Source organism: Pseudomonas sp. DWRC2-2, assembly GCF_049897885.1.
In the GTDB taxonomy this organism is placed as follows: domain Bacteria; phylum Pseudomonadota; class Gammaproteobacteria; order Pseudomonadales; family Pseudomonadaceae; genus Aquipseudomonas; species Aquipseudomonas azotoformans_A.
Map to the genome: position 1 here is coordinate 171,422 of NZ_JAFCXD010000004.1, position 228,162 is coordinate 399,583.

Annotated in this window: 200 protein-coding genes, 2 tRNA genes and 5 pseudogenes (2 of these 207 only partly in view); 108 read left to right on the forward strand and 99 right to left on the reverse strand. The window is 60.4% G+C overall.

Annotated features, from left to right (window positions below):
- Positions 1-208 carry the 3' portion of a hypothetical protein gene (locus tag ACP7EW_RS19630; RefSeq protein ID WP_133076520.1) on the forward strand. 8 nt of this gene lie to the left of the window's left edge, so 208 of the gene's 216 nt are visible here — the last part of the coding sequence; its start codon lies beyond the left edge, outside the window; it ends in the stop codon at positions 206-208.
- A gap of 67 nt (positions 209-275) precedes the next feature.
- On the opposite strand, the gene ACP7EW_RS19635 is transcribed toward ACP7EW_RS19630, so the two are convergent.
- Complete coding sequence (locus tag ACP7EW_RS19635) at positions 276-2,363, reverse strand: TonB-dependent receptor (RefSeq protein ID WP_426219103.1); 2,088 nt, start codon at positions 2,361-2,363, stop codon at positions 276-278.
- Positions 2,364-2,774: 411 nt separating this feature from the next.
- On the opposite strand from ACP7EW_RS19635, the gene ACP7EW_RS19640 reads away from it, so the two are divergent.
- From ACP7EW_RS19640 to ACP7EW_RS19650, 3 genes are all read left to right on the forward strand, one after another.
- Positions 2,775-4,091: an OprD family porin gene (locus ACP7EW_RS19640; protein ID WP_033898687.1), complete on the forward strand. Its 1,317-nt coding sequence runs from the start codon at positions 2,775-2,777 to the stop codon at positions 4,089-4,091.
- Between the two features lie 204 nt (positions 4,092-4,295).
- Entirely contained in the window at positions 4,296-4,499 is a 204-nt protein-coding gene (locus ACP7EW_RS19645) for a tautomerase family protein (RefSeq protein WP_016979078.1), read from the forward strand.
- Between the two features lie 20 nt (positions 4,500-4,519).
- Positions 4,520-5,221 carry an SDR family NAD(P)-dependent oxidoreductase gene (locus tag ACP7EW_RS19650; protein ID WP_426219105.1) on the forward strand — a complete coding sequence of 234 codons (702 nt, stop codon included), beginning with the start codon at positions 4,520-4,522 and terminating at the stop codon, positions 5,219-5,221.
- A gap of 15 nt (positions 5,222-5,236) precedes the next feature.
- On the opposite strand, the gene ACP7EW_RS19655 is transcribed toward ACP7EW_RS19650, so the two are convergent.
- Positions 5,237-6,124 carry an AraC family transcriptional regulator gene (locus tag ACP7EW_RS19655; RefSeq protein WP_426219108.1) on the reverse strand — a complete coding sequence of 296 codons (888 nt, stop codon included), beginning with the start codon at positions 6,122-6,124 and terminating at the stop codon, positions 5,237-5,239.
- A gap of 122 nt (positions 6,125-6,246) precedes the next feature.
- Between ACP7EW_RS19655 and ACP7EW_RS19660 the strand changes: the two genes are divergently transcribed.
- Positions 6,247-6,738 carry a hypothetical protein gene (locus ACP7EW_RS19660; RefSeq protein ID WP_426219110.1) on the forward strand — a complete coding sequence of 164 codons (492 nt, stop codon included), beginning with the start codon at positions 6,247-6,249 and terminating at the stop codon, positions 6,736-6,738.
- On the opposite strand, the gene ACP7EW_RS19665 is transcribed toward ACP7EW_RS19660, so the two are convergent.
- The 6 genes and pseudogenes from ACP7EW_RS19665 to ACP7EW_RS19690 all read right to left on the reverse strand — a co-directional run.
- Positions 6,722-7,471, reverse strand: a complete 750-nt coding sequence (locus tag ACP7EW_RS19665) for a hypothetical protein (RefSeq protein ID WP_426219112.1) — start codon at positions 7,469-7,471, stop codon at positions 6,722-6,724. The two genes, ACP7EW_RS19660 and ACP7EW_RS19665, sit on opposite strands and share 17 nt — an antisense overlap.
- 13 nt (positions 7,472-7,484) lie before the next feature.
- Complete coding sequence (locus tag ACP7EW_RS19670) at positions 7,485-8,285, reverse strand: acid phosphatase (RefSeq protein ID WP_426219581.1); 801 nt, start codon at positions 8,283-8,285, stop codon at positions 7,485-7,487.
- A 29-nt stretch (positions 8,286-8,314) separates the two neighbouring features.
- Positions 8,315-9,160 (reverse strand): MipA/OmpV family protein, encoded by an 846-nt coding sequence (locus tag ACP7EW_RS19675; RefSeq protein ID WP_426219114.1) that lies wholly within the window; start codon positions 9,158-9,160, stop codon positions 8,315-8,317.
- 15 nt (positions 9,161-9,175) lie between these two features.
- Positions 9,176-10,210: a DUF1254 domain-containing protein gene (locus ACP7EW_RS19680; RefSeq protein WP_426219116.1), complete on the reverse strand. Its 1,035-nt coding sequence runs from the start codon at positions 10,208-10,210 to the stop codon at positions 9,176-9,178.
- A gap of 147 nt (positions 10,211-10,357) precedes the next feature.
- Positions 10,358-11,341, reverse strand: coding sequence for an AraC family transcriptional regulator (locus ACP7EW_RS19685; RefSeq protein WP_314525029.1), 984 nt, complete (start codon positions 11,339-11,341; stop codon positions 10,358-10,360).
- 66 nt (positions 11,342-11,407) lie between these two features.
- A pseudogene (locus tag ACP7EW_RS19690) lies at positions 11,408-11,509 on the reverse strand (DUF3077 domain-containing protein); the annotation flags it as partial.
- A 269-nt stretch (positions 11,510-11,778) separates the two neighbouring features.
- On the opposite strand from ACP7EW_RS19690, the gene ACP7EW_RS19695 reads away from it, so the two are divergent.
- The 4 genes from ACP7EW_RS19695 (at position 11,779) to ACP7EW_RS19710 (ending at position 14,765) form a co-directional block, all read left to right on the forward strand.
- On the forward strand, positions 11,779-12,327 hold the full coding sequence (locus ACP7EW_RS19695; RefSeq protein ID WP_426219118.1) for a hypothetical protein: 549 nt from the start codon (positions 11,779-11,781) through the stop codon (positions 12,325-12,327).
- A 1,006-nt stretch (positions 12,328-13,333) separates the two neighbouring features.
- Complete coding sequence (locus ACP7EW_RS19700; RefSeq protein ID WP_156425774.1) at positions 13,334-13,477, forward strand: hypothetical protein; 144 nt, start codon at positions 13,334-13,336, stop codon at positions 13,475-13,477.
- A 51-nt stretch (positions 13,478-13,528) separates the two neighbouring features.
- Positions 13,529-13,843 (forward strand): helix-turn-helix transcriptional regulator, encoded by a 315-nt coding sequence (locus ACP7EW_RS19705; RefSeq protein WP_059762282.1) that lies wholly within the window; start codon positions 13,529-13,531, stop codon positions 13,841-13,843.
- Positions 13,812-14,765, forward strand: coding sequence for a reverse transcriptase family protein (locus ACP7EW_RS19710; RefSeq protein ID WP_426219121.1), 954 nt, complete (start codon positions 13,812-13,814; stop codon positions 14,763-14,765). The genes ACP7EW_RS19705 and ACP7EW_RS19710 overlap by 32 nt, the downstream gene beginning before the upstream one ends.
- A 133-nt stretch (positions 14,766-14,898) precedes the next feature.
- Here ACP7EW_RS19710 and ACP7EW_RS19715 read toward each other — a convergent pair whose 3' ends face one another.
- Both ACP7EW_RS19715 and ACP7EW_RS19720 read right to left on the reverse strand, forming a co-directional pair.
- Positions 14,899-15,594 carry a DUF2290 domain-containing protein gene (locus tag ACP7EW_RS19715; protein ID WP_059762283.1) on the reverse strand — a complete coding sequence of 232 codons (696 nt, stop codon included), beginning with the start codon at positions 15,592-15,594 and terminating at the stop codon, positions 14,899-14,901.
- A complete protein-coding gene (locus ACP7EW_RS19720; RefSeq protein ID WP_426219124.1) occupies positions 15,594-17,711 on the reverse strand; it encodes a DEAD/DEAH box helicase in 2,118 nt (705 codons plus the stop codon). Before ACP7EW_RS19720 ends, ACP7EW_RS19715 begins: the two co-directional genes overlap by 1 nt.
- 704 nt (positions 17,712-18,415) lie before the next feature.
- Between ACP7EW_RS19720 and ACP7EW_RS19725 the strand changes: the two genes are divergently transcribed.
- Both ACP7EW_RS19725 and ACP7EW_RS19730 read left to right on the forward strand, forming a co-directional pair.
- Positions 18,416-19,276, forward strand: coding sequence for a DUF2971 domain-containing protein (locus ACP7EW_RS19725; protein WP_082706754.1), 861 nt, complete (start codon positions 18,416-18,418; stop codon positions 19,274-19,276).
- 87 nt (positions 19,277-19,363) lie between these two features.
- Entirely contained in the window at positions 19,364-19,708 is a 345-nt protein-coding gene (locus ACP7EW_RS19730) for a hypothetical protein (RefSeq protein ID WP_426219126.1), read from the forward strand.
- A 284-nt stretch (positions 19,709-19,992) separates the two neighbouring features.
- On the opposite strand, the gene ACP7EW_RS19735 is transcribed toward ACP7EW_RS19730, so the two are convergent.
- The 6 genes and pseudogenes from ACP7EW_RS19735 to ACP7EW_RS19760 all read right to left on the reverse strand — a co-directional run bounded on the left by ACP7EW_RS19735 (position 19,993) and on the right by ACP7EW_RS19760 (position 25,340).
- Complete coding sequence (locus ACP7EW_RS19735; protein WP_106577445.1) at positions 19,993-20,823, reverse strand: SDH family Clp fold serine proteinase; 831 nt, start codon at positions 20,821-20,823, stop codon at positions 19,993-19,995.
- A complete protein-coding gene (locus tag ACP7EW_RS19740; RefSeq protein ID WP_059762288.1) occupies positions 20,798-21,046 on the reverse strand; it encodes a hypothetical protein in 249 nt (82 codons plus the stop codon). The genes ACP7EW_RS19735 and ACP7EW_RS19740 overlap by 26 nt, the downstream gene beginning before the upstream one ends.
- A gap of 568 nt (positions 21,047-21,614) precedes the next feature.
- Entirely contained in the window at positions 21,615-21,890 is a 276-nt protein-coding gene (locus ACP7EW_RS19745; protein WP_082706755.1) for a hypothetical protein, read from the reverse strand.
- Positions 21,887-22,867: pseudogene (locus tag ACP7EW_RS19750) on the reverse strand (integrase domain-containing protein). The gene ACP7EW_RS19745 and the pseudogene ACP7EW_RS19750 overlap by 4 nt, the downstream one beginning before the upstream one ends.
- Before the next feature lie 904 nt (positions 22,868-23,771).
- The gene (locus ACP7EW_RS19755) at positions 23,772-25,100 is read right to left on the reverse strand and encodes a tyrosine-type recombinase/integrase (RefSeq protein WP_426219130.1); all 1,329 of its coding nucleotides are present in this window, start codon (positions 25,098-25,100) and stop codon (positions 23,772-23,774) included.
- A gap of 164 nt (positions 25,101-25,264) precedes the next feature.
- A tRNA-Thr gene (locus ACP7EW_RS19760) sits at positions 25,265-25,340 on the reverse strand.
- Positions 25,341-25,523: 183 nt separating this feature from the next.
- Between ACP7EW_RS19760 and ACP7EW_RS19765 the strand changes: the two genes are divergently transcribed.
- A complete protein-coding gene (locus ACP7EW_RS19765; protein WP_033896881.1) occupies positions 25,524-25,934 on the forward strand; it encodes a lipoprotein in 411 nt (136 codons plus the stop codon).
- Positions 25,935-25,984: 50 nt separating this feature from the next.
- On the opposite strand, the gene ACP7EW_RS19770 is transcribed toward ACP7EW_RS19765, so the two are convergent.
- Positions 25,985-26,398, reverse strand: coding sequence for a hypothetical protein (locus ACP7EW_RS19770; protein ID WP_426219132.1), 414 nt, complete (start codon positions 26,396-26,398; stop codon positions 25,985-25,987).
- A gap of 257 nt (positions 26,399-26,655) precedes the next feature.
- Between ACP7EW_RS19770 and bcsQ (ACP7EW_RS19775) the strand changes: the two genes are divergently transcribed.
- From bcsQ (ACP7EW_RS19775) to bcsQ (ACP7EW_RS19820), 10 genes are all read left to right on the forward strand, one after another.
- Positions 26,656-27,690, forward strand: coding sequence for a cellulose biosynthesis protein BcsQ (bcsQ, locus tag ACP7EW_RS19775; RefSeq protein ID WP_426219134.1), 1,035 nt, complete (start codon positions 26,656-26,658; stop codon positions 27,688-27,690).
- Positions 27,687-29,906: a UDP-forming cellulose synthase catalytic subunit gene (gene bcsA / locus ACP7EW_RS19780; RefSeq protein WP_033896884.1), complete on the forward strand. Its 2,220-nt coding sequence runs from the start codon at positions 27,687-27,689 to the stop codon at positions 29,904-29,906. Before bcsQ (ACP7EW_RS19775) ends, bcsA begins: the two co-directional genes overlap by 4 nt.
- On the forward strand, positions 29,903-32,170 hold the full coding sequence (bcsB, locus tag ACP7EW_RS19785) for a cellulose biosynthesis cyclic di-GMP-binding regulatory protein BcsB (protein WP_426219136.1): 2,268 nt from the start codon (positions 29,903-29,905) through the stop codon (positions 32,168-32,170). The genes bcsA and bcsB overlap by 4 nt, the downstream gene beginning before the upstream one ends.
- Positions 32,167-33,363, forward strand: a complete 1,197-nt coding sequence (gene bcsZ, locus ACP7EW_RS19790) for a cellulose synthase complex periplasmic endoglucanase BcsZ (RefSeq protein ID WP_426219138.1) — start codon at positions 32,167-32,169, stop codon at positions 33,361-33,363. Before bcsB ends, bcsZ begins: the two co-directional genes overlap by 4 nt.
- On the forward strand, positions 33,345-37,184 hold the full coding sequence (locus ACP7EW_RS19795; protein ID WP_426219140.1) for a cellulose synthase subunit BcsC-related outer membrane protein: 3,840 nt from the start codon (positions 33,345-33,347) through the stop codon (positions 37,182-37,184). Before bcsZ ends, ACP7EW_RS19795 begins: the two co-directional genes overlap by 19 nt.
- Positions 37,185-37,200: 16 nt before the next feature.
- Positions 37,201-37,866 carry an SGNH/GDSL hydrolase family protein gene (locus tag ACP7EW_RS19800; RefSeq protein ID WP_028615346.1) on the forward strand — a complete coding sequence of 222 codons (666 nt, stop codon included), beginning with the start codon at positions 37,201-37,203 and terminating at the stop codon, positions 37,864-37,866.
- On the forward strand, positions 37,866-38,531 hold the full coding sequence (locus ACP7EW_RS19805) for a cell division protein FtsQ (RefSeq protein WP_426219142.1): 666 nt from the start codon (positions 37,866-37,868) through the stop codon (positions 38,529-38,531). The genes ACP7EW_RS19800 and ACP7EW_RS19805 overlap by 1 nt, the downstream gene beginning before the upstream one ends.
- A 17-nt stretch (positions 38,532-38,548) precedes the next feature.
- Entirely contained in the window at positions 38,549-39,964 is a 1,416-nt protein-coding gene (locus tag ACP7EW_RS19810; RefSeq protein WP_033896889.1) for an MBOAT family O-acyltransferase, read from the forward strand.
- Between the two features lie 12 nt (positions 39,965-39,976).
- Positions 39,977-41,101, forward strand: coding sequence for an alginate O-acetyltransferase AlgX-related protein (locus tag ACP7EW_RS19815; protein ID WP_426219144.1), 1,125 nt, complete (start codon positions 39,977-39,979; stop codon positions 41,099-41,101).
- Between the two features lie 176 nt (positions 41,102-41,277).
- A complete protein-coding gene (gene bcsQ, locus ACP7EW_RS19820) occupies positions 41,278-42,189 on the forward strand; it encodes a cellulose biosynthesis protein BcsQ (RefSeq protein ID WP_426219146.1) in 912 nt (303 codons plus the stop codon).
- Between the two features lie 241 nt (positions 42,190-42,430).
- Here the strand turns inward: bcsQ (ACP7EW_RS19820) and ACP7EW_RS19825 are convergent, their stop codons facing one another.
- The 5 genes from ACP7EW_RS19825 to ACP7EW_RS19845 form a co-directional block, all read right to left on the reverse strand.
- Positions 42,431-43,618 carry a methyltransferase gene (locus ACP7EW_RS19825; protein ID WP_426219148.1) on the reverse strand — a complete coding sequence of 396 codons (1,188 nt, stop codon included), beginning with the start codon at positions 43,616-43,618 and terminating at the stop codon, positions 42,431-42,433.
- Positions 43,599-44,288, reverse strand: coding sequence for an ABC transporter permease (locus tag ACP7EW_RS19830; protein WP_033896924.1), 690 nt, complete (start codon positions 44,286-44,288; stop codon positions 43,599-43,601). The genes ACP7EW_RS19825 and ACP7EW_RS19830 overlap by 20 nt, the downstream gene beginning before the upstream one ends.
- A gap of 38 nt (positions 44,289-44,326) precedes the next feature.
- Positions 44,327-45,022 carry an ABC transporter permease gene (locus ACP7EW_RS19835; RefSeq protein WP_177074506.1) on the reverse strand — a complete coding sequence of 232 codons (696 nt, stop codon included), beginning with the start codon at positions 45,020-45,022 and terminating at the stop codon, positions 44,327-44,329.
- Positions 45,023-45,096: 74 nt separating this feature from the next.
- Positions 45,097-45,849, reverse strand: a complete 753-nt coding sequence (locus ACP7EW_RS19840; protein WP_016979104.1) for an ABC transporter substrate-binding protein — start codon at positions 45,847-45,849, stop codon at positions 45,097-45,099.
- A 13-nt stretch (positions 45,850-45,862) separates the two neighbouring features.
- Positions 45,863-46,636, reverse strand: a complete 774-nt coding sequence (locus ACP7EW_RS19845) for an ABC transporter ATP-binding protein (protein ID WP_010213906.1) — start codon at positions 46,634-46,636, stop codon at positions 45,863-45,865.
- A gap of 554 nt (positions 46,637-47,190) precedes the next feature.
- Between ACP7EW_RS19845 and gabP the strand changes: the two genes are divergently transcribed.
- The gene (gene gabP / locus ACP7EW_RS19850) at positions 47,191-48,582 is read left to right on the forward strand and encodes a GABA permease (RefSeq protein ID WP_426219152.1); all 1,392 of its coding nucleotides are present in this window, start codon (positions 47,191-47,193) and stop codon (positions 48,580-48,582) included.
- A 54-nt stretch (positions 48,583-48,636) separates the two neighbouring features.
- On the opposite strand, the gene ACP7EW_RS19855 is transcribed toward gabP, so the two are convergent.
- Both ACP7EW_RS19855 and ACP7EW_RS19860 read right to left on the reverse strand, forming a co-directional pair.
- Positions 48,637-49,050 carry a hypothetical protein gene (locus ACP7EW_RS19855; RefSeq protein ID WP_177074508.1) on the reverse strand — a complete coding sequence of 138 codons (414 nt, stop codon included), beginning with the start codon at positions 49,048-49,050 and terminating at the stop codon, positions 48,637-48,639.
- A gap of 4 nt (positions 49,051-49,054) precedes the next feature.
- Positions 49,055-50,041, reverse strand: a complete 987-nt coding sequence (locus tag ACP7EW_RS19860) for an alpha/beta fold hydrolase (RefSeq protein ID WP_426219154.1) — start codon at positions 50,039-50,041, stop codon at positions 49,055-49,057.
- A 183-nt stretch (positions 50,042-50,224) separates the two neighbouring features.
- On the opposite strand from ACP7EW_RS19860, the gene ACP7EW_RS19865 reads away from it, so the two are divergent.
- From ACP7EW_RS19865 to ACP7EW_RS19885, 5 genes are all read left to right on the forward strand, one after another.
- Entirely contained in the window at positions 50,225-50,419 is a 195-nt protein-coding gene (locus tag ACP7EW_RS19865) for a type II toxin-antitoxin system RelB family antitoxin (RefSeq protein ID WP_269132562.1), read from the forward strand.
- Positions 50,409-50,717, forward strand: a complete 309-nt coding sequence (locus ACP7EW_RS19870) for a type II toxin-antitoxin system RelE/ParE family toxin (RefSeq protein ID WP_426219583.1) — start codon at positions 50,409-50,411, stop codon at positions 50,715-50,717. Before ACP7EW_RS19865 ends, ACP7EW_RS19870 begins: the two co-directional genes overlap by 11 nt.
- Before the next feature lie 41 nt (positions 50,718-50,758).
- Positions 50,759-51,724, forward strand: a complete 966-nt coding sequence (locus ACP7EW_RS19875; protein ID WP_426219157.1) for an arsenic resistance protein — start codon at positions 50,759-50,761, stop codon at positions 51,722-51,724.
- An 87-nt stretch (positions 51,725-51,811) separates the two neighbouring features.
- Positions 51,812-53,404, forward strand: a complete 1,593-nt coding sequence (locus ACP7EW_RS19880; protein WP_426219161.1) for an ArnT family glycosyltransferase — start codon at positions 51,812-51,814, stop codon at positions 53,402-53,404.
- 88 nt (positions 53,405-53,492) lie between these two features.
- A complete protein-coding gene (locus tag ACP7EW_RS19885) occupies positions 53,493-53,768 on the forward strand; it encodes a hypothetical protein (protein WP_028615360.1) in 276 nt (91 codons plus the stop codon).
- Positions 53,769-53,894: 126 nt separating this feature from the next.
- Here the strand turns inward: ACP7EW_RS19885 and ACP7EW_RS19890 are convergent.
- The 4 genes from ACP7EW_RS19890 to ACP7EW_RS19905 form a co-directional block, all read right to left on the reverse strand.
- Positions 53,895-53,970, reverse strand: a tRNA-Phe gene (locus ACP7EW_RS19890).
- A gap of 103 nt (positions 53,971-54,073) precedes the next feature.
- Entirely contained in the window at positions 54,074-54,346 is a 273-nt protein-coding gene (locus ACP7EW_RS19895; RefSeq protein WP_010213895.1) for an oxidative damage protection protein, read from the reverse strand.
- Entirely contained in the window at positions 54,343-55,410 is a 1,068-nt protein-coding gene (gene mutY, locus ACP7EW_RS19900; protein ID WP_426219163.1) for an A/G-specific adenine glycosylase, read from the reverse strand. Before mutY ends, ACP7EW_RS19895 begins: the two co-directional genes overlap by 4 nt.
- Entirely contained in the window at positions 55,407-57,617 is a 2,211-nt protein-coding gene (locus ACP7EW_RS19905) for an AsmA family protein (protein WP_426219165.1), read from the reverse strand. Before ACP7EW_RS19905 ends, mutY begins: the two co-directional genes overlap by 4 nt.
- A 326-nt stretch (positions 57,618-57,943) precedes the next feature.
- Here ACP7EW_RS19905 and ACP7EW_RS19910 point away from each other — a divergent pair, with 326 nt between their 5' ends.
- From ACP7EW_RS19910 to ACP7EW_RS19940, 7 genes are all read left to right on the forward strand, one after another.
- Positions 57,944-59,605: an OFA family MFS transporter gene (locus ACP7EW_RS19910; RefSeq protein ID WP_033896905.1), complete on the forward strand. Its 1,662-nt coding sequence runs from the start codon at positions 57,944-57,946 to the stop codon at positions 59,603-59,605.
- A gap of 214 nt (positions 59,606-59,819) precedes the next feature.
- Entirely contained in the window at positions 59,820-60,413 is a 594-nt protein-coding gene (hisB, locus tag ACP7EW_RS19915) for an imidazoleglycerol-phosphate dehydratase HisB (protein WP_003218037.1), read from the forward strand.
- Positions 60,413-61,051 (forward strand): imidazole glycerol phosphate synthase subunit HisH, encoded by a 639-nt coding sequence (gene hisH / locus ACP7EW_RS19920; RefSeq protein WP_426219167.1) that lies wholly within the window; start codon positions 60,413-60,415, stop codon positions 61,049-61,051. Before hisB ends, hisH begins: the two co-directional genes overlap by 1 nt.
- Positions 61,052-61,309, forward strand: coding sequence for a DUF2164 domain-containing protein (locus tag ACP7EW_RS19925; RefSeq protein WP_012721747.1), 258 nt, complete (start codon positions 61,052-61,054; stop codon positions 61,307-61,309).
- Between the two features lie 39 nt (positions 61,310-61,348).
- Positions 61,349-62,086 (forward strand): 1-(5-phosphoribosyl)-5-[(5-phosphoribosylamino)methylideneamino]imidazole-4-carboxamide isomerase, encoded by a 738-nt coding sequence (gene hisA / locus ACP7EW_RS19930; RefSeq protein WP_003187784.1) that lies wholly within the window; start codon positions 61,349-61,351, stop codon positions 62,084-62,086.
- A gap of 9 nt (positions 62,087-62,095) precedes the next feature.
- On the forward strand, positions 62,096-62,866 hold the full coding sequence (hisF, locus tag ACP7EW_RS19935; protein ID WP_426219169.1) for an imidazole glycerol phosphate synthase subunit HisF: 771 nt from the start codon (positions 62,096-62,098) through the stop codon (positions 62,864-62,866).
- A gap of 67 nt (positions 62,867-62,933) precedes the next feature.
- Positions 62,934-63,689 (forward strand): substrate-binding periplasmic protein, encoded by a 756-nt coding sequence (locus ACP7EW_RS19940; RefSeq protein WP_426219171.1) that lies wholly within the window; start codon positions 62,934-62,936, stop codon positions 63,687-63,689.
- Here the strand turns inward: ACP7EW_RS19940 and ACP7EW_RS19945 are convergent.
- From ACP7EW_RS19945 to ACP7EW_RS19960, 4 genes are all read right to left on the reverse strand, one after another.
- A complete protein-coding gene (locus ACP7EW_RS19945) occupies positions 63,642-64,940 on the reverse strand; it encodes a Vps62-related protein (protein ID WP_426219173.1) in 1,299 nt (432 codons plus the stop codon). The two genes, ACP7EW_RS19940 and ACP7EW_RS19945, sit on opposite strands and share 48 nt — an antisense overlap.
- Before the next feature lie 64 nt (positions 64,941-65,004).
- Positions 65,005-65,790 (reverse strand): divergent polysaccharide deacetylase family protein, encoded by a 786-nt coding sequence (locus ACP7EW_RS19950; protein ID WP_426219175.1) that lies wholly within the window; start codon positions 65,788-65,790, stop codon positions 65,005-65,007.
- A 1-nt stretch (position 65,791) separates the two neighbouring features.
- Positions 65,792-67,108, reverse strand: a complete 1,317-nt coding sequence (locus tag ACP7EW_RS19955) for a S41 family peptidase (RefSeq protein WP_033896914.1) — start codon at positions 67,106-67,108, stop codon at positions 65,792-65,794.
- Positions 67,109-67,138: 30 nt separating this feature from the next.
- Positions 67,139-68,434, reverse strand: a complete 1,296-nt coding sequence (locus ACP7EW_RS19960; RefSeq protein ID WP_426219177.1) for a murein hydrolase activator EnvC family protein — start codon at positions 68,432-68,434, stop codon at positions 67,139-67,141.
- A gap of 243 nt (positions 68,435-68,677) precedes the next feature.
- Between ACP7EW_RS19960 and ACP7EW_RS19965 the strand changes: the two genes are divergently transcribed.
- Positions 68,678-69,190, forward strand: a complete 513-nt coding sequence (locus tag ACP7EW_RS19965; protein ID WP_426219179.1) for a PBECR2 nuclease fold domain-containing protein — start codon at positions 68,678-68,680, stop codon at positions 69,188-69,190.
- A gap of 215 nt (positions 69,191-69,405) precedes the next feature.
- Here ACP7EW_RS19965 and gpmI read toward each other — a convergent pair whose 3' ends face one another.
- Complete coding sequence (gene gpmI / locus ACP7EW_RS19970; RefSeq protein WP_426219181.1) at positions 69,406-70,932, reverse strand: 2,3-bisphosphoglycerate-independent phosphoglycerate mutase; 1,527 nt, start codon at positions 70,930-70,932, stop codon at positions 69,406-69,408.
- A gap of 151 nt (positions 70,933-71,083) precedes the next feature.
- On the opposite strand from gpmI, the gene ACP7EW_RS19975 reads away from it, so the two are divergent.
- The 3 genes from ACP7EW_RS19975 to secB are packed head-to-tail and all read left to right on the forward strand — an operon-like array spanning position 71,084 to position 72,274.
- Positions 71,084-71,497, forward strand: coding sequence for a rhodanese-like domain-containing protein (locus ACP7EW_RS19975; RefSeq protein ID WP_010213877.1), 414 nt, complete (start codon positions 71,084-71,086; stop codon positions 71,495-71,497).
- Position 71,498: 1 nt separating this feature from the next.
- Positions 71,499-71,753 (forward strand): glutaredoxin 3, encoded by a 255-nt coding sequence (grxC, locus tag ACP7EW_RS19980; RefSeq protein WP_033896917.1) that lies wholly within the window; start codon positions 71,499-71,501, stop codon positions 71,751-71,753.
- 41 nt (positions 71,754-71,794) lie between these two features.
- On the forward strand, positions 71,795-72,274 hold the full coding sequence (secB, locus tag ACP7EW_RS19985; protein ID WP_010213875.1) for a protein-export chaperone SecB: 480 nt from the start codon (positions 71,795-71,797) through the stop codon (positions 72,272-72,274).
- A gap of 121 nt (positions 72,275-72,395) precedes the next feature.
- On the opposite strand, the gene ACP7EW_RS19990 is transcribed toward secB, so the two are convergent.
- On the reverse strand, positions 72,396-72,851 hold the full coding sequence (locus ACP7EW_RS19990; RefSeq protein WP_016979127.1) for a tRNA (cytidine(34)-2'-O)-methyltransferase: 456 nt from the start codon (positions 72,849-72,851) through the stop codon (positions 72,396-72,398).
- Between ACP7EW_RS19990 and ACP7EW_RS19995 the strand changes: the two genes are divergently transcribed.
- Positions 72,850-73,290 (forward strand): hypothetical protein, encoded by a 441-nt coding sequence (locus ACP7EW_RS19995; protein WP_426219184.1) that lies wholly within the window; start codon positions 72,850-72,852, stop codon positions 73,288-73,290. The two genes, ACP7EW_RS19990 and ACP7EW_RS19995, sit on opposite strands and share 2 nt — an antisense overlap.
- A 395-nt stretch (positions 73,291-73,685) precedes the next feature.
- Here the strand turns inward: ACP7EW_RS19995 and ntrC are convergent, their stop codons facing one another.
- The 4 genes from ntrC to ACP7EW_RS20015 form a co-directional block, all read right to left on the reverse strand.
- On the reverse strand, positions 73,686-75,122 hold the full coding sequence (ntrC, locus tag ACP7EW_RS20000) for a nitrogen regulation protein NR(I) (protein WP_016979129.1): 1,437 nt from the start codon (positions 75,120-75,122) through the stop codon (positions 73,686-73,688).
- Complete coding sequence (glnL, locus tag ACP7EW_RS20005; RefSeq protein WP_032890142.1) at positions 75,119-76,204, reverse strand: nitrogen regulation protein NR(II); 1,086 nt, start codon at positions 76,202-76,204, stop codon at positions 75,119-75,121. The genes ntrC and glnL overlap by 4 nt, the downstream gene beginning before the upstream one ends.
- Positions 76,205-76,491: 287 nt before the next feature.
- Positions 76,492-76,917, reverse strand: a complete 426-nt coding sequence (locus ACP7EW_RS20010; RefSeq protein WP_426219186.1) for a cupin domain-containing protein — start codon at positions 76,915-76,917, stop codon at positions 76,492-76,494.
- A 77-nt stretch (positions 76,918-76,994) separates the two neighbouring features.
- Positions 76,995-77,531 carry a chorismate mutase gene (locus tag ACP7EW_RS20015; RefSeq protein ID WP_426219188.1) on the reverse strand — a complete coding sequence of 179 codons (537 nt, stop codon included), beginning with the start codon at positions 77,529-77,531 and terminating at the stop codon, positions 76,995-76,997.
- 447 nt (positions 77,532-77,978) lie between these two features.
- Here ACP7EW_RS20015 and ACP7EW_RS20020 point away from each other — a divergent pair, with 447 nt between their 5' ends.
- Complete coding sequence (locus ACP7EW_RS20020; protein WP_426219190.1) at positions 77,979-78,218, forward strand: DUF6124 family protein; 240 nt, start codon at positions 77,979-77,981, stop codon at positions 78,216-78,218.
- 76 nt (positions 78,219-78,294) lie between these two features.
- Here ACP7EW_RS20020 and glnA read toward each other — a convergent pair whose 3' ends face one another.
- Positions 78,295-79,701, reverse strand: a complete 1,407-nt coding sequence (gene glnA, locus ACP7EW_RS20025) for a type I glutamate--ammonia ligase (RefSeq protein WP_016979133.1) — start codon at positions 79,699-79,701, stop codon at positions 78,295-78,297.
- Between the two features lie 334 nt (positions 79,702-80,035).
- Between glnA and thiI the strand changes: the two genes are divergently transcribed.
- Together thiI and typA are read left to right on the forward strand one after the other, a co-directional pair.
- Positions 80,036-81,490, forward strand: coding sequence for a tRNA uracil 4-sulfurtransferase ThiI (thiI, locus tag ACP7EW_RS20030; protein WP_426219192.1), 1,455 nt, complete (start codon positions 80,036-80,038; stop codon positions 81,488-81,490).
- 139 nt (positions 81,491-81,629) lie between these two features.
- Positions 81,630-83,450 carry a translational GTPase TypA gene (gene typA / locus ACP7EW_RS20035; protein WP_010213863.1) on the forward strand — a complete coding sequence of 607 codons (1,821 nt, stop codon included), beginning with the start codon at positions 81,630-81,632 and terminating at the stop codon, positions 83,448-83,450.
- 139 nt (positions 83,451-83,589) lie between these two features.
- Here typA and ACP7EW_RS20040 read toward each other — a convergent pair whose 3' ends face one another.
- A complete protein-coding gene (locus ACP7EW_RS20040) occupies positions 83,590-84,024 on the reverse strand; it encodes a YkgJ family cysteine cluster protein (RefSeq protein WP_017734855.1) in 435 nt (144 codons plus the stop codon).
- Between the two features lie 240 nt (positions 84,025-84,264).
- On the opposite strand from ACP7EW_RS20040, the gene ACP7EW_RS20045 reads away from it, so the two are divergent.
- The 6 genes from ACP7EW_RS20045 to ACP7EW_RS20070 all read left to right on the forward strand — a co-directional run bounded on the left by ACP7EW_RS20045 (position 84,265) and on the right by ACP7EW_RS20070 (position 93,356).
- A complete protein-coding gene (locus ACP7EW_RS20045; RefSeq protein WP_033897710.1) occupies positions 84,265-86,715 on the forward strand; it encodes a glycogen/starch/alpha-glucan phosphorylase in 2,451 nt (816 codons plus the stop codon).
- Positions 86,716-86,799: 84 nt separating this feature from the next.
- Positions 86,800-89,850, forward strand: a complete 3,051-nt coding sequence (locus ACP7EW_RS20050; protein ID WP_426219195.1) for a DUF2339 domain-containing protein — start codon at positions 86,800-86,802, stop codon at positions 89,848-89,850.
- On the forward strand, positions 89,850-91,205 hold the full coding sequence (locus ACP7EW_RS20055; protein WP_426219197.1) for a DUF3999 domain-containing protein: 1,356 nt from the start codon (positions 89,850-89,852) through the stop codon (positions 91,203-91,205). Before ACP7EW_RS20050 ends, ACP7EW_RS20055 begins: the two co-directional genes overlap by 1 nt.
- A 109-nt stretch (positions 91,206-91,314) precedes the next feature.
- Positions 91,315-92,325: a class 1 fructose-bisphosphatase gene (locus ACP7EW_RS20060; RefSeq protein ID WP_033897713.1), complete on the forward strand. Its 1,011-nt coding sequence runs from the start codon at positions 91,315-91,317 to the stop codon at positions 92,323-92,325.
- Between the two features lie 176 nt (positions 92,326-92,501).
- Complete coding sequence (locus ACP7EW_RS20065) at positions 92,502-92,756, forward strand: lipoprotein (RefSeq protein ID WP_033897714.1); 255 nt, start codon at positions 92,502-92,504, stop codon at positions 92,754-92,756.
- Between the two features lie 30 nt (positions 92,757-92,786).
- On the forward strand, positions 92,787-93,356 hold the full coding sequence (locus ACP7EW_RS20070; RefSeq protein WP_028615380.1) for a lipocalin family protein: 570 nt from the start codon (positions 92,787-92,789) through the stop codon (positions 93,354-93,356).
- Between the two features lie 116 nt (positions 93,357-93,472).
- Here ACP7EW_RS20070 and ACP7EW_RS20075 read toward each other — a convergent pair whose 3' ends face one another.
- Positions 93,473-94,837, reverse strand: coding sequence for a formimidoylglutamate deiminase (locus tag ACP7EW_RS20075; RefSeq protein WP_426219199.1), 1,365 nt, complete (start codon positions 94,835-94,837; stop codon positions 93,473-93,475).
- Positions 94,838-94,984: 147 nt separating this feature from the next.
- Here ACP7EW_RS20075 and hutC point away from each other — a divergent pair, with 147 nt between their 5' ends.
- Both hutC and ACP7EW_RS20085 read left to right on the forward strand, forming a co-directional pair.
- Positions 94,985-95,695 carry a histidine utilization repressor gene (gene hutC / locus ACP7EW_RS20080; protein ID WP_232920667.1) on the forward strand — a complete coding sequence of 237 codons (711 nt, stop codon included), beginning with the start codon at positions 94,985-94,987 and terminating at the stop codon, positions 95,693-95,695.
- A complete protein-coding gene (locus ACP7EW_RS20085; RefSeq protein ID WP_033897716.1) occupies positions 95,692-96,249 on the forward strand; it encodes a HutD/Ves family protein in 558 nt (185 codons plus the stop codon). The genes hutC and ACP7EW_RS20085 overlap by 4 nt, the downstream gene beginning before the upstream one ends.
- A 42-nt stretch (positions 96,250-96,291) precedes the next feature.
- Here the strand turns inward: ACP7EW_RS20085 and ACP7EW_RS20090 are convergent, their stop codons facing one another.
- Positions 96,292-96,690, reverse strand: a complete 399-nt coding sequence (locus tag ACP7EW_RS20090) for a hypothetical protein (RefSeq protein ID WP_156487790.1) — start codon at positions 96,688-96,690, stop codon at positions 96,292-96,294.
- Between the two features lie 454 nt (positions 96,691-97,144).
- Between ACP7EW_RS20090 and hutU the strand changes: the two genes are divergently transcribed.
- The 20 genes from hutU (at position 97,145) to ACP7EW_RS20190 (ending at position 121,697) form a co-directional block, all read left to right on the forward strand.
- A complete protein-coding gene (hutU, locus tag ACP7EW_RS20095) occupies positions 97,145-98,830 on the forward strand; it encodes a urocanate hydratase (protein WP_426219202.1) in 1,686 nt (561 codons plus the stop codon).
- Between the two features lie 43 nt (positions 98,831-98,873).
- Positions 98,874-100,319 (forward strand): purine-cytosine permease family protein, encoded by a 1,446-nt coding sequence (locus ACP7EW_RS20100; protein ID WP_426219204.1) that lies wholly within the window; start codon positions 98,874-98,876, stop codon positions 100,317-100,319.
- Positions 100,320-100,388: 69 nt separating this feature from the next.
- Complete coding sequence (locus tag ACP7EW_RS20105; protein ID WP_426219206.1) at positions 100,389-101,354, forward strand: ABC transporter substrate-binding protein; 966 nt, start codon at positions 100,389-100,391, stop codon at positions 101,352-101,354.
- A gap of 71 nt (positions 101,355-101,425) precedes the next feature.
- Positions 101,426-102,277 (forward strand): ABC transporter permease, encoded by an 852-nt coding sequence (locus ACP7EW_RS20110; protein ID WP_028615386.1) that lies wholly within the window; start codon positions 101,426-101,428, stop codon positions 102,275-102,277.
- A complete protein-coding gene (locus ACP7EW_RS20115) occupies positions 102,274-103,098 on the forward strand; it encodes a quaternary amine ABC transporter ATP-binding protein (RefSeq protein WP_005783958.1) in 825 nt (274 codons plus the stop codon). Before ACP7EW_RS20110 ends, ACP7EW_RS20115 begins: the two co-directional genes overlap by 4 nt.
- Before the next feature lie 16 nt (positions 103,099-103,114).
- On the forward strand, positions 103,115-104,623 hold the full coding sequence (gene hutH / locus ACP7EW_RS20120) for a histidine ammonia-lyase (protein ID WP_426219208.1): 1,509 nt from the start codon (positions 103,115-103,117) through the stop codon (positions 104,621-104,623).
- 32 nt (positions 104,624-104,655) lie between these two features.
- Positions 104,656-106,194: a histidine ammonia-lyase gene (gene hutH / locus ACP7EW_RS20125; RefSeq protein WP_156717472.1), complete on the forward strand. Its 1,539-nt coding sequence runs from the start codon at positions 104,656-104,658 to the stop codon at positions 106,192-106,194.
- 160 nt (positions 106,195-106,354) lie between these two features.
- A complete protein-coding gene (locus ACP7EW_RS20130; protein ID WP_426219210.1) occupies positions 106,355-107,761 on the forward strand; it encodes an amino acid permease in 1,407 nt (468 codons plus the stop codon).
- 15 nt (positions 107,762-107,776) lie between these two features.
- A complete protein-coding gene (hutI, locus tag ACP7EW_RS20135) occupies positions 107,777-108,982 on the forward strand; it encodes an imidazolonepropionase (RefSeq protein ID WP_426219212.1) in 1,206 nt (401 codons plus the stop codon).
- A 12-nt stretch (positions 108,983-108,994) separates the two neighbouring features.
- Positions 108,995-109,795, forward strand: a complete 801-nt coding sequence (gene hutG / locus ACP7EW_RS20140) for an N-formylglutamate deformylase (protein WP_426219214.1) — start codon at positions 108,995-108,997, stop codon at positions 109,793-109,795.
- A gap of 129 nt (positions 109,796-109,924) precedes the next feature.
- Positions 109,925-110,857 (forward strand): choline ABC transporter substrate-binding protein, encoded by a 933-nt coding sequence (locus ACP7EW_RS20145; RefSeq protein ID WP_426219216.1) that lies wholly within the window; start codon positions 109,925-109,927, stop codon positions 110,855-110,857.
- On the forward strand, positions 110,854-111,747 hold the full coding sequence (locus tag ACP7EW_RS20150) for an alpha/beta hydrolase (protein WP_426219218.1): 894 nt from the start codon (positions 110,854-110,856) through the stop codon (positions 111,745-111,747). Before ACP7EW_RS20145 ends, ACP7EW_RS20150 begins: the two co-directional genes overlap by 4 nt.
- 145 nt (positions 111,748-111,892) lie before the next feature.
- On the forward strand, positions 111,893-112,864 hold the full coding sequence (gene pip, locus ACP7EW_RS20155; RefSeq protein WP_033897725.1) for a prolyl aminopeptidase: 972 nt from the start codon (positions 111,893-111,895) through the stop codon (positions 112,862-112,864).
- On the forward strand, positions 112,861-113,298 hold the full coding sequence (gene dtd / locus ACP7EW_RS20160) for a D-aminoacyl-tRNA deacylase (protein ID WP_033897726.1): 438 nt from the start codon (positions 112,861-112,863) through the stop codon (positions 113,296-113,298). Before pip ends, dtd begins: the two co-directional genes overlap by 4 nt.
- Positions 113,299-113,565: 267 nt before the next feature.
- Positions 113,566-115,302, forward strand: a complete 1,737-nt coding sequence (locus tag ACP7EW_RS20165) for a glucan biosynthesis protein G (protein WP_426219220.1) — start codon at positions 113,566-113,568, stop codon at positions 115,300-115,302.
- Positions 115,295-117,865 (forward strand): glucans biosynthesis glucosyltransferase MdoH, encoded by a 2,571-nt coding sequence (gene mdoH, locus ACP7EW_RS20170; RefSeq protein WP_033897727.1) that lies wholly within the window; start codon positions 115,295-115,297, stop codon positions 117,863-117,865. The genes ACP7EW_RS20165 and mdoH overlap by 8 nt, the downstream gene beginning before the upstream one ends.
- A 186-nt stretch (positions 117,866-118,051) precedes the next feature.
- The gene (locus ACP7EW_RS20175) at positions 118,052-118,852 is read left to right on the forward strand and encodes a transporter substrate-binding domain-containing protein (RefSeq protein WP_426219223.1); all 801 of its coding nucleotides are present in this window, start codon (positions 118,052-118,054) and stop codon (positions 118,850-118,852) included.
- A 219-nt stretch (positions 118,853-119,071) separates the two neighbouring features.
- Positions 119,072-119,869: a transporter substrate-binding domain-containing protein gene (locus ACP7EW_RS20180; RefSeq protein ID WP_025999974.1), complete on the forward strand. Its 798-nt coding sequence runs from the start codon at positions 119,072-119,074 to the stop codon at positions 119,867-119,869.
- 141 nt (positions 119,870-120,010) lie between these two features.
- Complete coding sequence (locus ACP7EW_RS20185) at positions 120,011-120,970, forward strand: amino acid ABC transporter permease (RefSeq protein ID WP_061434965.1); 960 nt, start codon at positions 120,011-120,013, stop codon at positions 120,968-120,970.
- Complete coding sequence (locus ACP7EW_RS20190) at positions 120,963-121,697, forward strand: amino acid ABC transporter ATP-binding protein (RefSeq protein WP_033897730.1); 735 nt, start codon at positions 120,963-120,965, stop codon at positions 121,695-121,697. The genes ACP7EW_RS20185 and ACP7EW_RS20190 overlap by 8 nt, the downstream gene beginning before the upstream one ends.
- On the opposite strand, the gene ACP7EW_RS20195 is transcribed toward ACP7EW_RS20190, so the two are convergent.
- From ACP7EW_RS20195 to ubiE, 12 genes and pseudogenes are all read right to left on the reverse strand, one after another.
- Positions 121,692-123,599: a methyl-accepting chemotaxis protein gene (locus ACP7EW_RS20195; protein WP_426219226.1), complete on the reverse strand. Its 1,908-nt coding sequence runs from the start codon at positions 123,597-123,599 to the stop codon at positions 121,692-121,694. The genes ACP7EW_RS20190 and ACP7EW_RS20195 overlap by 6 nt on opposite strands.
- A 106-nt stretch (positions 123,600-123,705) precedes the next feature.
- Positions 123,706-124,578 carry a methyl-accepting chemotaxis protein gene (locus ACP7EW_RS20200; RefSeq protein WP_371317946.1) on the reverse strand — a complete coding sequence of 291 codons (873 nt, stop codon included), beginning with the start codon at positions 124,576-124,578 and terminating at the stop codon, positions 123,706-123,708.
- A gap of 33 nt (positions 124,579-124,611) precedes the next feature.
- Positions 124,612-125,622, reverse strand: a pseudogene (locus ACP7EW_RS20205) (methyl-accepting chemotaxis protein); the annotation flags it as partial.
- 262 nt (positions 125,623-125,884) lie between these two features.
- Positions 125,885-126,592, reverse strand: coding sequence for a 16S rRNA (uracil(1498)-N(3))-methyltransferase (locus ACP7EW_RS20210; RefSeq protein ID WP_426219228.1), 708 nt, complete (start codon positions 126,590-126,592; stop codon positions 125,885-125,887).
- Positions 126,589-127,377 (reverse strand): twin-arginine translocase subunit TatC, encoded by a 789-nt coding sequence (gene tatC, locus ACP7EW_RS20215; protein WP_010213805.1) that lies wholly within the window; start codon positions 127,375-127,377, stop codon positions 126,589-126,591. Before tatC ends, ACP7EW_RS20210 begins: the two co-directional genes overlap by 4 nt.
- Positions 127,374-127,778, reverse strand: coding sequence for a Sec-independent protein translocase protein TatB (tatB, locus tag ACP7EW_RS20220; protein WP_426219230.1), 405 nt, complete (start codon positions 127,776-127,778; stop codon positions 127,374-127,376). The genes tatC and tatB overlap by 4 nt, the downstream gene beginning before the upstream one ends.
- A 10-nt stretch (positions 127,779-127,788) precedes the next feature.
- Positions 127,789-128,067, reverse strand: a complete 279-nt coding sequence (locus ACP7EW_RS20225) for a twin-arginine translocase TatA/TatE family subunit (RefSeq protein ID WP_003171180.1) — start codon at positions 128,065-128,067, stop codon at positions 127,789-127,791.
- Between the two features lie 26 nt (positions 128,068-128,093).
- On the reverse strand, positions 128,094-128,426 hold the full coding sequence (locus ACP7EW_RS20230) for a phosphoribosyl-ATP diphosphatase (protein WP_003187881.1): 333 nt from the start codon (positions 128,424-128,426) through the stop codon (positions 128,094-128,096).
- A 2-nt stretch (positions 128,427-128,428) separates the two neighbouring features.
- A complete protein-coding gene (gene hisI / locus ACP7EW_RS20235) occupies positions 128,429-128,821 on the reverse strand; it encodes a phosphoribosyl-AMP cyclohydrolase (RefSeq protein WP_033897735.1) in 393 nt (130 codons plus the stop codon).
- A 41-nt stretch (positions 128,822-128,862) separates the two neighbouring features.
- On the reverse strand, positions 128,863-130,467 hold the full coding sequence (gene ubiB / locus ACP7EW_RS20240; protein WP_426219231.1) for a ubiquinone biosynthesis regulatory protein kinase UbiB: 1,605 nt from the start codon (positions 130,465-130,467) through the stop codon (positions 128,863-128,865).
- Complete coding sequence (locus tag ACP7EW_RS20245; RefSeq protein ID WP_426219233.1) at positions 130,464-131,087, reverse strand: ubiquinone biosynthesis accessory factor UbiJ; 624 nt, start codon at positions 131,085-131,087, stop codon at positions 130,464-130,466. The genes ubiB and ACP7EW_RS20245 overlap by 4 nt, the downstream gene beginning before the upstream one ends.
- The gene (gene ubiE, locus ACP7EW_RS20250; protein ID WP_426219235.1) at positions 131,087-131,857 is read right to left on the reverse strand and encodes a bifunctional demethylmenaquinone methyltransferase/2-methoxy-6-polyprenyl-1,4-benzoquinol methylase UbiE; all 771 of its coding nucleotides are present in this window, start codon (positions 131,855-131,857) and stop codon (positions 131,087-131,089) included. The genes ACP7EW_RS20245 and ubiE overlap by 1 nt, the downstream gene beginning before the upstream one ends.
- Positions 131,858-132,001: 144 nt before the next feature.
- On the opposite strand from ubiE, the gene ACP7EW_RS20255 reads away from it, so the two are divergent.
- The 3 genes from ACP7EW_RS20255 (at position 132,002) to ACP7EW_RS20265 (ending at position 133,801) form a co-directional block, all read left to right on the forward strand.
- Positions 132,002-132,277 (forward strand): polyhydroxyalkanoic acid system family protein, encoded by a 276-nt coding sequence (locus ACP7EW_RS20255; protein WP_033897739.1) that lies wholly within the window; start codon positions 132,002-132,004, stop codon positions 132,275-132,277.
- A 105-nt stretch (positions 132,278-132,382) separates the two neighbouring features.
- On the forward strand, positions 132,383-132,805 hold the full coding sequence (locus tag ACP7EW_RS20260) for a phasin family protein (protein WP_061434972.1): 423 nt from the start codon (positions 132,383-132,385) through the stop codon (positions 132,803-132,805).
- Positions 132,806-132,817: 12 nt separating this feature from the next.
- A complete protein-coding gene (locus ACP7EW_RS20265) occupies positions 132,818-133,801 on the forward strand; it encodes a phasin family protein (RefSeq protein WP_426219237.1) in 984 nt (327 codons plus the stop codon).
- Between the two features lie 48 nt (positions 133,802-133,849).
- Here the strand turns inward: ACP7EW_RS20265 and ACP7EW_RS20270 are convergent, their stop codons facing one another.
- The 10 genes from ACP7EW_RS20270 to ACP7EW_RS20315 all read right to left on the reverse strand — a co-directional run bounded on the left by ACP7EW_RS20270 (position 133,850) and on the right by ACP7EW_RS20315 (position 146,421).
- Positions 133,850-134,470: a TetR/AcrR family transcriptional regulator gene (locus ACP7EW_RS20270; RefSeq protein WP_426219238.1), complete on the reverse strand. Its 621-nt coding sequence runs from the start codon at positions 134,468-134,470 to the stop codon at positions 133,850-133,852.
- A 27-nt stretch (positions 134,471-134,497) separates the two neighbouring features.
- Positions 134,498-136,180 (reverse strand): class II poly(R)-hydroxyalkanoic acid synthase, encoded by a 1,683-nt coding sequence (phaC, locus tag ACP7EW_RS20275; RefSeq protein WP_426219240.1) that lies wholly within the window; start codon positions 136,178-136,180, stop codon positions 134,498-134,500.
- 89 nt (positions 136,181-136,269) lie between these two features.
- Positions 136,270-137,115 carry a poly(3-hydroxyalkanoate) depolymerase gene (gene phaZ, locus ACP7EW_RS20280; RefSeq protein WP_016979176.1) on the reverse strand — a complete coding sequence of 282 codons (846 nt, stop codon included), beginning with the start codon at positions 137,113-137,115 and terminating at the stop codon, positions 136,270-136,272.
- 22 nt (positions 137,116-137,137) lie between these two features.
- Entirely contained in the window at positions 137,138-138,817 is a 1,680-nt protein-coding gene (phaC, locus tag ACP7EW_RS20285; RefSeq protein ID WP_426219242.1) for a class II poly(R)-hydroxyalkanoic acid synthase, read from the reverse strand.
- Between the two features lie 249 nt (positions 138,818-139,066).
- On the reverse strand, positions 139,067-139,444 hold the full coding sequence (locus tag ACP7EW_RS20290; protein ID WP_177113902.1) for a gamma-butyrobetaine hydroxylase-like domain-containing protein: 378 nt from the start codon (positions 139,442-139,444) through the stop codon (positions 139,067-139,069).
- A 79-nt stretch (positions 139,445-139,523) separates the two neighbouring features.
- Entirely contained in the window at positions 139,524-140,861 is a 1,338-nt protein-coding gene (hslU, locus tag ACP7EW_RS20295; protein ID WP_426219244.1) for an ATP-dependent protease ATPase subunit HslU, read from the reverse strand.
- Positions 140,862-140,897: 36 nt separating this feature from the next.
- Positions 140,898-141,428: an ATP-dependent protease subunit HslV gene (gene hslV, locus ACP7EW_RS20300; protein WP_003171209.1), complete on the reverse strand. Its 531-nt coding sequence runs from the start codon at positions 141,426-141,428 to the stop codon at positions 140,898-140,900.
- Positions 141,429-141,651: 223 nt separating this feature from the next.
- Positions 141,652-142,353 carry an SPOR domain-containing protein gene (locus ACP7EW_RS20305; RefSeq protein ID WP_025858692.1) on the reverse strand — a complete coding sequence of 234 codons (702 nt, stop codon included), beginning with the start codon at positions 142,351-142,353 and terminating at the stop codon, positions 141,652-141,654.
- A gap of 1 nt (position 142,354) precedes the next feature.
- Positions 142,355-144,091 carry an arginine--tRNA ligase gene (gene argS / locus ACP7EW_RS20310; protein ID WP_426219246.1) on the reverse strand — a complete coding sequence of 579 codons (1,737 nt, stop codon included), beginning with the start codon at positions 144,089-144,091 and terminating at the stop codon, positions 142,355-142,357.
- 110 nt (positions 144,092-144,201) lie between these two features.
- On the reverse strand, positions 144,202-146,421 hold the full coding sequence (locus ACP7EW_RS20315; RefSeq protein WP_426219248.1) for a primosomal protein N': 2,220 nt from the start codon (positions 146,419-146,421) through the stop codon (positions 144,202-144,204).
- 215 nt (positions 146,422-146,636) lie between these two features.
- Between ACP7EW_RS20315 and rpmE the strand changes: the two genes are divergently transcribed.
- From rpmE to ACP7EW_RS20330, 3 genes are all read left to right on the forward strand, one after another.
- Positions 146,637-146,855: a 50S ribosomal protein L31 gene (gene rpmE, locus ACP7EW_RS20320; RefSeq protein WP_010213765.1), complete on the forward strand. Its 219-nt coding sequence runs from the start codon at positions 146,637-146,639 to the stop codon at positions 146,853-146,855.
- Positions 146,856-146,890: 35 nt separating this feature from the next.
- Positions 146,891-147,685, forward strand: a complete 795-nt coding sequence (locus tag ACP7EW_RS20325) for a thermonuclease family protein (RefSeq protein ID WP_426219250.1) — start codon at positions 146,891-146,893, stop codon at positions 147,683-147,685.
- A gap of 181 nt (positions 147,686-147,866) precedes the next feature.
- Positions 147,867-149,135, forward strand: coding sequence for a malic enzyme-like NAD(P)-binding protein (locus tag ACP7EW_RS20330; RefSeq protein ID WP_016979185.1), 1,269 nt, complete (start codon positions 147,867-147,869; stop codon positions 149,133-149,135).
- 108 nt (positions 149,136-149,243) lie between these two features.
- On the opposite strand, the gene ACP7EW_RS20335 is transcribed toward ACP7EW_RS20330, so the two are convergent.
- Positions 149,244-151,703: a penicillin-binding protein 1A gene (locus ACP7EW_RS20335; RefSeq protein ID WP_426219585.1), complete on the reverse strand. Its 2,460-nt coding sequence runs from the start codon at positions 151,701-151,703 to the stop codon at positions 149,244-149,246.
- A gap of 51 nt (positions 151,704-151,754) precedes the next feature.
- On the opposite strand from ACP7EW_RS20335, the gene ACP7EW_RS20340 reads away from it, so the two are divergent.
- The 13 genes and pseudogenes from ACP7EW_RS20340 to ACP7EW_RS20400 all read left to right on the forward strand — a co-directional run bounded on the left by ACP7EW_RS20340 (position 151,755) and on the right by ACP7EW_RS20400 (position 167,881).
- Complete coding sequence (locus ACP7EW_RS20340; protein ID WP_021492324.1) at positions 151,755-151,901, forward strand: hypothetical protein; 147 nt, start codon at positions 151,755-151,757, stop codon at positions 151,899-151,901.
- A 23-nt stretch (positions 151,902-151,924) separates the two neighbouring features.
- Positions 151,925-152,578, forward strand: coding sequence for a type IV pilus assembly protein PilM (pilM, locus tag ACP7EW_RS20345; RefSeq protein WP_426219252.1), 654 nt, complete (start codon positions 151,925-151,927; stop codon positions 152,576-152,578).
- Positions 152,575-153,129, forward strand: coding sequence for a PilN domain-containing protein (locus ACP7EW_RS20350; protein ID WP_177109920.1), 555 nt, complete (start codon positions 152,575-152,577; stop codon positions 153,127-153,129). Before pilM ends, ACP7EW_RS20350 begins: the two co-directional genes overlap by 4 nt.
- Complete coding sequence (locus tag ACP7EW_RS20355) at positions 153,126-154,085, forward strand: pilus assembly protein PilP (RefSeq protein ID WP_426219254.1); 960 nt, start codon at positions 153,126-153,128, stop codon at positions 154,083-154,085. The genes ACP7EW_RS20350 and ACP7EW_RS20355 overlap by 4 nt, the downstream gene beginning before the upstream one ends.
- 138 nt (positions 154,086-154,223) lie before the next feature.
- Positions 154,224-155,480: pseudogene (locus ACP7EW_RS20360) on the forward strand (type IV pilus secretin PilQ); the annotation flags it as partial.
- Positions 155,481-155,484: 4 nt separating this feature from the next.
- Complete coding sequence (gene aroK / locus ACP7EW_RS20365; RefSeq protein ID WP_016979191.1) at positions 155,485-156,003, forward strand: shikimate kinase AroK; 519 nt, start codon at positions 155,485-155,487, stop codon at positions 156,001-156,003.
- A 125-nt stretch (positions 156,004-156,128) separates the two neighbouring features.
- Positions 156,129-157,229 (forward strand): 3-dehydroquinate synthase, encoded by a 1,101-nt coding sequence (aroB, locus tag ACP7EW_RS20370; RefSeq protein WP_033897761.1) that lies wholly within the window; start codon positions 156,129-156,131, stop codon positions 157,227-157,229.
- A 10-nt stretch (positions 157,230-157,239) separates the two neighbouring features.
- Entirely contained in the window at positions 157,240-158,805 is a 1,566-nt protein-coding gene (locus tag ACP7EW_RS20375) for an SPOR domain-containing protein (RefSeq protein WP_314524647.1), read from the forward strand.
- A 352-nt stretch (positions 158,806-159,157) separates the two neighbouring features.
- The gene (gltB, locus tag ACP7EW_RS20380) at positions 159,158-163,603 is read left to right on the forward strand and encodes a glutamate synthase large subunit (RefSeq protein WP_426219257.1); all 4,446 of its coding nucleotides are present in this window, start codon (positions 159,158-159,160) and stop codon (positions 163,601-163,603) included.
- Positions 163,604-163,635: 32 nt separating this feature from the next.
- Positions 163,636-165,054: an FAD-dependent oxidoreductase gene (locus ACP7EW_RS20385; protein WP_177011634.1), complete on the forward strand. Its 1,419-nt coding sequence runs from the start codon at positions 163,636-163,638 to the stop codon at positions 165,052-165,054.
- Positions 165,055-165,163: 109 nt separating this feature from the next.
- Positions 165,164-166,231, forward strand: coding sequence for a uroporphyrinogen decarboxylase (gene hemE / locus ACP7EW_RS20390; protein WP_033897765.1), 1,068 nt, complete (start codon positions 165,164-165,166; stop codon positions 166,229-166,231).
- Between the two features lie 134 nt (positions 166,232-166,365).
- Complete coding sequence (locus tag ACP7EW_RS20395; protein WP_033897766.1) at positions 166,366-166,617, forward strand: helix-turn-helix transcriptional regulator; 252 nt, start codon at positions 166,366-166,368, stop codon at positions 166,615-166,617.
- The gene (locus ACP7EW_RS20400) at positions 166,610-167,881 is read left to right on the forward strand and encodes a type II toxin-antitoxin system HipA family toxin (protein WP_426219259.1); all 1,272 of its coding nucleotides are present in this window, start codon (positions 166,610-166,612) and stop codon (positions 167,879-167,881) included. Before ACP7EW_RS20395 ends, ACP7EW_RS20400 begins: the two co-directional genes overlap by 8 nt.
- A gap of 24 nt (positions 167,882-167,905) precedes the next feature.
- Here ACP7EW_RS20400 and ACP7EW_RS20405 read toward each other — a convergent pair whose 3' ends face one another.
- Positions 167,906-169,132, reverse strand: coding sequence for an MFS transporter (locus ACP7EW_RS20405; RefSeq protein WP_426219587.1), 1,227 nt, complete (start codon positions 169,130-169,132; stop codon positions 167,906-167,908).
- A gap of 172 nt (positions 169,133-169,304) precedes the next feature.
- Between ACP7EW_RS20405 and ACP7EW_RS20410 the strand changes: the two genes are divergently transcribed.
- Complete coding sequence (locus tag ACP7EW_RS20410; RefSeq protein WP_426219261.1) at positions 169,305-170,228, forward strand: LysR substrate-binding domain-containing protein; 924 nt, start codon at positions 169,305-169,307, stop codon at positions 170,226-170,228.
- Between the two features lie 95 nt (positions 170,229-170,323).
- Here the strand turns inward: ACP7EW_RS20410 and ACP7EW_RS20415 are convergent, their stop codons facing one another.
- From ACP7EW_RS20415 to ACP7EW_RS20510, 20 genes are read right to left on the reverse strand one after another with little or no spacing between them, the layout of a single operon-like run.
- Positions 170,324-170,767, reverse strand: a complete 444-nt coding sequence (locus ACP7EW_RS20415) for a hypothetical protein (RefSeq protein ID WP_426219263.1) — start codon at positions 170,765-170,767, stop codon at positions 170,324-170,326.
- A gap of 26 nt (positions 170,768-170,793) precedes the next feature.
- Positions 170,794-172,020, reverse strand: coding sequence for a beta-ketoacyl-ACP synthase (locus ACP7EW_RS20420; protein ID WP_016979200.1), 1,227 nt, complete (start codon positions 172,018-172,020; stop codon positions 170,794-170,796).
- A complete protein-coding gene (fabG, locus tag ACP7EW_RS20425; RefSeq protein WP_426219265.1) occupies positions 172,020-172,748 on the reverse strand; it encodes a 3-oxoacyl-ACP reductase FabG in 729 nt (242 codons plus the stop codon). Before fabG ends, ACP7EW_RS20420 begins: the two co-directional genes overlap by 1 nt.
- Positions 172,745-173,206: a 3-hydroxylacyl-ACP dehydratase gene (locus ACP7EW_RS20430; protein WP_426219267.1), complete on the reverse strand. Its 462-nt coding sequence runs from the start codon at positions 173,204-173,206 to the stop codon at positions 172,745-172,747. Before ACP7EW_RS20430 ends, fabG begins: the two co-directional genes overlap by 4 nt.
- Positions 173,203-174,369, reverse strand: coding sequence for a beta-ketoacyl-[acyl-carrier-protein] synthase family protein (locus ACP7EW_RS20435; protein ID WP_426219269.1), 1,167 nt, complete (start codon positions 174,367-174,369; stop codon positions 173,203-173,205). Before ACP7EW_RS20435 ends, ACP7EW_RS20430 begins: the two co-directional genes overlap by 4 nt.
- Complete coding sequence (locus tag ACP7EW_RS20440) at positions 174,366-174,848, reverse strand: hypothetical protein (protein ID WP_426219271.1); 483 nt, start codon at positions 174,846-174,848, stop codon at positions 174,366-174,368. Before ACP7EW_RS20440 ends, ACP7EW_RS20435 begins: the two co-directional genes overlap by 4 nt.
- Positions 174,845-175,579, reverse strand: coding sequence for a class I SAM-dependent methyltransferase (locus tag ACP7EW_RS20445; RefSeq protein WP_061435006.1), 735 nt, complete (start codon positions 175,577-175,579; stop codon positions 174,845-174,847). The genes ACP7EW_RS20440 and ACP7EW_RS20445 overlap by 4 nt, the downstream gene beginning before the upstream one ends.
- Entirely contained in the window at positions 175,576-176,823 is a 1,248-nt protein-coding gene (locus ACP7EW_RS20450; protein ID WP_426219273.1) for an NAD(P)/FAD-dependent oxidoreductase, read from the reverse strand. The genes ACP7EW_RS20445 and ACP7EW_RS20450 overlap by 4 nt, the downstream gene beginning before the upstream one ends.
- A gap of 33 nt (positions 176,824-176,856) precedes the next feature.
- A complete protein-coding gene (locus ACP7EW_RS20455) occupies positions 176,857-179,169 on the reverse strand; it encodes an MMPL family transporter (protein WP_426219276.1) in 2,313 nt (770 codons plus the stop codon).
- Positions 179,159-179,749 carry an outer membrane lipoprotein carrier protein LolA gene (locus ACP7EW_RS20460; protein WP_426219278.1) on the reverse strand — a complete coding sequence of 197 codons (591 nt, stop codon included), beginning with the start codon at positions 179,747-179,749 and terminating at the stop codon, positions 179,159-179,161. The genes ACP7EW_RS20455 and ACP7EW_RS20460 overlap by 11 nt, the downstream gene beginning before the upstream one ends.
- A complete protein-coding gene (locus ACP7EW_RS20465) occupies positions 179,746-180,171 on the reverse strand; it encodes an acyl-CoA thioesterase (RefSeq protein WP_426219280.1) in 426 nt (141 codons plus the stop codon). The genes ACP7EW_RS20460 and ACP7EW_RS20465 overlap by 4 nt, the downstream gene beginning before the upstream one ends.
- The gene (locus ACP7EW_RS20470; protein ID WP_426219282.1) at positions 180,164-181,705 is read right to left on the reverse strand and encodes an HAL/PAL/TAL family ammonia-lyase; all 1,542 of its coding nucleotides are present in this window, start codon (positions 181,703-181,705) and stop codon (positions 180,164-180,166) included. The genes ACP7EW_RS20465 and ACP7EW_RS20470 overlap by 8 nt, the downstream gene beginning before the upstream one ends.
- Positions 181,689-182,624, reverse strand: a complete 936-nt coding sequence (locus ACP7EW_RS20475) for a glycosyl transferase (RefSeq protein ID WP_016979211.1) — start codon at positions 182,622-182,624, stop codon at positions 181,689-181,691. Before ACP7EW_RS20475 ends, ACP7EW_RS20470 begins: the two co-directional genes overlap by 17 nt.
- On the reverse strand, positions 182,621-183,355 hold the full coding sequence (locus tag ACP7EW_RS20480) for a glycosyltransferase family 2 protein (RefSeq protein WP_033897782.1): 735 nt from the start codon (positions 183,353-183,355) through the stop codon (positions 182,621-182,623). Before ACP7EW_RS20480 ends, ACP7EW_RS20475 begins: the two co-directional genes overlap by 4 nt.
- Entirely contained in the window at positions 183,348-185,018 is a 1,671-nt protein-coding gene (locus tag ACP7EW_RS20485) for an AMP-binding protein (RefSeq protein WP_426219284.1), read from the reverse strand. The genes ACP7EW_RS20480 and ACP7EW_RS20485 overlap by 8 nt, the downstream gene beginning before the upstream one ends.
- A complete protein-coding gene (locus tag ACP7EW_RS20490; protein WP_426219286.1) occupies positions 185,015-185,560 on the reverse strand; it encodes a hypothetical protein in 546 nt (181 codons plus the stop codon). Before ACP7EW_RS20490 ends, ACP7EW_RS20485 begins: the two co-directional genes overlap by 4 nt.
- Complete coding sequence (locus ACP7EW_RS20495; RefSeq protein WP_003187949.1) at positions 185,557-185,811, reverse strand: acyl carrier protein; 255 nt, start codon at positions 185,809-185,811, stop codon at positions 185,557-185,559. The genes ACP7EW_RS20490 and ACP7EW_RS20495 overlap by 4 nt, the downstream gene beginning before the upstream one ends.
- Before the next feature lie 9 nt (positions 185,812-185,820).
- Complete coding sequence (locus ACP7EW_RS20500) at positions 185,821-186,090, reverse strand: phosphopantetheine-binding protein (protein WP_426219288.1); 270 nt, start codon at positions 186,088-186,090, stop codon at positions 185,821-185,823.
- Positions 186,068-186,880 (reverse strand): lysophospholipid acyltransferase family protein, encoded by an 813-nt coding sequence (locus tag ACP7EW_RS20505; RefSeq protein ID WP_426219290.1) that lies wholly within the window; start codon positions 186,878-186,880, stop codon positions 186,068-186,070. Before ACP7EW_RS20505 ends, ACP7EW_RS20500 begins: the two co-directional genes overlap by 23 nt.
- Positions 186,856-187,575 carry a beta-ketoacyl synthase chain length factor gene (locus ACP7EW_RS20510; RefSeq protein ID WP_426219292.1) on the reverse strand — a complete coding sequence of 240 codons (720 nt, stop codon included), beginning with the start codon at positions 187,573-187,575 and terminating at the stop codon, positions 186,856-186,858. Before ACP7EW_RS20510 ends, ACP7EW_RS20505 begins: the two co-directional genes overlap by 25 nt.
- A gap of 348 nt (positions 187,576-187,923) precedes the next feature.
- Here ACP7EW_RS20510 and ACP7EW_RS20515 point away from each other — a divergent pair, with 348 nt between their 5' ends.
- Positions 187,924-188,694: a ParA family protein gene (locus tag ACP7EW_RS20515; RefSeq protein ID WP_016972685.1), complete on the forward strand. Its 771-nt coding sequence runs from the start codon at positions 187,924-187,926 to the stop codon at positions 188,692-188,694.
- Between the two features lie 337 nt (positions 188,695-189,031).
- Positions 189,032-189,256 carry a DUF6124 family protein gene (locus tag ACP7EW_RS20520; RefSeq protein ID WP_033897788.1) on the forward strand — a complete coding sequence of 75 codons (225 nt, stop codon included), beginning with the start codon at positions 189,032-189,034 and terminating at the stop codon, positions 189,254-189,256.
- On the opposite strand, the gene trxC is transcribed toward ACP7EW_RS20520, so the two are convergent.
- Positions 189,244-189,678, reverse strand: a complete 435-nt coding sequence (trxC, locus tag ACP7EW_RS20525; RefSeq protein ID WP_012721842.1) for a thioredoxin TrxC — start codon at positions 189,676-189,678, stop codon at positions 189,244-189,246. The genes ACP7EW_RS20520 and trxC overlap by 13 nt on opposite strands.
- Positions 189,679-189,760: 82 nt before the next feature.
- Between trxC and ACP7EW_RS20530 the strand changes: the two genes are divergently transcribed.
- The gene (locus ACP7EW_RS20530; RefSeq protein WP_426219295.1) at positions 189,761-190,162 is read left to right on the forward strand and encodes a helix-turn-helix domain-containing protein; all 402 of its coding nucleotides are present in this window, start codon (positions 189,761-189,763) and stop codon (positions 190,160-190,162) included.
- 6 nt (positions 190,163-190,168) lie between these two features.
- Here the strand turns inward: ACP7EW_RS20530 and selO are convergent, their stop codons facing one another.
- From selO to ACP7EW_RS20555, 5 genes and pseudogenes are all read right to left on the reverse strand, one after another.
- Complete coding sequence (gene selO, locus ACP7EW_RS20535) at positions 190,169-191,632, reverse strand: protein adenylyltransferase SelO (RefSeq protein ID WP_426219297.1); 1,464 nt, start codon at positions 191,630-191,632, stop codon at positions 190,169-190,171.
- Between the two features lie 48 nt (positions 191,633-191,680).
- The gene (gene mscK, locus ACP7EW_RS20540) at positions 191,681-195,064 is read right to left on the reverse strand and encodes a mechanosensitive channel MscK (RefSeq protein ID WP_426219299.1); all 3,384 of its coding nucleotides are present in this window, start codon (positions 195,062-195,064) and stop codon (positions 191,681-191,683) included.
- Between the two features lie 50 nt (positions 195,065-195,114).
- Positions 195,115-196,857, reverse strand: coding sequence for a potassium/proton antiporter (locus ACP7EW_RS20545; protein WP_016977199.1), 1,743 nt, complete (start codon positions 196,855-196,857; stop codon positions 195,115-195,117).
- A gap of 204 nt (positions 196,858-197,061) precedes the next feature.
- Positions 197,062-197,934: a methyl-accepting chemotaxis protein gene (locus tag ACP7EW_RS20550; RefSeq protein WP_370694346.1), complete on the reverse strand. Its 873-nt coding sequence runs from the start codon at positions 197,932-197,934 to the stop codon at positions 197,062-197,064.
- Positions 197,935-197,964: 30 nt separating this feature from the next.
- Positions 197,965-198,726 (reverse strand): annotated as a pseudogene (locus ACP7EW_RS20555) (MCP four helix bundle domain-containing protein); the annotation flags it as partial.
- A 239-nt stretch (positions 198,727-198,965) separates the two neighbouring features.
- Between ACP7EW_RS20555 and ACP7EW_RS20560 the strand changes: the two are divergent.
- Both ACP7EW_RS20560 and ACP7EW_RS20565 read left to right on the forward strand, forming a co-directional pair.
- Complete coding sequence (locus tag ACP7EW_RS20560; RefSeq protein ID WP_016977201.1) at positions 198,966-199,196, forward strand: hypothetical protein; 231 nt, start codon at positions 198,966-198,968, stop codon at positions 199,194-199,196.
- Positions 199,193-199,486 carry a cell division protein ZapA gene (locus ACP7EW_RS20565; protein ID WP_016977202.1) on the forward strand — a complete coding sequence of 98 codons (294 nt, stop codon included), beginning with the start codon at positions 199,193-199,195 and terminating at the stop codon, positions 199,484-199,486. The genes ACP7EW_RS20560 and ACP7EW_RS20565 overlap by 4 nt, the downstream gene beginning before the upstream one ends.
- On the opposite strand, the gene ACP7EW_RS20570 is transcribed toward ACP7EW_RS20565, so the two are convergent.
- The 3 genes from ACP7EW_RS20570 to ACP7EW_RS20580 all read right to left on the reverse strand — a co-directional run bounded on the left by ACP7EW_RS20570 (position 199,483) and on the right by ACP7EW_RS20580 (position 205,605).
- Positions 199,483-201,285, reverse strand: coding sequence for an acyl-CoA dehydrogenase (locus ACP7EW_RS20570; protein WP_426219301.1), 1,803 nt, complete (start codon positions 201,283-201,285; stop codon positions 199,483-199,485). The two genes, ACP7EW_RS20565 and ACP7EW_RS20570, sit on opposite strands and share 4 nt — an antisense overlap.
- 141 nt (positions 201,286-201,426) lie before the next feature.
- A complete protein-coding gene (gene putA / locus ACP7EW_RS20575; protein ID WP_426219303.1) occupies positions 201,427-205,380 on the reverse strand; it encodes a trifunctional transcriptional regulator/proline dehydrogenase/L-glutamate gamma-semialdehyde dehydrogenase in 3,954 nt (1,317 codons plus the stop codon).
- A 51-nt stretch (positions 205,381-205,431) separates the two neighbouring features.
- Positions 205,432-205,605: a hypothetical protein gene (locus tag ACP7EW_RS20580; RefSeq protein ID WP_426219305.1), complete on the reverse strand. Its 174-nt coding sequence runs from the start codon at positions 205,603-205,605 to the stop codon at positions 205,432-205,434.
- Positions 205,606-205,840: 235 nt separating this feature from the next.
- On the opposite strand from ACP7EW_RS20580, the gene putP reads away from it, so the two are divergent.
- The 4 genes from putP to ACP7EW_RS20600 all read left to right on the forward strand — a co-directional run bounded on the left by putP (position 205,841) and on the right by ACP7EW_RS20600 (position 211,127).
- Complete coding sequence (gene putP / locus ACP7EW_RS20585; RefSeq protein ID WP_426219307.1) at positions 205,841-207,325, forward strand: sodium/proline symporter PutP; 1,485 nt, start codon at positions 205,841-205,843, stop codon at positions 207,323-207,325.
- A 204-nt stretch (positions 207,326-207,529) separates the two neighbouring features.
- The gene (locus ACP7EW_RS20590) at positions 207,530-209,491 is read left to right on the forward strand and encodes a type VI secretion system tip protein VgrG (protein ID WP_426219309.1); all 1,962 of its coding nucleotides are present in this window, start codon (positions 207,530-207,532) and stop codon (positions 209,489-209,491) included.
- 21 nt (positions 209,492-209,512) lie between these two features.
- Positions 209,513-210,193, forward strand: a complete 681-nt coding sequence (locus tag ACP7EW_RS20595) for a DUF4123 domain-containing protein (protein WP_426219311.1) — start codon at positions 209,513-209,515, stop codon at positions 210,191-210,193.
- Between the two features lie 97 nt (positions 210,194-210,290).
- The gene (locus ACP7EW_RS20600) at positions 210,291-211,127 is read left to right on the forward strand and encodes a 23S rRNA (adenine(2030)-N(6))-methyltransferase RlmJ (protein WP_426219313.1); all 837 of its coding nucleotides are present in this window, start codon (positions 210,291-210,293) and stop codon (positions 211,125-211,127) included.
- Positions 211,128-211,178: 51 nt separating this feature from the next.
- Here the strand turns inward: ACP7EW_RS20600 and msrA are convergent, their stop codons facing one another.
- The 4 genes from msrA to aceE all read right to left on the reverse strand — a co-directional run bounded on the left by msrA (position 211,179) and on the right by aceE (position 219,196).
- Positions 211,179-211,826 (reverse strand): peptide-methionine (S)-S-oxide reductase MsrA, encoded by a 648-nt coding sequence (msrA, locus tag ACP7EW_RS20605; protein WP_426219315.1) that lies wholly within the window; start codon positions 211,824-211,826, stop codon positions 211,179-211,181.
- A gap of 73 nt (positions 211,827-211,899) precedes the next feature.
- Positions 211,900-214,593 carry a putative bifunctional diguanylate cyclase/phosphodiesterase gene (locus ACP7EW_RS20610; protein ID WP_426219317.1) on the reverse strand — a complete coding sequence of 898 codons (2,694 nt, stop codon included), beginning with the start codon at positions 214,591-214,593 and terminating at the stop codon, positions 211,900-211,902.
- A 305-nt stretch (positions 214,594-214,898) separates the two neighbouring features.
- Positions 214,899-216,539, reverse strand: a complete 1,641-nt coding sequence (aceF, locus tag ACP7EW_RS20615; protein ID WP_426219319.1) for a dihydrolipoyllysine-residue acetyltransferase — start codon at positions 216,537-216,539, stop codon at positions 214,899-214,901.
- Positions 216,540-216,550: 11 nt separating this feature from the next.
- Positions 216,551-219,196 (reverse strand): pyruvate dehydrogenase (acetyl-transferring), homodimeric type, encoded by a 2,646-nt coding sequence (aceE, locus tag ACP7EW_RS20620; RefSeq protein ID WP_033897804.1) that lies wholly within the window; start codon positions 219,194-219,196, stop codon positions 216,551-216,553.
- 383 nt (positions 219,197-219,579) lie between these two features.
- Here aceE and glnE point away from each other — a divergent pair, with 383 nt between their 5' ends.
- The 8 genes in view from glnE to ACP7EW_RS20660 are tightly spaced (at most 54 nt apart) and all read left to right on the forward strand, a layout consistent with a single transcriptional unit that may run on beyond the window.
- Positions 219,580-222,519, forward strand: a complete 2,940-nt coding sequence (gene glnE, locus ACP7EW_RS20625) for a bifunctional [glutamate--ammonia ligase]-adenylyl-L-tyrosine phosphorylase/[glutamate--ammonia-ligase] adenylyltransferase (protein WP_426219322.1) — start codon at positions 219,580-219,582, stop codon at positions 222,517-222,519.
- Positions 222,520-222,573: 54 nt separating this feature from the next.
- The gene (gene waaF / locus ACP7EW_RS20630) at positions 222,574-223,608 is read left to right on the forward strand and encodes a lipopolysaccharide heptosyltransferase II (RefSeq protein ID WP_177074597.1); all 1,035 of its coding nucleotides are present in this window, start codon (positions 222,574-222,576) and stop codon (positions 223,606-223,608) included.
- Position 223,609: 1 nt separating this feature from the next.
- A complete protein-coding gene (gene waaC, locus ACP7EW_RS20635; protein WP_038844400.1) occupies positions 223,610-224,671 on the forward strand; it encodes a lipopolysaccharide heptosyltransferase I in 1,062 nt (353 codons plus the stop codon).
- The gene (locus ACP7EW_RS20640; RefSeq protein WP_426219325.1) at positions 224,671-225,795 is read left to right on the forward strand and encodes a glycosyltransferase family 4 protein; all 1,125 of its coding nucleotides are present in this window, start codon (positions 224,671-224,673) and stop codon (positions 225,793-225,795) included. The genes waaC and ACP7EW_RS20640 overlap by 1 nt, the downstream gene beginning before the upstream one ends.
- Positions 225,792-226,598 (forward strand): lipopolysaccharide core heptose(I) kinase RfaP, encoded by an 807-nt coding sequence (gene rfaP, locus ACP7EW_RS20645; protein ID WP_426219327.1) that lies wholly within the window; start codon positions 225,792-225,794, stop codon positions 226,596-226,598. The genes ACP7EW_RS20640 and rfaP overlap by 4 nt, the downstream gene beginning before the upstream one ends.
- A complete protein-coding gene (locus ACP7EW_RS20650; protein ID WP_033897814.1) occupies positions 226,598-227,332 on the forward strand; it encodes a lipopolysaccharide kinase InaA family protein in 735 nt (244 codons plus the stop codon). The genes rfaP and ACP7EW_RS20650 overlap by 1 nt, the downstream gene beginning before the upstream one ends.
- On the forward strand, positions 227,329-228,081 hold the full coding sequence (locus ACP7EW_RS20655) for a lipopolysaccharide kinase InaA family protein (RefSeq protein WP_426129298.1): 753 nt from the start codon (positions 227,329-227,331) through the stop codon (positions 228,079-228,081). Before ACP7EW_RS20650 ends, ACP7EW_RS20655 begins: the two co-directional genes overlap by 4 nt.
- Positions 228,081-228,162 carry the start of a lipopolysaccharide kinase InaA family protein gene (locus ACP7EW_RS20660; RefSeq protein ID WP_426219329.1) on the forward strand. The gene runs 1,361 nt beyond the window's last position, so the window shows 82 of its 1,443 coding nt (coding positions 1-82); the start codon lies at positions 228,081-228,083; its stop codon lies beyond the right edge, outside the window. Before ACP7EW_RS20655 ends, ACP7EW_RS20660 begins: the two co-directional genes overlap by 1 nt.

Below are 228,162 nucleotides of genomic sequence, written 5' to 3' on the forward strand. Positions count from 1 at the left end.
CGATATCAACCTGATGTACACGCGCACGTTCCACCCTTTGCGGGTCAACGGCGACGCGATCCATGCGCTGGCGCTCTGGTTGAAGGAAAACGGCTCGCGGCAGATCAGGCAACCGCCTGACTTGCGCAGCGTGATGAGTGAACGTTACCCGGCGGGGTTGTTCAGTGAGGATGAAGTGCACGCGCTGTGCGACGTGTTGAAGAACTAAAGAATACTGAGATCAAAGTGTGGGAGCGACGGCGCGACCTGCTCCCACATTTGAATACCGTGTGGTTCTAGAAGCTGTAGGTACCTGTCACCACCAGGCTACGCGGCTCTCCCGGCTGAATCTGCGCCACACTGGTCGCCGATGCGTAGTAGTTTTTATCCGCGATATTGTTCAGCGCCGCCCTCACGTCCCATTCCTTCTGACGGAACCCGGCCAGCGCATCCCAACGGCCATAACCCGGCAACACCACGGTGTTGAGGCTGTCGGCATAGCGGTCGCCCACCAGCGTCAGGCCGGTTTCTGCGTACCAGCCCATTTCCGGCTTCCAGGTGATGAACAGGCTGGCATTGCGCTTGGCCACATCGCTGACGCGCTTGCCTTCGAAGCCGTTGTTGTCCTTCTCGACCTTGGCATCCTGCAGGCCGACACCGCCGCGTACATACCAATTGCCGACGAGTTTGCCGGTGGCGGTCAGCTCCACACCGCGTGAGCGCTGCAAGCCGCTGAGCAGGGTGATGGTGCGGTCCAGCGGGTCGCTGGTGCGGCGGTTGTAGAGTTCCAGCTCGTACACCGCCAGGGTGGTGCTCAGGCGGTCGCCGAGCCAGTCGCTCTTGACCCCGATTTCCTTCTGCTTGGTCAGCTCGGGGCTCAAGTCGTTGACGCTGCCGGCAGCATTCGGGGTGATACCGATCAAGCCGCCCCCCGCTGGGGAAAACGTCTTGCTCCACGACGCGTAGAACGAGTGGTGCTCCAGTGGCGTCCACACCAGGCCGAACCGCGGGCTGGTGCTGTGGCTTTTGACAGCCTGCTGGGTGTTGAGCAACTTGTTCTTGGTGTCGACTTCGAAGCGGTCATAGCGCAGGCCAGCCAGGACTTGCCACTGATCATTCAGGCGCAGTTGGTCCTGTACGTAAAGTGCGCGGCTTTCGACTTCGGTGTGGTTGTTGCTCGACACGCTCATGCGCCCGGTGTGGCTGAGGTTGCGGTTGGGCTGGTTGAGGTCCAGGCTCGGCACGGCCTGGCCGCCTCGGCTGACGGCAGTGGCGGTGTACAGCTTCGGATCGCGGCGCTGGCTGCCCAGTTCGAGGCCGGTCAGCAGGCGGTGTTCCAGGCCGTAGGTGCTGAAGCCACCTTCGAGCTCGACGTTGTTGAAGATATTGAGGGTGGTGAGGTCTTGCTGCCAGCGCTGGCGCGTGACGCTGTTGTTCGCCGGCACGTAGGCGGTTTGGTAGGTATTGTCGAAATCACTGTCGAGCTTGAACACACCGAGCGTCTGGCGCAATTGCCAGTTGTCGTTGAGTTCATAGGCCAGCTTGGAGCGCAGCGACTGGGATTTGTCGTCGATGTAGTCGCGGTTATCAAAGTAAGTGGTACTGCGGCTTACGTCCGCCGGACGACCGTTGACGCCGGGAATGCCACGGTCGGGCGTGCGGTTGTAGCGGCTGTATTCGTATTGCACCAGCCAGTTCAGGTCCGGCGTGAGCTGCCAGCTCATGGACGGTGCGAACAACTGGCGATTGCCGCTGACGCCGTCGCGGAAGCTGTTGTTGTCCTGGTTGCCCATGTTCAGGCGCAGGCTGATGTTATCGGTGGGGTCGGTGCTGAGGTCGGCGTACAGACTGCGCAAGTCGTTACTGCCGCCCTGAGCTTCGATACTCGATTTATGCCCGGCCATCGGCAGCTTGCTCACGCGGTTGACGATCCCTCCCTGACCGCCTCGCCCGTAAAGCACGGCTGCTGGCCCCTTGAGCACTTCGATGCGCTCGATGTTGTGCAGGTCGCGCACATATTGGCTGTCGTCGCGAATGCCATCCAGATAGAAGTCGTTGCTCGCGTCGAAACCGCGGATGCGCAAGCTATCGAAGCGCGTGTCGGCGCCGCTGCTGACGTTAGGGATGCCGCTCAACGCCTGGCCCAGGTCATTGGTGCCATAGGACCGCAGGCTTTCGGTCTTTACCGAGTCGATGGCCTGGGGCACATAACGCACGGGTGTGGCGGTGCGAGTGGCGGTGCTGGTTTCCTTGACGCGCGGATCGTCTTCGTCAGCTTCGGCGCTGATCGACGTTTCGGGCAAAGTCGTGGCCGCACAGGCAAAACCGGCAGACAGCAGAACAGAAAGCCCAAGGGTGATGGGCGTCAGGCGAGGGGCAGGCATGGAGAAATGTATCCGAATTGTTTGGGAGGAAATTGCGCGTTAATGGTAATGCTTTGCATTTGCGCGCGTTATCTATTACCAAAAGTATCGGCTTTGAAATGTGTTACGGAATGTGTTTTTTGCCGTTTTGAATGCGGTTTTTTGTCGCTTACAGGACCGCTGTAGGCGCTTCCTTAGAATTATTTCGCCTAAATACAGACGATTCGCGAAATTGACACATAGTTCCGGGCGCGACTAGGATTGCGCCCAACGCCTGTGGCTAACCGCCATGACTCATCCAATAAAGAAGGCCCGCGGCCTGTTAAGTCGTCCGCGGGCCTTCTTTTTTCCGGAATCAGTCGACACCAGAAAAAGCATTACGGAGCCTGGTGTCATAGCGCGTACTCAACCAGAAATAAGGAATACAAAAAAATGTTGAAGCAACGGATGAGTCTGATCGCTCTGGGGATTTTGAGCGCATCGACAGCAATGGCAAACGACCAGGACCAGTCCAAGGGTTTTATCGAAGACAGCCACCTGAACATCGCCGCACGTAACGCCTACATCAGCCGTGACTACAAAAACGGCAAGCAAGATAAAGCCGAATGGGGCCAAGGCTTCATCGGTAAGCTCGAATCCGGTTTCACCCAAGGCACCGTCGGTGTGGGCGTGGACGTGATCGGCCAATACGCTATTCGTCTGGACGGCGGTAAAGGCCGTGCCGGCGCTGGCGGTATCGACTTCTTCAAACAGGGCAATGGCACCACCAACCCTGACGGCTCGAACAACCCTGGCTCAGCACCACACGACCTGGCCAAGGGCGGCGCTGCCGTGAAGTTCCGCGTTTCCAACACCGTGCTCAAGTACGGTGATCAGTTCCCGGCCGTGCCTGTGTTGCAGTACGACAACTCCCGCCTGTTGTCGGAAACCTACACCGGTACCTCGATCGTTTCCAAAGAGATCGCCGGTCTGCAACTGGACGCGGGTCACTTCACCAAAGAAGCCCGTAAGAGCATGGAAGGCACCGACAGCGGTCGCCTGAAAAGCATCGACTACATCGGTGGTAGCTACAAATTCACCGAGAGCCTGTCGGCTGCGCTGTACGCCTCCGACATGCAGGACGTGCTGAAGAAGCAATACGTCAACGTCAACTACGTGCTAGCCCTGCCAGAGAAGCAGTCGCTGACTTTTGACTTCAACGGCTACAAAACCAAGCTGGACAAGAGCTTCGCGCTGGAAAACCAGAAAGACGAAAACGCGCGTGACAACAAAATCTGGAGCCTGGGCGCCACGTGGGCTGTTGGCCCGCACAGCTTCACCGTCGCTCACCAGCGCAGCACCGGCGACACCGGCTACCTGTACGGCGGCTATCGCAATGCCGGCGGTATCGGCGATGGCGGTAACACCATCTTGCTGGCCAACTCCTACTGGTCCGACTTCAACGGCAAGGACGAGCGTTCTTGGCAACTGGGCTACGGCATCGATTTCGCCACCTTCGGCGTACCAGGCCTGACCTACAACGTTGCCTACGTTCGCGGTACCAACATCGACGACGGTACCAACCGTGGCGATGGCACCGAGCGTGAAATCTGGAACCAGTTCAAATATGTGGTTCAGAGCGGTCCAGCCAAAGACCTGAGCCTGCGTGCTCGTGCCTCTTGGTTGCGCGTCTCCAACAACGCTGACCAGTACAACGTAGGCGGTAACGAAATCCGTCTGTTCGCCGACTACCCGATCAACGTTTTCTAATTGATCCGGCGTCGCGCCTGATATCCAGGCGATAAAAAACCCCGACTGGTTCGGGGTTTTTTTATGCCTGGCATTCCACCGCGTCTTGTTACACCGCAGTACGAATGAAGTACCCGGCCCCACCTTTATCACTCTGCGACGCACGCCTAAATTGGCCCCACTGCCCGCCCATCACCCCGATGGCCGGCCACTGGAGTTATCGCCATGCCCTTTGTCAGCCTGCGCATCACCCGTGACGGCGTTACCCCGGAGCAAAAAGCCCAGGTCATCGCCGAGTTCACCGAAACCCTCGAACGCGTCCTGCACAAACGCCCGGACCTGACCCACATCGTCATCGAAGAAGTCGATACCGATAACTGGGGCTACGCCGGCATCACCACCACCGAATACCGCAAATCCCAAGCCTGAATCCCTACTGGAGAACCCTCATGAAAAAAGTTGTCATCATCACCGGCGCGTCCCAAGGTATCGGCGCCGCCGTGGTCCAGGCTTACCGCGCCCTCAACTACCGCGTAGTCGCCACGTCGCGCTCGATCCAGCCTTCCACTGACCCGGACATCCTCACCGTCGCCGGCGACATCGCCGACCCGGCCACCGCCCAGCGCGTCATTCGCGAAACCCTGGCCACCTTCGGGCGCATCGATAGCCTGATCAACAACGCCGGTATCTTCATCGCCAAGCCGTTCACGGCCTACACCCAGGAGGACTACGCCAATGTGCTCGCGGTGAACCTCAACGGCTTCTTCTACATCACCCAACTCGCCATTGCCGAGATGGAAAAGAACCACGCCGGCCATATCGTCAACGTCACCACCAGCCTGGCGGACCACGCGATAGACGGCGTGCCGTCGGTGCTCGCGAACCTCACCAAAGGCGGCCTGAATTCAGCGACCAAGTCCCTGGCGATCGAGTACGCCAAGCGTGGCATCCGGGTGAACGCGGTGAGCCCAGGGATCATCAAGACGCCGATGCACGGCGCAGAAACCCACGCGGCGCTGGGGCAATTGCACCCGGTCGGGCACATGGGTGAGGTGAGTGACATCGCCCAGGCGATCGTCTACCTGGAACGCGCTGGGTTTGTCACCGGCGAGATTCTTCATGTCGACGGTGGGCAAAGCGCGGGTCATTGATACACACGTCCCGGCCTAACCCGGCCGGGCGTTGTCCTCTCGTGGCGAGCGACCAAAAAAGGCTTTGTAAGCTCGGCTGAACGCCGCCTCGGATTCATAGCCAATTGCAAAGCCGATTTCGCCGATGCGACCGTCCTGTCTGGACAACATGGTTTTCGCCAGGGTCAGGCGCCATTCATTTTGATAACGCAGCGGCGAGCGCCCGACCAGCGTAGTGAAGCGTTCACAGAAGTTCGAGCGTGACATGCCCGCAATCTCCGCCAGCGCGTCGATACGCCACTGCGTGCCCGGCGTTTCGTGAAGGGCCTTCAGCGCTCGGGCGATACGTGCATCCGACAGCCCACCCAGCCATCCAGAAGCAACACCCTGCTGCACCCAGGTGCGCAGGATACGAATCACCACAAGATCGATCAGGCGCGAAATCATCAACGCGCCACCCGGTTGGGTGTCATGGGCTTCAAGCAGCATGAAATGCAGAATGCCTTCCGCCCAGGCGGCAGCTTCAGCGTGCGGGATATGAATCAGTCGCGGCAGGGCAAACAGCATGGCCTGGAAACTGCTCGCGTCGAACCAGAAGCGGCAGATGACCACGCTGGCGGCGCCATCCACCGCCGTCATGACGAGGCCCGCAGGACCGTGGGGCAGCAGGATGACATCGCCTGGGTTCAAGGTCTGTGCCGGTTGATCGGCCACGTCCAACTGCAGTTTGCCTTGCTGAAGCACGCAGATATGCGCGCTCTTTTCATCAAGGTCGAGGGTCTGCGCGTCCGCAAGCGTGCAGGCATAAACGCGGTCGCCCGTCAGACGGATCTGCGCCAGCACCTGGGACAGCAAATCGCCCTTGGCCAGCCCTTCCAGTTGCATTTCCGGATGAATGATCAAGTTTTCCAAGGGATTCATCATATCGGTCCAATCCCGCCGTCACTAAGCTGATCCCCGAGATCATAGCGTGCCGGCGTCATCGAGATGAACGTTTGCAACGTTGGCCGTTTATGCACGTCATCCAATTACATGGGAACACTGAAATGTTCGGAATCTCCGCCCTTGGCTGGCTTCACACCCTCGGCAGCCTGCCGGCCATTCCACTGGCCGCCTACATGTTTATCAAGCACGGACGCATCGTGCCTCGGTCAGTGCCGGGAGTGTTCTATTTTGTGTCGATGTTGATCGGCGGCTTCACCGTGTTCCTGGTGGCGCATCAACCCGTCAGCAACATCATCGGTGTGATTACCCTTGCGCTGCTGTTGGCAGGTTACGGGGTAGGGCACTTGGCCTGGTTGGGGCGGGCGCGTGTCTACTTGGAAACGATCTTTTTGAGCCTGACCGCGTTCTTTCTGATGGTGCCCACCGTTTCCGAAACGTTGCGTCGCGTTCCCGATGGCCACCCCTTCGTGACAGACCTGCAATCGCCCGTGTTGCTTGGCGCACAGGCGGGTATCGCGGTGGCGCTAGTGATCGGCTTGACAGCACAAATGGTCCATCTGCGCAGAAAGGCGCGTCTCAGAACCGCCCACTGATCCCCAGCAACGGCCCTTTCTGGACGATGTCGTAGACGAAACCATCGTGACGATAATTCACGCCCATCGCCCGGTAGCCGGCGACTGCCGAGAAACCGGGCCAGAATTCCCAGCCCGCCAGCGCCGCCAGGTCCCAGTCTTGCTTGGACTGCCCGGCGCCCGCCATGCCCCAGGATGACAACCAGAACCGCTCATTCAACGCGTAGTGCCCGCGCAGCCCGGCCATGGCGTCGGCCCAGGTGGCGCTGTCGGAGCCGGATCGCCCGCCAACGGGCCCACCATGCAAGGTGAGGGTGGTGCTGCTGTACCAGACGCGCATCCCGCCGGCCACATCCAACCGCCGGTCTGCATCCCCCCACACGGTATAGCCGCCTCCCAGGAACCCGGAAGCGGTCTTGCTTTCTACCTCAAGCTTGTTGGCAAGGATGCCTCCAGGCAGGCGGCTGCGGGTGTCTGTGTCGATGTACATCAGGTCGGCGAGCACGCTGTAGGGACCACGACGCGCCTCGCCCATCAGCATCACCGACATATCCACCGTGCGTGCGATGTCGGAGAAGTCGGACTTGATAAATTGGGTGCCGGTGCTGCGATGGCCCACGTGCCCACGGATACCGGCGCCCCACAGGTAAGGTCCGCCGTTGAAGGTCCAACCCTCGCCGTCGGCGGCCGTGGCCAAGGTGGGCATTGCCGCAAAGGCGCCCAACACCAGCGTCAGGCGTCGTAAGTGCATCATGGTGTTTCTCCGATCAGTGCTGGGTCAGCGAGAGCGCCACGCTTTCCGCCCCACAGTCTTGCGTAGGTTTCAGACCGGCTTTTTGAGCCGCCTTGACCTCCTCCTTCGCAGCCGCCAAATCCGCCAGGAACGCTGGATTGGCATGCAAGCTCGCCACCGTCGCCGCGCCCATGATGCGACCGGCATCCACGTCGCTTTGCCAATGTGCGTCGCAGATGACGCGGCTCTGGCCGAAGGACAATCCACGGGTCATCAACTCGGTGGCGCGCGCCGGCTGAATCTCGGCCAGCAGCAGTCCCCAGGCCCAACCGGCAGCAGAGTGGCCGGACGGCCAGGAGCCATCCGTGCGCAGCAGGGGTTCCATATCCTTGCGGCAGGTGCCTTCGTTATGCGCCACGAAAGGTCGGGTGCGGTTGTAGGCGTTCTTCCCGGCGTAGGTGGAGCCGCCGGCATCCGTCAGGGTGCGCTGCATCAAGGTATAAAGATGTGGCGTGTTTTTCTCGGTGATCGGTGTACCCATCGCACAGGAGAAGGCTTGCGCCGGGCCTGGGAAGGCCAGCTCCGCGTCCGCCGCCGCGAGTTTTTCCCGGGCTGTGCCGCGTAGCGACAATGCAGCGCGCCGCGCTTCTTCATCCCGCGCAAGGGCTGCGGAGTCCGGTTTGGGTGGCGCGCCAAGCAAGGCCAGGCGCAATGGCAGATCCTTCGCGTCAAGATAGCCAGGGGCAAGCTTGAAATGCGGGTCTGTGATCTGGGTGACGGGCTCGTCGGCAAACGCCAGCCCCGCGCCGATCAGGCCTGTCAGCCCCAGCAGCATGTGATGTGTGTTCATCGATTGTTCCATGGTCAGAATCGGTACAAGGCATTCAGATAGGCGCCTGCGCCCACCTTTTCACCCGTCAATGGGCTGTTGCGTGCGTCTGAGACCAGGACGTAGGTCTTGAGGCCGCCTTCCAGCGCCAACTGTGGCTGCCATTGCCAGGTGAGACCGAGCTTCAAGGTCACGTCACGCATGCCGCCGCCGGGGTGGTATTCAACGAACTGGGTGCGCGCGGCTTGTTGGGCCGTGACGCCATAGCGGGCCATCATGTCGTTCTCATTGCTCCAGGTGCCGTACAGCGTCGAGTCCAGGGTTAACGTCGAAGACAGTGCGTAGGCGGTGGCGAAGCCGGCTTCCAGGTATTTGGTACGGCCGAGGTTTTCGCCGCCGTAGTTGCGACTTTCGCTGGCTTGCAGGCCGCGAACGAACAGACGCCCGGCGGGCAGGATCCAGTAGGCTTCTGCGCCGATCAGGGCCGTGCTGTCCAGGTTGCCCATGCCCTTGAGGTAGTCGTCACGGCCGCCCAGGGTGTGGATTCTTTCTTTGCGCCCCTGGTCGTATCCCAACAGCAGGGCTACGCCGAAGGGCGATAGCCCCGGCAAGTCCCAGCGCAGCCCATCCGGGAAGGCCGCAGTGAACTTGCCCCAGTTTTCAGTCGGCAACACGGCCTTGAGTTTCAGTGACGCAAACGCCGCGTAGTGCGACGAACCTTCGTACAACGGGCCGACCGCCAGTCCCCCACCAACCGTCACGGACGGCTCGCTGTTTGAGTCGTCTGCGTACGCTGGTAACGCCATCGCCACGGCGAGAGTGATACCTGTAATGAGTGTCGTCGGATGCTTGAACACGTTTGAACCACCGAGCGTTGTCATCGATTCTTTCCTGAATTAGAGAGCGACAGGCTGCGGCGTAGGAAAACGCCATTGGCCACTCAAGATCTCGTCACTCGGCTGATACAGCCGAACCGTGTAGTTCCAACCGGGCGTAGTCGGCAGGCAATTGGCGATCTTTCCGTCACAGCCGCCGAACTGGATGACAATCGAGCCGTCAGCACTTTTCTGAGCGGTTAAATTGTTCAGCGAATAAGCGTCATACGGGTTTTGCTGGAAGTAGCCGTCTGCGTTGTAAACGCTGACAGACCAGAAGCTTTTCACCGGAACATCGCCGACCTTGAGTCGGTAAACGGTCTTGCCGTCGTTCGCAGGCATCACGCCGCCGAGGTAGATGGCGTCCTTGGCCGGGTTGCCGCCCCATCCTGTGGCCGTGCCGATCAGGTGATGAATCGGATTGACCTTGCCCTTGGGACCAAACGACTGGTTGTAATCGGGGATCGTCGAGCCCAGCACTTCGAGGGCTTCGCGCACTTTTGCCTGGCTGGCCGGGTCCCACTTCGGTACGACGAACTCCCCAACCTTGGCTTGTTCGACCGTAATTGCGTCCTGCAGCCCATGCACCTTTTCCAGGTCATGACGATCCGTGGGGTCGAAGAAGGTGCGCACAGCGACAAACACATAACGCGTGCCCACCGCCTCTTTCGTCAGCGTCCGGCGACCGGCGCCGTAGGTGACGATGGGCACGTAGTGGTCTTCATTGATCGCGGCCATCGACATGAACCGCCCCTCGGCCTCAGGCAAGGCGATCGTGACGGGGCCGGCATCGAGGTCGAATACTGCTGATGAATAGAGCGTGTCCCGATTCATCCGCACCACATTCTGGGCGTCGATGGGCACGGCTTCGCGACTATGAACAAATCGGCCCAAGCTGCCGGTGGCAACCATTTTGCCCAAGTAGAGATCGGACTCGGCACGCGCAAAATTATCCACACCCACCGGTATCGCCGCCTCCGGGGATGACTGAGCGTGCGCACTTCCAAAAGCAGCCAGCGCCAGGGCGAAGAGGCAGGCCGTGGGTGATTGAGACATTGAAACCTCGGGGTTTTATAAGTTGGCGTTGATTTTTTGACTGTATAAGAACGCCCTGGCGCGAACTTGCCATTTGGTGCCAAAAGCTCAGCGAGCTCGTACGCGAAGGCCTCCGCTGAGCGTGGCCGGAAGGGTTAAGCGAGGGGGTTAACGATCTTGTTTCAAGAGGGCGCGATAGCGCGACGGTGGGCTGCCTGTCCAGCGCTTGAAGGCACGGGTAAAGTGCGCGGGATCGCTGTAGCCGACCATGTAGGCAATTTCAGTCGCGCTGTACCGGCCGCTGGCAATCAACTGAAGGGCTTCACTGCGACGTGTCTCGTCACGCAGTGCGTCGAAGTCGATGCCGCAATGTTCCAGGCGTCGCTGCAGCGTTCGCACAGACAGCCCGATCTTTCTGGAAATAATGACCAGCTTGGAGAGTTCCTGATCGGCAATCTGCTGGGCAAGCACGTCGGCCGCTGCCGAGGTCGAGTTCAAGGCTTGGGTGGTTTTCCAGGCGACATCCCGGACAGGCCGCAGGGGGATCTCAAGCAGCTCTCGATCAAACTCGATCATGTTGTAGTCGGCGTTCATGACCAGGTTCGGGCCCAGATACTCCTCAAGCGCCTCGTCGCCTCGCTCTCGCGGGTTCTTCAAATGCACGCGTATGGCGCCAGGCGCACCCGACATGAGCGGCACTTTCCTGAGTACGGCCAGCGTGCCGAAAATCACCTGCTTGGGGTCTGCGCCATGATGCCCGGTAAAGTGTTGGATCAACTTTGTCGTACGGCCTTCGGTGACAATCTTGACTTCGCTGCCCTGGTGCAACAAATCCGTATGCACCGCCGCTGCTGCACAGGCTTGAGCCAAACTGGTGGAACCCAGAATCAACTCGCCCCACAGGCCGGTTGAGCGCACATCGGTCAAATGCCCAATCATCGCTCCACCGAAAGGGTCCTGGGCGATGGCAGCCATTTCATTGGCGATATGAAAGCACGCCGCACGCGGCACCCAGGCTTCAGGGTTTTGAAACACATGCGGGGAAATGCCAAAACGCCGAAAGAACTCCAACGGCGATACCCCGCGCATGCTCAGGTAGGGCGCGATCTGGCGAAGCGTGCTGAGCTTGATGGCGGGCGGGGCATTCGTCATGGGGATTGTCTCGGCCATGATGTCTTGGACGTTGAGATGCTTGGAGCAGGGTAGCAGAGGGTGGGGCTACTGCCTGGTAGTGCCGGTTGACTCCAACACCTTCACCACATCATCAATCACCGCCTTGCTCATCTCCTGCAAGTAATGCGACGCCCAGGCATACGGGTCTAGGGGCGCTTGGTGCGCCTGCATCTTGCCGGGTTCTCAGGCCCGATCGCTGAATTGGCAGCGAAGCGTGGTGGGGCGGGGGGAGTCATTGGGAACGTTGATGGGATGGGTGGCAGAATCCTTCATTGGGCTGAATAGGTTGCTACTGAAATTATTGTTTTTATGGCTGAGTCATAATTATTGCCAGTTCATAATTTGGAATAAACGTAGAGGTCGGAGGCATTGGTGCAGAGGAAGGCCGTTCAATCTAATAAGAAGAAGGGTAAATAATGAATTCAGGGATTGATTGGACGACAGTTTCCGTCGCATTGATTACGGCCTTTTCCGCTGCGGGTGGCCCGTTCTGGATATGGCATCGTCAAGCTGCGAGGGAGCGTGAGAGCGTTCGTGCGGCTTTGATAGCTGAGGTTTTGGCGCTGGTTGAGTTGGTAGAGCTGAGAGGCTATGTAGAGGGGTTAAGAGCTGCCCAAGCGGATCTTTCTCCGCCTGAAGGGGCCTCGATTGCAGAGATCTTCGAACCGAGGTTTCAAAAATACTCGGTCAACATTCACGAGCACTACAACCGCGTATATCAGGCCAACGTCGCTCGGCTCGGTGGGCTATCCACTGACGAGGCTAAGCAGATTGTTCGGTTTTATCAGTTGGCGGACAGCGTGAGGTTGGATGTTACAGCTGGTGGTGTGCTTTTCAGCGGCACAGCAGACCCGGACAGTTTTGGTGAGGCAGCGGATCTATTGGATGCGGCTATGAAAATTGGCCGTGAATTGACAGCGGAGCGCGGCAAGAAGAAGTGGGGGATGCGAAAAAAAGCAGGGTAGTGTTCTGAGCGTAGACGTTTAGTGGGCATTTTCAAGAAACGACGCCCAGAGTTTCTCGCGTTTTCCAAACCCCAGAAACCACAAAGCCCCGCATTGCGGGGCTTCGAGATATGGTGCCGGCACCAGACGAACGGTAGCGGTCAGCGGGGCTAGGTTTTCTGCGGATCTGGAGTTCGGTGGAAAATTTGGCGTACCCCAACTAGTAACTATAAATAAATCAGCTAGTTATGGCGCTCGGTGGAATCGAATTCGGGATTTTTTAGATGTGAGCACATTGTCGGTCTGTAAGTAATTCAGAGCCGCATACGGAACGGTAGCCTACTGAGTTTGAACGTTGCCGATCAATCCCTCTGTAGAGAATAGGCAGGAATCCGCCAAAAGTGCCCATGGCGACAGGCAGCAGACGGCCAAAAGGGGTCATTCGGTGATGCCTACGAAACTAGGGGCGACTCAGTGATCCAGACAATCCGAAGCGATTTGCCCACATTGAGAGAACATCACAGATAGATGCGGCAGATGCTTCGTACCCCCCCCCCCGATCATAGGCGTGTGCCACTAGAGGATCAGCACAAAACGAGAATGATGGCAAAGCACCTGCAGATTGCTGAGCGCAACTGGCTTACCTTTTCGAACCGATGGCATAGCAAAAGCAGCATCCGAACCCTATGATCAAATCATTATTTTTCGCTGTCAGCGAAAAATAATTGCCACCAGCGAAATCTTTCGCTAAGATCCGCCTGCGGTTGGTGAAACATCTTGAGTGTATTTGGTGGACGTGAGTCTACCGTGGAGGTATCAACCTCTAACCCCATGCCTGCACGCATCCGGCCCCTCGTGGGTATCCCGGGTAGCTGCCAGGGCTGTGCGTCGTCGAGACGCGACGCACAGTGGCTCTTAGGGGGGGGGAAAGGCGTTGTTCAAACATCAATCACTTTGATCCTTTGGTTGTGTCGAGACGGATTTTGGAATTTTTTCAAGGTCTGACAACCTAATTAAGGAGCTTCAAATGCAAAGTGAGAAAAAGACCGCGGAACAACGCTTGGCTAAACGTAAAAAACCAGTGTCGCTGCTGGATGTCGGAATGTTTGTAGTACGGCTGGTTGATATTGGCCTACGCCTATACGACAAATATTTTGGCAATGGTGGCTGAGGTTAATTTAGCATACCCCCCTTTTAATCCACTTACATATAGGTGGCTATTATGCTTTCCACAGCACTATCCTTGATAAGAAAATACAACACGCTAACACAATCACAGCTGTCAGCTGAGTTAGGGCTATCCAACTCTTATCTCTCTGAGATAGAGGCTGGCAAAAAACAGCCATCGATAGAAATCCTCATGAAATACAGCGAGTATTTCGAGATTCCTCTGTCATCAATAATATTCTTCTCTGAGCACGTCGATGATAAAAAAGTCACTGAAAAGGTTAGACTTGGGTTTGCTTCCTCGATTTTAACGATACTGGAATGGAATCTTAAAAGAAATGAGTCAAAGAAGAAGAAGGTCTCTGCATAAAAAAAGATTCCACTTAAACCAGTGCGCCCTTTATAAGCTTACTTCCAAGAAAAAACTAAGTGCAATTCTTAGAGTATCCTTGGCGAACATAAAAAGCCTGTGCGATAACGACCGAAATTATCACTTAGTCGAGATAGAAGAAGAATTTAACGAGTTGACGGGAAAAAGGAAAAAAGCTAGACAAGCTAGTGTCCCCAACTTTTTTCTTAAAAAGGTTCATTCCCGGGTACATACTCTTCTGTCCGGGATTCAGACCCCTGGTTATGCTCATGGCTCGATCGTTGCGAGGTCTTACGTAACGAATGCGTTAGCGCATGTTGAGTCCTGGGAATTTTTAACGATGGATGTACAAGATTTTTTTCGCTCGGTAAAGAGAGAATTTGTATACTATTTCTTCAAAGACGCTATGCTTTGCTCCCCCGACGTCGCAGGTATTTTGAGCAACCTTCTTACTTATAAAGGTGCATTAGCAGTTGGGAGCCCAGTAAGCTCACTTTTGTCCATGTGGTCATGCAAAGTCATGTTTGATCGTCTGGACTCCTTGGCCATTAAAAATGGCTTAAGATTTTCGACATTTGTAGATGACTTGACTTTCTCAGGTTTAAAAATACCCGCATCGTTTCATGAAGAGATAGAAAGCACCTGTAGGCGTTATGGATTGAGCATACGGAAAGATAAAACGAAATTTTACAGAAATGGAATGCCAGCTCTGATAACCGGAGTAATAGTAGCTAACGGGGGAATTGAGGCTACTTACTCTCGCTTTAGAAGTATTCGTAAACTATCCACAATTTTGAGTGAGGAAGGGGCTCATGCGATAGTAAACGGAAAATATGCGAAACGCTCTCTCCGAGGAGGGCTGCTTGAGGCTCGGCGAATCGGACGTATCAGTGATAGTCGATTACAGCCAAGCGGTGGTTGATCTGGTGCTCGTAGCGCAATGCTACTCGGGCATACTGCCGAAAACTTTGAGGTCAGAATTTATCTTCTGCTAAACTATGTTCGATCCACTATTTCCCACGGAGCACCTCATAGGTACTACGTGGGAAGACTCACTACCGGAAATGTAATCGGCGGCCTTCAGTCTCCTGAAAATTGTCGTCTTCCAGCAAAGAGCACAATGAAAGTTCTCGTATGTATGCTTCCTCAAAGCTATTTTCCAGTTCCCCTTCTTTTTCGTATCCGCCTTTTTCCTGCCAGATTATAGGGTGGTACAAGAAAAGGACTTTCATGAAAAATGCGAACGGAGAAAGAACTCTGTTAACAGGCCACCTGTTCTCAGCTCTAAATCCAATATGAAAATGTGCGGCCGGGTGGTACTTTGAGCAATACTGCTCTGTTGAAAGATCATATCTTATAATTGGAATATCGAACGTTAAATTCCCTTCACTGATTAACTGCTCAAATTCTTGTAACGTTATATCACCGCTAGCTAGCATGCTATCTGCGGTTTGCCGATCATCCTGATATTCAATAAAAGAATAGGGATTTGGGTAGTAAGCCAAACGGACATCTTTCCGTTCGACAGTTTCTGTAAACTGGAAAAATGAATGGTCCTTGAGCATCAGATTAAAATCTTGGTTTTTCGCACCAACATCATAGACTTGGCTATAACTATTGGATTGTCTTGCGGCTTTTTTAAAATCTGACGAAGCCTTCAATGAGCTTATCGGACCGCACTGCAACGCGATACCCGTCTCATACGCAAAATCTACAGTTTTCCTGACACTCCTATCGAAGATTGCGCTCATTATTCTCCCTTCCCAAACGCCAGGTTCAACTCTAACTGAATTTCCTCCTCAGAGAAGCCCTGATCGCGAAGTTCACCTACCATTTGGTGCAGCTTGTATATTTCCGAGCTTTTACTGTCTAGATCGCGCTGGATTGTTTCAATTTCTTCAATGTTTGGGACCTCAAATATCAGGCTTGGAGCATTTAATAAACTTTCCTCAATTTCACGGAAGAAATAGTTAGCTTTATCACCCCAACCGCTAACTCGCAACCATGCTTTGGTTCTGGTAAATGCGGTGAATAATTTATTTCTTCCACTTCTGTGATTTTTGTATTGGTATATCGCATCAATACCGGCTGCGAAAACAAGTGATGCCTCATTACCCTTTGCTCTATGCACCGTGGATAAGGTCACCATGTCGTCTAGAGTAAATGGAGGCGCCGCCGAAATTGAAGTCAGAAGATTATTAGATCTTATTCCATGCTGCGCTAGTGTGCGGGAAATTTTTGAAAAATATGTCCTCGCGTTCAAATCATCTAGCGAAATAACAAGGATATCGTGAGGTTTCAATCCCTCGGCCAACGCAGCAGAAATTCCGTCTGTAATCCAAGAGCATTCTTCGTCAATTGATGCTGCACCATACAACTTAACTAGATCACTCTTGCTTTGTTGCTGGTAAATTGAAAGCGGACTATTTTCGCGGCTGCGGGTAATTTTAGCTTGAGTACCAGCGACTAACTCCCCTGATTCAACAGTATACCCGACGTCTTCCCAATGCTCTTGATTCTCAAGCATTTGCACGGGCTTATCGGCATAAAGACCAAAACCTACCGCGTGAGCGGTCACGAGCACTTCTAAAGGATTTCGATAGCACTTATAGAGCACTAGGTCATTGCTCTGACCATAACTCAAATTCGCTTTGAATTTGCGAAGATCGACTTTTGGATTTCTGTCACTATCACTACCAAAAAGTTCTTCGGGTGTACGTTGATATACGTTAAATATTGACTGTAAGTCGTCATAGGCCCAGACAATATTTTTATCACTTCCAAGCTCCCCCTTCGCAAGCTGGTAACACACTTTGAAAAAATCGTTGGGGAGATCCTGTGCTTCATCAATCAGAATGTAATCATACTTTTGTTTCAACGTTCGCTCTTCAAGCTTTGCGCAAATGAAGCTGAAGGGGTCGTTAGCGTTGTTGCTCTTTGCCACCTGAAATGCGATTGGGGACAAAGAGTTTTCAATGCACGCATTGTAGTAGACGCCATCAATTTTTCGCCCTCCCCAAGCATGTAGAATGTCTATTTTTTCCCAGTTAGGCTCATCTCCAGCGAAGTGTCTATAGAATCTAGAAACGGACTCTTTTATCAACTCATACAAGCTTTTCGTATAAAATGTAAAAAGTATTTTTTTATCAGGATGCTGCAAATGAATGTGTGCAGCCTTCATTGCCAAGACGACTGTTTTTCCTGAGCCAGCTAAACCTCGAATTCGTTGAGGACCATTGATCAAACTAATAGCTATTTTTCTCTGGTCGATATCGAAGTTAGATACTTCTTTCTCTAATTCAATGAGAATATTAAGTTTTGTGGAGGGATCATCTGAGATTTTGATTCGTCGGGAAGGTTTTGAGAGAGCTTTAGAACCCTCAATAATAGCTCTAGCCTCGTCAAAGATTTCATCACCAAGTGGCGACTCGTCATGGGAAAACTCATCCAGATATGTTTGAATCCCATTAATAGAGGTTATCGTTTCATTTTCTAGATCATCGCCGTCCAATTGTTCGGTGCAAAAAATAGCACTTTCAAATTGAACGTGTAATTCTTTTTTATTTTTTCTTAGTAGTTTGCTTTTACGGATTGCGGAATCTATGAAACTAAAAACTTGACTGAGATTCTCGTCATCAACCTCTAAGTTTGATTTTACGGACGTCTGAAGCAATACCAGCCCGTGCACTCTCGATAAGATCAATATCTTTGACTTTATCGTTTCGTGCTCATAGTCCTTGAAGACAGGGAAGCCGTAATAAACTACCGCATCATCCAACTTTAATTCATTTGAGTTGGCAGTCAGATATGTAAGTATCTCATTATCTAGACCATGAGGCGGAACTTCCGTAGCAATAATCTTTTCCAATTGATCATCCTTAATTTAGGGCTTGCCCACTGACATACTTTCTTGTTCGTCGCTTCACAGATATCAAAGTATTTTGAAGAAATTCGGTACTCCTGTAAACGCATGGCGAACCTGATTTTGCTAGAAAATATGGCTCGTGCTCCCCCGGCGCGAACGAGCACAGCTAGCGTTCAACGCATCTTAAGGTTCCGCCGATGCTCCTGAGTCGCGGCAGCGGCGGTAAGCCTCGCGGAGCAAGACTGCCTATTGAGCCCGCGGCGAACAAGGGAGATGCTGGGGGAACAAGCGAAGCTTGTGGGCCCACAACACACATCTTGCCGTCAAATCCTACGCAACTTTATGCGACTACACTTAAATCGCCAATTAAAGAATGCCCAATCGCATTGATTCGCATAAAATCGCGTTGGATCGCATAAAACAGGCGTCCGTTCTTAGAGCTGACTGCGGAAACCGAAGCCTGGCGCGCAGGCAGAGCCGATCCAACTTTGACAAGAATAGCCGGTGCCCAAGCGTTCTCTCGCGGGGGGATACCTTCATCTAATAACGGCGACTTGAAGAAGATGCGAGAGGGAGCGTTTGCCAGCTGGCGTGGGACGGATGCCTAACGATGAAGGGTAATGCCCAAAGCATTAATGTAGTTATATTTAATTGAATTTTCTTTTGTAATTGAAATAAAGATTAACTCTCGGGGAGTTTAGCATTCCATGAAGCAGCCAATGTTCTTCTACAAATTTGTCAGTTCTGATCGATTAGATATATTGACGGGTGGCATGATTCGATTCACACCCGTAACGGATCTTAATGACCCATTTGAGTTGAACCCAACAATAACCCCTATCGCAAGCAAGTATTTTGAATTACTGCAAGACATTTCGGAAGGAAAATGTGAAAGCTTGTCTTTTGACGAGTCTGATTATGAGTACTCAAGTGAAAGACATTATCAGGTAGACCAGATGAGAAAGGTGTTTGATAGTAAGATTGCTGAATATGGAGTTTTAAGCGTGTCATCAAACGACAAAATAAATCAGTTTTTAACAGTTTCCATGCCCGACAAAAGTGATCCGCGTACAAATTTACTCATGTGGTCACACTATGGTGATTCGCACAAAGGCCTTGTAATTGAATTTGAAGCGGGTTTTGTCGAAGGTATAGACATGAAACTGGTGGAATATAGAGATGAGCGTGAAATCTTAACATTTGAAGATATTGAAGACGATAATTTTGATTCAATCTTGTTAAGGAAGTCCGTAGAGTGGAGTTATGAACAAGAATATCGTGCTATTTTGCCCTTAGCAAAAGCAGACAGTGTTAATGGCGGGGTGCATCTCTTTAAAATTATAAAGAGTAAAGTTCGTAGTATAACTTTTGGCTCAAAAATGCCAAACGATAAAAAACTCGATATAATAAAAACTCTGAAGTCCGATGCCGACTATAAGCATATTGCTTACAATCATGCTCGATTACACGATGACGGGTATTTTCTTGATTTTTATTATGATGATGGCGCTGTAACGAACAATCCCCCGTACGGAATGCAGAGAATTTTTACACAGAAAAAACTATGATGTGTTACGACGCAGTTTAGATGGTCCGAGTACCCAAGTCCGTGTAGACCTTGACTCTAAAGAAGGTAGAAGATCGGGGAGAGAAAAATGTTCATGAAAATGGGCAGTTCTTTTCTGGCTCAAGAGCATTACGCGGCTGGAATAGAGAGAGTTCTACATATGGAGCTTGGTGAAACGCATGAGGTGATAAAAACACTGATGCGGTGGACGAACGCGAATGAGAGGACAGTTAAGAATTGGAGGAACGGAAGCAATGGCCCGCGAGGCGAGCATTTGGTGGTACTAGTCAAGCACTCAGACCTTGCCCTGGCGGCGTTTCTTGGCATGGCAGGGAGACCGCTTGCGCTGACCGCGTCAGAACTCCCGTTGCTCAAGCAGAAGCTTCAGAAGGCAATAGACGGGGGTGATTCGTGTCTAACGCTTAGGGATTGATAGATAGCAGCCAATTTATGCCATTGCAGACAGCGTGTCGCAGGCATGTATTCAGTTACTAATGCCCAGTGTTGGCCACAACAATATTGATGCGCCTCACGCACAGTGGTAACAGTCGCATCCCATGCCGGTATCGGATTTGAGTCGGAAGCTGCCCTCTCCGAATGACTGCTTTGCCGATCGCCGCCCATCAGAGCTCACGCCGGCGATATGGGGGGCGTTACGGTCTGATGTGCCGGGCACATGAGGGGATCCAGTGAGCTCATGACGAGCTCACTGGGGCCTTAGGGTGCAGGACGAGGGGCAACCTTAACGGCGCTGCTTAGTTTTTGAGCTTCGAAGATTTTTGCGTAGCCCGATTGTAGGCAGTCGTATTGGTACATTGTTCTGAGCAGCCAAAGTTTCTGCCAAAGAGCGTCGTCCATTGCGTGCTCTGTAACGTTCAATTTGAGCAGGGCTGCTTCACGCATATCTATGACGGATCCGTGGGAGTGGTAGTGCCCCCTGGTCGCCATTTTCGATATCGTTTCATTTATATCTTCCGGCCCCAGATGCGACATCATTCCTCGCGATAGAAGCTCGCGCGCAAGTTTTTCTGTTTGACCGCGAGTAGTGGAGGCGAGCTGGTACTCAATCGGGTTGAACGAGCCCGGAGGCGCATTGAGAATGAAATCTACAGGAACCCCGTTGTAGAACGGATCAATTGGGCCCAATTCCGATTCAACACCCATCATGATTGTCGAACCGCACATGGCGATTACCGTGCCATTGCTTTTTGCTCGTCTGGGAACGATAACCCGCAGGTTTGGAGCCGCCTGCTGAAGCAGGGAGCAGATTTTCTCAGTCGGATCGGTATAGCCGCCGTTGGTCTCAAGCAGTAAGTCGATTGGCTTTCCGAGGGAGCCTCGCAGTAACTCTGCGAAAAGCACATCGTCGCCCATATCGATTTGCGCGCCTGATTGCTCGCATTCGGTGAAATAGACGATGAGATCGCGACCGGTATCTTCCTGAATGTCAGCGATAAGCTGTTGACGAAGATACCGATCTTTATGCGTGACCCAAAATAGCGGCGACTGCGGGGGAAGCGTCTTAGATCGCGGAAAGCAGTCCGGCATGGCGTCGAACTTCCTGTTCATCTTGAGTAGTGTGATTTTCACCAAGGGCGAAAATGGTCTGTCCGGCGTTCATCCGCTCACTAGCGCGACGAATAGCCTCGTAGGGGTCACGGCTGGCTGGCGAGGTAACCTCGTCTTTTACAAGGGCCTGGTCTGTTCGGGTTCCGAACAAATTTCGCGCCTGAACCATCGCGCTTGATTCACTAAAAAATACGCTGGTCATAAGCTGCTCCTTTCAGAAGATCAGCGGTGCACGTAACCAATGCAAGTTATCCACAGGATACGCACATTGCTTACACAAAGTGGCTCGCGATTATCGCCACGTCAAGCCCGCTGTCAAATTATTAATTCGTAGAAAATCGCGTTAGGACGGAAACGCTGAGAAAGCCTGAAGGTTCATTCGACGGATGGTCGTATGGGGCATTCGGCAACGCGAATCATCGTTTTCGATTTAGTACCGCTTTTCGATCATCATTAAGCTGTTCATATATACAGTAGTCTGGTTTTTACAAGCTTGTCGAGTTCGATTTGATGAAGCGTTGGATCAGCCGAACAGCGAACCCGGGTTGAGGCTAGCGTCGGTGCTGGGGATTAGGGCAGATTTAGGGAAAAACGTAGGCCGCCGGAGACCGTTATGGGCTTGTTCATATAACCAGCGCGCTTGATTTTATTGGCCTCTACGGAGTGCGCATCGTCAGAAAGAAAGCGATTCCCTATCCACGCCTTAGCTCAAAAATATATCCAACGGTTGCATCGATCGGTTGAGTCCACAGCCGTTTTCTGAGCCTCGTTTAGCGGTTGAACTGCCAGGGTTTACCTAGGCGATGAGTGAGTGCTTGTACGGTCAGCAAATAGTAATAGCGCGTCGATTCAGTACGCTGATTTAGGTGGCGATTTAAAAACCACGCAAGGTGTTTTCTCTGCCAAGTCCATGGATTGTCGCGTTGCCAGCGCTCAGCGATTGCTGTTTGGATAGCCTTTGCCTGACGAAGGTGGCGTTCGCGTGTGGTATGCGACCCGCTCAAGACTCCTGAAAGGAACAACTCCATATCGAATGCCGTGCTCATGCTCGACCACCAATGTAAGCCGAGACCACGCCGATACGGCGGTGTCCTAGCTCATAGCTGATTTGCAGTCGGGCATCCTGATCTAGGCGTCGGTCGAGTTGATAGCAATGGCCACCGTTGATGGGCGCAGGATGCTGCGTGATTTGCTCATAGCGTTCGCACGCAAAAGATGCCCGCAATTCGTGGAAGCCTTTGAGGTGGTGCGTATGGAGGATGTCCCGTGCGAGGCGGACTATCCCCCGTTGGAAATCTAGGTAGCTTTCATCCGGTGCAAGCAGGTTGCGGCTACCGTCGGGCGAGGCCTGATGGGCGAATGCCAGGGCATTGCGGATGTGATCGTTCACCGTGATCCATCGAGGTGCCGACGCACCTTCGCGGCCCCCTTTGGTGCCATCCTGGATGTTCATCTTGCCGTAGTGTTCTGCCTCACGTTTTAAACGCGGTAGGTCCGCCAATATGGCCTCGCGTAAGCGCATGCCGGTGGCTCGCGCCAGCTGAGCGATGGCCGCCGCGCGCGGCATTTGGTGTTCGCAGAGCACGTCGACGATCCGCTTCACCTGTTCGCGGTCTTGGCCTTGCGGAACCGAGCAGCGAACACTGGTGCGCCGCATTCCCAACGCCTTGCTCGGACTCGGCACTTTCACATATTGATCACCGCGAAGCGCGGCCATGGTCCGATTCACACTGGACAACCGGTTTTGCGCAGTGGCGATGGCCAGCTCACCTTGTTCAACTTGTTGGCGCAGATGTCCGGCGTAGTCCAAGAAGGTCCGCCGATCAATCTGCCGCGCATCGTTAAACCCCGGCCCATTCTCCGAGCGGCACCAACGTACAAATGCCTGTCAGCGATCACTGTGCGCCTTGACCGTGCCGTAATGCCCGCCGCCAAATAGATCTTTCAGCGCCTGCGGCCCGGCATAACTCAGTTGCCGGCCATAGCCAAAATTGCGCCCATCCCGTCTACCGACCAATGCCATGATCGAACTCCTCTCGAAGCCAAAACTTTAAAACCTTCCCCACGTCATCCCGCCAGGAATGTTGAGTGTTATCAGGGATCAAGGCCCCTGCGGCCTGTGAGGGTTGTCCACTAACGCGGGACTGACGGCTCCTTACGACCGGGAGTTTGGGCATCTCATGATCTGGCCTCCTGAACACTTCCGAAGAAGTGGGCGGGTGGAGGCTGCACTGGCTGACGAGACCAATGCCGTGAGAACCTGAGTCGGGTGAAGGCAGTGAGGCGATGACCGGGGCATGCCTGACTGTCAGTCAGGTGCAGTCCATTCCCTGGGCTGCGGCACCACCATCTGCATCGCTGTTGCTAGTGACTTCGGTGTTTGTCACGCCGATTGTCACGAGGGGAAATGCCGCAATGCCTTGTACGAGGTGGGCTGCAGCAGTGGTAGGAGCGCCCGTCTCTTTCCGGGAGAAAGAGACGGGCGCAGGTTGGCTCAATGAAATGGCCAAGCGGATAGGTTGCTGCAGGGCAGCTATGAAAGGGGGAAGTTGCCGCAGTGGGCACATTGGTAAAAGTAGGCATCCATCACATCGCTGTGACCGTGCGAGCCGCCGGACGCTAATCGCACTTTGGGAGAACCACCACGGTGTGGCGTAGCCTTAAAGGTTCTGGCTACCTGGGTTGCTGTCAAAGACAGCGCTTTGCCCGATCTTTTCTACGCCTGTGGATAATTTGGGTCAAGGCTCGAATTTTCGGGAATTCTGCGGCTGTGGATGAAATTATCCACCGGTGGAAATCTATGGTTTTCCACAGACAATTTGCGTGGGCTTTAGATTTTTTAAATGAGGTCCATCCAAGCAGGGCGGCTTTGCAGCCCCGCTTGGATGGACCCGCGTGGGAGGGCGGACAACGGTGATCTCACAGGCTTACCCACGTTTGGATGCGCCACGGCTATTTTGTAGGGCGGTGATGTTGTCGCCGACTGGGTGAGCGAATTCGTGGGGTGTCACATGCCCATGGCGGTTGGCGTCGATGTAGTTGCTCCACCACGCCATGATTAGCCTGCGCTGTTCGAGGAATTCGGCCTTGTGGATATAAGCGGCGCGCACGCGGTTGCGTTCCTTGTGGCTCATTTGTCTTTCGATGGCTGCGTCGGTCCATAACCCGGACTCCAGCAGGGCGCTACAGGCCATGGTCCTGAAGCCGTGGCCGCACACGTCCTTGCTGGTGTCATAGCCGACGTTGCGGAGCATGGTGTTCACCGTGTTCTCGGACATGGGCTTCCAGTACTTGTGATCGCCCGGTAGCACCAACTCTGAAAAGCGACTGAGGCTGCGCAGGCGCTCCAGTATTTCGATGACCTGTGGCGATAACGGAACCATTTGAATGTCGCCGTTCATCTTGGTCCCGCGTGTGGAGTTGCGTACCCCTTCAATCGGTGCGCGTGTATCGGGGATTTCCCACATGGCGCGTTGGAGGTCGAACTCACTCCATCGCGCGAAGCGCAGTTCGCTGGAGCGGACGAATACATGCAGCGTCAGCAGGACGGCAAGGCGCGTCAGCTCGCGGCCGTTGTAGTTGTCGATACGGTGTAGCAGTTCGGGTAGGCGGTTGAGAGAGAGGGCCGGGCGATGGACTGTGCGCGGCGCGTGAAGCGAGCCTGCCAGATCCAGTGCAGGATTCATGGTGATCTGCCGAGCCCTTTTGGCCCCGCGCATGATGGTGGATAAGTAGTTCTGTACCCTTAACGCCACATCCATGGTGCCGCGTTCCTTGATGCGCTGGGTGATCTCTAGCAGGTCGTGGGTATCGAGTTCGGCGATGGGCCGTTGGCCGATCAGCGGGAAGACGTGGGTGCGCAGTCGGCTCATTACGGTTTTTGCGTGGCCTTCGGTCCAGCGACGGGACATGTCGGCGTGCCACTCCAGAGCAACGGTTTCGAAAAGCAGTGCCGCCCGCTGGGCTACGATCTTGGCCTTCTTCTTTTCTTCCATTGGGTCGAGGTTGTCGAGCAGCAACGCTTTGGCTTCGTCTCGCTTACGTCGTGCGACGGAAAGGGTAACGATGGGGTAATTGCCGATGATGAGCGTACCTTCCTTGCCGCTAGGCTTGGTGTACTTCAAGCGCCAGGTCTTCACGCCATTGGGTTTGATGAAAAGGTACATGCCTCCGCCGTCGAACAGCTTGTAGGCGCGTTCGCGGGTTTTGGCGGTGCGGCATTGCAGGTCGCTGAGGGGGATCGCTAGACGTGGCATAGGGGTACGCGCTCCTGACCGGGAAATCGCAATACCCCTAACATACCCTCGGGGAAGGGGGATTTTGTTGGATCCCGACAGAGGGTCCTGGAACGAAAAAACCCGCCAAAGGGCGGGTTTTCGGGGCTTCCAGAGCATTCAGTAGAATGCAATGGAGCCTAATGTGGTGCCGGCACCAGGAGTCGAACCCGGGACCTACTGATTACAAGTCAGTTGCTCTACCAACTGAGCTATACCGGCGTGTTAGGGCGACGATTATAGCGATTGGCAAGGTTCTGTAAACCCCTGAATTCTGACTATTTTTGCAGAACCCAAGGTTTTTTCATCCGCGCCCCTTTTTCCGATCAGCAAGGGTAGGATTCTTCCTAAGCCGCCGAAGGGTCAAACCCGGTGCAATCTCATCCCATACAAAGGAAGCCCCACGTGAAACGGACTCTCTCCCTGTCCCTCATCCTCCTCACTGCCGCGCTCAGCGCGTGTTCCTCAAATAAGCCCGGTAATGACCCTGCCCTGGTCGGTACTTGGAAAGGCTTGCGTACCGAAACCGGCAAATGCCAGTTCCTGTCGTGGACCAATAACCTCAAGCCTGACGGGCGCTTCGTCATTACCTTCTACCGCGATGCGCAGCAGACCCAGGTGATCCAGACCGAGCAGGGTTCATGGTCAGCGGCCAATGGCAAGAATGAGTTGCGCACGGACGGCGTACGTTCGCCGGATGTGTACACCTACAAGCTGCTCGACGCCGACACCGTTCACTACGTGAGCGTGTCGTCGGACCCTACCAGCGATTGCCAGGATGACTACGCGTTCACCGAGCGCCGCGTGCGCCAATAAGGCTGGCACGCTCCAAAACCGGGCGCTCGGGTGCCCGGTTGTTATAGGTATCAACGCCTCTTCCCACAGTTCTTCCCGAACTTCTTGTAGTCCATTACCCATTTCTGCCTGCATTTGCAGCAAAAGCCTACAGGCTGACTGCGATCAATTTGGTTTAGTGAATGGGCGGTATCCTCCGGGCTTAGCAGATTGAGTGCCCTGGTGGTGTCATGCGGCGCGGGTTTTGCTTCGCTGTCCAGCGAGGCGGTGCCTGTACGCACCGATATACAGGCTGTGGCTTCGCGGGCGATTTGGATCAACCGCTCGGCTGGTTTTCCCTTGAATACAGGTGAAGTTTCCGTATTCTGTGGCGCGATATAAACCGTCAGTTTAATCGCGGTTTCATGTAGGCAATTTTTCGAGACATTGTTGGGCAATCGAATATTTGTTGATGGGTGTGTCAGTTTTGCGCCGTTCTTGTCCATCTGGACAACAATTTTCGCGAAATAACAGTGCAAGTTCATGTTCTTACAACGAATGCATTTTTTATCACAGAAAAGTCATAAAAATGGCGCCACGCCGTTCGTCGGATTAAATTGAACTAAAAGCATCAAAATACTGACACCATCAATGTGATATCACAGAATGCGCCCGACACCACATAACTAGAAAAATACAAGGTCAGCCTATTGCTGACCTTTTTATCGCCTTTAAAGCGCAAACAGGTGGGGAGGGGCAGTGAGTGAGTCGAGCAGATGACATTTCAAAACTATTCAACAAGCTGGGTGCCAACCCGAGTGGCTACCGCGAGATCGACTTTGTCCATGAGTTCATTGAGGACGATGTAGAGGTCTTGGAAGCCCCCGTCGCGACTCAAGCCCTGCCTGAAATTGAAGCGCCGTCAGCTCCCCTGTTGCGTCTGCTGGAAGAGCTGAGCCAAGGCGAAGCCGACCACCTGCAGCCGCCCGAAGTGGTGGAGGGGCGTGACGGCGAAATGTATTCGGAGCAATCGAGCCCCAACGTCGTGGTGGTTGTCTCGGTCAAAGGCGGCGTCGGCCGCAGCACCCTGACCGCTGCGATTGCCAGTGGCTTGCAGCGCCAGGGCCGCCCGGCGCTCGCCCTGGACCTGGACCCGCAGAACGCCTTGCGTCACCACCTGTGCCTGGGCCTCGACATGCCTGGCATAGGTGTGAACAGTTTGCTTAATGAAAGCTGGGAAACCCTGCCTGAACGCGGCTTTGCCGGTTGCCGCCTGGTGGCGTTTGGCAGCACCGACCACGAGCAGCAGCAGAGTCTGAACCGTTGGCTGGGCCAGGATAGCGAGTGGCTGGGCCAACGCTTGGCCGACCTTAAATTGAATGGCCAGGACACCGTGATCATCGACGTCCCGGCCGGCAATACCGTGTACCTCAGCCAGGCCATGTCGGTGGCCGATGCGGTGCTGGTCGTCGTGCAGCCGGACGTGGCCTCGTTCAGTACCCTCGACCAGATGGACAGTGTGCTTGCGCCGTACTTCAACCGCGAAAAACCGCCACAGCGCTTCTACGTGATCAACCAGTTGGACGCTGCCCACCGCTTCAGCCTGGACATGGTCGAGGTGTTCAAGACCCGTCTGGGTGCTGCCCTGCTGGGCACGGTCCACCGCGATCCCGCGTTCAGTGAAGCCCAAGCCTACGGTCGCGATCCCCTCGACCCCACCGTCAACAGTATCGGCAGCCAGGACGTCCACGCCCTGTGCCGCACCTTGCTCGAACGCATCGACTCGGACCTCCCATGACCGACAATACGTCCTCCACGCCCTTCGTCGAAGGGCGCGCTGAACAGCGCCTAAATGGCGCGATTGCGCGCTTCAATCGGTGGCCTGCGGCGCTGCGTACGGTGCTGGTTGTTGCCAGTTGCGTGCTTGGCGCCCTGCTTCTGCTGGGTATTATCAGCGCACCACTCGACCTCTACAGCCAGTGCCTGTTTGCCGGTGTGTGCTTCCTGGCGGTGCTGGTGCTGCGTAAAATTCCCGGACGCCTGGCGATCCTCGCGCTGGTGGTGCTGTCACTGGTGGCGTCGTTGCGCTACATGTTCTGGCGGCTCACCTCCACCCTCGGGTTCGAGACCTGGATCGACATGTTCTTCGGCTACGGCCTGGTCGCGGCCGAGTTCTACGCCTTGATCGTGCTGATCTTCGGCTACGTGCAAACCGCCTGGCCGTTGCGCCGCACGCCGGTGTGGTTGAAGACCGAGCCCGAAGAGTGGCCGACGGTCGACGTGTTCATCCCCACGTATAACGAAGCGCTGAGCATCGTAAAACTGACCATCTTCGCCGCCCAGGCAATGGACTGGCCCAAGGACAAGCTGCGCGTCCATGTGCTTGACGACGGCCGCCGCGACGACTTCCGCGACTTCTGCCGCAAGGTCGGCGTGAACTACATTCGCCGCGACAACAACTTCCACGCCAAGGCCGGTAACCTCAACGAAGCGTTGAAGGTCACCGACGGTGAATACATCGCCCTGTTCGATGCCGACCACGTGCCGACGCGCTCCTTCCTGCAAGTAAGCCTGGGCTGGTTCCTCAAAGACCCGAAGCTGGCGATGCTGCAAACGCCGCACTTCTTCTTCTCGCCAGACCCGTTCGAAAAGAACCTCGACACCTTCCGCGCCGTGCCCAATGAGGGCGAGCTGTTCTACGGCCTGGTGCAGGACGGCAACGACCTGTGGAACGCCACCTTCTTCTGCGGCTCCTGTGCGGTCATCCGCCGTAAACCGCTGCTGGAAATCGGCGGCGTAGCCGTCGAGACCGTGACCGAAGACGCCCACACCGCGCTCAAGCTCAACCGCCTGGGCTACAACACCGCTTACCTGGCCATCCCGCAAGCCGCGGGCCTGGCCACCGAAAGCCTGTCGCGCCACATCAACCAGCGGATTCGCTGGGCGCGGGGCATGGCGCAGATCTTCCGCACCGACAACCCGCTGCTGGGCAAGGGCCTCAAGTGGGGCCAGCGCATCTGCTACGCCAACGCCATGCTGCACTTCTTCTATGGTTTGCCGCGCCTGGTGTTCCTGACCGCGCCGTTGGCTTATCTGGTGTTCGGGGCGGAGATTTTCCACGCGTCGGCGCTGATGATCGTTGCCTACGTGTTGCCGCACTTGGTGCACTCAAGCCTGACCAACTCCCGGATCCAGGGGCGTTTCCGTCACTCGTTCTGGAACGAGGTGTACGAGACGGTACTGGCCTGGTACATCCTGCCGCCGGTGCTGGTGGCGTTGGTCAACCCCAAGGCCGGTGGCTTCAACGTGACCGACAAGGGCGGCATCATCGACAAGCAGTTCTTCGACTGGAAACTCGCGCGCCCGTACCTGGTGTTGCTGGCGGTGAATCTGGTCGGCCTGGGCTTCGGTATCCATCAGTTGATCTGGGGCGATGCGTCCACTGCCGTGACGGTAGCGATCAACCTGACCTGGACCCTCTACAACCTGATCATCACCAGCGCCGCCGTGGCCGTGGCTTCGGAAGCGCGCCAAGTGCGTTCCGAGCCGCGTGTCAGCGCCAAGCTGCCGGTGAGCATCATTTGTGCTGACGGCCGTGTGCTTGAAGGCACGACTCAAGATTTCTCGCAAAACGGCTTCGGCTTGATGCTCTCCGATGGTCACTCGATCACCCAGGGTGAGCGCGTGCAATTGGTGCTGTCACGCAACGGCCAGGACAGCTTGTTCGATGCCCGCGTGGTGTTCAGCAAGGGCGCGCAGATCGGTGCCCAGTTCGAACCCCTCAGTCTGCGCCAGCAAAGCGAGTTGGTTCGCCTGACCTTCTCCCGCGCCGATACCTGGGCCGCGAGCTGGGGCGCCGGCCAGCCGGATACACCGCTGGCGGCCCTGCGTGAAGTGGGCTCCATCGGCATCGGCGGCTTGTTCACCCTGGGCCGCGCCACCCTACACGAACTGCGTCTGGCCTTGAGCCGCACCCCCACAAAACCGCTAGATACGCTGATGGACAAGCCATGACCTCGAAGATATTCGCTCGCCCTCATCCGCGCCGTGCACTCGCGCTGATGATCGCCTCGCTGATGGGCCTCAACACCCTGGCGCAAGCTGCCGAGCAAGCGGTTGCCACCGTGCCGGTGCAAAGCACCGATAACGGCTACAGCCTGACCCTCAAGCAGCTGGGCCGCCGCGACACCATGAACCTGCAAGGCGTGGAGTCGTCCGACAGCGTCAACTTCGATATTCGTGCCGATGAAGTGGTGAAGGGCGCGCAACTGCTGCTCAAATACAGCTACTCGCCGGCGCTGCTGGCCGACCTGTCGCAGATCAACGTGTTGGTCAACGGCGAAGTCGCCGCCAGCCTGGCACTGCCTAAAGAAGGCGCGGGCATCCAGCAAGAGCAACTGGTGCAGCTTCCGCCGAAGCTGATCACCGAGTTCAACCGCTTGAGCCTGCAGTTCATCGGCCACTACACCATGTCCTGCGAAGACCCGCTGCACAGCAGCCTGTGGGCCAAGATCAGCAACAGCAGCGAGCTCAAAGTGCAGGTCGAGCCAATCGTGCTCAAGGACGACCTGGCCGTGCTGCCGCTGCCGTTCTTCGACAAGCGTGACGCGCGCCAGGTGAGCCTGCCGTTTGTGTTCGCCACTGCGCCCGACAGCGCCGCGCTGGAAGCGGCCGGTGCCTTGTCTTCATGGATTGGCGGCCTCGCCAGCTACCGGGGCGCGACGTTCCCGACCACCCTCGGCGATCTGCCGGCCAAAGGCAACGCCATCGTACTGGTGCAAACCGCCGACGCACTGGACGTGCACGGTGTTGCGGTCGCCAAGCCGACCGGCCCGACCCTGACCCTCATCGCCAACCCGAACGACGTCAACGGCAAACTGCTGATCGTCACCGGGCGTGACGGCGAAGAACTCAAGCGCGCCGCCAACGCGGTCGTGCTGGGTAACCCGGTATTGGCTGGCAACAGCGTGGTCATCACCAAACTCGACACCCTGGCACCGCGCCGTCCGTACGACGCGCCAAACTGGCTGCCAAGCAACCGACCGGTGCGCCTGGGCGAGTTGATCGAACAGCAGAAACTCAGCGTGTCGGGCTACAACCCAGGCGCGATCAGCGTCGACATGCGCCTGCCGCCGGACCTGTTCAACTGGCGTGAAGAGGGCGTGCCGCTCAAGCTCAAGTACCGCTACACGCCGCAGCAGGTGTCGACCAACTCGTCGCTGCTGATCGGCCTGAATGATCAATTCATGAAGTCTGTGGCCTTGCCGTCGGTGACCAACCTGGGCGGCGGCCAGACCCTGCTCGACCAGTTGAAGAAAGACGAAAGCCTGCCGCGCGAAGTGACGACCCTGCTGCCGATCAGCTCGGCATCGCCCAAGTCCAAGCTGCAACTGCGCTTCATGTACGACTACATCAAAGAAGGCGAATGCCGCGACATCATCGTCGACAACATGCGCGGTTCAGTCGACCCGGATTCGACCCTCGACGTCACCGGCTACCAGCATTACATCGCCATGCCGAATCTGGGCGTGTTCAACGACTCCGGCTTCCCGTTCACCCGCCTGGCTGACTTGTCGGAATCCGCCGTGGTCATGCCCGACAACTTTGGCACCGACGAGTTGACCGCCTACCTGACCGTGATGGGCCGCTTCGGCGAAGCCACCGGCTACCCGGCCACCGCCGTCAAAGTGGTGCAGGCCAAAGACGTGCAAAGCGTTGCCGACAAAGACCTGCTGGTGCTCGCCACCGCCGCCAACCAACCGCTGCTCAAGCAGTGGCAGCAATACCTGCCGGCCACCAGCGATGGTGAGCAGCACCAGTTCCTGCTGTCTGACCTGCCACGTTATGTCCGTAGCTGGGTCAGCCCAGACCCTGCGGGCAACCAGCATCCGGCCAATGCCGGCATTACCTTCAAGGGCCTGAGCAACAGTACTTGGCTGGCGGGCTTCCAATCGCCGCTCAAGAGCGGTCGCAGCGTGGTGCTGATCGCCAGCAACCAGCCGCAGGGCCTGCTGGAAGCCACCTCGGCGCTGATCGGCGGTGACGACTACAAAGACTCGATCCAGGGCAGCCTGGCCGTAGTGCAGGGCACCACGATCAGTTCGCTGGTAGGTGACGAGCAGTACTACGTCGGCAAGCTCAACTACTTCAAATTCATGCAGTGGCAACTGTCGCAGAACCTGGGTTGGATGCTGTTGATCACCTTCCTCGGCCTGGCGGTGGTGACCAGCCTGATCTACCTGTCGCTGCGCGCACGTGCAAAACGGCGGTTGGCATGAGCCCGCTCAAGAGCATGACCCTGGCCGCACTGGGCGCGGTGATGTTTGCCGGTAGCGCGCAAGCGCAAACCTGTGACTGGCCGCTGTGGCAGAACTACGCCAAGCGCTTTGTGCAGGACGATGGGCGAGTGCTGAACTCGTCGATGAAACCCACCGAGAGCAGTTCGGAAGGGCAGTCCTACGCGATGTTCTTTGCGCTGGTCGGTAATGACCGTGCGAGCTTCGACAAGCTGTGGACCTGGACCAAGGCCAACATGTCGGGTTCCGACATCGGCCAGAACCTGCCGGGTTGGCTGTGGGGCAAAAAAGCCGATAACACCTGGGGCGTGATCGACCCGAACTCTGCGAGCGACGCTGATTTGTGGATGGCTTACGCCTTGCTCGAAGCGGCGCGCGTGTGGAATGCACCGCAGTACCGCGCCGACGCACAATTGTTGTTGGCCAACGTCGAACGCAACCTGATCGTGCGCGTGCCCGGCCTGGGCAAGATGCTGTTGCCGGGGCCGGTGGGCTACGTGCATCCGGGCGGTTTGTGGCGTTTCAATCCGAGCTACCAGGTGCTTGCACAACTGCGTCGCTTCCAGAAAGAACGCCCGAACGCCGGTTGGAACGAAGTGGCTGAAAGCAACGCGCGCATGCTCGCCGACACCGCCAGCAACCCCCACGGCCTCGCGGCCAACTGGGTCGGTTATCGCGCGACCAGCGCCAACGCCGGGCTGTTTGTAGTCGACCCGTTCTCCGATGACCTGGGCAGCTACGACGCGATCCGCACCTACATGTGGGCCGGTATGACCGCCAAAGGCGATCCATTGGCAGCGGCGATGCTCAAGTCGCTGGGCGGTATGTCCCGCGCCACGGCCGCATCGGTCACCGGCTTCCCGCCGGAAAAAATCCACGTGCTGACCGGCGAAGCCGAGAAAAACAACGGCTACACGCCGATGGGTTTCTCTGCATCGACCATTGCCTTCTTCCAGGCCCGCGGCGAAACCGCCCTGGCGCAGCTGCAAAAGGCCAAGGTCGACGACGCACTCGCCAAGGCTCTGGCGCCTTCGGCACCGGAGAGCGCGCAGCCGATCTACTACGACTACATGCTCAGCCTGTTCAGCCAGGGCTTTGCCGATCAGAAGTACCGTTTTGAACAAGACGGTACGGTCAAATTATCCTGGGAGGCCGCATGCGCCGTCACACGCTAGCCATTGCGATTCTCGCCGCCCTGGTCTCGACGGCCAGCGTCGCTGAAACCAGCGACCCGCAGGCCCTGCTGATCGAGCAGGGTTACTACTGGCAGTCGAAAAAGAACCCTGAGCGCGCGCTGGAAACCTGGCAGAAACTCTTGAGCCTGAGCCCCGAGCAACCGGATGCGCTGTACGGCATCGGCTTGATCCAGGTGCAACAGAACCGTCCGGCCGAAGCGCAAAAGTACCTGGCCCGTTTGCAGGCGCTGAGCCCGGTGCCGCGCCAGGCGTTGCAGCTGGAGCAGGACATCACCGTGGCCGTGCCGGACAACGCCAAGTTGCTGGAGCAGGCCCGTGAGCTGGGTGAGCCCGACGACGAGCGCGAAAAGGCCGTGGCCTTGTACCGTCAGGTTTTCCAGGGCCGCCAACCCCAAGGCCTGATCGCCCGTGAGTACTACAACACCTTGGGCTTCACGGCCAAGGGCACCAGCGAAGCCATCACCGGCTTGCAGCGTTTGTCCCGTGAACGGCCGAACGACCCGATCGTTGCGTTGTTCCTCGCCAAGCACCTGGCGCGCAACCCGGCCACCCGGCCTGACGGCATTCGTGCCCTGGCCAAACTGGCACCGAACAATGACGTGGGCGGCAACGCCGATGAAACCTGGCGCTTCGCACTGATCTGGCTCGGCCCGCCGAAGCCGGACCAGGTGTCGCTGTTCCAGCAGTTCCTCACCGTGCACCCGGATGACGCCGAGATTCGCGCGCTGATGAACAAGGGCATTGCCCAAGGCAAAGGCGGCGGTACCTGGCAGCGTGACCCGCAGATGACCAAGGCCTTCAAGGCGCTGGATGACGGCGACCTGAAAACCGCCGAGCCGTTGCTGGCCGCGCGCCTTGCTCAAAAATCCAATGACGTCGACGCCCTCGGTGGCATGGGCGTATTGCGTCAACAGCAGGAACGTTACAGCGAAGCCGAAAACTACCTCGTCCAGGCTACCCGCTTGCCCGGTGGTGCCGCGTGGCAGTCGGCCCTGAACGACGTGCGCTACTGGAACCTGATCAGCCAAAGCCGCGACGCCCAACGCGCCGGCCGTAGCGCTCAGGCCCGTGACCTGGTGGCCCAGGCCGAACGTTTGAATCCAGGCCAGCCAGGCGCGGCGGTCGCTTTGGCGGGTTTCCAGTCTCAGGACAACCAGTTCGAAGAAGCCGAAGCCGGCTACCGCAAGGTGTTGGCCCGTCATCCCGGTGACCCGGATGCCTTGAGTGGCTTGATCAACGTGTTGTCCCAGTCGGGTCAACCGGATGAGGCCTTGAAGCTGATCGACTCGGTGTCACCGGCCCAGCGCGCCAAGTTCGCGCCGAGCGTGAAAATCAACGCATTGCGTGCGACCCAGGTCGGCAAACTGGCGGAGCAACGTGGTGACGTGAAAGGCGCACAAGCGGCCTACCGCCAGGCTCTCGACGCTGACCCTGAAAACCCGTGGACCCGTTTCGCCCTGGCGCGCATGTACCTGCGCGACGGCCAGATCCGCAATGCTCGTGCGTTGATCGACGGCTTGCTCAAGACCCAGCCCAACCAGCCGGACGCGCTGTACACCAGCACCCTGTTGTCGGCGCAACTGAGCGAATGGAAACAGGCCGAGACGACCCTGGGGCGTATCCCCACGGCGCAGCGCACGGCCGACATGAACGAGCTGGCGATCGATATCGCGCTGCACCAGCAGACCGACGTGGCCATCGAAACCGCTCGTCGTGGCCAGCGCCCTGAAGCCTTGGCATTGCTGGGGCGCTCTGAACCTCTGACCCGTCAGAAGCCTGAGCGTGTGGCTGTGTTGGCTGCCGCCTATGTAGAAGTCGGCGCCGCGCAGTACGGCCTGGACATGATGCAGAAGGTGGTGGAGAACAACCCCAACCCGACGGTTGACCAGAAACTGCTGTACGCCAACGTGTTGCTCAAGGCCAACAAGTACAGCGAGGCGGGCGAGATCCTGCGCGAAGTGCAAGGCCAGCCTCTGAGCGAAATCGGTCGCCAGCGCTATGACGACCTGATTTACCTGTACCGGGTCAAACAGGCGGATGCCCTGCGCGAGAAGAACGACCTGGTGGCCGCCTATGACATGCTGTCTCCGGCGTTGGCCCAGCGTCCGAATGACGCGCTGGGCGTCGGCGCACTGGCGCGGATGTACGCCGCCAGTGGCAACGGCAAGAAGGCGATGGAGTTGTACGCGCCGCTGATCCAGCAGAACCCGAACAACGCACGCCTGCAACTGGGCCTGGCGGACATCGCCCTGAAAGGCAATGACCGCAGCTTGGCGCAGAGCGCCAGTGACAAGGCGCTGGCCCTGGAGCCGGGTAACCCGGAGACGCTCACCTCGGCCGCGCGTATTTACCAGGGGCTGGGCAAGAACAGCGAAGCCGCTGAGTTACTGCGCAAGGCGCTGGCGATTGAAAACGCCATGAAGGCCAAGACCCAAGTGGCCCAGGCTGGTGCTCCAGGTACATCGTATAACCCGTTCGTAGGCTTGCCGGGCCAGCGTCGCCAGGTCACCGACCTGACCGTTGCTGGCGCCGTACCGCCGCCGATCGATGCGCCAACCAAGTCCGTGACGTCCAGCGCCTTTGCGAGTGCGACGTCCAACGACTTGAGCGATCCGTTTGTGCCGCCGTCGAGCATTGCCTCCGTCGACAGCCCCGAGCTGAGCCCGGCGCGACGTGCGCTGGATACCATCCTGCGTGACCGTACCGGCTATGTGGTGCAAGGCTTGAGCGTGCGCAGCAACAACGGCGAGAAAGGCTTGAGCAAACTCACCGATGTGGAAGCGCCGTTTGAAGCGCGTATGCCAGTGGGCGATAACACGGTGGCGCTGCGGGTGACGCCGGTGCATTTGAGCGCTGGTAGCGTCAAGACCGAATCGTTGTCGCGTTTTGGTAAAGGCACTACGGCCCCGGCTGGCTCACAGAGTGACAGCGGTGTCGGCTTGGCGGTGGCGTTTGAAAACCCGGATCAAGGCCTTAAGGCTGACGTCGGCGTGAGCCCGTTGGGTTTCCTCTACAACACCATCGTGGGGGGCGTGAGTGTGTCGCGTCCCTTTGAAGCCAACTCGAACTTTCGCTACGGCGCCAACATCTCGCGGCGTCCGGTCACCGACAGCGTCACCTCCTTTGCCGGTTCCGAAGACGGCGCGGGCAATAAGTGGGGTGGCGTCACTGCCAACGGTGGCCGTGGCGAGTTGAGCTACGACAACCAGAAATTGGGTGTTTACGGCTACGCCTCCTTGCATCAACTGATGGGCAACCACGTTGACGACAATACGCGCATGGAGTTGGGCAGCGGTATCTACTGGTACCTGCGTAATAACCCACGTGACACCCTGACCCTGGGCATCAGCGGCTCGGCGATGACCTTCAAGGAAAACCAGGACTTCTACACCTACGGCAACGGCGGTTACTTCAGCCCGCAGCGCTTCTTCTCCCTGGGCGTGCCGATTCGTTGGGCGCAGAGCTTTGATCGCTTCAGCTACCAGGTAAAAAGTTCGGTAGGCCTGCAGCATATCGCGCAAGATGGCGCGGATTATTTCCCTGGCGATAGCACGCTGCAAGCCGCCAGGGGTAATCCCAAGTACGACAGCACCAGCAAAACCGGCGTCGGCTACAGCTTCAACGCTGCCGCCGAATACCGCCTGAGCTCGCGGTTCTACCTGGGTGGCGAAATCGGTGTCGATAACGCCCAGGACTACCGCCAGTACGCCGGTAACGCTTATCTGCGCTACTTGTTCGAAGACCTGAGCGGGCCTATGCCATTGCCGGTCAGCCCGTACCGTTCACCTTATTCCAACTGATTAATCGGAGTCATTCATGCCTGTTTCTGCGATTGCCGGCCTAACCATGCTGGTATTGGGCGAAAGTCATATGAGCTTTCCCGATTCGTTGCTCAACCCGTTGCAAGACAACCTCACCAAGCAAGGCGCGGTGGTTCACTCCATCGGTGCGTGCGGTGCCGGTGCGGCGGATTGGGTTGTCCCGAAAAAAGTCGAGTGCGGTGGCGAACGTACACCGACTGGCAAGGCCGTGATCTATGGCAAGAACGCCATGAGCACCACGCCGATCCAGGAGCTGATCGCCAAGGACAAGCCCGACGTGGTCGTGCTGATCATCGGCGACACCATGGGCTCTTACACCAACCCGGTGTTCCCCAAAGCCTGGGCCTGGAAAAGCGTGACCTCGCTGACCAAAGCCATCACCGACACCGGCACCAAATGCGTGTGGGTCGGCCCGCCATGGGGCAAGGTCGGTTCCCAGTACAAGAAGGATGACACCCGCACCAAGCTGATGTCGTCGTTCCTGGCCAGTAACGTGGCGCCGTGCACCTACATCGATTCGCTGACGTTCTCCAAACCCGGCGAGTGGATCACCACCGACGGCCAGCACTTCACCATCGACGGTTACCAGAAGTGGGCCAAGGCGATCGGTACTGCCTTGGGTGACCTGCCGCCATCGGCCTACGGTAAAGGAAGCAAATAATGAAACGGATGACCCTGGGCCTGGCGACCTTGCTCGCCAGCGTCAGCGCCTACAGCGCCGACATCCCGTTGTACCCGACCGGCCCGGAGCAAGACGCAGCGTTCCTGCGTTTTGCCAACGGCACCCCCGGCGAATTGAAGCTGGTGGCCGACGGTTCCAAGGCCAGCCTGGTGTTGAATGGCGACAAAGCCGTGTCGGCCTTTTTGCCAGTGGTCGGCGGTGACAAGCCGATCAAAGGCGTGTTGAGCAGCGCCGGCAAAAACACCGATTTCTCGGTGAACGTGGCGCCGGGCGAATTCGCCACGGTGGTTGCGCTGGTCGATGCCAAGGGCGCCACGCGCCAACTGGTGGTGCGCGAAGTGCCGGACGACTTCAACGCACTCAAAGCCTCCCTGGCCTTTATCAACGCCGACGCCACCTGCGCCGACGCCAGCCTGGAAGCCGTGACGCAAAAGGCCGAGTTGTTCAAGAAGGTCGCGGAAGGTGCGGTGCAGCGTCGCATGATCAACCCGGTGGAACTGTCGGTGCAGCTCAAATGCGCCGGCGCGCCGGTTGGCCAGTCGCTGACGTTTACCCTCAAGGCGGGCGAGCGCTACAGCGTCTTGGCCGTTCCTTCAGACAAAGGCTCGAAGTTGCTGTTCGCCTCTGACGCACTCGCTAACTGATCGGGCCCGACACCACCATGGTCTTTGCCTCACTCGAATTCCTCACGCTGTTCCTGCCGGCCTTCCTGTTGATCTATGCCCTGGCTCGTCCGAGCTGGCGCAACGTCATCCTGTTGATCGGCAGCTGGTTGTTCTACGGCTGGTTGAGCCCGTTGTTCCTGTTCCTGCACATGGTGTTGACCGTGGTGGCCTGGATCGGCGGCCTGCTGGTGGACCGCTCCCGTGAGGACGGCAAAGGCCGGGTGCGCCTGTTGATTGCGTTGATCGTGTTCAACACGGCGGTGCTGTGTTGGTACAAATACGCCAACATCGTCGCTGGCACCGTGAGTGAGGTGATCACCTGGTACGGCTATATGCCGCTCGACTGGCAGCGCGTGGCCTTGCCGGCCGGCCTGTCGTTCATCGTGTTGCAGGCGATTTCCTATCTGGTGGATGTGCACCGTCATACGGTGCCGGTGGAGCGCAGCTTCATCAACTACGCCACTTATATCTCGATGTTCGGGCATTCGATTGCCGGTCCGATCATCCGTTACGACTGGGTCCGCCGTGAGCTGAACCAGCGTTATTTCAATTGGCCGAATTTCTCCCTGGGCGCGCGCCGCTTCATGATCGGCATGGGCATGAAAGTGCTGGTGGCTGACACCTTGTCGCCGCTGGTGGACATTGCCTTCCACCTGGAAAACCCAAGCCTGGTGGATGCCTGGATCGGTTGCCTGGCGTACTCGCTGCAACTGTTCTTCGACTTTGCTGGTTATAGCGCCATGGCCATCGGCCTGGGCCTTATGCTGGGTTTCCACTTCCCGGAAAACTTCAACCGGCCGTACCTGGCCAGCAGCATCCAGGACTTCTGGCGGCGCTGGCACCTGTCGTTGTCCAGCTGGTTGCGCGACTACCTGTACATCGCCCTGGGCGGTAACCGTGACGGCGTGTGGCGTACCTATCGCAACCTGTTCCTGACCATGGCGATTGCCGGGTTGTGGCACGGCGGTGACAGCTGGAACTACCTGTTGTGGGGTTCAGCCCATGGCGTGGCGTTGTGTGTTGACCGCGCTTGGTCGCGTTCGAGCCTGCCGAGCATTCCGCCGGTGCTGTCGCACGTCCTCACGTTGCTGTTTGTGTGCCTGGCCTGGACCTTGTTCCGTGCGCCGGACTTCCACTCGGCGCTGACCATGTATGCCGGCCAGTTCGGGATGCACGGCATGGGCCTGGGTGACGCGATGGCTGTGGCCATGCGCCCGGCCCATGGCATGGCGGCTTTGCTGGGCCTGGTGTGCATCATCGCGCCGATCTGGCAGGTGCGTTGCGAACAGCGTTTCGGCACCCAGCCGTGGTTCGTGGTGGCGGCTTCGCTGTGGCCGGTGGCCGGGTTTGTGTTGTCGTTTGCGCTGATTGCCAGCCGCGACGCCGTACCGTTTCTGTACTTTCAGTTCTAAGGACGCCCGACCATGCCTGCTCCTACCGCGCCGACTCCACCGAGCGACCTGGCCGTTCGCACCAGCCCCCTGGCGGCCTGGGTGTTGGTGCCCTTTTTGGCGGCAGGGTTGTTGTCCTGCGCCTGGCTGATGGTAAAGGGACCGATCAGTTATGTGCCGGCCAAGGTCGACAGCGACATGCTGCTGCACGGCGACCTCACTCATCGTTTTGCCAAGGAACTGGCCAAGGCGCCGATGGCGATCCAGGCCGCGAACCTGGAGCGTGGTGGTAGCTGGCTGGCGTTTGGCGACACCGGGCCGCGTGTGCGTCCGGGGTGCCCCGGCTGGTTGTTTATCAGCGATGAGCTGCGCATCAACCGTCACGCCGAAGCCAATGCCCAGACCAAGGCCCAGGCGGTGATCGACCTGCAAAAACAATTGGGTCAAAAAGGTATCGATCTGCAAGTGGTGGTGGTGCCGGACAAGAGTCGCATTGCCGCTGCCCAACGCTGTGGCCTGTACCGCCCCGCGGTGCTCGATAGCCGGATCCAGGACTGGACCCGGTTGTTGCAGGCGTCCGGCGTTTCCGCGCTGGACCTGACCGATACGCTCAAGCCGCTGGGCGCCGAGGCTTACCTGCGCACGGATACTCACTGGAGCGAAATTGGCTCCAACGCCGGTGCCCAGGCTCTGGCGCAACGTATCCAGCAACGCGGCATCAAGGCCACGCCGGAACAAACCTTCGACATCACCCAGGCACCGCTCGCCGTGCGTCCCGGTGACCTGGTGCGCCTGGCGGGTCTTGATTGGTTACCGCCCAAGTTGCAGCCGCCAGGGGAGTCGGTCGCGGCCAGCACCGCCCATGAAGCCGGTGGCGCGACCAGCAATGCCGATGACCTGTTTGGCGACGCCGGCTTGCCCAATGTGGCACTGATCGGCACCTCGTTTTCGCGTAATTCCAACTTTGTTGGCTTCCTGCAGAAGGCCCTGAATGCGCCGATCGGCAATTTCAGCAAAGACGGTGGCGAATTCTCCGGCGCGGCCAAGGCCTATTTTGAAAGCCCGGCGTTCAAGCAAACGCCGCCTAAGTTGTTGATTTGGGAGATTCCCGAGCGGGATCTGCAAACGCCCTACGATGTGATCAGCATGGGTCAGTAATTTGACTTTTTGCCGTTTGTCTAAAAAATAGACAACTATCTCATCAAAATAATGACACTTTTACGCGCCTGAAGCAGACTGCTTGCACTAGGGCGACCACAAAAAGACCTGCGGTAAGCAGTCGTATCAGCTGACCTTTTCACGTCTTTGAGCTTCGCCGTGATGAGGGGTTTGTGATGGGCATTACTGAGGGTCTTTTAGCCTTGCTCGGCAAGGATGTCTGCCAGGATGAGCGCGGGATGGCGTCGCGTTTGCATTTCTTCGGCAGCATTCCCAGCCCAGACGAGCGCGCCGCCAACGAAAGCGCCACGCCCGCGCCCGCCATGACCTTGCGCCCGAAAGTGGTGGCGCTGGTCTCGATCAATGGCGGTGTTGGCCGCAGCACCCTGGCCACTGCTTTGAGCAGCGGCCTGCAACGTCAGGGCGAGTCCGTCGTGGCGCTGGACCTGGACCCGCAGAACGCCTTGCAACATCACTTCGGGGTCAGCTCTGCCTTGCCGGGCATTGGGCGCACCAGCCTGGAGCATGGGCAGTGGAGCCAACTCCAACAGCTCAGCTTTGCCGGTTGCCAGGTCATCACCTTTGGCGAAGTCGATATCCCCCAGCAGGAAAGCCTGGAGCGCTGGCTCAAGCACGAGCCGCACTGGCTGGCTCAACACCTCGCGTCTCTGGACTTGAGCGCACGGCATACGGTGATCATCGATACCCCCGCCGGTAACAACGTCTACTTCCATCAAGCATTGAGCGTTGCCGACGTGGTGCTGGTCATCGTGCAGGCCGATGCTGCGTGCCTGGGCACCCTCGACCATCTGGATGGACTGCTTGCCCCGCATCTCGAGGCTCAGCACCCGCCTCGCGTGCACGTGGTCATCAACCAAGTGGATGAAAGGAGTGCCTTCAGCCTGGACATGGTCGAGGCCTTCACACAGAGGCTGGGGAAAGCGGCGTTGCAAGTGCACCGCGACATAGCGATCAATGAAGCGCTGGCTTTTGGTGTCGACCCGTTGGATAGCGTGGAGAAGGGGCTGGCAGCTGACGATATCAACGATATTTGTCGGCTGTTGAAGGCGCCAAAAACAACCGGCTGAAGCGCTGGTTATACGCTGAACGCCAGATGCTTATGCACAATCGGTTGGATGCACCTGTCACTAAACAGCCATTTTGTGGAGCGGTTCTCATCACGCCGCAACTGCCTGTTTTGCGTGCGTTTTATTTTGTGAACAAAAAATGACCAGCTCGGTTTATGACCTGTAGAGCAGATAGCTACAGGCTCCGTAAAGATTTCATCAACAGAGTTATCCACAGGCTGTGCTGCGACAATTTTGCCCCTTAATCGCGCTCGGCAAGCACCATCAAGTTGCGCGGTGTCAGTGCGGGTTCGCAGAACGTGCCTACCTGGACCCTGTAGCCGTTTTCGCCAAGAAACAATGCTCGATCCAGCACCAGCCACATTTCCAGTGGGCGCCGAAACAGGCCACGTACCAACTCCAGGTTCCTCACCTGTGCCAAGCGGCGCCAGCCGTGTGCCTCCAGCGCCGCCCAATCCTGATCGCCTGTGGATAACCCTTTGAGGTTGGCCAGTTCCTGGCAGTAGTCGGCAAAGGGTTTGTCCAGCCAGCTCGCGGCCAGGGAGGGCGTGGGCAGGTACTCGTCGACGCCACGAAGTTCGCGTTGCAACTGATCGAAGCCCAAGCGTCGCGCCATGGACGTGTCCCTTTGCAGGCGTACCCGCTTGCCTGCGGTGACGGTTTCGCTCAGCGGCAAGCCGAGGTCATCAATCGATAACTGCAGGCGTGACGCGCGGCCTGCGTTGGAGAGTGGCAGGTAGGTTTGAGCGTCGATGCGGTTGTAGCAACAAGGCGCCAGCGCGAGCTGTTTGCAGCCGGCTTTGCTGGCCAGTTGCAGCAGGCGCACATGCAGGTCGCCACAGGCATGCAGGGCAACGGGTGTGTGTTCGGGACTGATTGCCACGTCGGCCATCACGTCTTGCAGACGATGGGTGACCGCCAAGCGGTGATGGTCGCTTAAGGCTTGGCCTGCGGCGATCAGCGCCGGGTCGTATTCCAGGCAGGTCAATGTTTGATCGGCCTGTAGCAGACGGCGACCCAGGTGGCCTTTGCCTGCACACCAGTCCAGCCAGTGTGTGGGCACTTGCTTGAAATGCAGTGCAGCGCCGAAGGCTTCGATCTGGTCCCACTTGCGGCCAGGCACATCAACGCTCAGGCGATGGCGAGCGGTAGGCAGGGGTTGCGTCGGTAACTTATCCACAGCGCTGAGCTGGCGAGCTTGCGCAGCGAGTTGTGGAAAAGGTGCCGGTGCCAGCAGGTCATGGGGTTGGTTATGACTGGCCTCGGCATCGGCCAGCGAGCGCTGGCGCAGCCACTGGGCGAGGTCCGGATGCTGGGTTTCCCAAGGGAGCTGGCGATGCGTAAAGGGCCGTGGTTTCCACAGCCCTTGGTGCTCGATCAGGAACGCATCCAGTGCCTGGAAGCGTACCTCAGCGTCCCTGGCAAGCATCGACGCGTAGCCACCGTTCCAGCAGTTTGAAGGCCCGTACCAGGATGTAAGCCATCAACAGATAGAACAGGCCGGCGGCGAAGAAGATCTCCACCGGTAAATAGGTACGGGCGATGATGGTCCGTGCCATGCCGGTCAATTCCAGAAGGGTGACGGTACTTGCCAGGGCGCTGGCCTTGAGCATCAGGATCACTTCGTTGCTGTAAGCCGGCAGGCCGATGCGCGAGGCGCGTGGCAGGATGATGTAGAACAGCGTCTTCGGCTTGGACATGCCCAGGGCGCGCGCCGCTTCAATCTCGCCGGGCGGGATAGCCTGGATCGCGCCGCGCAGGATCTCGGCGATGTAGGCGGCCGTGTGCAGGGTCATGGTGGCGGTGGCACACCAGAACGGATCGCGCAGGTAGGGCCACATGAAGCTCTCGCGCACCGTGTCGAACTGCGCCAGGCCGTAGTAGACCAGGAACAGTTGCACCAGCAAGGGTGTGCCACGGAAGAAGAAAATGTAGGCGTAGGGCAGGGCGCTCACGTACCAACGGCGTGAGGAGCGAGCGATACCCAGCGGGATCGCCAACAGCAGACCGGCGATCACTGCAATGGCCACGAGCTCCAGCGTTAGGGTTGCGCCTTGGGCCAATCTTGGCAGCCACTTGATGATCACGGCCCAGTTCAAGCCCAGGTCAAAATGCGCCAGCCAGCTGTAGTCGCCGCTCATTGGGTGCTCCTTGCAAAGCCGCGGGCGGCGCGTTTTTCCAGGAAGTGCATGCCGGTCATAGCCAGGACCGTGAGGCCCAGGTACATGAACGCCGCCACCATGAAGAAGGTGAATGGCTGCTTGGTGACGGTTACGCCGATCTGCGCATGGCGCATGATTTCTTCCAGGCCGATCACCGACACCAGTGCGGTGTCCTTCATCAGGATCATGAACAGGTTGCCCAGGCCCGGCAGGGCGATGCGCCACATCTGCGGCATGATCAACCGGGTGAAAATCCTGAATTTCGACAGTCCCAACGCTACACCGGCTTCGCGGTGGCCTTTGGGAATGGCGAGGATTGCGCCACGGAACACTTCCGTCGCGTAGGCGCCGAAGCACAGGCCCAGGGCGATCACCCCGGCGGCAAAGGCGCTGAGGGAAAGGTCGGGGTTACCGAAGAACTCGCCAAGGGCACGCATCAGATTGACCGTGCCGAAATAAATCAGCAGTACCCACAACAGTTCGGGAATGCCGCGAACAATGGTCGAATACGCACCGCCCACCCATTGCAGTGGTTTGTACGGCGAAGTCTTGGCCAAGGCCCCGGCAAGGCCGAGCAGCAGCCCCAGGCACAGGGCCGTGAGCGCCAGTTTGACGGTCATCAGCGCGCCAGCGGCGAGCGCCGGGCCGAATCCGTAGAGATCGAAATTCATGGTGTTTTCATATCGCGGCAGGCATTGCAAAAAGCCGACGCGCTCAAGTGAGCGCGCCGGGCATACCGTTCAGATCATTCGATGCTGAAAGGGAAGTACTTGTCGTTGATCTTCTTGTAGGTGCCGTCTGCCTTGATCTCTGCCAGGGCTTTGTTCAGGCGCTCGCGCAGTGGGTCGCCCTTGCGTACGGCGATACCGATCTTGTCGCTTTCTACAACCGGGTCGCCTTTGAATTCATAGGCTGAACCGTCTTTGCTCTTGAGCCATTCGTACTGCACGTACTTGTCGGCGAGGATGCCGTCCAGGCGACCAGAGGTCAGGTCGAGGTAGGCGTTTTCCTGGGTGTCATACAGCTTGGCCGTGGTGTCCGGCAGCTTGTCTTCCAGGTAGGTGCCGGCCAGCGTCGCGCGTTGGGCGCCGATGGTCTTGCCCTTCAGGTAAGTCGCGTCGGTCTTGAAGTCCGCAGTGGCTTTAGGCGCGATGAACTGCAGCTTGTTGGAGTAGTACGGGTCGGTGAAGTCGACGGCCTGCTTGCGCTCGTCGGTGATCGACAGCGAGGACACCAGGAAGTCGAACTTCTTGGCGTTCAGGGCCGGGATGATGCCGTCCCAGTCGGATACATACACTTCGCACTTCTCGACTTTCATCTTGGCGCACAGGGCGTCGCCGATGTCTTTGTCGAAGCCGACGACATTGCCGCTGGCGTCTTTATTGTTGAACGGCGGGTAGGCCGCTTCGATCCCCATTTTCAAGGTTTCTGCCATGGCCGTGGCGCTGAACGCCATCGAGACGGCCGCAGCCAGAAGGAATTTTTTATAGTTCTGCATGCATGTTGCTCCGTTAGCGGTTGCTGGACATGAATTGTTTGCAGCGCGCCGAAAGCGGGTTTTCAAACACCTGCTGTGGCGATCCTTGCTCTTCGACCAGGCCCTGGTGCAGGAACACCACTTCACTGGACACCTGGCGGGCGAAGCCCATTTCATGGGTGACCAGCAGCATGGTGCGACCTTCTTCGGCCAGCGCGCGGATCACATTAAGTACTTCCTGAACCATTTCCGGGTCAAGCGCCGAAGTGGGCTCATCGAACAGGATGACTTTAGGCTGCATCGCCAGGGTGCGCGCAATGGCCGCCCGTTGCTGCTGGCCGCCGGACAATTGCGCGGGGTAAGCGTGGCGTTTGTCAGCAATGCCGACCTTGGCCAGCAAGGCTTCGGCCACTTCGATGGCTTCGGCCTTGCTTTGGCCAAGCACGCGACGAGGGGCCTCGATGATGTTGTCGAGGATGCTCATGTGCGGCCACAGGTTAAAGTTTTGAAACACAAAACCGATTTCGCTGCGCAGGCGGTTGATCTGCTTGCCGTCGGCGGCCATCAGCTCGCCGTTTTTTGCGGCCTTGAGCTTGAGTTCTTCGCCGGCGACCAGGATCTGGCCCTGGTGCGGGTTTTCCAGCAGGTTGATGCAGCGCAGGAAGGTGGACTTGCCGGAACCGGAGGAACCCAGGATCGAGATCACATCGCCGTCGCGAGCGGTCAGAGAGATACCTTTAAGTACCTCCAGCTCACCATAGCGTTTATGCAAGTTGCGGATTTCAAGCGCGGGCGTGGCCTCGGCCATGTGGGGTCCTCATTGTGTTCGTTGCGATCCTGCTGTTGGGCCGCCTTCCTGGCGAGGCGCCAAGCTAGCATAGCGTCTTGATGGCAGCCAACAGCATGGCCGGCGGTAAACAGGTGGTGTGCGGCAGGGTGTCGCATCGGCACAGCAGCGTGTCGCGCCATCAACAACCGAACATCCGTTTGAACCCGAAAAACCGCAGGCTTCGCGTAAAAAAGGGCGCGATGGTGCCAGCTTTGGCCGGGTGTTGGAAGGGTTAACCGGGCAAACGGTGCATATCAGCCCTTTTGTAGGGCGTCACGTACTTTTTGTGTGTGTTTATGGTGCGTTTATCCGTCTTGGATGTGAGTCGCACGGTAACGCTATAGCGGAATGCCATTGTTCTCAATGACTTGCGAGTCGTGTTGAAACGTCCTACAGCCCGCGTCAATCGCGGCTCTGTAACATTTTGGCGCAAATCTTGCGTAAAAAATAAAGAACGCCCTGTTGGTTTCTTTTCACGAGAAAGATTCCGGGCCGGGCGGACCGTTTTCGCAATTCCTCGTAAAGGTGTGTCAATGAGTAGTACGCAAAGCTCCAATGACCTCGAACAGGGGCTCAAACCGCGTCACGTCACCATGCTGTCGATTGCCGGCGTTATTGGTGCCGGTTTGTTTGTTGGCTCCGGCCACGCGATTGCTGCTGCCGGCCCGGCCGTACTGCTGGCCTATGCCGCAGCGGGCACGCTGGTGGTATTGGTGATGCGCATGCTGGCCGAAATGGCCGTGGCGTCGCCGGACACCGGTTCGTTCTCCACCTACGCCGACCGGGCGATCGGCCATTGGGCCGGTTTCACCATCGGCTGGTTGTACTGGTGGTTCTGGGTATTGGTGATTCCATTGGAAGCCAACGCGGCGGCGACCATTCTGCATGCCTGGTTCCCGGACGTGGCCATTTGGGCCTTTACGCTGATCATCACTTTGCTGTTGACCGCGACCAACCTGTTCAGCGTGAAGAACTACGGCGAGTTCGAGTTCTGGTTTGCGTTGATCAAGGTTGTGGCCATCGTCGGCTTCGTGATCCTCGGCCTGGCCGCGATCTTCGGCTTCCTGCCGACCAGCCAGGTCAGCGGCGTTTCGCACCTGTTCGACACCCAAGGCTTCATGCCCAACGGCATGGGCGCCGTGTTGGCGGCGATCCTGACCACCATGTTCTCCTTCATGGGCACCGAGATTGTCACTATCGCGGCAGCTGAATCGAAGAACCCAGACCAGCAGATCACCAAGGCCACCAACTCGGTGATCTGGCGCATTGGTTTGTTCTACCTGTTGTCGATCTTCATCGTGGTGTCCCTGGTGCCATGGAACGATCCGACCCTGGCGGCCGTTGGTTCCTACCAGACCGTGCTGGAACGCATGGGCATTCCGAATGCCAAGCTGATCGTCGACCTGGTGGTACTGGTTGCGGTGACCAGCTGCTTGAACTCGGCGCTGTACACCGCCTCGCGCATGCTGTTCTCCCTGGGCCGTCGCGGTGATGCGCCGGCGGTGGCCAAGCGCACCAACAAGAGCGGCACGCCTTACTGGGCGGTGTTGCTGTCGACTGGCGCGGCGTTCCTGGCGGTATTCGCCAACTACGTGGCCCCTGCGGCAGTGTTCGAGTTCCTGCTGGCCAGCTCCGGCGCCATTGCGTTGCTGGTGTACCTGGTGATCGCGGTGTCGCAACTGCGTATGCGCCAGAAGCGCACGGCGGCGGGCGAGAAGATTGTCTTCAAAATGTGGCTGTTCCCAGGCCTGACCTACGCAGTAATGGTGTTCATCGTCGGCACGCTGACCATCATGCTGTTCCAGGAAGCGCACCGGGTCGAGATCATTGCGACCGGCGTGTTGAGCTTGCTGGTGGTGGCGGCGGGGCTGATTGTGGCGAGCCGTCGCAAGGCGCAGAGACTGGGTGCTGCGGTGCTGAATTGATCTGTTGAAGAAAACAATAAGGGAGCCATTTGGCTCCCTTATTTATGTGTGCAATTAGTCAGCCGAGCTGGTCAGCGCTTGTGAGGCCGCCACGTAGTCCGCCTGGAATTCCGGCGACTCGATCCACGCCAGTGCCGCGGCTTCATCATCGGTATCCGTAACCCACTGGCGATATTCGATCAGCGCCGCGAGGATAAAGTCGGTGGCTTCTTCTTCGCCTTCCTGCTCCAGCACCAGTGCCAGCAACGGGTGGGCCAGGAACACCGCGCACAGGGCCTGCTGGCTGGTTTCGCCAGCGGTGCGCATCTCTACGAACAGCTCGGTCAGATCCACTGACTCAAGGTCAATGCGGCTGTCATCGCCGGCAAACGCATCCGGCTTGGTCGCGACGGCGCGCTGCGTGCGGTTCTGCTTGGCCTTGGCCTTGGCCCGGTGGGCACGTTTTTGCTGCTTGTTTGGCGAGGCCATGGGCTCAGCGTCCTAGGGTTTTGGGTCTGGGTGGGGTATTGAAGCGCAGGTTGGGGGAAATCCCAAGGGTATCTGCAGTCAATTGGCCGTTTTGAAGCCACGCCAATGCAACTGGCCACAGCCGATTCTGATACTTGCTGCGAAAAAATGCGAAATGTCCGACTACCTTTTCGCCTATATCCTCAGGCGCTATCCGTAAATGAGTGTGCTCACTGCCGTCGAAATACCCCAATAACCGTTCGATGGCGGCGACGGTCCCGAACGGATCGTCGGTAATGCTGATAGCCAGAATCTGCGCCTTCACGCGACTGAATGGCAACTCACCCAGGGCTCGTCCGCTGGGGCGTGTTTCATATCTGGGCGTCGGGGTGCTCCAATCCCGCACCACGCCCGCCGGTGTATCTTCCAGCCAGCCCAGGCGCTTACCGGGAAAGTGTCCGCAGAGCGCGGTCAGCAGCGGCATCATCACATGCCACTTGGCAAACATCCGCCAGCGCACACTCGCTGCGTAATCGCGCCAGTACGCAAACTGCGCGCCCACGGTCACCATTCGCCGAATGACCGCACCCGACGCCCCGAGCCCTGCCGCGCAGCCACCGAAGCTGTGGCCGACCACATCAATCGGCTGCCCCGGAAACTCCCGTTGCGCACGTTGCAGCATGGCCTCGAAATCCAGCACGCCCCAGTCCGACCATGAAGCCTTGAAGCCGCGCAATGAGCCACTGCGGGATTCGCCGATGCCACGGTAGTCGTAGGTGATGACGTCAAAGCCGTTAGTGAACAGGTAGTCGGCGAAGCGGGCGTAGTGGCGGCAGCGTACGGAGGTGGCAGCGTTGATGATGACCACGGGGCGTGTGGGATCGGTTCTGATGTGGCGCCAGGTGAAGCCGCCTAGCAGGTGGCCGTCGGCTGCGGGCTCCTTGAAAGATTCGCCGTGGTCACGCGCCGGTGAGGCCGAGGGCCATCGCAAAGAGGCGTCGTTCAAATTCATTGGGTTCTCGGCCTTTATAGGTTTCTTATTTTTTTAGTAACAGTTCACCAGTTTGCCAGTAGTTGCACCACGTCTGGCAGGGTCATTAACCTTCGATACCCGCTGATAAAGCCATACATCCGAGAGGAACGACAGCAAACCATGGACCGATTAGACTGGCAGGCATCCATTAAGGAGGTCTCTATGAGCATCCCACTTTCTCCCATCGTTTCTGAGTTTGAAACTGAAGAGCAGGCTGCCAGCTATGACCGTTGGTTCCGTGCCAAGGTGCAGGCTTCAATTGATGATCCTCGACCTAGTATTCCGCATGATGAGGCTATGGCTGAGGTTGAGAGGATGTTAGAAGAGAGGCGCAAGGCTCGCTGGGCTGCTCGTTAAGTGGCGACCTGAGGCTATTTTGGTCTTGACTGAAATTATTGATTTCATTGAGCAGTACAACCCCGTTGCAGCGGCTTCGCTGCACCGTAACATTGTTGCTGCTACTGAACATTTGTCTTCAATGCCGTATGGATTCAAGCAAGGCCGCTTGTCAGGTACTCGGGAAATGGTTGTTCATCCAAACTATTTAGTTGTGTATCGCGTGATGGAGCAGGTTGAGATTCTGACGGTACTGCACACACGTCAAGAATACCCCTCGGATGCAATCGTTCCGCTCCACTCGACCTTGCGTCAATAGATACATAGGCTTACACCTTTGCGATCTACCAAGGCGTTTTCATGACCCGCGATACCCTCGAACGCAGCCAGATCCCTTTGTACTTCGTAGTCGTGCTGCTGGCGGCCGGTTTCGGTCTGCTCGCCCCGTCATCCGCCCACCACCTCAGCACACTAATCACACCCGCCATCGCGGTGCTGATGTACGCAATGTTCCTGCAAATCCCCTTTCTGGACGTGCGCCAAAGCCTGAGCAACAAGCGCTTCCTGTCAGCGTTACTGTTCGCCAACTTCATCCTCATTCCTTTACTGGTGTGGGCATTGACTAAAGGCCTGGCAGGACGCCCGGCACTGCTGGTAGGGGCGTTGCTGGTATTGCTGACCCCGTGCATCGACTACGTGGTGGTGTTTACCCATATCGGCAAGGGCGATTCGCGGCTGATGCTGGCGGCGACGCCGGTGTTGTTGTTGCTGCAATTGGCGTTGTTGCCGATTTATCTGGGCGTAATGCTCGGTTCGCAATCTGAGGTGGTGGTGGAGGTGGGGCCGTTTATCGAGGCGTTCCTCCTGCTGATCGTGGTGCCGATGGTTCTGGCGGTGCTCACCACTTCCCTGGCACGGCGATCCTCGCTCGTCAGTGCTTGGAACGACGCCTGGGCGTGGATGCCGGTGCCAGCGATGGCGCTGGTGCTGTTCGTGGTGATCGGCTCGCAAATCACCTCGGTGGTGCGGGATATTAACCTGTTGCTGCCGGTGATCCCGGTGTACATCGCTTTCCTGTTGCTGGCGCCGTTGATGGGCGCGCTGGCATCGCGGCTGTTTGCGCTGCCTGCGGTGACGGCCAGGGCGGTGACGTTCAGCGCATCGACGCGCAATTCGCTGGTGGTGTTGCCCTTGGCGCTGGCGCTTCCGGAGGATGTGCGCGGGTTGGCGGCGACGGCGGTGATCCTGCAAACCCTGGTCGAACTGCTGGGTGAGTTGATTTACGTTCGATTGATCCCGAAATGGGTGTGGCCCGTGGGTCGGTAAACACCGGAATATTCAGGTCTGTTCAGGCGCTATTCAGCAGGGCAGTCGGCACCATAAGTCGGCGCCCCTTACCTGACAGGTCAACCGATGGATCACCGCAACCGTTTTCGCCTGGAGTCCCTGGGCATTTTCCTGTTTGCCCTGCTGTTGTTCACCCTGGGTATCTGGGATCAGCAGCCCCAAGGGTTTGACGGACGCTGGGCGCTGTTCCTGCAAGAAATGTTTCGCCATGGCGCGAGTCTTTTCCCGACCACCTATGGTCAGCCCTACGCGGATTACCCCGGCACCGCGACGTTCTTCAGCTATGTGTTTGCCCGACTGTTTGGCGCGCCCAACCACCTGGCGAATGTGCTGCCCACTGCCCTGGCGTCTGCGGGTGTAGTGGCCGTGGTCTATCGCCTGCTGGTCCCGGCGAATCGACAGTGGGCACTGCTCACCGTGTTGTTGACCCTGCTCACCACTCAACTGCTCGAAAAGTCCCGCTCGGTCTGCCTGGATCAGATGGTGGCGTTGTTGTGTGTGGGAAGTTTCTACCTGCTGCACAGTGGCGGGCGCTGGAGGCGGCTTGCGGTGTTTCCGTTGTTCATCCTGGGCTTTGCGGTACGCGGGCCGCTGGGGTTGATCGAGGTCTGTGGCGTGGTGTGCGTGTACTGGGCGTTGGGCAAGCCTGGGGAGCGGGTGAAACAGGTGCTGGTTCACGGCGCTGTTGGCCTGGTGTTGCTGGCAGCCTGTTGGTGGTTGCTGGTGAAGTTGGCGCGCATCAGTGGGGGTGACGCCTTTGCCGACGAGGTGTTCAAGATGCAGGTGGGCGGCCGCCTTGATGAAACCGGCGAGCCGTTCTATTTCTACTTCCAGCTGAGCCTGTACCGCTACTTCCCGGTGGTGCCGTTGGCGCTGGCTACCATGATTGCGCTGCGTCATCGCTGGTCCGAGCGGCTCGAAGGCGATATGCAACTGGTGGTGCGACTCGGCGCTTGCGGCTTGATGATCTTGCTCGGGCTGTCGGTGCCGCACTTCAAGCGTGCCTATTACATCCTGCCCATGGTGCCAATGTTTGCGGCTGTCGCGGCCTATGGGCTGCTCCAGGCGCCGAGTTGGCTCTCGGGCGTGCGCCGATGCTACGAAGGGCTGGTCGTGGCGCTACCGGCGTTGTGCGTGGTTGTAGTCTTTATCTGTCGGCATGGGTGGCAAAAGCATGGTTACTGGCCCGACGTTTCGCTGCCACTGTTGATGGGTGTGCTGGTGGTGCTGCAAGTGGCAGCGCTGATTGCCTGGCGGCGAGGGGGGCGGTTGGTGCGGCTCAGCCTGATCGCATTGCTGGCGCAATGGTTGTTATTGATGGCGGTGGTGGAGCCGTCCAAGGATATGCAGTTCGATACCCGCAAGTTTGTCGGTCAGGTAGAAGCGTTGCGTGTCGAGACGCCTGGGCCGCTGGTGTTTATCAATCTGGGGCGAGACACGTGGGCGGTGCGCTACATGATGAACCTGGATCATGATGAGCAACCGCTGTTTATCGGCGGCCAACAGCTTGAGGGCTTGGAGGGCTTGCCTCGACCTGCCTGGGTAATCGTGTCGCGCAAGGAAACCGCACTGCTGCAAGGGACGCCGCTTGAGCGTCAGGCGCCGACTTTTGAGGGGCGGTTGAACGACAATCCGCTGATGGTGTTTTTGCTGAAATGAATCAGCAAGTTGCTGTATGTTCGCTGGCTGAGTGACCGATCGGTCACTCAGTCGACCTGTTTTTTGGAATTGCCGTACTGGAAGCATCATGGACATGACGAAAAAGGACTTTAAGCGGCCTGACTGTGGCCACGTGATCGGCCGTTCGCGAATTGGCTGGTTGAGCATCTGCTTCGACGGCGGCTGCAGCTACCCGGCGATGATCAATGTGCTGAGGGCGGTCTTCAAGCGCTATGGGCGCCTGGTGCGTTTTGGCGAGAAGCTGTCGGCCCAGGGTTGGATTGATCGGGTCGAGGAGCGGGGCTTTCAGATCTCCGATCAGGAGCGTGTGGCGGTGTTTACGTTGATGTGGGATGGCAAGTGAAAGATCTTCTGGGGCGATGCTGAATCGCCTCAGGCTAGATCGATAAATCCGAGGCAACAAAAAACCCGCACTAGGCGGGTTTTTTGTGTGTTTCAGATGACGTTTGCACCACCTGAAACTGAATAGTGGTGCCCAGAGACGGAATCGAACCGCCGACACGGGGATTTTCAATCCCCTGCTCTACCGACTGAGCTATCTGGGCAACGGGGCGCATTAAACGGGTTTTTCAGGGGGTCGTCAAGCAAGTTTTCAAAAAATATTTAATTATTACCGTCGCTTACGTGCAGACCCCGGTTTTTGATCAATTATTGAGCAGGCGGCACGTAGCCGTCGGCCTTGGCGTAATCTTCGCCGGAAAAGAACTTGTCCATTTCGCCCGCCAGGTATTTACGGTCTTCGGCGTTCATCATGTTCAGGCGTTTTTCGTTGATCAGCAGGGTCTGGTGTTTCAGCCAGTCGCCCCAGGCTTTGGCGGAGACGTGCTCGAAAATGTCCTGGCCCTTGGCGCCTGGGTACGGAGGGCGTTCGAGGCCTGGCAATTCTTCTTTGTACTTGCGGCACATGATGGTGCGGGTCATGACGGAACTCCTGCATTCAATACATCGGCCGCGCGCTTCAGCAGTTTTTTTACCGGGGCGGCAAGGCCCAGGCGCGGCGGGGTGGCGAGGTTATACCAGAGCCAGTCGGCCTCGGCCACGTGATGGGCGGTTTCCTCGACCTGGACCAGCCAGGGTTCGATGGCGAGTTGGAAGTGGCTGAAGGTGTGGATCAGCCCCGGCAGTGCCTGTTGCGTGCCCAGCTCCAGCGCGTGCTGGTGGGCCAGGTGTTCGAGGTCTTGCAGGTCATCCAGCTCCGGCAAACTCCACAGGCCGCCCCACAGGCCGGTCGAAGGGCGGCGGTAAAGCAGGATCGCGCCCTCGGCATTGGCCAGCAACGGCATCAGCGTGCGCTTCTGCGGGATGGTCTTGCGTGGCTTGGGGATCGGGTAGCGCGTTTCCAGGCCAAGCATGTGGGCTTCGCAGCCTTTTTCCAGCGGGCACAACAGGCAGCTGGGTTTGCTGCGGGTACAGAGCGTGGCGCCCATGTCCATCATCGCCTGAGTGTAGGCGTTGACGCGGTTATGGGGCGTGAAGCGTTCTGCGGTGGCCCACAGCTGCTTGGCCACCTTGGGCTCGCCTGGGTAGCCCTCTTGCGCGGTAAAGCGCGCCAGTACACGTTTGACGTTGCCGTCGAGGATCGGCGCACGCAGGCCCATGCTCAGGCTGGCGATTGCGCCGGCGGTGGACAAGCCGATGCCAGGCAGCTCGGTGAGCTTCTCGACATCCCTGGGAAACTCGCCGCCGTACTCGGCCACGACAATCTTCGCGGTTTTTTGCAGGTTGCGCGCCCGGGTGTAGTAACCCAGGCCGGTCCACAGGTGCAGCACTTCATCTTCCGGCGCAGCAGCCAGGGCCTCGACCGTCGGCAGCGAGGCCATGAAACGGTCGAAGTAATTGAGCACGGTGCTTACCTGGGTCTGCTGCAACATGATCTCCGAGACCCACACCCGGTAAGGCGTGATGCCCTGTTGCCAGGGCAGGTCGTGGCGACCGTGGCGGTCGTACCAGTCCAGCACCGCCGTTGAAAACTGCTCGTTTCTCATCGTTTGAAAAGGCCTTTCAAAGCGTCTTTGAGCTGTGGATTCACCTTGTCGAGCTTCTCTTCCAGCTTTTCGTTCAGGCGGTTGCCGGCCGCCTTGATCGCGACTTGGCCGAGGCCGTCCTTGTCCAGGCGGCAGGCCTTGGCGCCCAGTTCCAGCGGGCCACGGCAGCGCAGTGGCACTTCGATGCCCTGGAAGTTCGAGCCCACTTGGCAGGCTGGGTCCGGGGTTTCGCGCTGGTCGCCTTCGACGATGATGCCGACGCGGTAGTCCATGCCCAGCACGCGCAGGTCGACGTCGCCGTTGCCGTTGACGGTCAGGCCTGGGATGCGCACTTTCAGGTCAGGGTTGCTGGCCACACCGTTACGGAAGGTCAGGTTGCCCTTCAACTCCTGGAACGGGGTGTCCTTGCCCTGCGGCGTGCTGCTCAAGGTCTTGCGGTTGAGCAGGGCAATACCGGTGCACAGTTGCTGTTCGAGGTTGGCGTTGAGCAACACACCGTTGTTGATCACAAAGCTGGCGGTGCCGTTGAGGCTGTCGATCAGGGCTTTCTGGCTATTGCCGCGACCCGTGAGATTGCTGTCGAGGGTGATCTGGCCCTTCACCGGCGGGTTTTGCCCTTGGGCTTGCAGGATGCGTTCGACCGGCACTTGCTTGATATGGCTTTGCAGCGCCAGCAACGGAATGTCCTGGCGTACGTCAAGCGTACCGTTGGCCTGGAAAGTGCCGTTGTAGAGGCCGCCGCTCAAAGTGTCGAGCTTGAGCTGGCCATCGATGCCGGACGCCTTGAGCGCCGCATTCTGGATCGGCAGCTTGCTCAAGGTCAGTTGGCCGAAAGCCAGGTCGGCGTTCACATCCAGTGTGCGCAGGCGCGCCAGTGGCAGCAGTTTGTCGGTGCTCCAGGCGCCTTTGGTCGGCGCGTCGGGCAGCGGCGTGGTGCCGCCGGCGGCCATGGCACCGGCTTCGCTGTTCTGCACTTCAGCCTGGCGGGCTGCGGCTGCGCCCTTGGCGGATTCAGACTTGGCCGGCAGGTAGTTGTCGGCGTTGAAGGTGTCGCCCTTGAGCTGGACGCGCAGGGATTGCTTAGCGAAATCGTCCACGGCAAGGCGACCGGTGAAGGTGCTGCCGTCGAGTTTCAGGTTCAGGTCTTCCAGGGCCAGGCTGGTCGGCGTGCCCTTAAGGCGGCTGACCAGTTCGACCTTGCTCAGGCTGCCCTCGGCCATGGGCGGCAACGGGTGGCCGATGCCGTCGAGGAACTTGGCCAGGTCAAACTGGGCGATGGACAGCGCGCCGCTGAATTGCGGGGTCTTGTCCAGGTCGTTGACCTTCAGCTCACCCAAGGCACGCAGTTGATTGGCCGACAGTTTCATGTTGGTCCATTCGGCGATATTGGCCGCCTGGTCCACCAGCAATTGGCCCTGGGTGGAGAACGTCACAGTCTTGTCTTGCAGCGGCTCGCCCGTGGCTTCACCGGTGATCTTCATGTCTTCAAGCTGATAGCGCTTGAGCGCACGCTGGATGCGCAGGTTGCCGTTGAGCTCGGTCTTGACGCGCATTACCGGCTGGTTGCTGCCGAAGAACGCGGTGAGTTTCACCGGAATGCTGGCGCCTTCGTGCACGGCACCGGCGCTCAGCTGGATGCTTTCGGCGCTGAACTGCTTGCCGGTCTGCTCGTCGTTGTATTCGACGCGGGCCTTGTTGACCGTCAGGCTGTCGATGTCCAGGCGGATAGGCTTCGAGGGTTTTTCCGGTTCGGTCTCGGCAGGTTGCTCGGTCGAGCCGGGGCTGCCGGCGGTCGCCTCGGTCACGTTCTTGCCGATGTCTTCCCAGTTGCCATGGCCTTGCTTGTCGCGGGTGAGGCGCAGGTTCAGGCCTTCGACACGTACATCGCTCATCTGCACTTCGCGGCGCAGCAGCGGCAGCACGCGTACAGAGAGGCCGAGCATCTGCAGGTCGGCGAACGGTTGGGTCGGCGCGGTCAGGGTCGCCACGCTGGCTTCGTGCAGTTCCAGGCCAAGCCAGGGGAACAGGCTCCAGCCGATATCGCCATTGAGCGTCAGCTCGATGTGGGCCTTGTCGCGGGCAATCTGGCGAATCTCGTCTTTATAGTCGTTGGGATCGAAGAGATGGGTCAGGGCAAAGCCTAGAGCCACAATGATCAGCAACAGCCCGAGAAGTACCAGACCCAGGATTTTGCCGAACGCTTTCATGGGCGAGTCCTTGTATGTCGATTTCAAAATTTAGCCGCAGAGTATAACGCCCGACGGCCTGCGTCAGTGCCCCGATCGTTACATTGTATCCAGGGGCGGGGAAACGGGTTTTTGGCGTCAAACAAAACAGATTTCTCGAAAAAGGTGATATCAGTTTGGTTTTTCTGTCATCCACAGGTGCTAATCTGCGCAGGTTCGTCTGCCTTCTGCGACATAGCGTCGCGCTTAAATGGAGCTTTACTCAACAACAACGGCCAACGCTTTGCGTGCAAGGCCGAGGGAGAGAGCGCCTGACGGACACATACTAACAACTGGGGGAAACACCAATGAGCACTAGCACTGCGGCGGGTTCAACTGCCGCACAGCCTGCGTTCCTGTCCAAGGAACGCATCATCGCCAAGCCCGGCTTCAACCGCTGGCTGGTTCCACCGGCCGCCTTGGCCATCCACCTGTGCATCGGCATGGCCTACGGGTTCTCGGTGTTCTGGCTGCCACTGTCCAAGGCGCTGGGTATCACCAAACCGGTCGCTTGCGCGCCGGACATGAGCTTCATCAGCCAAGTCTTCTCGTCCCAGTGCGACTGGCCCATCTCCATGCTGGGCTGGATCTACACCCTGTTCTTCATCTTCCTGGGCTGCTCGGCAGCGATCTGGGGCGGCTGGCTGGAACACGCCGGGCCACGTAAGGCTGGCGTTGTATCGGCATTGTGCTGGTGCGGTGGCCTGTTGATCTCGGCGTTGGGTATCTATACCCACCAGATCTGGCTGATGTGGATCGGCTCCGGGGTCATCGGCGGTATCGGCCTGGGCCTGGGCTATATCTCGCCTGTGTCGACCCTGATCAAGTGGTTCCCGGACAAGCGTGGCATGGCCACCGGCATGGCGATCATGGGCTTTGGCGGCGGCGCGATGGTGGGTGCACCATTGGCGGCGGCACTGATGGGGCATTTCGCCACCCCTGACAGCGTGGGCGTATGGCAGAGCTTCCTGGTGATGGCTGCGATCTACTTCGTGTTCATGATCGGCGGCGCCTTGTCCTACCGCGTTCCGCCGACCGGCTGGAAGCCTGAGGGCTGGACCGCGCCGGCGAAAAAAGCCAGCAACGCGATGATCACCCACCGTCACGTGCACGTGAACGTGGCGTGGAAAACCCCGCAATTCCGCCTGGTCTGGCTGGTGCTGTGCCTGAACGTCTCCGCCGGTATCGGCATCCTCGGCATGGCTTCGCCACTGCTGCAGGAAGTGTTCGGCGGCAAGCTGCTGGGTGTGGATGTGCCGTTTGGCCAACTGGATGCGGGCCAATTGGCTTCCATCGCTGCCATCGCCGCAGGTTTCACCGGTCTGTTGAGCCTGTTCAACATCGGTGGCCGGTTCTTCTGGGCGTCGTTCTCCGACTACCTGGGCCGTAAAAACACCTACTTCGTGTTCTTCGCCCTGGGCTTTGCCCTGTACGCGCTGATCCCGAACCTGGGTCATCTGGGCAACGTGGCGCTGTTCGTGGCGGCGTTCTGCATCATCCTGTCGATGTACGGCGGTGGTTTTGCGACCGTTCCGGCCTACCTGGCCGACCTGTTCGGTACACAGATGGTCGGTGCGATCCACGGTCGTCTGCTGACAGCCTGGGCTGCGGCGGGTGTGCTGGGCCCGGTACTGGTGAACTACCTGCGTGAGTATCAGCTGAGCATCGGCGTTGAGCGCGCCGCCGCCTACGACATCACCTTGTACATCCTGGCTGGCCTGCTGGTGCTGGGTTTCATCTGCAACCTGCTGGTTCGTCCAGTGGCCGACAAGTACTTCATGACCGACGCCGAACTGGCCGCCGAACAGGCGCTGGGCCACGACAAAGGCGCGGACGCGACCACTTCCCTTGAGTGGAAAGCCGCCCCTGGCACCGTGCCGTTGGCAATCGCCGCGTGGCTGGTGGTGGGTATTCCGTTGGCGTGGGGTGTGTGGGTGACCCTGCAGAAGACGGCGGTACTGTTCCACTAAGTTGCAGTAATCAGACGGGCCTGGCTCCTGTGGGAGCCGGGCTTGTTGTGGCAAGCCCGCTCGCCACATAAGCGGGTACCCACATGTATGCACATGTCTATCCCCGACATTCCTCGCTTCAACTCGTCAGTCTTATCCCCTCCGATGTTTCTGTTTAGCGCCCGCGCCCCTATAATGGCTGCCTTTTTCGCCCAATGATTTTGCGGAGCTGGTGATGGCCGAACGTAAGGCGTCCGTCGAGCGCGACACTCTGGAAACCCAGATCAAAGCCTCGATCAACCTGGATGGCACCGGAAAGGCCCGATTTGATATCGGTGTACCTTTTCTTGAGCACATGCTGGACCAGATCGCCCGTCACGGGCTGATCGACCTGGATATCGTCAGCAAGGGCGACCTGCACATCGACGACCACCACACGGTGGAAGACGTGGGCATCACCCTCGGCCAGGCGTTTGCCAAGGCCATCGGCGACAAAAAAGGCATCCGTCGCTACGGCCACGCCTATGTCCCGCTGGACGAAGCGCTGTCGCGCGTAGTCATCGACTTCTCCGGCCGCCCAGGCCTGCAGATGCACGTGCCCTACACCCGCGCTACCGTGGGCGGCTTTGACGTCGACCTGTTCCAGGAATTCTTCCAGGGTTTCGTCAACCACGCACTCGTCAGCCTGCACATCGACAACCTGCGCGGCACCAACACCCACCACCAGATCGAAACCGTGTTCAAGGCTTTCGGCCGCGCGCTGCGCATGGCTGTCGAGCTGGATGACCGCATGGCCGGGCAAATGCCCTCGACCAAGGGCGTCCTGTAATGCAGACGGTCGCGGTTATCGATTACGGCATGGGTAACCTGCACTCGGTGGCCAAGGCCCTCGAACACGTAGGGGCCGGCAAGGTGCTGATCACCAGCGATGCCAGCGTGATTCGGGAAGCCGACCGGGTGGTGTTTCCCGGCGTCGGTGCGATTCGCGATTGCATGGCCGAGATCCGCCGCCTGGGCTTTGACAGCCTGGTGCGCGAAGTCAGCCAGGACCGTCCGTTCCTCGGTATCTGCGTGGGCATGCAAGCCTTGCTCGACCGCAGTGAAGAGAACGACGGCGTCGACTGCATTGGCTTGTTTCCAGGCCAGGTGAAGTTCTTCGGCAAGGACCTGCATGAAGACGGCGCTCACTTGAAAGTGCCACACATGGGTTGGAACGAAGTCAGCCAGACCGTCGACCACCCACTGTGGCACGACATTCCGGACCTGGCGCGTTTCTACTTCGTGCACAGCTACTACATCGCCGCCGGTAAACCGGGCCAGGTGGTGGGTGGCGGTCACTACGGCGTCGATTTCGCCGCCGCGTTGGCCGAGGGTTCGCGTTTTGCCGTGCAGTTCCACCCGGAGAAGAGCCATACCCATGGCCTGCAATTGCTGCAGAACTTCGCCGCCTGGAACGGGCGCTGGTAAATGGCCAGGAAGCCGAAGCAGCCGGTCTTGAACCTCACGCCTGAACAGGAGAGTGAGGCTACCCTCAAGATCAAGCGCTTCATGGAGGACCGCTTCGAGCTCAAATTGGGCTCGTTCGAGGTTGCCGAGATTCTTGAGCTGTTCACCACCGAAGTGGCTCCGCATTATTACAACAGGGCGATTTTCGATACGCAGACGCTCCTTAAAGAAAGGTTCGAAAGCATCGAAAGCGACCTGTGGTCGCTTGAGAAACCCTGATTTCCCAAGCATTGCTGAATATCGAATAAGGTTTGCCAGATGCTGATTATCCCCGCTATCGATCTCAAGGACGGCGCCTGCGTCCGTCTGCGCCAAGGCCGCATGGAAGACTCCACCGTGTTCTCCGATGACCCGGTGAGCATGGCTGCCAAATGGGTGGAAGGGGGCTGCCGTCGTCTGCATCTGGTGGACTTGAACGGCGCCTTCGAAGGTCAGCCAGTCAACGGCGAGGTGGTCACCGCGATCGCCAAGCGCTACCCGAACCTGCCGATCCAGATCGGCGGCGGTATCCGCTCCCTGGAAACCATCGAGCACTACGTCAAGGCCGGCGTGAGCTACGTGATCATCGGTACCAAGGCCGTGAAGGACCCTGCGTTCGTCGCCGAAGCTTGCCGCGCGTTCCCTGGCAAAGTGATCGTGGGCCTGGATGCCAAGGACGGTTTTGTCGCCACTGATGGCTGGGCTGAAATCAGCACCGTACAGGTCATCGACCTGGCCAAGCAGTTTGAAGCCGACGGCGTGTCCGCCATCGTTTATACCGACATCGCCAAAGACGGCATGATGCAGGGCTGCAACGTGCCATTCACCGCCGCGCTGGCCGCTGCGACCAAGATCCCGGTGATCGCTTCCGGCGGCATCCACAACCTGGGCGACATCAAATCGCTGCTGGACGCCAAGGCCCCTGGCATCATCGGCGCCATCACCGGCCGTGCGATCTACGAAGGCACCCTGGACGTCGCCGAAGCCCAGGCTTACTGCGACGCCTACAACGGCTGAGGACTGACCATGGCGCTGGCCAAACGCATCATCCCTTGCCTGGACGTCGACAACGGTCGCGTGGTCAAGGGCGTCAAGTTCGAGAACATCCGCGACGCCGGCGACCCGGTGGAAATCGCCCGTCGCTACGATGAGCAAGGTGCCGACGAGATTACCTTTCTCGACATCACCGCCAGCGTCGACGGCCGCGACACCACGTTGCATACCGTGGAGCGCATGGCCAGCCAGGTGTTCATCCCGCTGACCGTGGGCGGCGGCGTGCGCACCGTGCAAGACATCCGCAACCTGCTCAATGCCGGCGCGGACAAGGTCTCGATCAACACCGCCGCCGTGTTCAACCCGGAGTTTGTCGGTGAAGCCGCGCAGCACTTCGGCTCGCAATGCATCGTGGTCGCCATCGACGCCAAGAAGGTTTCCGGCCCGGGCGAAACCCCGCGCTGGGAGATCTTCACCCACGGCGGGCGCAAGCCTACCGGCCTCGACGCGGTGGAGTGGGCGATGAAGATGGAACGCCTGGGCGCCGGGGAAATCCTGCTGACCAGCATGGACCAGGACGGCATGAAAAACGGCTTCGACCTCGGCGTCACCCGTGCCATCAGCGACGCGCTGGGCATTCCGGTGATCGCTTCCGGCGGCGTCGGCAACCTGCAGCATTTGGCCGACGGCGTCATCGAAGGCCACGCCAGCGCGGTGCTGGCGGCGAGTATTTTCCACTTTGGCGAATACACCGTTCCTGAGGCAAAAGCCTACATGGCAGCGCGCGGTATCGTCGTTCGCTAAACGCTGCTGGACACCATGGCAAGTGCGCGGCACTCTCTGCGCTTGCCATGGATTCCGGTATCCCTTCATGTTCAAACATCTTCTGCTTGCCCTCGCCAGTACGTCCATCCTGTTGACGGGCTCGGCCCATGCCGAGGAACCGTCCGGCACCGCCCTGGTGCTGCTGACGGAAAACTTCCCGCCCTACAACATGGCGAAAAACGGCAAGAACTTCGCCAGGGAAGACAATATCGAAGGGATCGCCGTGGACATCGTGCACGAGACCTTCAAGCGTGCCGGCATTTCCTACAACCTGACCTTGCGCTTCCCTTGGGAGCGAATCTACAAACTCGCCCTGGAAAAACCCGGCTATGGCGTGTTCGTGATGGCCCGCCTGCCGGATCGCGAAGCCCTGTTCAAATGGGTCGGCCCCATCGGCCCGGACGACTGGGTGCTGCTGGCCAAGGCCGACAGCAAGATCCAGTTGGCCGACCTTGAGCATGCGCGCCGCTACAAGATTGGCGCCTACAAGGGCGATGCCATTGCCGAGACCCTGGAGAAGCAGGGGCTCAACCCGATCGTTGCGCTGCGTGACCAGGACAACGCGCAAAAACTGGTGGATGGCCAGATCGACCTATGGGCCACCGGCGATCCGGCGGGCCGTTACCTGGCCCGCCAGGTCGGGGTGACCCAACTGAAAACCGTCTTGCGTTTCAACAGTGCCCAGTTGTACCTGGCCCTGAACAAAGAGGTGCCGGATGAGGTGGTCGCCAAGCTTCAGGCAGCACTCGATCAGTTACGGGGTGAGGGTCTCGTCGAAGAGATCGTAGCTCGTTACCTCTAGCTCAGGCTGAGGTTGAGGCTGAGGGGGGCTCAACGGTTCGAGTGTCTCCTCGGGCTGCGGCTCGGTCCCTTGGGATTCGCTCAGGTAAATGTGATCACCATTGGTATAGCTGACGGTGCCTGACACTTGGCTGCCGTCCTGGCGTAACAGGCTGTATTCACTGTGCAGAAGATAGGCTGCAACGGCTTTGTTTGGCGCGACGTAGCTGATGATTTCCAACGGCGACGGTTGGCTCCAGCCCTTCGCCGAGCGTTGCGTATGCGTGAAGTCGCGGTGCAGATTCGCCGAAAAAGCTGGCTCAAAGGCGGCTGTGTGTAAGGGCCATTCCTTGCTCAGATCGACGTTTGTATTGAAGGCCAAGGCTTTGGCATTTCCTCCGTGCTCGCCTTTGGTGACAGTCCACATGAACGGCTGGCTGGTTGCCTCAGTGTTGTGCCCGAAGCCTGCTAGCCGGTGGCGATCGGTGCGCTCCAGTCGGTAAACCGGCGATGCCTGAAATTGTTCGATCACCGTCAATTCCGGGTCTTTCACACAGAACCAAGGCAGCTCGCATACATGGACGGTGGGCGTGGCTTCTTCAAGGGTAGGGCTTTCAGTCCCGACGAGAACCGGCGTTGGCGGCAGGTCGTTGAGCTGCGCGGTCAGTGCCAGGCGTAGGGAATAGGGCGCAAGGCCTGGCCTGGCATAGCTGTTGTTGGCGACGAACGTGCCGGGAGCCAAGTAGATTTCTCCCGCAGATGCATTGGGAGGCGTGATTGACCATGTGCTCAAATCGCTGGCGGAACCGCTGCCTTTGTCATTCCAGATCAGCTCGCCCACGTTGGACGCCACCACCAGATCTTCCCGTACGCAGCGCACGGCATGGAGCGAGGGTTTTTCGTAGTTCACGCCGTACACCAGCCCCAGCGGCACATAGCCTTGCGGTGGTATTGGGCGCCAGATAGACGCGTTGCTGAGTGCGCCGGTGCCTTCGTCGTGCCACACCAACTGGTAATCCACCGGCGGGCGCAGTGCTGTGCCATCGACCTTGTTGGCGTCGCTGACCACGGCGACGATTTTGCTTTGATTGATGTTGCGATAGTGATCGACCGCAATATCGCCCAATGAGAAAAACGGGTTCAGTGCGTCGGACGCTGTGCTGGGGCGCCACAAGCCGATGGCTTTGTGCGCACCTGATCCCTTGTCGTTCCACAGGGGCAGGAATTCGTTGGTGAAGCTGATGAGCAGGTCGTTGAATTGCAGAGAGTTCATGGGTGGATTCTCCAGTTGATGGACGCCTCAACTATCGGAGAATGAACGCGGTGCCGAGCGGTATCTATCTACGGGCCGGAAGGTAGATGCCGTTTTTTCCATGCCCTGCCATCGCCTGGTTGCTGCGCACGCTGATCATCAATTTGATATCGATCCAGTCGACACCCTGGGCCTTGAGCTTGGGCAGCTCGCGCTCAAGCACCGCGAGGGTCTGTGGATAGGGGTGACCGATCATCACTGCTGAGCCTTGCTTATGGGCGAGTTTGATCGCCGTTTGCAGTTGCGTGGTAATCGCCGCTTCGGTGCGCTCGTCATCGAGGAATACATCCCGTGAAACATGGGCCAGGCCAATCTTTTGGGCCTCGGCCGCCGCCACGGTTTGCGCGCTGGTGCGGCTATCGACAAAGAACTTGTTGCGCCGTTGCAGTTCAGCCATCAACCAGGCCATGGCCTGCGGTTGCGCGGTCATGCGGCTGCCCATGTGGTTGTTGATGCCGGCGGTGTAGGGCACGGCCTTGAAGGCGGCGTCCAAGCGCTTGCCGAGTTCTTCGATGGACAGCTCCGGATGCCAGGCAAACGGACCGGTGGCCGGATCCATGGGCATATGCAGGATCACGATCTTGCCGGCCCTGTGCGCTTCGCGGGCGAATTCGGCTGCGTGGGGCGTGTCGGGCATGATTGCCGTGGTCACCGGCCCAGGCAAGGCCAGCACACGCCGATCCCTGGGCAGGTTTTGCCCAAGGTCGTCGATGATGAGGGTCAGGTAGGCTTTGGGCGGCTCGTTGGCCGGGGTCGCGTGGGCGACTCCAGCCAGGCTGCACAGCACAGCGATGATCAGGGCAAAACGCATATCAACGGCTGCGCGTGATGCTCAGGCCCTTGAGCAGGCTCAGCGCCTGGGCCAACTGGTAATCGTCGTCCTGCGGCATCGGCTTGGCTTTCTTGCTGCTGCCGGTCGGCTGGTCGGCACCGCCGTTGCCATTGCCCAGGTGACCTTGCAGATCGGCCTCTTTGTAGTACTCGCTGTCGATCTCGTTGGTGATCTTGGCCTTGCGCACCTCGATGTCCGGCACGATACCTTGGGCCTGGATCGAACGGCCATTCGGCGTGTAGTACAACGCGGTGGTGATCTTCAGCGCACGGTCGTTGTTCAGCGGCAGCACGGTTTGCACCGAGCCTTTGCCAAAGCTGGTGGTGCCCATCAATACACCGCGTTTCTGGTCTTGCAGGGCGCCGGCGACAATCTCCGAGGCCGAGGCGCTGCCGCCGTTGATCAGCACGGCCAGGGGCACGTTTTCGCTGAGGTCGTTGCCGGTGGCCGAGAAGCGCAGCTCGGAGTTGGCGATACGGCCCTTGGTGTAGACGATCAGGCCCTTGGTGATGAAGTGGTCGACCACTTCCACGGCCGACTGCAGCACGCCGCCTGGGTTGTTACGCAGGTCGAGCACGATGCCGTTGAGCTTCTTGCCATTGTCCTTGCGCAGCTTGGCCAGGGCCTTGGCCACTTCGTCGCCGGTCTTGACCTGGAACTGGGTGATGCGGATGTAGCCGTAGCCCGACTCCAGCAGCTGGCTCTTCACGCTCTTGACCACAATGGTCGCGCGGGTCAGCGTCACGTCGAACGGGTTGCCGCCGTCGCGCACCAGGGTCAGGGTGATTTTCTGGCCGATCTTGCCGCGCATCTTGTCGACGGCTTCGGTCATGGTCTGGCCACGGGTCGGCTGGCCGTTGATCTTCACAATGAAGTCGCCGGCCTGGATGCCGGCCTTGGACGCCGGAGTGTCATCGATCGGCGAGACCACCTTGACGTTGCCGTCTTCGGAGCCGACTTCAATGCCCAGCCCGCCGAACTCACCGCTGGTGCTTTCCTGCAGCTCGGCGAAGTCTTCCGGGCCCAGGTAGGCGGAGTGCGGGTCGAGGTTGCTGAGCATGCCCTTGATGGCATTTTCCAGCAGGGTCTTGTCATCTACGGGTTCGACATACGCGGCTTTGATCCGGTCCATGACCTCGGCAAAGGTGCGCAGCTCGTCCAGCGGCAACGGCGCCTTGGTGGTAGCGGCCGAGGCAGCAGGTGCCGCCGGAGCGGCCTGGTCGGCAAATGCCAGAGGCGCGCCGATCACCAGGGCGATCGTCAGGGCCAGCGAAGTGAGGCGGGACAAATGCAGCATGTCGAACGAACTCCTAATGTAGATGCAGCCCTATCCTTGGGAACGGCACCATTGTGCAGGATCGCTCGGGCGACCCTGCTGACGAATAGCGAAGTACAGCGCCGGGGTGTCCTGGCCACCACTGTTACCGACAGTGGAGATGGATTCACCGGCTTTTACAACATCACCTGCCGACTTGAGTAAAGTCTGATTGTGGCCGTAAAGGCTCAAATAGCCATTACCGTGGTCAAGAATCACCAACAAACCTGCGCCGCGCAGCCAATCGGCAAACACCACGCGCCCACCGTGGACGGCGTGCACCTGGCTGCCGGCGGAGGCGCTGATCATCACGCCATCCCACTTCGCGCGGGTGTCATCGCCACGGGTTTCCCCAAAGCGTGCCAGTAGTCGACCATCAACGGGCCATGGAAGTTTGCCGCGGGCTGAAGCAAAAGGGCCGCCGAAGTTCTCGCCAGCACTGGAAACCAGCGGGCCAGGCGCTGCACGCGCCGGTTTACGCGGTGCCGGCGCGTCCGAGGTGGCAGCCAGCTCGGCCTCACGCTGGCGCTTTTTTTCGGCTTCCTGCTGGGCGATCAGCGCTTTCTGCCGCGCTTCTTCGGCCTCACGTGCCTGGCGGGCCAGGGTTTCTTCGATGGTCTTGAGCACTTTGGCCAGGTCAGCCTGGTCCTGCTCGCGGGCCTGCAGCTTGGCGTCACGGGCCTTTACGTCGTCATTGAGTTTGGCCAAGGCCAGTTGGCGTTCCTTGCGGACCTTGTCCAATTCGTTGCGCTGAGTGTCGAGGGCGACTTTCTGGTCTTGCAGCTGCGATTGCTGGTTGCCGATTTCCTGCTCGATGTTGACCAACTGGCGCAGGGTCTCATTGAAGCTTTTGAGTTGCTCCAGGCGGGCCTTGCTCAGGTAGTCGTAGTAGGTCAGGGTGCGCGCGAATTTCTCGGGGTTCTGCTGGTTGAGCAGCAACTTGAGGTATTCCTGGCGGCCGTTCTGGTAGGCGGCACGGGCCTGGATCGCGATCAGGCGTTGCTGTTCAACGCGTGCGCTCTGGAGTTTTTTTTTCTCAGCGTCGAGTCGCTCCAGTTCCGACTCGCTCTTCTTTAATTCTTTCTGCAGCTCCTGGACCTGCTTCTCCAGCTTGCCCATCTCGGTTTCCGTGCCGCGCAGGTCTTTCTGCACCCCGGATTTCTCTTCCTGGAGCTTGCCGAGCAGTTTTTTCAGCTCGGTAATGTCCTGACGCGTAGCGTCCAACTGTTGTTGGGTTTGTGCGCGCTCATCGGCAAACGCCGGTTGGAGCAGGCAGACAAGAGCAAGGGTAATCAAGGCGCGAAGCATAGAGGCGGGCGACACCAGGGAAATTGACGGCCTAGTATGCCCGCCAAGCGCGGCAAAAAAAACGCCTCAAAGCCAACTGCTTTGAGGCGTTCGTCATAAAAAGCCGTTTAGGGCGATTTAATCGGTTGGTTTAAGGGGTTAAACAAAATCGAAGAAACGCCTTGAAACGCTCCGCTTGAACGGAGTTTTGGTTCTGGGAATAGACTCTCGAACCCGCTCATAAGGTAGTCGGCCCGATCGGTAATGCCCCGTATTCATGAACTCAAAGGCCAGAAAACTTGGCTTGATCACGGCTTGCCCGATTTGCGTAGCCTCGACCGGGCTCTTCGGTCCTGTTCGCTTGAGGAAGTGGCGACAGGCAAGGACATTGCTGATGCTGTTGAAGTCGTGGCTTCCAACTTGGGATTTACCGATTCAGCGTCCTCAGAAATTCGTATCGTTTCTCCGTTAGGAGAAGTGTTGATCCGGCGTGTAACCCTGCGGCACATAGTTGAAAAGCGACAAGATGCCAGAGAGCGATATGTAAAGTTCGCGCTGGATACACTGACCGGGCCTCTGGAAATTTGGCGTGTCGCTTACAGTGATGGCTCGACTCGTTTGGCCTTCATTGGCGCTTATGAAACCAAACGGCAAATGCTGGTGGTTGTGAATATCCAGGCAGGCAATCTGCTGTGGAATTTCATGCAGACCGATGCCAAGGCCTTGAACAAGCACCGTCATGGCGAACTGATCTACAGGCGCTACCAACTTTTATAGCAGGCAAAGAAAAGGGCAGTTCGAGAGAACTGCCCTAAATGACGTGCTTGATATTCATATACACACCCTCAAGCGGGGGTGTGGAGGTCTCACCCTACGCTGATGTCCAGCCATCGACGGGGTTCCTACGCCAGTTATCGCCGCTGGAGGCAACTGGTTTCGCGCTCAGGTCCATTATTGACGGGCTACTCGCATTGAGCAACCCCTGAAATATTTCAGACCAGGATTGAGGTGCCAGTCATCTCCACCGGATTCTCCAACCCCATCAGCATCAGCATGGTCGGCGCCACATCCGCTAGCACGCCGCCATCACGCACCTTGAAATTACGTTTGCCGACATAGATGAACGGCACTGGCTCGGTGGTGTGGGCGGTGTGGGCCTGGCCGGTGGATTCGTCGGACATCTGCTCGCAGTTGCCGTGGTCGGCGGTGATCAGCGCTTCGCCGCCGACCTTTTCCAGGGCGTCGACGATGCGGCCGACGCACAGGTCCAGGCATTCCACGGCCTTGGTCGCGGCTTCCAGGTTGCCGCTGTGGCCGACCATGTCGCCGTTGGCGTAGTTGACCACGATCACGTCGTAACGCTGGTGTTCGATGGCGTCGACGATCTTGTCGGTGACTTCCGGCGCGCTCATTTCCGGCTGCAGGTCGTAGGTGGCGACCTTTGGCGATGGGATCAGGATGCGTTCTTCGCCTGGGAACGGCTCTTCGCGGCCGCCGGAGAAGAAGAAGGTCACGTGGGCATATTTTTCGGTTTCGGCAATGCGCAACTGGGTCTTGCCGTTTTTCGCCAGGTAGTCGCCCAACACGTTATCCAGCGTGCCTGCTGCAAAAGCGGCGGGAGCCGGGATGCTGGCGGCGTACTGGGTCAGGCCCACGTACTGCACTTTCGGCTGGCGGGCGCGTTCGAATTCCTTGAAACCGTCCTCGACAAACACACGGCTCAGCTCGCGGGCGCGGTCGGCGCGGAAGTTCATGAACACCACGGCGTCGCCGTCTTCTACCTTCACCGGCTCACCAATGGTGGTGGCCTTGACGAATTCATCGCTCTCGCCACGGGCGTAGGCGGCTTCGAGGCCTTCCTGGGCGGTGGCGGCGTGGAACTCGGCCTGGCCGTCGACGATCAGGTTGTAGGCCTGGGAGACGCGGTCCCAGCGATTGTCACGGTCCATGGCGAAGTAACGGCCCACCAGGCTGGCGATACGGCCTTTGCCCAGCGCTGCGAACGTGGCGTCGAGCAGTTCGATGGACGACTGCGCGCTTTTCGGCGGGGTGTCGCGGCCGTCGAGGAAGGCGTGCAGGTAGATCTTGTCGGCGCCGCGCTTGAAGGCCAGTTCGGCCATGGCCACCAGATGGTCCTGGTGGCTGTGGACGCCGCCATCTGACAGCAGGCCCATGAAGTGCACGGCCTTGCCGGCGGCTACTGCTTTATCTACCGCCGCGCAGATGGTCGGGTTCTCGAAGAACTCGCCATCGCGGATCGCTTTGGTCACACGGGTGAAGTCTTGGTATACCACTCGTCCGGCGCCGAGGTTCATGTGGCCGACTTCCGAGTTGCCCATCTGGCCGTCCGGCAGGCCTACGTCCATGCCCGAGCCGGAGATCAGGCCGTTGGGTACGGTGGCGGTCAGGCGGTCGAGTACCGGCTTCTTGGCCGCGTATACCGCGTTGTCGTGGTGGCTTTCACTGTGTCCGAAGCCATCGAGAATTATCAGGACCAAAGGTTTAGGCGTAGTAGTCATAGATCCTCTCGCGGCGGTAATAAAGGAAGACAATTGAAAAGGGAGTGGCAGTTTAAAGCGAAGTTCCGACCACGTCACCGCTTTACGGGGGTTGGCCCCCCCTGACGGCTGTGTATACTTACCGCCATTTTAACGCCCTGGAACCTCCTTGATGGTTGATCACCTGATTGCATTTGCCACTGCCCACTATCTGCTTGTGGGTGCCTTCGTCATCCTGCTGGCGCTGCTGATCGCTCACGAATTGAGCCGCGGTGGCCGCAGCCTGAGCACGGCGGAGCTGACCGCGCTGGTCAACAAGGACGAGGCCGTTGTCGTGGACATCCGCCCAGCCAAGGATTTCGCCACCGGCCACATCGTTGGTGCCTTGAACATTCCGCAGGACAAGCTGATCGCGCGCCTGGCCGAGCTGGAAAAGCACAAAGCCAAGACCATCATCCTGGTCGACGCCCAAGGCCAGCACGCCGGCACCCACGCCCGCGAAATGCTCAAGACCGGTTTCACCGCGGCCAAGCTGTCCGGTGGCATCAGCAGCTGGCGCGCCGATAACCTGCCGCTGGTGAAGTGATATGAGCCAGGTTGTCGTGTATTCCAGCGATTGGTGCCCTTACTGCATGCGGGCCAAGGCCCTGCTTGAGAAAAAGGGCGTTGCCTTCGAAGAAATCAAGGTCGACGGCAAACCCCAGGTGCGCGCCGAAATGGCCCAGAAGGCGGGGCGTACGTCCGTGCCGCAGATCTGGATCGGCGCCAGGCACATCGGTGGTTGCGACGACCTGTTCGCCCTTGAGCGCGCCGGTAAACTCGATGCGCTGCTGCTCGTCTGACTCCTAAACCCTAAAAGACCCCAAGATCACAAGGATCTGCGATGACTGACCAACAGAACACCGAAGCTGCAGAAGCCCAAGCGCCACAGTTCTCGCTGCAGCGCATCTACGTGCGTGACCTGTCGTTCGAAGCGCCGAAAAGCCCGGCCATCTTCCGCCAGGAATGGACCCCAAGCGTTGCGCTGGACCTGAACACCCGCCAGAAAGCTCTGGAAGGTGACTTCCACGAAGTGGTGCTGACCCTCTCCGTGACCGTCAAGAACGGCGAAGAAGTGGCCTTCATCGCTGAAGTGCAACAGGCCGGTATCTTCCTGATCCAGGGCCTGGACGAAGCGTCCATGAGCCACACCCTGGGCGCGTTCTGCCCGAACATTCTGTTCCCGTATGCCCGCGAGACCCTGGACAGCCTGGTCACCCGTGGCTCTTTCCCAGCGCTGATGCTGGCTCCGGTGAACTTCGATGCCCTGTACGCTCAAGAGCTGCAGCGCATGCAACAGGAAGGTTCGTCGACGGTTCAATAAGTCGACACGGTAAAAAATGTGGGAGCGGGCTTGCTCGCGAATGCGGTACTTCAGTCGATATCTTCAGTGACTGACACACCGCTTTCGCGAGCAAGCCCGCTCCCACATTTGTTTTGCGGTGTTATTTGAAGCCGAGCTGGCGCCAACCTTCATAGACTGCAACCGCCACGGTATTGGACAGGTTCAGGCTGCGGCAGCCCTCGCGCATCGGCAAACGCAGGCGATGACCGTCGGGCAGCGCGTCAAGCACCTCCGCCGGCAGGCCCCGGCTTTCCGGGCCGAACAGGAAGGCGTCACCTTCGGCAAAGCTGACATCATGGAACGGCTGCGAACCCTTGGTGGTGAACGCGAACAGTCGCGGATGCCCCAGGCTTTCCAGGCAACTGGCCAGGTCGGCATGGCGCTGGAGCGTGGCGTACTCGTGGTAGTCCAGCCCGGCACGGCGCAGGCGCTTGTCGTCCATGTCAAAGCCCAAAGGCTCGATCAAATGCAGGTGGCAGCCACTGTTGGCGCACAGCCTGATAACGTTGCCGGTATTCGGCGGAATTTCTGGTTGAAAAAGGATGACGTGAAACATGCACGGCTCCGAAGGTAAAGATGCGCTGCATTCTACCCCCGAAGAGGACCCAAGACCGAAGCTAATGCCACGGGTCATGGGCTCTTTGGCAATTGTTGGCTTGATGGTGGGCCTGATGATCGGCCGCCTGACAACGCCAGACCCGGTCGAGCTGCAACAGGTCGAGACCGCAGCGGACGGCGTAGTGGTGTGGTTCAACAGCGAACCCAGGCTGCACGGCGAGCATATCGACGGCACCGTGGCGCTGCTGTTCGACGCGCAAGGCAAGGCTACCAGTGGGCAACTCAAGCTCAATGACAAGGATGTGAACTGGCGCGTGCGCAAGACCGATGGCGGCCTGTTACTGAACCTGGTGGCGGCTCGGCCGTTGCGCGGGGAATGGAAAGGGGAAAAGACTGAAGGCCGCTGGCGGCTGGAGATCCATCTCCAAGAGCAATAAAAGAGGGAGTTCCCGGCCTGCCTGTACCAGGGCTCCCAAAACGGGGTGAAGCTTTTAAAGCTTCGGTGTTAAAGAGGGAATCCCCGGCCTGCCTGTACCGAGGTTCCCCAAAGCGGTGTGGAGCGCGACGCGATTCGCATCAAGCACCCCGGGTGTAAAGAGGGGATTCTCGGCCTGCCTGTACCAAGGTCCCCGAAACTGGGTAGTACAAGGGTTATTGCAGGGCGCGTGCCAGAGTCGCCAAAGTGTGCCAAAAAATTTCTCCAGAAAGCGCAAAGCCCCGGAATACGGGGCTTTGGTGTTTTAGGCTTTTAGATTTTTATCAGTGAGGCCGAAGTCTCATAGGTTGGATCCATGCCCAATGCCGGTTCATGGTGCATTGAAGCGGTGCACCCTTAGCCTTCATCGCCTTCATCATCGTCACCACCGTCGACCTTCATCCCCAGCTCCTTGATCTTGCGGGTCAAGGTATTGCGGCCCCAGCCCAGCAGCACGGCGGCGTCGCGACGGCGACCGGCGGTGTGCTTCAGGGCGGTTTCGATCATGATTCGCTCGAACGCCGGCACGGCGCTGTCCAGCAGGTTCGACTGGCCGCGAGCCAGGGCCTGGTCGGCCCATTGGCGCAGAGCCTGCTCCCAGTTGGTCACAGGGGCCGAATCCTGTGGCAGGCTCAGCAGCTCCGGCGGCAGGTCGCTGATGTGCACTTCGCGCCCGGACGCCATCACGGTGATCCAGCGACAGGTGTTCTCCAGCTGGCGCACGTTGCCCGGCCACGGCAGGTTCTTGAGGTATTCCTCGGTCTCGCTTTTCAGCAGCTTTGGCTCGACGGCCAGCTCCTGGGCGGCGCGGCTGAGGAAGTGGCGGGCGAGGGTCGGGATGTCTTCGCGACGGTCCGACATGCGCGGAATATGGATGCGGATCACGTTGAGGCGGTGGAACAAGTCCTCACGGAATTTGCCCGCGTGCACCAGGGTTTCCAGGTTCTGGTGAGTGGCCGCGATGATGCGCACATCAACTTTGACCGGCGTGTGCCCGCCCACCCGATAGAACTCGCCATCCGCCAGCACGCGCAACAGGCGGGTCTGGGTATCGGCCGGCATGTCGCCGATTTCATCGAGGAACAGGGTGCCACCGTCGGCCTGTTCAAAGCGGCCGCGACGCAGGTTGGCCGCGCCGGTAAACGCCCCTTTTTCATGGCCGAACAGCTCGGACTCCATCAAGTCCTTCGGGATCGCCGCCATGTTCAGTGCGATAAACGGCGAGGCCGCCCGTGGGCTGTGACGGTGCAGCGCGTGGGCCACCAGTTCTTTACCGGTGCCCGATTCGCCGTTGATCAGCACGGTGATGTTGGAGTGGCTCAAGCGCCCGATGGCGCGAAACACTTCCTGCATCGCCGGCGCTTCGCCGATGATCTCCGGGGTGCGGGTCAGGGCAGGTGGGGCTTCCTGGCTTTGTTGTTCCTGGGCGTGCTGGTTGGCGCGCTTGACCAGCGCCACCGCCTCGTCCACGTCGAACGGCTTGGGCAGGTATTCAAAGGCGCCGCCCTGATAGGACGCGACAGCGCTGTCCAGGTCCGAGTGCGCGGTCATGATGATCACCGGCAAGCGTGGGTGCTGCTCGCGAATCCGCGCGAGGAGGTCCAGGCCGCTGGCGCCGGGCATGCGGATGTCGGAGATGATCACGTCGGGCTGCTGGCGAGCCAGGCGGCTCATCACCCCGTCCGCGCTGTCGAAGCTCTGGGTGGTCATGCCTTCCTGTTGCAAGGCTTTCTCGAGGACCCAGCGGATAGAACGGTCGTCATCGACGATCCAGACAGTTTCACTACGGCTCATGTCGATGGGGCTCCTTGTTCCAGTGGCAGAAAGATCGAGAAGGTGGTGTGGCCAGGATGGCTCTCACATTCGATCAGGCCCTGATGCTGGCTGATGATGTTCTGGGTAATGGCCAGGCCCAGCCCGGTACCGTCCGGGCGGCCGCTGACCATGGGAAAGAAAATGGTTTCCTGGAGTTCCGCAGGAATGCCCGGACCGTTGTCGATGATCTCGACCTTGGTCACCAGGCGATGGCGCACGTGACCGATGGTGAACTGACGCAGGGCGCGGGTGCGCAGGCTGATGCGGCCCAGGCGCAGCTCGTTCTGGCTGCTGATGGCCTGCATGGCGTTGCGCACGATGTTGAGCACCGCTTGAATCATCTGTTCGCGGTCGATCAACACGTCGGGAATGCTTGGGTCGTAGTCGCGCACCAAGGTGATGCAGCCCTGGCTTTCGGCTTCCACGAGGTGACAGACGCGTTCGAGCACTTCGTGCACGTTGGTCATCGCCAGCGATGGCAGCTTGTTGGAGCCGAGCATGCGGTCCACCAGATTACGCAGGCGGTCGGCCTCCTCGATGATGACGTTGGTGTAGTCCTTGAGGTTCTCGTCCGGCAGCTCGCGGGCCAGCAACTGCGCCGCGCCACGGATGCCGCCGAGTGGGTTCTTGATCTCATGGGCCAGGCCGCGCACCAGCATCTTGCTGGTCTCCTGCTTGGACAACTGCGCTTCCTCCTTGGTGATACGCAGCAAGCGGTCACGGGGATGCACTTCCAGCAGCAGCAGGGTGGCGCCGTTGCTCAGGATCGGGGTCACGGCGTAGTCGACCGTCAGCGTCTGGCCGGTAAGCGCAGTGAGCATGGCTTCGCGCTTGGTGAACGGGTGTGCTTGCTCCACTGCCTGGCGCAATGAGCTCAAGGCTTCGGCCGACTCGGTGAACAATTCGCTGATGAACTGCCCATGGCTGCGCTGGCCGCTGATGGCCAGGAGCATCTCTGCCGCCGGGTTCATGTACTCAAGGCGCAAGTCGTCATTGAGCAGGATGGTCGCGGTGGTCAGGTTGTCGAGTAGCAAACGGTGCAGTGCATCGCTGATGGTCATTGGGACCTCTTTTGGAGCAAGGCGCGGGCTTGAGGCACACGCTGATACAAGGAAAATGCAAAAACCAAACCAAGGCTCCGAAAAGAAGCGTGCAAGCCCTGAAATGGGGGGTTTAGGCGCGAAACTGTGGCGTTCTGCCAGCTTGCTCGGGAAGTTTCGAACCAAAATGGGCTGGGCAGGTGGGAAGGGTGCAGCCTATCGCACCAATATGGTGCGATTTTGTGAAAGTTGTTCAGGAAGTGGTAAGCGGACCGTTTTCTATATGAGGTGAAAACGATCCGCAGCGGTCAGTGTTGATCTGACAGCGGCATGCCCGGTGTGCCTGCGTAAAACACCAGAAGCTCTACCGGGGTGTCTCCGGTGATGCCGCGATGCTCGGTGCCCACCATCTCGGCCAGGGTTTGGCCTTGCCTCAAGGTGCGCGTAGCCCCGCTGCTGCGGGCTTCAACAGTCAGCTCACCCGAAACGATATAGGCGGCGTTGGGCATGGGATGCGTGTGCCAGGGCAGTTGTGTGCGCGCAGGGATCTTCAGGCGTATCAGCGTGAGCTGCGGCGGGCCCGAGGGGTAGGCTTTGTAGGGTGTGCCATCCCACGACTCGCTGCGCTCAAGCAAAACCTCTTTCTCGATCTGTGCCGCATCCTTTGCCTGTGTGCCGCAGCCCAGCAACGACAAACCTACTGCAGCAGCAATCAAGCACTTGAAGGTGTCCATGGTTCCATCCTGTTCAGTGAGTGAACGCTCAGGCTATGGCTGTCGGCCCAGGTGACGATGCAGGACGGTTCCTCAAATCAGGTAGGTCGAACGCAGAGCTCGGCCGTGGCACGGATCATCGCCAACTGACGCAACGGATCATTCAGCGGTTCATGCACGGCTTCGGCCAGCCACTGTGGGCACTGTGGGTCGGTGCGCTGTGGGGTGAAGTCCGCCAATTGCTGCAGCAGGCGTTTTTGCAGTTCGTCCAACTGCGGGCGGATCTGTTTCACCAGGTCCGGGCGCGGATCGTCAGGTGCCTTGCCCTGGAACTGCCAGTCAGACAGGTGGGTGTACTGCACCAGTTTGTTCGCCTCGATCTGCGCCGCGAAAAACTGCTCGACGGCGGCAGGTGCCAGCTTATATTCCGGTGCTTGGGCGACGACGCTGGCGATCACTTCTTGTTCGCGCTTTTTGTCCTCTACAGGCTTGTGGCTGTCCCATTTGCTCAGGGCTACCTGGTCGGCGATCTCCAGGCGTTCGGCGATGCTGTTGAGCAGAGGCTCCAGAGTGGGCGGCGCCGCACTCGCACTGACGCTGACAAATAACAGAGCGAAGACAAGTCGATGTTTCAAAGGCGATCTCCTGTGGGAGCTGGCTTGCCTGCGATGCGGGCAACGCGATGCATCAGGTATACCCAGCTGATGCCATCGCAGGCAAGCCAGCTCCCACATTTTTAATGGGGTTTGCAGGTCTACAACGGCGTCAGTCAGAGGCTACCTTAACTTGCGTGCTTGCCTACAGTTACGCCAGAATCCGCCGGCTTGTACGGCTGGCTTGTCGTCTCTATGGTTGCTCGGTCGCTGCTCATCAGCGATCAGGTTTAGTAGCCTGGATTCGAATTGTAGGTCGTGCATTCTCCATCAATCAGGTTTCTACAACCTGTGCTTGATGGTGGCTGTGCGCAGGGCATCCTCGGATGCGCCGGGCTTCTACATTCACCGGTCTACTAACCTGCGCGCAGCTGCCACCCTTTCGTTTAGTAGCGAAGCGAAGGCGGCCTCATTTGAGGAATGTAGAAAATGTTCAAGCCAACCCCCAATCCACCACCCTCTGTCTTCACCATCGCCGCCGATATCGACGACGAAGCCTTGATGATCAATACCTTCGAAACCCTCACCTCGGTCAGCGCCCTGTTGCTGGATTTATCCGAGGACTTGGGCGGCAAGCACCGTGACACCACCTTGGCCATTCACCAACTGAGTGCGCTGGGTACGCAGATGGTCGGCCAGATGCTCGACCGCCATTCCCCGACCCGCTAAATCCCAGGCAAAAAAAAGACCTCCCGAGGGAGGTCTTTTTTCGTCACGCCGCTCTTAAGGACGCAGCGCTACCGGATCAGCAGCTGTAGTACAGCTCGTATTCCAGTGGGTGTACGAAGGTGCGAACCTTGATTTCTTCTTCGCTTTTCAGGCCGATGTAAGCGTCGATGAAGTCGTCGCTGAACACGCCGCCTTTGGTCAGGAACGCACGGCCCTTGTCCAGCTCTTCCAGGGCTTCTTTCAGGCTGCCGCACACTTGTGGGATCTCTTTGGCCTCTTCAGGCGGCAGGTCGTACAAGTTTTTGTCGGCGGCGTCGCCTGGGTGGATCTTGTTCTGGATACCGTCCAGGCCGGCCATCACCAGGGCAGCGAAGGCCAGGTATGGGTTGGCGGCTGGATCCGGGAAGCGGGCTTCGATACGGCGAGCGCGAGGGCTGGACACGTAAGGAATACGGATCGAAGCGGAACGGTTGCGCGCCGAGTAGGCCAGCATTACCGGTGCTTCGAAACCTGGGACCAGACGCTTGTAGGAGTTGGTCGACGGGTTGGTGAAGCCGTTCAGGGCCTTACCGTGCTTGATGATACCGCCGATGAAGTACAGGGCAGTGTCGGACAGGCCGGCATAACCTTCGCCAGCGAAGGTGTTCTTGCCATCTTTGGCGATGGACAGGTGAACGTGCATACCCGAACCGTTATCACCGTACAGAGGCTTAGGCATGAAGGTAGCGGTACGGCCGTAAGCGACTGCAGTGTTGTGTACGCAGTACTTCAGGGTTTGAACTTCGTCAGCCTTGGCAACCAGGGTGTTGAACTTCACGCCGATTTCGTTCTGACCGGCAGTGGCCACTTCGTGGTGGTGCACTTCGATGACCAGGCCCATGTCTTCCATGGCGTTGCACATGGAGGTACGGATTTCGTGGTCGTGGTCGAACGGCGGAACTGGGAAGTAGCCACCTTTGATACCTGGACGGTGGCCATGGTTGCCGCCTTCCACGTCCTGGTCGGACATCCAGGAGCCTTGTTCGGAGTAGATCTTGAACATGGAGCCGGAGATGTCGGACTTGAACTTAACCTGGTCGAAGATGAAGAATTCTGGCTCTGGGCCTACGAATACGGTGTCACCGATACCGGTCGACTTCAGGTATTCCTCGGCACGCTTGGCGATCGCACGTGGGTCGCGGTCGTAGCCTTGCATGGTCGAAGGCTCGATCACGTCGCAGACCAGGATCAGGGTCGGCTCTTCGGTGAACGGGTCGAGTACGGCAGTGCTGTCGTCCGGCATCAGGATCATGTCGGAGGCTTCGATGCCTTTCCAGCCAGCGATGGAGGAACCGTCGAACATTTTGCCTTCTTCGAAGAAAGCTTCATCCAGCGCGTCGCGAGCCGGCATGGTCACGTGGTGCTGAGTGCCTTTGGTGTCCGTGAAGCGCAGATCAATCCATTTAACGTCATGATCTTTGATGAGTTGAACCGACTTCGACATAGTGTCCTCCGGGTGGCTTCGGGCTGGGGTAGTGGAGTTAGCCCTTAGAATGTGGGTGATGCCGGCGCGGATAGTCCGCCATGGCAACCTGCCTCACAAGAGAGCAAATTGCATGCCAGTGCGCCAACATGGGTTTTCTGCTCCAGAAACGCCCCTATAAAGGTGCATTGCGACAAAAGCCCAAAAATAGCGCACCGCAATGTAGCGCAAAGGCGCACAAATGCACCTCTTTAGTGCGCTGCGCTTGCGATGCATATTAACTGGTTAAACCTTGAGCGATTTCCGCTATAATCCGCGCCCCCCTTTTTCAGCAGGCCCGGCGCGCGCTGTTTCCATGAAATTAATCGTTAAAGTCTTCCCCGAGATCACCATCAAAAGCCGACCGGTACGGACGCGTTTCATCCGTCAATTGGCCAAGAACATCCGTGCCGTGCTCCGCGATCTGGACCCGGCTGTGGTGGTGAACGGCGTGTGGGACAACCTCGAGCTGGAAACCCGCGTCACCGAGCCCAAAGCCTTGAAGGACATGACCGAGCGCCTGAGTTGCATGCCTGGCATCGCGCATTTCCTGCAGGTGGATGAGTACCCGCTGGGCGACTTCGACGACATCACCGAGAAGTGTAAACAGCACTACGGCAGTGAGCTGGAAGGCAAGATCTTTTCGGTGCGCTGCAAGCGTGCCGGCAAGCACGCTTTCAGCTCCATGGATGTCGAAAAATACGTCGGCAGCAAGCTGCGTCGCGAGTGCGGCGCCGCCGGAATTTCCCTGAAAGCGCCGCAAATTGAAGTGCGCATGGAAATTCGCGACCAACGGTTGTTTGTCATTCACAGCCAGCACAACAGCATCGGCGGCTACCCGCTGGGCGCCCTGGAACAGACCCTGGTCTTGATGTCCGGCGGTTTCGATTCCACGGTTGCCGCTTACCAGATCATGCGCCGTGGCCTGATGAGCCACTTCTGCTTCTTTAATCTGGGCGGGCGTGCACACGAATTGGGCGTGATGGAAGTCGCGCACTTTATCTGGAAGAAGTACGGCAGCTCCCAACGCGTGCTATTTGTGAGCGTACCGTTCGAGGAAGTGCTGGGCGAAATTCTCGGCAAAGTCGATAACGGTCATATGGGCGTGGTATTGAAGCGTATGATGTTGCGCGCCGCGTCGCAGATTGCCGACCGCTTGCAGATCGACGCGCTGGTGACTGGCGAAGCGATCTCCCAGGTGTCCAGCCAAACGCTGCCGAACCTGTCGATCATCGACTGCGTCACCGAGAAGCTGGTGTTGCGCCCGCTGATCGCCAGCCACAAGCAGGACATCATCGACCTGGCAGAAGAAATCGGCACCGCCGACTTCGCCAAGCACATGCCTGAGTACTGCGGGGTCATTTCGGTGAACCCCAAGACCCACGCCAAGCGTCACCGCGTGGAGCATGAAGAGAAAGAATTCGACATGGCGATTCTGGAGCGTGCGCTCGAGAACGCCAAGCTGGTCCCGATCGATCGCGTGATCGACGAACTGGGCCAGGATGTGAAGATCGAAGAAGTCAGCGAAGCCCTGGCCGGCCAGATCGTCATCGACATCCGTCACCCGGATGCCGCTGAAGATGAGCCGCTGGAAATCGCCGGCATCGACGTACAAACGCTGCCGTTCTATGCATTGAACGCGCGTTTCAAGGAACTGGATAACAGCCGTCAGTACCTGCTGTATTGCGACAAAGGCGTGATGAGTCGCCTGCATGCCCACCATTTGCTCAGTGAGGGGCATGCCAATGTGCGCGTTTATCGACCGAGCTAAGAGCCCGGGGCTGTTTGCCTGTGGCCTGCGTCACCGGCCCCCCGACTCTGCCGTCAAGCTGTAACGGCAAGGCCTGACTCTACTGTTAATCGCTGCCACGACCTGTCAGCACACCGAATCCTCTGATCGAGATACACAAGTGATCGAAAATCTACGTAACATCGCCATCATTGCTCACGTTGACCATGGTAAAACCACCCTGGTAGACAAACTCCTGCGTCAATCCGGCACCCTGGAGCGCAACGAGCTCAACGACGAGCGCGTGATGGACTCCAACGACCAGGAAAAAGAGCGCGGTATTACCATCCTGGCTAAAAACACCGCTATCAACTGGAACGGCTACCACATCAACATCGTGGACACCCCGGGCCACGCCGACTTCGGCGGCGAAGTAGAGCGCGTAATGTCGATGGTTGACTCCGTGCTGCTGCTGGTTGACGCTCAAGACGGCCCTATGCCGCAAACCCGTTTCGTGACCAAGAAGGCTTTCGAAGCCGGCCTGCGTCCGATCGTGTGCATCAACAAGGTTGACCGTCCAGGCGCGCGTCCGGATTGGGTTCTGGATCAGATCTTCGACCTGTTCGACAACCTGGGTGCCACCGAAGAACAGCTGGACTTCAAAGTCGTCTACGCCTCGGCCCTGAACGGTATTGCCGGTCTGGACCACACCGACATGGCTGAAGACATGACGCCGCTGTACCAGTCGATCGTCGACAACGTACCTGCCCCCGCTGTTGACCGTGACGGCGCGTTCCAGATGCAGATCTCCGCTCTGGACTACAACAGCTTCCTGGGTGTTATCGGCGTTGGCCGTATCGCTCGTGGTCGCGTCAAGCCGAACACCCCGGTTGTCGCTATCGGCGCCGACGGTAAGAAGCGCAACGGTCGTATCCTGAAGCTGATGGGTCACCACGGTCTGCACCGCATCGACGTTGAAGAAGCCGCTGCTGGCGACATCGTGTGCATAAGCGGTATGGACTCGCTGTTCATCTCCGACACCCTGTGCCACCCGGACACCGTCGAAGCGATGAAGCCTCTGACCGTTGACGAGCCAACCGTTTCCATGACCTTCCAGGTAAACGACTCGCCTTTCTGCGGTAAAGAAGGCAAGTTCGTGACTTCCCGTAACATCAAGGAACGTCTGGACAAAGAGCTGCTGTACAACGTTGCTCTGCGCGTTGAAGAAGGCGACTCGGCTGACAAGTTCAAGGTTTCCGGCCGTGGTGAGCTGCACCTCTCGGTACTGATCGAAACCATGCGTCGCGAAGGCTTCGAAATGGGCGTTGGTCGTCCAGAAGTGATCATCCGTCAGGTTGACGGCGTGAAGCAGGAACCGTTCGAAAACGTCACCATCGACACCCCGGAAGAATCCCAGGGCAAGGTGATGGAAGAGATGGGTCTGCGTAAAGGCGACCTGACCAACATGGTGCCGGATGGCAAAGGCCGTGTACGTCTGGAATACAACATCCCTGCGCGTGGTCTGATCGGTTTCCGTAACCAGTTCCTGACCCTGACCAACGGTGCTGGCATCCTGACCTCGATTTTCGATCGCTACGACACCATGAAGTCCGGCGACATGTCCGGCCGTCAGAACGGTGTTCTGGTATCGGTAGAAACCGGCAAGGCGCTGACCTACTCCCTGGAAACCCTCCAGGCGCGTGGCAAGCTGTTCGTTGAACACGGTCAAGAGATCTACAACGGTCAGATCGTTGGTCTGAACAGCCGTGACAACGACATGGGCGTCAACCCAACCAAAGGCAAGAAGCTCGACAACATGCGTGCTTCGGGCAAAGACGAAACCATCGCTCTGGTTCCACCTGTTCGCTTCACCCTGGAACAGGCCCTGGAATTCATCCAGGACGACGAGCTGTGCGAAGTCACGCCTAAGTCGATCCGCCTGCGTAAGAAGATCCTGGACGAAGGCGAGCGTACCCGCGCTGCCAAGAAAGCCAAGAACTGAGTTAACTCAGGCTGAATGAAATACGCCCCCGGTCGAAAGGCCGGGGGCGTTTTTTTGTGCCTGCGATTTGTGGGTTGGGCTTGTTGTGGTGAGCCCGCTCACCACAACAAGCCCGCTCACCACAGGGTTCGGCTTTTGATCAGAACTTATCGAGGGTCTTGAACTTGGTCTCGCGCACCACTTCCTTCGGCTTGTACGCGCAATACCCCGGCCGCGGCCCGATTTTCGGGTGGTTACGGCAAGTATCCGGGCGCTTGTCATAAATAGTGCAGAAGCGCGTCTTACGATCCAGGAACAGGCAATCGTTGTTGCTCATGCGCTGCAGGGTAAAAATCTCGGATTTGGAATTGAAGCGCTCGACGATGCCTTCCTTTTGCAGCCGCTTGGCGATGTTCTTCGCAGGGTCACCGAGTTCGAACTCATCGACCAGGCCGATGCGGATCAGGTCCTTGACCTTCACTTCTACCGGCAGCGTGCAGCAGCTGGACACGCAACCACCGCACATGTGCGCGGAATATTTCTGCCACGTTTCGAGACGGTCGAGTTCCGCGGCGGCGATCAATTGAGGCTTCATCAGGGTTCCAAAAGGTGGGGCTGTATCCGGGCGCGCGATCATACCGGGATTGGTGATTTTTTGAACAATATTTTCCGGGTTTCTGCTGGAAGGCTTATCGAGCATCAAAGCAGGCACGGCCCCTGCATCTAAATCCTGTATAGGTGAATGCGTTAAAAAACTGCCGAACCAGAGCGTCTACCGTCTGTCAGACCGTCTAGGCTCTAGCAACTCCTTCTATCTCGCCCGAGGTCGCAATTGATGTCTCAGGAACCACTTGCACGAGAAGCAGAGGTAGCCGCATTTCGCGATGCCGTCTTGACCAAACTCACCTACGCGGTGGGCAAGGACCCGGATCACGCCTTCGACCACGACTGGTTCGAAGCCATTGCCCTGGCCGCACGTGACCAGATGGTCGATCACTGGATGGACCACACCCGGCGCATCTACCGCAAAGGCCAGAAGCGGGTTTACTACCTTTCCCTGGAATTCCTCATCGGCCGCTTGCTCTATGACAGCCTGAGCAACCTCGGCGTGCTGGAGATTGCGCGCGAAGCGCTATCGGAGCTGGGCGTCGACCTGGAGCGCATCCGCCTGCTGGAGCCCGATGCCGCGCTCGGTAACGGTGGCCTGGGCCGCCTGGCGGCGTGCTTCATGGAAAGCATGTCGACCCTGGGTGTGGCCGGCCACGGTTATGGCATCCGTTATGAACACGGCCTGTTCCGCCAGGCGATTGTCGATGGTTGGCAACAGGAGCAGACCGAACACTGGCTGGACTTCGGCAACCCCTGGGAATTCGAACGCCCTGAAGTGGTGTACCCGATCGGCTTTGGTGGCAGTGTCGAAACCCTGGATGACGGCACCGGCAAGATGGTTCAGCGGTGGACCCCCAATGAAACCGTGCGCGCCATCGCCTATGACACGCCGGTGGTCGGCTGGCGCGGCGCCAGCGTCAACACCCTGCGCCTGTGGCGTGCCCGTGCGGTGGAAGACCTGCACCTGGAGCGCTTCAACGCCGGTGACCACCTGGGCGCCGTCGCCGAAGTAGCGCGTGCCGAAAGCATCTCCCGAGTGCTTTACCCGGCCGACAGCACCGAAGCGGGGCAGGAACTGCGCCTGCGCCAGGAATATTTCTTCGTCGCCGCCTCCCTGCAAGACCTGCTGCGCCGCCACAAGAATATGCACGGTTCAGTGCTGAGCCTGGGCGAACACGCCGCGATCCAGCTCAACGACACTCACCCGTCCATCGCCGTGGCCGAGTTGATGCGCCAATTGGTCGACCTGCACGACATTCCGTGGGAAGCCGCCTGGGATGTAACCGTCGAAACCCTCTCCTACACCAACCACACCCTGTTGCCCGAAGCGCTGGAAACCTGGCCGGTTGGCTTGATGGAACGCATGCTGCCGCGACATATGCAGATCATTTACCTGATCAACGCCCAGCACATCGATTCGCTGCGCGCCAAAGGCATCCATGACTTTGACGTGCTGCGCGCCGTGTCGCTGATCGAAGAAGACAACGGTCGTCGCGTGCGCATGGGCAACCTGGCATTCCTGGGTTCCCACAGCGTCAACGGCGTGTCCGGCCTGCACACTCAATTGATGCGCAGCACCGTGTTCTCCGAGCTGCACAAGCTGTACCCGGAGCGCATCAACAACAAAACCAACGGCATTACCTTCCGCCGCTGGTTGTACCAAGCCAACCCCAAGCTCACGTCCATGCTGGTGGAAGCGCTCGGCCCGGACATTCTCGACAAGCCCGAAGAACGGCTGGTGGAGCTTGAGCCATTTGCCGAAAAACAGACGTTCCGCAAGGCCTTCGCCGAGCAGCGTCTGCACAGTAAGCGGGCGCTGGCGGACATCATTCATGAGCGCCTGGGCATTGCGGTCAACCCGGCGGCGATGTTCGACGTGCAGGTCAAGCGGATCCACGAATACAAGCGTCAACTGCTCAACCTGCTGCACACCGTGGCGCTGTACCAGGCGATCCGCGCCGAACCGGGCACCGACTGGGTGCCGCGCGTGAAGATCTTCTCCGGCAAGGCGGCGGCCAGTTATCACCAGGCCAAGCTGATCATCAAGCTGACCAACGACATCGCCCGTACGGTCAACAACGACCCGACCGTGCGCGGTTTGCTCAAGGTGGTGTTCCTGCCCAACTACAACGTTAGCTTGGCGGAAAGCATTATTCCTGCGGCGGACTTGTCGGAGCAGATCTCTACTGCCGGCTTCGAAGCGTCGGGCACCAGCAACATGAAATTCGGCCTCAACGGCGCGCTGACCATCGGCACCATGGACGGCGCCAATGTGGAAATGCATGAGCGTGTGGGCGCCGAGCACATGTTTATCTTCGGCCTCAGTGCGCAGCAGGTTGAAGCCCGTAAACACGCGGGTGAGTTCAACGCAGGTCCTGATATCGCGGCGTCTCACCGCTTGAACGACGTGCTGCAAGCGATCCGGGGCGGGGTGTTCTCGCCGGATGATCCGGGCCGCTACGTAGGGTTGATCGATGGGCTGATCGACTACGACCGCTTCCTGGTGTGTGCTGACTTCGATTCGTACTGGGACGCCCAGGCGCGGGTCGAGGCGCATTGGCATGATTCCAAGGCCTGGTGGCGTTCGGCGGTGCTGAATACGGCACGTATGGGCTGGTTCAGTTCGGATCGTACGATCAGGGAGTACGCCACGGAGATCTGGAAAGCCCTCGACTGAGTTTTCCAGATCTGTGCCCCAAGGCCCAACCTCTGTTGGGCCTTGTCGATATACTAGGCCTCGGTTTGCTTAGGGATATCGACCATGCAATGGATTTTCATGCTGATTGGCCTGGTGCTCGGCTGGACACTCGACGAGTCGTTCAGTGATGCGGGCATGGGTGCGCTGCTGGGGTTGGGCATTGGCCAGGCGATTCGCCTGGCGCAGCTGTCGGCCAAGGCGGACCAGCAGGCACGTCAGTTGGAAACCACGCAGAAGTCGCTGATTTCGCTGGGCGAACGCCTGCGGCAGTTGGAAGTCCCAGCGCCTGCAAGCAGCATGAGGGTTGAACCCTCTGTTCCCGAATCGGCACCTGTCGCCAAGTCACCCGAATTGGTGTGGGAGCTGCCTGCCGAATTGGCACCCGTTGCTCTGGTCCCTGAGCAGAGCCAGCCGCTGTTGGATGACGTGTGGACGCCAGCGCCGACGGCTAAAGAACCCGCAACCCCTCGCGGCCCCAACCTGATCGAACGCGCCATCGAGGGGGCGCGCAATTGGCTGCTCGGCGGCAACACCGTGCTGCGCGTCGGCGTGGTGCTGTTATTCCTCGGCCTGGCCTTCCTGCTGCGTTATGCCACTGAAGGCATGGTGGTGCCGATCGAGCTGCGGTACGCCGGTGTTGCCGCCGCTGCATTGGGCCTGCTGGGCCTGGGCTGGTGGCTGCGGCTGCGCAACAGCAACTACGGTTTGATGCTGCAGGGCGCAGGCGTTGCGGTGTTGTACCTCACGGTGTTTGCGGCGATGCGTTTGCATCCGCTGATCGATCCTGGCGCGGCAATGGGCTTGCTGGTCGCCGTCACGGTATTTTCGGCGATCCTGGCGATCACCCAGGATGCGCTCGGCCTGGCCTGCGCGGCGGCGTTGGGTGGTTTTGCCGCGCCGATCCTGGTATCGACCGGCGCCGGAAGCCATGTGGCACTGTTCAGCTACTTTGCGTTGCTCAACGCCGGCATTCTCGCGATTGCCTGGTTCAAAGCCTGGCGCCTGCTGAACGTGATCGGTTTTGTGGGCACCTTCGGCATCGGTTTCGCCTGGGGCATGCGCTCCTACGCGCCTGAGCTGTTGTGGAGCACCGAGCCGTTCCTGATCCTGTTTTTCGCGATGTACTTGGCTATCGGCCTTTTGTACGCACGGCGCACATTGCTGGAGGCGGGCGAGGGCGACAGCCTGAGTGCGCAATTGCGCAAGGGCGACTATGTCGACGGCACGTTGTTGTTCGGCCCGCCGCTGGTGGGCTTCGGCTTGCAGTTCGCGCTGGTTCAGCACCTTGAGTTTGCCGCTGCGTTCAGCGCGCTGGGCCTGGGCATCCTTTACATGGTCTTGGCCCGAGTACTCAGTGGCGGGCGCGCCGTGCTCCTGACGGAAACTTGCCTGGCCCTGGGCGTGATCTTCGCCAGCTTGGCCATTCCCTTGGGGCTCGATGCACGCTGGACGGCTGCGGCGTGGGCCGTCGAAGGCGCCGGCATCTTCTGGCTCGGTCTACGCCAGCATCGCCCCATGGCGCGGGCGTTCGCCTTGCTGCTGCAACTGGGTTCGCTGCTCGCCTTCCTCAGCGAGCTGCGCGATGGCCAGGACACCTTGCTGCAGGGGCCGCCATTAGGGGCGTTGTTGCTGGGTGCGGCACTGTTGTTCAGCTTTTATCAACTACACAAAGCCACGCCGGAGCAGACCCGCCGTTGGGAGCGTCTCGGCGCTCCAGGGCTCGCCGTACTCGGCCTGGGTTGCGCCTACCTGCTGGCGCCGCTGTTGTTTTCAACCCAGGGCAGCATCGTCGGTTGGGCGGTTGCTGGCCTTGCGACCGTGTGGGCGGGCCAGCGAATCGGCTCGCCAGTGATGGTGCGCTGTGGCGTTGCTGTGCAAGTGCTCGCCGGCGCGCTGTTTGCGCTCGACCCGGTGAACAATGCCTGGACACCGATGATCATTGCCTTGGCGGCAATGCTCGGCGCCTGGCGCTTGTTCAGTGGCCGCTTGTCCGCAGGTCTTTTGGCCTGGGGCGTGGCGTGGTGGGCGCTGGCGGTGATCATTGAAGTGTGGCGCTTGGCGCCTGCACCTTTGCATGCTGCGCTGTTGCTGCTGGCGGCTGCGCTGAGCGGGGTGATCTGGACAACACTGGCGCTGCGTTTGCGTTGGGCGGCGTTGGGTATCGCCAGCACGTTGCTGATGCCTGCGGCGGGCCTGGTGTTATGGGGCGCGTGGACCGAGTATTACCACCCGGCCGCGCAGTTCGGCTGGCTGGCCTGGCTGGCGGTGTTCGTGGTGCATTTCATCTCGCTGCGGCGTTTAGCAACGGTGGTGCCCGGCAACGTGCTGAGCGCGGCTCACGTACTCGGCTGCTGGATGCTGATCGGCGTGCTGGCGCTGGAACTGCGTTACGGCTTGCTGGTGCTGTCGAGCGAATACAACGCCTGGCGCTGGCTGGGCTGGGCGATCCTGCCAAGCCTGTACCTGGTGCTGGCCGCCGCGCCGCGCAGTTGGCCGTGGCCAGTTTGCGCGTACCCAAGGGAGTACCGCGTGCTCGCCGCATTGCCCCTGGCGGTGCTGATGCTCGGTTGGTTCTGGCTGGCAAATATCTTCAGTGACGGCACGGCCAAGCCGCTGCCCTATGTGCCGCTGCTCAATCCGCTGGACTTGGGCCTGCTGTTCGCATTGCTGGGCATTTACCTGTGGTTGCGCAGTGTGGCGCCGCAGCGCGGGCCGCGTGTCGAGTTGATCGCTCAGGGCGTGGCCGGCATTTCGCTGTTTGCCTTCTTTACCGCGCTGGTGATGCGCACCGCCCACCATTGGGGCGGCGTGCCGTTTCATCTGGATGCGCTGCTTGAGTCCATGCTGGTGCAGGCGGGCCTGTCGATCGTCTGGACCCTGATCGCCCTCGGCCTGATGATCGGCGGCCACCTGCGCCATCGTCGCGAAGTGTGGCTGATCGGCGCGGCACTGATTGCCGTGGTGGTGGCCAAGCTGTTTTTTGTCGAGCTGAGTAACCGTGGCGGCTTGGCGCGGATTGTGTCGTTTATCGGCGTGGGCGGTTTGTTGCTGGTGGTGGGCTACTTTGCGCCGCTGCCGCCCAAACGCGTTGAAACTGAGGGAGCGTCTTCTTGATGGGCAAGCTGAGTCTGAGTGGGTTGACGGTGTGGATGCTGTGCTCGGCGGCGTTTGCTCAAGAACGTCCGGCTGATTTCGCCACCCAGGTGCCGCTGGCCGTGAGCGGCACGGGTCCCTGGTATCGCCTGGAGCTGCCATTGGCGGTTCAACTAAGTGCACGTCAGGCCGATCTCAGCGATATGCGGGTATTCAACGCTGCCGGTGAACCCCAGGCCTATGCGTTGTCGCGTCAGTCCGCGCAACGCTCCGAGACTCGCAACGTCACCGACGTGAAGTGGTTCCCGCTGTACGCTGTCGACACTCAAGCAGCCTTGCCCGACGTGGTGATGAAGGCCACCACCACAGGCACCCTGGTGGAAATCACGCCATCCTCTGCGCCCAAACCCGGCAAGCAAGTGCTGCGCGGCTGGCTGCTGGACGCCAGTGCAATCAAGGCGCCTTTGCAGCAATTGAGCCTGGACTGGAGCCATGAGCAGGAGGGCTTCCAGCGTTTCAGCATTGAAGCCAGTGATGACTTGCAGCACTGGCAAGCCTGGGGCGATGGGCAAGTGGCGCGCTTGTCATTTGCCGACGAACGGGTCGAGCAGCATGACGTGAGCCTGCCGGGGCAATCGGCGCGTTACCTGCGCCTGGTCTGGCAAGGCCAGGCCGCGCCATTGCTGACTTCTGCCCAGTTGGTGAGTGCCACCCGCAGCCACTTGCCGCTGCCATTGGTATGGTCGCAACCCTTGGCGGGTACGCGACTCATGGCCGGGGAGTACAGCTGGCAGTTGCCCACGGGGCTGAGTCTTGAGCGGCTGCGCATCGAGTTGAAACAACCCAACACCTTGGCGCCCGTGACGCTGGCGGGGCGCAGGGACAGCAAACAGGCCTGGCAGCCCCTGAGCAATGGCGTGCTGTATCGCCTGACCCAGAATGGTCGGGACGTGGTGCAGGATGAATTGCAGCTGCCGGGCCAGGCGGTTGCAGAGCTCAAGTTGACCGTCGATGAGCGCGGTGGTGGCCTGGGTGTCGAGGCTCCGGCGCTGCGTTTTGCGGTACGCGCCACGCAGCTGGTGTTCCTGGCGCGGGGCGAGCCGCCGTTCACCCTGGCGTTGGGCAACGCGTCGGCCAAGGCGGCGAACCTTCCGCTCTCGACCTTGATCCCCGACTACAGCGCCGAGCGTCTCAAGACGTTGGGGCAGGCGTCGGTCACCGGGGAAATCGCCACTGCGCCGCCCGCCGTCGCGCCCGCTGCCGATGCCGGAACAGACTGGAAAAAACTCGGCCTTTGGGCCGTGTTGCTGCTCGGCGTGGCGGCACTGGGCGCCATGGCCTGCAGTTTGCTGCGCAAGCCGCCGGTGGCACGTTAAATAAAGTCCATGAACTCTATTGGGTTTAAATCCTCTGATAGGAGGAAATACGCCCCGACTCGCGTTAAACTGCGCGGGTTTTCAAGCCCCCCCTTTTCCGGAGCCTTACATGTCCCGCGTTACCTTGAGTCGCTATTTGATTGAGCAGACCCGCAGCAACAACACGCCTGCCGATCTGCGCTTCCTGATCGAAGTGGTGGCGCGTGCTTGCAAGGAAATCAGCCACGCCGTTTCCAAAGGCGCACTGGGTGGTGTCCTGGGCAGCATGGGCACCGAAAACGTGCAGGGCGAAGTGCAGAAGAAACTCGACGTGATCTCCAACGAGATCCTGCTCGAAGCCAACGAATGGGGCGGTCACCTGGCCGGCATGGCGTCAGAAGAAATGGACAATGCCTACCAGATCCCCGGCAAATACCCGAAAGGCGCCTACCTGTTGGTGTTCGACCCACTGGACGGTTCGTCCAACATCGACATCAACGCACCAGTCGGCACTATCTTCTCGGTACTGCGTTGCCCGAACGAATACCTGAGCCAGAACGAGCCGCTGAACGAAAAAGCGTTCCTGCAGCCAGGCACCCAACAGGTTGCTGCCGGCTACGCCATCTATGGCCCGCAAACCATGCTGGTGCTGACCCTGGGCGATGGCGTCAAAGGCTTCACCCTGGACCGCGAAATGGGCAGCTTCGTACTGACCCACGAAGACATCACCATTCCTGCTTCTACTCAGGAATTTGCGATCAACATGTCCAACCAGCGTCACTGGGAAGAGCCTGTCACTCGCTACGTGGGCGAGCTGATGGCCGGCGAAGAAGGCCCGTTGAAGAAAAACTTCAACATGCGCTGGGTGGCCGCAATGGTTGCCGACGTGCACCGTATCCTGACCCGTGGTGGCCTGTTCATGTACCCACGCGACAGCCGCGAGCCGTCCAAGCCAGGCAAACTGCGCCTGATGTACGAGGCCAACCCGATGTCCTTCCTGGTTGAGCAAGCGGGCGGCGCGTCCACCGACGGCCACCAGCGCATCCTCGACATCCAGCCTGAAGGCCTGCACCAGCGTGTGGCGGTGTTCCTGGGTTCGAAGGAAGAAGTTGAGCGGGTGACGGCGTATCACAAGAAGTAAGTTGATGCGATAAGTGGCCGGCATTGTTGTGAGCCGGTTCACCCTTGAAGAAGCCCCGAAACGTTTCAGCGTTTTCGGGGCTTTTTTGTTTTCGCTCATCGGGAACCAGACACCTCTTTTCCCTTCTAAGCTTCTGGCAGATACCCACGCTGCTTCGTCCCTCCAGGAGTTTTTCCATGTCGTTACGCCGTCTCGCTTTGCTGGCTTTTTGCGTGCTGTTGGCCGCTTGCAGCAAGGTCAACCAAGAAAATTACCAAAAATTGTCGGCTGGCATGGCCAAGGCTGAGGTGGAGTCGTTGCTGGGTAAGCCGACCGATTGTTCCGGCGCGCTGGGTATGTCCAGCTGCACCTGGGGCGATAAAAACAGTTTTATCAGCGTTCAATATGCCGGTGACAAGGTTCTGATGTTTTCCGGGCAAGGCCTGAAGTAAACCGGGGCGAGAGCCTGCGGGAGAAGAAGAATGATGCGTTTTGTTTTGTTCCTTTGTGCCAGCCTGTTTTTGGCAGGCTGCGCCAGCCATTCTGGCGATGATCTGCAACCCAAGACAGCGAGCAACGTCAACCTCAAGCGTTACCAGGGCACCTGGTATGAGTTGGCTAGATTGCCGATGTACTTCCAGCGCAACTGCGCGCAGTCCGAAGCCCGCTACACCTTGCTGCCCGATGGCGACATGTCGGTGTTCAACCGCTGCCTGACGACCGAATGGAAGTGGGAAGAAGCCAAGGGCACCGCCACCCCGCAAGTGCCGGGCAAGACCGACAAGCTCTGGGTGGAATTCAACAATTGGTTTACCGCGCTGTTGCCGGGCGTTGCCAAGGGCGATTACTGGGTGCTGTACGTCAGCGATGACTACAAGACCGCGATTGTGGGCAGCCCGAGCCGGCGGTACATGTGGATATTGTCGCGCACGCCGACGGTCAGTGCGGACACCCGCGAAGACCTGCTGAGCAGGGCGCGGCAGCAGGGGTATGACACCACGCGATTGATCTGGCGTACGTCGGACAAGCAGATGGCGAAGACCTCGCAATAACCCTGAATCACCGCCGACTAAAATGTGGGAGCGGGCTTGCTCGCGAAAGCGGTGGATCAGTCGGCAGATGTATTGGCTGACAAACCGCTTTCGCGAGCAAGCCCGCTCCCACAGTTTTAACCGAGTAGGTCCTTCAGGACTTGTGTGAATGCGCGATTGCTGTCTTCTTCGCCAGCGTGCCGCCCATCGCGCACCACCCACTTTCCGTTCACCAGCATATCCCGTACCTGCCGATCGCCGCCCGCGAACAGCCAGCGGTTTAGAATCCCATCCTCAGTCGCCGTCGCCAGGTAGGGGTCATTGCCATCGAGCACTATCCAATCCGCACGCTTGCCCACTTCCAGCCGACCAATCGGCTGGCCCAACGCCTGGGCACCGCCGTCCAGCGCGGCGTCAAACAGCGTACGGCCGACCATCGGCTGATCACTGCGATACAACCGATTACGCCGCTGATCGCGCAGGCGCTGACCATATTCCAACCAGCGCAGCTCTTCTACCACGCTCAATGACACATGGCTGTCGGACCCGATGCCCATGCGTCCGCCTTGGGCCAGAAAATCCACCGCCGGGAAGATCCCATCACCCAGGTTGGCCTCGGTGGTCAGGCACAAGCCGGCAATCGCGCGGCTCTTGGCCATGCGTGCGACTTCATCCGCATCGGCATGAGTGGCATGCACCAGGCACCAGCGTTCATCCACTTCAACATTGTCATACAGCCATTGCAGCGGGCGTTTGCCGCTCCAGGCCAGGCAGTCGTCGACTTCCTTTTGCTGTTCGGCAATGTGGATATGCACCGGGCAGGCCTTGTCGCTGGCGGCCAGCACGTCATTGATTTGCTGCGGCGTGACTGCGCGCAGCGAGTGGAAGCACAGCCCCAACTGCTGCGCCGGTTGTGCGGCGAGTAGGGGTTTCAGCTGCGCCTGCAGGTCCAGGTAGTTTTCAGTGCTGTTGATAAACCGCCGCTGGCCTTCATTCGGCGCCTGGCCGCCAAACCCCGAGTGGGTGTACAGCACGGGCAGCAATGTCAGGCCAATCCCGCTGCTGGCCGCCGCCTGGCTGATCTGTTGCGACAGTTCCGTACGATCGGCATACGGCTGGCCGCTGACGTCATGGTGCACATAGTGGAATTCAGCCACCGACGTATAGCCGGCCTTGAGCATTTCGATATACAACTGGCGCGCGATCACCTGCAATTGGTCCGGGCTGATCTGGCCGACCATGCGATACATCAGGTCGCGCCAGGTCCAGAAACTGTCATTCGGGTTGCCAGCAACTTCCGCCAAACCCGCCATGGCGCGTTGAAACGCATGGGAATGCAGGTTCGGCATACCCGCTAAAACCGGGCCTCTCAGCCGTTCGGCGCCCTCTGCGCTGGCATTGGCCTCAACCTTTGTCAGCCGCCCATCGGCGCTGACTTCAAGACGTACATCATTGGCCCATCCATTAGGCAGCAGCGCGCGTTCGGCAAAGAAAGCGGACATGATCAAGGCACCCCGGTCGTGTGTTTATTTGTATATACATATACAGACGTTTGCCTGCTCGGTAAACTCCGGCAATCTATGCATCTTTTCCCCCTGCAAGGATTCCCTGTGCCGACTCCGCCTGCCAAGTCTTCGCTGGCTGCCCACATGGACGAAAGTCCGGCGCCCTTGTATGCCCGCGTCAAACAGATGATCAGCCAGCAGATTCTCAACGGCAACTGGCCGCCCCATTACCGCGTGCCGTCGGAGAGCGAACTGGTCAGCCAGCTGGGTTTCAGCCGCATGACCATCAACCGCGCCCTGCGCGAGCTCACCGCTGAAGGTTTGTTGGTGCGCATGCAAGGCGTTGGCACTTTTGTCGCTGAGCCCAAGAGCCAGTCAGCCCTATTCGAAGTGCATAACATTGCCGATGAGATCGCCTCCCGCGGTCATCGGCATACCTGCCAAGTCATCCACCTGGGCGAAGAGGCTGCCGGTTCCGAGCGCGCCGTCGCCTTGGAGATGCGTGAAGGCGGGCGCGTTTTCCATTCGTTGATCGTTCACTTCGAAAACGATATTCCCGTGCAAATCGAAGACCGTTTCGTCAACGCCCTGGTCGCGCCGGAATATCTGCAACAGGATTTCACCCAGCAAACGCCGTACGCCTACCTGAACCAAGTAGCGCCGCTGACCGAAGGCGAGCACGTGGTCGAAGCCATCCTTGCCGACGCCGCCGAGTGCAAGCTGCTGCAGATCGAACCCACCGAACCGTGCCTGTTGATTCGCCGACGCACCTGGTCGGGTCGCCAGCCGGTGACCGCCGCGCGTTTGATCCACCCCGGTTCCCGTCACAGCCTGGAAGGACGTTTCAGTAAATGAGTTCCGTAAAAGTCTGGCGCGCCGCCGATTACGTACGCATGCCCTGGAAAAACGGCGGCGGCAGCACCGAAGAAATCACCCGTGATGCCGGTACAGGGCTGGATGGCTTTGGTTGGCGCTTGTCGATTGCGGATATCGCGGAATCCGGCGGCTTCTCCACCTTTGCCGGCTACCAGCGCGTGATCACCGTGATCCAGGGCGCCGGCATGGTGTTGACCGTAGACGGCGAGGAGCAGCGCGGGTTGCTACCGCTGCAAGCCTTTGCGTTCAAGGGTGACAGCCAGGTGTCATGCCGTTTGATCACCGGGCCGATCCGCGACTTCAACCTGATCTATTCGCCCCAGCGTTACCACGCACGGCTGCAATGGATCGATGGCGAACAGCGCTTCTTCAGCACCGCGCAGACGGTGCTGGTGTTCAGTGTTGCGGATGAAGTGAAGGTGCTGGATCAGAAACTTGGCCATCACGACTGCCTGCAAGTGGACGGTAACACTGACCTGCTGGAGGTTGCCGTGAGCGGTCGCTGTTGTGTTATCGAACTGAGCAACCGCTGAGCGCTTGTATGACCAGCGCTCAGCCAGTATGGAGAGATGGGTTTACTTAACGCACATCAATTGAAAGCCCATCGAAGAATCGCCCGCGGGTTTGTTGTCTCCCACTTTCAGCGTTAAAACGTTGACGTAGTTGATCGCCGGGACGCTCCCCAACTTGGCGTGGCCGTAGAAGATGTGATCATTGGAGCTGACGTCCGTCACCGACACGGTGCAAAACCGTGGCGCGTCCTTGAACACTCCCGGCACAAACCTGACTTTGTAATCGGAGAAGTAATCAGGTTGGGCGGTGAGTTTCACGTCCTTGATCCACTTGGGTGACTGCGCAGTAACTTTTCCTGTTTTATCAAGGGTCGCAGTAAAGGTGGCGGCAATGGCCTGGACTGAAGCCATGCTTGTCGCCATGAGTACGATAAAGATGCCTGCCCGTTTTAGAGTGGTCACGATAAGTCTTCCAGGGTGTTGGGTGTGTGAAAGCCGACTCTAAACCACTGAATATACGAAAAAATCCGTTTTTACTGGGCTACAGATAACTCAGAAAAATCGTCGCTGGGACGCGCCTTTTGCCTGGCAGGCCAGGCGCGCTATTTCACTGCTACGCATGCCCACCCTCGCTTCCCAACCGTGCGCACCATTTTGTTACCGAATGCCCCAATGCGGCGCAACGCTGCGTTGTGGTGACAATCCCCTCTCACGGCAAGAAACGTCTGTAAGAAATTTCATAAAGCCTCAAAGCCTCAATTTCCAAGGCTTGCACACCCCTCCACAAAAAATCTCGAAGACGCCTTTCTAAAGTTGGCCGCTTGATTGCATATGCTTGTATGTACAAGTAAAGATGTGTGCGTAAGACTCTCCTTCGCACCATCCATGTTCGCGCATCGTGCCGAGGAGTCCAGCAGTGACCGATTTTTCTAGAGCCAAGCCTACAAAATACCGCGACGTCGAAATCCGTGCCGCCCACGGTAACAAGCTCACCGCCAAAAGCTGGCTGACTGAAGCGCCGCTGCGCATGCTGATGAACAACCTCGACCCACAAGTGGCCGAGAACCCGAAAGAATTGGTGGTGTACGGCGGTATCGGCCGTGCGGCGCGCAACTGGGAGTGCTACGACCAGATCGTCGAGAGCCTCACTAACCTGAATGACGACGAAACCCTGCTGGTGCAATCCGGCAAGCCGGTCGGCGTGTTCAAGACCCACAGCAATGCCCCGCGTGTACTGATCGCCAACTCCAACCTGGTGCCGCACTGGGCCAGTTGGGAACACTTCAACGAACTGGATGCCAAGGGCCTGGCCATGTACGGCCAGATGACCGCGGGCAGCTGGATCTACATCGGCAGCCAGGGCATCGTCCAAGGCACCTACGAAACCTTCGTCGAAGCCGGTCGCCAGCATTACAACAGCGACCTGACTGGCCGTTGGGTACTCACCGCCGGTCTCGGCGGCATGGGCGGCGCGCAACCTTTGGCCGCAACCCTCGCCGGCGCGTGCTCGCTGAACATTGAGTGCCAGCAGGTCAGCATCGACTTCCGCCTCAACAGCCGTTATGTCGACGAACAAGCCACCGACCTCGACGATGCTTTGGCGCGTATCGCCAAGTACACCAAAGAAGGCAAGGCCATCTCCATTGCCCTGCTGGGTAACGCCGCAGAAATCCTGCCGGAGCTGGTCAAGCGCGGCGTGCGCCCGGACATGGTCACCGACCAGACCAGCGCCCACGACCCACTCAACGGCTACCTGCCAGCCGGCTGGACCTGGGACGAATACCGCGCCCGCGCCAAGACCGAGCCGGCTGCTGTGATCAAGGCCGCCAAGCAGTCGATGGCTGTTCACGTCAAAGCCATGCTGGAATTCCAGAAACAAGGCATCCCGACCTTCGACTACGGCAACAACATCCGCCAGATGGCCCAGGAAGAAGGCGTGGAAAACGCCTTCGACTTCCCAGGTTTCGTCCCGGCCTACATCCGTCCACTGTTTTGCCGTGGCATCGGCCCGTTCCGTTGGGCGGCACTGTCCGGCGACCCACAAGACATCTACAAGACCGACGCCAAGGTCAAAGAACTGATCCCCGACGACGCTCACCTGCACAACTGGCTGGACATGGCGCGCGAGCGCATCAGCTTCCAGGGCCTGCCGGCGCGTATCTGCTGGGTGGGCCTGGGCCAGCGCGCCAAGCTCGGCCTGGCGTTCAACGAAATGGTACGCAGCGGCGAGCTGTCGGCACCGGTGGTGATCGGCCGTGACCACCTCGACTCCGGCTCGGTATCCAGCCCGAACCGCGAAACCGAAGCCATGCAGGACGGTTCCGACGCCGTGTCCGACTGGCCGCTGCTCAACGCCTTGCTCAACACCGCCAGCGGCGCGACCTGGGTTTCGCTGCACCACGGCGGCGGCGTGGGCATGGGCTTCTCCCAGCACTCCGGCATGGTCATCGTCTGCGACGGTACCGACGAAGCGGCCGAGCGTATTGCCCGAGTACTGCACAACGACCCGGCCACCGGCGTGATGCGTCACGCAGACGCCGGCTACCAGATCGCGATTGATTGCGCCAAGGAGCAGGGCTTGAACCTGCCGATGATCAAGTAAGCCAGCACCCCCCTGAAAACAATCCATCAGAGGTTGAACATCCATGGCTGCAAATGACACCACCCCGTTGATCGAGAAACGTTCGATCGACTACATCCCGGAAGCGGAAAGACACGGTCGTCTATTGAGCCAGTTCACCCTGTGGATGGGTGCCAACCTGCAGATCACCGCGATTGTCACCGGGGCCTTGGCCGTGGTGCTGGGCGGTGATGTGTTCTGGTCGTTGATCGGCCTGTTGGTCGGTCAATTGATCGGCGGCGGCGTGATGGCGTTGCATGCGGCGCAAGGGCCCAAGCTGGGATTGCCGCAGATGATCTCCAGCCGGGTGCAGTTTGGCGTGTACGGCGCGGCGATTCCGATCGTGCTGGTGTGCCTGATGTACCTCGGCTTCACCGCCACCGGCACGGTATTGTCCGGTCAGGCGCTGGGCCAGTTGTTCGGGGTCAGCGACAGCGTCGGCATCCTGATCTTCGCCAGTGTCATCGTGCTGGTCACGGTGTTGGGTTACCGGGTAATCCATTTCATCGGTCGTGTCGCCAGCGTTATTGGGGTGATTGCCTTTGTCTACTTGTTCAGCCGTCTGATAGGCCAGACCGACGTTGGCGCACTCCTGCAAATCCGCCACTTCAGTTGGAGCAGCTTCTTGCTCGCGGTGTCGCTCGCGGCATCCTGGCAAATCGCCTTCGGCCCTTATGTGGCTGACTATTCACGCTATCTGCCGAGCAGGACGTCTTCGGTGAAGACCTTTTTCGCGGCTGGCGCGGGTTCGGTGATTGGGGCGCAGGTGGCGATGACCCTTGGCGTGTTTGCCGCGGCCATGTCCAACGGGCAGTTCGCCGGTCACGAAGTGGCCTACATCGTCGGCTTGAGTGGCACGGGGGCCACTGCGGCGCTGCTGTACTTCAGCATCGCGTTCGGCAAGGTCACCATCTCCACGCTGAACTCCTACGGCAGCTTCATGTGCATTGCCACCATCATCAGCGGCTTCCGTGGCCGCCTGGAGGTCACGCGCTTGCAACGCCTGGTGTTCGTGCTGGCGATTGTCGGCACCGCAACCTTGATCGCCTTGCTCGGTCAGCATTCGTTCCTCGGCGCGTTCAAGTCTTTCATCCTGTTCCTGCTGGCGTTCTTCACGCCCTGGAGCGCGATCAACCTGGTGGACTACTACTGCATCACTCGTGAGCGTTATGACGTGCCGGCGCTGGCCGATCCGAACGGTCGCTACGGGCGCTGGAACCTGCTGGGGATCAGCGTGTACGTGTTCGGCGTGCTGGTGCAATTGCCGTTCATCTCCACCAAGTTCTACACCGGTCCTTTGGTGGCCGCGCTGGGTGATGTGGACATTTCCTGGATCATCGGTCTGGTACTGCCGGCAGCGCTGTATTACCTGTGTGCGAAAAAATGGCACGGCACGGTGCCCGATCAACTGATCCTGCCAACAGAGCAGGGCGCTATACCAACAACAAACGGGCTGGCGACACAAGCCTGATGGGACGTGGACAGGGCAGGATGCCTACTGACTGCCGTAATCCATTTCAAGATTGGGAGCGTCACAACAATGAAAATGCATAAGACCCTGATGGCCACCTTGCTCTCTGCAGGTTTGCTCGCCTCCGCTGGCGCCCAGGCGGCCGGCTGGTGCGAGTCCGGCAAGCCGGTCAAATTCGCAGGCCTGAACTGGGAAAGCGGCATGTTGCTCACCGACATCCTGCAAACCGTGCTGGAAAAAGGCTACGACTGCAAAACCGACAGCCTGCCGGGCAACTCCATCACCATGGAAAACGCCCTGAGCAGCAACGACATCCAGGTCTTCGCCGAAGAATGGGTGGGCCGCAGTGAAGTCTGGAACAAGGCCGAGAAGGCCGGCAAAGTCGTCGGCGTCGGCGCCCCGGTAGTCGGTGCCATCGAAGGCTGGTACGTGCCGCGTTATGTGATCGAAGGCGATGCCAAACGCAAGCTGGAAGCCAAGGCCCCCGACCTGAAAAATATTGCCGATCTGGCCAAGTACGCCTCGGTGTTCAAGGACCAGGAAGAACCCTCCAAAGGCCGTTTCTACAACTGCCCGGCCGGTTGGACCTGCGAGCTGGACAACAGCGAAATGCTGAAAAGCTACGGCCTGGAAAATTCCTACACCAACTTCCGCCCAGGCACCGGCCCGGCGTTGGATGCCGCGGTGTTGTCGAGCTACAAGCGCGGCGAGCCGATCCTGTTCTACTACTGGTCGCCAACCCCGCTGATGGGCCAGGTCGACCTGGTCAAGCTGGAAGAAAAACCCGGTGTGGATAAAAGCGTGAGCATCAAGGTCGGCCTTTCCAAGACCTTCCACGAGCAAGCCCCGGAACTGGTGGCCGTGCTGGAAAAGGTCAACCTGCCGATCGACCTGCTGAACCAGAACCTGGGTCGCATGGCCAAGGAGCGAATTGAGTCGCCAAAACTGGCGAAAATTTTCCTCAAGGAACATCCTGAAGTCTGGCACGCCTGGGTGAGCGACGACGCAGCCAAGAAAATCGACGCGGCCTTGTAGGTCAAGCGTGCCCGGCTACCCTGAGGGGCAGCCGGGCGCCTGGCCACAACCCACTGGATCGAGAGCACGATATGTTTCCTGAGAGTTTTACGTTTTCCATCGCCGACTGGGTCAACGGTTGGGTGGACTCATTGGTCACCAACTACGGTGATGTGTTCCGGCACATTTCTGACACCCTGCTATGGGCCATCGTCAACCTGGAAGGGCTGCTGCGCGCAGCGCCCTGGTGGCTGATGCTGGCCATCGTCGGCGGCGTCGCCTGGCACGCCACCCGCAAGGTGGTGACCACGGCGGTGATCGTCGGTTTGCTGTTCCTGGTGGGCGCGGTTGGCCTGTGGGACAAGCTGATGCAGACCCTGGCCTTGATGATGGTCGCCACGGTGATCTCGGTGTTGATCGGTATTCCGCTGGGCATTCTGTCCGCACGCAGCAATCGCCTGCGCTCGGTGTTGATGCCGCTGCTCGACATCATGCAAACCATGCCGAGCTTCGTGTACCTGATTCCGGTGCTGATGCTGTTCGGCCTGGGTAAAGTCCCGGCGATTTTCGCCACCGTGATCTACGCCGCGCCGCCGCTGATTCGCCTTACCGACCTGGGCATTCGCCAGGTCGACGGCGAAGTCATGGAAGCCATCAACGCCTTTGGGGCCAACCGCTGGCAGCAACTGTTCGGCGTGCAACTGCCGCTGGCGTTGCCGAGCATCATGGCCGGGATCAACCAGACCACCATGATGGCGCTGTCGATGGTGGTGATCGCCTCGATGATCGGAGCCCGTGGCTTGGGTGAAGACGTGCTCGTCGGCATCCAGACCCTCAACGTCGGCCGTGGCCTCGAAGCCGGGCTCGCGATCGTGATTCTCGCAGTGGTCATCGACCGCATTACCCAGGCCTATGGTCGTCCACGGCATGAGGCGAGCAAATGACTACTGTCAGCAAAATCGAAGTTAAAAACGTCTTCAAGATCTTCGGCGCCCGCTCCAAGGATGCGCTGGCCATGGTCGGCCAGGGCAAGACCAAGGACCAGGTGCTGGCCGAGACCGGTTGCGTGGTCGGCGTGAACGATTTGTCGTTGAGCATCGGCACTGGCGAGATCTTCGTGATCATGGGCCTGTCGGGTTCCGGCAAGTCCACCCTGGTGCGCCACTTCAACCGCCTGATCGACCCCACCAGCGGCGCGATCCTGGTGGACGGCGAAGACATCCTGCAACTGGACATGGAGGCCCTGCGCCAATTCCGTCGGCACAAGATCAGCATGGTGTTCCAGAGCTTCGGCCTGCTGCCCCACAAGAGCGTGCTCGACAACGTCGCCTACGGCCTGAAAGTGCGTGGCGAAACCAAGCAGGTCTGCGCCGAACGCGCCCTGCACTGGATCGAAACCGTGGGCCTCAAGGGCTACGAAAACAAATACCCGCACCAGCTCTCCGGCGGCATGCGCCAGCGCGTCGGCCTGGCCCGCGCCTTGGCGGCGGACACCGACATCATCCTGATGGACGAGGCTTTCAGTGCACTCGACCCACTGATCCGCGCCGAGATGCAGGACCAGTTGCTGGAGCTGCAAAAGACCCTGCACAAAACCATCGTGTTCATCACCCACGACCTCGACGAGGCCGTGCGCATTGGCAACCGCATTGCGATCCTCAAGGACGGCAAGCTGATCCAGGTTGGCACCCCTCGGGAAATCCTTCATTCGCCGGCGGATGAGTATGTGGATCGGTTTGTTCAGCGGCGGGCGGCGGTGGTTTGAATTGAAGAGGTCAACCATGTTCCAGGCTGAAAAAATCATCATTGCCGACGCCCCGCTGCGCTGGCAGGACGTTGTCGCCGTCGCCCGCCACGGCGCGGTGCTCGAGCTCTCGGGCCAGGCCTGGGCACGCATCGACAATGCCCAGGCCATCGTGCAACGCATTGTCACCAGCGGTGAGCGCGCCTATGGCGTGAACACCGGCCTGGGCGCGCTGTGCAATGTGTCGCTCAAGGGCGAGCAGCTCAGCCAGCTGTCGCGCAATACTTTGCTGAGCCATGCCTGTGGCGTTGGCCCGGTGTTGAGCGACGAGCAGACCCGCGCGATCATCTGCGCGGCGATCATCAACTACAGCCACGGCAAATCCGGCCTGCATCCGCAGGTGGTGCATTCGTTGCTGGCGCTGCTCAACCACGGCATCACACCGCTAGTGCCGTCCCAGGGTTCGGTGGGTTACCTGACCCACATGGCGCATGTGGGCGTGGCCTTGTTAGGCGTGGGCAATGTGAGTTACCGAGGCCGCATCGTTCCGGCTCAAGAGGCCTTAAGCGCGGAAGGATTGCATCCGGTCGTGCTCGGCGCCAAAGACGGCCTGTGCCTGGTCAACGGCACGCCGTGCATGACCGGCCTGAGCTGCCTCGCCCTGGCCGACGCCCATCACTTGCTGCAATGGGCCGACGTGATCGGCGCCATGAGTTTTGAAGCCCAGCGCGGTCAGATCGACGCGTTTGACGAAGAGATCATCGCCTTAAAACCGCACCTTGGCATGCAACACGTCGGCATCAACCTGCGCGCCTTGCTCGATGGCAGTGAAGTGATCGCCAGCAGCAAAGGCATCCGCACCCAGGACGCCTTGAGCATCCGTTCGATCCCACAGATCCACGGTGCAGCCCGCGACCAGGTGGAACACGCCACCCGCCAGATCGAGACCGAACTCAACAGCGCCACCGACAACCCGCTGGTACTCGGCACGCCAGACCTTTACCGCGTGGTGTCCCAGGCCAACCCCCACGGACAATCCGTGGCTCTGGCGGCGGACATGCTGGCAATCGCCATGGCCGAAATCGGCTCGGTGGCCGAACGCCGCCTGGACCGCTTGATCAACCCGCACGTCAGTGGCTTGCCGGCGTTTCTGGTGAGCAACCCTGGGGTCAACTCCGGGATGATGATCGTGCAGTACGTCGCCGCTTCGCTGTGTGGGCAAAACCGCCAGTTGGCGCAACCAGCGGTGCTCGACAACTTCGTCACCTCGGGCCTGCAGGAAGACCACCTGAGCATGGGCACCAATGCCGCGCTCAAGCTGCACCAGGTGTTGGCCAACGTGACGCAGATCCTCGCCATCGAGTACTTGCTGGCGGCCCAGGCGTTCGAATTCTTGAAGGACCAGCGCTTCGGCGCCGGCACCGACCGCGCCTGGCGCCTGTTGCGTGAAGTGGTCCCGGCCTACGAGCAGGACCGCTGGCTGGCGCCGGACATTGCGGCCGCTGCCCAACTGCTCAAAAGCACCGACTTACCGAATTTGCACTGAAGCCTTATTCAAAAGAACAATTCAAAAGGAGTATGAATGTGACTGCGCTAAACCTGATTCCAGGCCAACTGAGCCTTGCCCAACTGCGAGCCATCTACCAGCAGCCGGTAACCCTCAGTCTGGATGACAGCGCCACGGCGCAGATCGACGCCAGTGTTGCTTGCGTGGAGCAGATTCTCGCCGAGAACCGCACCGCCTACGGCATCAACACCGGTTTCGGCCTGCTGGCCTCGACCCGCATCGCCAGCGAAGACCTGGAAAACCTCCAGCGTTCCCTGGTGCTGTCCCACGCCGCCGGCGTCGGTGAGCCGATCAGCGATGCCCTGGTGCGGCTGGTCATGGTACTCAAGGTCAACAGCCTCAGCCGTGGGTTCTCCGGGATCCGCCGCCAGGTGATCGACGCGCTGATCGCGCTGATCAACGCCGAGGTGTACCCGCATATTCCGCTGAAAGGTTCAGTCGGTGCGTCCGGCGACCTGGCGCCCTTGGCGCACATGTCCCTGGTGCTGCTGGGCGAAGGCAAGGCGCGCTACAAGGGCGAATGGCTGGAAGCCACCGACGCGCTGAAAGTTGCCGGCCTGACGCCGCTGACCCTCGCCGCCAAAGAAGGCCTGGCGCTGCTCAACGGCACCCAGGTGTCCACCGCGTACGCCCTGCGTGGCCTGTTCGAAGGCGAAGACCTGTTCGCCGGTGCCCTGGCGTGCGGCGCACTCACCGTGGAAGCGGTGCTGGGTTCGCGCTCACCGTTCGACGCACGCATTCATGCCGCACGCGGCCAGCGTGGGCAGATCGATTCAGCAGCAGCCTATCGTCACCTGCTGGGCGAAAGCAGCCAGGTGTCTCAGTCGCACCAGAACTGCGACAAGGTGCAGGACCCATACTCGCTGCGCTGCCAGCCGCAAGTCATGGGCGCGTGCCTGACCCAGTTCCGCCAGGCCGCCGAGGTGCTGGTGGTAGAAGCCAACGCCGTATCGGATAACCCGCTGGTCTTTGCCGCCGAAGGTGACGTGATTTCCGGCGGTAACTTCCACGCCGAACCGGTGGCCATGGCCGCCGACAACATGGCACTGGCCATCGCTGAAATCGGCTCGCTCAGCGAGCGCCGTATCTCGCTGATGATGGACAAGCACATGTCGCAACTGCCGCCGTTCCTGGTGGGCAATGGTGGTGTGAACTCCGGCTTCATGATCGCCCAGGTGACCGCTGCCGCGCTTGCCAGCGAAAACAAGGCGCTGGCCCATCCCCATAGCGTCGACAGTCTGCCGACCTCGGCCAACCAGGAAGACCACGTTTCGATGGCCCCGGCTGCGGGCAAGCGCCTGTGGGAAATGGCCGAGAACACCCGTGGCGTTCTCGCCGTGGAGTGGCTGGCCGCGTGCCAGGGCCTGGACCTGCGCGAAGGCCTGAAAACCTCGCCTGCGCTGGAAAAAGCGCGCGGGATCCTGCGCGACAAAGTGGCGTTCTATGAGAAGGACCGTTTCTTTGCGCCGGACATCAACGCCGCCAGCGAACTGCTCGCCAGCCGCTGCCTGAATGAGCTGGTGCCGGCCAAGCTGCTGCCGAGCCTCTAAGGCTGACGCAGATCCAGGTGGGAGCTGGCTTGCCTGCGATAGCTATCTGTCAGTTAAAAAGTTGGTGACTGATACACCGCCATCGCAGGCAAGCCAGCTCCCACAGTTGAGCGTTCGCAGCGCAAAACTTTCTCAGGATAAAAATAATTAGGGACGAGAAATGCATCAGGAAAAGGGTTTGAAACGCGGACTAAGCGCCCGACATATTCGCTTCATGGCACTCGGTTCCGCGATCGGCACCGGGCTGTTCTATGGCTCCGCCTCCGCCATCCAGATGGCCGGTCCCGCTGTGCTGCTGGCCTACCTGATCGGCGGCGCCGCTGTATTCATGGTGATGCGCGCCCTCGGCGAAATGGCCGTGCACAACCCGGTGGCCGGTTCGTTCGGCCAGTACGCCAGCACCTACCTGGGCCCCATGGCCGGGTTTATCCTCGGGTGGACCTACGCCTTTGAAATGATCATCGTCTGCCTGGCCGACGTCACCGCCTTCGGTATCTACATGGGCTTCTGGTTTCCCGACGTCGCGCGCTGGGTCTGGGTGCTCGGCATTGTGTTTTTGATCGGCGGCCTGAATCTGTGCAACGTCAAAGTGTTTGGCGAAATGGAGTTCTGGCTGTCGCTGCTCAAGGTCGGCGCCATCGTGGCGATGATCCTCGGTGGGTTTGGCATCATGCTGTTCGGCATTCATTCAGCCGGTGAAACCCAGGCCAGCGGCCTCAGCAATCTTTGGGCCCATGGCGGCTTCATGCCTAATGGCATCGGCGGCCTAATCGCCTCGTTCGCGGTGGTGATGTTTGCCTTTGGCGGCATCGAAATCATCGGCATCACCGCCGGTGAAGCCAAGGACCCACAGCGCGTGATCCCCAAGGCGATCAACGCCGTACCGCTGCGCATCCTGTTGTTCTACGTGCTGACCCTGTTCGTGCTGATGGCCATTTATCCATGGCCGCAAATCGGCAGCCAGGGCAGCCCGTTCGTGCAGATCTTCAGCAACCTCGGCATCGGCTCGGCGGCGACCATCCTCAATATCGTGGTGATCTCGGCGGCGGTTTCGGCGATCAACAGCGACATCTTCGGCGCCGGCCGCATGATGTACGGCCTGGCCCAGCAAGGGCAGGCGCCCAAAGGCTTTGCGCAATTGTCGAAACACGGCGTGCCGTGGATGACTGTGGTGGTGATGGGCGCGGCGCTGCTCGGCGGTGTGGTGCTCAACTACCTGATCCCGGAAAACGTGTTCCTGCTGATCGCCTCGATTGCCACCTTCGCCACCGTGTGGGTGTGGCTGATGATCCTGTTCACCCAGGTCGCCATGCGCCGTTCGATGACTAAAGAGCAGGTGGCCGAACTGAAATTCCCCGTGCCGTTCTGGCCCTATGCGCCGGCGGCCGCCATTGTGTTCATGCTGTTCGTGTTTGGCGTGCTGGGTTACTTCCCGGACACCCAGGCCGCTTTGCTGGTCGGTGCTGTGTGGATCGTTCTGCTGGTGGTGGCTTACCTGCTGTGGGTCAAGCCCGCTGCCGGGCAAGCGGCCAAGGTCCATTACGACCCGGCTTCGTCTCATCGTTAATCTAGGGAGGCGTTGATGAAAACGCTTTGGCAACACTGCCACGTCGCAACCATGGCACAGGGCAAATACTCGATCATCGAGGATGCCGCCATGGTGACCGTCGGTTCGCTCATCGAGTGGATCGGCCCCCGCAGCCAGGCACCCACGGCGGATTACGCCCAGGTGCATGACCTGCAAGGCGCGTGGGTCACCCCCGGGCTGATCGACTGCCACACCCACACGGTGTTCGGCGGCAACCGCAGCGGCGAATTCGAGCAACGCCTCGAAGGCGTGAGCTACGCCGAGATCGCGGCCAAGGGCGGCGGTATTGCCAGCACTGTGCGTGCCACCCGTGCGGCGACGGAAGATGAACTGTTTGCCAGCGCTGAAAAACGCCTGCGCAGTCTGCTACGCGATGGCGTGACCACCGTGGAGATCAAGTCCGGCTACGGCCTGGACCTGGTCAACGAACGCAAGATGCTGCGCGTCGCCCGTCGCCTCGGTGAAGCGCTGCCGGTCAGCGTGCGCGCCACGTGCCTGGCGGCCCACGCGTTGCCGCCGGAATACAAGGACCGCGCCGACGACTACATCGAGCACATCTGCGCCGAGATGCTGCCGGCCTTGGCGGCGGAAGGGCTGGTGGACGCGGTGGATGCGTTTTGTGAATACCTGGCGTTTTCCACCGAGCAAGTGGAGCGCGTGTTCAAGGTTGCCCGGCAACTCGGCCTGCCGGTGAAACTGCACGCCGAGCAACTCTCGTCGCTGCACGGCTCCAGCCTGGCGGCGCGTTACCAGGCGCTGTCGGCGGACCACCTGGAGTTCATGACCGAAGAAGACGCCATCGCCATGGCCGCTGCTGGCACCGTCGCGGTGCTGCTGCCGGGCGCGTTCTACTTCCTGCGCGAAACCCAGTTGCCGCCGATGGACGCCCTGCGCAAGCACGGCGTGAAGATCGCCATCGCCAGCGACCTCAACCCCGGCACCTCGCCGGCGCTGTCGGTGCGCCTGATGCTGAACATGGCCTGCACACTGTTCCGCATAACCCCGGAAGAAGCCTTGGCGGGCGCCACTCAACATGCGGCGACCGCACTGGGCATGGGCGACAGCCACGGCTCCCTGGAAGTGGGCAAGGTCGCGGACTTCGTCGCCTGGCAGATTGATCGTCCTGCCGACCTGGCCTATTGGCTGGGCGGCGAGCTGGATAAACGCGTCGTACGCCATGGCGTCGATGTCACTGTTTGAGGAGTACTGTTCGTGGATAAGGTTCTGAACTTCAAACAAGGCCGTGTGCCGCTGCTGATCAGCATGCCCCACGCCGGCCTGCGCCTGACGCCTGCTGTCGAGGCGGGGTTGATTCCTGAGGCGCAAAGCCTGCCGGACACCGACTGGCACATCCCCACGTTGTATGACTTTGCCGAGGCGCTGGGTGCCAGCACTTTGTCGGCCGAATATTCACGATTTGTGATCGACCTGAACCGGCCATCCGACGACAAGCCGCTGTATGTCGGCGCCACCACCGGGCTGTATCCGGCGACGCTGTTCGACGGCGTGCCCTTGTTCCGCGAGGGGCTGGAGCCGAACGAGACCGAGCGCGCCAGTTACTTGCAGAAAATTTGGGGCCCGTATCACCGCACCCTGCAGGAGGAACTGGCACGGCTCAAGGCCGAGTTCGGCTACGCGCTGCTGTTCGATGCGCACTCGATCCGTTCGGTGATCCCGCACCTGTTCGACGGCAAGCTGCCGGACTTCAACCTCGGCACCTTCAACGGCGCCGCCTGTGATCCGGAACTGGCCAGCCAGTTGGAAGCCATTTGCGCGGCGTATCCGCAGTACACCCATGTCTTGAACGGGCGTTTCAAGGGCGGCCATATCACCCGGCATTACGGTGACCCGGCCCAGGATATCCACGCGGTGCAGCTGGAGTTGTGCCAGAGCGCCTATATGGAAGAGTTCGAGCCGTTCCGGTATCGAGCGGATCTGGCCGAGCCGACGCGGGTGGTGTTGAAGCAATTGTTGCAAGGTTTGTTGGCGTGGGGGCAGAAGCGCTACGGCTGACCGTCTGTCGCCTGGGTGCAAAACCCGGTCGCCACAGGTCGCTTTTATCGAGGTCTCGCTGGGTAAGGTTGTGGATACGGCGCGTCAGACGCCACTCCTACAATAAAGCTGCCGAGTGAGACCTCTCCCATGAAAAAACTGTTGTTGACCCTCACCGGCGCCGCGTTGCTCAGCGCCAACGCCATGGCCGCCGAACCGGCCTCCTGCAAGAACATCCGCATGGGCGTGGTCAGTTGGACCGACGTGGTCGCCACTTCCGGCATGGCCGACGTGCTGCTCAATGGCCTCGGCTACGACAGCAAGCAGACCAGCGCCGTGCAGCAGATCATCTTTGCCGGCATCCGCGACAAGCGCCTGGATATTTTCCTCGGTTACTGGAAACCGGCGATGGACAACAACATCGCGCCGTTCCTGGCGGCCAAGCAGGTCAAGGTGTTCGAGGCGCCCAGTCTCGCCGACGCCCAGGCCACCCTGGCCGTGCCGCAATACGTGGCGGATGCGGGCTTGAAGACCTTCGCCGATATCGCCCGTTTCAAGGACAAGCTCGGCGGCAAGATCTATGGCATCGAGCCGGGCAGCGGTGCCAACACCGATATCCAGAAAATGATCGACACCAACCGCTTCGGCCTTGGCGGCTTCAAGTTGGTTGCCTCCGGTGAAGCCGGGATGCTGGCAGCGGTGCAGCGCGCGGTGAATCGCAAGGAATTCGTGGTGTTCGTCGGTTGGACCCCGCACCCGATGAACATCAATATGAAGATGGCCTATCTCACCGGCAGTGAAGACGTATTCGGCCCCGACGAAGGCCGCGCCACCGTCTCCACCGTCACTGCGCCGGATTTTGCCGAGCGCTGCCCCAATGCCAATCGCCTGTTGGAAAACCTCACCTTCACTGCTGCCCAGGAAAGCCAGTTGATGGTGCCGATCATGGAGCGCAAATCGCCGCAGGACGTGGCCAAGCAATGGCTGCGTGATCACCCCGAGGATTTGCAGCGCTGGCTGGCTGGGGTCAAGGCGTTCGATGGCAGCGATGGGGCGGCGGCAGTGCAGGCGAGTCTTAAATGAGTCGATACCCTATTTCGCCTGAGCTGGCAGCGTTCGTGAAGAAGACGGAGTCCTTCACCAGCGACGACTCGTCGCTGGCGGGGTTGCGCCAAAACTATGACCGCATGTGCCGGGCATTCACGCCGGCGAAACCCGAAGGCTTGCAGGTCGAGGACTTGACCTTGGCTGGCGTAGGCGTGCGCAGTTATCTGCCGACCTCGCCGGTTCCTGCTGATGGCTGGCCTTGCCTCCTTTATATGCACGGCGGCGGTTGGGTCGTCGGCGGGCTGGATTCCCACGATTTCATCTGCTTCGAGCTGGCCATGGCCTTGCAGGTGTTGGTGATCGCCATCGATTACCGGCTGGCGCCTGAACACCCGTTCCCGGCCGCCTATGAAGATTGTCGCGCCGTGTGGCAGGCCATCCAGGCGAGGCAGGCGCCGTATGCCATCGACCTGCGGCGCCTGGTGGTCATGGGCGACAGTGCAGGCGGCAACCTGGCGGCAGCATTGTGTATGGGATTGCGCGACGACGGGCAACCGTTGCCGCGCGCCCAGGTCTTGATCTATCCGGGGTTGGGCGGCCCCTGCGACTTGCCATCGCGGCGCGACTGCATGGACGCGCCCTTGCTCAGCAGCGCCGACACCGATGGCTACCTGGCGCTGTACCTGCAGGGCAGTGGCAACCCGTCACCCTACGCGATGCCGCTGCTGGCCGCAGACTTCAGCGGTTTGCCCAAGGCGTTGATCGCCGTGGCCCAGTTCGACCCGCTGCGCGACGACGGCATGCTCTACGCCGAACGCCTGCAAGCGGCAGGCGTGGCCGCCGTGCTGTATCCCGGCAAAGGCCTGGTCCACGGCTGCCTGCGTGCGCGGCGGCAGGTGCCTGAAGTGGACCAGCTCTACGATTAATTGCTGGATTACCTGGGGAGCGAAGGGCTGACACAGGTCTAAGCGCTCTAGGACATGCTCATTGCACAATTCGGGTTTATAGTGCCAGACGGCAAAATAAAAGACGTCCCCCCAGGGATGAACCCGACCCCTTACGGAGCGCGCAATGCAGACTTGGTTCCCGCAGATCAAACCCCACGCCCGGCACGATCTGGCCGTCGATGACATCCACACGCTGTACGTCGATGAAAGTGGCTCCCCCGAAGGCTTGCCCGTCGTCTTTATCCATGGTGGCCCGGGTTCCGGTTGTGATGCCCAGAGCCGTTGCTATTTCGACCCTAACTTGTACCGCATCGTCACCTTCGACCAGCGTGGCTGCGGGCGCTCCACCCCGCGCGCCAGCCTGGAAAACAACACCACCTGGGACCTGGTCGCCGACCTTGAGCGCATCCGCGAGCATCTGGGCATCGATAAGTGGGTGCTGTTCGGCGGTTCGTGGGGCTCGACCCTGTCACTGGCCTACGCGCAAACCCATCCCGAACGTGTGCTCGGCCTGATCGTGCGCGGCATTTTCCTGGCCCGGCCGCAGGACATCCATTGGTTCTACCAGGAAGGCGCGAGCCGCCTGTTCCCGGATTACTGGCAGGACTACATTGCGCCGATCCCGCCGGAAGAGCGCCACGACATGATCGCGGCCTACCACAAGCGCCTCACCGGCAACGACCAGATCGCCCAGATGCACGCGGCCAAGGCCTGGTCCGGCTGGGAAGGGCGCATGCTCGGCCTGTGCCCGAGCCCGCAGCATGTGGAGCGGTTTTCCGAGCCGCAGCGCGCGCTGTCCATCGCGCGGATCGAGTGCCACTACTTCACCAACAACTCCTTCCTGGAGCCCAACCAGCTGATCCGCGATATGCACAAGATCGCCCATCTGCCTGGCGTAATCATTCACGGGCGCTACGATATGATTTGCACTTTGGATAACGCCTGGGAGTTGCACCAGGCGTGGCCCAACAGTGAGTTGCAGGTGATTCGCGAGGCCGGCCATGCCGCGTCCGAGCCCGGCATCACCGATGCCTTGGTGCGGGCGACCAGCCAGATGGCACGTCGCTTGCTCGACCTGCCGCCCGAAGAAGCATGAAGGGCCTGCTGCAACGGGTGCGCGGCGCCCGGGTCGAGGTCGCGGGCGAAATCGTCGGCGCCATCGACCAGGGGTTGCTGGTGCTGGTGGCCGTCGAGCCTGCGGATACGCCGGAGAGTGCCGATAAGCTGTTACACAAGCTGTTGAACTATCGGGTGTTCAGCGACGACGAAGGCAAGATGAACCGGTCGTTGAAGGATATCGACGGCGGTTTGCTGCTGGTGTCGCAGTTCACCCTGGCGGCCGATACCAAGAGCGGGCTGCGGCCGAGCTTCTCTACAGCGGCCCCGCCGGCCCTGGGAGCGGCGCTTTTTGATCACTTGCTGTTACAAGCGCAACAATTGCATGGCAAGGTGGCGTCGGGGCGTTTTGGCGCCGATATGCAGGTGCATTTGGTCAATGATGGCCCTGTGACCTTCCTCTTGCAGACGTGAATGTATTAAAAACGACTTTTAATGCCTAAAAACGCAGGGTTTCGCTACAAATACTTCGTTATCCCTGATGCGTTGTTTCGCGGGCTACTAGATAATCGCGCGCTACGGGGATCAGCGTTGTTTGGTCCATTTTTGACTTAGGTAGAGACTTGTCCGACAACCCATGGGGAATCATTTTGCCCCAGGGGAGTCGGAACAATGCTCGCCAACCTGGCATATAGATAGCTGGCCGTTGGTTTTTTGATCTGTTTTCGGCGAGGGTTGCTCGTGATTGTTAGTCCCTGTAATGCACCAAAATTGTCTGCCAAACGGTTACGAAACGCACTGGTGACGGGCTCCGCCCTGTTTTGCCTGTTCGGCGCGGGTCAACTGTGGGCATTCAGTCTGGATGATGTGTCGGCCAAGGCAAAAGAGCTGGCCGGGCAGAAATACGAAGCTCCGCGCAGCAATCTGCCGAACGAATTCCGCGAAATGAAGTTCGCGGACTATCAGAAGATTCGTTTCCGCAACGAAAAAGCCGAGTGGGCTGATCAAAACACCCCGTTCAAGCTGTCCTTCTATCACCAGGGTATGCACTTCGATACACCGGTGAAAATCAACGAAGTCACCGCCGACAGCGTCCAGGAAATCAAATACGACCCGACGCGCTTCGATTTCGGCGACGTGAAGTTTGATCCTAAAGCCACCGAACAGCTGGGTTATGCCGGCTTCCGTGTGCTGTACCCGATCAACAAGGCCGACAAACAAGACGAAATCATGACCATGCTCGGCGCGAGCTACTTCCGCGTAGTCGGCAAGGGCCAGGCGTACGGTCTGTCTGCCCGTGGCATGGCGATCGACACTGCATTGCCGTCCGGCGAAGAATTCCCGCGTTTCACCGAGTTCTGGATCGAGCGTCCAAAGCCGGGTGAGAAACAACTGGTGATTTTTGCCCTGTTGGACTCCCCACGCGCGACCGGCGCGTATCGCCTGATCCTGCGTCCGGGCACCGACACCATTGTCGACGTGAAATCCCAGATGTTCCTGCGCGACAAGGTCAGCAAACTGGGCGTTGCCCCGTTGACCAGCATGTACCTGTTCGGCGCGAATCAGCCTTCCAAAGTGCTGAACTACCGTCGTGAGCTGCACGATTCCAGCGGTCTGTCGATCCATGCCGGTAATGGCGAGTGGATCTGGCGTCCACTGAACAACCCTAAACACCTGTCGGTCAGCAACTTCACCGTAGAGAACCCGAAAGGTTTCGGCCTACTGCAACGTGGTCGCGACTTCAGCCACTACGAAGACCTCGACGACAACTACGATAAGCGCCCAAGCGCCTGGATCGAGCCTGAGGGCGACTGGGGCAAAGGCACCGTCAACCTGGTAGAGATTCCGACTGCCGATGAAACCAACGACAACATCGTTGCGTTCTGGAGCCCTGCGGAACTGCCGGAAGTTGGCAAGCCGCTGGACGTTTCCTACCGCCTGCACTGGACCATGGACGAAAAAGCCTTGCACCCGGCCGACAGCGCCTGGGTCAAGCAGACCCTGCGTTCTACCGGTGATGTGAAGCAATCCAACCTGATCCGCCAGCCTGACGGCAGCGTGGCCTACCTGGTGGACTTCGAGGGCCCGTCCCTCAAGGCCCTGCCGTCGGATGCCGCGGTTCGCAGCCAAGTCAGTGTCAGCGACAACGCTGAACTGGTTGAAAACAGCGTGCGCTACAACGAACACATCAAAGGCTGGCGCCTGACCCTGCGCATGAAGATCAAGGACGCAGGCAAGCCGACCGAAATGCGCGCGGCGCTGGTGCAAGATGTTGCCCCACCTGCGCCTGAACAGGACTCGAGCCACGTGCTCAAGGCTGATAAGGTCCTGGCCAAGCAGCACGAGAAACAGGCCAAGAAAGACGCAAAAGACAAGGAAGCCAAGCAGCCAGAAGCTGCCCCAGCCACACCGGAGCCGATCAAGACCGAACAAGTCCTGACCGAAACCTGGAGCTATCAGTTGCCTGCCGATGAGTAATTCTCAAGTCCAGCCAGAAACTCTGCAGGAGTATCTGGCGCATCTACCGATGACCGCTGAGCAGCGCGCCGAATTGGCGGGCTGCACATCCTTCACCGAGTTGCACGAACGCTTGTCGTCCTCGACCTTCGACGCGCCGGTCGACGCCGCCCAGGCGTCGGTTGGCACGCGGTTGACCCTCAACACCGCCGAAGAGCTGCAAGACGCGGAAATGCTGGCGGTCGACGCCGCCGGTCGCGTGTGCCTGAAGGCCACGCCGCCAATCCGTCGTACCCGCGTGGTGCCGGAGCCGTGGCGCACCAATATCCTGGTGCGCGGCTGGCGCCGACTCACCGGGCGCAGCAATCCTCCGGCGCCGCCGAAGGATGAGCGTGTATTGCCGGCCGCGCGCTGGCGTACCGTCGGTTCGATCCGTCGTTACATCCTGCTGGTGCTGATGCTCGGCCAGACCATCGTGGCTGGCTGGTACATGAAAGGCATCATGCCGTACCAGGGCTGGTCGCTGGTCGACTTCGACGAAATCCGCAACCAGACCCTGCTGCAAACCGCCACCCAGGTACTGCCTTACGCCCTGCAAACCAGCATCCTGATCATGTTCGGGATCCTGTTCTGCTGGGTATCGGCGGGTTTCTGGACCGCGTTGATGGGCTTCCTGGAATTGCTGACGGGTCACGATAAATACCGAATCTCCGGTAAAAGTGCCGGTGACGAGCCGATTCCGAAAGACGCCCGTACCGCGCTGGTGATGCCGATCTGCAACGAAGACGTGCCTCGGGTATTCGCCGGTTTGCGCGCCACGTTCGAATCGGTCGCCGCCACCGGTGACCTGGACCGCTTCGATTTCTTCGTGCTCAGCGACAGTAATGACGCCGACATCTGCATCGCCGAACAGCAAGCCTGGCTCGACGTGTGCCGCGAAGCCGGTGGCTTCGGCAAGATCTTCTATCGCCGCCGTCGCCGTCGCGTAAAGCGCAAGAGCGGCAACCTCGACGACTTCTGCCGTCGTTGGGGCGGTGACTACAAGTACATGGTGGTGCTTGACGCAGACAGCGTGATGAGTGGCGAATGCCTGACCAGCCTGGTACGCCTGATGGAAGCCACGCCGGATGCCGGGATCATCCAGACCGCGCCGCGTGCGTCGGGCATGGACACCCTGTATGCGCGCATGCAGCAGTTTGCTACCCGCGTGTATGGCCCGCTGTTCACCGCCGGCCTGCACTTCTGGCAGCTGGGTGAGTCCCACTACTGGGGTCACAACGCAATCATCCGCATGAAGCCGTTCATCGAGCACTGCGCCCTGGCGCCGTTGCCGGGCAAAGGCGCGTTCGCCGGTTCCATCCTGTCCCACGACTTCGTTGAAGCGGCGTTGATGCGCCGTGCCGGCTGGGGCGTGTGGATTGCCTACGATTTGCCGGGCAGCTACGAAGAACTTCCGCCGAACCTGCTGGACGAACTCAAGCGTGACCGTCGCTGGTGCCACGGTAACCTGATGAACTTCCGCCTGTTCCTGGTGAAGGGCATGCACCCGGTGCACCGTGCGGTGTTCCTGACCGGCGTGATGTCCTACCTGTCGGCGCCGTTGTGGTTCCTGTTCCTGGTGCTGTCCACGGCCCTGCTGGCGGTGAACACCCTGATGGAACCGCAGTACTTCATGGCGCCACGCCAGTTGTACCCGCTGTGGCCGCAATGGCATCCGGACAAGGCGGTGGCGCTGTTCTCCACCACCATCGTGTTGCTGTTCCTGCCGAAACTGCTGAGCATCATCCTGATCTGGGCCAAGGGCGCGAAAGAGTTCGGCGGCAAGTTCAAGGTGACCTTGTCGATGCTGCTGGAGATGCTGTTCTCCATGCTGCTGGCGCCGGTGCGGATGATCTTCCACACCCGCTTCGTACTCGCCGCGTTCCTCGGCTGGGCCGCAACCTGGAATTCGCCGCAGCGTGACGACGACTCCACCCCATGGAGCGAAGCGGTCAAGCGCCACGGTCCGCAAACCGTGTTGGGCTTCCTGTGGGCCCTGCTGGTGGTGTGGTTGAACCCGAGCTTCCTGTGGTGGTTGGTGCCGATCGTGGGGTCGCTGATGCTGTCGATCCCGGTGTCGGTGATCTCCAGCCGTGTCGGGCTGGGCCTCAAGTCCCGCGACGAGAGCCTGTTCCTGATCCCCGAGGAATACAATCCGCCGCAAGCGTTGCTGTCGACCGAGCAGTACACCCACGAAAACCGTTGGCATGCGCTGAACGATGGCTTCGTGCGCTCGGTGGTCGACCCGCAGCAGAACGCCCTGGCCTGCGCCTTGGCGACCTCGCGTCACCGTGAAGCGGAGCCGATCGAGTACCTGCGTACCGAACGTGTGCGTCACGCGTTGAAAGTCGGCCCGGCCGGCCTCAACAACGGCGAACGCCTGGCCCTGCTCAGCGACCCGGTCGCCCTGGCTCGCCTGCATGAGCACGTCTGGAACGAAGGCCATGCCGAGTGGCTCGCCGCCTGGCGTGACTCGATCAAGGCTGATCCGCACGCGCCGTTGCTGCCGCTGCAACCGCTGTCGTCCCAGGCCCAACCGGCCTGATTCAGACGCCCCCGAGGGTCCTCCTCGGGGGCGTTCCAAGCGCTGGTCCTACAGCGTTTTTCGCTCCCTCCTATCTCCTGCTAACGTCTTGTTTTTTCGAAACAAAAGTCCCTCGTCCGAGGCATTTTGCCGTGCCCGTAACTGAGTTAGCATCGCCCCGGATTTGGACGTGCCATAGGGGTATTCATGAGCAAAGGCTATTGTTTGGCGCTGCTGCTAAGCGCTGCTGCATTGATTCACACGGGGTTGGCGCAGGCCGGTGCGATTGACGACGCCGTGCGACGCGGCGTGCTGAAAGTCGGCACCACACCCACCTATGTGCCCTTCGAAATGACCGACAAACAAGGGCGAATCATCGGCTTTGAAATCGACCTGCTCAGCGTCATGAGTCAAGCGCTGGGTGTGCAACTTGAGCTGGTCGCGGTGCCCTACACCGAGCTGGTGGCGGGGTTGCAGGCGAAGAAATTCGACCTGATCGGCAGCGGCATGACGGTCACCCAGGAGCGCAACCTCAAGCTGAACTTCAGCGACTCGTTCATAGTGGTCGGCCAGTCCGTACTGTTGCACCCGAGCCTGGCGGGTAAGGTCGGCAGTGTCGAAGACCTGGACGACGCCAGCTACCGGATCGCCACCACTGAAGGCACCACCGGCGAGCTGGCGGCGCGACGGTTTCTAGGGGCGGCCCGACTCAGCAGCTTCTCAACACCGGAGGAAGGAGTACGCCAAGTGGTACAGGGCAAGGCAGATGCTTTTATTTATGACGCGCCCTACAACCTGATCGCCCTGAACCGCCCGGAAAACACCACGCTACTGGCGCTCGAGCAACCTTTCACGTTTGAACCGCTGGCGTTTGGCTTGAAAAAGGGCGATTTCGACAGCCTCAACTGGATCAACCATTTTCTCAACCAGATTGCCCAGGACGGCACCTACGATCGTCTTCACGATAAGTGGTTTAAAGAGACCGCCTGGTTGGCGGAGATCGACTGAAAGTCATAACTGCTTACACATCAAGCAGTTGTTTCCATCGACCTTGCACGTGTCTACATCTGCCCTTTGCTGCGCGGTTGTGGGGCTTTTCCGACATACGCCGACAACAAATAGCTGTGAAACCTTTGTGACAGCAGGCGAGTGGGTTAGGATCGCACCCCGAAATGGTGCAGCCCGTTTGCGCGCCGACCTCATAAGAATCGTTCAGGGGACTTGATGATGAAAAAGTATCTTTCGATGCTGCTGCTTGGCGTCACCGCGCTGGTCGCGGTCAATGCGGCCCAGGCCGGTGCCATCGATGATGCGGTCAAGCGCGGCACGCTGAAAGTCGGCATGGACCCGACCTACATGCCGTTCCAGATGACCAACAAACGCGGCGAAATCATCGGTTTCGAAGTGGACATCCTCAAGGCCATGGCCAAGTCCATGGGCGTCAAGTTCGAGCCAATCTCCACCGGCTACGACGGCATCATCCCGGCCCTGCTGACCAACAAGTTCGACATGATCGGCAGCGGCATGACCCTGACCCAGGAACGCAACCTGCGCCTGAACTTCAGCGAACCCTTCATCGTGGTCGGCCAGACCCTGCTGATCCGCAAGGAACTGGAAGGCACCATCAAGTCCTACAAAGACCTGAACGACGAGAAATACCGCCTGACCTCCAAGCTCGGCACCACCGGCGAAATGGTGGCCAAGAAGCTGATCTCCAAGGCCAAGTACCACGGCTATGACAACGAGCAGGAAGGCGTGCTGGACGTGGTCAACGGCAAGGCCGATGCCTTTGTGTATGACGCGCCGTACAACGTTGTGGCCGAGAAAAAGGTCGGTAACGGCAAGCTGGTCTACCTGGAAGAACCCTTCACCTTCGAACCTTTGGCGTTCGGCCTGAAGAAAGGCGACTACGACAGCATCAACTTCATCAACAACTTCCTGCACCAGATCCGCAACGACGGCACCTACGATCGCATCCATGACAAGTGGTTCAAGAGCTCCGAGTGGCTCAAGGACATGGAATAAGGCTTTAGACCGAGTCGTGCCCTTCGCGAGCAAGCCCGCTCCCACACTTGACCGAGTTCCAACATGAGAATGCGATCAAGTGTGGGAGCGGGCTTGCTCGCGAAGGCAGCGTGACAGGCGACACCCATCCCGGAACCTGAAATGAAACAGAAAAAAGCCCAATGGCCCTGGCACCTGCTGACCGTGGTCGTGCTGGTCGGCCTGGCTGGCGCCTTGTACTACGCCACGTCGCTGATGTCCTACGAGTGGCGCTGGAACCGTGTACCGCAATACTTCGCCTACCAGGCTGAAACGTCCCAGCGCGCCGCTGATATCTCCACGGTGGTCGAGCTGGTACGCAAAGGCGATATCGCCGAAGTGACCTTGCGCAACGACGCGGGCGCCGAGCAAAAGCTGACCGTTGCCGACAACAGCCTGCAAGTGGCGCGTGGCGACGATGTGGCCGAAGGCGATGTGGTCGGCGTGACCCGCCATTGGGCGTTGGGCCCACTGATGTGGGGTTTGTGGACCACACTGTGGCTGTCTGTTGTCTCTGGCATCCTTGGCTTGATCATCGGCCTGGCGACCGGGCTGTGCCGCTTGTCCAGCAACCCGACCTTACGAGATTTGTCGACGATCTACGTCGAACTGGTACGCGGCACGCCGCTATTGGTGCAGATCTTCATTTTCTACTTCTTTATCGGAACGGTGCTCAACCTGTCCCGGGAATTTGCCGGGATCGCCGCGCTGTCGCTGTTCACCGGCGCTTATGTAGCGGAAATCGTGCGCGCTGGCGTGCAGTCCATCACCCGTGGCCAGAACGAAGCCGCGCGGTCCCTGGGCCTGAGTGCCAGCCAGTCAATGCGCCATGTGGTATTGCCGCAGGCGTTCAAGCGCGTGCTGCCGCCGTTGGCCGGGCAATTTATCAGCCTGGTGAAAGACACTTCGCTGGTCTCGGTGATTGCGATTACCGAACTGCTCAAGAGCGGCCGCGAGGTGATCACCACCTCGTTCTCGCCGTTTGAAATCCTGTTCTGCGTCGCAGGCCTGTACCTGCTGATCAACCTGCCGCTGTCGAAAATGGCCAGCCGGCTTGAGCGGAGGCTCGCGCAAAGTGATTGAAGTCCGCGATCTGGTAAAAGTCTTCGACACCCGTGGGCAGGTGGTCCGCGCGGTCGACAACGTGACCACCCAGGTGGCCAAGGGTGAAGTGCTGGTGGTGATCGGCCCGTCCGGCTCCGGCAAGTCCACCTTCTTGCGCTGCCTCAATGGCCTGGAAGAATTCGACTCGGGCTCGGTGAGCATCGACGGCCTGCAACTGGCCGACCCGAAGACCGATGTAAATGCCTATCGCCGCGAAGTCGGCATGGTGTTCCAGCACTTCAACCTGTTCCCCCACATGACCGTGCTGGAAAACCTGTGCCTGGCGCAGAAAGTCGTGCGCAAGCGCAGCAAGAAGGAGCGCGAGGCCAAAGCCCTGGCGTTGCTGGAAAAGGTCGGAATTGCACAGAAGGCCAATGAGTTTCCATCTCGCTTGTCCGGCGGTCAGCAGCAGCGTGTCGCGATTGCCCGAGCCTTGGCGATGGACCCTAAGGTCATGCTGTTTGACGAGCCCACCTCGGCACTGGACCCGGAAATGGTCGGCGAAGTGCTGGACGTGATGAAGACCCTGGCCCTGGAAGGCATGACCATGGTCTGTGTCACCCACGAAATGGGTTTTGCCCGTGAAGTGGCTGACCGCGTGCTGTTTTTCGACCATGGCAAGTTGCTGGAAGACGCCGCCCCGGCCGCGTTCTTCGATGCGCCGAAAGACCCACGGGCCCAAGCTTTCCTGCGTCAGGTCCTATAGCCTGAATTTGCCCACCAGCGCCTGCAGATCCAGGCTCAGCCGGGTTAGCTGAACACTCGCCGCCGCCGTCTCCTCACTGGCGGCGGCAGTTTGTTCGGATACATCGCGCACCTTCAACACACTGCGATTGATCTCTTCCGCCACTGCACTCTGTTCCTCGGCGGCGGCGGCGATCTGCGGGTTCATTTCCTGGATGATCGACACTGTGCGGATAATCGCCGCGAGTGCATCGCCTGCATCACGGCTCAGGTCGACGCTGTAGTCAGTCAGGGCGCGGCTGCCGTCCATGATATCGGCCACCTGCTGGGTGCCGGTGTGCAATCCGAGTATCAGCCCTTCGATCTCTTCAGCGGATGCCTGGGTGCGCTGGGCCAGGCTGCGCACTTCGTCGGCGACTACGGCAAACCCGTCGCCTGCCGTACCCGCGCGTGCGGCTTCAATGGCAGCGTTCAGGGCCAGCAAGTTGGTCTGCTGCGACACGGACTTGATGACGTCCAGCACGCCCCCGATCTTTTGACTCTCTTGTTGCAGTGCAATCATGGCCTGGCCCGCGCGCGCCATTTCGTGGGCCAGATGACCAATCTGCTCCACCGCCTGCCCGACCACCCGGTCCCCGGCGGTGGCTTGATGATCGGCTTCATTGGCCGCTGCCGATGCTTGTTCGGCATGTCGCGCCACTTCCTGGGCGGTGGCGAGCATTTCATTCATCGCGGTGGCGACTTGGTCGGTCTCGTCCTTCTGGTTGCTGATGCCTGCGCGGGTTTGCTCCGTCACCGCCGACAGCTGTGTGGCGGCAGTGGCGATCTGTCGGGCGCTGTCACTGATGCCGCTGATCAGGCTGCGCAGGTTGCGGGTCATGTCGCCGATGGCCTGTTGCAGTTGGCCCAGCTCATCGTGGCGCTCTGCGTGGATGTTGTGACTGAGATCGCCCTGGGCGATGCGGTTCGCCGATGCCAGTACCTGGCGCAGCGGCACGGCGATCTGCCGGGCAATCCACCAGGCAGCCAGCGAACCGAGCAGTAGGGCCGCAGCCGTGACGCTGATGAGTAGCGTCCGGGTGTGGTTCGCTTCGGTGTCGCGCTTGAGCGTCTGGCTTTGGCTAACGAATTCGCTGTGTTCGAGCAACTGGTTGAGCTGCTGTTCAAGACGATTCTGTACGGTCTCTGTGGTGATCTGCGCCTCCTTGAGCTTTACCAACTGCGTGCGATAGTTTGCCAAGTCGGCTTTGAGCAGGGTTGAGTCAACGGGTAGCTCGGTGACAGCGGCTTGAGCTACGTCCAGCGCGTCGAGGGTCTTACCGACAGCTTCTGAATAGGCTTGTAATGACTCGGCAGCCCAAGCGGGGCTTTGGGCTTGGCCTTCGGCGTGCGTTATGGCCTGGCGCAGGTTTTCTACAACCTCCAGGGCAGGCTGGTCTTGTCGGTCAGGCAGCCCACGGGCGAGTTGAGCCAGAGTCTCGTTGGTTCGGAGTACGGTTTTCTTGAGCGGGGGGCGTGTGTTTTCCCGTTGTTGGATCAGGGAGGGCAGCTCCAAAAGCTCGGCATTGAAGCTGATCACCAGACGCTCTGCCTCCTGAATACGCGCCCGATCGGCTGGGTCTATCAGGTGAGTTGTCAGGTAGTTGAGGTGCTGATCGATGCGTTCGAGCTGCTGTTTCATTTTGTCCAGGCTGGCGGTGTCCGTAAGCGTTCGGTAAACAATACGGTCCGCACGCATGGCTTCGGCGACCGCGGCCAGTTGACCAAGCACAGCCAGGTTGCTTGAGCGGAACAGTACGGTGTTGAGGGCCTGCCAGCCCGTGCCGGCGATGGTGAAGCTGAGTATCAGCACCAGGCCAAACCCCAGTGCGAGCTTGAGGCGGACGCTGGCATTGGCCAGCAAGCGGGTCAGCCGAGAGAGCATGATGAACCTCCGAATCTGAAGAAGCGTTTCGCAACTAAGGAAACGCTAATTCGATTCGGTGTAACGCTGGGCTGATAACTACGTAGGACGTTTCACAAATTTTGGATCAGATCCGGAAACGCCCCACCAGCGTCTGCAGGTAAATCCCCAGGCGGGCCAGCTCGGCACTGGATGCAGCGGTTTCTTCACTGGCCGACGAGGTCTGTTCCGACACATCGCGCACGTTCAACACGCTGCGGTTGATCTCTTCCGCCACTGCGCTTTGTTGCTCGGCGGCCGTGGCGATCTGTGAGTTCATCGCCTGGATGGTCGAGACCGTGCGGGTGATACTCGCCAAGGCGCTGCCGGCACGGCGGGTCAGTTCGACGCTGCTGTCGGTCAAGCCACGGCTGTTGTCCATGATGGTCGCCACTTGCTGCGTGCCGCTTTGCAGGCCGACGATCAGCTCTTCGATCTCTTCGGTGGACTTCTGGGTACGTTGGGCCAGGCTGCGCACTTCGTCCGCCACCACGGCGAAGCCACGCCCGGCCTCACCGGCGCGCGCAGCTTCAATCGCGGCGTTGAGGGCCAGTAGGTTGGTTTGCTGGGCCACGGACTTGATCACGTCGAGCACGCTGCCGATCTTGTCGCTTTCGCGCTTCAGGTCACCCATGGCGACCGTGGAGTTGCCCACTTCGGTGGCCAGGCGTTCGATCTGGGCGATGGCTTCGCCGACCACCTTGTCGCCTTCTCGGGCTTGTTGGTCAGCCGCCACGGCGGCTTCAGAGGCCTCCTCGGCGTTGCGCGCGACTTCCTGAACAGTGGCGGCCATTTCGTTCATGGCGGTGGCAACCTGATCGGTCTCGACCTTCTGGCTGTTGACCCCGGCGCTGGTCTGTTCGGTCACGGCCGACAGTTGCTCGGCGGCGCTGGCGATCTGGGTGACACCGTCGCTGATACCACCGATCAGCTCGCGCAGGCCGACGGTCATGCTCTGCATGGCGCGTTGCAGCTGCCCCAGTTCGTCCTGGCGCGTGGAAGTCAGGTTGTGGCTCAGGTCGCCGGAGGCGACGCGCTCGGCGACCTTGAGGGTCTGGTTCAGTGGGATGACGATCTGGCGTGTGATCGCCCAAGCAGCAACCAGGCCGAAGATCAGCGCCAGCACCGTCGCCAGCAGCAAGAGTTGTTTGGCATGCGCCGCGTCGGTGTCGCGCACCACGGTTTGCGAGGTGGTGAGCTTTTCGCTGTGGCCCAGCAGGATATCGCCCTGGGCACTCATGATTTTCAGCGCCTCGGCGGCGGCGGTCTGGGAGTCACGGTACTGGCTGACGGCCGCGCGGTAGGCTTGCAGCGAGGTGCTGGCCTGCTGCAGGTTGGCCTGGTACTGCGCGGGCAGTTGGCCTTCCAGTTCGGTGATCTTCTTGATGGCGTTATCAATGGCATCGAGGGCCGGCTGTTCAGCCTCGACCTTGGCGCTATAGGTGTAGCCGCGCACCTGGAAGCGCGCTTGCTGAATCAGTTTGCTCAGGTCGACCACGCTGTTGAACTGGGTGACGCTGTCGCCTTGCAGCAGGCTTTTTTCGACCTCGCTGACCTTCGCCACGGCGTTGTCGGCGGTGTCGCCCAGTTTGCTGCGGGCACCTTCACGCTTGAGCCCGGCCTGGACCATGGCGGCAAAAGCCTTTTTATATTGGTTCAGGGCGTCTTGTTGCTGCTCCACCAGGGCCTTGTCGTCGGGTTGCTCGATCAGGTCGGCGGCGGTTTTCAGGCCACTGTCCAGTTTGGTGATCAAGTTGTTGACGGCGTCGGTGCCTTGTTCACCGCGACGCATTTCGAAGTCCAGGCGCGCCAGGCGCAAGTCCTTGGTCAGGCCGTTGAGGCTGGAGATATAGCCCAGCTTGTCACCGCGATTGATCACATCGCCCAGGCCGGTCCAGCCGGTGAAGGTGATCAACAGCGTCAGGATCAACACCAAGCCAAAGCCTACGCCCAGCTTGCGATTGACGCTTACATTCCCCAGCTTTTCGGCTAACCAACGATACATGCTGCGAACTCCCCTGGAACAAGGCTTGGACTTATTAAGAGCTTATCGGCAGCGTAGGTGAGTTCTGTAGGAACAAGGTCGAATGTCGGAGAGGGTTTGTGTGGTGAGCGGGCTTGCCCCGCGCTGGGTGGCGGAGCCGCCCTAAACCCAGGCATCGCGGTCTTGCTGATACACTGCGGCGTCCTTGTTGGGGCCGCTGCGCAGCCCAGCGCGGGGCAAGCCCGCTCACCACAAAAAGCCCATCCATCCGGAGTAAGCGGGGTTAGAACAAGCGGGCGAGCAGGGCGGTGACGGCGGTTTCGACGCGCAGGATTCGGGCGCCGAGCTGCACGGGCTGTAAGCCGGCCTTGGTCAGCAGGTCCACTTCGTAGGGGATCCAGCCGCCTTCCGGGCCGATTGCCAGGGTCACCGGCTCGTCCAGCCCGCGTGGGCAGGCCGGGTAATCACCGGGATGGCCGATAAGGCCCAAGGTGCCTGCGGTCATGGCCGGCAGGCGGTCTTCGACGAAGGGTTTGAAGCGTTTTTCGATGATGATCTCGGGCAAGATCGTGTCGCGTGCCTGTTCCAGTCCGAGGATCAGTTGCTCGCGAATCGCTTCGGGTTCCAGGAACGGGGTTTGCCAGAAGCTCTTCTCGACGCGGTAGCTGTTGAGCAGCACCACCTTGGGCACGCCCATGGCGGCTACGGTCTGCAGCACCCGACGCAGCATCTTCGGGCGCGGCAGCGCCAGCAGCAGGGTCAGCGGCAGTTTGGCCGGCGGCGGTTGGTCGAAGCTGACGTGCAGCTCTGCTTCCGCTGCATCCAGACGCAGCAGTTGGGCATTGCCCATCTGCCCGCCGATGCGGCCGACGCGCAGGCTGTCGCCGACGGCGGCGCGATGGACTTCCTGCATGTGCACCAGGCGCCGATCACGCAGCACCACACGGTCGGCCGCGATGAAGTCGGCCTCTTCGAGGAGCAGCAGGTTCACGGCTGGGTCGCTGGCGGCTGGTCGTCGTCGGGTTGGTCATCCGGGTGTTCGCCGCGCTTGCTGATCAAGCCGCTGAACAGGATGCCGATCTCGAACAGCATCCACATCGGCACGGCCAGCAGGGTCTGGGAGAAGATGTCCGGTGGCGTGAGGATCATGCCGACCACGAAGCAGCCGATGATCACGTACGGGCGGATCTTCTTCAGGTACGCCACGTTGACCACGCCGATCCATACCAGCAGCACCACGGCCACCGGGATTTCGAAGGCCACGCCAAAGGCGAAGAACAGCGTCATCACAAAGTCGAGGTAGCTGGTGATGTCAGTCATCATTTCCACGCCGGCCGGGGTGGCGGCGGCGAAGAACTTGAAGATCAGCGGGAACACCAGGAAGTAGGCGAACGCCATGCCGGTGTAGAACAGCAGGATGCTCGACACCAGCAGCGGCACGGCGATGCGCTTCTCATGCTTGTACAGGCCCGGCGCGATAAAGCCCCAGATCTGGTGCAGGATCACCGGGATCGCCAGGAACAGCGAGACCATCATGGTCAGCTTCAACGGCGTGAGGAACGGCGACGACACGTCGGTGGCGATCATCGTCGCACCGGCCGGCAGGTATTGGCGCAGCGGCGTGGAGACGAAGGTGTAGATCTGCTGGGTAAAGGCGAACAACCCGGCAAAGATGATGAAGATGGCCGCTACGCAACGCAGCAGGCGGGTACGCAGCTCGGTGAGGTGCGAGACCAGCGGCATATGCTGGTCGTTTTCCGGTTTATCAGCGCTCATGGGGCTCGCGGCGGCAATGTAGGGTCATGGGGCGCGGGCGACGCGGTGGGCGTCGGCGCAGGCTCGGTGGGCGCGGTCGGTACCACGGGTGCGGCTTCGGCAACCGGTGCAATGCTGTTTTCAGGCACAGGCTCCGCCGGTTTGGCGGGCTCCTGCACCGGCGACAGAATCTTCCGGGCTTCCTGCTCCAACGACAGGATGTGCTCGTTGTGCAGTTGCCGGCGGATCTCGTCCGCGCCGATTTCCCGTTCAACTTCCTGTTTGATGGCGTTGAAACTGCGTTTCAGGCGCCCGATCCACAGGCCGGCCGTGCGTGCGGCACCGGGCAGGCGTTCCGGCCCCAGTACCAGCAAGGCGACGAGGCCGACGAGCAGCAGTTCAGAGAAGCTGATACCAAACATTAGTCAGTGCTCACGAGTCTTTGCGGGTCGGCTCTTCGACTTTCTCAGCCTGCACGTCGAAGGTGCGACGCTCGGTGATCGGCTGGGTGGCCTGCGGGTGCACAGGCTGCGCCGGAGGCACTGGGTTGGCGGCCGGGTCGGCGGGTTTTTCGTCGTCGTTCATGGCTTTGCGGAAGCCCTTGATCGACTCGCCCACATCGGTGCCCAGGTTTTTGAGTTTCTTGGTGCCGAACACCAGTACCACCACCACCAGAATGACGATCCAGTGTTTCCAGTCAAAAATGCCCATGCTGCAAATCCTCAAGTCTTAGTTATTCAGGCGGACGGGCGCGAGGCTTTCTCGGCATGCCCGGACAAGCCGAAGCGTCGGTCCAGTTCATCCAGCACAGCCTGCGGATGCTGCCCCAGTTGGGCGAGCATGACCAGGCTATGGAACCACAAGTCAGCGGTCTCGTAGATTACATCGCTGTAATCACCGCTGATTTGCGCGTCCTTGGCTGCAATGATGGTCTCGACGGATTCTTCGCCGAGCTTTTCCAGGATCTTGTTCAAGCCCTTGTGGTACAGGCTGGCGACGTAGGAACTGTCGGCATCCGCGCCTTTGCGGTCTTCCAGCACCTGGGCCACGCGGTTCAGGGTATCGCTCATGTCTAGTGTCCTGCCGAGTAAATGGCGTCGGGGTCTTTGAGCACCGGCTCCACAACCTTCCATTCGCCATTCTCGAAAACGCGATAGAAGCAGCTGTGACGGCCGGTGTGGCAGGCGATGTCGCCGATCTGCTCGACCTTGAGGATCACCACGTCGGCGTCGCAGTCGATGCGCATCTCGTGCAGGGTCTGCACGTGCCCGGACTCTTCGCCCTTGCGCCACAGTTTGCCACGCGAGCGTGACCAGTAGATGGCGCGCTGCTCAGTGGCGGTGAGGCTCAGGGCCTCGCGGTTCATCCAGGCCATCATCAGCACGCGCCCGGTCTTGTAGTCTTGGGCAATGGCCGGCACCAGGCCGTCACTGTCCCACTTGATCTCGTCCAGCCAGTCTTTCATGTTCGGCTCCGGCAATTTGCGACAGTGTATAACCGGATTGGCTATCGACGCACGATCAGATAAACACCGACGGCGACCATGATGCCAGCCGGCCAGTGGCCCAGTTGGTTCAGCGGGCCACCGATGGCCAGCATCACCCCGCCGACCAGGTGCGCAGCGCCCAGCAGGCGCAGGAACCAGTCGTCCTTGCGCTGCTTCCAGGGCGGCGCCGGGTCCTTGGCGTGGGGCTGGGACATGCGCTCCAGCAGGTCGCGGGTCATGTTGGCCAGGTGCGGCAGTTGTTCCATCTGGCTGTGCAGGTTGCCCAGCACGGTTTTCGGGCTCATGCGCTCGCGCATCCAGCGTTCCAGGAACGGCTGGGCGGTGTTCCACAGGTCCAGGTCCGGGTACAACTGGCGGCCCAGGCCTTCGATGTTCAGCAGGGTTTTTTGCAGCAAAACCAACTGCGGCTGCACTTCCATGTTGAAGCGTCGCGCGGTCTGGAACAGGCGCATCAGCACCTGACCAAAGGAAATATCTTTTAACGGTTTTTCAAAGATCGGCTCGCACACGGTGCGGATCGCCGCTTCGAATTCGTTGAGCTTGGTTTCTGCCGGCACCCAGCCCGAATCAATGTGCAACTGCGCCACGCGGCGGTAGTCGCGCTTGAAGAAGGCGAACAGGTTGCGCGCCAGGTAGTCCTGGTCTTCCGGGGTCAGGCTGCCCACGATGCCGCAGTCGATCGCAATGTACTGCGGGCTCCACGGGTTCACGGTGCTGACGAAGATGTTGCCGGGGTGCATGTCGGCGTGGAAGAAACTGTCGCGGAACACCTGGGTGAAGAAGATCTCCACGCCGCGCTCGGCGAGCATCTTCATGTCGGTGCGCTGGTCGGCCAGGGTTGCGAGGTCGGTGACCTGCACGCCGTAGATGCGCTCCATCACCAAGACTTTGGGGCGGCACCAGTCCCAATACACTTGCGGCACGTACAGCAGGGGCGAGCCTTCGAAGTTGCGCTTGAGCTGGCTGGCATTGGCGGCTTCGCGCAGCAGGTCGAGTTCGTCGTAGATGGTCTTTTCGTAGTCGGCGACCACATCCACCGGGTGCAGCAGGCGCGCATCGGCCGAGAAACGCTCGGCGGCACGGGCGAGGATGAACAGCCACGCCAGGTCCTGGCCGATGATCGGCTTGAGACCCGGGCGGATCACCTTCACCACCACTTCTTCGCCGGTCTTTAGCTGAGCTGCGTGGACCTGCGCCACGGAGGCCGACGCGAGGGGCTCGACGTCAAAGCGGCTGAAGACTTCGCTGATCTTTTTGCCCAGTTGCTCTTCGATCAACGCCATCGACTGCTGCGAATCGAACGGCGGCACGCGGTCCTGCAGCAGCATCAACTCGTCGGCGATGTCTTCAGGCAGCAAGTCGCGGCGGGTCGAGAGGATCTGCCCGAACTTGATGAAGATCGGCCCCAGGTCCTGCAAGGCCAGGCGCAGGCGTGCGCCACGGCTGAGCGCCAGCTTTTTGCGCGGGAACCAGCGCCACGGCAGCACATAGCGCACCGCCAGCAGGAACCACGGCAGGGGCAGGGCGAACAGCAGGTCATCGAGTTGGTAGCGGATTACGACGCGCTGGATACGAAACAAACGGCGGACGGCGAGCAGCTTCATGCGTTATCGCTTGGATCAAGGGAACGGCTCAGGCGCTCGAAGCGTGCCTCGAGGCGTTCCAGGTCGATTTTGGCCTTGTCGAGTTCACGAAAGCGCGCTTGCGCTTCCCGTTCTCCGACCAGGGTGCGCGATTCTTCGCTCAGGTATTCGGCGAGGTTCTGGTTGAGGCTGGCGAACCCCTGCTGGTACCAGCGCGAACGGCTGCGCAGGTGCCCGCTGATCAACTGGGTGGCCACCGGGCCGATCCAGCGTGACAGCTCGTATTCCCAGTCCAGTTCCAGGTCCTGCAGCACGGCAGCCAGGTCCATCAGCACCGAACTGTCGCCTTCCAGCTCCACTTCGGCGCTGTGCAGGATGGCGGTCTTGTTGCGGCTCAGGGCCAGGTGCAACAGGCTCGATGCCGGCGCACGCAAGGTGCAGTCGGCGTCAGCGGCCCATTGGGTCGCGAGCATCAGTCCTTCATCGCTGGGCAGGATAAACAGCTGCAAGGCGGGGCTGCGGCAGTCGACGGCAATCACTTTGCCATTGAGGTGCGCAAGCCGCGCCAGGGCGGTGCTGTCCAGGCGCAGCACACGGTTGAGGCCGTGTTCAACGCTGGCGAGAAGGCCTGCGAGCAGCATCAGGGCTTGATGCCACGGTGCAGGGCGACGATACCCGAGGTCATGTTGTGGTAGGTCACCCGGTCGAAACCGGCTTCTACCATCATCGACTTCAGGGTTTCCTGGTCAGGGTGCATGCGGATCGATTCGGCCAGGTAGCGATAGCTCTCGGCGTCATTGGTGATCAGCTTGCCCATCAACGGCATGAAGGCGAAGGAGTAGGTGTCGTAGACCTTGGACATGATGGCGTTGGTCGGCTTGGAGAACTCCAGCACCAGCAGGCGGCCACCCGGCTTGAGCACGCGCAGCATCGAGCGGATCGCGTCTTCCTTGTGGGTGACGTTACGCAGACCGAAGGCGATGGTGACGCAGTCGAAATGGTTGTCGGGGAATGGCAGTTTTTCTGCGTCGGCCTGGACGAATTCGATATTGCCGGCCACGCCTTTATCCAGCAGGCGGTCGCGCCCGACCTTGAGCATCGAGCCGTTGATGTCGGCCAGTATCACTTGGCCAGTCGGGCCCACCAACTTGGAGAACTTGGCCGCCAGGTCACCCGTGCCGCCGGCGATGTCCAGCACACGGTTGCCAGGGCGAACCCCCGACAACTCGATGGTGAAGCGCTTCCACAGGCGGTGCATGCCGCCCGACAGTACGTCGTTCATCAGGTCGTACTTGGCCGCGACCGAGTGGAACACCTCAGCGACTTTTTCCGCTTTCTGGCTTTCCGGGACGTTCTTGAAGCCGAAGTGAGTGGTGGGTTCGGCATCGCTGCCTTTGCGCTGATCAGTCATATCGCTGTCACCAAAAGAGAATGCGGGACATGATAATCCCCAAGGCCTGCTTTGTCTTGGCAAGGCTGCAGGTAAGATGGGTGGTCACCGAGACCTTTTGCCGCATCGAAGGTATTCACGTCCCTATAAAGAGGAGTCATTGCAATGGCCCGTATAACCGTTGAGCGCGCACATTCACTGGGTAAAGAGGGCGCGCGGGCGAAGGCCGACAAGTTGGCGCACAAACTCAAAGAGCAATATGGCCTGGAGCCGTCGTGGTCCGGCGATACCTTGAACCTCAAGCGTTCGGGGGTTAAGGGCACGGTATTAGTCACTGAAGATTCGTTGCGCATCGATGTGGAACTGGGCCTGTTGATGTCGGCCATGAGTGGCACCATCAAGTCCGAAATCGAAAAAGCCCTGGATAAAGCCTTGGTGTGATCCGTCTGTTCTTAGGGTGCCGATTCTAATTTTCCAGCCTACTTTGTGCCCAAGCCCTCAACTCCTGCGGGCCGTTCCTCCCCCCTAATCTGCGTGAGGTGCACCATGGCCAAAGTTATCCTGAAGAAAAAAATCGACGCCCAGACCACTACCCTGAGCGAGGTTAAATCCTACGCCCGCAAGATCTGGCTGGCAGGACTTGGTGCTTACGCCAAGGTTGGAAGCGAAGGCAGCGAGTACTTCAAAGAGCTGGTTAAGACCGGTCAACATGTTGAAAGTAAAGGTAAAAAAGTTGCAGTTGAACAACTTGAGGCCGCCAACAGTCAGATTGACCAAGTAAAGAGTAATGTCTCCTCCGTCAAAGGTCTGGTAGAAGTTCAGCTGGATAAAGTTGAAAAAGCTTTTGATACTCGCGTTGCCAGTGCCTTGAATCGAATCGGCATTGCGTCTAAACATGACGTTGAGACACTCTCTGCTAAGCTCGAAGAGCTGACGACATTGCTAGAACGTGTCGCGCGTAAACACTAAGGAGACATCGGGATGGCTGTTAAAAAGACTACTCAGAAAGAAGGCAGCTCGTGGGTCGGGGAAGTTGAAAAATATTCCCGTAAGATCTGGCTTGCTGGTTTAGGCGTGTACTCGAAGGTTAGCAGTGACGGCGGCAAATACTTCGAGACTTTGGTCAAGGACGGCGAGAAGGCTGAGAAGTTGACCAAAACCACGGTTGGTAAAAAAGTTGAAGCCGCCAAGGCAACTGCCGGCTCCGCCAAGTCGAGCATTTCGGACACGTGGGGCAAGTTGGAAGAAACTTTCGACAAGCGCCTCAACAGTGCCATTTCGCGACTGGGCGTGCCGAGCAAGGCAGAGCTGAAGACGCTGCACAGCAAGGTCGATACCCTGACCAAGCAAATTGAAAAACTGACCGGCGCTAAAGTGGCTCCCGCGAAAACGGCTGCTGCAAAACCGGCTGCCAAGCCTGCGGCTAAAACCGCAGCGGCCAAACCGGCTGCGAAAACTGCCGCCAAGCCTCTGGTAAAAGCGGCTGCCAAACCTGCTGCCAAGGCTCCTGCCAAAGCAGCGGCTAAACCAGCCGCCAAGCCTGCGGCAAAAACCGCCGCTGCCAAACCGGCCGCCAAGCCTGCCGCTAAACCAGTTGCCGCTAAAGCTGCTGCCAAGCCAGCCGCCAAACCAGCAGCCAAGGCCGCCGCTAAACCAGCCGCCAAGCCTGCGGCCAAAACTGCAGCTGCAAAACCCGCTGCCAAGCCAGCCGCTGCGAAACCTGCAGCCAAGCCGGCCGCCGCGAAACCGGCTGCCAAGCCTGCTGCAGCCAAGCCCGCGGCAAAACCAGCCGCCGCGAAGAAGCCAGCGGTAGCAAAAAAACCAGCAGCACCCAAGCCTGCTGTTGCGGCCAAGCCTGCCACTGCGCCGACCGCTTCCACAGCCAACTCGGTGTCCGCGCCGACCCCTGCTGCTGTGACCCCGACTGCAACGCCGGCAACCCCGACGCCATCCAGTCAGTCCTGATTTTTCCAGGACACAAAAAATGCCCGGCCTGCAAAGGTCGGGCATTTTTTATGGGGTGTGATCTACATACTTGAGGGCAAAGCGCTCAGTCGCCTGCCGCGCCGGCTGCAGCAAATGCGGCGCCACCAGCATCATGATCTGGTAGACCACCACCTGCACTTCACCTTCGCGATCAAGAATCCGCTGGTAATCCAACGAAAACAGCAAGGTCATGGTGATCTGCTCCACCAGTTGCCCCAGGGCCTGGGTGCTGCTGACCAACTGCCCGGCCGCCTTCAGTCGCGCCAGCAAAGACGCCAGGGTCCGTTTGAGCGCTGTCAGCAGGTTGCGAATGCCCTTGGCCAGCTTTGGCAGGCGTCCCGCCAGGTTCGACAAGTCCTGGAACAAGAACCGGTAATGCGCCATGCGCTCGACGATCAGGTGCAGGAACAGCCAGTAATCCTCGGCTTCCAGTTGCGCGTCCGCCGGAGGGTCGAGCAGGGGCGCCAACTCATTCTGGAAACGCTCGAACAACCCGAGCACCAACGGTTCCTTGCCATGGAAGTGGTAGTAGAGGTTGCCGGGGCTGATCCCCATTTCATTGGCCACCTCCATGGTCGACACATTCGGCTCGCCCTTCTGGTTGAACAACTGCAGGGCACATTCAAGGATACGGTCGCGGGTCTTCATCCAGTCTTCTTAACGTGATCGTTGAGCTCAGCGCACGCGCACATAGGTGCCGGGCGCCGCTTCCATCGGTGGGTAATTCTGGTTGCCCAGGGCGGTGAGGGTTTCTCGTTGCACGCCGGAGCGCTGCTGGATCCACTCCAACCATTGCGGCCACCAACTGCCTTCGACGTGGTTGGCGTCGTAGTACCAGGCGCGCGGGTCGCTGCTCAGCTTGGGGTTCTCGACGTAGTTGGCCTTGGGGTTGCCCGGCGGGTTGAGAATGCTCTGGATATGCCCGCTGTTGGACAGCACGAAGCGCCGCTCGCCGCCCAGCAATTGGGTGGAGCGATACACCGCGTCCCACGGCGTGATGTGGTCGTTGATGCCGGCCACACTGAAGCTGTCCACCGTGACCTTCTGCAAATCGATCGGCGTGCCGCACACCTCCAGGCCACCGGGATGACTCAGCGGGTTGTGCTTGAAGAAGTCCAACAGGTCGCCGTGCAGCGCGGCGGGCAGGCGCGTGTTGTCGTTGTTCCAGTACAGGATGTCGAAAGCCGGCGGTTCCTTGCCCAGCAGGTAGTTGTTGATCCAGTAGTTCCAGATCAGGTCATTGGGGCGCATCCAGGCGAACACCTTGGCCATGTCGCGGCCGTCCAGCACGCCTTGCTGGTAGGAGCGGCGCTTGGCGGCTTCCAGGGTCTGTTCATCGGCGAACAGGGTGGCGGGGCTGTCGATCTGGCTGTCCAGCAGGCTCACCAGGTAGCTGGCGCTGGAGATGCGGCGCAGCTGACGCTTGGCCTGCAGGTGGCCTTGCAGCGCGGCGATGGTCAGGCCACCGGCGCAGGCGCCCATCAGGTTGACCTCACGGGCGCCGGTGATCGCGCGGCACACGTTGAGCGCTTCTTCCAGCGCAGCGACGTAGGTGGACAGGCCCCATTCGCGATGCCGCACATCCGGGTTGCGCCAGCTGACCATAAAGGTCTGCAGGCCATTCTTGAGGGCGTACTGCACAAAGCTGTTGGCGGGGCTCAAGTCGAAAATGTAGTACTTGTTGATTTGCGGCGGCACGATCAACAGCGGCTTGGCGTACTGCTTTTCGCTCATGGGTTTGTACTGGATCAGCTCCAGCAGCTCATTGCGAAACACCACCGAGCCTGGGGTGGTGGCGACCGTCTTGCCCACTTCGAAGGCGTGCTTGCTCACCTGGCGTGGCAGGCCATTGTTGTGCAGCAGGTCTTCGAACAGGTTGGTCACACCGCGCACCACGCTGTTGCCGCCGGAGTTGAGCAACTCCTTGATCGCCAGCGGGTTGAGCAGGGTGTTGGACGGGGAGACCGCATCGTTGATCAACGAGAAAGCAAAATGCGCACGGGCGCGGTCATCGGCGCTCAGGGAACTGTCATCGATCCAGTGACGGGTCTGCTTCTGCCAGCTCAGATAGGCTTGCAGGCTACGCCGGTACAGCGGGTTGAGCTTCCAGGTGGGGTCGGTGAAGCGGCCGTCGTTGGGGTTGGGTTCGTGCACGGTTTCACCGAGCAGCACGCGGCCCAGTTGACCGCTCAACGCCCAGGCATGGCGAGCGGTATGCACCGGGTTGCGCAAGCCATGGGCGGCCACGCTGCGCAGGGTCGACAGCAGGTCCCGACCGCGCAGGCCGGTGATCGCATTTTGCGCATTGATGAACGCGGCAGGGGTGGGCGCCGGGTTCGTCACGGGTCTTTCTCGCATGAGCCAACACTCCTTCGTCAAGCCATCAAACAGGCACGCCAATTCAGAACCATAGCCGGTTCCTGGCAAGTTGCGCGGCGGTGCGGTCCTTACACGGCCGGTCGCGGATGGATCACCGCGCGCATGCGCTCCTCTTCGAGAAATTTCATGATGATCGGCGCCACGGCTTCCGCCCGGGTGATCAGGAACAGGTGGCCGTCATCGATGATGTGCAACTGTGCATTGGGGATGCGCCAGGCCAGCATGCGCATGTTGATCAGCGGGATCAGCGGGTCGTCGTCCCCGGCCAGCACCAGGGTGGGTTGGCGGATCTTGTGCAGCCAGTGGATGCTGGTCCAGCCCAACCCGGCGAACAGCTGCCAGTAGTAGCCCAACTTGCCGGCCGAGCGCACTTTGCTCGCGTGTTCGGCGGCCAGTTTTGAGTCGCGGCGGAACGAGCCGCCGTAGATCATCGGCGCGATGCGCACCACGTGGGACGGTTGGATGTAACGGCGCGGACTGGCCATCAGCCACAACACTTTCGGCTTGCCCGGCACCATCACCGCACCCGCCGCCGTGGCCGCCAGGATCAGCTTCTTGCAGCGCTCCGGGTAGTCGTAGGCAAACTGCTGCGCCAACGCGCCCCCCCAAGACACACCCACCGCGTTCACCTGGCCATAGTCCAGGTAATCGAGCATACGTGCGGTGAGCTTGGCCAAGCCGGGAAAACGGTACGGTCGATTGGGTGTGGAGGAACCGCCCACGCCGGGCACATCGAACGCGATCACTTCCAGGTCTGGGTCCAACGCCTGGACGAACGGAAACACCAACTCAAGGTTGGCGCCGATGCCATTGAAGATCAGCAACGGCGTCAAGTGAGGCTTGCCCGGGCGCACCGCCGTGCGGATGGTCTGGCCATCCAGGTCGATGGTGCGGAAGATGAACGGTTGCGGCATGGGCTTACCCTACGGGTGAGGATTATCGTTCGTGTACATAAGTGCCCGGCGCCGCTTCGGCCGCCGCATAGGTTTTGTTACCCAGGCTTGTAGGTGCTTTCTTCAACTTACCCGCCCGTTCCGCCTGCCAGGCTTGCCAATGCAGCCACCACGAATCGGTGTGCTTGGTGGCATTCTCCTGCCACTCCAGCGGCTTCGCCGTCAGGCTGTCGCTGGTCTGGTAGCGCGCCTTGGGGTTGCCCGGCGGGTTGAGGATGCTCTGGATATGCCCGCTGCTGGACAGCACGAACTCCACCTTGCCACCAAACAGCTGTGCCGATTTGTAGCACGACTGCCACGGCGTAATGTGGTCGTTGGTGCCGGCCAGGGAATAGATATCGGCGGTGACCTGCTTGAGGTCGATGGGCGTGCCGCACACTTCCAGTGCGTTGGCGCGCACCAGTGGGTTGTTCTTGAACAGCTCGATCAGGTCACCGTGGAATGCCGCCGGCAAACGCGTGGTGTCGTTGTTCCAGAACAGGATGTCGAACACCGGCGGTTCGTTGCCCAGCAGGTAGTTGTTGACCCAGTAGTTCCAGATCAGGTCGTTGGGGCGCATCCAGGCGAACACCTTGGCCATGTCGCGGCCTTCCAGCACGCCGGTCTGGTAGGAATGGCGCTTGGCCGCCTCCAGAGTCTGTTCGTCGACAAACAGTGCCACCTGGGTGTCCAGCGTGGTGTCCAGCACGCTCACCAGCAGGGTCAGGGCGTTGACCTTCTTCTCGCCCAGCGCCGCGTAGTGGCCGAGCAGGGCAGTGCAGGTGATGCCGCCGGAGCAGGCGCCGAGCATGTTCACATCTTTGCTGCCGGTAATCGCCGTGACCACATCCACCGCTTCCTTGAGCGCCTCGATATAGGTCGACAGGCCCCACTCGCGCTGGGCCTTGGTCGGGTTGCGCCAGCTGACGATAAAAGTTTGCTGGTTATTGCGCAGGCAGAATCGCGCCAGGCTCTTCTCCGGGCTCAGGTCGAATACATAGAATTTGTTGATCTGCGGCGGCACCACTAGCAGCGGGCGTTCGTGCACCTGTTCGGTGATCGGCTTGTACTGGATCAGCTCCAGCACGTCGTTGCGAAACACCACGGCGCCTTCGGTCGTGCCCAGGGTCTTGCCCACTTCAAAGGCGCCCATGTTGACCTGGCTCGGCATGCCGCCGTTGTGCACCATGTCCTTGGCCAGGTGGGACAGGCCATCGAGCAGGCTCTTGCCGCCGGTTTCAAAGAAACGTTTGACCGCCGCCGGGTTGGCCGCGCTGTTAGTGGGGGCCATGGCTTCGGTCATCAGGTTGATCACGAAGTGGCCGCGGCTGATGTCCTGTTCCGACAGGTTGCTGTCGCCGATCCAGTCGTGCAGTTCCTTGCGCCACGCCAGGTAGGTTTGCAGGTAGCGTTTGTAGAGCGGGTTCTGGCTCCAGGCCGGGTCCTGGAAACGACGGTCGTCGTTCTCGGGCACCAACGCGGATTTGCCGAACATCACGTTCTTCAACTCGACGCCAAAATGCGCGACGTGCTTGACGCTGTGCAACGGTTGTTTGATGGCTTGGGTCAGCACCATCTTCGCCGAGGCGAGTAAATCCTTTTTACGTAACGCGATGATCGGGTTGAGCCCCAGGGTGTTTTCCGAGGCCTGGCGTTTCAAGTCATCGTTGTTCTTGTTACTCATCTACGACGCTCCATTGTCCGAAAGACGAGTACCGGGGACCGCTGCGCACCCAGTTTCGATACACAACACAAGCCTGGTACTGCGACTCGGGTGACCGTTGATACCGCATCGTCAAATGCAGGGAACTTGCCAGCTCCATTGGTTACCCGAGTTTAATTTTTTTCGCAAGCGGACCAATCGTTGGTCACGCGACAGGGCATTCAAGCAGATGAAATTAGAAAATGCCCTCTAAAGAGCAAGAGGCCTGTGCTAGAGCATCAGCCGTACGACCGACTGATCCGGATCGCGGGTTTTGCCGGCGGCTTTGAGTTCGGCCAGATAATCGACCCACAACGCGTCTTGGCGCACGGCGAGTTGGTAGAGGTAGTCCCAGGTGAACAGTCCGCTGTCATGACCGTCGTCGAAGGTCAATTTCAGTGCGTACTGGCCGGCCGGTTCGATCTTGATCAACCGCACATTGAGCTTGCCGAATTGCAGGATGGGTTTGCCGTGCCCCTGGACCTCGGCGGAAGGCGAGTGGGTGCGCAGCAGTTCGGCGGGGAGTTGGTACACCTCGTCGGGCCCGTAGGTGAGGCCGAGGGTGTTGGAGGTTTTGTGCAGGTTTACAGCGGTGGGAAATTTGGACATTGGGAAGACCTTGGGCTGCAAGCTACAAGCTTCAAGTTGAATGGGGTCAACTTGTCGCTTGTAGCTTACAGCTTGAACTCTACAGAATGTAGCGCGACAGATCTTCGTTCTGTGCCAATTCGCCCAAGTGGCTGTTGACGTAGTCAGCGTCGATCTTGATCACTTCGCCATTTTGCGCGCCAGCCAAATCGCCAGCACTGAAGGACACTTCCTCCAGCAGCCGCTCCAGCAAGGTATGCAAACGACGGGCACCGATGTTCTCGGTCTTCTCGTTGACCTGCCAGGCGATCTCCGCCAGGCGCTTTATGCCGTCCGCTTGGAACTCGATACCCAAGCCTTCGGTTTTCAGCAGCTCACGGTATTGCTCGGTGAGCGACGCGTGCGGCTCGCTGAGGATGCGCTCGAAGTCGCCTGGGGTCAGCGCCTTGAGTTCCACGCGGATCGGCAGGCGGCCTTGCAACTCTGGCACCAGGTCGCTTGGCTTGCTCAGGTGGAACGCGCCGGAGGCGATAAACAGGATGTGGTCGGTCTTGACCATGCCCAGCTTGGTGTTCACCGTGCAGCCTTCGATCAGCGGCAGCAGGTCGCGCTGTACGCCCTCGCGGGACACATCGACACCGCCGGAGTTGCCGCGCTTGGCCACCTTGTCGATCTCGTCGATAAACACGATGCCGTGCTGCTCGACCGCTTCCAGGGCCTTGGCCTTGAGTTCTTCCTCATTCACCAGGCGCCCGGCTTCTTCGTCGCGCACCAGTTTCAGCGCTTCCTTCACCTTGATCTTGCGGCTTTTCTTCTTGCCCTTGCCCATGTTGGCGAACAGGTTCTGCAACTGGCTGGTCATTTCTTCCATGCCAGGCGGGGCGGAGATGTCGACGCCGGAGACTTCAGCGACTTCGATCTCGATTTCCTTGTCGTCCAGCTGGCCTTCACGCAGGCGCTTGCGGAACAGCTGGCGGGTGTTGGAGTCCGAGGCCGGCGCGGCGTCTTCGTTGAAACCCATGCGTGCCGGTGGCAGCAGGGCGTCGAGGATGCGCTCTTCGGCGGCGTCTTCGGCGCGGTGGCTGACCTTGGTTACTTCCTGTTCGCGCAGCATTTTCAGGGCGGCGTCGGCCAGGTCGCGGATAATCGACTCGACGTCGCGGCCCACATAGCCCACTTCGGTGAACTTGGTGGCTTCGACCTTGATGAACGGCGCATTGGCCAGCTTGGCCAGGCGACGGGCGATTTCGGTTTTACCGACGCCGGTCGGGCCGATCATCAGGATGTTCTTGGGCGTTACTTCAACGCGCAGTTCTTCGGGCAGTTGCATCCGGCGCCAGCGGTTACGCAGCGCAATGGCTACGGCGCGCTTGGCATCGTCCTGGCCGATGATATGGCGGTTGAGTTCATGGACGATTTCGCGGGGAGTCATGGACATAGTGTTTGGCGGCCTCAAGCGGAATAAGCCTACGGCTTACTCAGCGAGGTCCTGCTCCTCAATGGTCTGGTTGTGGTTGGTGAACACGCAGATATCACCGGCGATGCCCAGGGCGGTCTCGACGATTTCGCGAGCCGACAGGTCGGTTTTCTTCAACAGTGCGCTGGCGGCCGCTTGGGCGTAGCCACCGCCGGAACCCATGGCGATCAGACCATGTTCAGGCTCAACCACATCGCCGTTGCCGGTGATGATCAGGGAAGCGTCTTTGTTGGCGACGGCCAGCATGGCTTCCAGGCGGCTGAGGGAGCGGTCTGTGCGCCATTCTTTGGCGAGTTCAACCGCAGCGCGCACCAGATGACCCTGATGTTTCTCTAGCTGGCCTTCGAAACGCTCGAAAAGGGTGAAAGCGTCGGCGGTGGCGCCGGCAAAGCCTGCGAGAACCTGGCCGTGGTACAGGCGACGCACTTTCTTGGCGTTGCCTTTCATCACGGTATTACCCAGGGAAACCTGGCCGTCGCCGCCCATGACGACTTTGCCGTGGCGACGTACTGAAACGATGGTGGTCAAGGGGAGAGTCTCCACGCAGCGGGGCGAAAATGCCCTGATGGAAACTGATATGGGGATGGTGGGGGGGATTTCAACCGTAGGAAGGGTGTGCAGACGAGTGGCAGAAGGTCACTGTAGGAGCGAGCTCGCTCGCGAAGGTCGTCAACGATGACGCGGGGAACCTGGTGCCCCGCGGCGATTTTGAGCGCTTCGCGAGCAAGCTCGCTCCTACAGGGCTGCGTATTCAGCGGCTCTGGCGTTGTTGTAACAACAGGTTGCTAAAGCCCGCGCCGGCCAGTTGTTTCTGCGCCACAGTCAACTGCTCACGGTTGCTGAACGGCCCCACCAGCACGCGATACCAGGTCGCATCCTTCACCGTGCCGGACTCAACCGTCACCGACTGTCCTAGCAGAATGATCTGCGCCCGCACGCGGTCCGCATCCGCCTGTTTCGGGAACGAACCCGCTTGCAGGAAGAACTTGGTCACCGGCGCGGCTTTGGTCTCGGCAACCGGCGGTGCTGGCGGCGGCGTAATGCCGGCCAGCGCGGCCTGGGCGCGTGCCGTGTCGATTTTTGCCGCTTCCGCTGGGGTGACCGGCGTGGTCGGTACCTGTGGCGTCGGCAGGGTTTTCTCCGGCACGGCGTCAGGCGGCACGATCACTTCCGATTCCGGCAGCAGCGTGTAGAAGTCGTACTTCGGCTTCACAGGTGCGGTCGGGCTTGGCGCCGTCTTGTTGGCTTCGGCCATTTTCGTGGCCTTCTGCTGTTCCTGCTTGACCCGTTTGACGTCATCGCCCTTGCCCGGATCCAGCTTCATCAGGAACACGATAAACGCACCGACGGTGAGGCCGATCGCCATCCACAACCAGCCCGGGATCGGCTTCTTCGCCGGGGCCTGGTAGCGGCTGGCGCCGCGCTTGGGTGCAGGTTTTTTCTTGGCAGCCAACTTACATACGCTCCAGAGTTTCCAGGCCCAACAGTTCCAGGCCTTGCTTGAGGGTCCGTCCCGCCAAGGCGGCGAGGCGCAGGCGGCTTTGCTTCTGGGCTTCATCGTCGGCGGTGAGGATCGGGCAGTTCTCGTAAAAACTGGAGAACAGGCCGGCGACTTCATACAGGTAAGTGCACAGGATATGCGGCGTGCCTTTCTCGCCGACGCTGTTCAGCACTTCGCCGAACTGCGCCAATTTGGCGGCCAGTTCCTGTTCGTGCGGGGCGTCCAGCACGATCTGGCCTTCGACTTCGGTGAAGTCCTTGCCCAGCTTGCGGAAAACGCCCGCCACACGGGTGTAGGCGTAGAGCAGGTACGGCGCGGTGTTGCCTTCGAAGTTCAGCATCAGCTCGAAGTTGAAGCTGTAGTCGCTGGTGCGGTGCTTGGACAGGTCAGCGTATTTCACCGCGCCGATGCCCACCACGCGGGCGATGTTGCGCAGGTCGGCCTCGGCCAGCTCCGGGTTCTTTTCCTTCACCAGGTTGTAGGCACGTTCCTGGGCTTCGGTCAGCAGGTCGATCAGCTTCACAGTGCCGCCGTCACGGGTCTTGAACGGGCGACCATCGGCGCCGTTCATGGTGCCGAAGCCCATGTGTTCCATGTGCATCGGGTGGGTGACGAAACCGGCGCGACGCGCCACTTCGAACACCTGCTGGAAGTGCAGGGCCTGGCGCTGGTCAACGAAATATAGTGCGCGATCAGCCTTGAGCACGCCGCTGCGGTAGCGCACGGCGGCCAGGTCGGTGGTGGCGTAGAGATAGCCGCCATCGGCCTTGACGATGATCACCGGCAGCGGTTCGCCTTCAGCGGTCTTGAACTCTTCGAGGAACACGCACTGCGCGCCGTTGCTTTCTACCAGCAGGCCTTTGGCCTTGAGTTCGTTGACCACGTTGATCAGGTCGTCGTTGTAGGCGCTTTCGCCCATCACGTCGGCCATGGTCAGCTTGACGTTGAGCAGTTCGTAGATTTCCTGGCAGTGGGACAGGGAAATCTCACGGAAGCGGTTCCACAGCTCCAGGCATTCCTTGTCACCGGCTTGCAACTTGACCACCAGGCCACGGGCGCGGTCGGCGAATTCTTCGGATTCGTCGAAGCGCTTCTTGGCGGCGCGGTAGAAGTTTTCCAGGTCCGACAGCTCGTTGCTGGTGATCGGGTTTTCTTGCAGGTAAGCCATCAGCATGCCGAACTGAGTGCCCCAGTCGCCGACGTGGTTCTGACGGATCACGTCGTCGCCGAGGAACTCCAGGACCCGTGCCGCGCCGTCGCCAATGATGGTTGAGCGCAGGTGGCCGACGTGCATCTCTTTGGCCAGGTTCGGCGCCGATAGGTCGACGACCACGCGTTGCAGCGGGCCGGCCTTGCGCACGCCGATCTTGGCGTCGGCCAGGGCCGCATCCAGGCGCGAAGCCAGGGCCTGGGTGTTCTGAAAGAAATTGATGAAGCCAGGGCCGGCGATTTCAGCCTTGGTGACGCTCTCGTCGGCCGGCAGCGCGGCGATGATTTTCTCTGCCAGGTCGCGCGGTTTCATGCCCGCAGGCTTGGACAGCATCATCGCGATGTTGCTGGCGAAGTCACCGTGGGTCTTGTCGCGGGTGTTTTCCACCTGGATCGCCGGCGTCAGGCCTTCAGGCAACACACCTTCGTTGACGAGTTGGGTGAGGGCTTGTTGGATCAGCTGGCGAATGGTGTCTTTCATGGTGTTCTCTTTCGACCGCAAGCGGCGGCGCGCGATGCGCAGGTGGAAAAACTGGGCATTATCCGTGGCGAGGGCGGGCTTGCCAACCTTCGCGGGACCTATGGCCAGGCTTAATACAAATCTACCGGGTCTACGTCCAACGACCATCGCACTTGGCGACCGCTGGGCATTTGCTCCAGGGCAAGCAACCAGCTACTTAATAGTCGATGCAGGGGCGCGCGCGAGGTTGCCTGCAAGAGTAGCTGAGCGCGATAACGCCCGGCGCGGCGCTCCATCGGGGCGGGCACCGGGCCGAGCAGTTCGATGCCGCTCAGGCCCAGTTCGCCGAGCAAACGTTCGGCGGCGCTACACGCTTCATCCAGAAAACTTTCCGCCTGCCCTGGCTTGTGGGCTTCGGCGCGTAACAGGGCCAAATGGGAAAACGGCGGCAGGCCCGCCGCGCGACGTTCGCTCAGCGCCTGCTCGGCGAAGGCGAAGTAGCCTTGTTCGGTCAGCTGGATCAGCAGTGGATGGTCGGCCAGGTGGGTCTGGATGATCACCCGGCCGGGTTCTTCGGCACGGCCCGCGCGGCCAGCAACCTGCACGATCAACTGCGCCATGCGCTCGCTGGCGCGGAAATCACCGGAGAACAACCCGCCATCGGCATCCAGGATCGACACCAGGGTCACCCGGGGAAAGTGGTGCCCTTTGGCAAGCATCTGCGTGCCGATCAGGATGCACGGGTGGCCTTTCTGGATGGTCGCGAACAGTTGGTTCATCGCGTCCTTGCGCGAGGTGCTGTCGCGGTCGACCCGCAAAACCGGGTAATCCGGGAACAGAATGCCCAGGCGCTCTTCAGCCCGTTCGGTGCCGGCGCCCACCGGTCGCAGGTCGACTTTGCCGCACTGCGGGCAGTGGCGCGGTACGCGTTCCACATGGCCGCAGTGATGGCAGCGCAGTTCGCCGTAGCGCTGGTGCACGGTCATGCGCGCGTCGCAGCGTTCGCATTCGGACATCCAGCCGCAGTCGTGGCACAGCAAGGTCGGTGCAAAACCGCGCCGGTTGAGGAATACCAGGACCTGTTGGCCAGCAGCGAGGGTCTGGCCGATGGCTTGTTGCATCGGCCCGGAAATCCCGCTGTCCAGTGGACGGCTTTTGACGTCCAGGCGCAGGAATTTGGGTTGCTTGGCGCCACCCGCGCGCTCGTTGAGGCGTAGGAGGCCGTAACGCCCGGTGTAGGCGTTGTGCAAGCTCTCCAGGGATGGCGTGGCCGAGCCCAGCACAATCGGGATGTCTTCCTGGCGTGCACGCACCAGTGCCAGGTCGCGGGCGTGGTAACGCAAGCCTTCCTGCTGTTTATAGGAGCCGTCGTGCTCCTCGTCGATGATGATCAGCCCGGGGTTTTTCATCGGCGTGAACAGCGCCGAGCGGGTGCCGATAATAATGTCGGCCTCGCCATCCCGTGCGGCCAGCCAGGATTCGAGACGCTCACGGTCATTGACTGCCGAGTGCACCAGGGCGATGCGCGCGTTGAAGCGCTGTTCGAAGCGCGCCAGGGTCTGTGGGCCCAGGTTGATCTCGGGGATCAGCACCAGCGCCTGTTTGCCGGCTTGCAGGGTCTCGCGGATCAGTTGCAGATAGACTTCGGTTTTGCCGCTGCCAGTGACGCCCGCCAGCAGGAACGCATGGAAACTGTCGAAGCCGGCACGAATCGCTTCATAAGCGGCGCGTTGCTCGGGGTTCAGCGGCAGTTCCGGTTGGGCCAGCCAGTGTTCGTGGCGGGCATCGGGGGCGTGCTTGCGGATTTCCACCTGCACCAGGCCCTTGGCGAGCAACAGGTCGAGGCTGTCTTTGCTCAGCATCAGCTTGCTTAACAGCTGATGCGCGACGCCATGGGGGTGCTGGGCCAGTGTCGCCAGGGCTTCACGCTGGCGCGGGGCGCGGGCGATGCGCGGGTCGTCGATGCGCGCACCGGGCACCATCGACCAGAAACGTTCCTGGCGCGCTTCGGCCAGTTCGCCCTGGCGCAGCAGTACTGGCAGCGCCCAACTGAGCGTATCGCCGAGGCTGTGCTGGTAATACTGGGCGGTCCACAGGCACAGCTTGAACAGAGCTGGCGGCAGTGGCGGGGTGGCGTCGAGCATGGCCAGCGCGGGTTTGAGCTTTTCCGCCGGCACTTCGCTGTGGTCCGCGACCTCTACCAATATGCCGATCATTTCCCGCCGGCCAAACGGCACACGCACACGCATGCCCGGCTGCAACTGCGCCCGCAGCACGCCGGCCGGGGCCCGGTAATCGAACAGGCGGCGCAGGGGCGAGGGCAGGGCTAGGCGCAAAATGGCGTCGGGCACGCGGGGAGTCTCATATAAAGGCAGGCGGTGGCGCAGGGGCGGGAGCCTAGCAGACGGGGGAGGGCTTGGGTATGCCATGGTTTTCTGATGAAAGGCGGTTTTCAGCCGGATACGCGGCTTGCGCGATTAAAAAGGTCTGGTAGAATCCGCGGCCTAATTACGTGCGGTATTCGACAATAGTGTCGAGTGGCGGCACGCTAGCCCGAGGAAGTGCCATGAAAGCCGATATCCATCCAGCGTACGAAACCATCGAAGTCACCTGCAGCTGCGGCAACAAGTTCGAAACCCGTTCGAACCTGTGCAAGCCACTGGGTACTGACGTATGCAACGAGTGCCACCCGTTCTACACCGGTAAGCAGAAAACTCTGGACACCGGCGGCCGTGTACAGCGCTTTGCTGACCGTTTCGGTGCTTTCGGTGCCAAAAAGGCCTAAGGCCGATCAACTTGGGAAGCCGTTACGGTTTTTCCATGCTGATAAAAAAGGCGTCCCTTGTGGGCGCCTTTTTTGTGCCTGGGATTTGGCTCTCGTTCGCCCAGGCCCAGGTGTTCTGCCCCGCACCGGCCACGCTGATCCACGTAGAGGTGCAGCGCGTAGTGGATGGCGACACCCTGCGCCTGAAGGACGGCCGCAATGTGCGGATGATTGGCCTCAATGCCCCGGAAACCGGCAAGAAGGGTCGCCCCGACGAACCTTACGCAGTCGCCGCCAGCCAGCGCTTGCAGGCATTAGTGGACGCGAGCGACGGTCGCGTCGGCCTGGTGCCTGGGCGCGAGAGCAAGGACCGCTATGGCCGCACGTTGGCCCACCTGTACGGCGCGGATGGCGAGAATCTTGAGGCGCGGCTGCTGGCCGAAGGCCTGGGCTTTCAGGTAGGTGTTGCGCCCAACGTCGATCTTGTCGACTGCCAGCAGGCCGCTGAAAACAGCGCCCGTGATACGCGGTCGGGCCTGTGGCGGCAATCGCCGGTGCAAAACGTGGCCCGGCTCAAGCAATCCGGCTTCGCCTTGGTCAGCGGCCGGGTGAGCAAGATCGAACGCAATCGCGGCGGAATCTGGATCGAATTGCAGGGTTCACTGGTATTACGCATTGCACCCGACCTCGTCAAACAATTCGACTCTGCAACCCTCAGTGGTCTGCAAGGCAAGACAATCGAGGCGCGTGGGTGGGTGCAAGATCGCGCCAAACGCGGTGGCCTGAAAAACGGCCACGCACGTTGGATGCTGCCATTGACCGACTCCAGCATGCTCAAATCGACTGATTAAGAAAAAATTGTAGACATTTTTTTATTCGATTGTGAACAGTTGAGCCCTTGTGTCCCGTGGCTCTTGGCCGAAAGTCGTAGCGCAGGGCCCTTGACACCTGTGACTGCCCAGTCTTGTAGGTACTTTGCGACACGCGTATCCTCGGCGGTCCGTCGACCAACAGTAAAAGCGGAATGCCGATATGTCTGATTTGAAAACTGCCGCTCTCGAATATCATGCCCATCCTCGTCCAGGAAAGCTGAGTGTAGAGCTCACCAAAGCCACTGCCACCGCTCGCGACCTGTCGCTGGCCTACAGCCCTGGTGTTGCCGAGCCCGTACGTGAAATCGCCCGCGACCCTGAACTGGCGTACAAGTACACCGGCAAAGGCAACCTGGTTGCAGTGATTTCCGATGGCACCGCGATTCTGGGCCTGGGCAACCTCGGCCCATTGGCTTCCAAGCCAGTCATGGAAGGTAAAGGCGTGCTGTTCAAGCGCTTTGCCGGCATCGACGTTTTCGACATCGAGGTCGACTCCGAAAGCCCGCAGGCTTTCATCGACACGGTCAAGCGCATTTCCATCACCTTCGGTGGCATCAACCTGGAAGACATCAAGGCACCTGAGTGCTTCGAGATCGAAAAGGCCCTGATCGAACAGTGCGACATTCCGGTATTCCACGATGACCAGCACGGCACCGCGATTGTTACTGCGGCCGGCATGATCAACGCCCTGGAAATCGCTGGCAAAACCCTGGCTGACGCACAGATCGTCTGCCTGGGTGCTGGCGCTGCGGCCATCTCCTGCATGAAGTTGCTGGTGAGCATGGGCGCCAAGCTGGAAAACATCTTCATGGTCGACAGCAAGGGCGTGGTCCAGTCCGAGCGTACCGACCTGAACCAGTACAAGGCGATGTTCGCTCATGCGACCGACAAGCGTACCCTGGCTGACGCCCTCGACGGTGCAGACGTGTTCGTCGGCCTGTCCGGCCCGAACCTGCTGAGCGCCGAAGGCCTCAAATCCATGGCAGCCAACCCGATCGTGTTCGCCTGCTCCAACCCTGATCCAGAAATCTCTCCGGAACTGGCTCACGCCACCCGCAGCGACGTGATCATGGCGACCGGCCGTTCGGACTACCCGAACCAGGTCAACAACGTATTGGGCTTCCCATTCATCTTCCGTGGTGCCCTGGACGTTCGCGCCAAGCGCATCAACGAAGAGATGAAAGTGGCTGCCGCCAACGCCCTGCGCGAACTGGCCAAGCTGCCGGTGCCTCAGGAAGTGTGCGACGCCTACGGCGGTATCAAGCTGGAGTTCGGTCGTGAGTACATCATTCCGAAACCAATGGATAAGCGCCTGATCACCCTGATCTCCGATGCCGTGGCCAAAGCTGCCATCGAGACCGGCGTTGCGACCCTGCCGTATCCGAAGCACTACCCGCTGCAAAGCGTGGATGATGTGTTCAACGGCTAAGTCGTTGTAACGCACCAACAAAAAGCCCCGGCTCTCGCGAGTCGGGGCTTTTTTGTGGCGAATCATTTTGTGCTGGGCAGGCTCTTGCGGTGAGCCCTGCTTCCAACCTCAGAACAGATCGATCGGCGCCGCCTCATCCGCCGGCAGCGGGCTGCCAGGCACAACGCCATTGCCCAGCTCGTTGACCGACGGCGGCGTGTCTTCGCTCTTGAACAGTTCGAAGTACGCATTCGGCGTGCTTGGCGACGCTGCACGGCCACTCACCGGGTCGATGCGCAGGCTGAGGATGCCTTCCGGCTCCGGCTGGGTATGCGGCGGCTTGTCCTTCAGGGCGGCGCCCATGTAGCTCATCCAGATCGGCAGCGCGACGGTGCCACCAAACTCGCGGCGACCCAGGCTTTCCGGTTGGTCGTAGCCGGTCCACACGGTGGTCACGTAATCGGCGTTGTAACCGGAGAACCAGGCATCCTTGGATTCGTTGGTGGTACCGGTCTTGCCCGCAATATCCGGACGGCCCAGGGCCAAGGCGCGGCGGCCGGTGCCCTTCTTGATCACGTCTTCCAGGATGCTGTTGAGGATGTAGGTGGTACGGCCATCCACGATGCGCTCGGCCACGGCAGGCGCCTGCGGCTCTGTTGCAGCAGTGTTGGTGGCAGGTGCTGCACCTGGCGTCGGCTCAATGGTGATACCGCCATTGCTTGGGGCCGCCAGCCCATCCGTCGCCGCCACGCCATTGACCACATCCCCCGGCACTCGCGGCGGGTTGGCGGTGAACAGGGTGTCGCCGTTACGGCTTTCAATCTTGTCGATCAGGTACGGCGCGATCTTGTAGCCGCCGTTGGCAAAGGTGCTCCAGCCGGTGGCGATTTCCATCGGCGTGAGGGTCGCGGTGCCCAGGGCCAGGGACAGGTTTGGCGGCAGGTCCGACTTGGCGAAGCCAAAGCGCGTCATGTAGTCAATGGTCTTGCCGACGCCCATGGCCTGCAGCAAGCGGATCGATACCAGGTTACGCGACTTGTACAGCGCTTCGCGGATACGGATCGGACCGAGGAAGGTGTTGGTGTCGTTCTTCGGGCGCCACACCTTGTCCAGGTACTCGTCGACAAACACGATCGGCGCATCGTTGACCAGGCTGGCGGCGGTGTAGCCGTTATCCAAGGCAGCGCTGTAGATGAACGGCTTGAAGCTCGAACCCGGCTGGCGCTTGGCCTGGGTGGCGCGGTTGTAGTTGCTTTGCTCGAAGGCGAAGCCACCGACCAGCGCGCGGATTGCACCATTCTGCGGGTCCAGCGACACCAGCGCGCCCTGGGCGAGCGGCACTTGGCTGAACTTGAGGCTGTCGTCCTTCTGGCGTTGCACGCGGATCAAATCACCCACCTGGGCCACGTCAGACGGCTGCTTGGGCAGCGCGCCCATGCTGTTGGTGTTCAGGAAGGGACGCGCCCATTTCATGCTGTCCCACGCTACATGGGCTTCGCCGGTGCGGGTCAGCACCTGTACGCCGTCTTTCTTCACCTGGGTGACGATAGCCGGCTCCAGGCCACTGATGGCGCGCTGCTTGCCCAGTTCGGTGGTCCAGGCGCTCAGGGTCTTGCCTGGCAGGCGTGATTCAGGGCCACGGTAGCCGTGGCGCTGGTCGTAGGTGATCAGGCCGGAATGCACCGAGTCATTGGCGATTTCCTGCAGGTTGCTTGGCACCGTGGTGGTCACCCGGAAACCTTCGGTGTAGGCCTCGCTGCCATAGCGGCCGACCATCTCGGCGCGCGCCATTTCAGCAATATAAGGGGCGTTCACTTCCGGCGTTGGCACGTGGTAGCTGGCGTTCAGCGGTTCGGCGATGGCGCTTTCATAAGCGGTCTGGTCGATCTTGCCCAGCTTGTACATGCGGCCCAGGATCCAGTCGCGGCGTTCTTTGCTGCGCGCCGGGTTGGCCAGGGGGTTGAAGCGTGAAGGGGCCTTGGGCAGGCCGGCGATCATCGCCATCTGCGCCAGGCTAGCGTCACGGATCGACTTGCCATAGTAAACCTGCGAAGCCGCCTCGATGCCGTAGGCACGGTTGCCCAGGTAGATCTTGTTGACGTACAGCTCAAGGATCTCGTCCTTGGTCAACTGACGTTCGATCTGCAGCGCCAGGAGGATCTCGGTGGCTTTACGCGAAAAGCTGCGCTCGCTGGTAAGGAAGAAGTTCTTCGCCACCTGCATGGTGATGGTGCTGCCGCCGGACTGGATGTGTCCGCTTTTTACCAGTTGTGTCGCCGCACGCACCAGGCTGCTGGGGTCGACGCCATAGTGGTTGGCAAAATTATCGTCTTCAGCCGACAAAAGGGCGCTGATGAAATTGGGCGGAATATCGGCAAAACGGATCGGTGTGCGGCGCATTTCGCCGAACTCCGCGATCAGTTTTTCATCGCTGCTGTAGACCCGCAAAGGAATCTGCAACTGGATACTTCTGAGGGCCTCTACCGAGGGCAAACCCGGACTAAGGTAGAGGTAGGCCCCGCTGAGCACGAGCAGCAGCCCGCAAACGATGGCGACAATGGAGTACCCGAAAAACTTCAGCAGACGAATCAAGGCTTTTGGATTTCCAGAGAAAAGAATGAGTTAGGCGTCGGGGCATGCATGGCAAACGATGGATCGACCCGAGCTGCAGATAAAAAGCGGGAAAAAACGCTGGGCATTAAAGCATTTTTCGACTTGGGACGTCATTCGCACCTGTTCAACAAGTCGACCGAATGCATGGCGCCCAGCGGCAATCAGGCGGTATGACAGGCAAAGCTTTAGGGAGTTTTATGGGAAAGGGATTTTTCACGGGAAAAGGCGGCACCTTGCTGGGTGTCGACATCAATGACACGGCCATCCGCTTGATCGAGCTGGGCCGTTCAGCTTCAGGCTACAACGTTCAAGGCTACGTCACACAGGCGCTGCCGGCGCAAGCGGTAGTCGATGGCACGCTCCTTGATCTCGACGGCGTAGGGCGCGCCCTGCGCAGCGCGTGGTCGCGGTTGTCGACTTCGGTTCGTGGTGCTGTCGCTGCGGTGTCCGGACCCTCGGTGATCACGCGGATGATCGAGATGGACGCCGGGCTCTCAGATGATGAGATGACCTGGATGATCCAGATGGAGGCGGACCAGTACATTCCTTATCCGCTGGATGATGTGGCTATCGACTTTCAAGTGCGCGGGCCGTCGGCCCTGGATCCGAGTCGGGTCGAGGTACTGCTGGCCGCCTGCTTGAAGGAACACGTGGAGGCCCGCGAGGCGGTTTTGACCCTGGCGGGGCTGGTGCCGAAGGTGATCGATATCGAAGCGTTTGCATTGGCGCGCGCTTGCCGTCAGGATTTCGCCAGCTTCACGCCGAGCCATCGCGTCGATGGTGCACAATGGGCCGTGGATGCCCAGGGGATGGGAATTGCTTGCGGGTTGGCCCTGAGGAGTTTCGCTTGAAGACACGAATCAACCTACTGCCTTGGCGTCAGGCGCTGGCAGAGCGGCGACGCAAGTATCTACTGGCGTGCTTGCTGGCGTTCGCCTGTGCGGCGCTCGCGGCCGTGTGGCTGGCGGACCAGGTCATCGACCAGGCCATCGATCGTCAAGTGACCCGCAATGACCATCTGGGCAAGGAGGTCATCGGCCTGGATTCACGCATCAAGACCATCGACGATCTGCAGGAGCAAAGCCAGCAATTGGCCCAGCGCATGAAGGTCGTGCAAGACCTGCACGATGCCCGCTCGCCAGGCGCGCAGCTATTGGACCAACTGGCGCGCGCGGTCCCCGACGGCGTGCACCTGCATGAAGTGGTCGCCAAGGGCGATACGGTCAGTATCAGCGGCAGCGCTGAGTCCAGCCAGGACATCGCCCAATTGATGCGTCGCCTGGAGGCGGCGGAAGGTGCCCATTCCACGCGTCTGCAGCATGTGCGAACGGATGGCGCGCGCGGTAACAATGAGTTCCAGCTGATGGTGCGTCAGGGAGAGTCCTCCGAGGCTCAACCTTGAGCCTGCCAAGGCTCAATCTTTCCGCACTCACTCACAACGCTGCAAAATGGCCCCTACCTGGCAAGGCCCTGTTGGGCTGTGCGCTGGCGGGCGTGGTGTTTGTGGTGGGCGACCTTGTGTACCTGAGCCCTTCGCGGGAGCGGTTGCGTCAGGTCGAAGCGCGGGAAGTGGCCCTGCAACAGCAAATCGCACACAAGACTGGCCTGGCCGCCAGCCTTGAAGCGCGCGCACAGCAGCTTCAACGGATGCAAGTTAAGGTCAATGAACTAACGCAGGCGTTGCCCGGCGAGTCTGAAATGCCTGGCTTGCTCGAAGATATCGCGCGCCTGGCACTGGCCAATGGCTTGCTGGTCGAGAGCGTCACGCCGTTGGATGAGGAGTCTCAGCCGTTCTTTCACGAACAACCCGTGCAGGTCGGCGTCATGGGCACTTATCACGATCTGGCAATGTTCCTCACGGGTCTGGGCAGCCTGTCGCGCATCGCCACGGTGCACGATAGGGCCCTGCGGCGAGATGGCAAGCTGCTGCGTCTGGACCTGCTGGTCAAGACTTACTGGCATGCGCAGGGCGGTGGGCAGCGTGTACCGCGACAGCTTTTTGCCTACGACTTGTCGGGGTTGCGTGATCCCTTTCAACTGCTCGCAGCGCAGGTCGACCCTGTGAAGGGGCGGCCGGCCCGGGCGCCGGATCTCACCCGACCGCGTGGCGTGCTGGAAAGTCTCGCGGTTGACCAGTTTGAAATGGTCGGCACGCTGTCCCGTGGGGTGCAGGTTTTTGCCTTGCTACGTGCTGCCTCCAAGGTCCATCGCCTGGCGGTCGGAGACTACTTGGGGCCGGACCATGGTCGGATCACGGCCATCCATGAGCGCGCTATAGAGCTGGTCGAGCTGTTTCCTGATGGTCAGGGCACATGGCTGGAACGCCTGCGAACCCTGTTGTTAAACATCAACTCATAACGGAATCAAACAATGAAAAGGACTTTCTCGTCCTTCGGTGTGGCGCTATGGATAGCGTTCACGGCACCGATGGCTGCCGCTGTGCCCAATCGTGTGGACCTGATCCAGTTGCCGCCTCCCGGCGTCGCCACACTGAGCGCCTACACAGGCGATAAGCTCACCCTCAACTTCCAGAGCATCGAGTTGCGCACCGCGTTGCAACAAATTGCCGATGTGGCGGGCCTCAACCTGGTTGCCAGCGATGATGTGCAAGGCTCGATCACCCTGCGTCTCAAGGAGGTGTCCTGGGACCAAGCGCTGGACCTGGTGCTGCAAGCCAAGGGCCTGGACAAACGGGTGAAGGCCGGTGTGTTGCTGGTGGCGCCGGCCGAAGAGCTGGCTGCGCGTGAGCTGCTCACGCTGGAATCGCGCAAACAGATGGCCGAATTAGCGCCGTTGCGCCGGGAGCTGCTGCAAGTCAATTACGCCAAGGCGGCGGACCTGGCCAAGTTGTTCCAGTCGGTCACCGGCCTTGAAGGCGTGACCGATGAGCGCGGTTCGGTGGCGGTGGATGATCGCACCAACAACATCATTGCCTACCAGACCGTTGAGCGTCTGGAAGAGCTGCGGCGGATCGTGGCACAGCTGGATATTCCGGTACGCCAGGTGATGATCGAGGCGCGGATAGTCGAGGCCAATGTCGATTACGACAAAAGCCTCGGTGCACGTTGGGGTGGGCGGCTCAATCGGGGCAACTGGGGCGCGGGAGGCATTCCGAAACCTCAGCCTGAAGGCTCGGAACCGCCGGAAAATCCACCCAGTTCGCCTTTTGTGGACCTGGGGTCACTCACCGGCACTTCGGGCCTGGGCATCGCCTATATCACCGACAACCTGCTGCTGGACCTGGAGCTCACCGCCATGGAGAAAACCGGCAACGGTGAAATCGTCTCGCAACCCAAGGTGGTCACGTCCGACAAGGAAACCGCGCGCATCCTCAAGGGCACCGAAATTCCCTATCAGGAATCCAGCTCCAGTGGCGCTACGTCAGTGTCGTTCAAGGAGGCTTCGCTGTCGCTGGAAGTCACCCCGCAAATCACCCCGGATGACCGCGTGATCATGGAGGTCAAGGTCACCAAGGACGAGCCCGACTACCTGAACAAACTCAACGACGTACCACCGATCAAGAAGAACGAGGTCAACGCCAAGGTGCTGGTCAAGGATGGCGAGACCATCGTCATCGGCGGGGTTTTCTCCAATACCCAAAGCAAAGTGGTAGATAAAGTGCCATTTTTGGGCGATGTGCCGTATCTTGGCCGCCTTTTCCGGCGCGATGTGCTGGCGGAGAAAAAATCCGAGCTGCTGGTATTCCTGACTCCGCGTATTATGAATAACCAGGCGATTGCTGTGAGTCGTTGATTCTGTGCGAAATTTGATTCTTGTAGGACCGATGGGCGCTGGAAAAAGCACCATCGGCCGTTTGCTGGCCAAAGAGCTGCGCCTGCCGTTCAAAGATTCCGACAAGGAAATTGAATTGCGCACGGGTGCCAATATCCCATGGATCTTCGATAAGGAAGGCGAACTGGGCTTTCGTGACCGCGAGCAGGCGATGATCGCCGAGCTGTGCGGCCTCGACGGCGTGGTATTGGCCACCGGCGGTGGCGCAGTGATGCGCGAAGAAAACCGTCGCGCGCTGCATGCCGGTGGTCGGGTGGTCTATCTGCATGCGTCGGTCGAGCAGCAGGTGGGCCGCACCGCCCGCGATCGCAATCGCCCGTTGCTGCGCACGGCCAACCCGGAAAAAACCCTGCGGGACCTGCTTACGCTGCGCGATCCCCTGTATCGGGAAATCGCCGACCTGGTGGTAGAAACCGATGAGCGGCCACCTCGGATGGTGGTCCTCGACATTCTTGAGCGCCTGCAACGGCTGCCACCCCGTTAAAGCCCGGCTCGAAATGCGCTATTCTCGGCGGCGCGCTATCACCCTGCGGGGTGTGGCGTAGAGCCATCAGGTGACGTCAGAACGTGACGTCATCGGTCGTCACAATATCTCTAACGCGGGGACACATGCAGACACTTAAGGTCGATCTAGGCGAGCGCAGCTACCCGATCCATATTGGCGAAGGTCTGCTGGACCAGCCCGAGTTGCTCGCACCGCATATTGCCGGGCGGCAAGTGGCGATCATCTCCAACGAAACGGTCGCGCCGCTGTATCTTGAGCGTCTGAGCCGCAGCCTGTCGGCCTATTCGGTGATCTCCGTGATCCTGCCCGATGGCGAAGCCCACAAGAACTGGGAAACCCTGCAACTGATCTTTGATGGCCTGCTCACCGCACGTCATGACCGCCGCACCACCGTGATCGCCCTGGGCGGCGGTGTGATCGGCGACATGGCCGGCTTTGCGGCGGCCTGTTACCAGCGTGGCGTGGACTTTATCCAAGTGCCGACCACGTTGCTGTCCCAGGTCGATTCGTCGGTGGGCGGCAAGACCGGCATCAATCACCCGCTGGGCAAGAACATGGTGGGCGCGTTCTATCAGCCTCAAGCCGTGCTGATCGACACCGCGACCCTCAACACCCTGCCGCCGCGCGAGCTGTCGGCGGGCCTGGCGGAAGTCATCAAGTACGGGTTGATCTGCGATGAGCCGTTCCTGGCCTGGTTGGAAGAACACGTCGACGCGTTGCGCAACCTTGACCAAGTAGCACTCACCGAAGCGATTTCCCGCTCCTGCGCCGCCAAGGCGCTGGTGGTGAATGCCGACGAACGGGAGTCCGGTGTACGGGCCACCCTCAACCTGGGCCACACCTTCGGCCATGCGATCGAAACCCACATGGGCTATGGTGTGTGGTTGCACGGGGAGGCTGTAGCGGCTGGCACCGTGATGGCATTGGAGATGTCGCAGCGCCTGGGCTGGATCAGCGCCGAGGAGCGTGATCGCGGCATCCGCCTGTTCCAGCGCGCCGGTTTGCCGGTGATCCCGCCGGAGGAGATGACTGAGGCGGATTTCCTCGAACATATGGCAATAGACAAGAAAGTGATCGACGGTCGACTGCGACTGGTGCTGCTGCGCCACATGGGCGAAGCGGTGGTGACCGACGATTATCCGAAAGAGATTTTACAGGCCACGCTGGGAGCGGATTACCGCGCCCTGGCCCAGCTTAAAGGTTAATAAGATCCCGATGACTAGTTTGCATGCCGACGAGGCGTTCCTCGGCCATTACCAGTTAAGCCACGACCCTTTTGCTCCACGGGTGCCTGGCTTCAAATTTTTCCCGGCCCAGCGCAAGCCAGTGCTTGGCCAGTTGCACCACCTCGCACGTTACAGTCAGCTGCTGCTGGTTGTGACCGGCCCGCTGGGCAGCGGCAAGACCCTGCTGCGCCAGGCCCTGGTGGCCAGCACCAACAAGCAGTCGGTGCAGAGTGTGGTGGTGTCGGCCCGTGGTGCCGGTGATGCCGCAGGCGTGCTGCGCCAAGTCGCCCAGGCGCTGGACGTGGCGACTGCCGAGCCGAATGCGATCCTCAAGCAAGTGGTGCAACTGGGCCTGACCGGCCAGGAAGTCTACCTGCTGGTGGATGACGCCGAGCAGCTCGACGAATCCGCCCTGGAGGCGCTGCTGGCGCTGGCAGCCGGTACACCGGAAGGTCGCCCGCACGTATTCCTGTTTGGTGAGTCGTCGCTGATCGCCGAGCTGGAGCAGATCAGCGGTGACCAGGAGCTGTTCCACGTCATCGAGCTGCAGCCGTACGAAGAGGAAGAAACCCGCGAATACCTGGCTCAACGCCTTGAAGGCGCAGGGGCCGGTATCGAACTTTTCTCCGCTCAGCAGATCTCTGATATTCACGAAAGCTCCGACGGCTGGCCTGGCACCATCAACCAGGTTGCCCGCGATGCCATGATCGAAGCCATGATTGCCAGCCGCACTGCGGTCAAGCGTCCAAAGATGGGGTTCACTATGCCTAAGAAACACGTATTGGCTATTTCCGCCGTTGTCGTGGTCGCTGTCGCCGCCGCCTGGTTGATTCCAGGCCGCAGCAAGGCACCGACCACGGCCGGCGCGCCAACCGAACAGGCGCAGTTGCCACTGGGCAAGCCCACGCCAAACGTCGAGTTCGCCAACTCCGGCCAACCGACCAACCTGCCGATGGTCGGCCAGCCGGTGATGCGCGGTCCGCTCGCCGAAGAAGCCGGTGGCATCTCCGAAGGCGACGACGGCGTGCCGCTGGAAGGCTCCAGCGCCACACCACCTACCGTGACCACCACTGCGCCGCCTGCGGGCGTTCCAGCGGGCCAGCCGGCTGCGGTTGCCAAGCCGACTCCGGCACCGACTGTCGCCACCGCCAAGCCAGCGCCTGTGACCAAGCCGGTCGCGCCTGCGCCAGCCGCCAAGCCAGCACCGGCTGCGGCTGCCAAGCCTGCTGAAAAACCGGCCGCCACCGTTGCCAAAGCCGGCGCTGCTGGTAGCAGCTGGTATGCCAGCCAGCCGACCGGCAACTTTGTGGTGCAGATCCTCGGCACCAGCTCCGAAGCCAACGCCCAGGCGTTCGTGAAAGAGCAGGGCGGCGAGTACCGTTATTTCAAGAAAGTGCTCAACGGCAAGCCTCTCTACGTGATCACCTACGGCAACTTCTCCAGCCGTGCAGCCGCCGATTCTGCGATCAAAACCTTGCCAGCGAAGGTTCAGGCTGGTAAACCTTGGCCTCGCACTGTTGCCAGCGTTCAACAAGAACTCGCAACAACTCGCTGAAGATCCGGCGGCCTTACCCAGGCCGCCCTCCCGGCACCTCAAAAAAATCCGCAAGTGCGTGCTGCCCTTACAGGCCGCGCGCTTTGTGGTGTCTGCGTCACAGTAGCTTTTGAGTCGTAGCGGTCAGAATTAAAAAAGTTTTGACTAGCACAGCATATCGCTTTAAACCTTTCATAAATGCGACATAGATTTGCGACATTTCGTCGCTAAATTTGTGAGCGTCTGTGTCGGTGTGTACAATGACCTCCCTTTTGCCCCCGCTAAGCCGGCGTACGTTCGGCGTGGAAGGTAACCGGTTGAATTGAAAAGAAATTTGCCTCGATATAAGAGGCAGCCTGGTGAGAAAGTGTCTATGAAAGCAGGTCTGTACCAACCCGATGAATTCAAGGATAACTGCGGTTTCGGCCTGATAGCCCATATGCAGGGCGAGCCCAGTCATACCCTTTTGCAAACGGCCATCGAGGCCCTGACCTGCATGACCCACCGCGGTGGGATCAACGCCGACGGCAAGACCGGTGACGGTTGCGGCTTGCTGATTCAAAAGCCCGATCAGTTCCTGCGCGCTGTCGCAAAAGAGCAATTTGCGGTCGACCTGCCCAAGCAGTACGCCGTGGGCATGGTGTTTTTCAACCAGGACCCGGTCAAGGCCGAAGCCGCTCGCGAGAACATGAACCGCGAGATCCTGGCTGCCGGCCTGCAACTCGTCGGCTGGCGCAAAGTGCCAATCGACACCAGCGTACTCGGCCGCCTGGCCCTGGAGCGCCTGCCACAGATCGAACAAGTGTTTATCGCAGGCAGTGGCCTGAGCGACCAGGACATGGCGATCAAGCTGTTCACCTCGCGTCGTCGTTCGTCGGTTTCCAATGCCGCCGACACCGACCACTACATCTGCAGCTTTTCCCACAAGACCATCATTTATAAAGGCCTGATGATGCCGGCGGACCTCACCGCCTTCTATCCAGACCTGAGCGATGAGCGCCTGCAAACCGCAATCTGCGTGTTCCACCAGCGCTTCTCCACCAACACCCTGCCGAAATGGCCGCTGGCTCAGCCATTCCGCTTCCTCGCCCACAACGGCGAGATCAACACCATCACCGGCAACCGCAACTGGGCCGTGGCCCGTCGCACCAAGTTCGCCAACGACCTGATGGACCTGGAAGAGCTCGGCCCGTTGGTCAACCGCGTGGGCTCCGACTCCTCCAGCATGGACAACATGCTCGAACTGATGGTCACCGGCGGCATCGACCTGTTCCGTGGCGTGCGCATGATCATTCCGCCAGCGTGGCAGAACGTCGAAACCATGGACCCGGATCTGCGTGCGTTCTACGAGTACAACTCGATGCACATGGAACCGTGGGACGGCCCGGCCGGCGTGGTCATGACTGACGGCCGCTACGCGGTGTGCCTGCTTGACCGTAACGGTCTGCGCCCGGCGCGTTGGGTCACCACCACCAACGGCTTCATCACCCTCGCGTCGGAAATCGGCGTGTGGAACTACAAGCCCGAAGACGTCATCGCCAAAGGCCGTGTAGGCCCTGGCCAGATCCTGGCCGTGGACACCGAAACCGGTCAGATCCTCGACACCGACGCCATCGACAACCGCCTGAAGTCCCGTCACCCGTACAAGCAATGGCTGCGCAAGAACGCCCTGCGCATCCAGGCGACCATGGAAGACAACGACCACGGTTCGGCTTTCTACGATGTCGACCAGCTCAAGCAATACATGAAGATGTACCAGGTCACGTTCGAAGAGCGCGACCAGGTGCTGCGTCCGCTCGGCGAGCAAGGCTACGAGGCGGTCGGTTCCATGGGCGATGACACGCCGATGGCCGTGCTGTCCCAGCGCGTGCGCACGCCGTACGACTATTTCCGCCAGCAGTTCGCCCAGGTGACCAACCCGCCGATCGACCCGCTGCGCGAAGCCATCGTGATGTCGTTGGAAGTGTGCCTCGGTGCCGAGCGCAACATCTTCCAGGAATCGCCTGAGCACGCTTCCCGCGTGATCCTCAGCTCGCCAGTCATTTCCCCGGCAAAGTGGCGCTCGTTGATGACCCTGGATCGCCCAGGCTTCGACCGCCAGATCATCGACCTGAACTACGACGAAAGCCTCGGCCTTGAAGCCGCTGTGCGCAACGTCGCTGACCAGGCCGAAGAAGCCGTGCGCGCCGGTCGTACTCAGATCGTGCTGACCGACCGCCATATCGCACCAGGCAAGCTGCCGATCCACGCTTCCTTGGCGACCGGCGCAGTGCACCACCGCCTGACCGAAAAAGGCCTGCGCTGCGACTCCAACATCCTTGTGGAAACCGCCACCGCCCGCGACCCGCATCACTTTGCGGTGCTGATCGGCTTCGGCGCCTCGGCGGTGTACCCATTCCTTGCGTACGAAGTGCTGGGTGACCTGATCCGTACCGGTGAAGTGCTGGGCGACCTCTACGAGGTGTTCAAGAACTACCGCAAGGGCATCACCAAGGGCCTGCTGAAGATCCTGTCGAAGATGGGCATCTCTACCGTCACGTCGTACCGTGGCGCACAGCTGTTCGAAGCCATCGGCCTGTCCGAAGAGGTTTGCGACCTGAGCTTCCGTGGCGTGCCGAGCCGTATCAAGGGCGCGCGTTTCGTCGACATCGAAGCCGAACAAAAAGCCCTGGCAGCCGAAGCCTGGAGCGCGCGCAAGCCGATCCAGCAAGGCGGCCTGCTCAAGTTCGTGCACGGTGGCGAATACCACGCGTACAACCCGGACGTAGTCAACACCCTGCAAGCCGCCGTGCAGCAGGGCGACTACGCCAAGTTCAAGGAATACACCTCGCTGGTGGACAACCGCCCGGTGTCGATGATCCGCGATTTGTTCAAGGTGAAGACCCTGGACACGCCGATGGACATCAGCGAAGTCGAGCCGCTGGAGTCGATCCTCAAGCGCTTCGACTCTGCCGGTATCTCCCTGGGCGCCTTGTCGCCTGAGGCCCATGAAGCCCTGGCCGAAGCCATGAACCGCCTGGGTGCGCGTTCCAACTCCGGCGAAGGCGGTGAAGACCCGGCGCGCTACGGCACCATCAAAAGCTCGAAAATCAAGCAGGTTGCGACTGGTCGTTTCGGTGTGACCCCGGAATACCTGGTCAACGCCGAAGTGCTGCAGATCAAGGTGGCCCAAGGCGCCAAGCCCGGTGAGGGCGGCCAGCTGCCGGGTGGCAAGGTCAACGGTCTGATCGCCAAGCTGCGTTATGCAGTGCCGGGCGTGACCCTGATTTCGCCGCCACCGCACCACGACATCTACTCGATTGAAGACTTGTCGCAGCTGATCTTCGACCTGAAACAAGTCAACCCGCAGGCGCTGGTCTCGGTGAAACTGGTAGCAGAAGCCGGCGTGGGCACCATCGCCGCCGGTGTGGCCAAGGCCTATGCCGACCTGATCACCATCTCCGGCTACGACGGCGGCACCGGCGCTTCGCCGCTGACCTCCATCAAGTATGCGGGCGCACCGTGGGAACTCGGCCTGGCTGAAACCCACCAGACCCTGCGCGGCAACGACCTGCGCGGCAAAGTGCGGGTGCAGACTGACGGCGGCCTGAAAACCGGCCTCGACGTGATCAAGGCCGCGATCCTCGGCGCCGAGAGCTTCGGCTTCGGCACCGCACCAATGATCGCCCTGGGCTGCAAATACCTGCGCATCTGCCACCTGAACAACTGCGCCACCGGCGTGGCCACTCAGAACGAGAAGCTGCGCAAGGATCACTACATCGGCACCGTCGACATGGTGGTGAATTTCTTCACCTACGTCGCCGAAGAAACCCGTGAGTGGCTGGCCAAGCTGGGCGTGCGTTCCCTCGAAGAGCTGATCGGTCGCACCGACTTGTTGGAAATCCTCGAGGGCCAGACCGCCAAGCAACATCACCTGGACCTCACGCCGCTGCTGGGCAGCGATCACATTCCGGCCGACAAACCGCAGTTCTGCGGCGTCGAGCGCAACCCGCCCTTCGACAAAGGCCTGCTGGCCGAGAAGATGGTGGAAATCGCCGGATCGTCGATCAACGACGCCAGCGGTGGTGAGTTCGCCCTGGATATCTGCAACTGCGACCGTTCGATTGGCGCCCGCATCTCTGGCGAAATCGCACGCAAGCACGGCAACCAGGGCATGGCCAAGGCGCCGATCACCTTCCGCTTCAAGGGCACTGCGGGCCAGAGCTTTGGCGTGTGGAACGCTGGTGGCCTGCACATGTACCTGGAAGGTGACGCCAACGACTACGTGGGCAAGGGCATGACCGGCGGCAAGCTGGTGATCGTTCCGCCTAAAGGTAGCGTCTACAAGACCCAGGACAGTGCCATCATCGGCAACACCTGCTTGTACGGCGCCACTGGTGGCAAGCTGTTCGCCGCCGGCACCGCCGGTGAGCGTTTCGCCGTGCGTAACTCCGGTGCCCACACCGTGGTGGAAGGCACTGGCGATCACTGCTGCGAGTACATGACCGGGGGCTTTGTCGCGGTACTGGGCAAGACCGGTTACAACTTCGGTTCGGGGATGACCGGCGGTTTCGCCTACGTGCTCGACCAGGACAACACCTTCGTCGACAAGGTCAACCACGAGTTGGTCGAGATCCAGCGGATCAGCGGCGAAGCCATGGAATCCTACCGGAACCACTTGCAGCACGTGCTGGACGAGTACGTCGAGGAGACCGGCAGCGAATGGGGCCGCAACCTCGCCGAAAACCTCGATGATTACCTGCGTCGTTTCTGGCTGGTCAAGCCCAAGGCTGCCAACCTGAAATCGTTGCTTTCCAGCATCCGTGCCAACCCGCAGTGATATGCGCCTGAAGAGTTTGATGAGGTTTTAACATGGCTGAACGTCTGAATAACGACTTCCAGTTCATCGATGTCGGGCGCAAAGATCCGAAGAAGAAACTGTTGCGTCAACGCAAGAAAGAGTTCGTGGAGATCTACGAACCCTTCAAACCCCAGCACTCGGCCGACCAGGCCCACCGTTGCCTGGGGTGCGGTAACCCGTATTGCGAATGGAAGTGCCCGGTGCACAACTTCATTCCCAACTGGCTCAAATTGGTGGCCGAGGGCAACATCCTCGCCGCCGCCGAGCTGTCGCACCAGACCAACACCCTGCCGGAAGTCTGCGGCCGGGTGTGCCCGCAGGACCGTCTGTGCGAGGGTGCGTGCACCCTTAACGACGGCTTCGGCGCGGTGACCATCGGTTCGGTGGAGAAGTACATCACCGACACCGCGTTCGCCATGGGCTGGCGTCCGGACATGTCCAAGGTCAAGCCAACCGGCAAGCGCGTCGCCATCATCGGCGCCGGTCCTGCCGGTCTGGGCTGTGCCGACGTGCTGGTACGTGGCGGCGTGACCCCGGTGGTGTTCGACAAGAACCCGGAAATCGGCGGCCTGCTGACCTTCGGTATCCCCGAGTTCAAGCTGGAAAAAACCGTACTGAGCAACCGTCGTGAAGTGTTCACCGGTATGGGTATCGAGTTCCGCCTGAACACCGAAATCGGCAAAGACGTGACCATGGAGCAACTGCTCGAAGAATACGATGCTGTGTTCATGGGCATGGGCACCTACACCTACATGAAGGGCGGTTTTGCCGGTGAGGACCTGCCGGGCGTTTACGACGCACTGGACTTCCTGATCGCCAACGTGAATCGCAACCTGGGCTTTGAAAAGTCGCCGGAAGATTTCGTCGACATGAAAGGCAAGAAGGTCGTGGTACTCGGCGGTGGCGACACCGCGATGGACTGCAACCGCACCTCGATCCGCCAGGGCGCCAAGTCAGTGACCTGTGCTTATCGCCGTGACGAAGCCAACATGCCCGGCTCGCGCAAAGAGGTGAAGAACGCCAAGGAAGAAGGCGTGAAATTCCTCTACAACCGCCAGCCGATCGCGATTGTTGGCGAAGACCGCGTCGAAGGCGTGAAGGTGGTCGAGACCCGTCTCGGCGAGCCGGACGCCCGTGGCCGTCGCAGCCCTGAGCCGATCCCGGGTTCCGAAGAAATCATCCCGGCCGACGCCGTGGTCATCGCCTTCGGTTTCCGCCCAAGCCCGGCGCCGTGGTTCGAACAGTTTGAAATCCAGACCGACAGCCAGGGCCGCGTCGTCGCCCCGGAACAAGGCCAGTACAAGCACCAGACCAGCAACCCGAAGATCTTCGCCGGTGGCGACATGGTGCGTGGTTCCGACCTGGTGGTGACGGCGATCTTCGAAGGGCGCAATGCTGCCGAAGGGATCCTGGATTACCTGGGCGTCTGAGCCCTGATACCCGCGACAAATTGACCCGATAGACAAAAGGCACGGCTCATACCGTGCCTTTTGCGTCTGGCTCTGAGAAAATGCCCGCACTTTTTTTGCGGATGCCGACATGACTGCCCTCAAGAACGACCGTTTCCTTCGTGCCCTGCTCAAGCAACCTGTGGACGTCACCCCTGTGTGGATGATGCGCCAAGCCGGTCGCTACCTGCCGGAATACCGCGCCAGTCGCGCCAACGCCGGCGACTTCATGAGCCTGTGCATGAACCCGGAGTTCGCCTGCGAAGTCACGATGCAGCCGCTGGACCGCTACCCACAACTGGACGCGGCCATCCTCTTCTCCGACATCCTCACCATCCCTGACGCCATGGGCCAAGGCCTGTACTTTGAAACCGGCGAAGGTCCGCGTTTCAAGAAGGTCGTCAGCACCCTGGCCGATATCGAAGCCTTGCCGATCCCCGATCCGCACAAAGACCTCGGTTACGTGATGGACGCCGTGAGCACCATCCGCCGCGAACTCAACGGCCGCGTGCCGCTGATCGGCTTCTCCGGCAGTCCGTGGACCCTGGCCACCTACATGGTCGAAGGCGGCTCGTCGAAAGACTTCCGCAAGACCAAGGCCATGCTCTACGACAACCCGCAAGCCATGCACCTGCTGCTGGACAAGCTGGCGCAGTCGGTCACCGCCTACCTCAACGGCCAGATCATGGCGGGTGCGCAAGCGGTGCAGATTTTCGACACCTGGGGCGGCAACCTGTCGGCGGCGGCGTACCAGGAGTTTTCCCTGGCCTACATGCGCAAAATCGTCAGCGGCCTGATCCGCGAACACGAAGGCCGCAAAGTGCCGGTCATCATGTTCACCAAGGGCGGCGGCCTTTGGCTGGAAAGCATTGCCGACGCCGGTGCCGATGCGCTGGGCCTGGACTGGACCTGCGATATTGGCGAAGCCCGCCAGCGCGTGGGCAACCGCGTCGCGCTGCAAGGCAACATGGACCCGACCGTGCTGTATGCCAAGCCGGAAGCGATCCGCAGCGAAGTCGGCCGCATCCTCGCCAGCTACGGCAAAGGCACTGGGCACGTGTTCAACCTCGGCCATGGCATCACCCCGGAAGTGAACCCGGAGCATGCCGGCGCGTTCCTGCGTGCGGTGCATGAGTTGTCGGCGCAGTATCACGAATAATCGTTGCCCAATGAAAAACGCCCGGTTTATCCGGGCGTTTTTGTTTGAGTTGGGCGGACGTAAGGTGCTTGTAATGTCCGTTATTGCGGACATAATCACGGTATCTATCTTAAAAGTCCGTTCTGGGTGACATCATGTTGCTGGTTAATCCACCTGAGCTGGGTGAAAGAATACGGCAACTGCGTCGCGCAAAGGGCTATAGCCAAGCGCAACTGGCGGATCGTGCCAAGTGCAACCGCAAGACCATCATGGATCTTGAAGCGGGTGAAAATGTCGCGATGTATACCGTGTTCAGGGTGATTTCTGCCTTGGGAATGGCACTCGAAGTCGTCGATAAACGCATTGACCTCAAATCCCTGGCTGATCTGGTGGAGCACGATGAGTAGAGTCAAATTGCTCAACGTTGTCACCCCTCAGGGACATTCAGGCGAATTGTCCAAGGGCTCGCAGTTTGCGTTTTCCTATGCGTCTGCTGATGCCGAGCGTGAGGCATCGCTGGTCATGCCCTACGACCCGACGCCTTCAGTGAGCAATGTGCTGCATCCGATTTTCGATATGAACGTACCAGAAGGTTTTCTGGCCGATCAGATCAAGCGACGGATGGCTAAACACATGCAGGTGGATGAGATGCGCCTGTTGTCGATCATCGGTGGGAACCAGATTGGACGGCTGACGTACCAGAATCCTGCCGAGGCGTCGGTTCCCGTACAGGCTCAGGTAGGGCTCCAGCAAATACTGTCAGCCGACAGCTCTCAACACGTATTTGAATTTCTGGTAGAGACGTATTTCGAGTCGGGCATTTCCGGCGTGCAGCCCAAGGTGCTGGTACCCGATCTGGACAAGCTCGCGGGCAACCGCAAAACCATGCTCAGTTCTGATCTGATCGTGAAATCTGGCGCCGATGAGTACGCTCACCTGGCCCAGAACGAATTCCTCTGCATGGAAGCTGCCCGAATAGCGGGCATGGAGACACCGCCTTTCTGGTTGTCCGAAGGAGGCGATCTGTTTGTCATGGAGCGCTTTGACCTGACACCCTCGGGGCGGCTTGGTTTTGAAGACATGGCCGTGTTGTTGGGGCTCAACAAAGATCCCCATGACAATTACAAGTACTCCCAGAGCTACGAAACCCTCGCTGCGGTCATCAACCACGTGTGCGCGCAAGGTGAACCGCTGCGTGAACTTGAGCGGTTTTTCTCTTCGGTTTGCTTGTCGGTCATGGTGCGTAACGGTGATGCTCACCTAAAAAACTTTGGTGTGATCTATACCCATCCGGGAGCCCGCGAAACGGTGCAAATGGCGCCGGTATTCGATGTCACAACGACCACCGTGTATGAGCATTACAATCCCAAGTCCGGTCGTTCATTGGTTGATCGCACCCTGGCAATCAAAATGAACAAGACAAAGTCTTACCCAGACCGTCAGCAACTGATGGAGTTTGGTCGTAAGTACTGTGCGGTGGAGAAGCCGAGTGTGATCATCGAGCGAATCGCAGAGGCGATGTCCGAGGCGCTCGGTACGCATCAGGCGCGCATCGACGTCGAACTGTTTTCGGCGATGCAAGCTGAGTGGGACGGGGGACGTGCCATGGCGCTCCATGACTCGGTGTCCACTGGGATGAAGCGAAAACCTGTGGTGAAAAGACCGCGATGAAGCGGTTTTTTCTTTAACACAACGTTATGCCGTTACCTGTCCCAACGGCGGCAACTTCGCCAACTTCAACGCCACCAGCAACGCGCCGATCAGCAGCGCGATGATGAACGCCCCAATCCCATTCCACCCGGCAAAGTGCCAGAAGAACCCGCCCGCCGTCCCAGCAATACTCGATCCCACGTAGTAGCAGAACAGGTACAGCGACGACGCTTGCCCCTTGGCTTTCACCGCACGACGGCCGATCCAGCTGCTGGCTACCGAGTGGGCGCCGAAGAAGCCGAAGGTGAAGATCAGCATGCCCGGCACCACCAGCCACAGTGGAGTGAACAGGGTCAGGGCCATGCCGGCCAGCATCAGCACGATGGTGCTCCACAGCACACGACGGCGGCCGAGGCGGTCGGCCAGAGAGCCGATTTTCGCCGAGCTGTAGATACCCGAGAGGTACACCAGCGACAGCAGGCCGACCACCGCTTGGCTGAGGTCGTAGGGATCGGCCAGCAGGCGATAGCCGATGTAGTTGAACATCGTCACGAACGCGCCCATCAGCAGGAACGCTTCGAGGAACAGCCACGGCAGGCCTGCGTCCTTGAAGTGCATCACAAAGCCATCCACCAGGCTGCGCGGCTTGAGGCTGGTGGCGCGGAAGTTGCGGGATTCGGGGAGGATTTTCCAGAACACCGTGGCGGCAATCAGCGCCAGGGCGCCGATGATCAGCATGGCGGTGTGCCAGCTGACGAAGTCGATCAACACGCCGATGATCAGGCGCCCGCTCATGCCGCCAATCGCGTTGCCGCCGATGTACAAACCCATGGCCAGGCCGATGTGCTGCGGATGGATCTCCTCGCTCAGGTAGGTCATCGCCACGGCGGCCAGGCCGCTCAGCGACAAGCCCACCAGTGCACGCATGAACAGGATGCCTTCCCAGGTAGGCATCAGACCGCTGGCGATGGTGGCTAATGCGGCGCAGAACAGCGCGGAGACCATCACCGGCTTGCGCCCCAGGCGGTCGGAAATCGGTCCGGTGATTAACAGGCCACAGGCGAGCATCGCCGTGGCCACCGACAGGATCAGGCTGCTTTGTGCCGCATTGATGGAAAATTCGTGGGACAGCGCCGGCATCATCGGCTGCACGCAATACAGCAGCGCAAAGGTGGCGAAACCACCGGAGAACAGCGCCAGCACCGTGCGCATGAACATCGGCGTGCCTTTTTCGATGAACTCGTCATTGAGCTGGGCCACCACTTCATCCAGGGCGGTAGGCGGTACGTCTTGAGCGAGTGGAGCGACAGCAGCTTTCACGGGGACCTCGGGGAGGAAGAGCGTGCCAGGACAGGCAATGCAAAAAAGAATATAGCTCCCTAATGATTCTTTCCAATATATTGTTCGACCTGTTTGATAGCTTTGACGACCTAATGAGGCTCCCATGGAATTGCGTCACTTGCGGTACTTCATCGCCGTCGCCGAAGAACTGCATTTCGGCCGGGCCGCGCAGGTGCTGGGCATCTCGCAACCGCCGCTGAGCCAGCAGATCCAGGCGCTGGAACAGGAGGTGGGGGCGCGGTTGTTTGAGCGTACCAATCGTCGGGTCGAGCTGAGCGAGGCGGGACGGTTGTTCCTGCACGAGGCACGGTTGGTGCTGGCACAGGTCGACAAGGCGGCGGACGTAGCGCGCCGGGCGCAGTTGGGTGAACTGGGCGAATTGAAGATTGGCTTCACCTCGTCGGCGCCGTTCAACTCCAGCATCCCCCAGGCGATCTTTGCGTTTCGCCAGGCGTTCCCGGCGGTGCATCTGAACCTGCAGGAGATGAGCAGTACTGAAGTGGCCGAGTCGCTGGTGGATGAGTCGATCCAAGTGGGCCTGATGCGGCCGCTGCCATTGCCGGACTCTCTGAGAGTGGTCGAGTTGATGCGCGAACCCTTGGTCGCGGTGTTGAATGCCGGCCATCCGTTGGTGGAGGGCAGTGAACGGGGCTTGCACCTGGCGCAACTGGCGCAGGAACCGTTTGTATTTTTCCCGCGCACCTACGGCAGTGGCCTCTATGCCCAGTTGCTCAGCCTGGCGCGTGATGCCGGCTTCAGCCCGCACTTTGCCCAGGAGGCCGGGGAGGCGATGACCATCATCGGCCTGGTGGCGGCGGGGTTGGGCGTGTCGGTGCTCCCGGCGTCATACCAGCGCATCCGCATTGATGGCGTGGTCTATCGCACGTTGCTGGATGAGGACGCGGTGACGGCAGTATGGCTGGTGCAGCGCAAGGGCGCGCAGACGCCGATGGCAGAGGCGTTTGTGGAGTTGCTGGTGGCGAGGGAGCTTGCTCCCGCTGGGCTGCGTAGCAGCCCTAAAACCTGACACCGCGATCTGCCGAAACAGTCGCGGTGATCTTACTGGGGCTGCTGCGCAGCCCAGCGGGAGCAAGCTCCCTCGCCACAGGGGGCGGTCCCGGTTTACTTGGTGGTGCCGGTTTGTTCAAACAACTGCGCCGCCGACCCCGCCTCATTCACGCCATTGCTGCGCAACCCCGCCATGATGTCGCTATCCAGGTTGTTCACCCAGCGGTTGTAGTTGCGATGGATCTTGCCGTCCTTGTAGCCCAGGTCGCGGCTGTCGCGGTAGGTGATGGCGTAGCTGTTGCGGGTGTAGCGGATGTCGATGGCTGCGTAGTATTGGTTACGCACGTTGATTTCGGCTTGCACCAGTTGCGGGCTCAGGCGTTGTACCGTCCACTCGCGCTTTTGCAGGGCGTTGACGATCACCGTTTTCATTTTTTCTTCGCTGACCTGGGCGTCGGCCGGCAGGTTGTGCTGGGTGTTGAGGATCGGTTTGCTGGTGCAACCGGCGGTGACCAACAGGGCCAAGGTGATCAGGGTGACGCGTAGCAAGGAAGACATTCCGTATTCTCCAATCGATTTAAAAGTCAGGACCAGCGGCGGAAGATCAGCGAGGTGTTGACGCCGCCAAAGGCAAAGTTGTTGTTCATCACGTAGTCGTGGTGCATCTCGCGGAACTCACCTTGCAGGTAATCCAGCTCGCCGCACTGCGGGTCGACCGAATCCAGGTTGAAGGTGTGCACGTATTGGTCGCGGTTCATCATCTCGATGCTGAACCACGACTCCAGCGCGCCGCACGCGCCCAAGGTGTGACCGAGGAAACTCTTCTGCGAGCTGATAGGCATGCGGCTGCCGAACAGGCTGCTGGTCGCCAGCGTTTCAGCAATGTCGCCTTGGTCGGTGGCGGTGCCATGCCCGTTCACGTAACCGATTGCGGAGGGCTCCAGCCCGGCATCTTCCAGCGCCAGTTCCATGGCGCGGCGCATGGTTTTCTGTTCCGGGCGGGTGGTGTGCTGGCCGTCGGCATTGCTGCCAAAACCGACCAGCTCGGCGTGGATATGCGCACCACGGGCCAACGCGTGTTCCAGTTCTTCAAGCACCAGCATGCCGCCGCCTTCGCCGATCACCAGGCCGTCGCGGCCGCTGTCGTAGGGGCGTGGGCTGGTCTGCGGCGCGTCGTTTTTCAGGCTGGTGGCGTAGAGCGCGTCAAACACCATGGCTTCGGTGGGGCACAGTTCTTCGGCGCCACCGGCGAGCATCAGCGGCAGACGGCCGAACTTGATCGCCTCATAGGCATAACCAATGCCCTGGCTGCCGCTGGTGCAAGCGCTTGATGTAGGGATCAGCCGCCCGGTCAGGCCAAAGAAGATGCTGATATTCGCCGCCGTAGTGTGCGGCATCATGCGCACATAGGAGTTGGCATTCAGCCCCTCGGCCACCGAGTTCAGCAGCATGTTGCCGAACGCCTTGATCTCGTCAGTGCTGCCGGTAGACGAGCCGCAAGCCACGCCCATGCGCCCGTCCTTGATCGACTCATCGCCGAGCAAGCCCGCGTCCTGCAACGCCTGCTCGGCCGCCCACACTGCCAGGCGCGACACCCGGCCCATGCTGCGCAGTTGCTTGCGCGTCCAGTGCGCGGGCACGACAAAATCGTCGATCGGGCCGGCCAGGCGCGTGTTCAGTTCGGTAAAGCGGTCCCACTCATCCATGCGCCGGATGCCGCTGCGGTTGGCGCGGAAGTTGGCGGAAATGGTCGCCCAATCGCCGCCCAGGGAAGTCATGCCGGCCATGCCGGTCACTACGACGCGTTTCATCAGCACAGGCCTCCATTCACGGCCAAGACCTGGCGCGTGATGTAACCGGCTTCGGCCGACATCAGGAAGTTCACCGCACCGGCCACCTCTTCCGGCGTGCCCATGCGCTGCGCGGGAATCATCTTCATCAGTTCTTCCACCGGCACGTTTTCATCCAGCATGGCGGTGTCGATCAAGCCGGGGGCGACGCAGTTGACGGTGATCTTGCGCTTGCCCAGCTCAATGGCCAGGGCCTTGGCCGCACCGATCAAGCCGGCTTTGGAGGCGCTGTAGTTGACCTGGCCACGGTTGCCGATCAGGCCGGAAACCGAGGTGATGCACACGATGCGCCCAGCCGCGCGACGACGAATCATCGGCATCATCACCGGGTGCAGCACGTTGTAGAAACCGTCAAGGTTGGTGCGCATCACCACGTCCCAATCGTCTTCCGACAAGGCCGGGAAGGCGCCGTCACGGGTCAGGCCGGCATTGAGCACCACGCCGTAATAAGCGCCGTGTTGCTCGACGTCAGCGTCGAGGATTGCCTTGCACGCAGCCCGATCCGCCACATCGAATTGCAGCACCCGCGCCTTGCGGCCCAGGGCTTCAACCTCGGCCTGTACCGCCTCGGCGTCGCTACGACCGCTGCGACAATGCAGCACGATGTCATGCCCGGCCTGGGCCAGGCGCAGGGCGATGGCGCGGCCGATGCCACGGCTGGAGCCGGTGACCAGTACGGATTCAGTCATGGCGTTACGTCCTTCGATTCATCTAAATAGTTGGCCGCCTGGGGCGGTCGAAATACATTCAAGCGGGCGCTGGCCTGGATCCCGTTGCCGGTCAGGTGGCATTCGAACACACCCATGCCGTTGTCGTCTTCCAGGGAACGCAGGCCGTGGATCTTCAGCTCGGCGCCCGCCGGGAAGTACTCCACGTTGCACTCGAACTTACGTGTGCCGAGCAGGAAGCCCAGTTCCACCGCTTCGCCTTTCTGGCGCGCGCGGCAACCGGCGTAGGCGGCGACGCTTTGCGCCATCAACTCGATGCCGACCCAGGCCGGCAGGCTGCCGTCCGGGCGGTTGAACAGGCCGCCGGGTTTGACGCTGACGCGGGTGTGGATCTGCTCTTCATCGAACGACAGCACCTGGTCGATCAGGATCATGTCGCCCGCATGGGGCAGCAGTTCAGCGAGTGGCCAAGCAATCATGGGGCCTCTCCGATAATCAGGCTGACGTTATTGCCGCCGAAGGCAAATGAATTGCTCATCAGGCAGCGCTTTCCCAGGGTTTCCGAGGCCTGCGCCCACTGCAAGGCGGGCAGGGCCGGGTCGGCCTGGCCGTCCCACACGTGGGGCGGGACACGGTTGTGAGCCAGGCTCAACCAACAGAACGCCGCTTCCAGCGCCCCGGCTGCGCCCAGGGTGTGACCGCTCATGGGTTTGGTCGATGAGCAGGCCAAGCCGTGCGGGAACAGGCTGGCGACGGCCAGGCTTTCCATGGCGTCGTTATGTTGGGTGGCGGTGCCGTGCAGGTTCAGGTAGCCGATCTGCTCAGGCTGCAATCGGGCGCTGGCCAAGGCCTTGCGCATCGACTGCAACGCGCCTTTGCCGGTGGGCTCGGGCGCGGAGATATGGTGAGCGTCGCAACTGGCACCGCTGCCCAACAGGGCGATGGGCGCGGGTTCCTTGCTCATCAGGAACAGCACGGCCGCTTCGCCGATGTTGATGCCGTTGCGGTTTACCGAGAACGGATTGCAGCGCTCGTTCGACACCGCTTCCAATGAGCTGAAACCGTTGAGGGTCAGCTTGCACAGGCTGTCGACGCCGCCGCAGATCACCGCATCGCACACACCCAGGTCCAGCAGGCGCTGGGCACTCATCAAGGCGCGGGCGCTGGAGGTGCAGGCGGTGGAGATCACATAGGCCGGGCCGCTCAGTTGCAGCCAGTCGGCGAGGAAATTCGCCGGGGCGCTGAGTTCCTGCTGCTGGTAGTCGTAGTCGCCGGGGAACTGGTGTTCCCGCAGAAAGTGCGCGATGCCCCGACTGGCCTCGTCGATGCCCGAGGTGCTGGTGCCGAGCACAACGCCGACGCGTGATGCGCCGTAGGTGTGGATCGCCTGGCGGATATCGCCCTCAATCTGCAATGCCGCTTCCAGCAGCAACTGGTTATTGCGGCTGCTTTGCTGGCCCAGTTCGGCGGGGATGGTCGCCAACTCGCCGTGCACACCGGCCACTGGCAACACGCGTTCCGGCACCCAGCCGCTTTCGGCGCGCATACCGGAGCAGTCGCCGGCAAACAGGCTGCGGCTGACTTCATCCTGGCCTCGGCCTAGGGCGCAGATCACGCCAAGGGCGTTGAGGTAGGCGCTCATCGGGCGGCCCCGAGCGGCGTGATGCGATAGCTCAACGGCTGGCCGGTCATGTTCACGCTGAAGACCTCGGACGATTGATACACGATCTGCCAATGCCCCGGCAGGGTGCGCGTCAGGTCCATGGCTTGCGCGGTCGGGTAGAGCGCGCGCAGGTCATCCGCCGACGCCAGTGCAAACAGCAACGCGGCAAACAGCTCGCGCGCCTGGGGATTGGGCGGCAGCAAACCGTCGGCCTGCCACTCGCCATCGATCAGTTTTTGTCGGGCCTGTGGGATGCCCAGCGGGTCCATCATCGACCAGCGAATACCGCCGCTTTCGCGCTGGATCACCAGCAGCCAGTCCTGGCTCTGCCCGTCGGCCAGACGCTGCACATGCAATTGCAGCGGCAAGGCCAGGGTCGGGGTTTTCTCCGGCAGCGGCGGTTGGCTGGCGCAGGCGCTCAGCAGCAACAGGCAGCCGATCAACAGCATGCGCATCATGGGGCGGCACTCGTCAGCGGTTTGCGTGCCACGCAGTTGACCAATGTTTCCTCGCGCTGGCCCACCGGCGGCGCCTTGCGCAGGCCCCAACGTTCCAGCAGGCCGAAATCGCTGGAACGGCTCCACCACAAGTACGGGTACGAGACGTTCTGCGGGCCAAATTCAAAGCCCTGCTCGCGGAGCATCTCCAGGTACTCTTCGGCGCTTTTCTGCACATGCATCGGGTGGCGGAACAGCCAGCGGATCACCCAGGTGTCGATATAGGCTTCGGTGGATTCGGCAAACAGCAGATAACCGCCCGGCTTGAGCACACGGTAGAACTCTTTGAGCGCACGGTGCTGCTCGACCAGATGGTGGAAGGTCTGGTGGCAGAACAGGATATCGACGCTGGCGTCCGGCACTTGCAAGGTGGCGCAGTCGCTGCCGATCAGCTCGATGGCCAAGCCTTGGCGCTGGGCTTCTTCACGGCTCAGCTCCAGGCTGTGCGGGTCGGCATCCAGGCCGATCAGGCGCTCGGGGGCGAACACCTGCTGCAAGTACTGGAACGACTTGCCCTGGCCACAACCGGCGTCGAGCAATACCGGCGCCTCTGGCAAGGGGTCGGTAAACAGGCTGCGCAGGTCGTTGATCGCCACGCGCAGCACATGGTGCTGCCAGGTGTGGCTGCGCAGGAACCAGAAGCCGAACTTGGTTTCCTCGACGTAGTTTTTACTCAGGTACTGGCTAGTCATACCGGCTCACTCGCACAAATCTCCGACAACATCCGCAACCGCCGCTTGGGCTCGCTGACAAACGGGTTGCGCTCATCCCACGCGTAGCCGGCGAGGATCGAGCAGATCATCCGGCGAATCTCCGGCGAGCTGTCCGGGTGATAGATCACATCCTGGAACGTCCCGGCATACCAGCCCTCGACGTAACAGCGGAAGGTGTCCACGCCGCGTTTCAAGGGCACGGCGAACTCGCTTTCCCAGTCGACGGTTTCGCCCTTGAGCTGACGGTGCAACACAGCGGCTGCCATGCTCGCCGAACGCATGGCGATGGTCACCCCGGAAGAAAACACCGGGTCGAGGAATTCCGCCGCATTGCCCAGCAAGGCAAAGCCCGGCCCGTGCAGGGTTTTGACGTTGGCCGCGTAGCCGCCGAGGGTGCGCGCCGGGGTATCCCACACGGCGTTTTGCAGCACGCCGGCAAGGCTTGGGGTTTCATTGATAAAGCCGCGCAGGCAGGCGTCGAGGTCACTATCGCGGCCGTCGAAATGCTCTTTGGCCGCGACCACGCCCACCGAGCAACGCCCGTTGCTGAACGGAATGGTCCAGAACCAGATATCACGCTGGGTGGGATGGGTGGTCACCAGAATCTTGCTGCGATCAAAGCCTTGATGTTCGATGCGGTCTTCGACGTGCGTGAACACCGCCTGGCGCACGGGAAAGTCAGACGGCAGATCCAGGTCCAGCAGGCGCGGCAACACCCGGCCGTAGCCGCTGGCATCCAGCACGAATTTGGCCTTGAGGTGGTACTCGCTGCCGTTCTCACGGCGTACGTGCAGGTAACGGGATTCGCCCTGGAAGTCCACGCCGACGATGGTCTCGCCGTAGCGGATCTCCACGCCTTGCAGCGCGGCTTGATCGGCCAGCAACTTGTCGAACTCGCCGCGCTGCACCTGGAAGGTGGTCGGCTTGCCGTTGCTGAAGGTGTCACTGAAATCAAATGCGCTGTAGCGCTCGCCCCAGGCGAACGCGGCGCCCGTTTTCACCTGGAACCCAGCGGCCTGCACAGCGTCGAGCATGCCGGCTTCTTCAATGAAGTCGATGCAGTGGGACAGCAGGCTTTCGCCAATCGAGAAGCGCGGGAAATGCTGGCGCTCGATGATCAATACATCATGCCCTTTGCGCTTTAACAGCGCGGCGGCGATGGCCCCGGACGGACCGGCACCGATCACCACCACCTGGCGACGTTCCATTTCAACTGTGGGCACGAGGGCTCCTTGCCACATTGGCGATAATCACATTCATAAGGCGTGTTTCTGTTGCCCGGCCCAGGGTGCCAGCATAAAGCTGAATGCCAGGCCCAGGCTGACCGATAAGCCGAAATTGCTCACCGCCGGTGTACTGGACACCGCCAGCAGCCCAAACGACAACCAGGTCGTCAGCGCTGCCAACAAGGTCCCCAAGAGACTGACCGCAGGACCGCCGATTTGCTCGCGCATCAGGATCGCGTAGTCGACGCTGATGGCCGTGACCAACAGCAGGCCGAACAGGCTGAATAGCGTCAGCGGCTGGCCGAGCCAACCGAGGCTGGCCAGGCTGCACAGGGCTGCCAGCAGTGGCAAGGCGACGATGCGCAAGGCCCCGCCGAAACCGAACGGCAGGATCAGCAGCAACACGATCAGCACGCAAGACATCAACTTCAATTCAGCGGCGCTGATCTGCGTGTCGGCGAACACCCGGTTCAAGTCGCCCAATCGGTCGACCAATTGCACGCCCGGCAAATCCAGCGCCTGCACACGCAGCAAGGCGGGGTTGTTCAAGCCTTGCAGGCTGACCATGGCCGCCACGCCGCCCTCGACCTTGCCGAGCCACAGCGTGCGCCAAGGCTCGGCCATGGGGCCGGCCAGCGCGGCATCGATGTCTTGGGTGGGCAGCGCTTGCAGGTGCGCGACTTCGGCTTGCAGGGCGCTGGCGGGCACGCCGAGGTCCAGCAGCGGCTGCCAGTGTTGCGCCAGGTTGTTCAGCGCATCACGCAGTTGTTGCTGTTCGGCAGGCTGGCTGACCAGTTGATTGAGCGCCAGGTAGCCCTGGAGCTTGTCCATGTTCACCAACTGATCGAGGCGCTGCGCCAACGCGCTCTGACGCTCCAGCAGCTGCTGCTGGTTGTCCGCCCGCACCAGGAAGAACTGGCTGGTGGGCTGGAACCCGGTAATCCGCGCCACGGCCTGCGCCTCTTGCAGCAACTGCGGTGGTGCGCCGATCCATTGGCGGATATCGTTTTTGCTGTTCAGGTGCCACAGGCCACCGGCGCAAAACAACAACACCAGTGCTAGCAGTACCGGGCTCGGCACGCGCTTGAGCAGCGATTCGCGCACCAACCACAGGCATTGCGCGATGCGCAGCGGCCATTGTGCCGGGCGCAACTCGACGCCCTTGAGCAGCGCCGGCAACAGGCACACGGCGGACAGGTAGGCACCGACCAGGCCGGCGGCGGAGAAGATGGCGATTTGCGTCAAGGCCGGGAACGGCGTCCAGGCCAGCGCCAGGTAGCCGATGCAACTGGTCGCCAGGCTCAGGCTCAACCCCGGCAAGGTGATGCGAAGCGCCGGCCAGCTGCGCCACGGGTTCATGCTCCAGCTTTTCGACAGGTAGTGCAGCGGGTAATCCACCGCCACGCCGATCAGGCTGGAACCCAGCACCAGCGTCATTACATGCATATGGCCGAACAGCGCCACACAGGCCACCGCGCCAAACAGCATGCCCACCAGCACCGGCACAAAGGCCAGCAACACCCGCCAGCGTCGGAAGGCGAGCAACAGCAACAACAGGATGCCGACGGTTGCGCCGCCGCCGACCCAGGTGATTTCCCGCGTGGCTTGCTGCTGACCATTGGCGGCGTAGAGCAAGCCGCTGGCGGCGAGTAATTGTGCGCCGTGTTCGCTGGCTTGCTCGCGACTGGCCTGGAGCAAATCCGCCACTTGCAGCGGCAGTTTCATGTCGAAGGCATTGCCGTTGGTGCGCGCACGCAGCAGCACCCAGCTCTTGCCGTCGGCGTCGGCGATCAACGCGCCGCTGCCGATATCCAGCTGCACCGAGCCGTGCTGCGGCTGGCTGTTCTGGATGCGCCCGGTGAGGCCCAGCCAGTCGTCCTGGCTCGGCACCAGGCTGAACCCGGTGAAGGGATCGAACAGCGCTTGCACGCGCTGTTGGATAAACGCGTCGGGCTGTTCGATCAGTTGCTCGCGGTCCTTGGCCGAGAGCATCGCCAGGCGCCCACGCAGCAATTGCTCACGCAGCGCCGGCAGGTCGGCTTGCAGGTTCCACTGCACTTTTTCAAACAGCCCGCTGGCCTGCCAGCGCTCGCCTAACTGTTGCGCCACAGCCACGGCTTGCTGACGATCGGCATGGCCGACCAGTACCAGCATCTCGCGGTTCAGCGGTTCCTGCATGCGCTGTTCGGCTTGCTGTTCCAAGGCGTCCGGCGTGTTGCCCGGCACCAGTTCCATCAGGTTGGCCGACAACGGCGCGCCATGACGCCACTGCCAGCCAGCCAGGGCCAGCACGGCCACCAGCAGGATCAGGAACAGGCGTGGCAATAAGCGCTCACTGGGCAAAGTCGTGTTGCTCCACTTCGCTCGGGGGTTGGCTGGCCGTGCTGTCCTGCATGCGCAAAACGGTACTGTCGCCTTGGGTTTCCAGCAGTTCGATGGTCTGCACCAAGTCGCCGCCGTCGATGTTGATCTGGGTGAACACCTGCTTGAGCAACAGTGAGCGCGGGATCAGCGTGAGCTTCCATTGCTTCGCCTCGCCTTGCAGCTGCAATTCGAAGTCACGCTGCAAGCCGCTGCTGTCGCCCTGGAGTACGGCGAGGAACAGGCGATTCTGCTCGGCGCCGGCACTCTTGTTCGGCAGCAGTTGCCAGCCATTGGCGTCACGGCGGGCGATGCCCTGGGCGCTGATGCGGTAGTCCTGTTGCAATGGGGTTTTCAGCAGCCACAGCAGGCCGTGGTCTTTCGCCAGCACAAAGGTGCCTTTGCTGACCAAGGGCTGGGGCAGCGCGCGCAGGTGTTTTTCCTGGGTGAAGCTGCCGTGGATCACCGAGGGTTTGGCCAACTGCTCGCTGAGCTGTTGCAGATCGAAGGCGTAGGCATGCAGCGACAGCAGCAGCGCACCCAGAAAGGTGATCCATTTCATGACAGGGCCTTTTCGACGTCGTCAGTGAATACTTTGGGCGAGGCCAACTGCATCTCGCGACTGGCGATTTCCACCGCCACTTGCACGGTGCTGGCGCGGGTCAGCCGTTCGCCACTGTCTCGGTCGGTGATCAGGTAATTGACCTTCAAACGGTTCTCCCACTCCACCAGGCTGGCGCGCACGTTGAGGGTCTGGCCGAACACCGCGCCGCGCACGTAGCGCAGCTGCATGTCGATCACCGGCCAGGCGTAGCCGGATTCGAGCATCGCGGTGTAGTTGTGACCGATCTTGTCCAGCAACGCGCAGCGCGCGACCTCCAGGTACTTCACGTAATGCCCGTGCCACACCACGTTCATGGTGTCGACGTCAAAAAACGGCACGAGGATTTCAGTGTCGCAATGCAGCACGCCCTGGCTACGCATGCAGCCTCCAGTGTTGCTCGGCAATGCGTTGCAGGCACAGGCGCAGTTCGCCTTCGAGGGCGCGGTCTTCGATGACAGGTGGGAAGTCCTTGGCCAGCTCTTCGTGCATCGTGGCCAGCGCGGGCGGCAATGGGCGTGCATCTTCGGCCTGGGCGCGCAGCCACACGCCTTGGTTGGCGGCGAGCAGCGTGGCAGCGGCGATCTGCTCGGTCAGCTCCAGTACACGGATCGCATCGCGGGCGGCGATGGTGCCCATGCTCACTTTGTCCTGGTTGTGGCACTCGGTGGAGCGCGAGAACACGCTGGCCGGCATCGTATTTTTCAAGGCTTCGGCGGTCCAGGCGCTGGTGCCGATCTGCACGGCCTTGAAGCCGTGGTTGATCATGGCGCGGTCGGCTGGCGCGCCGGACAGGTTGCTCGGCAGGCCGTGGTTGTAGCGCACATCCACCAGCAACGCGAGCTGGCGGTCGAGCAGGTCAGCGACGTTGGCCACGAGGGTCTTGAGGCTGTCCATGGCGAAGGCGATGTGCCCGCCGTAGAAATGCCCACCGTGCAGCACGCGTTCTTCCTCTGCGTCGATGATCGGGTTGTCGTTGGCGCTGTTCAGCTCGATCTCGATGAACGAGCGCAGCCAGTTCAGGCTGTCGGCCAACACGCCGAGTACGTGGGGCGCGCAGCGCAGCGAGTAACGGTCCTGCAGGCGATGCAACGGCGCGGTCGGCGCGTCGATGGCCAGGTCCTTGCGCAGCCAGGCGGCGACTTGCATCTGCCCAGGGTGCGGCTTGGCGGCGAACAGTCGCTCGTCGAAGTGTTCCGGGTTGCCTTGCAGCGCCACCACGTTCAGCGCGGTGATGCGCGTGGCCAGTTGCAGCAGGTAGTCGGCGCGGGCGAAAGCCAGGCAGGCCAGGCCGGTCATCACGGCGGTGCCGTTCATCAAGGCCAGGGCTTCCTTGGGGCGCAGCACCAGCGGTTCCCAGCCCAGCTCGCGGTGCACGTCGGCGGCTTGGCGGCGTTCGCCACGGAACATCACTTCGCGTTCGCCGGACAGGGTCGCGGCTACGTAGGACAGAGGCGTCAGGTCACCGCTGGCGCCTACCGAGCCTTCTTCCGGGATCAGCGGCAGCACGTCGTGTTCAAGGAACGCCTGCAGACGCTCCAGCAATTCCACGCGCACCCCGGACACGCCGTGACAGAGCGACTGCAATCGCGCCGCCAGCACGGCGCGGGTGGCCTGGGCGTCGAGCAACTTGCCCAAGCCACAACCGTGGAAGGTGTACAGATGACGCGGCAGCGCTTCGACGTGCTGCAACGGCACCGCCACCACGCACGAGTCGCCGTAGCCGGTGGTCACGCCGTAGATCACGCCTTCCTTGTCCAGCAGCGAGTCGAGGAACTGCGCGCCCTTGGCGATGCGCTGGCGATAGGCGGCATCGTCCTGCAATTGGGTCGGCGCCTGACGGTTGGCCAGGGCCAGTACGTCTTCGATGCGCAAAGCGCGTTCGCCAAAGGTTACCGGCTCAAGATGCGTCGTCATCGGTCTTCCAGAAAGGGTAAAAGTTGAACCATTGTTGGGGCGCTTCCAGGCAGAACTGGCCCAGGCGTGCCGCGTAGCGCGCGGTCCACAGGGCTATGACCTGCTCGCGGGTGTTGCGTTTCCATTCGATCAATTCAGCGAAAGGCTCAATGCTCAGGCGATAGCGGCCGTTGTGCTTGAGGCACATCAGCAGGTTTACCGGGCATTTGAGCAGGCCGGCCAGCAGCCACGGGCCTTGGGGGAAGGCGGCGTCATGGCCGAGGAAATCCACGCGCACCGTACGCCCGCCGTGCAGTGGCACGCGGTCGCCGGCGATGGCCAGCCATTCACCGTCGTCCAGGCGCTGGCTGAGCAGCAGCATGGTGGCCGGGTCCAACTCGCTGACCTGGATCAGGCGCAAATGGGTGGCCCCGGCTTCGCCCAGCAGGCGGTTGAATTGCTCGGCGTGCTTGGTGTGCACCAGCACATTCATCGTGACCTGCTCGCCTATTTCGGCAAGGGCGCGACACACTTCGAGGTTGCCCAGGTGCGCGCCCACCAGCATCTGCCCGCGCTCGCCGCGCAGTTGCCCGCGCAATTGCGCCGGGTCGTTGATCTCGATCTGCTCCAGGCGCAGCTTGCCGTTCCACACGTCGAGTTTGTCGAGCAGCGAGTCGGCAAACGCCATGAACTGGCCGAAGACTTTCCAGTGGCTGGGGCGCAGCTCATCGCGCCCGCTCCAGTCGGCCAGGCGCTGCTGGTACTGCCAGGCGCTGCGGCGCGCGGTGCGACCGAACAGGAAGAAGTACAACACGATGCCGTACAGCACCGGGCTCAACAGGCGGCGGCCAAGGACCTTGGCGGCGAAGGCGGTGAGTTTCATCAGCCAATAGCTGCCGCGTTCCTCGCGGTCGGCCCAGTGTTTGCCGCTGTCGCTCATGCCTGCCACCGTCGCCACAGGATCATCGGCGCGCGCACCAACATGCCGAAGAACAACCGAGTGTGCATGGCCGAGATGCGTACGTTGTCGCGGAACAGACGGAAGTGCGACAGGCCGTCAGCGGGGTAATGCACCTGGGTCGGCAACCAGCGCATCGGCTGGTTGCGCCAGGCCAGGCGCACCAGGATGTCGGAGTCGAAATCCATGCGTGTTCCGATGTAGGCCGAGTCCATCAGCGCCAGCACCGGCGCCAGCGGGTACACGCGAAAGCCGCACATCGAGTCGCGGATCTGCAGCGACAGCGTGTTGATCCACACCCACACGTGGGTCAGGTAGCGCGCGTACAGGCGGCCTTTGGGCACGCTGTCGTCGTACTCGGGGTAGCCGCAGATAATCGCATCGGGGTGCCGGCGTGAGGTGTCGAGGAAGGTCTCGACCTCGCGCAGGTCGTGCTGGCCGTCGGCGTCGACTTGCAGGGCGTGGCTGAAGCCCAGGCGTGCGGCCTCGCGGAAACCGGCCATCACGGCACCGCCTTTGCCCTGGTTAGTGGGCAGGGTCAGCAGGGTGACGTTTTCCAAGGTGGCCAGTTGCGCCAGCACGGCGGCGCAGGCCGGGCTGCTGCCATCGTCCACCAGCAGGCAGGGCAGGCCACTGTTCAACAGGCTGCGGACCACGGCGGGCACGGCGGCTTCGTGGTTGTAGACCGGGATCAGGGCGCAGGGGTTATGCATGCGCGGCCTCCAGCAAAATCCGGCCGCTGGAGCAGGCCGCCACACCGTTGCGATAGGCGAAGTACAGCTTGCCGCGTTCCGCATCAAACCGCAGGTGCAGTTCGATCGCATCGCCTGGCCGCACCAGTTGCTGGAACTTGAGCACTTCCATCCCGGCAAACGTTGCCGGTAAATCGAGCAGTTGCTGGCCCAGGTTGAACGCCCATTCCACCTGCACCACGCCCGGCAATACTGGGGTGGCCGGGAAGTGCCCGCTGAAGTAGGCCAGGTCTGGCGGGACGCTCAGTTGCAAGGTCCATTCGCCATCGGCTTCGACCTGCTCCAGTACTTCCGGGGCTTTCGGTCGTGATGCCAACAAGAGCGCTTCGACCTGCGCCTGGGGCAGTTTGCCTTGGCTGTTCAGCGGCAACTGTCTCAGCAAACGCCAGCGACGCGGCAGCGCCAGGGCTTCGCAATGTTGGCTCAAGTGTTGGCGCAGGGTTTGGGTGAGCGTGCGTCGGCCCTGATTGCGCAAGGCATGCAGGCCTTCGGCACTCAAAACTACCAGCGCGCCAAGGGACGCGCGGTTTTCCTGCACCACACCCAGACGCGTTTCCGCGACCCACGGGTGGGTCATCAGTGCGTGTTCGAGCATGGGCAGGGAGATGCGTTTTTCTTCCAGCTTGACGATGCGATCCAGGCGCCCGAGCAACTCGAAACGGCCATCGGCATGGATACGCGCAGCGTCGGCGGTTTGTTCGACGTGCCCTTCAGGCAGATAGGGTGAAGCGATGCGCAGGGCGCCGTCGGCGTCCTGGCTCAGGAGCACGTCGGCAAACGGTTGCCAAGGCTGTGCACCCTGGCGCCACGCAATGCCGCCGGTTTCCGAGCTGCCGAGGATTTCCGTGGGCCACTGCTGCAAGCGGTCATAAAGGCTGCCGGCGGCTTCCACCGGCAACGCGCCGCCGGAGGAAAACACCCGTGACACCTGGCTCAGTGCCGGCCAGTCGAGGTTGTCGCCCATGCGTTTGAGCAACGCCGGGCTGGCGACCCAGGCGAACCGGGCCTGCTCGCGGCTGGCGCGCTGCAAGTCCTCAGGGAAGGCCAGTTGCTTGCGTACGAAGGTGCGCCCGGCGCACAGCGGCCAGAGCACGCGGAACAGCAAGCCGTAGATGTGCTGAGTGGCCACGCTGCCGATGATGCAGGCGTCTTTAAGGTCCGGGCCCCACAGGGTTTCCAGCGCCTCGACTTCGTTAGCCAGTTGGCGCAGCGTCTTGTCGATGCGCTTGGGTTCGCCGCTGGAACCGGACGTGCACAGGCTCAGTTGGCAAGCGTCGAGATCAAGTGCCGCAGCGCTCAGTGGCGCCTGGTACAGCGCGTCCAGGTCTGTGGCCTCGGTCAGCCAGGCATCGACGGCTTCATCCCAGCGTTGGCGGGTCTGCGGTTGCAAGTCGGCGGGCAGCAATACGCTGACCCCGGCGCGCCAGGCGCCCAGCAGGGCAATCGCCAGCAGGCCGGCATCTTCCAAGTAAACGGCCAGGCGCTGGATGCCGCGCGCTTGCAGGCCTGCGGCCAGGCTCAGGGACTGTTCCCACAACTGGGCATGATTCATTGCAGGTTCGGTGGTGACCGGACGCTGTTCCAGCGGCTCAAGCAACAAGTGCTCAAGTTTCAACCCATTCATACGCGGCCTCGAACCCTTTGTCGTACCAGCCATTCCACGGCAAACAACAGCCCCATCAGCCCGTAGGCGATCAAGCCGTTGTACAACGTCCACCAGCTCAGCGGCGCCCACAGGGTGAGGGCGGCGGCGAGCAGGCCATTACACAGAAAAAACACGCTCCACACCACGGTGACCTGGCGGGTATACACAATGGCATGCGGGGGCAGCACCGGATCGGTCATGCGCGCCAGGCGCTCGACCACCGGCGGGCCGTATTTGAGGCTCAAGCCAAACAACGCCAGCATGAACCCGCTGACCAGGCTCGGGTACCAGCGCAGCAAGTGCGGGTTGTCGAACCAGGCCAGTAGCAGGCAGAAAACGATTACCGCCACTGCCATCCAGCGGCTGCCGGGGCGTCGCGCACCGGTCAGAGCGCGCAGCAGCCACAAACTGCCGAGCAGCAGGCCGAATTGCCACGGGGCGAAGTGTTCGGTGCCGTAATACACCGCAAAGGGGTACAGCAGCCCCGCCAACAACAGGCCAAGGCCGATCAGCCGACTCATGCGGCAGGCTGGACCAGACGGTACACCGCCTCAACCACGTCGTTGACGGTGCGCACGGCCTTGAATTCTTCGGCGGCGATCTTCTTGCCAGTCTGGCGCTTGATGTGGTCGATCAAGTCGACGGCGTCGATGCTGTCGATTTCCAGGTCCTGGTACAGGTTGGCGTCAAGGGTGACGCGTTCCGGCGGCAGTTCAAACAGTTCCACCAAGGCGTCGCGCAAGGTGTTGAAAATATCGTCACGAGTTTGCATGGTCCGGTCTCAAGCTGCCTGTCTGGCCGTGACGAACGCCGCAAGGCTGGCCACGTTGTTGAAGTGATTGCGGGTGTCCTTGGCGTCGGCATCGATCTTGATACCGTACTTTTTCTGGATCGCCAGGCCCAATTCCAGGGCGTCTACCGAATCCAGGCCGAGGCCTTCGCCGAACAGGGTCTGCTCGCTGCCGATGTCGTCGACGCTGATGTCTTCCAGGCCCAGGGCCTCGATGATCAGCGTCTTTATGTCGTGCTCAAGGCGGTGTTGGTCGCTCATCTTCGGCGAGCTCCTTAATAAAATAGTGGTGCAGGTAATCGTTGAGCTTGCGTGAGGCCTGGGGCGCGGGGCCCATTGATGCGAACGCCTGTGGTTCTATATCGGCACCCACCCGCAAACTGAAGTGCACGCGGCATTTTGGGATGCGATACCAGGGTTCGGCCTTGGTCAGCGTGGTAGGGCTGACCTTGATCACCACGGGGGTGATGATTGTCGCACCGCGCAGCGCAATGGCGGCGCCGCCGCGATGAAAGGCAGGCGCCGCGCCGGGTGTGGTGCGGGTGCCTTCGGGAAAGATGATCAGGGTCTGGCCGCTGCGCAGGGCATCTGCCGCCGCATCGAGCATCTCGGCACTGCCGTCATTGCTGATATAGCCCGCGTCGCGCACCGGCCCACGGGTGAAGGGGTTCTGCCACAGGCTCTGCTTGACCACGCAGTTGGCCTGGCGCACCAGGCCGATCAGGAACACCACGTCGATCAACGATGGGTGGTTGGCGATGATCATCTGGCCTGGGCGGCCGAGGTTTTCCGCGCCTTCGACGCTGTAGGTGAGCACGCCTGCGCGCTGCATCAGGCGAATAAAGAACCAGAACAGCCAACTGATGGTGTGGCGGGCGCGGCTGCGGTGTTTTACAGCGTCCCCTGGCAGGCAACTGAGCAACGGGAATACCAGCAAACGCAGGCACAGGCCGCCGAAGCCGAACAGCGCGAAGCTGGCGGCGGTGGCGAACAGACGCCAGTAGTAGGCGTCCCGTGGTTTTTCGTTCAGGGCTTGCGTTGCCAATTCCATACACGGTTCTTCCAGGCATGTTGGCAGGCGACCTGTTCGGTGAGCAGGGTGCGCAGCAGGTTCAGGGCGTGGGGCCACTGGGTTTGAGTGGGTTGGACAGTGCCGCTGCTCAGTTCCAACTGCCACTCGTCGCCCGGCGTCAGCAGCAGGCCAAGGGCGTAGGGGAACGGCACGTCGACAATCCAGCTGGCGTAGGCCTCGGGCGGCTGTTCTTCGGTGATCACCAGCAATACGGCTGGGGCACCTTCGTTGAGCAGGGCGGCGGCTTCGAGCATGCCGTGTTCCAGGCCATCACCCGCGGCGGCGAGGGCGGTCATTTCGCTGGTTTCATTGCGCAGGATCGACCATAGGCCAATCACTGCGTTGTGCACTGACAGGCTGAACTGGGTCGGCGACAGCGGCTGGTCGTTGGCCAGGTCACTGAGGATGTCGAGGGTGCGCGGGGTCTCGCCATGCCGGGAGACAAACACCAGCGGCAGGTCCTGCAAACCCTCGGCCAGTGGCCAGCCCACGCTGAACGCCATGCGCGCCAGGCGGCTCAGGCGGCGGCGCTGCATGGCCGGCAGGAACGACACATCAGGGCAGGCATCGCTGGCAGGCAGCAACACCGGGGCTTGGCACCAGGCGTGCCAGTCGTCCACGCTATCGAGCCCTGGGGCCCAGGCGCGCCATTGGGCGATGTTGAAGTTGATCACTGAGAAGTTATCCCGCCCCTGCGGGCTTCCATGTGCGACTTTTGGCCCCGAATACCGGGACAGGGAGCAATAGCCGAATGGCGCGCATTATCCCGGTGCCGTGGGGTTCTAGCAAACTTTGGTAAAGATTTGTGCACGGTTGATTACAAAATAGTGGAAAGGAATTACAGATTGTCCTTTACCAGGGGACTGATTGGATTGTCGGACCGTTCTTTTTAATCTGTCGGCTGCGTATGACAGACAGATCGCCCATCGCCCGTGATGCAGCAGTGCATGGATGAACGAGGTAGCTAACAGGCGCTTTTGCCCTCTACACTCGGACATTCATTGATACACGGAGGTTTTTCCATGCGGCGTGTGGTGTTCAATCAAAAAGGCGGGGTTGGCAAGTCCAGCATTGCCTGCAACCTGGCGGCAGTCAGCGCCAGTGAAGGCTATCGAACCCTGTTGGTGGACCTCGATGCGCAGGCCAACTCAACCCAGTACCTCACCGGGCTGACCGGCGACGATATCCCCATGGGTATCGCGGATTTTTTCAAGCAAACCCTGTCTTCCGGGCCGTTTTCCAAGAAGAACAAGGTGGATATCTACGAAACCCCGTTCGACAACCTGCACGTCATCACCGCGACCCCGGAGTTGGCCGACCTGCAGCCCAAGCTTGAGGCCAAGCACAAGATCAACAAGCTGCGAAAGCTGCTGGATGAATTGAGCGAGGATTACGACCGGATCTACCTGGATACACCGCCAGCCCTGAATTTTTATGCGGTTTCGGCGCTGATTGCTGCTGATCGCGTGCTGATCCCCTTCGATTGCGACAGTTTCTCGCGCCAGGCCCTGTATGGCCTGCTGGCGGAAATCGAAGAATTGAAGGAAGACCACAACGAAGGCCTCGAAGTGGAAGGCATCGTGGTCAACCAGTTCCAGGCCCGCGCGAGTTTGCCGCAGCAGATGCTGGACGAATTGATTGCCGAAGGGTTGCCGGTATTGCCGGTGTACCTGGCCAGCTCCGTGCGCATGCGTGAGTCGCACCAGGAGAGCAAGCCGCTGATCCACCTGGACCCACGGCATAAGCTGACGCAGCAGTTTGTGGAGTTGCATAACCTGCTGGAAAACGCGTGATTGATGTCGATCCTTCTTACAGGGGGTGTAGGAAGGGTCTGGCTATAGGGGTTAAGCCTTGTAACGTTGCCTACAGGTACTCCAGAATCCGCTGGCTTGTGCGTCTGGATGGGCTTCTCTTAAGGTTCTCGGGCCGCTGAATTCTCAGTGGTCGGGTTTAGTAGCCCGTGTTGAGACGTACAGCAAAATCGTCGATCAGGACCTTCCTGAATTTGATGGTGGCTGTACGGAGGGCGCTCTTGAGCGCGCCGGTTGCGTCTCCCGGTCTACTAACCTGCGTACAGCTGCCACCCCCGTTTAGTAGCGGTCGGTTGCGGCTCCTGCTCGGAGACGATCCATGGTTAACCTTTATACCGTCACCCCCAACCTCCCCACCGAAACCCTCGTCCTCAACAGCTACGAAACCTTCTCCTCCGTCCGCACCCTGTTGCTCAACCTGTCCAACGACCTCACCGGCGAACACCGCGACGTGGCACTGGCGATCCACCAATTGAGCGAACTGGGCGTGCTGCTGGTCGGCCAGATGATGGACCGTGAAGCCCCGGTGGCTCACACCCCCTGACTGCGCAACCAGCTCATCAACTGGGGCAACGGAAACGCACCACTCTGGCGCGCCACTTCGCGGCCGTTCTTGAACAGAATCAAACTGGGAATCGAACGAATCCCCAACTGCGCCGACAACTGCTGATTGGCCTCGCTGTCCAGCTTGGCCAATCGGCACTTACCCGCCAACTGCCCGGCCGCCTGCTCGAACACCGGCGCAAACGATTTACATGGCCCGCACCAGTCGGCCCACACATCCACCAGCAACGGCAAATCGCCTTTGATCTGGCTGGCGTAATCGCCTTGCTTCAGCTCGAAAGGCTTGTTCAGTAAAACCGGCTGCTTGCAGCGCCCGCATTTGGGCGCATCGCCCAGGCGTTCGCCGGGGATGCGGTTGAGGCCGTTGCAGTGGGGGCAAGGGATTACAAGAGGTTCGGACATCGGGGGCTCCTAGGGCGTGGCCATTGGGTTCAATCTGGAGCCGGGAATGCGGTTTATCAAGACCAGATAAAAAGGACAACACATGAACGACGATCTAAAGCTGGCTATTGAGCACTGGCGCTTTGTTTCATCGCTGCTAACCAAGCCCCAATCTGAGGCCGACTATGACGCCTTGGCCGGGTCGCTTGATGAGCTACTGGATATCGTTGGAGAAGACGAAGGTCACCCACTTATGGGGCTGGTGGACATCATAGGTGACTGGATCGAAGCCTACGATCATGAGCATTGGCCGATGCCTGTTGCCAGTGGCGTTGATGTGTTGCGTTTTATGATGCAAGAGCATGGCTTGACCCAAGGCGATCTGCCGGGTGTAGGCCCGCAGTCCGCCGTTTTGGAAATCCTGAGCGGCAAGCGCCAGCTCAACATACGTCAAATTCGTTGGCTGGCCGGGCGATTCGGTGTTTCAGTAGAAACCTTCATCTAAAGGTTTTTACGAGGAACAACTAATCTCCAAATGCTTCCCCCAATCCGGCGGCCGCTGTGCGTATTGCTCCATCCCCGCTTGCTCCTCAAACGGCTTTGAAAGCACCGCATGCAGCCGCCGCACCTCGCTGTAATCCCCGGATTCAGCGGCTGCGATGGCGTTTTGCGCCAGGTAGTTGCGCAAGATATACAGCGGGTTCGCCGCGTGCATCCGCGCACGGCGCTGTTCCTCGCTGTAGTCCCCATCCCGTGCAACACGCGCCTTGTACTGCTCGGCCCAGGCATCAAACCCGGCCAGGTCGACAAAGTCATCGCGCAACCGCGCCACGGCCAACGCCGCCGACTCATTTCCTAGTCGACGGAAGAACAGGGTGTAATCCACGCCGCTGTTCTGCATCAGCTTCAATAAGCGCTCGACCAGCTGCTGGTCATCGTCTTCGGCGGTGGTCAGCCCCAGGCGACGGCGCATCAAATCCAGGTAGTTCGCTTGATACAGCGGCAGGTACAGCCCAAGCGCTTCTTTCAAGGCGTCGACGCTGATAAACGGCGTCAGTGCTTGCGCCAATGCGCTGAGGTTCCACTGCCCAATCGGCACCTGATTGCTGAAGGAATAGCGCCCTTCATGGTCCGAGTGGTTGCAAATGAAGTGCGCGTCAAAGTCATCCAGGAACGCAAACGGCCCGAAGTCGAAGGTGATGCCGAGGATCGACATGTTGTCGGTGTTCATCACGCCGTGGCAGAAGCCGTAAGCCTGCCATTTGGCGATCAGCTCGGCATTGCGCTCGACGACTTCGCGGAACATCGCCAGATACGGCTCGGGCTGTTCGCGGCACTCGGGGTAGTGCAGGTTCAATACGTGTTCGGCCAACAGCGCCTGCTGCTCGGGCTTCTTGGTGTAGTAGAAATATTCGAAATGTCCGAAGCGGATATGGCTGTGTGCCATGCGCAACACCATCGCGCCGCGTTCCTGCTTCTCGCGCCACACGGGTGTGTCGGAGCCGATCACGCACAAGGCACGGCTGCTCGGAATGCCCAGCGCGTGCAGCGCTTCGGAGGCCAGGAACTCGCGGATCGACGAGCGCAACACCGCGCGACCATCGCCCATGCGTGAGTAGGGCGTCATGCCGGCGCCCTTGAGGTGCAGGTCCCAGTGCTCGCCGGCCGCGTTGTATACCTCGCCCAGCAACAGCCCACGGCCGTCACCCAGTTGCGGGGTGTAGCCGCCGAACTGATGCCCGGAATAGACCATCGCCCGGGGCTCCGCTTCGGCCCACAATTTGTGGCCGCCAAACAGCTCGGCAAATACCGGCGTTTCGGCCACGGCGGGGTCAAGGTCGAGCAGGGCCAGGGCGGCCTCGCTCGCCACAACCAGGCGCGGCGCGTCGAGGGGCTCAGGCAATACGTGGGTCGAGAACGCGTCGCCCAGGCGTGCGAAGCGGTTGTCGAAGGTCAGTTCGTCGAGGGCTTTCACCGGCCATCTCCAGCAGAATGTCCGAGCATTCTGCTGGGGATAGCGCGGTTAGTCGAGTTTGCTTGGCGGCGGTTCCGGCGCGTCTTCGACTTTGCCGGGTGGCGGCTCGGGGGCATCTTGCTCTGTCGCAGGCCCGACGAGGGTCTTGCGGTCATCCTCGACCGGCACCAGTTTGTATTCCTGGCCATGCATGTTCTTGAGGTACACCTCCATCTGCCGGAACGAGATGTTGATGTGCTGCTTCTTGAACTCACGGTTGATGTAGCGGTTGACCTCGTCGAGCACCGGGTTGCGGTCACCCAGGTCGCGCACGTGCATGCGCAGTTCGTGGTCCAGTGTGCTTTCGCCGAAATTCAGGAAGTACACGTGGGGTTCCGGTTCCTTCAGGACCCGCGGGTTTTCCCTGGCGGCCTTGAGTAACAATTCCTTCACTAGGTCCAGGTCTGAGCCGTAGTCCACGCCGAGTTTGAGGGTGACGCGGGTGATGGTGTCGGTCAGCGACCAGTTGATCAGTTGCCCGGTGATGAAGGTTTTGTTCGGGACAATGATGTCCTTGCGATCAAAGTCGGTGATCGTGGTGGCGCGGATGCGAATCTTGCTCACCGTGCCCGACAGGTTGCCGATGGTGATGGTGTCGCCGATGCGCACCGGGCGTTCGAACAGGATCATGATGCCGGAGATGAAGTTGGCGAAGATCTCCTGCATACCGAAACCCAAGCCCACCGACAGCGCCGCCACCAGCCATTGCAACTTGTCCCAGCTCACGCCGAGGGTGGACAAGGTGGAGACGAAGCCGACGCCGGCAATCACATACGACAGCAACGTGGTGGTCGCATAGGCGCTGCCCTGGGCCAGGTCCAGCTTGGACAGCACCAGCACTTCGAGCAGGCCGGGCAGGTTACGCGCCAGGGCGAAAGTGATGCCGATGATGATCAACGCACCGAGCAGGTCACCGATGCTGATCGGCACCATGCTGATATTGGCGCCGGTGCCACTGGTGTATTCGTACAACGTGACGTTATCCAGGTACGAAAACACCGAGATCAGGTCCGACCACACCCAGTACAGCGCCGCGATAAAGCCACCGAGCAAGGCCAGGCGGATCAGGCGCATGGATTGTTCGTTGACCTGTTCGATGTCCAGGGTCGGCTCTTCGATCACCGCTTCACCGTCGCCGGCTTCCTTGGCGGCCTGGCGTTTGGCCAGGGCACGCGCATAGGCCAGTCGTCGGGCGGCAACGCCCAGGCCGCGAACGAAGGTGGCTTCGATCACCAGCCAGAACATCAGCAGGTACAGGGTGTTGATCAGGCGGTCACTGAGCTTGAGCGCGGTGTAGTAGTAGCCAAAGCACACGGCGATAAACAGCGCGACCGGCAGCGCGGTAAACAACAGGCCTACGGCCTTGCGAAACAGCGAGGCTTTTTCATGGGTTGGGCTGTTGAGCAACAGGCGCCCGAGCAGCCAGGCCATCAGCGCGTAGCAGGTGAGTACCACGCCGATGCCCAGCACATCGTCGGCCAGCGCCGCCGGTTGGTGCTCGGCGATGGCCACCACGGCCACCAGCGCGAGTACCACCAGCCCGAGCTTGCGCACCCAACCTTGCAGGAATTCGACCTGGGGTTTTTCCCAGCGAAAGTGCAGTTCCGCCACGCCACCCGGCGCCAGGATGCGATAAGCGGTGTAGAACACCAGCCAGGCCTGGGCGATCTGCAGCAGGGCCGAGCCAAGGTTGGCGTTCTGCCCACGGGCGTCGATCTGCAGCGCGTAGCCGCACAGCGCCAGGCCTAGGGACACCGGCATCGCCAGCAGGATATTGATCAGGATGGCCTGGGGCGTGTGCCACTGGCTATCGCGCTTGAAGTGGCCAATATCCAGATGCACCTTGTTCAGGCGCTGGTACAGGTTTTTACGGCGCCACAGTAGCGCGCCAATCAACAGCAGCAGCGGCAGGAACAGCAATGGGCGCTGGGTCAGGCCGTCATACAGTTCGCTGACGCTGGACGCCCAGGGCAGGGTGGCGACTTGCTTGCTCAGGTGCGCCGGCACGGTTTCCAGCCATTCGGTGTCCAGCGGCTTGTTGCTGGGGATCCAGAACATCTGCTCATCCAGCGTCGCGCGCAGGGTGGTGGCGGTGCTGAGCAGTTGTTTCTGGTTCAGTTGCAGGGTAATGGATTCGTTGAGCAGCGCGCTCAGCTCACGGCTCAGGCGCTCCAGCAGGTCGCTGCGTGTGATCGCCAGTTCCAGCAGGGTGCGGCGCAGCTGCGGGGTGACGTCTTCTGGCGCTTGGTTCGCCAGCAGGTTATCCACATAGGCGCTCGGCGAACTGATCAGTTCGCGCTGCTGGTTGACCTCGAACTGGTAGAGGCGAATGTTGGCGATGTCGTCCGCCAGGTCGCGGTCCACGGTCAGGCGTGGCAAGGCTTGTTTCTGTTTGTAGAGAATCTTGGACAGCAACAGGCTGCCCTTGAGCACGTTGATCTGCTCGTCCAGGGCCGAGTCGCTCTGGGTCACCGTGTCGAGTTGTTGCTTGGTTTTCAGGTTTTTCTGGGTCAGGTCATTGAGGCGGTCGGTGCTTTTGAGCAGGTAGTCGGACAGCTTGAGGTTGGCCGCGCTCTCGGTGGCGAGCAGGCTGCTGCCGCCGGCTTTTTGCGCTTCGATGGACTGCTGGGTCACCGTTTGTTGGGATTGGGCCAGGCGCTTCTGATTGATCAGGGTTTGCAGGTCCTGGATCTCTTGTTCCAGGCGCGCAGTTTTTTCCATCACCAGGTCGTGCTGGCTGTTGCCCAGGTCTTGCAGTTGGCTGTTGCCGGCCAGTTCCTGGCGGCGCAACGGGATCAGTGCGTTGAGGGCGGCGAGTTCGGCGTTGAGCTGGTTGCGCTGGTCGCCGGTCAGGGCCTTGCCGTTGTCCTTGCCGGCCTTGAGGATCGAATTGATCTGCAGGATGCGCGTCTGGCTGCTGCTGATTTCGGTCTGGGCGCGTTCGGGGCGGGTCTGGGCGGCGATGGACAGGCTGTTGGCGTCGGCCAGTTCTTTTTGCAGGTCGCCTTGCTGGGTGGTGCGCTGCACCAGCAGTTGCTCCAGCTGCGGCACCGGCAAGGTGGCGTAGCGCTGGGCGACCGGGATGATTTTGGTGGCCTTGAGCCGGGTCAGTTCGCGCTGGTTGTCGGCGGTCTCGCGCGGCGCGTCTTCCAGCTGGCGCTTGAGGTCGGCCAGGCGCTGCTCGTAATCCTGCTTGTTGCCCAGGTAGGTGAGGGTCTGTTGCAGGATGCTCTGCAGGGCCTTCATGTCGGCGTCGGGCAGCTTGCGGTCGGGTAGCTTGTCCAGGGCTTGCTGGATGGCGTCGGCGCTGGGCGGGTCGGCCGCGTGAACGGTGCCGACACAAAGGGTCAGGCCCAGCAGGGCAGTGGCGAGGAACGTGCGCAGGGTAGGCATAGAGACCGGTCTTGCAAGGTGAAGAATCGGGGGCGTCGTCGCCCCGCAGTTTAGAGGAAGAGTCCGGGGCCCGGGCGACTTCCTTCGGGGAATCTGACGCCCACTTTGCCAATCTTGTTCCCGTCCATGACCGCGACGGTCCAGATGGTGTTGTTCCATTCCACCTGGTCGCCGACGATGGGCGCGCCGCCGACTTTCTGGGTGATGAAACTGCTCAGCGGCATATCCGGGTCGATGCCCTCCAGCTTCAGGCCGTACAGCGCGGAAACCGCGCCCAGCTGGGCGTCGCCTTCCAGCACGAAGTCGCCGAAGAAACGCAGGTCCAGACCGCGTTGCGGCGCCTGGCTGAACAGTTTACCCAGGGCCGGCAGGTTGTGTTCATGGCCGATCACGCAGAGCAAATCGCCGACTTCCAGCACGGTACTACCCGACGGATGGAGCAGTTGCTGGCCACGGAACAGCGCAGCGATTCGCGTACCTTCAGGCATTTTCAGCTCACGCAGGGCGGCGCCGATGCACCATTTTTCCGCGCCCAGGCGGTAGACGAACAGCTCCCACTCGCTGGTGACGTGCACTTCCAGCGCGGCACGGGAAATCGGCGCCGGGTCCGGCGGTACGGTGACTTTGAGCAGCTTGGCCACCCACGGCAGGCTCGTGCCCTGCACCAGCAGCGACACCAGCACGATAAAGAACGCCAGGTTGAAGTACAGCTGCGCGTGGGGCAGGCCGGCCATCAGCGGGAACACCGCCAGAATGATCGGCACCGCGCCGCGCAGGCCGACCCAGGCGATAAAGGCTTTTTCGCGTCCGTGGAACGCCTTGAACGGCAGCAGGCCGACCATCACCGACAACGGCCGTGCAAACAGGATCATCCACAGCGCCAGGCCCAGGGCCGGCAGGGCAATCGGCAGCAAGTCATGGGGCGTGACCAGCAGGCCCAGCACCAGGAACATGCCGATCTGTGCCAACCAGGCCATGCCGTCGAGCATATGCAAAATGCCATGACGGCTGCGCACTGGGCGGTTGCCGATGACCAGGCCGCACAGGTACACGGCGAGGAAGCCGCTTCCGTGCAGGGCGTTAGTCACCGCGAACACGAACAGGCCGCCGGCGATCACCAGGATCGGGTACAGGCCGGTGGCCAGGTTGATGCGGTTGACCATTTGCAGCATCAGCCAGCCACCGCCCAGGCCGACCACGCCGCCGATGCCGAACTCGCGCACCAGGTGCGTCAGCAGGCTCCAGTGCAGGCCGGTCTGGCCGCTGGCCAGCATGTCGATCAAGGTGACGGTGAGGAACACCGCCATGGGGTCGTTGCTGCCTGATTCGATTTCCAGGCTGGCAGTGACCCGTTCGTTGAGGCCCTTACCGCCGAGCAGCGAGAACACTGCCGCGGCGTCCGTGGAGCCGACAATCGCGCCAATCAACAAGCCTTGGATGATATTGAGGTCAAACAGCCAGGCCGCAGCCATGCCGGTGAGGCCGGTGGTAATCAACACCCCCACCGTGGCCAGCGACAACGCCGGCCAGAGTGCCACGCGGAAACTCGCCACCCGTGTGCGCAAACCGCCATCGAGCAGGATCACGGCCAGGGCGAGGTTGCCCACCAGGTAGGCGGTTGGGTAATTATCAAAGATGATGCCGCCGCCATCGACACCGGCGACCATGCCCACGGCCAGGATGATCACGAGGATCGGGATACCCAGGCGGGACGAAAGAGAACTCACCAGAATGCTCGCACTCACCAGCAACGCGCCGATCAAGAACAGGCTGTTGATGGTCGTCGCATTCAAAGGCAGTACTCCATGAGCAAACAAGACGGGGCGCAAACTGACCATGCAGTCTGCGTGCCAGCGATTCTAACCTGTTGAATTGCTGCGCTGTCAAAAAGCTTTTTCTGATTCGTGCAGGGTTAATATGGAAGCCGGGTTGCTGTAGTGGGCAGGGCCCTTGTAGTGAGCAGGGCAAGCCTGCTCACTACAGTCGGTCGGGGTCAGTTACAGGCGGAAGCGGCCGACCATTCCGTTCAAATCCACCGCCAGGCGCGACAGTTCACTGCTCGCCGCACTGGTCTGGCTGGCGCCGGTTGCCGATTGCACCGACAGATCGCGGATGTTCACCAGGTTGCGATCCACTTCCCGCGCCACTTGGGCCTGCTCTTCCGCTGCGCTGGCGATCACCAGGTTGCGTTCATTGATCTCGACAATCGCGGTATTGATGGTATCCAGCGACATGCCGGCGCCTTTGGCGATGTTCAGCGTCGATTCGGCGCGTTCGGTGCTGTTGCGCATCGAATCCACCGCGTGCTCGGTGCCAGCCTGGATACTGCCGATCATCCGCTCAATCTCGCTGGTCGATTGCTGCGTGCGATGGGCCAGGGCGCGCACTTCATCGGCCACTACCGCAAAACCGCGACCGGCTTCACCGGCACGCGCCGCTTCAATCGCCGCGTTCAGGGCCAGCAGGTTGGTCTGGTCGGCCAGGCCGCGAATCACATCCAGCACCTTGCCGATGTCGCGCGACTCATTGGCCAGGTCGCCAATCAGCGTGGCCGTGGCTTGCACGTCGCCGCTCATGCGTTCGATGGCGCTGACGGTTTCCTGGACCAGGTCACGGCCATCACCGGCTGAAGTGGTGGCGTTGCGCGAAGCTTCGGAGGTGCTCACCGCATTGCGGGCGACTTCTTCGACGGCGCTGGTCATCTCGTTCACCGCCGTGGCAGCTTGTTCGATTTCGTTGTTCTGCTGGGTCAGGCCACGGGCGCTTTCGTCGGTGACGGCGTTCAGTTCCTCGGCAGCCGACGCCAACTGGGTTGCGGACCCTGCGATGCGTTGCAGGGTGTCGCGCAGCTTGTCCTGCATCTTGGCCATAGCGGCCAGCAGGCGCCCGGCTTCGTCGTTACCGTCGACCTTGATCGGCCGCGTCAGGTTGCCTTCGGCCACTTCTTCGGCGGCTTCGAGTGCCTGGGAAATAGGCAGGGTGATGCTGCGGGTCAGCAGCCAGGCGAACAGCAGGGTCAGCAGGGTGGCGATCACCAGCAGGCTCACTACCATGTTGAAGGCCATGTTGTATTGGTCTTCGGCGTCTTTATTGGTCGCCAGGGCCATCTTGTTGTTGATGTCCAGCAGGCGGGTGAGCACGGCGTTGACCTGCTCGGAGTTGCTCAGCAGCTCGGTGTTGAGCAGGGCGCGCAGTTCCTCCACTTGATTGGCGCGCGACAGGCTCTTCATGCGCTCTTCAATCTGGTGGTATTGGCCCAGCAGGCGCACGTATTCGTCGTAGGTCGAGCGCTCTTCGCTGCTCTCGATGAGTTTTTCGTAGATGCCCTGGGCCGTGCGAATCTGCTGGTTACGCAGTTCAAAGGCTTCCAGGGTCTTTTGCTGAACCTCCGGCTCGCGGTTGGTCAGCAGGCGGTACGACAGCACGCGCAGGCGCAGGGTCAACTGGGTGAATTCATCGAGGGCACGAATGCTCGGCACGCTGGACAGGGTGATGTCTTCGGTGGCGCCACGGATCTTGCTCATCTGGTTCAGGGCAAACACACCGAGAAACAACATCAGCGCACCAATAAACGCGAAGCCGAGGAAGGCCCTCGGAGCGATATTCATATTACGAAGCGACATGCGGGAATCCTGGGGGAGAAGCGCGATCCGTGCGGCCATGAGACGGGGTGTCCCTCTCTATCGGTCGTACGACTAAAGTCTAAAGGGGCGTGTGCGGTTTTGTCGCATCTGACGAGGGGTTTGATCGATTCAGGAACCAGATCCGGTAAATGCAGTCACTAAGGCTCGAAAGCGCGGCCCGGCCCTTAAAAATCGGGCTGCGCGCCGGGGATAACCCTGGCATCCGAGGTGAATTTTCTTTATCGTCACCGCCCTTTGAAAAAGCCCGAGAAATCAAAATGTTAGAAGCATCCCTCAGCCAATTGGAACAACTGGTCAGCGACCTGGTACAGCAGAACCAGGACCTGCTGGGCACCAACGAATCCCTCAAGGCGGAACTGGCCCGCGCCAAGGACGAGAACGACAGCCTGCAACTGAACCTGATGGAGCAGGAAGAAAAGCACGGCGCCACCGCCGCGCGTATCCAGGCGCTGGTTGAGCGTGTGAGCGCAGGGCCTGTCGGCGCATGAGTGAAGGGATAAAGGTCGTTTCGATTCTCGGAGAGGATTACTCGATCAAGGCTCCGGCCGGGGAAGAGAAAACCCTGATGCACGCCGTGACCCTGCTCAAGGCGTCCCTGGCCACCACCAAGAAGAAGTACCCGACCCTGATCGGTGACAAGCTACTGGTGCTGGCGGCGCTGAACCTGTGCGCCGAGCAGATCGAAATGCAGCAGGCGCACCAGCAGGAACTCGACCGTTACCAAGAGCAAGTCAGCGCCACGGTCGATGTGATTTCCAAGGCGATCGGAACGCCTTAGAACCACTCATCTTGCATGCCGAGGCACGTGTCATCACGGGCCTCCAAGATTGCCAGTTCATGATGGCAGCTCGGCACTTCCCAGGTCAGGAAGTACCGGGCGGCCTGGAGCTTGCCTTTATAGAAGGCCACATCCGCCGCATTGCCCTTGGCCAAGCCTGCTTCGGCGTGAATCGCCTGTTCCAGCCAGCGCCAGCCAATCACCGTATGCCCGAACACTTTCAAGTACAGCGCTGAGTTCGCCAGGCTGCTGTTGACCTTGCCGTGGGCGAGATCCGTCAGCAAACCGAGGGTGACACTTTGCAGGCGGTTGACCAGTTGTTCCAGCGGTTCCCTCAGCGCGGTAAGGCTTGGGTATTCCTGGGCGCGGGCGCCGGTTTCGGCGATCAGTCGGATGAGTTGCTTCAAGCCCGCGCCACCGTTCTGCGCCAGTTTGCGCCCGAGCAGATCCAGGGACTGGATGCCATGGGTGCCTTCGTGGATCGGGTTCAGGCGGTTGTCGCGGTAGTACTGCTCCACCGGGTATTCGCGGGTGTAGCCATGGCCGCCGAGAATCTGGATCGCCAGTTCGTTGGCCTTGAGGCAGAACTCCGACGGCCAGGATTTGACGATGGGCGTGAGCAGGTCCAGCAGTTCGTGGGCTTGTTTGCGTTCGGTTTCGGTGGCCAAGGTGGTGGTGTCGTCAAACAGCCGTGCGGCGTAGAGGCCGAGGTCGAAGGCGCCTTCCACGTAGGATTTTTGGGTGAGCAGCATGCGCTTGATGTCCGCATGCTGAATGATCGAGACCGGTGCGGTCGTGGGATCTTTACTATCGGGCAGGCGACCTTGCGGGCGTTCGCGGGCGTACTCCAAGGAGTAGAGGTAGCCGGCGTAACCGAGCATGACCGCGCCCATGCCGACACCAATCCGCGCCTCGTTCATCATCTGGAACATGCAGCTCAACCCCTGGTGCGGCTTGCCCACCAGATAGCCGACGCAATTCCCGTTATCGCCGAAGTTCAGCGCGGTAGACGTGGTGCCGCGCCAACCCATCTTGTGGAACAGCCCGGCCAGCAACACATCGTTGCGCTCGCCCAGGCTGCCGTCGTCGTTGACCAGGAACTTGGGCACGATAAACAACGAAATGCCCTTCACCCCGGCCGGCGCGTCCGGCAGTTTGGCCAGCACCATGTGCACGATGTTTTCCGACAGCGGGTGGTCGCCGCCGGAAATGAAAATCTTGTTGCCTTTGAGTCGATAGCTGCCGTCAGCCGCAGGCTCTGCCCGTGTACGAATATCTGACAGCGAAGAGCCGGCGTGGGGTTCGGTGAGGGCCATGGTGCCGAAGAAACGCCCGTCAATCATTGGTTGTAGGAAGCGTCGTTTCTGATCCTCAGTGCCGAAGCTTTCAATCAGGTTGGCGGCGCCCATGGTCAGGAACGGGTAGGACGTGGATGCGGCGTTGGCCGACTGGAAGTGCGCAAAACAGGCTTGGGACAGCAGGGTCGGCAGTTGCATGCCACCCGCTTCGAAACTGCGCGCGGCGTTGAGGAAGCCGGCTTCTAGGAAGGCGTCCACGGCGGGCTTCACTTCCGGGATCAGGATGGCCTGGCCGTCTTCGTAGCGCGGTTCGTTTTCGTCGTTCTTGCGGTTGTGCGGGGCGAAGTACTTTTCCGCAATAGTGCGGGCGGTGCTGATGGCCGCATCGAAGGTTTCACGATTGTGTTCGGCAAACCGCTCGCGCTGGGTCAGGCCCTCGGCATCGAGGACTTCGTACAGCTCGAAAGCCAGATTGCGGGAACTGAGCAGCGTCTCGAACATGGCGGCTTACCTTTAGAGGAATTGGCCTGAGTCTAAGTGCGCGAATGGAGGGTGGATAGCAAGATTGATTTGGGTGATGGAAGGCCAGAACAAACTCGGTTCCTGTGGGAGCTGGCAAGCCAGCTCCCACAGGGTTTACCGTTAACCGATGGTCATCAGGCTGGCGTTACCGCCCGCGGCTGCGGTGTTAACGCTCAACGCCCGCTCGATCACCAAACGCTCCAGCGCAATCGCCGTCTCGCCCTGCGACAAACCATGCACCCCGACAATCGCGCCACCACGCTGCGCCACTTGCTGGCACACCGCGCGCAATTGATCGGAATCACCGTGATGCAGGACCGCATCAAACACCACGTCGTCCTTGGTCCAATCAGCCACGCGCTTGATCTTCGCCTGAATCTCTTTAGGCAGGCGTGGGAACAAGGCCTTGGTCAGGTCGGATTCGGGCCATACCGCCGAGCCGCCCACAGCCAACACTGCCGCCAGCTGCGTCAGCAGATCGCCTTCCACTTCCGCCAGGCACAGTACGTGCTCGCGGGGCAGGATGGCGTAGCTGTTGCGTTCGCCGGTCGGGCCAGCCAGTTGGCGGGTGATACCGCTTTGCGATTGCGCGGCGAACTGGCTGCACAGGGCACTCAGGTCGCTGAACTTATTGCTGTCAGCCCAGGTTTTCAGGGCGGTCAGCGGCTGGCTCATGGCGTCACGCAGGCGCACGTCCGGTGCGGCCAATGCGTCGCCGCGTACGAAGGATTGCTCAATGGCATCCGTAGGACGTGTCGACAGCAGGCGGTACAGGTACAGCGGGCCACCGGCTTTCGGGCCAGTGCCCGACAGGCCCTCGCCGCCGAACGGTTGCACGCCGACCACCGCGCCGACGATGTTGCGGTTCACGTAGACGTTACCGGCATGGACGTTGTCGATCACCTTGGCGATGGTCTCGTCGATACGGGTGTGCACGCCCAGGGTCAGGCCATAGCCGGAAGCGTTGATCTGACCGATAAGCTGGTCGATTTCTTTGCGCTTGTAGCGCACCACGTGCAGCACTGGGCCGAAGATCTCGCGTTGCAGTTCGTCGAAGCTTTCCAACTCGATCAGGGTCGGCATCACGAAGGTGCCACGCTTGATCTCTTCACCGTCGGCAATCGCTACCTGGTACACATTGCGGCCTTTGTCGCGCATGGCCTGGATGTGTTTCTCGATGCCGGCCTTGGCTTCGGCGTCGATCACCGGGCCGATGTCGACGGACAGGCGCTCCGGGTTACCCAAGCGGCATTCCGCCATGGCGCCCTTGAGCATTTCGATGACACGGTCTGCCGAATCTTCCTGCAGGCACAGCACGCGCAGGGCCGAGCAGCGTTGGCCGGCACTGTCGAAGGCCGAGGACACCACGTCGATGACCACTTGTTCGGTCAGCGCCGAGGAGTCGACGATCATCGCGTTCTGGCCACCGGTTTCGGCGATCAACGGGATCGGACGGCCCTGGGCATCCAGACGACCGGCGACGTTGCGTTGCAGCAGGCGCGCCACTTCGGTGGAGCCAGTGAACATCACGCCTTTGACGCGATCATCACCCACCAGGCGGGCACCGACGGTTTCGCCCTGGCCCGGCAGCAATTGCAGCACGCCTTCCGGAATACCGGCTTCCAACAGGATGCGCACGGCTTGCGCGGCCACCAATGGGGTTTGCTCGGCAGGCTTGGCCAGTACCGGGTTGCCGGCGGCCAATGCGGCGGCGACTTGGCCGCTGAAGATGGCCAGCGGGAAGTTCCACGGGCTGATGCAGACCACCGGGCCCAGCGGGCGGTGGGCGTCGTTGGTGAAGTCGTTACGTGCCTGCACCGCGTAGTAGCGCAGGAAATCCACGGCTTCACGCACTTCGGCGATGGCGTTGGCGAAGGTCTTGCCGGCTTCGCGAGCCAGCAGGCCCATCAGCGGTTGGATCTCGCCTTCCATCAGGTCGGCGGCACGTTCCAGGATCGCAGCGCGCTCGGCGGGCGGGGTGGCCTGCCAGATCGGGCCAGCGCTGATGGCGCACTGGATCGCGTTGTCGACGTCTTCGACGGTGGCTTCTTGCACGTGACCGACCACGTCACGCAGGTCGGACGGGTTCAGTACCGGTGCTGCGGGTTGCTCGCTGGAGGCGCAGCCGAGCATCGGCGCCGCTTTCCAGTGGTTGTGCGCGGTGGCCAGCAAGGCGCAGGACAGCGACGCCAAGCGGTGTTCGTTGGCCAGGTCGATACCGGCCGAGTTGGCGCGGTCGCTGCCGTACAGGTCACGCGGCAAGGGAATGCGCGGGTGCGGCAGGCCGAAGCCGCCTTCCAGCGTGGCCATTTGCTCGATGCTGGCCACTGGATCGGCCACCAGCTCCTGAATGGAGATGGACTGGTCGGCAATGCGGTTGACGAACGAGGTATTCGCGCCGTTTTCCAGCAGGCGACGCACCAGATAAGCCAGCAGCGTTTCGTGGGTGCCGACTGGAGCGTACACACGGCACGGACGGTTCAGCTTGCCTTCGGCAACCTTGCCTACAACCTGTTCGTACAGCGGTTCGCCCATGCCGTGCAGGCATTGGAATTCGTACTGGCCGGGGTAATAGTTCTGACCCGCGATGTGGTAGATGGCCGACAGCGTGTGGGCGTTGTGCGTGGCGAACTGCGGGTAGATGACTTCCGGTACCGACAGCAGTTTGCGTGCGCAGGCAATGTAGGAAACGTCGGTGTACACCTTGCGGGTGTACACCGGGTAGCCTTCCAGGCCTTCGACTTGGGCGCGCTTGATCTCGCTGTCCCAGTACGCGCCTTTTACCAGGCGGATCATCAGGCGATGGCGGCTGCGGCGCGCCAGGTCGATGACATAGTCGATCACATACGGGCAACGCTTCTGGTAGGCCTGGATCACGAAACCGATGCCGTTCCAGCCGGTCAGTTGCGGCTCGAAGCACAGGCGTTCGAGCAGGTCCAGGGACAGCTCCAGACGGTCGGCTTCTTCGGCGTCGATGTTCAAGCCGATGTCGTATTGCTTGGCCAGCAGGGTCAGGGACAGCAGGCGCGGGTACAACTCGTCCATCACGCGCTCGTACTGCGCGCGGCTGTAGCGCGGGTGCAGGGCCGACAGCTTGATGGAAATGCCCGGACCTTCATAAATCCCACGGCCGTGGGACGCTTTACCGATCGAATGAATGGCTTGTTCGTACGAGGCCAGGTACTTCTGCGCGTCGTGTTCAGTCAGCGCGGCTTCACCGAGCATGTCGTAGGAGTAGCGGAAGCCCTTGGCTTCGAACTTGCTCGCGTTGGCCAGGGCCTCGGCAATGGTTTCGCCGGTGACGAACTGCTCGCCCATCAGGCGCATCGCCATGTCGACGCCCTTGCGGATCATCGGCTCGCCGCTTTTGCCGATGATGCGGCTCAGGGACGAAGTGAGGCCCGCTTCGTTGTGGGTGGCGACCAGTTTACCGGTCAGCAGCAAGCCCCAGGTCGCGGCGTTGACGAACAGCGACGGGCTGTTGCCCAGGTGCGGCTGCCAGTTGCCGGTGCTGATCTTGTCGCGGATCAGTGCGTCGCGGGTGCCTTTGTCAGGGATACGCAGCAGCGCTTCGGCCAGGCACATCAGTGCCACGCCTTCCTGGGACGACAGGGAAAACTCCTGCAGCAGGCCCTGAACAATACCGGCACGGCCGCCGGCACTCTTCTGGTTACGCAGTTTTTCGGCGATCGAGGCGGCCAGTTTGTTGGTGGCTTCGGCCATCGGGGCCGGCAGGCGAGCCTGTTCGATCAGCATTGGCACCACTTCCGGCTCGGGGCGGCGGTAAGCGGCGGTGATCGAGGCGCGCAATACGGATTGCGGCAGGATGCTTTCGGCGAACTCAAGGAAGCACTGGTGGGCGTGGTCGGTCTGAACCTCGCCCGCATCATCGGCGTCCTTGCTGCTCAAACCATTGAGTTCGGTCAGGGTTGCACCACCCTCCAGTTTCTCCAGGTAATTGAAAATCGCCTGCTTGATCAGCCAGTGCGGCGTGCGATCAATGGAGGTCGCGGCAGCCTTCAGGCGCTCGCGGGTCGGGTCGTCGAGTTTGACCCCAAGGGTGGTCGTAGCCATTTTCTTATCCTCATGGGTGCCACTACCGAGTGGCATCAGCTGGCGGCAAGATTAGCTTTGCGCATGCAGAGGTGCAACCGGGTGCAACCCTTTTTGTTCAGGAAATTTTCGATCGTGATCGGGAAAAAAATACACCGCCGACGGATTGCGCTCCGCCTTGGTGCGTTTGCTTCTGAGATCGGCTGTTCTTGCTCCGAAAAGGAGCAAAAACAGGGTGTTTTTCACAAAACATATCCAGGTGCAACTTATTCTCACGAAACTGGTTGCACCTTATTTGCTTTGTTGAATAGCATTCGCGCCCAAGGTGCAACCACTCTAAAAGTTCGGTTCATCGGCTGACGGCTTTCCTGGGGAAACGTCAGTCATAAATGCGCGGCACGCAGCTACGTCTACCTACTTCCAGTGGGTGGCCGTCTGACAGACCGCTGCTACATAAAAACAAAGCCAGGGCGTCACTCATATGAGCGTTAGTAATCCAACCCTGATCACGTTCGTGATCTACATCGCAGCAATGGTGCTGATCGGTTTCATGGCCTATCGCTCCACCAACAACCTTTCCGATTACATCCTGGGCGGTCGCAGCCTCGGTAGCGTGGTGACTGCCTTGTCGGCCGGCGCTTCCGACATGAGCGGCTGGTTGTTGATGGGCCTGCCGGGCGCGATCTACATGTCTGGCCTGTCGGAAAGCTGGATCGCCATCGGCTTGATCGTCGGTTGCTACCTCAACTGGCTGTTCGTTGCCGGTCGCCTGCGGGTCCAGACCGAACACAACGGCGACGCCCTGACCCTGCCGGATTACTTCTCCAGCCGTTTCGAAGACAAGAGCGGCCTGCTGCGGATCATCTCCGCCGTGGTGATCCTGGTGTTCTTCACCATTTACTGCGCTTCCGGCATCGTCGCCGGTGCCCGCCTGTTTGAAAGCACCTTCGGCATGTCCTACGAGACTGCTTTGTGGGCCGGTGCTGCAGCGACTATTGCCTACACCTTCGTCGGTGGTTTCCTGGCGGTGAGCTGGACGGATACCGTACAAGCCACGCTGATGATTTTCGCGCTGATCCTCACGCCGATCATCGTGCTGCTGGCCACCGGTGGCGTCGACACCACGTTCCTGGCCATCGAAGCCAAGAACCCTGACAACTTCAACATGCTGAAAAACACCACCTTCATCGGCATCATCTCGCTGATGGGCTGGGGCCTGGGTTACTTCGGCCAGCCGCACATCCTCGCGCGTTTCATGGCGGCGGATTCGGTGAAGTCGATTGCCAAGGCACGTCGCATTTCCATGACCTGGATGATCCTGTGCCTGGGCGGCACCGTGGCGGTAGGCTTCTTTGGTATTGCCTACTTCTCGGCGCATCCGGAAGTGGCAGGTCCCGTGACCGAGAACCACGAGCGTGTGTTTATCGAACTGGCCAAGCTGCTGTTCAACCCGTGGATTGCAGGCGTACTGCTGTCGGCCATTCTGGCGGCGGTGATGAGCACCTTGAGCTGCCAACTGTTGGTGTGCTCCAGCGCCCTGACCGAAGACTTCTACAAGACCTTCCTGCGCAAAAACGCCTCCCAGCTTGAGCTGGTATGGGTCGGCCGCCTGATGGTGCTGCTGGTTGCACTGATCGCCATCGCCATGGCTGCCAACCCGGAAAACCGCGTATTGGGCCTGGTGAGCTACGCCTGGGCCGGCTTCGGCGCCGCGTTTGGTCCTGTGGTGCTGATCTCGGTGATCTGGAAAGGCATGACCCGCAACGGCGCACTGGCCGGTATCCTGGTTGGCGCGATCACTGTGATTGTGTGGAAACACTTCGAACTGCTGGGTCTGTACGAAATCATCCCAGGCTTCATCTTTGCCAGCCTGGCGATCTACTTCGTGAGCAAGATGGGCGCACCGACTGCCGGTATGGTCGAGCGTTTTGATGCTGCGGAAAAAGACTACAACCTCAATAAGTAATTCGCTGGGTGTTTAGCGCCAAGTGAGTTGAAAGAAAGGCCCGCGTCCTACGGACTGCGGGCCTTTTTTTGCGTGCGTTTTACGTCGGTCCGAAGAGGATTCAGACGCGTCTGTGTAGGGCTTTACTGATTTAGCGGCGACCTGCTCAGCCAGGGGGAGCCGTGATGCAGAATCGGTCCTCCACACCTAGCAGAGAAACACCGGATGTTCGCTCCTGCCAATCAAAGCGCCTTCACCCTGACCCTCGATGGGGAGCCCAGTGAGTTCCAGGTCCACGGGTTCATGGGAGATGAGTTCATCAGCCTGCCTTTTCGCTTTGACCTTGAGTTGGTCAGCGAACAATCCGATCAAGACCTTGAGAGGCTGCTACACCGCCAAGCGTTCCTGGGGTTTGACGCCCATGGTCATGGGATTCATGGCCTGGTGTATCGGGTGGGGCAGGGCGATTCGGGCAGACGCCTTACCCGTTACCAGATCACTCTGGTGCCGCAGTTGGCTTATCTGGAACACAGCACCCATCAGCGGATTTTCCAGAAGAAAACGGTGCCCGAGATCATTGCGCAGGTATTGGAGGCTCAGGCTATCCAAAGTGATGCCTTTGCGTTTCAACTCAGCGGCAAGTATCCGCAGCGTGAATACTGTGTTCAGTTCGGTGAAACCGATCTGGAGTTCATTCAGCGCCTATGTGCCGAATCGGGCATTCACTATCACTTCCAGCACAACCCTGAGCGACACCTGTTGGTGTTTGGCGACGATCAAAGTGTTTTTGCGCGGCCTGATCAATCCACGCCGTATTCGCCTGGTACCGGGATGGTTGCCGACGAACCAGCGATCAAGCGCTTTATGCTGCGGCTGAAGACGCGTACCACTGGCGTGAGCCTGCGGGACTACGATTTCCAGAAGCCGGACCTGACGTTGGAAAGTGAAGCATCCAGTCGGCTACGGCCCGCCCTGGATGACCAGCGCTACCCTGGGCATTTCACGGATCGTGAGCGTGGCAAGTACCTGGCGCAGCGACTGCTGGAGCGTCATCGCAGCGATTACTGCCAGGCCAGTGGCGCTAGCGACCAGCCGGCGTTGGTGACAGGGCAGTTCTTGAAGATGACTGGGCACCCGCGTCAGGAATGGAATGATTTGTGGCTGGTTACCCAGTTGCACCATGTAGGGCACCAACCTCAGGTGCTTGAGGAGTCTGTGGGTGATGAGTCGCCTCAAGGCTACAGCAATGAATTTGTTGTAACGCCCTGGGACGTAGCGTTTCGAACACCTCTGATTATGTCTCGGCCTCAAATAGCGGGTTACCAGAACGCAGTGGTGACCGGCCCTGCCGACAGCGAAGTCCATTGTGACGAATACGGTCGGGTCAAGGTGCAATTGGCGTGGGATCGCGACGGCGAACACAACGACCATTCCAGTTGCTGGCTGCGGGTTGCCAGCGGCTGGGCGCATGATCGTTATGGGTCGGTATTGATCCCTCGGGTGGGTATGGAAGTGCTGGTGGGCTTCGTCAACGGCGACATGGATATGCCGCTGGTCATGGGCTGCCTGCCCAACGCGGCCACCCAGATTCCCCTCGACCTGCCGGCGGACAAGACCCGCAGCATCTTCCGCAGCCAGAGCAGCCCTGGTGGGGGTGGCTACAACGAACTGCGCATCGAGGACCGCAAGGGGGCCGAGGAAATCTACCTGCGCGCCCAGCGGGATTGGACGCAGCACGTGCTGCATGACCTTCGGGTGAAGGTGGACGGTGAGTCGCATCACGAAATGCAAGGTGAGGAGCTGCGCATCATCCATGGCAACCGTCTGACCGACCTGAAGCAAGACGACCACTTGATGGTGGGCGGCTCGCGGCAGGTTAGGGCAGGGCAGACCATCCAGATAGGCGCGGGGCAAAGCGTTGTGATCGAGGGCGGCGCAACCGTCACGATTCAGGCGGGCGGGCAGTCGATCACGCTGTCTGCGGGCGGGATTTTCAGCAGTGTGCCGATCCGGCTTGGCAGTGCGCCCGCAGCGACTGCAGCGCCGTTAACGCCTGGACTGAAGGAAACATTGCTGGCGGTGATCCCCGCTCCGCTCAGCCGCGTGCAAGTGGCCAGCCTGAAGCGCAGCGCGCCGTTTTGCGAGGAATGCGAGCGTTGCAAAAACGGCCAGTGCGGCCCCATCTGACTTTTAAAGGGACTTACGAAGATGCATCAACCTATGTTGCCTGGTGAACAGATGTTTGCAGTGCTGGGCGCTGCCAGCGACGCCAAACCCCTTGACGCTTGGCGGGCGCTCGCCGCCGGCCCGTTACATCCGGTTTGGGCCGGCACGGCCTATGCGGCATGGGACGAGGTCATGCCCTATGTAGGCATCGTCGAGCCGGGCAGTCCTTTCCTGGAATGGGCCGCCTCCACTGATGCCACGGATTGGGGGTGGTTGGCCCTATCGACCCACCCGCTAGTAACCGTGATTGCACACCTGCAAGGGCTGACCAAGGTGTACCTGCCCGATGGCCAGGAAGTGTTCTTACGGTTCTGGGATGGTGCTCAATTCCTGCCGATTCTTCAGCAGGCGGGCGATGAGCTATTGCCGGTGTTCCAGCGCTACGTGATCAATGGCCAGTCGCTGACCGTCGCCACCGGCCCGGTCACTGCCGCCAAAGCGAGCCCGTGGTGGCGAGTGCCTGCGCCGTTACTGCAACATCTGGCCGAGCAATCGCCGCAAACCCTGATCGATAACCTCCTGCAAGGGCTCGAAGAGCAGCGCCCCGACCTCCACACCGCGTTTATTCCGACGACCTTGCGGCACAAGGTCGCCTACTTCGCGCGCCGCCGCGACGTCAGCCATCAGGGTTTGGCGGACTATCTGGCTTCAGAGTTGAGTTGAACCCAGCGCGCCCCTTCGACTTAAGCACCGCCCGGCACACCGCACTGCACCAACGCCCGCGTAAAAGGTAAACTTCGCCCCCTGCGCAGGAGCAACCATGAATTATCGTCACGCCTTTCACGCCGGCAACCACGCCGATGTCTTCAAACACCTGACCTTGACCCGCCTCATCGCCCTGATGTCGCGCAAGGAGCAGCCGTTCGCCTACCTCGACACCCACGCCGGGATTGGTCTGTACGACCTGCAGGGCGACCAGGCCAACCGTACGGGTGAATACCTGGAAGGCATTGCGCGCCTGTGGGGCGAAAGCGACCTGCCGCCGTTGACCGCTGATTACATGCGCGTGCTGCATGAGATGAACCCGGACGGCCAGTTGCGTTACTACCCCGGCTCGCCGGAACTGGCGCGACGCCTCACCCGCCCTCAGGACCGCGTGCTGCTCAATGAAAAACACCCGGAAGACGGCGTACTGCTCAAGGACAACATGAAGGGTGATCGTCGGGTGAAGGTTCACCTGGGCGAAGGCTGGCATGTGTCGCGTGCCTTGTTGCCGGTGCCGGAAAAGCGCGCATTGATGCTGATCGATCCGCCGTTCGAAAAACTCGACGAGATGCAACGCTGCGCCGCTTCCCTCAAGGAAGCCGTGAGCCGCATGCGCCAGACCGTCGCCGCCATCTGGTACCCGGTGAAAGACCAGCGCCTGTTGCGCCGTTTCTACCAGGATCTGGCCGGCACCGGTGCGCCGAAGTTGCTGCGCGTGGAGTTGCTGGTGCATCCGTTGGACACACCCAACACCCTGACGGGCTCGGGCCTGGCGATTGCCAACCCGCCGTGGGGCTTGGAGGAGGAGTTGCGCGAGCTGCTGCCGTGGTTGTCCAAGCAGCTGGGTCAGACCCAGGGCGGGTGGCAGATGGATTGGCTGATCGCTGAGTAAATAGTTGCCTGTCAGGACACTATCGCGGGCTTGCCCGCGATGCTTTTGGCCTTAGATCGGGCATGTCACGCCCGTGCCGCCAATCCCGCAATACCCCTGCGGATTCTTCGCCAGGTACTGCTGGTGATACGCCTCGGCAAAATACACCGTCGGCGCTTCTTCGATCTCGGTGGTGATCGCACCCAGGCCAGCCTTGGTCAACTCACCCTGATACGCCTCGGCGCTCGCCTGCGCCGCCGCCAATTGCTCCGGCGTTGTCGCGTAGATCACCGAGCGGTACTGGCTGCCGATGTCGTTGCCCTGGCGCATACCCTGGGTCGGGTTGTGCAGTTCCCAGAACATCTTCAGCAAGTCTTCGTATTTCACCTTGGCCTGGTCATACACCACCAACACCACTTCGCTGTGGCCGGTCAGGCCCGAGCAGACTTCTTCGTAGGTCGGGTTCGGCGTATAGCCGCCGGCGTAACCGACCACGGTGCTGACCACGCCATCGTGCTGCCAGAACCGGCGCTCCGCACCCCAGAAGCAGCCCAGGCCAAAGATCGCAAAACCGACGTCGTCCAGGAATGGACCCAGCAGCGGGTTGCCGTTGACGAAATGCGTCTCCGGCAGGTTCATCGGGGTTTCACGGCCAGGCAGAGCTTGTTCTTGAGTGGGCAGCACGTTTTTGTTCACCAGAATTTCCGAGCGCAAGACCATGATCAGTCCTCTCGTCAGGTTGAGTTAGCGGTAAAGATTCAGACAGCCAGTGTGCCCGAGTGTTACGGCGCTGTCAGGCGATTGGCCCGCGCGGGTAGCGTTTGAGCATCGCCAGCAGCTCTGCACCGGGGATCGGCCGGTCAAACAGGTAACCCTGGCCAACATCGCAACGGTGCCTGCGCAGGAACGCCAGTTGCTCGGCGGTCTCGATGCCTTCGGCCACGACCTTGAGCTTGAGGTTGTGGGCCATGGCGATCACGGCCGAGGTGATTTCCATGTCGTCCTGGTTATCCGGGATTTCGTGGATGAAGCTGCGATCGATCTTGATGATGTCGATGGGGAATTTTTTCAGGTAACTCAGCGACGAGTAGCCGGTGCCGAAGTCGTCCATGGCCAGGGTCAGGCCAAAGCTTTTCAGTTGATCAAGCTGCAGGCGTGTGTCTTCGGTGGCTTCCAGCAGCAGGCCTTCGGTCAGCTCCAGCTCCAGCAGGTTGGCCGGCAGCTGTTCTTCCTTGAGGATCGCGGCAATCGAGGCCACCAGGTCCGGGTCGGAGAACTGCTTGGGCGACAGGTTGATCGCCACCTGCAAGTTGCCCATGCCGCCGGCGCTCAGTTGCTTGCTCATGCGGCAAGCCTGGCGGGCGATCCATTTGCCGATCGGGATGATCAGGCCGGTCTCTTCCGCCACGCTGATGAATTGGTCCGGGCGGATCATGCCCTTTTCCGGATGGTTCCAGCGCAGCAGCGCTTCCATGCCCAGCAGGCGGCCGCTGCGCAGGCACAGCTTGGGCTGGTAGAACACATCCAGCTCGTTCTGGGTGAGGGCGCGGCGCAGGTTGTTCTCGACGAACAGCTTGTAGCTGGCCTCGGCGTTCAGCGCTTCGGTAAACACCTGGACCTGATGCTTGCCGTTGGCCTTGGCCTTGTGCAAGGCCAGGCCGGCGTTGCGCATCAGGGTCTGCGGGTCGCGCCCATGCAGCGGCGCGCAGGCCAGGCCCACGGAGCCGGTGACGCTGATCAACTGGTTGTCGACGAACATCGGTTTGTCGAGCGTCGCCAACAACTGGCTGGCAACCTGCTGGCCGCTCTCCAGGTCGGTGTCATCGAGCAGCACCGCGAATTCGTTACTGGCAAACCGCGCCAGGCTGCCACCGGCACTCAGACTGTTGCGCAGACGCCGCGCGAGGCTGATCAGCAGCTTGTCGCCGGTCTGGTGGCCGAGGCTGTCGTTGATGCGCTTGAAGTTATCGATGTCCACCAGTAACAGGCTGATCGGGCTGTCGCTGTCGCGGGCAAAGCGTTCGTCGAGGTTGCGGATGAACGCCGGGCGGTTGCCCAGGTTGGTCAGGTTGTCGGTGTAGGCCAGGCGCTCGATGCGCTGCTGGGCCAGCTTGGTCTGGGTGATGTCTTCGTAGATGCCGATGTAGTGGGTCAACTCGCGGTTGTCGCCATACACCTTGGAAATCGACAACTGGCCCCAGTAGGGTTCGAGGTTTTTGCGGCGGCTCTTGAATTCACCCTGCCAACTGTTGCTCTTGGCCAGGCTCGACGGTGCGTCGAACAGCAATTCACTGAGGTTTTCCAGCGCCGGCAACTGGGCCAGGCGATGGCCGTGGACCTCTTCGGCGCTGTACTGGGTGATCGCGGTAAAGCTCGGGTTGACGTACTCGACTATGCCGTCGCAATTGACCAGCAAAAAGGCGTTGGCACTTTGCTCCACGGCGCGCTGGAACAGGTGCAGGGCGCTGGTCGCGGTACGGCGGTTGTGGTTGTTGATGACCTGCGCGAACTGATCGGCCAGCTCGCCGGCAAAGGCGATTTCGTCAGCCTGCCAGGCGCGGGTGCTGCCGCTTTGCTCCAGGCACAGTACGCCCACCACATGGCCGTCGACGCGAATGCTCGCGTCGAGCATGGCGTGGATGTCTTTGTCGCGCAGGCTGTCGGCCATTTCCCGGGTGCGTGGGTCGCGCAGCGCGTTGGTGGCGTCGATCGCCCGGCTGCTGTGCAAGGCTTCCAGGTAGTCCGGGAAGCAGCTGGCATCGATGGATTCGGGCAGGTGGTGCTGCCCGTCGGCGCGGTGGTAGGCCGAGATCGGCACCAGGCGCTGACCTTCGAGGTTCCAGATGCTGGCGCAGTCAATCTGGTAGATATCACAGGCACTGCGGGTGATCAGCTCGGCGGCTTCTTGCAGCGAATTGTTAGCTGTGTAGCGCTGGCGGGCCAGCAGCAGGATCAGCTCCTGCTGGGCGCGCACCCGCTCCAGGTGCTGCAATTGTTCCTGCTGGGCGCGCTGGTTGAGCTCCAGGGCGATCTGCAGGCGGCTGTTCTGGTTCTCCAGGTCTGCCGTCGGGGCAGCGGTAGGAATCTCGCTGAACAGACCGTCGACCACCATCAGGTAGCCGCGCAGCAGGTGACGATTGTGTTGTTTATAGGCTTCGCCCATCTCCAGCAGGCTCAGCGGCCCGTCGCTGGTGTGCAGGGTGTAGCGCACCAGGTAATGCGGGCTCTGGGTCAGTTGCTGCTGGATGGTGTCGTGCAGTTGATAGCGTGCCTGGGGCTCCATCAGGCTGGCGTAGGGCGTGCCGATCAAGGCACACAGCTCGACCGCTGGCAGGCCGAATTGGCGTTCGCAATTGGGGTCGAGGTAAAGGAGGGCCCAGCTTGCCTCATTCAGCCGCTCGAAACGCAGCATACCGAGGCGCGAAGGCACCGGTAACTGCGTCACTACCTCGGCCGCCATACGGGCGACATCGGGTTGGCTTTTCATGGGGGAAACTCACTTGAAATTACGCGCACGGCGCCGGGCTCACGCCCTCTTTTCTGTTGCCTGCGGCAAGGTTGCATCATGCGGCGCGGGCTGACAAGAGAGGATGAAGGCTAAGTGCTATAAGGGTGTTATCGGCCGCGAAAGGGATTTCTGCAATCGGGGTGATGGAAGGTGTACAAGCCTGTTTTTGTTGTCCAACAAACCGGCAAAAAAAGCCCCGCCAAGTGGCGGGGTTGAGGTACGAGCGTGGCGCTCGAAAATCGGTGCAACCAGGCCTCCCGGGTGAACGGGAGGCCTGTTCGTGCTTACAGCAGGATGGTGCGGATGTCGTTCAGCAACTGGCTCAGACGCTGGGTGAAGCGAGCCGCAGCAGCGCCGTTGATCACACGGTGATCGTAGGAAAGCGACAGTGGCAGCATCAGCTTCGGCTGGAACGCTTTACCGTCCCACACAGGCTGGATGGTTGCCTTGGACACGCCCAGGATCGCCACTTCCGGCGCGTTGACGATTGGCGTGAAGCCAGTGCCGCCAATGTGACCGAGGCTGGAGATGGTGAAGCACGCGCCCTGCATGTCGTCCGGAGTGAGCTTCTTGTCGCGGGCCTTGGCAGCCAGTGCAGCGGCTTCGGCAGCGAGTTGCAGCAGGCTCTTCTGGTCGACGTTCTTGATGACCGGTACCAGCAGGCCATCCGGGGTGTCGACGGCAAAGCCGATATGCACGTATTTCTTGCGGATGATCGCCTTGCCGCTTGGCGCCAGCGAAGCGTTGAAGTCCGGCAGTTCCTTGAGCAGGTGCGCGCAGGCCTTGAGCAGCAGCGGCAGCACGGTCAGTTTCACGCCGGCTTTTTCGGCCACGGCTTTCTGCGCAACGCGGAAAGCTTCCAGGTCGGTGATGTCGGCCTGGTCGAACTGAGTCACGTGCGGGATGTTTAGCCAGCTGGCGTGCAGACCGGCCGCGCCGATTTGCATCAGGCGGGTCATCGGCACTTCTTCGATTTCACCGAAGCGGCTGAAGTCCACGGTACGGATCGGCGGAATGCCCGAACCACCGGTAGCAGCGCCAGCAGCCGGAGCTTCCTTGGCTTTCTGCATCATGGCCTTGACGTAGACCTGCACGTCTTCCTTCAGCACGCGACCGTGAGGGCCGGTGGCCGCCACAGCGTTCAGCTCAACGCCGAACTCACGGGCCAGCTGACGCACGGCAGGCCCGGCGTGAACCTTGGCACCGCTTGGCGCAGGTGCGGCAGCAGGGGCCGGAGCGGCCTCGGCTTTTGCAGCTGGCGCAGGAGCAGCGGCAGCCGGTGCAGCTTCAGCCTTGGCGGCTGGAGCGGCGGCCGGTGCTGGAGCGGCAGCAGGTGCAGCGCCTTGTACTTTCAGCTTGAGGATGAAGTCGCCAGTGCCGACTTCGTCTTCCAGCTTGACCGCGATGCTTTCCACCACGCCGGCAGCCGGCGAAGGGATTTCCATGGAGGCCTTGTCGGACTCCAGGGTGATCAGCGACTGGTCGGCTTCGACGGTGTCGCCGACCTTGACCAGCAGCTCAATGATCTTGGCCTTGCCCGACGAACCGATGTCCGGGACGTGAATGTCCTGGACGCTGGCAGCGGCAGGTGCAGCAGCTGGGGCCGGAGCGGCCTCGGCAGCCGGCTTTTCAGCAGCAGGCGCAGGTGCAGCAGCGGCAGCAGGCGCTGCCGCAGGGGCCGCATCAGCGGCACCTTCGATTTCCAGTTCCAGCAGTTCGTCGCCTTCTTTCAGGCGGTCGCCCAGCTTCACTTTCAGGCTCTTGACCACGCCGGCCTTGGGAGCAGGGATTTCCATGCTCGCCTTGTCCGATTCCAGGGTCAGGATGCTCTGGTCGGCTTCGACGGTGTCGCCGACCTTCACAAACAGCTCGATTACTTCACCTTCACCGCTGCCGATGTCAGGTACGCGAATGAGTTCGCTCACAAAAAATCTCCTCAGCAGTCCAGTGGGTTGCGTTTTTCCGGGTTGATCCCGAACTTGACGATAGCGTCTGCCACCACCTTAGGTTCGATCTCACCACGGTCAGCCAAGGCTTCCAGGGCTGCCAACACCACGAAGTGACGGTCGACTTCGAAGAAGTGACGCAGCTTCTTGCGGCTGTCACTGCGACCGAAACCGTCGGTGCCCAGGACTTTGAATTCCTTGGACGGGACCCACTGGCGAATTTGTTCAGCAAACAGTTTCATGTAGTCGGTCGAAGCGATCACCGGACCTTTACGGCCATTCAGGCACTCTTCAACGAAGGTGAGCTGTGGCTTCTGGCCAGGGTGCAGGCGGTTGTGACGCTCTACGGCCAGGCCGTCGCGACGCAGTTCGTTGAAGCTGGTCACGCTCCATACGTCAGCGCCGACGTTGAACTCGTCACGCAGGATCTTCGCCGCCTCACGCACTTCGCGCAGGATGGTGCCGGAGCCCATCAGCTGTACGTGGTGCGCTGCTTCCTTGGTGTCTTCTTCGAGCAGGTACATGCCCTTGATGATGCCTTCTTCCACGCCAGCCGGCATTGCAGGCTGCTGGTAGGACTCGTTCATCACGGTGATGTAGTAGAAAACGTCCTGCTGCTCTTCGGTCATCTTCTTCATGCCGTCCTGGATGATCACCGCCAGCTCATAGCCGTAGGTTGGATCAAAGGTGCGGCAGTTCGGGATGGTGGCAGCCAGGATGTGGCTGTGACCGTCTTCGTGTTGCAGGCCTTCGCCGTTCAGCGTGGTCCGGCCAGCGGTACCGCCGATCAGGAAGCCACGGGTACGGCTGTCGCCTGCTGCCCATGCCAGGTCGCCAATGCGCTGGAAGCCGAACATCGAGTAGAAGATGTAGAACGGCAGCATCGGCTGGTTGTGGCTGGAGTACGAAGTACCGGCAGCGATGAAGGAGCTCATGGCGCCCGCTTCGTTGATGCCTTCTTCGAGGATCTGGCCCTTCTTGTCTTCCTTGTAGAACATCACCTGGTCTTTATCGACTGGCTCGTAGAGCTGGCCGACGGAGGAGTAGATGCCCAACTGACGGAACATGCCTTCCATACCGAAGGTACGGGCCTCGTCCGGGATGATCGGAACGATGCGCGGGCCGATTTCCTTGTCCTTGACCAGCTGCGCCAAGATGCGCACGAAAGCCATGGTGGTGGAGATTTCACGGTCGCCCGAGCCGTCGAGGATAGCCTTGAGGGTGCTCAGGTCTGGCGTCGGTACGCTGAAGCTGTTGGCGCGACGCTGAGGCACGAAACCACCCAGTGCGGCGCGGCGCTCGGCCAGGTAACGGGCTTCGGCGCTGTTCGGCTCCGGCTTGAAGAACGGCAGGTTCTCCAGCTCTTCGTCCTTGACCGGGATGTCGAAGCGGTCGCGGAACAACTTCAGGCTGTCGACATCGACTTTCTTGGTGTTGTGCGCAGTGTTCTTCGCTTCGCCGGCACCGGTGCCATAACCCTTGATGGTCTTGGCCAGGATGACGGTCGGTTGTTCTTTGTGGTTGACCGCTTCGTGGTACGCCGCGTAGACCTTGTACGGGTCGTGGCCGCCACGGTTGAGTTTCCAGATCTCGTCGTCGGACAGGTCTGCAACCATTGCCTTGAGTTCAGGCGTGTTGAAGAAGTGTTCACGCACGAACGCGCCGTCTTTGGCTTTGTAGTTCTGGTACTCGCCGTCGATGACTTCGTCCATGCGACGTTGCAGGATACCGTCGACGTCCTTGGCCAGCAGTGGGTCCCAGAAACGGCCCCAGATGACTTTGGTCACGTTCCACTGAGCACCGCGGAACACGCCTTCGAGTTCCTGGATGATCTTGCCGTTGCCGCGAACCGGGCCGTCGAGGCGCTGCAGGTTGCAGTTGATGACGAAGATCAGGTTGTCGAGCTTCTCGCGGCCAGCCAGGGAGATGGCGCCCAGGGATTCCGGCTCGTCACACTCGCCGTCGCCCAGGAAGCACCAGACTTTCTGCTTGCCTTCAGGGATGAAGCCACGGGCTTCCAGGTACTTCATGAAGCGCGCCTGGTAGATCGCCTGGATTGGGCCCAGACCCATGGAAACGGTCGGGAACTGCCAGAAATCAGGCATCAGCCAAGGGTGCGGGTACGACGACAGGCCGTTACCGTCCACTTCCTGGCGGAAGTTGTTCATGTGTTCTTCGGTGATGCGGCCTTCCATGAACGCACGGGCGTAAACGCCTGGAGAAGTGTGGCCCTGGAAGTAGATCAGGTCGCCGCCGTGTTCGTCGGTCGGGGCCTGGAAGAAGTAGTTGAAGCCGATGTCATACAGGGTTGCGCTGGAAGCGAAGCTGGAGATGTGACCGCCCAGGTCCGAATCTTTCAAGTTCGTGCGCATTACCATCGCCATGGCGTTCCAACGTACCAGCGAGCGAATGCGGCGTTCCATGAACAGGTCGCCAGGCATGCGTGCTTCGTGGGTAACAGGGATGGTGTTGCGGTATGGCGTAGTGATGGCGTAAGGCAGTTGCGAGCCGCTGCGGGTCGCGAGTTCGCCCATACGGGTCATCAGGTAGTGAGCACGGTCTTCGCCTTCTTTGTCGAGAACCGATTCCAGGGCGTCCAGCCATTCCTGGGTTTCGACGGGATCGAGGTCTTGCATGGCTTGCTCCAGGGCGGAAAGGCTACCAGAATCGGTTGCCTGAAGTTTGCGACTGGCCTTGTGGGCAGACGACATAAATTCTTGGATGGCCGAAGGTTGCTTCGGCGTCCTGTAGTTTTACTACAAATCGTCGGCCATTTCAGCCTTTCGAATGTATATACGAGTAGTAAAACTACACAAGACTGAGCGTATGGCTCGGTCTGGCTGGTGAGCATAATCGTTATTGTTGATCTTTTGCGAACAAGAAAAGGTGAATGTTTGATGTTGGCTGCCAAAATGAAATTAATTTCAGCTATTTCTAACCTTTGTTCGACAGTCCTTCATAGAGCGTGGTTCTTGCGTTCACAGCCACACGCCATTTACGCGCCGAACAAGGATAGACCATGAGCCTTCCAACACTCGCCGAACTACCGGCGATTCTCTTGCCAAAAGCCCAGCGGGCCGAGCAGTCATTTCGTGACGCAGTGGCCGCGCTGGACGACGATCATGGACTTTCTGCGTGGACGCCGCAACGGTGGGCCGACTTCGCCCGCGTGTGCGCGGCCAGTGATTTCGTCATTGAACAGAGTGTTCGTGACCCTTTGATGTTGCTCGAACTGGTGGCCTGGGGCGAGTTGGACCGTGGTTTCGCCCCTGATGAGCTGTGCGGGCAAATTGCTGGCGCCGTGCAACAAGCCGAAACAGAAGATGAGCTGGGACGTGTGCTGCGTCGCCAACGTACGCGCCAGCAGGTGCGCATCATCTGGCGCGACCTGACCCGCCAGGCGGACCTGGTGCAAACCTGCCGCGACCTCTCCGACATGGCCGACGCCAGCATCGACCAGGCCTACCAATGGCTGTACCAACGCCACTGCGTGCAGTTCGGCACGCCCACCGGCCGGCGCAGCGGCGAGCCGCAGCACATGGTGATCCTGGGCATGGGCAAGCTCGGCGCGGTGGAGCTGAACCTGTCGTCGGATATCGACCTGATCTTCGCCTACCCCGAGGGCGGCGAAACGGTGGGTGTCAAACGCTCCCTGGACAACCAGGAGTTTTTCATCCGCCTGGGTCAAAAACTGATCAAGGCCCTTGACCCAATGACCGTCGACGGCTTTGTGTTCCGTGTCGACATGCGCCTGCGCCCCTACGGTTCGGCCGGCGCGCTGGTGCTCAGTTTCAATGCGCTGGAGCAGTACTACCAGGACCAGGGCCGCGACTGGGAACGCTACGCCATGATCAAGGCGCGCGTGGTGGCTGGCGATCAGGTGGCGGGTGCGCAGTTGCTGGACATGCTGCGACCGTTTGTCTATCGCCGCTACCTGGACTTCTCCGCCATCGAAGCGCTGCGCACCATGAAGCAGTTGATCCAGCAGGAAGTGCGGCGCAAGGGCATGGCCGATAACATCAAGCTGGGCTCGGGCGGCATCCGTGAAGTGGAATTCATCGCCCAGGCCTTTCAACTGATCCACGGCGGTCGTGACCTGAGCCTGCAACAGCGCCCGTTGCTCAAAGTGCTCGGTACGCTGGAAGGCCAGGGCTACCTGCCGCCGGCGGTGATCGCCGAATTGCGCAATGGCTACGAATTCCTGCGCTACACCGAACACGCGATCCAGGCGATTGCCGACCGGCAGACGCAAATGCTCCCGGACAGCCCGGAAGACCAGGCGCGCATAGCCTTTATGTTGGGCTTTGCCGACTGGACCGCCTTCCACGAGCGCCTGATGTACTGGCGCGGTCGGGTGGATTGGCATTTTCGCCAGGTGATTGCCGATCCTGACGAAGAAGAGGGCGAAGAAAGCGAGTTGGTGGTGGGCGGTGAGTGGTTGCCGCTTTGGGAAGAATCCCAAGATGAAGAAGCGGCTTGCCGCCAATTGGCTGAAGGCGGCTTTACTGATGCGACCAAGGCGCTCAAGGCGTTGGCCGGCCTGCGCAACAGCCCGCAATTGCGCGCCATGCAGCGTTTGGGGCGTGAGCGGCTGGATGCATTTATTCCACGCCTGCTCGCCCAGGCGGTCGAGCACGCCAACCCGGACCTGGTGCTGGAGCGCGTGCTGCCATTGGTCGAAGCCGTCGCGCGGCGTTCCGCTTATCTGGTGCTGCTCACGGAAAACCCCGACGCCCTGCGTCGCCTGTTGACCCTGTGCGCCGCCAGCCCGTGGATCGCTGAGCAGATCACCCGCTTCCCGCTACTGCTCGACGAACTGCTCAACGAAGGCCGTCTGTTCAAGCCACCCTTGGCGCCTGAATTGGCCGCCGAGTTGCGCGAGCGTCTGACGCGCATCCCGGAAGACGACCTTGAGCAACAGATGGAAGCCCTGCGTCACTTCAAGCTGGCCCACCGCCTGCGCGTGGCCGCTTCGGAAATCGCTGGCAGCCTGCCGCTGATGAAAGTCAGTGACTACCTCACCTGGCTCGCCGAAGCGATTCTCGAACAAGTGCTGGCCCTGGCCTGGCGCCAGACCGTCGCGCGCCATGGCTCGCCGCAACGGCTGGACGGCACCCTGTGCGATCCTGGGTTTATCATTGTCGGTTATGGGAAAGTCGGCGGGATCGAACTGGGGCATGGTTCGGACCTGGACCTGGTGTTTATCCACGATGGCGATCCACAAGCGGAAACCGATGGCGCCAAGCCGATCGACGGGGCGCAGTTCTTTACGCGCCTGGGCCAGCGCATCATTCACTTGCTGACCACGCAGACCAACTCCGGCCAGCTGTACGAAGTCGACATGCGCCTGCGGCCTTCCGGCGCGTCCGGTTTGCTGGTGAGCTCGCTGGGGGCGTTTGACCGCTATCAACACAATGAAGCCTGGACCTGGGAGCATCAGGCCTTGATTCGCGCGCGGGTACTGGTGGGCAGCCAGGATGTGGGCCAGGCATTCGAGCAGGTGCGGGCCAAAGTGCTGGGACAGCAACGCGATCTGGCGAAGCTGCGCCAGGAGGTCAGCGAGATGCGTGCCAAGATGCGTGACAACCTGGGCACCAAGACCACGGCGGCCGGCACCGGCGCCAATGCCTTCGAGGCCACGGCGGCGTTCGACCTCAAGCAGGACGCCGGAGGTATCGTCGATATTGAATTTATGGTGCAATACGCGGCTTTGGCGTGGTCTGCGCAACATCCATCGTTGCTGCGCTACACCGACAATATCCGCATTCTGGAAGGCCTGGAGCAGGTGGGCTTGATGCCTGCCGCCGATGCCCATCTATTGCGCGAGGTGTATAAGGCCTACCGTTCCGCCGCGCACCGCCAGGCCTTGCAAAATGAGGCCGGCACAGTGGCCGGGGATCAGTTCGCCGACGAACGGCGCCAGGTAATGCGCATCTGGCAGGCGCTGGGGTTGAGCTGAAACACTATTAGGGCGGGGAGGCATAAGCCTCCCCGCATCGTTTGTGGAAACTACATGAATATTCTGATCGTTGGGCCCAGTTGGGTCGGTGACATGGTGATGGCGCAGACACTGTTCCAGTGCCTGCGTATGCGCTACCCGGACTGCCAGATCGACGTACTTGCCCCTGAGTGGAGCCGGCCGATCCTTGAGCGCATGCCGCAAGTGCGCAAGGCCTTGAGCTTCCCGCTCGGCCATGGCGCGCTGGAGCTGGCGACGCGCCGTCGTATCGGTAAATCCCTGGCGGGCGAATACGACCAGGCGATCCTGCTGCCCAATTCGCTCAAGTCGGCGTTGGTGCCCTATTTTGCGGGCATCCCCAAACGCACCGGTTGGCGTGGCGAGTTCCGCTACGTGCTGCTCAATGACGTGCGCACCCTGGACAAAGCCCGCTATCCGCTGATGATCGAGCGCTTCATGGCCCTGGCCTACGAGCCGGGGGCCGAGTTGCCCACGCCGTATCCGCGTCCGAGCTTGCAGATTGATCCGGTGAGCCGTGACGCCGCCCTGGCCAAGTTCGGCCTGGAACTCGACCGTCCAGTCCTGGCGCTGTGCCCCGGCGCCGAGTTTGGTGAGTCCAAGCGCTGGCCGTCGGAGCACTACGCCAAGGTCGCCGAGGCGAAGATCCGCGAAGGCTGGCAGGTCTGGTTGTTTGGTTCGAAGAAAGACCATCCGGTGGGCGAAGACATTCGCCAGCGCCTGATTCCGGGCCTGCGTGAAGAGGCGGTCAACCTCAGTGGTGACACGTCCTTGGCCGAAGCCATCGACCTGCTGTCCTGCGCCGACTCGGTAGTGTCCAACGACTCCGGCCTGATGCACGTCGCCGCCGCGCTGAACCGCCCGCTGGTGGCGGTGTACGGCTCCACATCGCCGGGCTTCACGCCGCCGTTGGCCGACAAGGTCGAAGTGGTGCGCCTGGGCCTGGAGTGCAGCCCGTGTTTTGATCGCACCTGCCGTTTCGGTCACTACAACTGCATGCGCCAGTTGCTGCCGCAGCCGGTGAACGAAGCCTTGCAGCGGTTGCAGGGCTCTGCGGTCGAGGTCCGATAGTTTGCGCGTACTGGTAATCAAGACCTCATCCCTGGGCGATGTGATTCATGCCTTACCGGCCCTGACCGATGCGGCGCGGGCGATTCCCGGCATCCGATTCGACTGGGTGGTGGAAGAAGGCTTCGCCGAGATTCCCACCTGGCACCCGGCGGTCGATAAGGTGATCCCGGTGGCGATCCGCCGCTGGCGAAAAAATATCTGGCAGACCCTCAAGAGTGGTGAATGGCGGCGCTTCAAGCAGCAAGTCCAGTCGACCAAATATGACCTGGTGATCGATGCCCAGGGCCTGCTGAAAAGCGCCTGGCTGACCCGCTACGTGCGTGCGCCCATCGCGGGTTTCGACAAGCATTCCGCGCGCGAGCCGATGGCTGCACGTTTCTATTCTCGTCGCCTCGCCGTGGCGCGCGGGCAGCACGCGGTGGAGCGGCTGCGTCAGCTGTTCGCCGTGGCCCTCGGTTATGACTTGCCCAAAGGCTTGGGCGACTACGGCCTGAGCACTGAAAAACTCCTGGGCCTGCCGCCGAAAAAGCCGTTTGTACTGCTGCTGCACGGCACCACCTGGGACACCAAACACTGGCCCGAAGCCTACTGGCGTGAGCTGGCCGAGCGCATGGGGCGTCTGGGCGTCGACGTGAAATTGCCTTGGGGCAACGCTGCCGAAAAAGCCCGCGCCGAACGCTTGGCCCAAGGCCTGCAAAACGCCGAAGTGCTGCCCAAATTGAACCTGGCCGGCGTCGCCCGCGTACTGGCCGGCGCCCGCGCCTGCGTAGCGGTGGACACGGGCCTTGGTCACCTGGCCGCCGCGCTGGATGTGCCGACCATTTCCCTGTTCGGCCCGACCAACCCCGGCCTCACCGGCGCCTATGGCAAGGGCCAGATTCACCTGGCCAGCGACTTCCCTTGCGCGCCGTGCCTGCAAAAGCAATGTACCTATCAACCGACGGCCGACGACCTGCGTCGGTTCGACATCAAGCGCGAGTCGCCGCTGTGCTTCACGCGCCTGAACCCTGAGCGTGTGGCAAGCCGACTGAGCACGTTGTTATTGGCTGAGGAGCTGCACTGATGCAACTGGCTTTTGTGCTGTACAAATATTTCCCCTTCGGTGGCCTGCAGCGCGACTTCATGCGCATCGCCCTGGAGTGCCAGCAGCGCGGCCATCAGATTCGTGTCTACACGCTGATCTGGGAAGGCGACATCCCGCCCGGCTTTGAAGTGCTGGTGGCGCCGGTCAAGGCGTTCTTCAACCACCGGCGCAATGAGAAACTCAGCGCCTGGATGGCCGCCGACCTGGCCAAGCGCCCGGTGGACCGTCTGATTGGCTTCAATAAAATGCCTGGCCTGGATGTGTATTACGCCGCCGACGGCTGCTTTGAAGACAAGGCGCAAAACCTGCGCCACTCGCTGTACCGCTATTTTGGCCGCTACAAGCACTTTGCCGAGTACGAGCGCGCGGTGTTCGCCAAGGACGCCAAGACCGAGGTCTTGATGATTTCCGAAGTGCAGCAGCCGCTGTTTATCAAGCATTACGACACGCCGCTGGAACGCTTCCACCTGCTGCCGCCGGGCATTGCCCAGGACCGGCGTGCGCCGCCGAATGCCGCCGAAATTCGCGAGGGTTTCCGTAAGGAATTCGACCTGGGTGACGACGATTTACTGCTGGTGCAGATCGGTTCGGGCTTCAAGACCAAGGGCGTTGATCGCAGCCTCAAAGCCGTTGCCGCGTTGCCGTCTGAGCTGAAAAAACGTACGCGCCTGTTTGTTATCGGCCAGGACGACCCCAAAGTATTCCAACTGCAAAGCGCTACGTTGGGGCTGGGGGACAATGTGCAGTTCCTCAAGGGCCGCAGCGATATCCCGCGTTTCCTGTTGGGGGCCGACCTGTTGATCCACCCGGCGTACAACGAAAACACCGGCACGGTATTGCTTGAGGCCCTGGTGGCCGGGCTTCCGGTGCTGGTCTCGGCCGTATGTGGTTATGCCCACTACATCGCTGAAGCCGACAGCGGCCTGGTGCTGGATGAGCCGTTCGAACAAGCGCAGCTCAACAGGTACCTGGCGAATATGCTCACTGACACTGCACAGCGCGCGGCCTGGAGCCGCAATGGTTTGGCCTTCGCTGAGACGGCCGACCTTTACAGCATGCCGCAGCACGCTGCGGATGTGATCCTGGCGGAGCCAAAACGATGAAGTTGATTCTTGCCGAACCGTTCAAGACGTTATGGGCCGGGCTTGATGCCTTTGCCGAAGTCGAGAAGCTGCAAGGCGAAGTATTCCGCGAGCTGGCGGCGCGTCGCACGCTGCGTACCGTGGTGGATGGCCGTCCGTATTTCGTCAAGATCCACCGTGGCATTGGCTGGGGCGAGATCTTCAAGAACCTGATCACCGCCAAGCTGCCGGTGCTGGGTGCGGGCCTTGAGTGGGCGGCGATTCATCGCTTGCAGGAACTCGGTGTGCCCACCATGACCGGCGTGGCCTTCGGCGAAAAGGGCAGCAACCCGGCCGACCAGCACTCGTTCATCATCACAGAAGAACTTGCGCCAACCCTCAGCCTGGAAGATGTGACGATCAATTGGGTGGCCTCGCCTCCGGCGCCTGCGTTGCGTCATGCGCTCACCCATGAGCTGGCACGCATGGTCGGCGACATGCACCGTGGCGGTGTGAACCACCGCGATTGCTACCTGTGCCACTTCCTGCTGGACACGGCCAAGCCCATCGATGCGAAGAACATCAAGCTGTCGGTGATCGACCTGCACCGTGCCCAACTGCGCGCGCACTTGCCGTTGCGTTGGCGCGACAAGGACCTCTCCGCGCTGTACTACTCGGCGCTGGAAATTGGCCTGACCCGTCGCGACAAGCTGCGTTTCCTCAAGGGTTACTTCCGCCAGCCGCTGCGCCAGATCCTGGCCGAACAATCGGCGTCGTTGAACCTGATGCAGCGCAAGGCCGACAAGCTGTATGCGCGCAAGCTACGTTACGGGGATGCGATCTGATGGCGGGTTGGAACCTGGAACCGGCCTACGCGAACCTGGCGGATGATTTTGGCAGTCTTGAAGCGGTTTTCGCCCTGCAAGGCGAGCGCCTGACCCGTGACCCATTGTCGGAAGTGATCCGCGTAGAGCGTGGCGGGGTCAATTACTACGTCAAGCGCTATACCGGCGCAGGCAAGGGCCTGCGGCGTTACCTGGGCAAGCCTCGGGTCAAGTCCGAGTGGCAGAACCTCAAGCGCTTCGCCAAGTGGGGTATTCCCACTGCCGACGTGGTTGCCTGGGGCCTGGAGCGCAAAGGCCTGGCCTACGACCGTGGGGCGATGATCACCCGCGAGCTGCCGAGGACCGAAGACCTCTCGGTGCTCGCCGAGCGCAACGATGCGCGCCTGCGCGACCCCAAGTGGGTCAACGCGGTGAGCCGCCAGCTCGCCGAGTACACGCGCACCATGCACGATCATCGCTTTACCCATAATGATTTGAAGTGGCGCAACCTGCTGATCGATGACCAGGCCACCCTGTACTTGATCGATTGCCCCAATGGCGACTTCTGGCGCGGGTTCTGGCTCAAGTACCGCATCACCAAAGACCTGGCCTGCCTGGACAAGGTGGCCAAGTATCATCTGTCCGCCACCCAGCGCCTGCGTTTCTACATGCAGTACCGTCAGCGTCGGCACCTGAGTGCATCGGATAAAGAGCGGATTCGCCACGTGGTGAAGTTTTTCGAGGGACGCGAATGAGTGATTTCCTGGCGGCTGAAGACCGTGCGCTGCTGGAGCGCCACGGCTTGGCGACGTTCGACGCCTTGTGGGCCAAACAGCTGGACGCAGTGGATGAACCCAATACCAGCCGTGGTGGCTGGAGCAGCGTGTTCCGCCTCGAACTCGACGGCCAGGGTTATTACCTCAAGCGCCAGAGCAATTACCTGACGCGCAGCTTGCACCGCCCCTTGGGTGAGCCGAGTTTTTCCCGCGAATTCCGCAATATCAGCCGTTACCGCAAGCTCGGCATTCCGGCCTTGCAAGCGGCGTTCTACGGCGAGCGTAAAGTCAACGGCGAACATCGCGCCATGTTGCTGACCCGTGCCCTGGACGGCTGGAATGACCTGGATTCGCTGCTGGAGCAATGGCCTTCATTGAGCGATGCCCAGCACCGCGCGATCTTGCTGGCCTGCGGTCAACTGGCGCGTCGGCTGCACAGCGTCGGCCAGGTGCATGGCTGTTTTTATCCCAAGCATATTTTCCTGCAGGCTACCGGCGACGGTTACGCCGCGCAGTTGATCGACCTGGAAAAAACCCGCCCGCTGCTGTTTGGCTGGCGTGATCGTGTCAAGGATCTGGAGCCGTTGTTGCGTCGCGCACCCCAATGGTCTGATGCGCAGGTGCGCCAACTGTTGGCGGCGTATCTGGAACTGCCTGCGGACAGTTCGTTGGTCGACACCTGGTTCCAGCGCCTGAGCGCCCGCCGTAGCCACAAGGAAAACCGTTGATGCGTTTGTCCGAGCTGAAAACCGCCGGCCGTTCCCCCGACTTGCCCATGACCCTTGAACTGGCCGATGCGGCGGGCCCCG

What these genes read in the sequence shown, in the direction of transcription:
- ACP7EW_RS19635 (WP_426219103.1), bottom strand. Translation starts at nt 2,363, where the DNA reads ATGCCTGCCCCTCGCCTGACGCCCATCACCCTTGGGCTTTCTGTTCTG.
- ACP7EW_RS19640 (WP_033898687.1), top strand. Translation starts at nt 2,775, where the DNA reads ATGTTGAAGCAACGGATGAGTCTGATCGCTCTGGGGATTTTGAGCGCA.
- ACP7EW_RS19645 (WP_016979078.1), top strand. Translation starts at nt 4,296, where the DNA reads ATGCCCTTTGTCAGCCTGCGCATCACCCGTGACGGCGTTACCCCGGAG.
- ACP7EW_RS19650 (WP_426219105.1), top strand. Translation starts at nt 4,520, where the DNA reads ATGAAAAAAGTTGTCATCATCACCGGCGCGTCCCAAGGTATCGGCGCC.
- ACP7EW_RS19655 (WP_426219108.1), bottom strand. Translation starts at nt 6,124, where the DNA reads ATGATGAATCCCTTGGAAAACTTGATCATTCATCCGGAAATGCAACTG.
- ACP7EW_RS19660 (WP_426219110.1), top strand. Translation starts at nt 6,247, where the DNA reads ATGTTCGGAATCTCCGCCCTTGGCTGGCTTCACACCCTCGGCAGCCTG.
- ACP7EW_RS19665 (WP_426219112.1), bottom strand. Translation starts at nt 7,471, where the DNA reads ATGATGCACTTACGACGCCTGACGCTGGTGTTGGGCGCCTTTGCGGCA.
- ACP7EW_RS19670 (WP_426219581.1), bottom strand. Translation starts at nt 8,285, where the DNA reads ATGCTGCTGGGGCTGACAGGCCTGATCGGCGCGGGGCTGGCGTTTGCC.
- ACP7EW_RS19675 (WP_426219114.1), bottom strand. Translation starts at nt 9,160, where the DNA reads ATGACAACGCTCGGTGGTTCAAACGTGTTCAAGCATCCGACGACACTC.
- ACP7EW_RS19680 (WP_426219116.1), bottom strand. Translation starts at nt 10,210, where the DNA reads ATGTCTCAATCACCCACGGCCTGCCTCTTCGCCCTGGCGCTGGCTGCT.
- ACP7EW_RS19685 (WP_314525029.1), bottom strand. Translation starts at nt 11,341, where the DNA reads ATGACGAATGCCCCGCCCGCCATCAAGCTCAGCACGCTTCGCCAGATC.
- ACP7EW_RS19695 (WP_426219118.1), top strand. Translation starts at nt 11,779, where the DNA reads ATGAATTCAGGGATTGATTGGACGACAGTTTCCGTCGCATTGATTACG.
- ACP7EW_RS19700 (WP_156425774.1), top strand. Translation starts at nt 13,334, where the DNA reads ATGCAAAGTGAGAAAAAGACCGCGGAACAACGCTTGGCTAAACGTAAA.
- ACP7EW_RS19705 (WP_059762282.1), top strand. Translation starts at nt 13,529, where the DNA reads ATGCTTTCCACAGCACTATCCTTGATAAGAAAATACAACACGCTAACA.
- ACP7EW_RS19710 (WP_426219121.1), top strand. Translation starts at nt 13,812, where the DNA reads ATGAGTCAAAGAAGAAGAAGGTCTCTGCATAAAAAAAGATTCCACTTA.
- ACP7EW_RS19715 (WP_059762283.1), bottom strand. Translation starts at nt 15,594, where the DNA reads ATGAGCGCAATCTTCGATAGGAGTGTCAGGAAAACTGTAGATTTTGCG.
- ACP7EW_RS19725 (WP_082706754.1), top strand. Translation starts at nt 18,416, where the DNA reads ATGAAGCAGCCAATGTTCTTCTACAAATTTGTCAGTTCTGATCGATTA.
- ACP7EW_RS19730 (WP_426219126.1), top strand. Translation starts at nt 19,364, where the DNA reads ATGTTCATGAAAATGGGCAGTTCTTTTCTGGCTCAAGAGCATTACGCG.
- ACP7EW_RS19735 (WP_106577445.1), bottom strand. Translation starts at nt 20,823, where the DNA reads ATGCCGGACTGCTTTCCGCGATCTAAGACGCTTCCCCCGCAGTCGCCG.
- ACP7EW_RS19740 (WP_059762288.1), bottom strand. Translation starts at nt 21,046, where the DNA reads ATGACCAGCGTATTTTTTAGTGAATCAAGCGCGATGGTTCAGGCGCGA.
- ACP7EW_RS19745 (WP_082706755.1), bottom strand. Translation starts at nt 21,890, where the DNA reads ATGAGCACGGCATTCGATATGGAGTTGTTCCTTTCAGGAGTCTTGAGC.
- ACP7EW_RS19755 (WP_426219130.1), bottom strand. Translation starts at nt 25,100, where the DNA reads ATGCCACGTCTAGCGATCCCCCTCAGCGACCTGCAATGCCGCACCGCC.
- ACP7EW_RS19770 (WP_426219132.1), bottom strand. Translation starts at nt 26,398, where the DNA reads ATGGACAAGAACGGCGCAAAACTGACACACCCATCAACAAATATTCGA.
- bcsA (WP_033896884.1), top strand. Translation starts at nt 27,687, where the DNA reads ATGACCGACAATACGTCCTCCACGCCCTTCGTCGAAGGGCGCGCTGAA.
- bcsB (WP_426219136.1), top strand. Translation starts at nt 29,903, where the DNA reads ATGACCTCGAAGATATTCGCTCGCCCTCATCCGCGCCGTGCACTCGCG.
- bcsZ (WP_426219138.1), top strand. Translation starts at nt 32,167, where the DNA reads ATGAGCCCGCTCAAGAGCATGACCCTGGCCGCACTGGGCGCGGTGATG.
- ACP7EW_RS19795 (WP_426219140.1), top strand. Translation starts at nt 33,345, where the DNA reads ATGCGCCGTCACACGCTAGCCATTGCGATTCTCGCCGCCCTGGTCTCG.
- ACP7EW_RS19800 (WP_028615346.1), top strand. Translation starts at nt 37,201, where the DNA reads ATGCCTGTTTCTGCGATTGCCGGCCTAACCATGCTGGTATTGGGCGAA.
- ACP7EW_RS19805 (WP_426219142.1), top strand. Translation starts at nt 37,866, where the DNA reads ATGAAACGGATGACCCTGGGCCTGGCGACCTTGCTCGCCAGCGTCAGC.
- ACP7EW_RS19810 (WP_033896889.1), top strand. Translation starts at nt 38,549, where the DNA reads ATGGTCTTTGCCTCACTCGAATTCCTCACGCTGTTCCTGCCGGCCTTC.
- ACP7EW_RS19815 (WP_426219144.1), top strand. Translation starts at nt 39,977, where the DNA reads ATGCCTGCTCCTACCGCGCCGACTCCACCGAGCGACCTGGCCGTTCGC.
- bcsQ (WP_426219146.1), top strand. Translation starts at nt 41,278, where the DNA reads ATGGGCATTACTGAGGGTCTTTTAGCCTTGCTCGGCAAGGATGTCTGC.
- ACP7EW_RS19825 (WP_426219148.1), bottom strand. Translation starts at nt 43,618, where the DNA reads ATGCTTGCCAGGGACGCTGAGGTACGCTTCCAGGCACTGGATGCGTTC.
- ACP7EW_RS19835 (WP_177074506.1), bottom strand. Translation starts at nt 45,022, where the DNA reads ATGAATTTCGATCTCTACGGATTCGGCCCGGCGCTCGCCGCTGGCGCG.
- ACP7EW_RS19840 (WP_016979104.1), bottom strand. Translation starts at nt 45,849, where the DNA reads ATGCAGAACTATAAAAAATTCCTTCTGGCTGCGGCCGTCTCGATGGCG.
- ACP7EW_RS19845 (WP_010213906.1), bottom strand. Translation starts at nt 46,636, where the DNA reads ATGGCCGAGGCCACGCCCGCGCTTGAAATCCGCAACTTGCATAAACGC.
- gabP (WP_426219152.1), top strand. Translation starts at nt 47,191, where the DNA reads ATGAGTAGTACGCAAAGCTCCAATGACCTCGAACAGGGGCTCAAACCG.
- ACP7EW_RS19855 (WP_177074508.1), bottom strand. Translation starts at nt 49,050, where the DNA reads ATGGCCTCGCCAAACAAGCAGCAAAAACGTGCCCACCGGGCCAAGGCC.
- ACP7EW_RS19860 (WP_426219154.1), bottom strand. Translation starts at nt 50,041, where the DNA reads ATGAATTTGAACGACGCCTCTTTGCGATGGCCCTCGGCCTCACCGGCG.
- ACP7EW_RS19865 (WP_269132562.1), top strand. Translation starts at nt 50,225, where the DNA reads ATGAGCATCCCACTTTCTCCCATCGTTTCTGAGTTTGAAACTGAAGAG.
- ACP7EW_RS19875 (WP_426219157.1), top strand. Translation starts at nt 50,759, where the DNA reads ATGACCCGCGATACCCTCGAACGCAGCCAGATCCCTTTGTACTTCGTA.
- ACP7EW_RS19880 (WP_426219161.1), top strand. Translation starts at nt 51,812, where the DNA reads ATGGATCACCGCAACCGTTTTCGCCTGGAGTCCCTGGGCATTTTCCTG.
- ACP7EW_RS19885 (WP_028615360.1), top strand. Translation starts at nt 53,493, where the DNA reads ATGGACATGACGAAAAAGGACTTTAAGCGGCCTGACTGTGGCCACGTG.
- ACP7EW_RS19895 (WP_010213895.1), bottom strand. Translation starts at nt 54,346, where the DNA reads ATGACCCGCACCATCATGTGCCGCAAGTACAAAGAAGAATTGCCAGGC.
- mutY (WP_426219163.1), bottom strand. Translation starts at nt 55,410, where the DNA reads ATGAGAAACGAGCAGTTTTCAACGGCGGTGCTGGACTGGTACGACCGC.
- ACP7EW_RS19905 (WP_426219165.1), bottom strand. Translation starts at nt 57,617, where the DNA reads ATGAAAGCGTTCGGCAAAATCCTGGGTCTGGTACTTCTCGGGCTGTTG.
- ACP7EW_RS19910 (WP_033896905.1), top strand. Translation starts at nt 57,944, where the DNA reads ATGAGCACTAGCACTGCGGCGGGTTCAACTGCCGCACAGCCTGCGTTC.
- hisB (WP_003218037.1), top strand. Translation starts at nt 59,820, where the DNA reads ATGGCCGAACGTAAGGCGTCCGTCGAGCGCGACACTCTGGAAACCCAG.
- hisH (WP_426219167.1), top strand. Translation starts at nt 60,413, where the DNA reads ATGCAGACGGTCGCGGTTATCGATTACGGCATGGGTAACCTGCACTCG.
- ACP7EW_RS19925 (WP_012721747.1), top strand. Translation starts at nt 61,052, where the DNA reads ATGGCCAGGAAGCCGAAGCAGCCGGTCTTGAACCTCACGCCTGAACAG.
- hisA (WP_003187784.1), top strand. Translation starts at nt 61,349, where the DNA reads ATGCTGATTATCCCCGCTATCGATCTCAAGGACGGCGCCTGCGTCCGT.
- hisF (WP_426219169.1), top strand. Translation starts at nt 62,096, where the DNA reads ATGGCGCTGGCCAAACGCATCATCCCTTGCCTGGACGTCGACAACGGT.
- ACP7EW_RS19940 (WP_426219171.1), top strand. Translation starts at nt 62,934, where the DNA reads ATGTTCAAACATCTTCTGCTTGCCCTCGCCAGTACGTCCATCCTGTTG.
- ACP7EW_RS19945 (WP_426219173.1), bottom strand. Translation starts at nt 64,940, where the DNA reads ATGAACTCTCTGCAATTCAACGACCTGCTCATCAGCTTCACCAACGAA.
- ACP7EW_RS19950 (WP_426219175.1), bottom strand. Translation starts at nt 65,790, where the DNA reads ATGCGTTTTGCCCTGATCATCGCTGTGCTGTGCAGCCTGGCTGGAGTC.
- ACP7EW_RS19955 (WP_033896914.1), bottom strand. Translation starts at nt 67,108, where the DNA reads ATGCTGCATTTGTCCCGCCTCACTTCGCTGGCCCTGACGATCGCCCTG.
- ACP7EW_RS19960 (WP_426219177.1), bottom strand. Translation starts at nt 68,434, where the DNA reads ATGCTTCGCGCCTTGATTACCCTTGCTCTTGTCTGCCTGCTCCAACCG.
- ACP7EW_RS19965 (WP_426219179.1), top strand. Translation starts at nt 68,678, where the DNA reads ATGCCCCGTATTCATGAACTCAAAGGCCAGAAAACTTGGCTTGATCAC.
- gpmI (WP_426219181.1), bottom strand. Translation starts at nt 70,932, where the DNA reads ATGACTACTACGCCTAAACCTTTGGTCCTGATAATTCTCGATGGCTTC.
- ACP7EW_RS19975 (WP_010213877.1), top strand. Translation starts at nt 71,084, where the DNA reads ATGGTTGATCACCTGATTGCATTTGCCACTGCCCACTATCTGCTTGTG.
- grxC (WP_033896917.1), top strand. Translation starts at nt 71,499, where the DNA reads ATGAGCCAGGTTGTCGTGTATTCCAGCGATTGGTGCCCTTACTGCATG.
- secB (WP_010213875.1), top strand. Translation starts at nt 71,795, where the DNA reads ATGACTGACCAACAGAACACCGAAGCTGCAGAAGCCCAAGCGCCACAG.
- ACP7EW_RS19995 (WP_426219184.1), top strand. Translation starts at nt 72,850, where the DNA reads ATGCACGGCTCCGAAGGTAAAGATGCGCTGCATTCTACCCCCGAAGAG.
- ACP7EW_RS19990 (WP_016979127.1), bottom strand. Translation starts at nt 72,851, where the DNA reads ATGTTTCACGTCATCCTTTTTCAACCAGAAATTCCGCCGAATACCGGC.
- ntrC (WP_016979129.1), bottom strand. Translation starts at nt 75,122, where the DNA reads ATGAGCCGTAGTGAAACTGTCTGGATCGTCGATGACGACCGTTCTATC.
- glnL (WP_032890142.1), bottom strand. Translation starts at nt 76,204, where the DNA reads ATGACCATCAGCGATGCACTGCACCGTTTGCTACTCGACAACCTGACC.
- ACP7EW_RS20010 (WP_426219186.1), bottom strand. Translation starts at nt 76,917, where the DNA reads ATGGACACCTTCAAGTGCTTGATTGCTGCTGCAGTAGGTTTGTCGTTG.
- ACP7EW_RS20020 (WP_426219190.1), top strand. Translation starts at nt 77,979, where the DNA reads ATGTTCAAGCCAACCCCCAATCCACCACCCTCTGTCTTCACCATCGCC.
- glnA (WP_016979133.1), bottom strand. Translation starts at nt 79,701, where the DNA reads ATGTCGAAGTCGGTTCAACTCATCAAAGATCATGACGTTAAATGGATT.
- thiI (WP_426219192.1), top strand. Translation starts at nt 80,036, where the DNA reads ATGAAATTAATCGTTAAAGTCTTCCCCGAGATCACCATCAAAAGCCGA.
- ACP7EW_RS20040 (WP_017734855.1), bottom strand. Translation starts at nt 84,024, where the DNA reads ATGAAGCCTCAATTGATCGCCGCCGCGGAACTCGACCGTCTCGAAACG.
- ACP7EW_RS20045 (WP_033897710.1), top strand. Translation starts at nt 84,265, where the DNA reads ATGTCTCAGGAACCACTTGCACGAGAAGCAGAGGTAGCCGCATTTCGC.
- ACP7EW_RS20050 (WP_426219195.1), top strand. Translation starts at nt 86,800, where the DNA reads ATGCAATGGATTTTCATGCTGATTGGCCTGGTGCTCGGCTGGACACTC.
- ACP7EW_RS20055 (WP_426219197.1), top strand. Translation starts at nt 89,850, where the DNA reads ATGGGCAAGCTGAGTCTGAGTGGGTTGACGGTGTGGATGCTGTGCTCG.
- ACP7EW_RS20060 (WP_033897713.1), top strand. Translation starts at nt 91,315, where the DNA reads ATGTCCCGCGTTACCTTGAGTCGCTATTTGATTGAGCAGACCCGCAGC.
- ACP7EW_RS20065 (WP_033897714.1), top strand. Translation starts at nt 92,502, where the DNA reads ATGTCGTTACGCCGTCTCGCTTTGCTGGCTTTTTGCGTGCTGTTGGCC.
- ACP7EW_RS20070 (WP_028615380.1), top strand. Translation starts at nt 92,787, where the DNA reads ATGATGCGTTTTGTTTTGTTCCTTTGTGCCAGCCTGTTTTTGGCAGGC.
- ACP7EW_RS20075 (WP_426219199.1), bottom strand. Translation starts at nt 94,837, where the DNA reads ATGTCCGCTTTCTTTGCCGAACGCGCGCTGCTGCCTAATGGATGGGCC.
- hutC (WP_232920667.1), top strand. Translation starts at nt 94,985, where the DNA reads ATGGACGAAAGTCCGGCGCCCTTGTATGCCCGCGTCAAACAGATGATC.
- ACP7EW_RS20085 (WP_033897716.1), top strand. Translation starts at nt 95,692, where the DNA reads ATGAGTTCCGTAAAAGTCTGGCGCGCCGCCGATTACGTACGCATGCCC.
- ACP7EW_RS20100 (WP_426219204.1), top strand. Translation starts at nt 98,874, where the DNA reads ATGGCTGCAAATGACACCACCCCGTTGATCGAGAAACGTTCGATCGAC.
- ACP7EW_RS20105 (WP_426219206.1), top strand. Translation starts at nt 100,389, where the DNA reads ATGAAAATGCATAAGACCCTGATGGCCACCTTGCTCTCTGCAGGTTTG.
- ACP7EW_RS20110 (WP_028615386.1), top strand. Translation starts at nt 101,426, where the DNA reads ATGTTTCCTGAGAGTTTTACGTTTTCCATCGCCGACTGGGTCAACGGT.
- ACP7EW_RS20115 (WP_005783958.1), top strand. Translation starts at nt 102,274, where the DNA reads ATGACTACTGTCAGCAAAATCGAAGTTAAAAACGTCTTCAAGATCTTC.
- hutH (WP_426219208.1), top strand. Translation starts at nt 103,115, where the DNA reads ATGTTCCAGGCTGAAAAAATCATCATTGCCGACGCCCCGCTGCGCTGG.
- hutH (WP_156717472.1), top strand. Translation starts at nt 104,656, where the DNA reads ATGAATGTGACTGCGCTAAACCTGATTCCAGGCCAACTGAGCCTTGCC.
- ACP7EW_RS20130 (WP_426219210.1), top strand. Translation starts at nt 106,355, where the DNA reads ATGCATCAGGAAAAGGGTTTGAAACGCGGACTAAGCGCCCGACATATT.
- hutI (WP_426219212.1), top strand. Translation starts at nt 107,777, where the DNA reads ATGAAAACGCTTTGGCAACACTGCCACGTCGCAACCATGGCACAGGGC.
- ACP7EW_RS20145 (WP_426219216.1), top strand. Translation starts at nt 109,925, where the DNA reads ATGAAAAAACTGTTGTTGACCCTCACCGGCGCCGCGTTGCTCAGCGCC.
- ACP7EW_RS20150 (WP_426219218.1), top strand. Translation starts at nt 110,854, where the DNA reads ATGAGTCGATACCCTATTTCGCCTGAGCTGGCAGCGTTCGTGAAGAAG.
- pip (WP_033897725.1), top strand. Translation starts at nt 111,893, where the DNA reads ATGCAGACTTGGTTCCCGCAGATCAAACCCCACGCCCGGCACGATCTG.
- dtd (WP_033897726.1), top strand. Translation starts at nt 112,861, where the DNA reads ATGAAGGGCCTGCTGCAACGGGTGCGCGGCGCCCGGGTCGAGGTCGCG.
- mdoH (WP_033897727.1), top strand. Translation starts at nt 115,295, where the DNA reads ATGAGTAATTCTCAAGTCCAGCCAGAAACTCTGCAGGAGTATCTGGCG.
- ACP7EW_RS20175 (WP_426219223.1), top strand. Translation starts at nt 118,052, where the DNA reads ATGAGCAAAGGCTATTGTTTGGCGCTGCTGCTAAGCGCTGCTGCATTG.
- ACP7EW_RS20180 (WP_025999974.1), top strand. Translation starts at nt 119,072, where the DNA reads ATGAAAAAGTATCTTTCGATGCTGCTGCTTGGCGTCACCGCGCTGGTC.
- ACP7EW_RS20185 (WP_061434965.1), top strand. Translation starts at nt 120,011, where the DNA reads ATGAAACAGAAAAAAGCCCAATGGCCCTGGCACCTGCTGACCGTGGTC.
- ACP7EW_RS20195 (WP_426219226.1), bottom strand. Translation starts at nt 123,599, where the DNA reads ATGCTCTCTCGGCTGACCCGCTTGCTGGCCAATGCCAGCGTCCGCCTC.
- ACP7EW_RS20200 (WP_371317946.1), bottom strand. Translation starts at nt 124,578, where the DNA reads ATGCAGAGCATGACCGTCGGCCTGCGCGAGCTGATCGGTGGTATCAGC.
- tatC (WP_010213805.1), bottom strand. Translation starts at nt 127,377, where the DNA reads ATGAGCGCTGATAAACCGGAAAACGACCAGCATATGCCGCTGGTCTCG.
- tatB (WP_426219230.1), bottom strand. Translation starts at nt 127,778, where the DNA reads ATGTTTGGTATCAGCTTCTCTGAACTGCTGCTCGTCGGCCTCGTCGCC.
- ACP7EW_RS20225 (WP_003171180.1), bottom strand. Translation starts at nt 128,067, where the DNA reads ATGGGCATTTTTGACTGGAAACACTGGATCGTCATTCTGGTGGTGGTG.
- ACP7EW_RS20230 (WP_003187881.1), bottom strand. Translation starts at nt 128,426, where the DNA reads ATGAGCGATACCCTGAACCGCGTGGCCCAGGTGCTGGAAGACCGCAAA.
- hisI (WP_033897735.1), bottom strand. Translation starts at nt 128,821, where the DNA reads ATGAAAGACTGGCTGGACGAGATCAAGTGGGACAGTGACGGCCTGGTG.
- ubiB (WP_426219231.1), bottom strand. Translation starts at nt 130,467, where the DNA reads ATGAAGCTGCTCGCCGTCCGCCGTTTGTTTCGTATCCAGCGCGTCGTA.
- ACP7EW_RS20245 (WP_426219233.1), bottom strand. Translation starts at nt 131,087, where the DNA reads ATGCTGCTCGCAGGCCTTCTCGCCAGCGTTGAACACGGCCTCAACCGT.
- ubiE (WP_426219235.1), bottom strand. Translation starts at nt 131,857, where the DNA reads ATGACTGATCAGCGCAAAGGCAGCGATGCCGAACCCACCACTCACTTC.
- ACP7EW_RS20255 (WP_033897739.1), top strand. Translation starts at nt 132,002, where the DNA reads ATGGCCCGTATAACCGTTGAGCGCGCACATTCACTGGGTAAAGAGGGC.
- ACP7EW_RS20260 (WP_061434972.1), top strand. Translation starts at nt 132,383, where the DNA reads ATGGCCAAAGTTATCCTGAAGAAAAAAATCGACGCCCAGACCACTACC.
- ACP7EW_RS20265 (WP_426219237.1), top strand. Translation starts at nt 132,818, where the DNA reads ATGGCTGTTAAAAAGACTACTCAGAAAGAAGGCAGCTCGTGGGTCGGG.
- ACP7EW_RS20270 (WP_426219238.1), bottom strand. Translation starts at nt 134,470, where the DNA reads ATGAAGACCCGCGACCGTATCCTTGAATGTGCCCTGCAGTTGTTCAAC.
- phaC (WP_426219240.1), bottom strand. Translation starts at nt 136,180, where the DNA reads ATGCGAGAAAGACCCGTGACGAACCCGGCGCCCACCCCTGCCGCGTTC.
- phaZ (WP_016979176.1), bottom strand. Translation starts at nt 137,115, where the DNA reads ATGCCGCAACCGTTCATCTTCCGCACCATCGACCTGGATGGCCAGACC.
- phaC (WP_426219242.1), bottom strand. Translation starts at nt 138,817, where the DNA reads ATGAGTAACAAGAACAACGATGACTTGAAACGCCAGGCCTCGGAAAAC.
- ACP7EW_RS20290 (WP_177113902.1), bottom strand. Translation starts at nt 139,444, where the DNA reads ATGTCCAAATTTCCCACCGCTGTAAACCTGCACAAAACCTCCAACACC.
- hslU (WP_426219244.1), bottom strand. Translation starts at nt 140,861, where the DNA reads ATGTCCATGACTCCCCGCGAAATCGTCCATGAACTCAACCGCCATATC.
- argS (WP_426219246.1), bottom strand. Translation starts at nt 144,091, where the DNA reads ATGAAAGACACCATTCGCCAGCTGATCCAACAAGCCCTCACCCAACTC.
- rpmE (WP_010213765.1), top strand. Translation starts at nt 146,637, where the DNA reads ATGAAAGCCGATATCCATCCAGCGTACGAAACCATCGAAGTCACCTGC.
- ACP7EW_RS20325 (WP_426219250.1), top strand. Translation starts at nt 146,891, where the DNA reads ATGCTGATAAAAAAGGCGTCCCTTGTGGGCGCCTTTTTTGTGCCTGGG.
- ACP7EW_RS20330 (WP_016979185.1), top strand. Translation starts at nt 147,867, where the DNA reads ATGTCTGATTTGAAAACTGCCGCTCTCGAATATCATGCCCATCCTCGT.
- ACP7EW_RS20340 (WP_021492324.1), top strand. Translation starts at nt 151,755, where the DNA reads ATGGCAAACGATGGATCGACCCGAGCTGCAGATAAAAAGCGGGAAAAA.
- pilM (WP_426219252.1), top strand. Translation starts at nt 151,925, where the DNA reads ATGGGAAAGGGATTTTTCACGGGAAAAGGCGGCACCTTGCTGGGTGTC.
- aroB (WP_033897761.1), top strand. Translation starts at nt 156,129, where the DNA reads ATGCAGACACTTAAGGTCGATCTAGGCGAGCGCAGCTACCCGATCCAT.
- ACP7EW_RS20375 (WP_314524647.1), top strand. Translation starts at nt 157,240, where the DNA reads ATGACTAGTTTGCATGCCGACGAGGCGTTCCTCGGCCATTACCAGTTA.
- gltB (WP_426219257.1), top strand. Translation starts at nt 159,158, where the DNA reads ATGAAAGCAGGTCTGTACCAACCCGATGAATTCAAGGATAACTGCGGT.
- ACP7EW_RS20385 (WP_177011634.1), top strand. Translation starts at nt 163,636, where the DNA reads ATGGCTGAACGTCTGAATAACGACTTCCAGTTCATCGATGTCGGGCGC.
- hemE (WP_033897765.1), top strand. Translation starts at nt 165,164, where the DNA reads ATGACTGCCCTCAAGAACGACCGTTTCCTTCGTGCCCTGCTCAAGCAA.
- ACP7EW_RS20395 (WP_033897766.1), top strand. Translation starts at nt 166,366, where the DNA reads ATGTTGCTGGTTAATCCACCTGAGCTGGGTGAAAGAATACGGCAACTG.
- ACP7EW_RS20400 (WP_426219259.1), top strand. Translation starts at nt 166,610, where the DNA reads ATGAGTAGAGTCAAATTGCTCAACGTTGTCACCCCTCAGGGACATTCA.
- ACP7EW_RS20410 (WP_426219261.1), top strand. Translation starts at nt 169,305, where the DNA reads ATGGAATTGCGTCACTTGCGGTACTTCATCGCCGTCGCCGAAGAACTG.
- ACP7EW_RS20415 (WP_426219263.1), bottom strand. Translation starts at nt 170,767, where the DNA reads ATGTCTTCCTTGCTACGCGTCACCCTGATCACCTTGGCCCTGTTGGTC.
- ACP7EW_RS20420 (WP_016979200.1), bottom strand. Translation starts at nt 172,020, where the DNA reads ATGAAACGCGTCGTAGTGACCGGCATGGCCGGCATGACTTCCCTGGGC.
- fabG (WP_426219265.1), bottom strand. Translation starts at nt 172,748, where the DNA reads ATGACTGAATCCGTACTGGTCACCGGCTCCAGCCGTGGCATCGGCCGC.
- ACP7EW_RS20430 (WP_426219267.1), bottom strand. Translation starts at nt 173,206, where the DNA reads ATGATTGCTTGGCCACTCGCTGAACTGCTGCCCCATGCGGGCGACATG.
- ACP7EW_RS20435 (WP_426219269.1), bottom strand. Translation starts at nt 174,369, where the DNA reads ATGAGCGCCTACCTCAACGCCCTTGGCGTGATCTGCGCCCTAGGCCGA.
- ACP7EW_RS20440 (WP_426219271.1), bottom strand. Translation starts at nt 174,848, where the DNA reads ATGATGCGCATGCTGTTGATCGGCTGCCTGTTGCTGCTGAGCGCCTGC.
- ACP7EW_RS20445 (WP_061435006.1), bottom strand. Translation starts at nt 175,579, where the DNA reads ATGACTAGCCAGTACCTGAGTAAAAACTACGTCGAGGAAACCAAGTTC.
- ACP7EW_RS20460 (WP_426219278.1), bottom strand. Translation starts at nt 179,749, where the DNA reads ATGAAATGGATCACCTTTCTGGGTGCGCTGCTGCTGTCGCTGCATGCC.
- ACP7EW_RS20465 (WP_426219280.1), bottom strand. Translation starts at nt 180,171, where the DNA reads ATGCGTAGCCAGGGCGTGCTGCATTGCGACACTGAAATCCTCGTGCCG.
- ACP7EW_RS20470 (WP_426219282.1), bottom strand. Translation starts at nt 181,705, where the DNA reads ATGACGACGCATCTTGAGCCGGTAACCTTTGGCGAACGCGCTTTGCGC.
- ACP7EW_RS20475 (WP_016979211.1), bottom strand. Translation starts at nt 182,624, where the DNA reads ATGAGCGACAGCGGCAAACACTGGGCCGACCGCGAGGAACGCGGCAGC.
- ACP7EW_RS20480 (WP_033897782.1), bottom strand. Translation starts at nt 183,355, where the DNA reads ATGCATAACCCCTGCGCCCTGATCCCGGTCTACAACCACGAAGCCGCC.
- ACP7EW_RS20485 (WP_426219284.1), bottom strand. Translation starts at nt 185,018, where the DNA reads ATGAATGGGTTGAAACTTGAGCACTTGTTGCTTGAGCCGCTGGAACAG.
- ACP7EW_RS20490 (WP_426219286.1), bottom strand. Translation starts at nt 185,560, where the DNA reads ATGAGTCGGCTGATCGGCCTTGGCCTGTTGTTGGCGGGGCTGCTGTAC.
- ACP7EW_RS20495 (WP_003187949.1), bottom strand. Translation starts at nt 185,811, where the DNA reads ATGCAAACTCGTGACGATATTTTCAACACCTTGCGCGACGCCTTGGTG.
- ACP7EW_RS20500 (WP_426219288.1), bottom strand. Translation starts at nt 186,090, where the DNA reads ATGAGCGACCAACACCGCCTTGAGCACGACATAAAGACGCTGATCATC.
- ACP7EW_RS20505 (WP_426219290.1), bottom strand. Translation starts at nt 186,880, where the DNA reads ATGGAATTGGCAACGCAAGCCCTGAACGAAAAACCACGGGACGCCTAC.
- ACP7EW_RS20515 (WP_016972685.1), top strand. Translation starts at nt 187,924, where the DNA reads ATGCGGCGTGTGGTGTTCAATCAAAAAGGCGGGGTTGGCAAGTCCAGC.
- ACP7EW_RS20520 (WP_033897788.1), top strand. Translation starts at nt 189,032, where the DNA reads ATGGTTAACCTTTATACCGTCACCCCCAACCTCCCCACCGAAACCCTC.
- trxC (WP_012721842.1), bottom strand. Translation starts at nt 189,678, where the DNA reads ATGTCCGAACCTCTTGTAATCCCTTGCCCCCACTGCAACGGCCTCAAC.
- ACP7EW_RS20530 (WP_426219295.1), top strand. Translation starts at nt 189,761, where the DNA reads ATGAACGACGATCTAAAGCTGGCTATTGAGCACTGGCGCTTTGTTTCA.
- mscK (WP_426219299.1), bottom strand. Translation starts at nt 195,064, where the DNA reads ATGCCTACCCTGCGCACGTTCCTCGCCACTGCCCTGCTGGGCCTGACC.
- ACP7EW_RS20550 (WP_370694346.1), bottom strand. Translation starts at nt 197,934, where the DNA reads ATGGCCAAGATGCAGGACAAGCTGCGCGACACCCTGCAACGCATCGCA.
- ACP7EW_RS20560 (WP_016977201.1), top strand. Translation starts at nt 198,966, where the DNA reads ATGTTAGAAGCATCCCTCAGCCAATTGGAACAACTGGTCAGCGACCTG.
- ACP7EW_RS20565 (WP_016977202.1), top strand. Translation starts at nt 199,193, where the DNA reads ATGAGTGAAGGGATAAAGGTCGTTTCGATTCTCGGAGAGGATTACTCG.
- ACP7EW_RS20570 (WP_426219301.1), bottom strand. Translation starts at nt 201,285, where the DNA reads ATGTTCGAGACGCTGCTCAGTTCCCGCAATCTGGCTTTCGAGCTGTAC.
- putA (WP_426219303.1), bottom strand. Translation starts at nt 205,380, where the DNA reads ATGGCTACGACCACCCTTGGGGTCAAACTCGACGACCCGACCCGCGAG.
- putP (WP_426219307.1), top strand. Translation starts at nt 205,841, where the DNA reads ATGAGCGTTAGTAATCCAACCCTGATCACGTTCGTGATCTACATCGCA.
- ACP7EW_RS20590 (WP_426219309.1), top strand. Translation starts at nt 207,530, where the DNA reads ATGTTCGCTCCTGCCAATCAAAGCGCCTTCACCCTGACCCTCGATGGG.
- ACP7EW_RS20595 (WP_426219311.1), top strand. Translation starts at nt 209,513, where the DNA reads ATGCATCAACCTATGTTGCCTGGTGAACAGATGTTTGCAGTGCTGGGC.
- ACP7EW_RS20600 (WP_426219313.1), top strand. Translation starts at nt 210,291, where the DNA reads ATGAATTATCGTCACGCCTTTCACGCCGGCAACCACGCCGATGTCTTC.
- msrA (WP_426219315.1), bottom strand. Translation starts at nt 211,826, where the DNA reads ATGGTCTTGCGCTCGGAAATTCTGGTGAACAAAAACGTGCTGCCCACT.
- ACP7EW_RS20610 (WP_426219317.1), bottom strand. Translation starts at nt 214,593, where the DNA reads ATGAAAAGCCAACCCGATGTCGCCCGTATGGCGGCCGAGGTAGTGACG.
- aceE (WP_033897804.1), bottom strand. Translation starts at nt 219,196, where the DNA reads ATGCAAGACCTCGATCCCGTCGAAACCCAGGAATGGCTGGACGCCCTG.
- glnE (WP_426219322.1), top strand. Translation starts at nt 219,580, where the DNA reads ATGAGCCTTCCAACACTCGCCGAACTACCGGCGATTCTCTTGCCAAAA.
- waaF (WP_177074597.1), top strand. Translation starts at nt 222,574, where the DNA reads ATGAATATTCTGATCGTTGGGCCCAGTTGGGTCGGTGACATGGTGATG.
- ACP7EW_RS20640 (WP_426219325.1), top strand. Translation starts at nt 224,671, where the DNA reads ATGCAACTGGCTTTTGTGCTGTACAAATATTTCCCCTTCGGTGGCCTG.
- rfaP (WP_426219327.1), top strand. Translation starts at nt 225,792, where the DNA reads ATGAAGTTGATTCTTGCCGAACCGTTCAAGACGTTATGGGCCGGGCTT.
- ACP7EW_RS20650 (WP_033897814.1), top strand. Translation starts at nt 226,598, where the DNA reads ATGGCGGGTTGGAACCTGGAACCGGCCTACGCGAACCTGGCGGATGAT.
- ACP7EW_RS20655 (WP_426129298.1), top strand. Translation starts at nt 227,329, where the DNA reads ATGAGTGATTTCCTGGCGGCTGAAGACCGTGCGCTGCTGGAGCGCCAC.